Source organism: Phenylobacterium sp. Root1290 (assembly GCF_001425305.1).
Lineage (GTDB): Bacteria > Pseudomonadota > Alphaproteobacteria > Caulobacterales > Caulobacteraceae > Phenylobacterium.
The window spans coordinates 1,449,652-1,669,124 of record NZ_LMEE01000001.1; the positions used below are offsets into that span (position 1 = coordinate 1,449,652).

Consider the following 219,473-nt stretch of genomic DNA (forward strand, 5'->3'; position numbering starts at 1 on the left):
TCACCGCCGCCGCGCCGCTCTCGAACGCCACGCTGGCCACCTTGGCCGGCGCCTCGACCCGGATCTTGGCCCGCGCCACCCCGGCGGCCAGCGCCGCGCGCGAGCGGCGGTTCTCCAGCATGTAGCCCAGCGGCTCGCCGTCGGACCGCTCGGCGATCTCGGCGGAGTCGAAGCGCAGATAGAACGGCGAGGACTTGCGCGCCGCCGCCCCGGGTGAAAAGCCGTCGGTGACCAGGATCTGCTCGATGCGCTGGGCGTGGGGCTCGATCTCGGCCGCAAGGCCCAGGGTCCGCCACTGCCGGAACGAGGCGTAGGCGATCGCCGAGGCGCGGCCGTCGAAGGTCGGCGCCACCTGGTCGTCGAACACCACCGGATCGATCAGCAGCGGCTCCAGTCCCGCGCTCTTCAGCGCCAGCGCCAATGTCGCCCCCGCCATCCCGGCGCCGGCGATGATCACGTCCGCATCGAAGGTCTCAGCCATGGGCGGATATGCCGACGAACAGCGCGAAAGGTCCAGCCAGAACCTCGACTGAAGGCCGCGGAGCGCCTACCTCTGGATTGAACAGCAAAGTAGCCGCCATGCCCTTCTCCGCCGACGAACGCGCGATCCTTGCTGGGGGTGTCGGCCCGACCGTCGTCCAGCAACTGGAGCAGGTCGGTGTCGAGAACCTTCCGGCCAAGGCCATCGAGGCCGCCCGCGCGCATGCGCCGGCAGGCGTCTAGGCATGGCCAAGGCCGATCCGCCCTTCGGCGCCTCCGAGGCCGACTATGACGCCTGGGCGCGGCTGGAGGTCGACCGCTGGCGCGCCGAGATGCTCAAGGCCCCCAACCTGCTCGACAAGACCACCCGCGCCGCCCAGCAGCGGATCAACAAGGTCATCCCCGAACAGGTGCATCAGGCGGCGACCAAGGTCTTCGAGCAGATGACCCGCGCGATCCTCACCGGCTCCAACGTCGTCACCGCCGCCCCGCTGACCGACGCGCCCCTGGCCGTCCGCGACGCGCGCGCGATCACCGCCATCGGCGCCTATCGCACCACCGCGGCGGTGGAGGGCGGCGTCGCCGGGGCCGGCGGCTTCTGGCTGGCGGTGGCCGACTTTCCGGCCCTGGTGACCATCAAGCTCAAGCTGCTGTTCGACCTGATGGCGATCTACGGCAAGTCGGGCGCGGACTTCTCCGAGCGCCTCTACCTGCTGCATATCTTCCAGCTGGCCTTCTCCTCGGCCGCGCACCGCAACGAGGTGTTCCGCGCCATGGAGGACTGGGACGCCCGCGCCCATCCCCAGCACCTGGACGACTTCGACTGGCGGCGCTTCCAGCAGGAGTACCGGGACTACATCGACCTGGCCAAGATGGCCCAGCTGATCCCCATCGTCGGCGCCCCCATCGGCGCGGTCGTGAACTGGCGGCTGACCCAGCGCGTCGGCGACATGGCGATCAACGCCTACCGCATGCGCCGGCTGGGCTGAGCGGCCCCAAAGCAGAGTCATCGGAGATCGGTGGGCGGCGGACGTTGTTCCAGGCTAGCGAGGGCCTACCCGACCCCGTTCCATTCGAGCGGCGGGTCGAAGGCCTTGCCCACCGGCGCCACGCCGATAACGATCTTGCGGATCGAGCCGGTGAACCTGTTTTCGTAAGCGGGATAGTCGTTGGTGACCGGCGTCAGGTCGTCCATGCCCACGTCCGCCGGCTCGGTGCCGATGAAGAACGGAATGGTCCGTTCAATTCGGCCGGTGGCCACCGGGTCGCCGTTGACGAACAGGTCGCCGCGCCCGCCGGCTCCGGGCGCCTCCCCGCCGTCGTAGATGAACTCCCATCGAAGCGTCGTCGAACCCGCCGCGAGCGGCGCGGGCGCGACCACTTCATAGGTCTCGCGACCAAACCAGTTGTAGGTGAACTTCGGCCGGCCATCCTTCAGGTAGAGGCTCCAGCCGCCGTTGTGGCCGCCGTGCGCGATGACCACGCCCTCGGCCCCGCCCGCCGGAATCTCCAGCTCTGCGGTGATCGTGTAGGAGCGGTTCTTCATGTTGATGAAGGCGTTCTCCGAGAGCCCGATCATGCCCTGGTAGAGGGTCAACGACGTCCGCCCGCCCATCAGGTCGGGACGGCCGGCGATATCGGCGTTGAAGCGCTCCAGCACCCGGTCATCGAGCGGCAGGACGCTGTACTTCACAGCCTCGGTCATGAAGAGCGCCTTGAGCGCTTCGACCTTCTCCGGCTGCGCGGCCGCCAGGTCGTTCGTCAGGCTGAAGTCGTTCTCGGTGTCGTACAGCTCCCAGGTGTCGTTATCGAAAGAGGCCCTTGGCGCGGCCTCCCAGAACGCCTTGTGCAACGCCGTAGCGTACCAGCCGTCGTGATAGACGCCGCGGTTGCCGCCGTATTCAAAGTACTGCGTGGTGTGGCGTGACTTGGCCTTCGCATCGTTGAAGGTGTGGAGCAGGCTGGCGCCCTCGAAGGGGCGTTGGGTTATGCCGTTCACAATCTTCGGCTCCGGCAACCCGGCGGCTTCGAGCACCGTCGGGGCCAGATCTATGACGTGCTGGAACTGGCTGCGAACCTCGCCCTTCGCCGTAATTCCCTTGGGCCAGTGGATCACCGTGGCGTTGCGCGTCGCCGAGAACGTCGCCTGCCCCTGGCCGCCGATCATCGGCGTGCAACTCGCTTCGCCCCAGCCCATGGCGTAGTGGCCGCTGGCCTTCGGGCCCCCCAGGTCATCGATGCGCCTGAGCAGGTTCTCCATTGTTTCCGGCAGGCCGTTGAATGAAGCCAGCTGGTTGAACGATCCAATCGGCCCGCCAAAGGGCGAGCCGCCGTTGTCGCCGGCGACATAGACGATCAGGGTGTTGTCCAGTTCGCCGAGGTCGTCGATCGCCTGGATCACACGGCCGATCTCATGGTCCGTGTGCTCGGCCATGCCGGCATAGACTTCCATTTGCCGCGCCAGCACCCGCTGCTCTTCGGGTTTGAACGACGCCCAGGCCGGAACCACCTCGGGCATCGGGGCGAGCTTGGTGTTCGGCGGGACCGCGCCCAGCGCGATCTGCCGGGCCAGGGTCTCCTGGCGCAACGTCTCCCAGCCCTGGTCGAACTTGCCCCTGTACTTGTCGATCCAGGCCTTGGGCACATGGTGCGGGTCGTGGGTGCCGGCCGCCGCATAATAAAGGAAGAAGGGCTTGTCCGGCGTCAGCGACTGCTGGCTGCGGACCCAGACGATGGCCTGGTCGGTGATGTCAGTGCTGACGTGGTAGTCGGCTTTCCGTGGCGTGGGGATGCGGGTCACGCCGTCGTACAGGGCCGGGGCGTAGAGGTCGGACTCGCCCTGCAGAAACCCGTAGAACTTGTCGAAGCCGGAGTGCGCCGGCCAGCGGTCGAGAGGTCCCGACACGCTCAGTTCCCACGGCGGCAGTTCGTGGCACTTGCCGAACATGGCGGTGCCGTAGCCATTGAGCCGCAGGATCTCCGCCAGCGGCGTGATGTCGTTCGGACGCACGCCGGTCATGCCGGGGAAGCCGGTGCCCATCTCGGCGACGCCGCCCATGTTGGCGCTGTGCGAGTTTCGCCCCGTCAGCATGGCCACCCGGGTCGGCGAACAAACCGGCGCGGTATGGAAATTGTTGTAGCGCAGGCCGCCGCGAGCGAGCCGCTCCAAGGTCGGCATGTTGACCGGTCCGCCAAACGGCTCGGGGTCGCCGAAGCCGAAGTTGTCCATCAGGATGAAGACGACATTGGGCGCCCCGGCGCCCTTGGGCGGCTTCAACTTCACGAACTCGGGAGCGACCGCCTTGCGGGCGTCGATCTCGGTGATCGGCGAGTGCTGCGGCTCGGGGAGCGGCAAGATCGTGCGGTCTTCGGTCATATGCATGCCAGCGCTCTCAACTTGCTGGCAGCTTACGGACTGCACCCGATGCGCCGATCCGTGAAAACCCGAACATGAGGCCGGGTTATTGTCGAGCTCGTCCCTTGACGGACGCCTGACGCGCTCGCTCCGCAGCGCACCACCGATCTCGACGCCGACGTCGGCCCTCGAATCCAGGACGGGGCGGCGCAACCCCTGCGACTTTCCGCCCCGTTAGCGAATTCTGGACGCAGCCGTCCATTTTACCCATTGCGGGGGGTCCGAAGGCGCCCTACTTGAGCCTTGATTGGACTGATGCGTCCATTTTTGATTTTCAGGCGCTCCCACATGGCGGTTTTGCCCAAGAAGTTCGTCCCCCTCGCCGTCGGCGGGGTCGTCGCGGTCGCTCTCGTGGTCGGCGGCGGCGCCTGGTGGATGAACAAGCAGAAGTACGAAGCCACCGACAACGCCTTCATCCAGGCCGACAAGGTCACCGTCGCGCCGCAGGTCGACGGCTATGTCGCCGAGGTCCTGGTCGCCGACAACCAGCACGTCCAGGCCGGCCAGGTGCTGGTCCGCCTCGACACCGCGCCGCTGAAGGCCGCCCTCGCCCAGGCGCAGGCCAACGCCGCCGCCCTGGACGCCGCCGTCCGCGCTGTCGACGACAAGGCCCGCCTGGAGCAGGCGATGATCGCCCAGAAGGCCGCCGGCGTCGCCTCGGCCCACGCCGAATCCCAACTCGCCCAGGCCGAGCTCGCCCGCTATGGCGCCCTGGCCGGCCAGGGCTGGGTTTCGCCGCAGCGCGAGCAGTCGGCGCGCGCCGCCGCCGGTCAGGCCACCGCCAGCGTGGCCCAGGCCAAGGCCACCCTCGAAGCCGAACGTCGCACCGCCCAGAGCCTCGGCTCGGCCCGCGCCCAGACCGTGGCCCAGGCCGACGCCGCCCGCGCCGTCGTCGAACAGGCGCGCATCGACCTGGAGCGCGCCGAGATCAAGGCCCCCGCGGCCGGCGTCGTCGGCGCCCGCGCCGTGCGCACCGGCCAGTACGTCCGCCCCGGCTCCTCGCTGATGACGGTGGTGCCGCTCGGCCAGGCCTATGTGGTCGCCAACTTCAAGGAGACCCAGGTCGCGCGCCTGAAGGTCGGCCAGCCGGTCACCATCCACGCCGACGCCTTCGGCAAGCAGGAGATCAAGGGCCACATCGACAGCTTCGCGCCGGCGACCGGTTCGGAGTTCGCCCTGATCCCGGTCGAGAACGCCGTCGGAAACTTCACCAAGATCGCTCAGCGCCTGCCGGTGAAGATCGTCGTCGATCCGAAGTCGCCGCTGGCCGGCGCCCTGCGTCCTGGCCTGTCGGTCGAGGTCAAGGTGGACGTCACCGCCGACACCGGCCCAAGCTTCGCCGAAGCCACGCCCTCGGCCGAATACGCCCGGCGCGGCGTCGCGCGCTAAGGACCCGGCGCGTGACCGACGCCGCCGCCCCGCAGGCGGGCGCTCCAGCCCAGCCCGCGCCTCCGGGCGGTCACGTGACCGCGACCGGCGAGGTCGATTGGGTCAAGATCTTCCTCGGCTTCGGCGGGATGGTGATCGGCCAGTTCATGGCCATCCTCGACATCCAGATCGTCGCCTCGTCGCTCAGCCAGATCCAGGCCGGGGTCGGCGCCAGCGCCGACGAGATCAGCTGGGTGCAGACCATCTATCTGCTGGCCGAGGTGGTGATCATTCCGCTCACCGCCTACCTGACCAAGATGTGGGGCACGCGGCAGGTCTACGTGTTCGCCGCCGCCGCCTTCATCGTCACCTCGGTGCTGACCGGGTTCTCGACCAACATCGAGATGATGATCGTCCTGCGCGCCTTCCAGGGCCTGGCGGCCGGCGCGATGATCCCGGCGGTGTTCGCCACCGCCATGACCGTGTTCCCGCCGGAGAAGCGCGTCACCGCCAACGTCGTAGTCGGCCTGATCGTCACCCTGGCGCCGACCGTCGGCCCGACGCTGGGCGGCCACCTGACCGAGGCGTTGAGCTGGCACTGGCTGTTCTTCGTCAACGTCCCGCCCGGTCTGCTGGTCATGTTCCTGGTCGGCCGCTACGGCGACTTCGACAAGGGCGACCCCAGCCTGGCCAAGGGCATCGACTGGCCCGGCCTGGCGACCATGACCGTGTTCCTGCTCTCCATGCAGTACGTGATCGAGGAAGGCTCCAAGGAGGGCTGGTTCGACGACGACGTGATCCTGTGGCTGACCGTCACCGCGGCGATCACCGGCGTGCTGTTCATCTGGCGACAGCTCACCTACCGACAGCCGATCGTCTCGCTCAAACCGTTCCGCGATCGCAACTTCACCCTCGGCTTCCTGATGAACGCCGTGTCGGGGATGAGCCTGTTCGGCGGCACCTTCATCCTGCCGCTGTTCCTCGGCCAGATCCGCCAGTACTCGGCCGCCGAGGTCGGGACCACCATGCTGGTTTCGGGCCTGGTGATGTTCCTCAGCGCCCCCATCGCCGGCCGCTTCGTGCGGCTGATGGACCCCCGCATCCCGCTGGTGGCCGGCTTCGCCCTGGCCGCCTACGGGGTCGGGCTAGGGGTCAGGGTCACCGCCGACTGGGGCTTCTGGGAATTCGCCTCCCTGCAGGCGATCCGAGGCTTCGGGGTAATGATCGCCATGATCGCCGCCCAGCAGCTCAGCGTCTCGACCCTGCCGCCCGAGATGATGAAGGACGCCTCGGGCCTGGTGAATCTGGTCCGCAACGTCGGCGGGGCCATCGGCCTGGCCGTGCTGACCACCATCCTCAGCGACCAGACCGCGGTCCACCTCTCGGAACTGTCGGCGGGGATGAGCGTCGCCAACCTCCAGGGGCAGGAGATGCTGACGAACCTCACCGCGATGATGGAAGCCCAGGGCCTGGCCAATCCGGAGGGCGCGGCGCGCAAGTTCCTGGGCATGGCCCTGCGCCGCGACGCCGCCGTGCTGGGCTTCGCCGACGGGTTCTACTTCCTGGCCATGGGCTGCGCGGTCGCCGCCCTGCTCGGCTTCCTCGCCACCCCCGCCAAGAACAAGGCCGCATCGGGCGGCGGAGGACACTGATGCCGCGCGCCGTCGGACAGATCGACCTCGCCAAGACCGAGGCCATTCTCGACGCCGCCGCCGAGGTGTTCGGCGAGCGCGGCCTGGCCGCGTCGATGGAGGAGATCGCCCGCCGGGCCCGGGTGTCCAAGCAGACGATCTACAATCACTACGGCTCCAAGCCCGAACTGATCCGCGCCATCGTCGACCGCCGAGTGTCGGAGATCACCGCGCCGCTGCTGGTGCCCGAGGCCGCCGATCATCCGGAGGAGGCCCTCGCCGCCTTCGGGCGCTCGATGCTGTCGGCGGTGATGATCCCTCGCGGGACCTCGATGCTGCGCATGACCGTCGAAAGCGCCGCCGAACAGCCGGACCTGGCCCGCGCCTTCTTCGAGGCCGGCCCCGCCACCTCGCGCCGGCGCCTGGCCGACTTCCTGAGGATGGAGACCGAGAACGGCCGCATGGTCGTCGACGACCCCGCCCTGGCCGCGGAGTTCTTCGCCAGCATGGTCATCGGCGCCCATCAGATCGCCCAGCTGCTCGGCGTCGTCCGCACCCTCGACGCCGCCGAGATCGACCATGTCGCCCGCGAGGCCGCCGCCCGGTTCATGAAGGCCTACTCCACCTAGAACCGCGAGCGCCGCACAACCTTCACCAAACGGTGAACCGGGCGCCACGTCGATGCGCCATTGACCCTCAAGTCTTAACTCGAGGGTAACCATGTTCGCCAAGTCCCTGGGCCTCGCCGCCCTGATCGCCGCCGCCGCGCTCGCCGCGCCCGCGACCGCCGCCACGATCATCGCCCCGGTCGGTGTCACCGCTTCCGACACCTTTCCGCTGTTCGGCCAATACAAGGCCGAGAACCTGATCAACGGCAGCGGCCTGTCGGGCGGCCTGCACGACGCCAACTACGCCAACATGTGGATGACCGACCTCTCGGTCGCCTCGGCCACCCTGACCTTCGACCTCGGCCAGCTCTACAAGCTCTCGGGCGCCGACATCTGGAACTACAACTTCGGCGTCGAGGAGTTCGCCTCGACCCTCGACCGCGCCTCGAAGGCGTTCACCGTTTCGATCTCCGCCGACGGTGTGACCTACACCCAGGTCCTGGCCGGCGAGCTGGCGCGCGGCACGGGCCAGGCCCTGGCCGCGGAGTCGTTCGGGCTCGGCGGCGTCGCCCGCTACGTCCAGATCGGCCTGAACGGCAATCACCAGCAGTATCCGGAAACCTACGGCTACGCCCCGATCGGCCTGTCGGAGGTCCGCTTCACCGGCTCGGCCGTGCCGGAACCGGCCACCTGGGCGATGATGATCACCGGCTTTGGCCTGGCCGGCGCGGCGCTGCGCTCGGCCCGCCGCAACCCGCAGGCCGCCTGACGAGTCAGGGCGCGGTGAGCGGCTCCCACGCCGCCATCGCGCCTTTGGCCACGCTGAGCAGCTTCTCCTCCGAGGCCCCGTCCCGGGCCTGGATCGACATGCCCTGCTGGACGGTCAGGTAGAACGCCGCGACCGCCGCCACATCGACGCCGGCCGCCAGCTCGCCGGCCGCCGCAGCCTGGCGCAGCCGCGTCTCCAGGCCCGACTGGCCCTGGGCCCGGCCCTCGCGCAGGGCGGCGCAGACGCTGGCGCTCGCCTCGGTGGCGTTGAGCTGCGAGAGCACGACCATGCAGCCGCGCGGTTTGCCCGGTCTTGAGAAGGTATGTGCGGTGGCGGTCAGGAAACCTTCCACTGCCGAGCGCGCATCGGGCGCGTTTTCGACGGCGTCCCAGATCTGCGGCCCCTCGGTGCGGCCGTAAAGCTCCACCGCCTCCCGGAACAACGCCTCCTTCGACCCGAACGCGGCGTAGAGGCTGGGCGAGCCGATGCCCATGGCCTCGGTCAGGTCGCTGATCGAGGCGCCTTCATAACCCTTGGCCCAGAACACCTCCATGGCGCGGGTCAGCGCCTGGTCCCGATCGAAACTGCGTGGTCGGCCGCGCTCGGCCATGTCGAAACCTTTCTGTATCGACTGATATATAAATCCCTTGACGGCGCTCCACAAGCGGCCCATCTGCTTTCTGTATCAAACGACACAGAAATGGAGCAAACCGTGTCGAACCTCTCCGGAAAGCGCGCCCTAGTCACGGGCGCCAGCCGCGGCATCGGCGCCGCCATCGCCCTCCGCCTCGCCCGCGACGGCGCGGACGTCGCCATCACCTACGAGCGCTCCGCCGACAAGGCGCAGGCGGTCGTGGAACAGATCAAAGCCTTGGGCCGCAAGGGCTTGGCCATCCAGGCCGACAGCGCCGACCCAGCTGCGGTCAAGGCCGCCGTCGACCGCGCCGCGAGCGAGCTGGGCGGTCTCGACATCCTGGTGAACAACGCCGGCATCGCCCGCGGCGTCGGGCCGGTCGCGGGATGGACCCTCGAGGACATCGATCAATTGCTGGCGGTCAACGTGCGCGGCGTGATCGTCGCGGCGCAGGCCGCGGCCGCGCACCTGCCCAAAGGCGGGCGGATCATCAACATCGGCTCGAACCTGGCCGAGCGGGTGCCGATGGCCGGCATCACCCTCTATGCGATGACCAAGTCGGCCCTGCTCAGCTTCACCAAGGGCCTGGCGCACGACCTCGGCCCGCAGGGGATCACGGTCAACCTGGTCCATCCCGGCTCGACCGACACCGACATGAATCCGGCCGGCGGCCAGGGCGCGGACCCGCAGCGGGCCCGCATGCCCATTCCCGAATACGGCAAGCCGGAAGACATCGCCGGCATGGTCGCCTGGCTCGCCAGCCCCGAAGGCCGGTTCGCCAACGGCGCCGGCTTCATCGTCGACGGCGGCGCGAACGCGTAGGCGACAGCGAGGAGGGCTTAGCCCTCCTCGTCTTCCGTGAAGCCCATCATGTGGAAGCCGGCGTCCACGTGGATCAGCTCGCCGGTGGTCGAGCGGCCAAGGTCCGAGAGCAGCCACAGGGCCGCGCCGGCGACGCCTTCCATCGAGGTGTCTTCCTTCAGCGCCGAAAGGTCGCGGCCCTTGGCCAGCATGCCCTTGCCGCCCGAGATCCCGGCCAGCGACAGGGTGCGCATCGCGCCCGGCGACAGCGCGTTGACGCGGATCCCCTTGGGACCGAGGTCACGGGCGACGTAGCGGGTCGCCGCTTCCAGCGCCGCCTTGGCGACGCCCATGGTGTTGTAGTTCGGGATCGCCCGCTCGGAACCCATATAGGTCAGGCAGATGATCGAGCCGCCGTTCGGCATCAGTTTCTCGGCCCGCCGCGCGCAGTCGACGAAGCTGTAGGCCGAGATGTCCATGGCCTGCAGGAAGCCCTCGCGCGTCGCGTTGTCGACGAACGAGCCCTTGATCTGGTCGCGCGGCGCGTAGGCGATGGCGTGGACGAAGAAGTCGATGGTCCCGAACGCCTGCTTCACCGCCTCGAAGGCGGCGTCCATCTGATCGTCCTGGGTGACGTCAACCGGGACCACCGTCGTGACGCCGATGCTCTCGGCCAGCGGCTGAACGCGGCGTTCCATGCCCGGCAGGTGGAAGAACGCCATCTCGGCGCCCTGGGCCGCCAGTTGCGAGGCGATGCCCCAGGCGATGGAGTCGTGGTTGGCGACGCCGATCACCACGCCCTTCTTGCCCTTCATCAGATCGCCCGTGGGCAGATCCCAGCCATCCTTGGCCATGCGCGTCTCCTCGCGAATTGTCGTGGGTTTGTGGACGGGCGCGCAGGCCTGCGCAAGCCGCGTTCGCGTGAGGCGCGGGTCCTAGACCCGCGCCATCACCAGGCAGCCGTTGGTGCCGCCGAAGCCGAACGAGTTCGACATCACCGTCTCAAGCTGCACGTCCTTGCGTTGAAGCAGGATCGGCAGGTCGGCGAACTCGGGGTCGAGGTTCTCGATATGGGCGCTCTGCGCGGCGAAGCCGTTGTTCAGCATCAGCAGGCTGTAGATCGCCTCCTGCGCGCCGGCCGCACCCAGGCTGTGCCCGGTCAGCGACTTGGTCGAGGAGATCAGCGGCACGTTCGCGCCGAACACCTCGCGCACCGCGCCCATTTCCTTGCTGTCCCCGACCGGCGTCGAGGTGCCGTGCGGGTTCAGGTAGTCGATCTTGCGGCCGCCCAGGTCGGCCATGGCCAGACGCATGCAGCGCACCGCGCCCTCGCCCGACGGCGCGACCATGTCGAAGCCGTCCGAATTGGCCGCGTAGCCGACGATCTCGCCGTAGATCTTGGCCCCGCGGGCCTTGGCGCGTTCGTATTCTTCCAGGACCACGATGCCGGCGCCGCCGGCGATCACGAAGCCGTCACGGTCCTTGTCGTAGGCGCGGCTGGCGGTCGCCGGCCGATCATTGAAGTTGGAGCTCATCGCGCCCATGGCGTCGAACAGCACGCTCAGCGACCAGTCGAGCTCTTCCGTGCCGCCGGCGAACACCACGTCCTGCTTGCCCATCAGGATCTGCTCGTAGCCCGAGCCGATGCAGTGGGTGGAGGTGGCGCAGGCCGACGAGATCGAGAAGTTCAGGCCCTTGATCTTGAACCAGGTCGCCAGGGTCGCCGAGGCGCCCGAGCTCATGGCCTTGGGCACCGCGAACGGACCGACACGCTTGGGGCCGCGCTCCTTGGCGGTGTGGGCCGCCTCGATGATCGCCTTGGTGGACGGACCACCGGAGCCAACGATCAGGCCGGTGCGCTCGTTGGAGACGTCGGCGTCTTCCAGGCCCGCATCGGCGATCGCCTGTTCCATGGCGATGTGACCGAAGGCCGTGCCCTGAGCCAGGAACCGTGCGGCGCGACGGTCGACCATCGACTCCCAGTCCAGGCCCGGATCGGCATGGACCTGCGAGCGGAAGCCCAACTCGGCGTATTCCGGCGAGAAGCTGATGCCGGACTTGGCCTCGCGGAGCGAGGTCAGGACGTCATTGGCGTTCGCGCCAATGGACGAGACGATACCGATCCCGGTGATGACGACGCGGCGCATGTGTCTGTCCGTGCTCTCAGACCAGGTCCTTGGCGTCGAACAGGCCGACGCGCAGATCCTTGGCCTCATAAATAGGCTTGCCGTCGGCTTCGAGCACCCCGTCGCCGATCCCCATGACCAGCTTGCGGATGATGACCCGCTTGAGGTCGATCTTGTAGACCAGCTTCTTGACCTTCGGCGTGACCTGACCGGTGAACTTCACCTCGCCCACGCCCAGGGCGCGGCCCTTGCCGGGCGCGCCCGACCAGCCCAGGAAGAAGCCGACCAGCTGCCACATGGCGTCCAGGCCCAGGCAGCCGGGCATCACCGGGTCGTTGATGAAGTGGCACTGGAAGAACCAGAGGTCCGGATTGATATCCAGCTCCGCCTCCAGATAGCCCTTGCCGTGCGCGCCGCCGTCTTCCGTGATCTTCACGATGCGATCGAACATCAGCATCGGCGGCACGGGCAGCTGCGCGTTGCCCGGGCCGAACATCTCGCCTCTGCCGCAGGCCAGCAGCTCTTCGAGATTGTAGTGGTCCTTGGCCTTGGCGCCCTGGATCATGCTTGGCTTTCTTGGCGGCGGCCCGTTCTTTCGAGCCTCGGGAATCGTGAATTTCACGCCCTAGCAGAGCAGCGCGGCCGGCTCAACGGCTGCGCGCGGCTCGCGGACGGGCGACTTTACACTGGATCGCGTCGGAAGTTCCCCAGAGTTCGGCCGCCGGGGCCCATCCGGAGACCCCGTCGCTGCGCACCCGGCACCAGCCGTCTTCGCAGTCCTTGACCAGCTCGGCGATCGACCGCGGATTGAGGTAGGCGACGATCTCGGCCTCGGCCCGCGGCTTCTTGTGCAAGCCCAGACGGGCCGGTTTCACCCGCATCACGGTGGATTCGCCCGTCGTCAGCCGGCGGTGCACCCAGGCCATGCCGCCGTCCGGATCGCAGATCCGCCGCCACTCGGTGTTTTCGGCGATCACCTGCACCGGCAGGCCCTTGACCTGATAGACCCACAAAAGCTTGTGATCTTCGCCCGGCCCGGCGCGCGCATAGACCTTGTCGAACTTCAGTGCGACATAGCGCGGGACCGGCTGACCGGAGGGCGTTTGCCGCGGCGCCGCCTGCGCGGCAGGCGCAAAGGCGGCCAAAATCAGCGCCACCGTCAAAAAAGTGAGCGTTGCGGGCTTCCGCAGTCCAATCGTTTGAGGCTCGCCTTGGCCGTCCATGGGGGCTTTGCTAGAGGTTCTCTGTCACAACGCAAGGCGCGCCACGCGCAGTTAAAGATTCCTTTCGAACGCCATGGCCCCTCGCAAACCAAAAGTCATCGTCACCCGCCGCCTCCCGGACCCGGTAGAGACCCGGATGCGTGAGCTGTTCGACACCGAGCTCAACCTCGACGACGCCCCGCTCGACCGCGAGGCGCTGATCAAGGCGGTGCAGCGGGCCGACGCCATCGTGCCGACGATCACCGACCATATCGACGCCGACCTGATCGCCGCGGCGGGCGACAAGCTGAAGCTGATCGCCAACTTCGGGGCCGGGGTCGATCACATCGACGTGGCCGCCGCCAACGAGCGCGGCATCGCCGTCACCAACACGCCGGGCGTTCTGACCGAGGACACCGCCGACCTGACCATGGCGCTGATCATGGCCGTCTCGCGCCGGATCGTCGAAGGCGCGAATGTCGTGCAGGCCGGCGAGTTCACCGGCTGGACCCCGACCTGGATGATGGGCCGGCGGGTGAACGGCAAACGTCTGGGGATCATCGGCATGGGCCGCATCGGCCAGGCTGTGGCGCGCCGCGCCAAGGCCTTCGGCATGCAGATCCACTATCACAACCGCAAGCCGGTCAGCCACGTGATCGCCGAGGAGCTGGAGGCCACCTACTGGGAGAGCCTCGACCAGATGCTGGCCCGCATGGACATCATCTCGGTCAACTGCCCGCACACGCCCGCGACCTATCACCTGCTCTCGGCGCGGCGGCTGAAGCTGCTGCAGCCGCACGCCGTGGTGGTCAACACCGCCCGCGGCGGCATCATCGACGAGGCGGCGCTCGCCGACCTGCTGGCCGCCGGCGCCATCGCCGGGGCGGGCCTGGATGTGTTCGAGTTCGAACCGGCGATCAATCCCAAGCTGCTGACCCAGCCGAACGCCGTGCTGCTGCCGCATCTGGGCTCGGCCACTGTCGAGGCGCGCATCGACATGGGCGAGAAGGTGATCATCAACCTGAAGACCTGGATGGACGGCCACCGCCCGCCCGACCGCGTCATTCCGTCGATGCTTTAGTCCCGCACACGTCGCACTCGGGATCCGCCCCGATCCGCACCGTCCGGCTTTCGCCCGACAGGCCGTCATAGATCAACAGCCGCCCGGCCAGCGGCTCGCCGGCGCCGGCGATCAGCTTGATCGTCTCCAGCGCCATCATCGAGCCGACCACCCCGGCCAGGGCCCCGACCACGCCGACCGCCGAGCAAGTCTCCGCCTCGGGCGGCACGTCCGGCACCAGGCAGCGGTAGCAGGGCTTGCCGCGGAACACCCCGACCTGGCCGGTCCAGCGGCCGATCGCGCCGGAAACCAGGGTCCGCTCGTGGTGGACGCAGGCGGCGTTGACCGCAAACCGGGTGGCGAAGTCGTCGGTGCCGTCCAGCACCAGGTCGACCCCCGCGACCAGCGGCCCGACATTGCAGGGCTCTACATGCACCGGGGCGCAGTCGACATGCACGTGGGGGTTCAGCGCGCGCAGCTGGTCGGCGGCGGCCTCGACCTTGCGGCGGCCGACATCAGCGTCGCGGAAGATCACCTGCCGCTGCAGGTTCGAGGTGTCGACCACGTCGGCGTCGGCCAGCACGATGCGCCCAACCCCGGCCGCGGCCAGATAAAGCGCCGCCGGCGCGCCCAGCCCGCCGGCCCCGACGATCAGCACGCTGGCGCCCTTCAGCCGCTGCTGGCCCTGGCCGCCGACCTCGCGCAGCACCAGATGGCGGGCGTATCGCTCGACTTCGTCGTCGGTGAAGCTCATCTTCGCAATCGTCCGTTCTTGGCGCAGGGCCGCCTGGCCCGGTCGCACCACGCTTGACCTCGCCCGTCCCCCTGGCCACATCGAAAGCCATGACGACAAGCTCGAACTCATTTCCCGACTGGCACGGCACCACCATCCTCGCGGTGCGCAAGGGCGGCAAGACCGTGATCGCCGGCGACGGCCAGGTTTCCATGGGCCAGACCGTGGTCAAGGGCAACGCCCGCAAGGTGCGCACCCTGGCCGGCGGCAAGGTGCTGGCCGGCTTCGCGGGCGCCACGGCCGACGCCTTCACCCTGATCGAGCGGCTCGAGGCCAAGCTCGAGCAGTATCCCGACCAGCTGGCCCGCGCCTGCGTCGACCTCGCCAAGGACTGGCGCACCGACCGCTACCTGCGCCGCCTGGAGGCCATGCTGCTGGTCGCCGACAAGGACGCGATCTTCACCGTCACCGGCGTCGGCGACGTGCTGGAGCCCGAGACCGGCGTCGCCGCGATCGGATCGGGCGGCAACTACGCCCTGGCCGCGGCGCTGGCCCTAGCCGACACCGAGCTCTCGGCCGAGGACGTAGCCCGCAAGGCCATGGGCATCGCCGCAAAGATCTGCGTCTACACCAACGGAGAGCTGACGGTTGAAAGCCTGTAGCCTGATCCTGGCTGCGCTTCTCGTCTCGACCCCCGCCCTGGCCGAAGTTGATCCCTCGCCGGTCGTCGCCGCCGAGCGCGCCTTTGCGGCCGATGGACTGGCGCTCGGGATCAAGCGCTCGTTCCTCAAGCATTCGACGCCCGACGCCGTGCTGTTAGCGCCTGACCCGGTGACCCCGCAGAAGCTCTATGGGCCGCGCCCGGACAAGCCTCATCCGCCGCTGGTCTGGTGGCCGCTTTGGGCGGGGATCGCCCGCTCAGGCGACCTCGGCTTCACCACCGGCCCGACCACCTTCGGCGGCAAGGACAACGGCTGGTACTTCACCGTCTGGGCCCGCCAGGCCGACGGCGGCTGGAAGTGGATCTATGACGGCGGCGCGCCCAGCGCCCATGGCGACGCCGCGCCGCAAGGCTCCGACCCCGCCTATCTGGCCGCATCAACCGGACCCGAGGCGACGCCCGCCGCCGCCATGGACGCCGTCCGCCAGGCCGAGGCCGAGTTGGCCCTGGCGGCCGCGACGGACTCCGCCGCCGCCTATCTGGCGGTCCTGGCGCCCGACGCCCGCGTCGTCGGATCGCCCGCCGTCCCGGCGACCACCCCGGCGGCGGTGAAGGCCGAGCTCGCCGCCCGCGCCGGCGCGATCGCCTTCTCCCCGCTCGGCGGCCGCGCCTCCCAGGCCGGCGACCTGGTCTGGACCTACGGCGACGCCCGCTGGACGGAGGGCTCCAAAGATCGCCGCGGGCACTATGTCCGCATCTGGCAGAGCCGCGCCGACGGCTGGAGGCTGGTCTTCGATCAGATTCTTCCTGTCGCCGACGCCGCCTGATGACTATTTAGCGAGCCATGACCGAGTTTTCCCCCCGCGAGATCGTCTCCGAGCTCGACCGCTACATCGTCGGCCACCCCGACGCGAAGAAGGCCGTCGCCGTCGCCCTGCGCAACCGCTGGCGCCGCCGCCGCGTCCCCGCCGACCTGCGCGACGAGGTGACGCCCAAGAACATCCTGATGATCGGCCCGACCGGGGTCGGCAAGACCGAGATCGCCCGCCGGCTGGCGCGCCTGGCCCAGGCGCCGTTCCTGAAGGTCGAGGCCACCAAGTTCACCGAGGTCGGCTATGTCGGCCGCGACGTCGACCAGATCGTCCGCGACCTGGTCGAAAGCGCCCTGGCCATGGTGCGCGACAAGCGCCGCGCCGCCGTGCGCGCCCGCGCCGAGGCCGCCGCCGAGGAACGCATTCTCGACGCCCTCACCGGCCCTGGCTCGACCGCCGCCCGTGACAGCTTCCGCAAGAAGCTGCGGGCCGGCGAGCTGAACGACAAGGAAGTTGAGCTGACGCTACAGGACAGCGGCGGCGGCATGCCGATGTTCGACATTCCCGGCCAGCCGGGCGCCCAGTTGGGCATGCTCAACCTCGGCGAGATGATGGGCAAGGCGTTCGGCGGCCGCACTAAGACCCACAAGACCACCGTGGCCGGCGCCCACGCGCCGCTCATCGCCGAAGAGAGCGACAAGCTGCTCGACCAGGAAGCCCTGACCCAGGAAGCCCTGGAGCTGGCCGAGAACAACGGCATCGTGTTCCTCGACGAGATCGACAAGGTCGCCACCAGCCGCGAACGATCAGGCGGCGCCGACATCAGCCGCGAGGGGGTGCAGCGCGACCTGCTGCCGCTGATCGAGGGCACCACCGTTTCGACCAAGTACGGACCGGTGAAGACCGACCACATCCTGTTCATCGCCTCGGGCGCCTTCCACGTCGCCAAGCCCTCGGACCTGCTGCCCGAATTGCAGGGCCGTCTGCCGATCCGCGTGGAGCTCAAGGCCCTGACCCGCGACGACTTCCGCCGCATCCTCACCGAGCCGGAAGCCAACCTGATCCGCCAGCAGCAGGCCCTGCTCGCCACCGAGGGCGTGACCCTTAAGTTCACCGAGGACGCCGTCGACGCCCTCGCCGACGCCGCGGTCACCGTCAATGGCAGCGTCGAGAACATCGGCGCCCGCCGGCTGCAGACCGTGCTGGAAAAGGTGCTCGAAGAGATCAGCTACACCGCCTCCGACCGCGACGGCGAAACCGTCAACATCGACGCGGCCTATGTGAAGGAACGGGTCGGCGGCCTGGCCCAGAACACCGACCTCAGCCGTTTCATCCTCTAACCAGGGTTTTCCCTGAAGCTGGGCAAGGACTTAACCCCCTTGCCCAGTCGGCGCTTTCGGCTCTCAATCGCTGCGACATCGCAGGGAGGCCGTGCATGCAGGTCGAACTCGCCGAAGAGCGCATCTTCCGCATCGCCGACCGCTTCAGCCTGGAGCACGCCGAAGGCCGGGCCTGGTCAAAGCGACTTGAGGCGTTCGGCGCCCTGGCGCGCGTCAGCGGCCTGTTCAGCCAGCCCAGGGACGACGACTTCGCGGTCATCTATCGCGAGCGGCGGCTGCAGCCGTTCTGGCGGATCGCCGTCTCCACGGCGACCGCCTACGAACGGCGGCGAAGCTATGCGGTCCCCGTCCCGCCCGAGGTTCGCCAGGTCACCATCGACGGCAAGACCATCGCCGCCGCCGACGGCAAGTTCGCCCTCGAAGGCCTGGAATCCTGCCGCGAGGAAGCCCGCCGCGAGGTGTTCATCGACGGTTTCAGCAAGCAGGTCCTGCCCGCCCTGGCCGTCTACCTCCAGCATGACGCCATCGAAACCGACGCCAACGCCCTGGCCAAGGCCATCGGCGAGGGGATGGTCGTGGTCCCGCCCCAGGCCAAGGCCTCGATGGTCGTGCGCGACGTGGTGGCTTCGGCGATCGGCAAGATCGACGCCGACACCGTGACCGAGGAGCTGGTGCGGGTCGAGGCGGTCGACCTCTACTATCGGCCGATCCACGCCTTCCGCTATCGCCGCGCCGACAAGGAGGCGGTGGTCGAGTTCGACGCCATAACCGGCGAGGCGCGGGTCGGCGGCGCCACGTTCGAGCAGTACCTGGGCAAGGCGCTGGAGCCGCGCTTCCTGCTCGATGTCGGGGCCGAGACCCTGAACTTCGTGGTGCCCGGCGCGAACCTCGCCAAGCTGATCATCGTCAAGGGTCTGGAAATGAAGGGCGCTCGCCCGTCCTGAGCTCAGCCGCGGCGCGCGTCGTAGATCGCCCGCTCCAGGGCCCGCGCGAAGTCGGCCCGCTCCACCGGGCTCAGCGCTCCGGCCACCGAGGCGTGCCGCCCCGACATCGCCAGCCGCACGCCGTGAACGACATCGTCCTCGTCGATCTCCAGGGCGACGCGGGTGAATGCGGTCGGGCTCTCCCAGATCACCTCGCTGGACTTCGGCGTCTCGCGCACCACCCGCACCTCGCGCGCGGTCACCAGGACCCGCTCGATCTTCTTGGCGGCGGCATAGCTGGCCGCGAAGGCCGCGATCACCGCCAGCACGTCGAGACCCAGGAAGATCGGCACGAAGGTCGCGCCCATCGACAGGAAGACGCCGGCGGCGACACAGTTGAAGAGCGTGACGATGCCGATCAGCACCACGAAACCCCTCTGCGACAGCGAGCGGTTGGGCGTGATCACGGCGTCCATGTAGACGAGACCATCCATCGAGACCGCACTCTAGTGCGGGACCGGCGGAAGTGGAATCCGCTTCCGCACCCCTTGGCGCCCCGCGCGACGCGGGCGATGGTCGCCCCGCCATGGCCAAGTCCGTCACCAAGAAGCGCATCTCGCCGGCCGAAAAGGCCCGCGTCGAGGAACTGTTCCACCGCTTCCTGTCGCTCAGCGACGACCCGCGCACCGAGCTCAACTACGACAGCCCCTACACCCTGGTCGTCGCCGTCGCCCTGTCCGCCCAGGCCACCGACGTCGGGGTCAACAAGGCCACCGCCAAGCTCTTCCCCGTCGCCCACACGCCCGAGGACATGCTGGCGCTCGGCGAGGAAGGGCTGATCCCCTACATCAATTCCATCGGCCTCTTCCGCACCAAGGCCAAGAACGTCATCGCCGCGGCGAAGATCATCGTCGAGCAGCATGGCGGCGAGGTCCCGCTGAACCGCGAGGACCTGATGGCGCTGCCGGGAGTGGGCCGCAAGACCGCCAGCGTGGTGCTGAACGAGCTGCGCGTGGAGCCGGCCATCGCCGTCGACACCCATGTCTTCCGGGTCGCCCACCGCCTGAAACTCTCGTCGGGCAAGACCCCGGACCAGGTCGAGGCCGACCTGATGACCATCGTGCCCGAGCCCTATCTGACCCGCGCCCACCACTGGCTGATCCTGCACGGGCGCTACACCTGCGTCGCGCGGCGGCCCAAGTGCGAGGAATGTCCGGTGGACGACCTCTGCCCGTCCAAGATCCTGTTCGTCTGAACCTGCGAGCCCCATTTTCGTAAGGCCATGGCCCACCATCTGCCGCTCAACGCCCTGCGGGTCTTCGAGGCCTGCGCCCGCAACGGCAGCTTCCTTGGCGCCGCCGAGGAACTGGCCATCACGCCGGGCGCGGTCTCGCGGCACATCAAGGGGCTCGAGGCCGAGCTGGAGACGCGGCTGTTCGACCGCTTCAACCGCGCCGTTCGCCTGACCGAGGCCGGCGAGCAGTTGGCCGTCGGCGTGCGCCAGGGTCTGTCGACCATCCAGTCGGCGGTGGACGCGGTGCGCTCCAAGCGCGATGCGCCCCTGGTGGTCACGGTGCTGCATTCGCTGGCCGCCCGCTGGCTGGTGCCGCGGCTGCACGACTTCCAGCGCCGCTATCCCGACGTGCAGATCCTGGTCGCGGCGTCCGACCTGCCCGCCGACCTCGCGCGCGAGAACATCGACGTCGCCATCCGGCTCGGGCGCGGCCCCTATCCCGGCCATCAAGCCACCCACCTGTTCGACACCCTGATGACCCCGGTGTGCAGCCCGGGCCTGGTCGAGACGTACGGGCCCTTCAACCATCCCAACGACCTTCGCGGCGTCACCCTGCTGCACGATGTGCTGATGCTGCCGGAAGAGCCGGACTGGGCCGACTGGCTTCAGGCGGCCGGCGCCGACCGGGTCGATCCCAATCCGGGACCGCGCTTCTCCAACACCTATCTCGCGGTCGAGGCGGCCCTGGCCGACCGGGGCATGGCGTTCGCGCACAAGGCCATGGTCATCGACGACCTCGCCAACGGCCGGCTGGTCCAGCCGTTCGACCTCACCCTGCCGAGCCCCTTCAGCCACTGGATGCTGTCGCTGCCGGAAAAGGCCGATCAACCCAACATCCGCCGCTTCCGCGCCTGGCTGCTGGAACAGGCGCTGGCCGACGGGCTCGCTTTCGCCAGGTGATCTGAAGTCAACTGACTAGCGCTAAGCTCGTTTGTCGCAGCGCAGCAAATCTGGGAGTTTACGGGCGTTCGCCGCTGTAGGAGCCCCCCCCGTGACCTGCACCTATCCTCAATCGATTGAAATTTCGCGCACCGGCCTGTTGCGCGACGTAATCCTCGTCTTCGCCGTCGCCGTGATCGCCTCCCCCGTGGTGATCGCGCTTTTGGGCGCGGCCTGACGAGCGCGGGCCGGCCCCCTTCCTCCAGCCGGCCCGCTCCCTTTCTCCGTACGCGGCAAGACTCCTGGCGCACGGCTTGCAATGATCGGGACGTGCCGTCCCTGTCCGATTTCATCCCGAGACGACCGACCCCGCGCCTGCCGCGGGTGAACTGGCGCGCGGCCACCCTCACCGTTGTGATCATGGCCAACCTCTGTCTCGGCGGCTGGTTCGCGTTCGACCGCGCCTTCTTGCAGGACCTGCCGCAGGTCCCGGACAAGGAAGCCCTGTGGTCGATGGGCCGCCCTCCAGGGCTGACCTTCGTTGGTCCCGACGGCCAGGTGATCGGCCGCCGCGGCCCGCGCCACGGCCCGCCAGCCCGGCTCGCTGAAATGCCTCAGCATGTGCCGCTGGCCTTCCTGGCCATCGAGGACCGCCGCTTCTACCAGCACGGGGCCATGGACCTGCGCGGCGTGCTCCGCGCCCTCAGCGTCAACACCCGCGCCGGCGCGGTGGTCGAGGGCGGCTCGACCATCAGCCAGCAGCTGGCCCGCAACCTGTTCCTGGCCCCCGAACAGACCGTGCGCCGCAAGGTGCAGGAGGTGCTGCTCGCCGCGCAGTTGGAGCGGATGCTGAGCAAGGACGAGCTGCTCGAGCTCTATCTCAACCGGATCTATTTCGGCGGCCGCGCCTATGGGCTCTCCGCCGCGGCCGAGACCTACTTCGGCAAGGCGCCCCGCGATCTGACCCTGGCCGAAGCCGCCGTCCTCGCCGCCCTGCCCCGCGCGCCGTCACGGCTCTCTCCCGCCAACGATCCCGACGCCGCCTGGGCCCGTGGCCAGCTGGTGCTGCGCCGGCTTGGCGACATGGCCTGGATCGACCCCGGCCTGGCCGCGCGCACCGCAGAGGGACCGCCCCCTCCCCTGACCCTGCTGGCGGCCGACGGCGAGGGCGACATGGCCTGGGCGTTCGACGCCGCCGCGGCCGAAGCCCGCCAACGGCTGGGCGGCGCCACGCCCGACCTCGTCATTCAGCTGACCGTCGACCCACAGGCCCAGGCGATCGCCGGCCATATCGTCCGCCGCACCCTGGCCCGCGAAGGCGCCCGCCGTGGCGCGCGGCAGGCCGCGCTCGTGGCCCTGGCCCCGGACGGCGCGATCCGCGTGATGATCGGCGGCGCCGACCACGCCGCCAGCCCGTTCAACCGCGTCACCCAGGCCCGGCGCCAGCCCGGCTCGGCCTTCAAGCCCATCGTCTGGGCGGCGGCCCTCGACCACGGCGTCCGTCCGATGGACTGGCGCCAGGACGCCCCGGTCCGTATCGGCGGCTGGCGGCCCGGCAACTACGGCGGCGGCTATCACGGCCAGATTTCCGTGCAGCGCGCGCTGCACCTCTCGATCAACACCGTCGCGGTGCGCCTGGCCCGCGAGGCCGGCCTCGGCGAGGTGGGCGCCCTCGCCCGCCGCTTCGGCCTAACCGGCGTGCCCGAGAATCCCGGCGGCTCGGTGGCGCTGGGCGCCTACGAAGTCACCCCGCTGGAGCTGGCCGGCGCCTATCAGGTGCTGCAGACCGGCGGCGGCAAGACCTCGCCCTATCTGGTGTCGAAGATCACCGACGCGCGCGGCAAGCTGCTGTTCATTCGCCCGCCCAGCGCCTCGGTCCCGATCTATCCGACCTACCAGGCGGCCCAGATGGTGCAGATGATGCGCGGCGTCATCCTGGCCGGCACCGGCCGCGAGGCCGGGTTCGGGCGCCTGGCCGCCGGGAAGACCGGCACCAGCCAGGATCACCGCGACGCCTGGTTCGTCGGCTTCACACCGGACTGGCTCTGCGCCGTTTGGGTCGGCAACGACGACAGCCGGCCGATGGCGCGCGTCACCGGCGGCCAGATCCCCGCGCACATCTGGCGCGACTTCATGCTCGGCGCCCATCGCGGCCTGCCGGACCTCGAGTTCAGCTGGTTCCCGGCTGTGCCGCCGCCGCTTTATGTGGAAGAGCCTCCGCCGCCCGCGCCGCTGCAGGACGCCTTCGGCCCGGTACGCCGCAACGCCATGGCGCGCGACGCCGACCTCCCAGCCGCCGAGACCGAAGCGACCCCGGTGGACTGGTCGGAAATCCCTTACTGATCGTCAGGTGATGCGCTTGACGCTCACCGGGTCGCTGCTCGGGAAGCTTTCTTCGAGACCCTCGTCCAGCAGCGCTTCCTGCCGATCCTCGGCGTCCTTCTGCTTCTCCGCGAGTTGATCGTGCTTTTCGTTCTCGCCCAACGGCCTTTCAGCCGGCCGGGCGTGCGGCGCCTGGCTCTTGTGGTCGGCCATCTGGGGCCGGCCCTCGACAGCGGCGTCAGCCGCCGCGGCGCCGGAACCGATCGCGTCGCCGCCGGTCTTGGGCTTGTCGCGCTTCAGTATCGACATTGCGGTCCTCCGTTTGCCCAGGATGAACTCATGGGACCAAAGGCGGTTGCCGCCGATGCGCCGCCTGCGTTGCTCCGCAGGGCCTTTCCCTGTAGGAGGCGAGGTCCGTTTCCGCGAAAGCCGACCTTCCCCGCATGACCGAGCTCTACGACGTCGCCGCCATCGGCAACGCCATCGTCGATGTGATCTCTCCGGCCACCGACGAATTCCTCACTCAGCAAGGCATGGACAAGGGCGCCATGATGCTGGTCGACGAGCAGCGCAGCGCGTCGCTGTACGCCGCCATGGCCGCCGGACTCGAAGCCTCGGGCGGCTCGGCCGCCAACACCGTCGCCGGCCTCGCCTCGTTCGGCGGCCGCGGCGCGTTCCTGGGCAAGGTCGCCGACGACCAGCTCGGCAAGGTCTTCACCCACGACATGCGCGCCATCGGCGCCCACTTCGACACCCCGCCCCTGCTGAACGGCAAGGCGACCGCGGTTTCGATGATCAATGTCACGCCCGACGGCGAGCGGACCATGTCCACCTTCCTGGGCGCCTCGACCGAGTTCGCCTCCGAGGACATCGACGCCGCCGTCGTCGAGGCCGCCAAGATCGTCTACCTGGAAGGCTATCTGTTCGACGCCGAGGCCGCGCGCCGCGCCTTCGCCAAGGCCGCGGCCCTGGCCCATGGCGCCGGCCGGATGATCGCCATCACCCTGTCGGACGGCTTCGTGGTCGAACGTCACCGCGAAGCACTGCTCGGCTTCCTGGAAACCCAGGTCGACCTGGTGTTCGCCAACGCCACCGAAGTGACCTCGCTGTTCCAGACCGACGACTTCGACGCCGCCGTGAACGCGCTGCGCTCCAAGGTGAAGATCGCCGCCGTCACCCGCAGCGCCCAGGGCTCTGTCATCGCCGCCGGCGGCGACACCTTCGAGGTTTCCGCCTTCCCGGTCGAGAAAGTCGTGGACACGACCGGCGCGGGCGACCAATACGCAGCCGGATTCATGTACGGCCTCGCCACCGGCCGGCCGCTCAATGTCTGCGGCCAGCTGGGATCGCTGGCGGCGGCCGAGGTGATCTCGCACTATGGCCCGCGGCCGCTGGTCAGCCTCAAGGACCTCGCGGCTTCGAAAGGACTCTAACGGATGGCCCGCACCGCGGAAGTGGTCCGCAACACCAAGGAGACCCAGATCACCGTTCGCGTGGATCTGGACGGCTCGGGTGTGGCTGATGTCGAGACCGGCATCGGTTTCTTCGACCACATGCTCGACAGCTTCGCCCGCTTCGCCGGCGTCGATCTCCATGTCCGCACCAAGGGCGACCTGCACATCGACTTCCACCACACCGTGGAAGACACCGGCATCGTCATCGGCCAGGCGATCAACAAGGCGCTGGACGGCTTCAAGGGCATCCGCCGCTTCGGCCACGCCTATGTCCCGATGGACGAGACGCTGACCCGCTGCGCCCTCGACCTCTGCAACCGGCCCTATCTGATCTGGAAGGTCGCCTTCAAGACCCAGAAGATCGGCGAATTCGACACCGAGCTCTTCAAGGAGTTCCACCAGGCGTTCGCCATGCACTCCGGCGCCTGCATCCATATTGAGACGCTCTACGGCGACAACAGCCACCACATCGCCGAAAGCGGTTTCAAGGCGCTGGGCCTCGCCGTCCGTGCGGCCGTCGAACTCGACCCCAAGTCCCATGGTCGCGCCCCGTCGACCAAGGGCGTCCTGTAGGAAAGTATCCCCTATGCAGAGCGTCGCCCTGATCGACTACGGGTCGGGCAACCTGCGCTCGGCCGAAAAGGCCCTCGTCCGCGCTGCGGCGGGAACGAGCCAGATCATCGTCACCAGCGACCCGGCCGCCGTGGCCGCCGCTGACCGCGTCGTGCTGCCCGGCGTCGGCGCCTTCGCCGCCTGCATGAAGGCGCTATCGGAACGGCCCGGCCTGATCGAAGCCATGACCGAGGCGGTCCAGGTCAAGGGCCGGCCCTTCCTCGGCGTCTGCGTCGGCATGCAGCTGCTGGCCACCCGCGGCCTGGAGTTCGGCGAGACCCCCGGCCTCGGCTGGATTCCCGGCGACGTCCGCCGCGTGGAGCCGACCGACCCGGCCGCCAAGATCCCGCACATGGGCTGGAACACCCTGATCGACCCGCACGGCCCCGCGCCGATCGCCGGCGTCGGCGAGGCCCCCATGTACTTCACCCATTCGTTCGCCTTCTTCCCGGACGATCCCGACGATGTCGCCGCCTATGTCGACCACGGCGGCAAGTTTCCCGCCGCCGTCGCCAACGGCCACGTGGCGGGCGTACAATTTCACCCTGAAAAGTCGCAAAGCGCTGGCCTCGCCCTGCTCGCGCGTTTCCTGGAGTGGCGACCGTGATCCTCTATCCGGCCATCGACCTTAAAGACGGCCAGTGCGTCCGTGTCCTGCACGGCGACCTCGACACCGCCACGGTGTTCAACAACTCGCCTGCCGCCCAGGCGACCAGCTTCGTCGAAGCCGGCTTCCACTGGGTGCACGTCGTCGACCTGAACGGCGCGGTGCAAGGCAAGGCCGTGAATGAGAAGGCCGTCGAGGCGATCCTCGAAGCGGTCTCGATCCCGATCCAGCTCGGCGGCGGCATCCGCAGCCTCAAGGACGTCGAGCGCTGGATCGAAGCCGGCGTGTCGCGCGTCATCCTCGGCACCGTCGCGGTGACCGAACCCGAGATCGTCCGCGAGGCCGCGCGCCTCTGGCCCGAGCAGATCGCCGTCTCCGTCGACGTCCGCGCCGGCAAGGTCGCGACCCAGGGCTGGACCGAAAGCTCCGACCTCGACGCCGTGACTGTCGCCAAGCGGTTCGAGGACGCCGGCGTCGGCGCCCTGATCATCACCGACATCGACCGCGACGGCACCGTCATGGGCTTCAACGTCGAGGCCTTCGGCGCCATCGCCGACGCCGTGGCGATCCCGGTCATCGCCGCCGGCGGCCTGGCCAGCATCGACGACATCATCAAGATCAAGGCCCGCAAGGGCGTGCCGATCGCCGGCGCCGTCCTGGGCCGCGCGCTCTACAACGGCGCGATCTCGCCGGAAGAAGCCCTGAAGGTCGCCGCCTAGATGCTGAAGGCCCCCAAATGCTAAAGGTCAGGGTCATCCCCTGCCTGGACGTCAAGGACGGCCGCGTGGTGAAGGGCGTGAACTTCGTCTCGCTGCGCGACGCCGGCGACCCGGTCGAACAGGCCACCGCCTATGACGCCGCCGGCGCCGACGAGCTGATGTTCCTGGACATCACCGCCAGCCACGAGCGGCGCGGCGCGATCCTCGACGTCATCGCCCGCACCGCCGACGTCTGCTTCATGCCGCTCAGCGTCGGCGGCGGCATCCGTCAGGTCGAGGACGCCCGCCGCCTGCTGCTGGCCGGCGCCGACAAGATCAGCGTCAACACCGCCGCGGTCGAGAATCCGGACCTGATCAGCGCCTGCGCCGACGCCTTCGGCTCCCAGGCCGTGGTCGTCGCCATCGACGCCAAGCGCACCGCGGAGGGCTGGAAGGTCTTCACCTACGGCGGGCGCACCGACACCGGGCTCGACGTGGTCGAATATGCGGTGAACGCCGTGAAGCGCGGGGCAGGGGAGATCCTGCTGACCTCCATGGACCGCGACGGCGCCAAGACCGGCTACGATCTCGACCTGCTGAAGGCCGTGACCAGCGCGGTCAACGTGCCGGTCATCGCCTCGGGCGGGGCCGGCAACGCCCAGCACATGGTCGATGCGGTCACCCAGGGCGGCGCCGACGCCGTCCTGGCCGCCTCGATCTTCCATTTCGGCGAGGTCTCGGTCGCCGAGGTCAAGCGCCAGATGGCCTTGGCCCACATTCCGGTCCGCATCACGGAGGCCGCATGAGCCGCTTCTCCGAGATCTTCGAGCGCCTCGCCGCGACCATTGAGGCCCGCAAGGGCGCCGATCCGTCCAGCTCCTACACCGCCAAGCTGCTCAGCGAAGGCGTCGAGCGTTCGGCCAAGAAGTTCGGCGAGGAAGCCGTCGAGGCGGTGATCGCCGCCGCCCAGAACGACCAGGACGGCCTGGCCGCCGAGAGCGCCGATCTGATCTATCACTGGCTGGTGCTGCTGGCCCGCGCCGGCGTCAGCCTCGACGAGGTCGCCGCCAAGCTCGAGGCGCGGGAAGGGACCTCCGGCCTGGCCGAGAAGGCTTCGCGCCCGACCTAGGCCGGCTTCCAGCGCATCTTCATGTAGATGTCGCCGTCTTCCAGTTCGTCCAGCATCTGCTCCAGGCGCCTTTGCCGCGTCTCGGGCTTACGCGCCCGGCCGATCCAGCCCAGATAGTCATTCCTCTGAAACGGCGGCCGCGCCTCGTAGGCGCCGATCAGGCCGCGCGCCTCCAGCGCCTGGCGCACCTCCGGCGGCATGGGGTTCCGGTCACGCTTCAAGGTCATGGGCGTCCTCCCGCAGCCCATTAACGAAGAACTACGGTGAAGGTTCGCGCGGCGCGGCGCCTAGTGCGGCAAGACCAGGGTGTGGCTGACGCCCGGCCCGTCCCCGCGGGTCAGGACGCCGCCGGTCTGCCGCGCAAAGCCCTCGACCAGCTTGCGGCCGAGCCCGGTGGTCTTGAGATCGACATCTGGCGGCATCCCGACCCCGTCGTCGGCGACGACCAGTTCGCAACCCACCTCGATCTGCTTCAGCGACACCAGGATTCGGCCTCGGCGGCCGTCCGGAAAGGCGTACTTGGCCGCATTGGTGACCAGCTCGTTGACCACCAGCCCGACCGCCACCGCACGGTCGCGACTGACCGGGCAGGAGGTCAGCCAGCTGTCCAGCCGAACGTCGCCGCTCAGCAAAAGGCTGTCGGACAGGTTCCCGCACAGGTCGCCCAGATAGGCGCCCAGGTCGATGGCGTCGCCCGCCTCGTCGGGGGAGTAGAGATTGGCGTGGGCCTGGGCCATCGAGTGGACCCGCCGCAGCGCATCGGCCAGCGCCTGCTCGGTGTTCGCCGCGCCGGCCCGGCGCCGTTGCATGTCCAGCAGGCTCTCCACCATCTGGAAATTGTTCTTCACGCGGTGGTTCAGCTCCCGCAGCAGCAGGTCGCGCATTTCCAGCTTGGCGGCGCGCTCGGCGCCCGCCGCCCGATACGAGGTCCGAAACGCCTGGGCCACGGCCACCACCGTCAGGCCGCTGAGGGCGTTGAGCACCAGAGCCGCGCCTTCGCCGGCGCTCAAGGGCCCGAACCGCGCCGGGAACAGCACGATGTACCAGACCCCCAGCAGGATGATGGTCAGGGAGTAGACCCCCGCTCTCCAGCCAGCCAGCAGCGTCGCCAGCAGCACGAACGGATAGAGAAAGATGTAGGGGGGTGGAGCCGGGATCAGCAGATCGACGATCACCCGCAATAGGCCGGCGAGCGCCGCGCATGCGCTGGCGCACACCCACTCCGTCACCCAAGCGGGCACGTCTGGCGCGAGCCGTTCGCGCAGATTGAGGTCACCCAGCCCTAACATTGCGTACACAACGTCTTTCCGCGGCGCTGTGGTCAAGGCTCGAATCGCCTTATGCGCGAATTTTTCCCCAAAACACCCAGGGTGGGAAGTGCCTGGTCCGCATACGCCATGGCGCGAACCTATGGCCGGGCGCATAGTCGCCGCGTGCTCGCTCCGTTCCCCTTTCTCGACGCCGTAACCGAGCGCGACCGCCGCTGGCCGCGGGTGGCGGCGATGGCCGCCGCCACACCCGCCGCGGTGATGCTGCTGTCGCTGCTGTTCGCCATCGTGCTCGGGATCCTGACCGGCGGGGCGATGTTCGAGGACACCGGCGGCCCGCGTCTGTTGCGCTCGGCCATCTATGTGCTGCAGCTGGGGATCGGGCTCGGGGTCATGGGGCTCGCGGTCATTCTGGCCGCCCGCTATGTCTTCGGCCGGCCGATCACCACCTGGATGACCGCGGCGCCGCATTTCCGCTGGAGGCTGTTGCTCGGCGGCGCGGCCCTCACGGTGATCGGCGTCGGCGTGCTGATGTTGGTCGACGGCCTGCTACGGCCCGGCGACTTCCAGCTGCCGCTCTTCGACCCGAACTCCAGCCTGGCGCTGAAGGGGTTCTATGCCGTCGCCGTCGTCGCTGGCCTGTTCGTCGCCGCCACCGCCGAGGAGGTCGTGTTCCGAGGCTATCTGTTGCAGCAGACGGCCGCGTTCACCCGAAACGTCTGGGTCCTGATCGCCGTCAACGCCGTCGCTTTCGCCCTGGCGCACCTGGAATTCGACCCCGGCGCCCTGGCCGCTCGGGCCCTGGCCGGCGCCGCCTTCGCCTGGGCGGCCCTGCGGCTCGGCGGGCTGGAGTTCGCCGTCGGCGCGCACGTGGCGACCAACCTGATGATCGCCTTTTTCCAGGCGCCGCTGCTGCCCGACGATCCCGAGGTCACCGGCGGCCTGGACGAGACCATGATCGAGGTGGCGCTCGCCCTCTACATGGTCGTGGTCGTCGAGCTGGTCCGCCGCTCGCCGTGGCTCATGGCGCCCCTGGCCTCGCGGACGCCTACTTCTTCTCAAGCATGAGCTGGCCTTCCTTCTTCAGGCGGCCCTTCACCTTGTCGGCGATCATCGCGAAGAACGGCGGCAGGTCGACCTCCATGCGCACGGCGTCCTCGGCCACGTCCAGCCGCCCGGCCACCGCCTGGCCGACCACCTTGGCGGAGAAGGACAGGCGGTCCCCCTCCCAGGCGCGGCTCAGCTTCACGCCCTCGCCGAACTGATGGATCATCTTGCCGACCCCGTCCTCTATGCGTTGGCGGGCCTCGGCCTTGCCGAGTTCGTGGGGGATGGTGACGACGACGGGCTTGGCCATATGCAGGTCCTCCAGCCCTATTAACGGCCCTGCGGCTCAAGCGCTCCCGGCCGCTGCGCCGGCGCCGGTTCGAGGCGGTCCGCGCTGGCCGCCACGACCAAGGCGCCGATCAGCAGGACCAGCATCGCCGCGGCGCCCAGGGCCGTCGCCAGCTCGCCGCGCTCACGCATCGCGCAGCTCCAGGAACCGGCGCAGGGCAGGGCGCTCGTTCTCCGCCGCCCAGAACCCGCAATAGGACAGCCAACTGGCGTCGCTCTCCAGCGGCCGGGCGCACACCCCGGGATAGAAGGCGCCCATGGCTGAGCCGCCGGCCAGGGTCACGCCGAACCCCAGCGAGACCAGGTCCAGCAGGTTGTCGCGTTGCACGGCGTAATGGAGGAAGTTCGGCGGGCCGCCCAGGGCCTGAATGATCGCCTGCTGCAGCGCCCGGTCGCCCGAGCCGTTCCCGGCCATGAGCAGGTGGGTTTCCCGCAGCTGGCTGGGCTGGACCGCATTCTCCGCCGCCAGCGGATGGCCCTCGGCCATGAACACCATCAGCGGCTCCGACCACAGCGGCGCCGAGCGCCAGCCCCGCGCGCCGGCGCCGTGCAGCGCCACCGCCAGATCGACGCCGCGACCGCCGACCCGCTCGGCCAGGCCCTGGTCGTCAAGGTCCTCGACGATGAGGTCGATCTCCGGCGCCAGCGTGCGGAACTTGCCGATCTGCCGTCGCAAGGGACCCCAGTTCAGAGAGCAGCCGACGCCCAGGGTCAGACGCTCGCGCCGCGCCGGTCGCGCGACCGGCGTCGCGTGCAGCCCGCGATAGGAAAGTTCCATGGCTCAGGCCGCCTCCTGGAGCTGGCAGGATGTGCGGCGCGCCACCAGCACGTCCCGGTGCGCGCCGGGCAGGCGGCGGACCAGGTCGAAACCGTGGGCGTGGAAAATGCGGGCGGCCGCGCCGCCGCCGACGCTCGGGCGGGTCTGGACGATGACCACGCCGCCGGGCCGCACATGCGGGCCGTTGTCGAGCAGGGCGGTCAGCCAGTCGCCGCTGGCGGTGTGGGCGGCGAGCAGGGCGTCGGCCGCGTCGGCGGGCGCGCGCTGGCCCGCCTGCAGGCAGCCGACGTCTTCATAGCCGCGGCGGCACAGCCAGAGCAGGGCTGGCAGCGCGCCCGGTCCGGTCACCCGGATGGCGCTGCCGGCGCCAAGGCCGGCTTCGGTGAGCAGTTGGGAAAGGCCGATGGTCGGCCGTGGGAACGCCTGGGACATGGTCGCCTCGTTGACGCATCGGCCGGCGTGAAGCCGGCCTTGCGTGCAATCTGGCGCAGGATCCCGTCAGGGTTCGATGTGGAAGATGGCGCGCCGCATAAGCGCGCCATCAAGACCGGCCTCAGGCGTCCTGGATCGCCGACAGCTTCCAGCCCTCGTTCGGATGACGCACGAAGGTCCAGAGTTCGGTGGTCTCGGTCGGGCGATCGGCGTCGCCCTCGACCACTGCGCCGGTCTGGCGGTCGACCATCACGTCGATGCTCGTATAGCGCAGCGCCGCGGTGGCGTAGTCCACCGGACCCTCACGCCAGGCCTCGGCGACGTCGCCCTCCAGCATCTTCACGTCACGCACCTCGTTGCGGCGGCCGGCGGTGGCGTTCTGGCCCAGTTCCTCGGCCAGGTAGCCCATGATCTCAGGCGTGGTGCGCTCGCGGATCGCGGCGTAGTCCTCGCGGCCGAAGGCTTCCTGGATCTCGCGCAGCAGCTGCTCGAAGGTCTCGCGGTCGGTGTTGGTGACCGTGAAGTCCTGGCCAAGGTCGGCCGGCGCATAATTCTGCGGCGCGGCCGGCTGGGCCGGCTGCTGGACGTCGAACGGCGAGCGGAACGCGGCGTTGTTGTTGGTCGGCTGGGCGTGCGCCGCGGCCGGCTTGCGGCGCGAGGCGAAGAAACGGAAGGCCAGCATCGCCACCAGGGCGATCGCCGCGATCTGCAGCAGGCCGCCCAGCATCCCGGCCATGCCGGCGCCGAAGCCATGACCCAGCAGCAGGCCGATCACGCCGCCCAGCATCAGGCCGCGCACCAGCGGGTTGCCGAGCAGGCCCGGCTTGGGCGCGTTCATCGGATTGGCCGCGTTCGGACGGGCCGGCGCCGTGGTCTGGGCGCCCGGCTGGCGCTCGGTCATCGAGCGCTGAACCGGCGCGGCCTGGGTCGGCGCGGTCTGGGTGGGAGGCGGCGCCTGATGGGTGCGGGCCCCACGGCTGCCGAAGCTGCCTCCGCGGCGGGCGTCCGCCTCGGAGGCGAGCGAGAGTCCCATCGCCAGCGACAGGCCCGTGACGGCGAAAATCTTCGGAAGTCGGGAAGTCAAAGCAGCGTTTCCTTTTATGTGTCCGGCCGTATGTCGTGCGCCGCACCGCTGATTTCCAGGGGTCGCCGGCGTCTCATACGCAGTTGTGACCGCTAGGCCCTCGGCTTGCGCTTCAACGCGACGTAGAGCGCGCCCTCGCCGCCGTGCCGCTGGTGCGCCTCGGATATGCCGGCCACCACCCCGCGCAGCGCCATGCCGCCCAGCCATTCGGGCGCCCGGCGCCGCAGCACGCCGTCGCCCAGCGTGCCCTTGCCGGTGATCACCAACACCGCGCGGTAGCCCTCGTCCCAGGCGCGCAGCACAAAATTCTCCAGCGCCGCCTTGGCGCGCTGCTGGTCCATGCCGTGCAGGTCGATCCGCGCGCCGATCGGGTCGCGCTCCTTGGCGATGCGGTGCTTGCGCCGCGGCTCGATGCCCTCCGGCTCGCCGCGCTGGGGCACGCGCAGGGCCGGCCGCAGCTCCGACAGCGGCAGGCGCGCGGCCGGATCGGTCACTCGGCCCTTGCCCTTCGGCGCCGGGATCGCCGGTTCGGCCGGCGGCGGCGCCTGCGTCGCGGGGCGGCCGGCGTGCGGGTGGACGGTGGCGGCCACCATCGCCCAGAGCTTCTGCTCCTCAGGGCGGATGGGGCGTTTCATCGATATGGGCCGACCTTCGGGACCAGCCGGTGCATGCGCAGGGTGTGGCGGACGCGGCCCGCCTCGGCCCCGGCCCGGTCGCCCAGGCCAAGATAGAGGTCGGCGCGCACCGGCCCCTTGATCGCCCCGCCGGTGTCCAGCGCCATCACCATGCGGCGATAGGCGGGGAACGCTCCCGACAGGGTCGGCGCGACGCCTTCGATAAAGAACAGGTCGCCCAGCGAATTGCGGCTGCTGTCGATGGCGATCGCGCGGCCCGGGGGCAGCGGGATGCCCGCCGCGCCGACCGGCTGGCGCCCGTCGTCCGGGGCCAGGGTGAAGAACACATAGCGCGGGTTCAGGCGCATGACCTCGTCGGCCCGCGGTCCGCGGTTGTCGGCCAGCCAGCTTCGGATCGCCTCGCCGGAGGTGTTGTTGGCCGCCAGCAGGCCGCGGTCGCGCATTGGATTGGCGATGCCCATGAACGGCTTGCCGTTGGTGGCGGCGAACACCGCCTTGGCCCGGCGTCCGTCGGCGAAGGTCAGCACCCCCGAGCCCTGGATCTGCAGGAAAAACAGGTCCTCGGGCCGCATCCAGGCCAGGGCGGGACCGGAGGAGGCCTTCTCGATGTCGGCGCGGTCGGGATAGGGGCTGAGCTGCCCGCCCGCGCCGCGCTTCTGCGCCTCGTTGCCGGCGACGCCCTTGCCGACCAGATCGGCGGGCTTGGGCCGCACCGGGGCGGAGAACTCGACGCTCTGGCGATCACGCGCCTCATACTCCGGCGAGAAATAGGCGGTGAGGATTCCATCGCCCTCCAGGAGCTCGGGCCGGAAGTTGTCCTCGAGGAACGCCCGCGCGCGGCCGGCGTCCAGCGGGCCGATGGCCCGGGCGCGGCGGCAGACCTCGCCCAGCGCCGGGTCGCGCGCCACCCCGCAGGTGGTGCGGAACGCCTCGTAGCCGGCGCCGTGGTCGTCCTGCGCCCAGCCGGGCACGTCGGCGAAGCTCTCCGGCCGCGCGGGCGCCGGCGGCGGTTGGGCTGGCTGGCTCGGCGTCGGGCGCGGCGGCTGCGGGCGAGGCCCGGGCGGCGCCGGCTTGGGCGTGGCGCAGGCCGCGACCAGCAGCGTCAGGAGCAGGGCCGGAACAAGGCGGCTCGGAAATCGGATGGTCAAGGCAGCCCCCAATCGCAGCGCAGTCGTCGAAGTGGCGGCGCGCGCCACGAGCGGACTCCGAAAAAACGTCCGGCGCACCGGTGTGCGCCAACGTCCCTTCATAGTCCTGCGTTGAGGGCGGGAAAACGGCGTAAGGGTTAACAAACCCTTGCCGCCGTTCAGCTTTCGCCGCGCTTAAGCTTCGGCGGCGGCGACGTTGACCAGCAGCCAGTTGGGGTCGCGGCTCTTCAGGCTGCGCTCGAACGTCCACAGTTCGGCGGTGCGCTTGTCGTCCACCGCTTCGCCTTCCGGACCCTTGGTGCGGCTGCGGAACTCGGCCAGGAAGCGGACCGTGATGCTCGCCACGTCGCCGTGCAGGTCGGCGCGCTCCAGGTCGGCGCGCGGCGGGTGCAGGAACTCCACCGCCTCGGTGCGGCCCTGGGCCTCGCGCTCGTCGATCACCGCCTCGAAGCTGGACAGCACATTGGGGGCCAGCAGGTTGCTCAGCGTGCCGCGATCGCCGGCCGCGAACGCCCGCACGACCATCTCGTAGGCGCCCTTGGAGCCGCCGAGAAACCGCGAGAGGTCGAAGGAGGGGTCGCGATGCTTGATCGCCGGCAGGCCCGTCAGGTCCACCCCGTCGTCGACCGCATCCAGCGCCGGCGCCTGGCGCGCGTTCGCCGCGACGGCGTCCGCGGCGGCCGCGTCCTCAGGCTGACGGCCGACGCGGCGGCCCAGCACCGCATAGAGCTGGTACAGCACGACACCGGCCAGACCGGCGAATATGATCAGTTCGAGGACTTGCAATTATCTGGGCTCACGAGGCGTTCGGAAAACTCAATATAGGACAGCGTAACGCCCACGTCAGGGGCGACGTTGCCATGGATTGGGGCGCATGATAGCAGCCCAGCCGACAACAGGGCGTGAATGTACGCCACCAACCGGATTTTCCCGACTATGACCGATACCGACGCCGCCGGCCCCGAGACCAACGGTGCGGGCGCCCCCGAGCCCGGCATCCGCATCCTCGCCCAGTTCATCCGCGACCTCTCGTTCGAGAACCCGCGCGCGCCGGAGACCCTCCGCGCTCAAAACGCCGTGCAGCCGCAGATCGAAATGGGCGTCGAAATGAACGCCCGCGGTCGTGAGGACGGTCTGTTCGAGGTCGACCTGAAGCTCTCGGCCCGCGCCGAGCGCGACGACGGCCCGGTGTTCCACGTCGAGCTGCTCTATGGCGGCGTGTTCCAGATCTCGGGCGTCAGCCAGGAAGAGCTCGAGCCGGTGCTGCTGGTCGAGTGCCCGCGCTTCATGTTCCCGTTCGCCCGCCAAATCATCGCCGCGGTGACCTCGGACGGCGGTTTCCCGCCCTTCATGCTCGACCCGATCGACTTCGCCGGCGTCTACGCCGCGCGCAAGGCCCAGGCCCTGGGCGGCGAGACGGTCGGCAACGCCTGACGCCTCTCCCCTCCGGGAGACGAGACGGAGGGGGCCAGCAGGCCCCCTCGCTCAGCCGTTCGGCTGCCAGCTCCCCCTGCCGGGGGAGCCGCTAGCGCCCCCGGCGCTTGCCCCACCCCAACATCGCCAGCGTCGCCAGGGCCATCACCGTGGCATAGACGACCAGCGGCCAGGCCGTGCGCCCGTCCAGCCACACCACCGCCAGCGTGCCGACGGCGCCGACGATCAGGCTTTCGACGCAGAAGTAGAGCGCCACAGCCGTCCCGGCCGTACTTCCGAACGCCGCCAGGGCGCCGTTGGCGCTCACCGAGACGCTGAGCACGATGCCCACGGCCATCACCCACATCGGCGCCACGAAGCTCCAGAACGACGGCTCGCCCCAGAGCTGACCCGTCGCCAGCAACGCCGCGCCGCACAGCAAGGCCGCCATCCCGCGCGCCAGGCATCCGGCCACGCCCCAGCGACCCACGAACCACTTGGCGAACCGCGAGGTGACGATCATCACGACGGCCGCCGTGGCGAAGGCCAGGCTGAAGCCAAGTTGCGAGAACCCCGCCTGGCCGATCAGCACTCGAGGCGCCGTGGAGAAGAATACGAAGAAGGCCCCCATCGCGGCGCTGAAGCCGAGCGTGTAGGTCCAGAACGCGTAGCTGCTCAGGATCCGCCGCAGCGGCGCGGCCGGCGCGGGCGTCCCGCTCGGTCTGGTCTCGCTCCAGCCGCGCCAGGCGTTGACCAGGGCCGCGGCCATCAGCAGCGCCAAGCCGCCGAAGATCGCCCGCCAGCCCAGGCCCTGGGCGATCAAAGCTCCGGCCACCGGACCGAGCGCCGGCACGAACGACAGGATCGAGCCCAGCAGGCCATAGATCACAGCGCCTTCCGGTCGCTCGGCATAGACGTCGCGCACGGTGGCGAAGGTCGCGACCATGGCGGCGGAGGCTCCGGCCGCCTGCAGAATGCGCAGCGCGACAAACGCGGGACCCGTGTCGGTCATGGCCAGGGCGAGCGAGGCCGCCGCAAACAGCAGGCCGCCGCCCAGCAGCACCGGTCGGCGACCGACGCGGTCCGATAGCGGGCCGAACACGATTTGTCCCAGCCCGAGAACCGCCATGTAGAGGCTGAGGGTCAGTTGAACGACGGCCGGCGTCGTGCCCAGCCGTTCGGGCATTTCAGGAACGACGGGCAGGTAGATGTCCATGGCCAGCGAGGCGAGGACGTCGAAAGGGGCCAGCAGCAGCAGGGCCGCAGGCAGGGAAGCGTTCCAGGCTTTGGAACCAGGCATGACTTTGCATCCACTCAAATCGGGAGATTTGGCGGCGATCAGCCTGGCGTCAGGGCTTGGCTATGGATCGCCGCAACAACGGTCGGGGTGTTGTTGCGGCCTACCTGCTTGCGGACTCGGTCATGGGTCCTGTCCCGGTTCGAGGTGCCCGCCATAGCTAGGCGGCGGCGCGCCGTTCGGCAAGCCAAGGCTAGGGTTTCCCCGAATGTTCAAGCCCCAGGCTTCTGCGCATTCATCATCGCCAGTGGATCGAGGTCGCAGCGCGGAGCGCGGGATGAGCACGCAACACTCCCTGGACACGGTGCAGAACTGGTTGGCCTCGATCCCGTGGGGCGAGTTCGGCCTGCGGATCGTGGCGGCCATCGCCATCGTCGCCGCCGCCTATCTGGTCGTGCGTCTGATGCGCCACGTACTCGACCGCCTCCGGTCGCGGGCCAAGGCTGGCGCGCCGCTCATCTACATCTTCGAGCAGGTCGCTGGTTACGCCCTCCTGGTGGTGGGTCTGCTCGCCGGCCTCGCCACATTGGGCCTGAACCTCAGCTCCTTCGCCGTCTTCGCCGGCGCGACCGGGGTCGGGGTCGGCCTTGGTCTCCAGAGCGTGGTCAAGGAGTTCGTCGCCGGCCTCGTGCTGATCTTCGATCCGTCCATGCAGGTCGGCGACTTCGTGGAACTGGAAAGCGGCCTGCGCGGCGAGATCGTCGAGATCGGCGCCCGGGCGTCACGTCTGCGCACCAACGACAACGTCTACGTCGTCATTCCCAACTCCAAGCTCATGCAGAGCGAGGTCGTGAACTGGACCTACAACGACGAGTCCCGGCGCATTCACGTGCCGTTCTCGGTCGCCGAGCAGGCCGACAAGGCGCAGGTCCGCGATGTTGTTTTGGCCGCCGCCCGCGCCTTGCCGTTCACTTCGCCCGACTTTGAGCATCGAAAGACCCAGGTCTGGCTCACCAGCTTCAGCGGCGACGGCCTCGATTTCGAGCTGATCGTCTGGCCAAGCCTGGAATCTTCCCGTCATCCGTCTTCGATGCACGCCGCCTACACCTGGGCGATCCACGAAGCGCTGCTCGCCGCGGGGATCGACAACGCCTCGCCGCAACTGGATCTGCGGCTGCGCAGCTTCTTCGGCCGCGACGGCGACCAGGCGCTGCACGCCCTCAAGCTCGACGCCACGCCGCTGCCGCGCGATCAGCGGCTCGACCGCGCGCCGAATGATGCGGCCGTCGCCGTCTTCGACGATGCCGCCCGCGACAGCCGGGCTCGCGCCGCCGAGCCTAGAAAGCGCGAGAAGCAGGACTGAGCCTCAGGACGGCCGCTGGGCCAGGAACGTCCCATAGACCCCATCCTGAACGTGCTCGACGATCCGGAACCCGCAGTCGGTCAGCATCCGCTCGATCGCCCAGGCGAAGGTCGAGTACTCTTCGCGTATGTGCGCCGCGCCCTCCGCCCGCGAATAGCCGGTGTTCTGCGTCAGCCAGATGATCCAATCCTCGGCCGTCTGCGCCAGCGCCTGAGGCGCAACATCGAACATCACGTCGCGGACATAGAGCCGGCCGCCGGGCTTCAGCGCGGCGTACATCCGCGCGAAGGCCATCGCCTTCCAGAAGTCGGGCAGATGGTGCAGGGCGTTCTTCGCGGTGATCAGGTCGAGGCTTTGCTCATCCGCCTCGAACGACAGGAAGCCGGCGCGCTGGAAGCTCAGGTTTCCCAGGCCGCCAGCCCGTTCCTTCGCCGCCGCCAACATGGCCGCCGAGACATCGATCCCCACAACCGCCCGGCACATCGCCGCCGCCTCGCGGACCAGAATTCCAGTGCCGCAACCGATATCGGCCATGGTCATGTCCGGCTTCAGGCCCAAATGGCCCAGCAGCTGCCGGTCCCGTTCGGCCGAGCCACCCTGCCGCGCGTCATAGGTCGCGACCTGCGTCTCGTCCTCGAAATCGAGGCCGACTTGCCGGCCGTCGTCATACCACCAGTCGTATGTTTGCATTTCAATTCTCCATCAATATCAAGCGGATGGAGAGCGCGCCGATCCATCCGCAGAGTGCGGGAATCGGACGGCGCGAATGGCTAGGGCCGAGCGCGGGTCCACATCCCCAGATCGGGGACGCGTACGGTCAGAATGCTGCGCGGTTCGGCGGCCATGGCGTCAAGCTATGGTGTAACGACGGTCTTCGACAACCCTGGAGTGGGCTGACGCGCTTCAGAGCCCGAACTTGCCCCAGAGCTCTTCGTTCTTGACGACCTCGCGCACGAACTTGGCGTGCTGCTCACGCTCGGCGTCGGTCGAGCGGAAGGGCAGGGGGCGGGGACGCGCGCCATAGACCGTCGCCCTGGCGACCGCGACGGCGTGGGCGGCCATTTCGCGGGTGGTGAGTTCCAGGGTCAGCGCGCGGCCGCCCTTGAGTTCCAGATAGACCGAAGCCAGCAGCCGGGCGTCGATGAGCGCCCCGTGCTTGTCGCGTTCGGAGAGCGAGATCTTGAAACGCTTGCAGAGCGCGTCGAGCGAGTTGTGCATCCCCGGGAAGCGCTTGCGCGCCAGGGCCAGGGTGTCGATCCACTGCGCTTCGGGCAGCGGAGCCAGGCCCAGCCCCTCCAGTTCGTAGTTCACGAACGACCGGTCGAAGGTGGCGTTGTGGGCGATGATCGGGGCGTCGCCGACGAAATCCAGAAAGTCCTGATGGATTTCCTTGTCGCGAAACTTCGGCTTGCCGCGCAGGAACGCGGCCGACAGCCCGTGCACCTTCTCGGCCTCCGGCGGCATGTCGCGCTCGGGGTCGATATAGACGTGGAAGCTGCGCCCGGTGGGCAGGTAGTCCTCGATCTCCAGGCAGGCCAGCTCGACCAGCTTGTGGCCAAGGTGCGGCTCGAAGCCTGTGGTTTCGGTATCGAGAACGATCTCACGCGCCATGAGACCTACTTCGTCTGGTTCGAGCTTCGCTTCAACCCGGCGCCTTGTCGCGAGCTGGCCTGAGTTGTGGATCGCGCATGACGGCGATGATCTCGGCGACCTGTTCGCGCGCCGGCTCTAGGCCGCGGCCGGTATCGACCACGAAGTGCGCGCGGGCCCGCTTTTCGGCGTCGTGCATCTGGCGCGACAGGATCGCGTCCAGGCGTTCGGCGGTCATGCCCGGCCGGGCCAGGACGCGCTCGCGCTGTTGGGATTCCGGGGCCGAGACCACCACCACCGCGTCCATGTTGGCGTGGCCGCCAGTCTCGTAGAGCAGCGGGATATCCAGCACGACCATGTCGGCCTTGGCGTCTTCGGCCGCCTTGAAGAAATGCACCCGGTCGGCGCCGACCAGCGGATGGACGATGGCGTTGAGCTTGGCCATCGCCTCGTCGTTCCCCAGCACCCGTTGGCGCAGGGCCTCCCGGTCGACCGCGCCGTCCTTCGTCACGCCTGGGAATGCGGCTTCCAGCGGCGCCACCGCCGCGCCGCCGGTTTCATAGAGATCGGCCACGGCCGCGTCCGCGTCATAGACCGGAATTCCCGCCTCGCGGAACATCTTGGCGGTCGTGGACTTGCCCATGCCGATGGAGCCGGTCAGGCCGATGATGAGCATGCTTTAGAGCCCCAACGCTTTGATCGCCAACCTGCGCACGTCCACCTCGCGGGGCGGCGGCTGGCCGAAGAAATACTCGAAACTGGGGACCGCCTGACCGATCAGCATGGCCAGGCCGTCCACCGTCCGCCGTCCGATCGTCTCTGCACTCGACAGGAACGGCGTCTTCAGCGGCTTGTAGACCATGTCCATGATCACCGCGCTGGCGGGCGTCGCCTCCAGCGGGACATCCAGCGCCGCTGACCCCGACAGTCCAGCCGAGGTGGCGTTGACCACGGCGATGGCGCCATCGAACGCCGCCGCCGCCTCACTCAGCGGCAGCGCCTTGGCGCCCAGCGGCTCAGCGATCTCCTGGGCCTTGAGCAGCGTGCGGTTGACGATGCGAACCTCGGGACAACCGGCTTCGACGAAGGCCGCCGCCGCGCCGCGCGCCGCGCCGCCCGCGCCCAGAATCGCCACCGGCCCGGCCTTGGGGTCGAAGCCCGGCGCCTGTTCGGCGAAAGCGACCAGCATACCCAGGCCGTCGGTGTTGTCGGCAAAGATCGTGCCGTCTTCCCGGAAGACCAGGACATTGGCGGCTTCCGCCGACTTCGCGCGGAAACTGGCCTCGTCGGCCAGGGCCAGCGCCTCGCCCTTGAACGGCAAGGTCACGTTGAGGCCCGCGACGGTCCCGCCGCGCAACGATTGCGCGAACGCTGTGAACCGCCCCGGCTGCGTGGAGAACGGCACATAAACGCCATCGATCCCCGCCGCCGCCAGCCAGGCGTTGTGCAGGATCGGGCTCATCGAATGGGCGATCGGCCGCCCGACCACGCCGGCGACCCGTGTCGCCCCGGAAATACTCATGCCGTCAGCACGCCATGCCGCCGGAAGAGGTCCAGCAGGCCCATCAGCGGCAGGCCGAGGATCGTGAAATAGTCACCCTCGATCTTCGAGAACAGTTGCGCGCCGGGGCCTTCCAGCCGGTAGCAGCCGACCGAGCCCAGCATTTCCGCGCCCTCGGCCTCTAGGTACTCAGCCAGGAAGGCGTCGGAGAAATCGCGCATGGTCAGGGTCGCCGAAACGATCTCGCGCCAGATCGGCGCCCCGTCCTTGGCCACCACCACCGCCGAGTGCAGCTTGTGCGGCTTGCCGCGCATGGTCTTCAGTCGCTCTGCCGCCGCTTCCAGCGTCTCGGCCTTGTCGTAGAGCTTGCCCTCGAACTCCAGCGTCTGGTCCGAGCCGATCACGAAGCCAGGCCTTCCAGCGGAGATCTTCACCGCCTTGATCTCGGCCAGGGCGTCGGCGACGTCTCGGGGGCTCGCGCCCTGCGCCAGCATCGAGGTCTTGACCGCGTCCTCGTCGACGCCGGCCACGGCCACCTCGAACGGCACGCCCGCGCCGGTCAGCACCGCACGCCGCGCGGCGCTCTTCGAGGCCAGGATGATCAGTTCGCTCATCCGCCCAGCACCTCGACCTGACCGTGGCCGCCATGCAGCAGGTTCAGCACCGCCGCGGCCGTCTCCTCGACGCTGCGGCGGGTGACGTCGATCACCGGCCAGCCCTGGCGTTCATAGAGCCGGCGCGCCTTCACCGTCTCCTCGCGCACCGCCTCGATGTCGATGTAGCTGCTCTCGCGGTCTTCCTTGAGGCTCAGCAGCCGGTTGCGGCGGATCTGGATCAGCCGGTCGGGCGAGATGGTCAGCCCCACCACGAGGGTATTCTTCAGGTCGAACAGCTTTTCGGGCGGCGGCCGGGTCGGCACCAGCGGCACATTCGCCGCCCGCACCCCGCGGTGGGCCAGATAGATGCAGGTCGGGGTCTTGGAGGTCCGCGAGACGCCGACCAGCACCACGTCGGCCTGCTCCAGATCCTGGCCGCCCTGGCCGTCGTCATGGCCGATCGCGTAGTTCAAGGCGTCCATGCGGTTGAAATAGTCGTTGTCCAGCGCGTGCTGCACGCCCACCCGCCGGCTGATCGAGGCGCCCAGATAGCGCTGCAGCGACGAGACCAGCGGGTCGAGCGCGGCGATGCACGGCATGTCCAGCCGCCGCACGCCTTCTTCCAGCGCGGTGCGCAGCTGGTCGTCGACGATCGTGTGGATCACCACGCCGGGCGCCTCCTCGATGTCGGTCAGCGCCCGCTCGAGCTGCCGGGGCGAGCGCACCAGCGCATAGATGTGCTCGATCGGCAGCACGTTCTCGAACCGCGCGCACACCGCCCGCGCCATCGCGTTCAGCGTCTCGCCGGTCGAGTCCGACACCAGGTGGACGTGGAAGTAGGTCGCAAAGCGCGGTGGCGTGGTCATGAAGCCCTTGTCGGCTCGTAAAGTGGAATCTGCAGCGTACGGATCGGAAAGCTGGGGACGAAAGAGTCGAAACCTTCTTAACGAAGCAGGACCGTTTTGGGGAATAGCGCAGGCGCCGCCGGGGCGGTTGTGCACGGACGGGATAAAGCCCCGCTTTTGCGCCGGTCCCGTCCACGGGTCCGTTGGTTAAAAAAGTATGAACAGCCCCGCTTCCAGGGCGCCCTTTGATGACTCCCGTTCGCTATCGTTAACTCCCTGTTAACCTACTAACGAAAGGTAAATCCTAACGGGGGTTTAACTGTTTTCCCCATGACTCACAGGTATGGCTTAACCATGTTGGGGAACCCGCCGCCGCCTTGTTGAAAAGGGGTTCGCGCGGTATGGCCGGCGCAAGTTGTCCCCACTTCTCCAAGGGCCAACCTCTAACTCAACTTCCTATTTCAAAATCTTAGATAAGAAGAAGAAGGGCAGGCGGGCTTGAGCCTTGCGTCCGAAGTCGATTTAACGAGCCGCATGTCGGAAGGTTCAAAACCGCGCCTCTTGAGGGCGCTCGCGGGCGAAACCCTTGATCGGCCGCCGGTCTGGTTCATGCGCCAGGCGGGGCGATCGCTGCCGGAGTACCGCGAGCTTCGCGCCCGCGCCGGCGACTTCATCGCATTTTGCCACAATCCGGAGATGGCCGCCGAGGCGACGCTCCAGCCCATGCGCCGCTTCCCGCTGGATGCGGCCATCGTGTTCGCCGATATCCTGTTGATCCCGCGCGCCCTGGGCCAGGACGTCTGGTTCGAGGCGGGCGAGGGGCCGCGGCTCGGCGAACTGCCGCCGATCGAGGCGCTGGCCGACCAGATCGAAGCCTCTACCGGCCGACTGTCGGAAATCGGCGAGACGCTGCAACGCGTCCGCGCTGAGCTCGAGCCGGAACGCGCCCTGATCGGGTTCGCCGGCGCGCCCTGGACCGTCGCCACGTACATGATTGAGGGCCGCGGCTCGCAGCGCGAGGCCGCCCGCGCCTACGCCTACCAGAACCCCGAGAAGCTGGACGCCCTGCTGGACGTGCTCGTCGAGTCGACCGCCCGCTATCTGGTCATGCAGGCCAGGTCCGGCGCCCAGGTGCTGAAGCTGTTCGAGAGCTGGGCGGAAAGCCTGTCCGAGGACATGTTCGAGCGCATCGTCATTCGCCCGCACACGGCGATCATCGAAAAGGTCCGCGCCGCCGGCGTCGATGTCCCGTTCATCGGCTTCCCGCGCGGCGCCGGCGCCCAGGTGGTCAACTACGCCGCCAAGGTCCCGGTCCAGGCCGTCGCCCTCGACACCCAGGCCACCGCCGCCCTCGGCCGCCAGATCCAGTCCGGGGGCAAGACCATCCAGGGCGCGCTCGATAATCTGCTGCTGCGCGCCGGCGGCCCGGCCCTGGACGCCCGGGTCGACGCGCTGATCGAGCAGTGGAACGGGGGGCCCTACATCTTCAATCTCGGCCACGGGGTGATGCCCGACACGCCGATCGAGCACATCGAACGGACGATCCGCAGGGTGACCGGGAAGTGACCAAGCTGGCCATCGTCCTCTTCAACCTCGGAGGACCTGACGGGCCTGACGCGGTGAAGCCGTTCCTGCAGAACCTCTTCAGCGATCCGGCGATCATCGGGCTGCCGGCGATCTTCCGCCTGCCGCTGGCCAGGTTCATCGCCGCGGGCCGCGAGGAGACCGCCAAGGCCAATTACGCGATCATGGGCGGCGGTTCGCCGCTGCTGCCGGAGACCAGGCGCCAGGCCGACGCCCTTCAGGCGGCCCTGACCGCGGCGCGGCCGGACCTCCAGACCCGCGTGTTCATCTCGATGCGCTACTGGAAGCCGTTCGCCGACCAGACCGCGCGGGAAGTCGCCGATTTCGCCCCGGACGACCTCGTGCTGCTGCCGCTCTACCCGCAGTTCTCGACCACCACGACAGGCTCCTCGCTGAAGGATTGGACCCGGGCCTATCGCGGTCCTGGCGCCAGCCATGCGGTCTGCTGCTATCCGACCGCCCAGGGGCTGGTGGAGGCGCACGCCCGCGCCATCAGCCAAACCTGGCTGAAGGCCGGCCGGCCCGACAATGTGCGGCTGCTGTTCTCGGCCCACGGCCTGCCGGAAAAGATCATCAAGGCCGGCGACCCCTATCAGGCCCAGATCGAGGCCACCGCCCAGGCCGTCGCCGCCCTGCTGCCCGAGTTGCCGGACTGGAGCGTCTGCTACCAGAGCCGCGTCGGTCGCCTGAAATGGATCGGCCCCTCGACAGACGATGCGATCCGCCAGGCCGCCGCGGACGGCAAGGGCGTGCTGGTCACCCCGATCGCCTTCGTCTCCGAACATGTCGAGACGCTGGTCGAGCTCGATCACGAGTACGCCGAGCTCGCCGCGTCGCTGGGCTGCGCGCCCTATCTGCGCGCGCCGACCCCGACGGTGGACGGCGCATTGATCGATGCCTTGGCCGCCGCCGCTCTGGAGGCGCTAGATCGCGGGGCGCCGCCCGCGCCGTTCGGCGCCTGGCGCTGTCCGGCCGCGCATGGCAAATGCGCCTGCAAACAGGGCTAGGGGGAGCCTTCGATGAACCATTTCGACCTGCTGCGCGGCCTGCACATCATCGCGGTGATCGCCTGGATGTCTGGGATGATGTACCTGCCGCGGCTCTACGCCTACCACACCGAGACGGCCCCTCCCGGGAGCGAGTTCGACAAGAACTTCCTGGTCTGGGAGCGTAAGCTCCTGAAGATCATCATCAATCCGTCGATGATCATCGTCTGGATCCTCGGCGTCGGCCTGATCCTCTATCACGTCTACGCGGTGGGCGAGGGCTGGTCGTTCCTGCTGCAGCCCTGGATGATCGTGAAGCTGGCGGCGGTGATCTTCATCTCCGGCTGGCACGGTTTCCTGGCCGGCTCGTACAAGAAGTTCCTGGCCGGCCAGCGCCCGAAGTCCGCGAAGTTCTGGCGCGCCACCAACGAGCTTCCGTTCCTGGCCGCGGTGGTCGCCGTCCTGGCCGTCACCCTTCAATTCGGTCAGCGCTGATCCTATCTGACCACCAGATGTCATCCCGGACTTGCGTCGCCAACCGGGATGACACCTTGAAGCAGCGGGTCCTCTGATCCCAGGCCACGCTTGACCCGCCGCCGCGCATGTGGTTCCGCTGACCCCACGTGGAGTCGCGCCGCGAAGCCACGCCCCGCCTTTTCCCGTGCGCCGCGCGCTGAACATCAGCAGCTGCGGCCCGGTCCTTGAAAAATTCATCGGCGCGCACCCCGCGCCATTGTCGATTCCCTCGACGCCCGAAGTCCGTTCGGGCCGCGACCAGAGTATTATGATGAGCGAAGACACCCCCGCCCCGACCGAGGAAACCCCGGTCGACACCACCACCCCCGAAACCCCGGTTGTCGAAGAAGCGCAGGTTGAGGCCAGCGCCGAGACCGAGGAAGACGACGACGAGCCCTCGGAGGTCGCCGCTGCGATCGCGGCCATGGGCCTCACCCGCATGTCGCTCCAGGAGCTGAAGGACAAGTCGCCCGCCGACCTGCTCTCCTTCGCCGAGACGCTGGAGATCGAGAACGCCAACTCCATGCGCAAGCAGGACATGATGTTCGCGATCCTCAAGGCCCTGGCCGAGGAAGGCGTGCAGATCTCCGGCTCGGGCACGCTCGAGGTGATGCAGGACGGCTTCGGCTACCTGCGCAGCCCGGAAGCCAACTACCTGTCCGGTCCGGACGACATCTATGTCAGCCCCTCGCAGATCCGGAAGTTCGGCCTGCGCACCGGCGACACCGTCGACGGCGCCATCCGCGCCCCGCGCGAAGGCGAGCGTTATTTCGCCCTGGTCAGCGTCGAGCAGATCAACTTCGAGAACCCCGAGAACGTCCGCCACAAGGTCCTGTTCGACAACCTGACCCCGCTCTATCCCGATGAGCGGCTGAACATGGAAATTCAGGACCCGACCCTGAAGGACCGCACCGGCCGGGTCATCGACATCGTCGCTCCGCTCGGCAAGGGCCAGCGCTGCCTGATCACCGCCCCGCCGCGGGTCGGCAAGACGGTGATGCTGCAGAACATCGCCAAGTCGATCGAGACCAACCACCCCGAGTGCTACCTGATCGTCCTGCTGATCGACGAGCGCCCGGAAGAAGTGACCGACATGCGCCGCACGGTCCGCGGTGAAGTCGTGTCCTCGACCTTCGACGAACCGGCCACCCGCCACGTGCAGGTCGCCGAAATGGTCATCGAGAAGGCCAAGCGCCTGGTCGAGCACAAGCGCGACGTGGTCATCCTGCTGGACTCGGTCACCCGTCTGGGCCGCGCCTACAACACCGTCGTGCCGTCGTCCGGCAAGGTGCTGACCGGCGGTGTCGACGCCAACGCCCTGCAGCGTCCCAAGCGCTTCTTCGGCGCCGCCCGGAATATCGAGGAAGGCGGCTCGCTGACCATCATCGCCACCGCCCTGATCGACACCGGCAGCCGGATGGACGAGGTCATCTTCGAAGAGTTCAAGGGCACCGGTAACTCGGAAATCATTCTGGACCGCAAGGTCGCCGACAAGCGGATCTACCCCGCCGTCGACGTCATCAAGTCGGGCACCCGGAAGGAGGACCTCATCACGCCGAAGGAACACCTGCAGAAGTCGTTCATCCTGCGCCGCATCATCACCCCGATGGGCGCCCAGGACGCGATCGAGTTCCTGCTCGACAAGCTGCGCCAATCCAAGAACAACGACGACTTCTTCCAGTCGATGAACACCTAAGGTCCTCAAGCCTTAGCCGACACGAAAAAGGGGCTCGCGGCGACGCGGGCCCCTTTGTTTTGGCTAAAGTGCTGATTCCAAACGTGTTTCACGTGGAACAGGCCCGGCGGAGACCCTAGGCCTGTTCCTCTCCCCGTTTGAGGGGAGAGGGTAGGGTGAGGGGTAAGCGGCGCGCAGCGCCGCATTGCTGTGTCAGCAGACCCCCTCACCCCAGCCCTCTCCCCCTGAGGGGGCGAGGGAGCATTTCGAGCCTGGACTTTGCATCGATCCACCTCCCCCAGCGGGGGGCTCGTCTCGACTCTATGGGATCAACAAGCTCGCCCCGACGGTCTCGCGGCCCTCCAGCGCCTCGTGCGCCCGCTGGGCCTCTTCCAGTTTGAACGTCTGGCCGATGTCGATCTTCACCGCGCCCGAGGCGATCACCTCGAACAGCGCCCCGGCGCTCTCGTCCAGCTCGGCCGTGGTGACCAGGTAGTCGCCCATGGTCGGCCGGGTGAAGAACAGCGAGCCGGACTGCTGCAGCCGGGCAGGGGCGAACGGCGGAACCGGGCCGGACGCATTGCCGAAGCTGACGAAAAGACCGCGTCGCGCCAGGCTCTTGAGCGTGCCTTCGAAGGTCGCCGCCCCGACCGAGTCGTAGGCCACCGGCACGCCGACGCCGCCGGTGATCTCGCGCACCCGCGCGGCGACGTCTTCGTCGCGATAGAGGATGACATGGTCGGCGCCCAGCGCCGTCGCCCGCGCCGCCTTCTCCGCCGACCCAGCCGTGGCGATCACGGTTGCGCCGATGTGCTTGGCCCATTGCACCAGGATCGAGCCGACGCCACCGGCGGCGGCATGGACGAGGATCGTCTCGCCGGCCTTCACGCGATAGCACCGGCGGATCAGGAACTCGGCGGTCATGCCCTTCAGCATGGCGGCCGCCCCGACCTGGGCGCTGACCCCGGCCGGCAGCCGCACCGCGCGGTCGGCAGCGACCGCATGATACTCGGCATAGGCTCCCAGCGGTCCGGAGGCGTAGGCGATCAGGTCGCCGACCTGGAAGCGCGTCACCCCGTCGCCGACCGCCTCGACCACGCCTGCCCCCTCCATGCCGACCCGCGAGGGCAGCTTGACGGGGTAGAGGCCCGAGCGGTGATAGGTGTCGATGAAGTTGATCCCGATCGCCTGCTGCTTGACCAGGACCTGGCCGGGACCGGCGGTCGGCGTAGGAACGTCCACGACGCCGAGGACCTCGGGTCCGCCCGTCGCTTCGAACTGGATGGCTTTCATTGCGCCGGTCCTTCAGGCCAGGTGTTGAGTGAAGAAGGCGAGGGTGCGCCCGCCCGCCAGCTTGGCGTCGGCGGCGTCGTAATGCTCGCCGCCCTGACGGGCGAAGGCGTGGTCGCGGCCGGGATAGGTGTGGATCTCGACCTGCGGGTGGTTCTTCAGCTGCGCCAGGATCAGCGCCTGGGCTTCCTTAGGCACGAACTGGTCTTCCTCGGCGATGTGCATCAGCAGCGGGTGCGCCTGCTTCTCGCTCTCGACCAGGTGCTTCTCGATGCCGACGCCGTAATACGCGACCGAGGCGTCCGCGTCGGTACGGGCCGCCGTCAGATAGGCGAGCAGTCCGCCCAGGCAGAAGCCGACCGCGCCGACCTTGCCATTGACCTCGGGCAGGCCGCGAAAATGGTCGATGGTCGCGGCGATGTCCTTCACGCCGGCCTCCACGTCGAAGGCGTTGTACAGCTCAAAGGCCTTCTTCCATTCGGCTTCCGACTGGTCGGTGATGTCGACGCCCGGCTCGATCCGCCAGAACAGGTCCGGACACACCGCCAGGAAACCGGCCGCGGCCAGTTCGTCGCAGACGCTGCGCATGACCGCGTTCACGCCGAAAATCTCCTGGATGACCACAATGGCCGGAGCCTTCGGGTTGCTGGGTCGCGCCACATAGGCGGCGAACTGGCCGTCTTCGGTCTTGATGGTGGTGGTCTCACCCATCGGTAACTCCCGTCTGAAATGCTGATGGCCCGGCTGCGGCTACAAGCGCGGCAGCCGAAAGTGGATAACGGTTTCGGCGGCCGACGCGCGCTCACTTTTACGAGTAGCCCCTCTCGAGCTCTCGCTCGATAGAGGTGGCGCGGAGGTCGGGACTGCGCTCATAACAATGTGGTCAAGCATCACGTCGGCTGTAGGGTTATCCGGATGAAGATGACGATTGAAATCGACTGCTCCCCGCAGGAGGCTCGCGCCTTCCTCGGCCTGCCGGACGTAACCAGTCTCAACGACAAGCTCGTCGAAGAGATGCAAAAGCGCATGACCTCCAACATGGCCATGCTCTCGCCGGACGAGCTGATCAAGAACTGGACAGCTTTCGGGGTGGGGGCTCAAGAGCAGTTCCGCAACCTGATGAACGCCGCCGTCGATGTCGGCATGGGCGCCAACCGCTCCAAATGACCGACACCATCTTCGCGCCCGCCACCGCCGCCGGGCGATCGGCGGTCGCGGTCGTACGCCTGTCCGGCCCGCAGACGGGCAGGGCGCTGACGGCTCTGGCCGGGAAGCTGCCCAAGCCGCGCGAGGCGGCGCTGCGGATCCTGAAAGACGCCGAAGGGCGCGCCATCGACCAGGCGCTGGTGCTGTGGTTCGAGGGGCCTTCCAGCTACACGGGCGAGGACGCCGCCGAGTTTCACGTGCACGGCGGCCCCGCCGTGGTCGCCGGGCTGCTGGAGGCAATCGCCGCGCAGGGTCTGCGTCTGGCCGAGCCGGGTGAGTTCACGCGCCGCGCGTTCGAGAACGGCAAGCTGGACCTGGCGCAGGCCGAAGGCGTCGCCGACCTCATCGAGGCCGAGACCGAGGCGCAGCGCCGCCAGGCGCTGGACCAGCTGGGCGGGGCGCTCGGCCAGGCCCAGACCCGTTGGCGCGACGGGTTGATCGAGGCGCTCGCCATGTTCGAGGCCGCGGTCGATTTCGCCGACGAGGAGATCCCGGCCGACGTCGCCGCCCGCGCCCGGCCGGTGCTGCAAGCGCTGATCGCTGAGCTGGAGCTGGCCGTCGCCGACGTGAAGCGCGGCGAGCGGGTCCGCGAGGGCTTCCGCATCGCTCTGATCGGCGCGCCCAACGCCGGCAAGAGCACGATCCTGAACGCCCTGGCGCGGCGCGAGGCGGCCATCGTCACCGCGACGCCCGGCACGACCCGCGATGTCATCGAGGTCCCGATGCGCCTGGCCGGATACAAGGCGTTGCTCGCCGACACAGCCGGCCTGCGTGACACCCACGACGAGATCGAGGCTGAGGGCGTGCGCCGGGCGCGGGCCTGGGCCGGGGAGGCGGACCTGCGCATCTGGGTGGTCGACGGCGCCAGCGACGCGGCCGCCACCTCGGCCGACCTGCATCCGCACGACCTTTGCGTAATCAACAAGGCCGACCTCGGCCAGGGGGCGGAGACTGGCCACGCCCTGGTTGAAGCCCGGGCGCTGAATGTTGAGGTTCTTAGGCTGAGCGCCTGGAAACCTGACGATATTTCCGCGCTGGAGAAGGCGCTGGAGCGCCGGATCGTCGAGGCCCTGGCCGGCGCCGAGCTGCCGACCGCCACCCGCCTGCGCCACCGTGAGCTGCTGTCCGAGGCGCTGGAACGGCTGAACCGGGCCTTGCTTCTGGAAGACGATTTGGAGCTGGCGGCCGAGGATGTGCGCCTGGCGGGCCGCGCCCTGGACCGGATCACGGGCCGCATCGATCCCGAGGACGTGCTCGACCGCGTGTTCTCCAGCTTCTGCATTGGGAAGTAGGGCCGATGTTTCACGTGAAACGCCACGGGCATACCCGTGTTTCACGTGAAACAGCCGCGGCGCCGTTAACGGAATCCCGCGTGAAAACCCGGCCCTTGTTCGCTATATAGCTGCCCATAGCGCCCCCGGCCGACCCGGGGGCGTCTTCCGTGGAGACGAGCTTGAGCGCCTGGGACGTGATCATCATCGGGGGAGGGCACGCCGGCTGCGAAGCGGCCGCCGCCTCCGCGCGAGTCGGCGCCAGGACCCTGCTGCTGACCCACAAACTCGAAACCATCGGCGAGATGAGCTGCAACCCGGCCATCGGCGGCCTCGGCAAGGGCCATCTGGTCCGCGAGATCGACGCCCTCGACGGCCTGATGGGTCGCCTGGCCGACCAGGCCGGCATCCAGTTCCGGATGCTCAACCGCTCCAAGGGCGCCGCCGTCCGCGGGCCGCGCAGCCAGATCGACCGCAAGCTCTATCGCCAGGCCATGCAGGCTGAGCTCGCCGCCACCCCGAACCTCACCGTGATGGCCGAGGCGGTCGAGGACCTGATCGTTACCGACGGCGTCGTCCAGGGCGTGATCGGGGCGACCGGAACCGAGTACCGCGCCGGCCGGGTGGTGCTGACCACCGGGACCTTCCTCAAGGGCCTGATCCATCAGGGCGAGACCCGCATCCCCGCCGGCCGGGTCGGCGACGCCCCGGCCATCGGGCTGTCGGATCGCCTCTATGCTTCGGGCCTGACCATGGGCCGCTTGAAGACCGGGACTCCCGCCCGCCTCGACGGCTCGACCATCGCCTGGGACGGGCTGGAGATGCAGGCCGCGGACGATGAGCCGGTGCCGTTCTCGTTCCTGACCGACAAGATCACCGTCCCCCAGATCTCTTGCGGCGTGACCTATACCAACGCCAGGACGCACCAGATCATCGCCGATCGGCTGACCGAGTCCGCGGTCTATGGCGGCCGCATCAACGGGCGCGGCCCGCGATACTGTCCGTCGATCGAGGACAAGGTCGTGCGCTTCGGCGACAAGGACAGCCACCAGATCTTCCTCGAGCCCGAGGGGCTCGACGACGACACGGTCTATCCGAACGGCATCTCGACCTCGGTGTCGGAGGAGACCCAGGACCTGTTCCTGCGGACCATTCCCGGCCTCGAGAACGTGCGGGTCAAGCGCTACGGCTACGCCATCGAGTACGACTATGTCGATCCGCGCGAACTGTTCCCCAGCCTCGAAGTGAAGAAGCTCCCCGGCCTTTACCTGGCCGGCCAGATCAACGGCACGACGGGTTATGAGGAAGCAGGCGCGCAAGGGCTGGTCGCCGGCCTCAACGCCGCCCGTGCGGCCTCCGGCCAGGACGCCGCCGCGTTCGGCCGCGACGAGGCCTATATCGGCGTGCTGATCGACGATCTGACGACGCGGGGCGTCACCGAGCCCTATCGGATGTTCACCAGCCGGGCGGAGTTCCGCCTGACCCTGCGGGCTGACAACGCCGACCAGCGCCTGACCGACCGCGGCATCTCGCTTGGCGTCGTCGGTGTTTCACGTGAAACGGCGTATCGCGCCAAGGCGGCCGAACTCGCCCACGCCCGTGGACGGGCAGGGGAGTTGACCCTGACCCCGGCCGCCGCGCAGAAGGCCGGCCTGCCGGTAAAGGCCGACGGCGTGGTCCGCGACTTCGTTCAACTGCTGGCCTACCCGACCATCAGCTTTGACGACCTGGCCCGCATATTCCCGGAATCCTCTCTTTGGTCCGCTAATTGCCGCGAGCAGTTGGAGATCGACGCCGCCTATGCCGGCTATCTCGATCGCCAAGCCGCAGACGCCGCCGCCTTCCGCCGCGACGAGAATCTGCGCCTGCCGGTCGACCTCGATTATGCGGGCGTCGGCGGGCTCTCGAACGAGGTCCGCGAGAAGCTGTCGACCGTGCGGCCGCTGACCCTGGGCCAGGCGGCCCGCATCGAAGGCGTCACGCCCGGCGCGCTGACCGCGCTGCTCGCCCATGTCCGCCGCCGCGCCGCCTGACCGCATGACCCTTGACGTGAACGACGCGGCCAGCTTCGCCGCTGCCGCCCATGCCGGCCCCCAGGCGATCGCCGACCTTGTGCGCTACCGGTCATACCTGGTCGAGTGGAACGAGAAGATGAACCTGGTCGGGCCCGCGACGCTTGACGTCTTCTGGTCGCGTCATGCCTGGGACTCGGCCCAGATCCTGCCCCTGGCGCCGGATGCGCTGACCTGGGCGGACCTCGGAACCGGCGCAGGACTTCCCGGCATCGTCTTGGCGATCCTCGGAAAAGACCGCCCCGGCTTTCACGTGCATCTCGTCGACAGCCTCACCAAGCGCTGCCGCTTCCTGAGCGAAGTGGTAAGCGGGCTGGAGCTTCCAGCCACCGTTCACAATTCACGTGCGGAAGACTTGTCGCTGACTGTGGATATCGTCACGGCGCGGGCTTGCGCGCCCCTGTCGCGCCTGATGGGGTACGCCCAGCCCTACTTCAAGCGAGGCGCGGAGGCGCTGTTCCTGAAGGGGCAGGATGTTGCGTCCGAACTCGAAGACGCGGCGAAGACCTGGAATTTCGAGGCGGACGTGTCGCCCAGCTTGAGCGACTCCAGAGGGCAGATCGTGCGTGTAAGGAGGCTCGGCCGTGGCCGTAAAAGCTAAACGGGGACTGCGCGTCCTCGTGGTCGCGAACCAGAAGGGCGGCGTGGGCAAGACCACCACGGCCATCAATCTCGGCACCGCCCTCGCCGCAGTCGGCGAGAAGGTGCTGCTGATCGACTCCGACCCTCAGGGCAACGCCTCCACCGGCCTCGGCGTCGGCCGGGCCCAGCGCAAGGTCACACTCTATGACGTGCTGATGGGCGAGCAGCCGATCTCGTCGGCGGTGGTCAATACCGCCCTGCCGGGTCTCGACCTGGTGGCGGCCGATCCGGACCTGTCCGGCGTGGAGCTGGAGCTGGGCCAGCAGGCGCGCCGTTCCTTCAAGCTGCGGGACGCCCTGGAGCCGATCCGCGCAGAAGGCGAGTACACCTACGTCCTCATCGACTGTCCGCCGTCGCTGAACCTGCTGACCGTCAACGCCATGGCGGCGTCCGACGCGGTCCTGGTGCCATTGCAGTGCGAGTTCTTCGCCCTGGAAGGTCTCACTCAATTGATGCGCACGGTGGATCTGGTGCGGGGCAGTCTGAACCCGAACCTGGAGATCCAGGGCGTGGTGCTGACCATGTATGACCGCCGCAACAGCCTGTCCGAGCAGGTCGCCCGCGACGTCCGCGGCCACTTCGGCGAGACGGTCTACAACACCGTGATCCCGCGCAATGTGCGGGTCTCCGAAGCGCCCAGCTATGGCAAGCCGGTGCTGGTCTATGATCTGAAATGCTCGGGCTCGCAGGCCTATCTGAAGCTGGCGCGGGAGGTCGTTCTGCGCGAACGCGATCGCCGGGCGAAGGCCGCGTAGGGGAAGATGATGGTCGAGAAGCGTGGACTGGGTCGCGGCCTGTCGGCCCTGCTGGGCGATGTTGACGAAGCCAAGGTCGTGGCCGGCGCACCGGTCGACGAGATCGCCGGCGTCCGCGAGATCCCGATCGAGTTGATCCATCGCAATGTGCATCAGCCGCGCTGGGTCTTCACAGAGGCCGAAGTCGATGAGCTCGCCGGCTCCATTCGTGAGAAGGGCGTGCTGCAGCCGATCCTGGTTCGCCCGGCGCCGGGTCTGCCCGGCGAGTGGGAGATCGTCGCCGGTGAGCGCCGCTGGCGCGCCAGCCAGAAGGCCGGCCTGCGGGTCATGCCGGTGCTGGTCCGCGAGCTGGACGACGTCCAGGTGCTCGAGATCGGCGTCATCGAGAACGTCCAGCGCTCGAACCTCAATCCCATCGAAGAGGGCGCGGCCTACCAGCAGCTGATCGAGAAGTTCGGCCGTACCCAGGAAGAGGTGGCCGAGAGCATCGGCAAGAGCCGCAGCCACGTGGCCAACACCCTGCGGCTGATGAACCTGCCCGAGGCCGTCCGCAACTATGTCCTGGAAGGCAAGCTGTCGGCCGGCCATGCGCGGGCGATCCTGACGGCTGACGACCCGGCCGCCCTGGCCGACCGGATCATCGCCGGCGGATTGTCGGTCCGCGAGGCCGAGGCCCTCGCCCGCGGCGGCGCCCCGGCGGCGAGCCGGCCGAAGGCGGCGTCGAGGAAGCCGGCCAAGGACACCGACACCCAGGCTCTGGAGGTCGACCTCTCCGACGCGCTCGGTCTGGACGTCGAAGTGCTCGACAAGGGCGGCGTCGGCGAGCTGCGGATCAAGTATGCGACGCTCGAACAGCTCGACGAGCTGTGCCGCAAGTTGACCGTCCGAGGCTGACTCCTAAGTCCTTGATTTTAAAGGCCTGGATTTCGGAATTCGCATTCTCGCGAACCGGACGTCCTGGGATACGGCGAGGCGGCGCTCCGTGCGCCACAGGCCCGATTTCCAAAGCGCGCTTTTAGAGCCCCAGACGCCGCGCGCGCCCGGCGATGGTCAGGGCCAGACGTTCGGCGATCAGGCTGTCCGGCGACCCGGCCGTCTTGCACGCCTTGTCGGCGGCGAGCACCTCCGGCTGCAGCTTGTCCAGTTCGGCCAGCGTCCAGCTGCGGGCCTGCCGCAGGAACTCGCGCTCTTGTTTCCAGAACACGCCGGAGGCCTTCGCCGCCTCCTGCAGCCCGGCGCCGTTCTTGGCCAGGGTCAGCGTGCGGCGCATGCGGCCGAGATACATGCTGATCGCCCGGACCGCCGCAGGACCGGCCTCGCCCTCGGCGGCGGCGCGCCGCAGACCCGCTTGCGCGTCGGCCAGACGGCCGCCGAAAGCGTCGGCGGCGGCGTCAGAGAGAGAAGCCTCTGGTTCGACCCCCAGGAAGTCCTCCAGATCGCGCGGGGCGGCGGTGCGGCCGCTTCCGGGCTCCAGGTAGAGGGCGAGCCGCTCGATCTCCTGGCGGGCTACGCCACGTTCCTTTGGCAGGCGCCCGACGAAGAGCTGCAGGGCCTGCGCGTCGAGGCCGACGCTGTCCTGGGCCAGCAGTTCGCGCACCAGCCGCGCCACGTCGCCAGGCTCGTCCTCGTAGCAGGGGATCGCCACCGCCCCAGCGGCCTTCTCGGCGGCCTTGCGCAGGGCGGAGTCGCGGCCGAGGTTCCCGGCCTCGACGATGAAGAAGGCGTCGGGGTTGAGCTTGCCGTCGGCGTGCGCGGTGAATGTCTCGGCGACTTGCTTGTCGAGCGCCGCCTTCTCCGTCGCAAAGCGCAGGCGCACCAGGCGGCGGCCGCCCATCAACGACTGCGCGGCCAACTCGCCTTCCAGGCGCGCGCCGTCTGAGTCGAGATCGCCGTCGGTCAGCAGCGCGACGTCGAACGGGTCATCGAGGTTCGGAACCAGCTTTCGGGCCAGTTGCAGGCCGCGGTCGCGGACCACGCCGGTGTCGCGGCCATAGATCACGGCCGCCCGGATCGGCGGCTCCGGCTTGGCCAGGAACCGCTCGATATCGGGCCGCTTGGAAAGGATCACGGCCCTGAAATCCCTACGATTTTCCCTGCGTCGCCAGCCACGCGGCCAGCTCCAGCTGGATCAGGCGCGCGCACTCGGCGGCGGCGCGATCCTGGGCGTCCTGCTGGGCGGTGATCGAGGCGTAGGGCTGGTCGGCGCTGTCATAGGTGACCTGAGCGCGGGTCGAGCCTGACATCACCGCCACGCCGGAGGCCGACGACACCAGGGTGTAGTTGGCGGTCAGGACGTACTCGTACCGGGTCGCGACGTTATCCACCCGCAGGCCGCGCGGATAGCGGGTCTCGGACAGGGCCAGGTCCATGCGGTACTGCGGCGCGCCGCCCTTGGCGTTGGCCAGGGCGTCGTCCAGATGCTCGCGCAGCAGCTGGCCGGTCCGCCCGGGCGGGGTCGTGACCTGGACCGAGTGCAGCTGCGCGGTGACCGCCGGGTTGCCGTACAGCGGTGTGAACCCGCAGCCGGCCAGGGTGATGGCCCCGGTCGCCAGAAGGGCGAATGCAACGGCGCGGTTCATCTCAGGTCATCCAGCCACGATGTTGACGATGCGGTCCTTCACGACGATCACCTTCTTGATCGCCAGGCCCTCAAGGCGCCGCGCGATCTCCGGATCGTCAAGTACGATCTTCTCAACATCGGCCGGTTCGAGCCCGGCGGCGACCGAAATCTCGCCGCGGCGCTTGCCGTTCACCTGAACCGGCAGCAGCTTCACGGCGTCCTGGGTCAGGGCGGCGTCGAACTCGGGCCAGGGGGCGGAGACCACCATGCCCTCGCCGCCGATCCGCGCCCAGGCTTCCTCGGCCAGGTGCGGCGTGAACGGCGAGATCAGGCGGGCGAACGCCGACAGCGCTTCATGGCGGGCGGCCAGAACCGGCGGGGTGGCGTCAGCGGCGGGGAATTCCTTGAGTTTATTCAGGAACTCATACATCCGCGCGATGCCGGAGTTGAACCGGAAGGTCTCCACCGCCTCGGTCACCGCCTTGATCGTGCGGTGGGTGAAGGCGCGCAGTTCATCCGCCTTCGGGTCGGGGGAGGGGGCTGGCGCGGCCCCGGACGGCTGGCTGTCGAACTCATTCCAGACGCGGTTGACGAAGCGCCATGCGCCGTCGACGCCGGCGGCCGACCATTGGGTGTCACGCTCGGGCGGGCTGTCCGACAGCACGAACAGGCGCGCGGCGTCGACGCCATAGACGTCGAAGATCTCTTCCGGCGCGACGGTGTTGCGCTTGGACTTCGACATCTTCTCGATGTCGCCGATCGTCAGCTCTTCGCCGGTCTCCAGGCTGCGCGCCAGGCGCTTGCCGCCGTCGGCGAGGATCTCGACCTCCTTGGGCTCGACCCATTCGCCGCTCTGTTTGCGGCGGTAGGTTTCGTGCGTGACCATGCCTTGGGTGAACAGCCCGGCGAAGGGCTCGCGCACCGACAGCATGCCCTCGTCGCTCAGGGCGCGGGTGACGAAGCGCGCGTACAGCAGGTGCAGCACCGCGTGCTCGATGCCGCCGACATACTGATCGACCGGCAGCCAGTAGTCGGCCGCCGCCTTGTTGATCGGCTCGGCCGCCTCGGTGTCCGTGAAGCGGGCGAAGTACCAGGAACTGTCGACGAAGGTGTCGAGGGTGTCGGTCTCGCGCGTCGCCTCGCCGCCGCACTCGGGGCAGTTGGCGTTCTTCCAGGTCGGGTGCCGCGCCAGGGCGTTGCCCGGCTTGGAGAAGTCCATGTCGTCGGGCAACACGACCGGCAACTGGTCCTTGGGCAGTGGGACGACGCCGCACTTGGCGCAGTGGACGACCGGGATCGGGCAGCCCCAGCCGCGCTGGCGAGCCACGCCCCAGTCGCGCAGGCGGAACACCGTCGCGCCCTTGCCCTGGTTCTGGGCCTCGATCCTGGCGATCGCCGCGGCCTTGGCGGTCTCGATCTCCAGGCCGTCCAGGAAGTCGGAATGGAAGATCGTGCCGGGGCCGGTATAGGCCTCGGCGCCGACTGCGAAGGTCGCCGGGTCTTCGCCGGGCGGCAAGACCACCGCCTTGACCGGCAGGTCGTACTTGCGAGCGAAGTCGAGATCGCGCTGGTCATGGGCCGGGCAGGCGAAGATCGCGCCGGTGCCGTAGTCCATCAGGATGAAGTTCGCGATCCAGACCGGCAGACGCCAGTTGGGGTCGAAGGGATGGGCGACCGTCAGGCCGGTGTCGAAGCCGATCTTCTCGGCGGTCTCGATCTCGGCTTCGGAGGCCCCGCCCTTGCGGCATTCGGCGATGAAGGCCGCGATCTTCGGATCGGCGGCCAGCTGCTCGGCCAGCGGGTGATCGGGGGCGATGCCCACGAAGCTTGCGCCGTACAGGGTGTCGGGGCGGGTGGTGTAGACCTCCAGTCCGCTCTCGAAGCCCTTGGGCGCTTCGCCGGTCCAGCCGAAGTTGAACTTCAGGCCCTTGGAGCGGCCGATCCAGTTCTCCTGCATCAGCCGGACCTTGTCGGGCCAGCGGTCCAGGGTCTTCAGGCCCTCGATCAGCTCTTCGGCGTAATCGGTTATGCGCAGGAACCACTGGTTCAGCTTGCGCTTCTCGACCACCGCGCCGGAGCGCCAGCCGCGACCGTCGACGACCTGCTCGTTGGCCAGGACGGTCTGGTCGACCGGGTCCCAGTTGACGATGCTTTCCTTGCGGTAGACCAGGCCGCGCTTCCACAGATCCAGGAACCAGTCCTGCTGCTTGCCGTAATAGGCCGCATCGCAGGTCGCGAATTCGCGCGACCAGTCGATCGACAGGCCCAGCTCCTTGAGCTCAGTCCGCATCTTGGCGATGTTGTCGTAGGTCCAGCCACGCGGATCGACTCCGCGCTCCATGGCCGCGTTCTCGGCCGGCAGACCGAAAGCGTCCCAGCCCATCGGGTGCAGGACGTTGAAGCCGCGGGCGCGCTTGTAGCGGGCCACGACGTCGCCCAGCGAATAGTTGCGCACATGGCCCATGTGCAGACGCCCCGACGGATAGGGGAACATCTCCAGGGCGTAGTACTTCGGCACGCCCGGCGTCGGCGGACCGGCCTTGAACACGTCAGCGTCGGCCCAGGCCTTACGCCACTTGGGCTCGGTCTCTTTGGGGTTGTAGCGGGCCATGGGGGCGCTCTTCAGACTTCAAATGGGTGTCGGCCAGCGGCGGAGAGCGCTGGCCCTGGGGAGGGAGCGCATCCGAACCGGTTTCCACCCTTGCTGAATGCGCCCCGAAAAGGCCTTAGCCGATGTTCGACAGCCGAAGCTGCCGCGCCTTGGTAAGGATCGCGTTTTCCAGGTCGGTCTCGGTCTGGCCGGCCGACGGCGCGTCGGTCCAGTTCCCGGTCGCATCCTTGGTCTGCTTGAACACCGCGACGTTCAGGCCGTCGGCGCGCAGACGGGAATCCAGGATGTAGACGGTGCACTTGAAGCGCTCGTCCGGCTTTTCCGGGTTCACGTACCAGTCGGTGATCACCACGCCGCCGTACGGGTCGGCCGAGGCCAGCGGCATGAAGGACAGGGTGTCCAGCGTCGCTCGCCACAGATAGCCGTTCACCCCGATGGCCGGCTGGCCGGCGTTGGCCGGTGCGGCCTTCTTGCCGCCGCCCAGACCAAACACGTTGAAGCCGCCCGGCTCCTGGGATTGGAAGGTCTTCGACCCGCCGCTGCTCGAGCACGCGGCCAGCGCCGTGAGGCTCAGCACCAAGGCTCCGGTCATCACGCCACGCATCAAATCACCGCGCACAAACGGCATATATCGGCTCCTAGTCGTTCTTCCGCGATCGGTTCGCGCCGCGGCGCCGCCCCCACGCAGCCGCGCCCTGTATAACAACGCCCGTGGAACCGCCAAACAGGAATCGCGTGTCCCGGCCGCCACAGGCGCCGACGATCTGCCTGCGGACTGTGCAGAGCGGCCTCAGAGTCGGTTGACCTGACGTCGCTCCGGACTTTAATCGGCTCAACGGTCACGTCTCAAAGTGGCGTGGTTGGGGCTAAGGGGCCATATAGGTGGTTATGTCCAAGCGGTTGGTCATTTCGTTGATCGGCGCGGCGCTCCTCGCGAGCGGCGCTTCGGCGGCGCATGCCCAAACGGGCGCGGCTCCGGCCGCCCGTGGCAAGGCCGCCGATTTCACCGTGCGCAGCGAAACCTCGACGACCCCGCAAGGGAACAAGTCGCTGAAGTGGGACACGCGCAAGGGGCGCTGGGGGGTCACGCTCAATCTCGAACAACGGGGCGAGCGCGACACGCAGTGGAACGACGTTGAGGCTGGGGCCTATTTCCGCGTGACGCCGAGCCTGCGGGTCGGCGGCGCCGTCGCCCTGGGTGAGAAGGAAGCGCCGGCCTACAAGAAGACCGAGCCGCAGGAATCCGCGCCGCGCGTTCGGCTCGAGACCGCCTTCAAGTTCTAAGAGCTTCCACAGCCGCCAGACCGACAAGGCCCGCAGGCAGCAGCCGGCGGGCTGTCTTGTCGTTGACGCCGCCCAGCGCATAGACGGGTCCGCCGACGGCTCGCACCAGCCGGGCCAGGCGCAGTGGGCCGAGCGGCTTGCCGGCCGATGGGCTGTTCGACGGAAAGATCGCCGAGACCACGATAGCGTCGGCGCCTGCGGCCAGGCCGCGGCGGGCGGCCATGGCGCTGTGCGCCGCGCTGGTGACGATCCACGTCCTGCGCTGCAGCCGCTGCGCGCGGCCGGCCATGCGTTCGGGCAGGTGGACGCCATGCGCCCCGACGCGGGCGGCGAGCGCGGCGTCCGCGCCGATCAGCAGCAGCAGACCCCGCGCCTTCGCGATCTTCAGCAGGCGCCGCGCCTGCGTTTCGGCGTCGGCCGCCCCAAACGCGCGATAGACGATCGCCGACCCCCTCGGCAGCTGTCGCGCAGCCGCCTCGATGTCGGGGGTGCGGGCCGGATCGGTGAAGAACATCAGCGGCGGCAGCGGGGGGTTTCGCCCGGCCGCGCGGCGACCTATGGCTTGGGCCGCCGTCGTCACTGTCCAGAAGTTCGCCGAAATGACCGTTCCTCCCGCCCTCACTGACGTCCTAGACCGGATCGCCCGCGCGGCGAAGGCGTCCGGCCGCGACAGCGCCGACGTGACCCTGGTGGCGGTGTCCAAGATGCAGCCCTGGGAGAAGGTCGCCCCGATCCTGGCCGCCGGCCAGCGCGTATTCGGCGAGAACCGGGTGCAGGAAGCGATGGAGCGGTGGTCGAACCGTCAGGCCGAGGTCGAGCTGCGCCTGATCGGCCCGCTGCAGTCGAACAAGGCCAAGGAGGCGGTGGCCTTCTTCGAGGTCATCGAGAGCCTCGATCGCGAGAAGCTCGCCCGCGCTCTGGCCGACGAGATCCAGCGGCAGGGACGCACGCCGCGCCTCTGCGTGCAGGTGAACACCGGCGAGGAAGAACAGAAGGCCGGGATCGCGCCGGGGCAGGCCGACGCCTTCATCGCCCAGTGCCGGACGGTCTATGGCCTGAAGATCGAAGGCCTGATGTGCATTCCGCCCGCCGCCGAGCCGCCCGGCCCGCACTTCGCCTTGCTGGCCAAGATCGCTGCCCGCAACGGCCTGGCGAAGCTCTCCATGGGCATGAGCGACGACTTCGAGACCGCCATCCGTTTCGGCGCGACCAGCGTGCGGGTCGGCTCGGCGCTGTTCGGAGCCCGCGCTTAAGCCGCCTCGATCGCCACCGCGTCGCCCAGCTTGGCCAGCGACAGCAGCTCCAGCATGTCTTCCCGCGAAAGGGCCACGCATCCCTCGGTCGGCGAGAAGTCGGGCCGCGCCAGATGCATGAAGATCGCCGATCCCATGCCGGGAACCGGCGGATCGTCGTTGTGGGCCAGGACGCAGACCAGGTCGTAGACGTCGTCCTCGCGCCACATCTGCTCGGCGCTGGCCGGGTGCGGCAGCTTGACGGCGCGGTTATAGGCCGGGTCGGCGGGGGCGTCGCACCAGCCGTCGTCGCGCTCGAGCGCCTTGGTGGGCAGGCGCGTCTCGGGTCGCCCGCCCTTGTCCGGGCGGAACAGCACCCGGCGGATCGCCCAGGTTCCCAGCGGCGATTTGCCGTCGCCCTCGCGCTTGTCCGCGGCGGCGATCACCCCGGTCTTGCCGAGCGCGCAGCGGGTGATGCGGCCGTCCAGGCGGAAGCGTCCATCTGACATCGCCGTGAAGATCATGACTTAAGGGAACTCCCGCGGTTGGCTCTTTAGGGCGATACGGTGCATGTTCGGCCTCATGGCTCAACGCAAGACCCTGCTCGTCGTCGACGACAATGATGAACTCCGCGGCGCGATCGCCGAACAACTCCAACTTTCTGAGGATTTCTCAGCCATCGAAGCGGCGACCGCCGGCGAAGGCGTGAAGGCGGCGATCGAAAGCCGCCCCGACCTCATCCTGCTCGATGTCGATCTACCGGATATGAACGGCCGCGAGGCCTGTCGCCAGATGCGTGAGAAGGGCGTCGTCGCCCCGATCATCATGCTGACCGCGGCCGCGGCCGACGACGACCAGATCTCCGGCCTGGAAGCCGGCGCCAACGACTATGTGACCAAGCCCTTCAAGTTCCAGGTGCTGCTGGCCCGTATCCGCGCCCAGCTGCGCAGCCACGAACAGTCGGAAGGCGCGGTCTTCCACCTCGGCGCCTACGAGTTCCGCCCGTCGGCCAAGATGCTGATCGACGCCAACCAGAAGAAGATCCGTCTCACCGAGAAAGAGACCAACATCCTGAAGTACCTCTATCGCGCCGGCGAAAAGCCGGTCTCGCGCGAGGAGCTGCTGGCCGAGGTCTGGGGCTACAACGCCGGCGTCACCACCCACACCCTGGAAACCCACGTCTATCGCCTGCGCCAGAAGATCGAGCCCGATCCCGGCAACGCCCGGCTCTTGCTGACTGAGGCCGGCGGCTACCGGCTGGCCCCCTGACGTTCGGGACGGGCCGATGGCGAAGAAAAAGGGATTGGCGCGCAGCTTCCCGCTGATGCTGGGCGCGGCGGTGGTGATCGGCGCGGTGGCCGTGGGCGTCACCGGCTACCAAAAGCGCGCCCAGGCGCTGGTTGCGGGCGCAGAGGCCGCCAAGCTGGCGCAGATCGACGGTCCGCCGTGTCAGACCCTCACGGGCGAGGAGTATGTCGCCCGCGGGTCGAAGGCGAACAAGACCTTCGTCTTCGACGAGATCCGCTTCGACCGCCGTTACGGCCATGTGGACTGCAACAGCGTGTCGACCGGCCAGGGGCTCGGCTATGTGCCGGTCTGCCAGTTCTCCGGCCCGTCGCTGCTGGTGGTGACGACCCCGAAGGGCAGCTTCTACTTCGCTCCGGGAGCGGGCAAGCCGACCACGGTCATCACCGAGGACGGCACGCCGCGCTGCATCGTGGACGGCAACTTCCGTCCGGAACTGTCCTAGACCGCGAAGTCCGCGCTGACGGGGGCGTGGTCGCTGGGCCGCACCCACTCGCGCACGTCGTCATGCACCCGCGAGGAGGCCTTGCCGGTGTGGAAGGCGGCGTCGCGCAGGCCGGGCGTCACCAGGATGTGGTCCAGTCGCAGGCCGCGATTGGACTTGCGGAAGTCGGCGGCGCGGTAGCTCCACCACGAGAACAGCTTCTCCGGCTCCGGGATCGCCTCGCGCGGCAGGTCGATGAAGTCCAGGCTGGCCTTCAGCTTGGCGAAGGCCTCCAGCTCGACCGGCGTGTGGCTGACGATCTTCGACATCTGCTTGTGGCTCCAGACGTCGAACTCGCCGGGCGCGACGTTCAGGTCGCCGACGATGGCCAGAGGCGCCTTGGGGTCGCGGCGGCTCATGTCCGCGGTCAAATGCTCGAAGAAGTCCAGCTTGTGGTCGAACTTGGGGTTCAGCTCGCGGTCGGGAATGTCGCCGCCCGCCGGAATGTAGAAGTTCTGGACCTCGACGCCGGCGATCTTGCCGCCAACGCAGCGGGCATGACCCTCGCGGCAGGCGTTGAGCGGGGCGGCGTCCTCGATCGGGAAGCGCGAGGCGATGGCCACCCCGTGCCAGCCCTTCTGACCGGCGATCTTGATGTGCGGCAGGCCGACGGCCTCGAAGGCGGCGCGTGGGAACTCGCCCTCCTGGCACTTGATCTCCTGCATGCAGAGCACGTCGGGCGCCTGCTCGTCGACGAAGCGGGCCACTTGCTCGGCCCGCAGGCGCACGGAGTTGACGTTCCAGGTGGAGAGGCGAAGGCGCATGGCGGCTGTTTAAGGGGCTTCGGGCAAAAAGAAACGCCCGGGCACTGGAGAAGCCCGGGCGTAAAGTGTGTCTCTCATGCCGCCGCCGGGAGGGGATAGGGTCCGGCACGGAAAGGGCTCGCGATCGCGCGATCCCAATAGTGTCATTAATGCCACTAACCGCAATAATAAGTCAAACGAAAATCACGCGACATATTGCCTGTTGCGAATGTGTCACATTTTGGAGCGACCCACGTTCTTCGGCCGGGGGTCTTTCAGCACGAACAACGAGGGGGCCAGGCCGCTGGTCCTGGTCAGGCCGGTCAGCCGGATGCGGGTCGACGAACCCTGCGCGTCGGTCACTGTCCAGCCGATCAGCGCCAGGGGGTTGTTCGAGAAGGTCAGGGTGATCTGCCCCTCCGCCTGTTTCTTGCCGTCGCGCGCGGTGATCGAGAAGCCATCGGCCATACGCGCCACGCGGGTGACGTTGATCCCGCGGTCCAGGCGGATCTGCCGGGCCAGGAAGATCGACAGCGGCGTGGCCATCAGCGGGTAGGCGTCGAAGGTCTTCAGCCGCGAGTCCGCGATCGAGACGTTGCCGCCATCGGACACCACCAGCAGGCCGGAGGGCTTGTCGTACTCGAAACGCGCCTTGCCGGGACGCTTCAGATAGAGCGACCCTTGCGTCGTCGCGCCGCGCGCGTCGGTCTGCACGAACCGGCCCTTGGCCTCGGTCAGGCCTTCGAGATAGGCCGCGGCGCGATCCACCAGCGCCTTGTCCGCGGCCGACAGCGGCGCGGCGGGCGCGCGCTGGGCGAAGGCGGGAAGGGGCAGGGCGGCCAGGCCCAGCGCCAGGGCGCGTCGGGTCAGTCGGGTCATGCGGACGAGAACTCCAGTTTCCGTGGCCAGCCTATACGGCGCCGTGGGCCTCAATAGGGCGCAACAACGGCGAAGCTGTCGCTTAGTTGCGTGGCGCCCGGCGCCAGCCGAGCACGCAGAGCCCCAGCATGATCACGTTGCCGACCGCGTCCAGCAGCCCGACCACCGTCAGCACCGGCGTTACGACGAAGAACCAGTAGTTGAAGACGAAGAACGGCAGCAGCGCCACGCCATAGGCCAGGAACGTGATCTTCGTGAACCGCGAGAAGGCGGCGAACAGCCCGGCCAGCATCGCCTGCGCGCCGAAGCAGCCGATCGCGAACAGGGCGATGAAATCGTCGGACCGGTACTGCGGCGTGATGGTCAAGGCCATGACGCTGGAGGGAGAGACCAGGCACCAGCCGCCCAGGACGAAGAATACGGCGGCAAGCGCCCACTGGATCTGTCTGGAACTCATCCTGGTTCTCCTGGCGATGGCTCGACCTGGGCCACGACATCGTGAGCAAAAACTTACCCCCGATCGCCCGATTTGACCCCCCGTCGGGCGATTCCGCATTGCAGCAAGCTTGTGTGCGTCAAAAATCGTACATATCACCGGGCCGTCGGCTGTCTGAGGGGCCCCGTTAGAGGGTCTCCGCGGCCGGCATGACGCGTGGGTAACATAAGGGGCGCAGCCTGATGGGCTTGGCCATTCCGGGTCTCGACGAGGCCCCGACCAAACATGCTGGACTCTTGGCTTGGGTACGTGAAGTCGCCGAACTCACGCAGCCGGAGCGGGTTTACTGGTGCGACGGCTCCGACGAGGAGTGGAACGCGCTGACCGCCGAGCTGGTGAAGTCAGGCACGCTCAAGCCGCTGAACCCGCAGAAGCGGCCCAACAGCTTCTACGCCGCCTCCGATCCCCGCGACGTCGCCCGGGTCGAGAGCCGGACCTTCATCTGCTCCAAGGACCCGGCCGACGCCGGTCCGACCAATAACTGGCTCGATCCGGACGAGATGCGGGCCGACCTCAAGGACCTCTTCAAGGGCTGCATGCGCGGGCGCACCATGTACGTGGTCCCGTTCTGCATGGGTCCGCTGGGCTCGAAGATCTCCGCCCTTGGCGTCGAGATCACCGACAGCGCCTATGTCGCCATTTCGATGCGGGTGATGACCCGCATGGGCAAGGGCGCGCTCGACATGCTCGGCGAGGACGGCTTCTTCGTCCCGGCCCTGCACACGCTCGGCGCCCCGCTCGAGGCCGGCCAGGCCGACGTGCCGTGGCCCTGCAACGAGACCAAGTACATCGTCCACTTCCCCGAGAGCCGCGAGATCTGGTCCTACGGCTCCGGCTACGGCGGCAACGCCCTGCTCGGCAAGAAGTGCTACGCCCTGCGCATCGCCTCGGTCATGGCCCGCGACGCCGGCTGGCTGGCCGAGCACATGCTGATCCTCAAGCTGACCTCGCCGCAGGGCGCCGTCCGCTACGTGGCCGCCGCCTTCCCCAGCGCCTGCGGCAAGACCAACATGGCTATGCTGCAGCCGACCATCCCCGGCTGGAAGGCCGAGACCGTCGGCGACGACATCTGCTGGATGCGCTTCGGCGACGACGGCCGGCTTTATGCGATCAATCCGGAGGCCGGCTTCTTCGGCGTGGCGCCGGGCACCGGCAATGCGACCAACAAGAACGCGGTCGACGCCCTGCACGCCAACACCGTCTTCACCAACGTCGCGCTGACCGCCGATGGCGATGTCTGGTGGGAAGGCCTCACCGACACACCGCCGGAGGGCCTGACCGACTGGAAGGGCCGCGCCTGGTCGCCCGAGCTCGGCGAGCCGGCGGCGCACCCGAATGCGCGCTTCGCGGTTCCGGCCGACCAGTGCCCGGTGATCGCCGACGAATGGGACGACCCGGCCGGCGTGCCGATCTCGGCCATCCTGTTCGGCGGCCGCCGCGCCAGCGCCGTGCCGCTGGTGACCGAGGCGTTCGACTGGGAGCACGGCGTGTTCCTGGCCTCCAACGTCGCCTCCGAAGGCACCGCCGCCGCCGAGAACAAGGTCGGCGAGCTGCGCCGCGACCCGTTCGCGATGCTGCCCTTCTGCGGCTACAACATGGGCGACTACTTCGGCCACTGGCTGAAGGTCGGCGCCGGCGCCGATCCGGCCAAGCTGCCGGGCATCTATTTCGTGAACTGGTTCCGCAAGGGCCCGGACGGCAAGTTCCTGTGGCCGGGCTACGGCGAGAACGCCCGTGTCCTGAAGTGGATCTTCGGCCGTCTCGAAGGGACCGCCGAGGCGGTGGACACCCCGATCGGCCGCGTGCCGACCAAGGAGTCCCTGGATCTCGACGGCGTCGCCATCGACGCTGCGGCTCTCGAAACCCTGCTTTCGGTTGATCCGGAAGTCTGGGCCGAGGAAGCCGCCCTGATCCCCGCGTTCTACGAGAAATTCGGCGACCGGCTGCCGGCGCAGCTCTGGGACCAGCATGCGGCCCTCAGCCGCCGCCTGGGCGTCCAGGCTCAGGCCGCCGAGTAGCATCGGATATCGCCTCCTCTCGGGGAGGCTCGGAAGAAGCCGGAGCGGTTCGACCGCTCCGGCTTTTTCTTTGGCCGCTGCCTGACGCTACGACAGGCTTGCGCTGCAAGCTGCGCCATCCACCTGATCAGGGAAACAGGATGGAGCGCGCCATGACCCTCAGCCTCGACGCCAGCCTCGACGACGTGATCGACCGCGCCCTCGCCGACCAGCGCATCGTCGGCGCGGTGGTGCTCGTCGCCCGTGGCGGTAAGCTCGCCTATGCCCGCGCCGCCGGCCTGGCCGACCGCGAGCGGGACCGGCCGATGGACCTCGACACGGTTTTCCGCCTGGCCTCGGTGACCAAACCGGTCGTCGCCGTCGCGGCCCTGGCCATGGCCGAGCGCGGCGAGCTGCCGCTCGACGCGCCGGTCAGCCGTTGGCTGCCGGACTTCCGGCCCAAGGCGCCTGGCGGGGCGGACGCCGATATCACCACCGGTCAGCTGCTCACCCACACCAGCGGGCTCAGCTATGGCTTCCTGCAGCCGGAGGGCGGCCCCTATCTCCAGGCCGGGGTGTCTGACGGCCTGGACCTGCCGGACCGTTCGATGGCCGACAACCTCGCGCGCCTGGCGGCGCTGGAGCTGTTCTTCCCGCCGGGCGCGGCCTGGAACTATTCGGTCAGCCTCGACGTGCTCGGCGCGGCGATGGAGCAGGCGGCGGGCAAGCCTTTGCCGCAACTGATCGACGAACTGGTGCTGTCGCCGCTCGGCATGGCCTCCAGCGGCTTCTATGTCGAGGACGCCGGCCTGCTGGCGACGCCCTATATCGACGGCCAGCCGCCGCGCCCGATGCAGGAACCGGACGTCTCTCCGTTCTTCGAGCTCTCGGGCATCCGCTATTCGCCGGCTCGCGCGACACGGCCGGCCTCGTTCCCCTCGGGCGGCGCCGGCATGGTCGGCACGGCGGCCGACGTCCTGAAGCTGTTGGAGGCGGTACGGACCGGCGGGGCCGGGGTGCTGTCGCCGGCCTCGGCGTCGGCGATGCTGAGCAACCAGATCGGCGACCTGGTCGTCACCACGCACGGGCCTGGCTGGGGCTTCGGCTACGCCGGCGCGGTGCTGGAGGATCCGGCTGCAGCAGGTTCGCCGCTGCGCCAGGGCACGGTGATCTGGGGCGGCGTCTACGGCCACTCCTGGCAGATCGTCCCTGACCGCGAGACGACGATCGTGGCGCTCACCAACACCGCCATCGAGGGCATGAGCGGCGTGTTCCCGAGCGAACTCGGCGCCGCGGTGGCCCAGGCCGTCGGATAGCGGAGCTCCTCTCCCCGCAAGCGGGGCGAGGGCATGGTCCTGCGATTTACGGCGCGGCGCCCACCAGCACCTCGCGCTTGCCGGCGTGGTTGGCGGGGCTGACGACGCCCTCGTTCTCCATCCGCTCGATCAGCGAGGCGGCGCGGTTGTAGCCGATCTGCAGCCGACGCTGGACGTAGCTGGTCGAGGCCTTGCGGTCGCGGGTGACCACGGCCACGGCGCGGTCGTAGAGATCGTCGCCCGAGCCGCCGCCCTCGTCGCCGAAGGATTCGCCGTCGTCGCCGTCCTCGTCGCCGCCGGCGGTGATGTCTTCCAGGTACTGCGGCTCGCCCTGGGCGCGCAGGAACTTGGCCACCGCCTCGACCTCCTCGTCCGAGACGAACGGACCGTGCAGGCGGGTGATGCGGCCGCCGCCGGCCATGTAGAGCATGTCGCCCTGGCCTAGCAGCTGCTCGCCGCCCTGTTCGCCCAGGATGGTGCGGCTGTCGATCTTGGAGGTGACCTGGAAGGAGATCCGGGTCGGGAAGTTGGCCTTGATGGTGCCGGTGATGACGTCGACCGACGGACGCTGGGTCGCCATCACCAGGTGGATGCCGGCGGCGCGGGCCATCTGGGCCAGGCGCTGCACCGCGCCTTCCACGTCCTTGCCGGCGACCAGCATCAGGTCGGCGACCTCGTCGATGACCACCACCAGGTAGGGCATCGGCTTGGGGTCGATCCGCTCGCTCTCGTAGATCGGCCGGCCGCTGTCGTCGAAGCCGGTCTGCACGGTGCGTTCGAAGTGCTCGCCCTTGGCCGCGGCCTCCTTGGCGCGTTCGTTGTACGAGGCGACGTTCCGCACCCCGATCTTCGACATCAGGCGGTAGCGGTCCTCCATCTCGCGCACGGTCCACTTCAGCGCGACGATGGCCTTCTTGGGATCGGTGACGACCGGGGCCAGCAGGTGCGGGATGCCGTCATAGACGCTCAATTCCAGCATCTTGGGGTCGATCATGATGAACCGGCACTGATCCGGCGGCAGCCGGTACAGGATCGACAGGATCATCGCGTTGACGCCGACCGACTTGCCCGAGCCGGTGGTGCCGGCGATCAGCAGGTGGGGCATCTTCGACAGGTCGGCGATGTAGGGCTCGCCGCCGATGTTCTCGCCCAGCGCCATCGGCAGGGCCTGGGTCGAACGCTCGTACTCCGAACTGGCCAGCAGATCGCGCAGATAGACGGTCTCGCGCCGCGCATTGGGCAGCTCGATGCCGATGGCGTTGCGGCCGGGCACGACGCTGACGCGGCAGGCGGCGACCGACATCGACCGGGCGATATCGTCGGCCAGGGCCACGACGCGGGCCGACTTCACCCCGGCGGCGGGCACCAGCTCATAGAGGGTGACGACGGGGCCGGGGCGGATCTGGTCGATCGTGCCGCGCACGCCGAACTCGGCCAGCACGCTTTCCAGCAGCTGGGCGTTCTGGCGCAGGGCGCCTTCGTCGAACATCGAGGCGCGTGGTTTCGGCTTGGCCAGCATGGCCAGCTCGGGCAGCGAGAAGCCGTTGGTCTTCACGAACTCGAACGCGCCCTGCGCCTCGCGCTGTTCGCGGCCGGAATCCTTGGGCGTGGGCTTGGGCTGCTTGATCGCCACCGGGCTCGGGACGCTGTCGGCGTCGTCCTCGAGCGCGTCGTCGTCATAGGCGGAGGGCTCGATCGCGGGGGCGGCGGGGCGGGGTGGGGCGCTCGGCGCCGGCTCGGCGGCCTTGGCGCGGCGTGCGGCCGGGGCGCGGGCGGGCTTGGCGGGTTCGGCCGGGGCGGCGGCGGTCCTCTGCAGGGCGGCGCGCACCCACTCGATGCTTGCCGACAGTTCGGACCGGCGCACGCCGATCGCAAAGCCCAGGCCGACCGCCGCGGCGGCCAGCAGCAGCAGCGAGGCGATGAACACCGCGCCGGGAATATGGGCGTAGGCGAACAGGCCGGCGATGGCGTGCAGCACGCCGTCGCCCCAGAAGCCGCCCAGGCCCTTGGCCAGCGGCCAGGCCGCCGGCGCAGGCGGCGCGGCCAGCAGTCCGGCCAGGGCCATCACGCCCAGGAAACCGATCAGGGCGCGCAGGCGCACCTTGCGGCGGGTCAGGTCAGGTTGCGGCGTGGTGGCGCGGCCCAGTCCGAAGACGACCATCAGCAGGGCGCCCACGGCGGCGGCCAGGCCCAGCGACTGGATGCCGGCGTCGGCCGCCGTCGCGCCCGGCGCGCCCAGCGCATTGGTCGGCGACAGGGCGGAGGCGGCGTTCAGGCTGGGGTCGGCGGCGTTGTAGGTGGCCAGCGCGATGGCGAACGCGATGCCGGCCGCAGCGACGATGCCGCCGCGCAGACGCGCCGTCGCCGGATGGGACCAAGCCAGCCCGGCGATGTGCATCCCCAGCTCGACACCCGTCTTTCGCGCCGCACGCGCCATCGTGGTCTCCCGATTTCAGAGACCCCTTGTTTGCCCGCCGGAGGGTTAAGAGGCGTTTACCAAGCCGGGCCGTGAGCCGCCGCCTTCGCCGAAAATCCCCGTTTCCGTTTCGCCAAACCCCATCTAGGTTCGCGCCATGTGGACCATGCCTCGAAGCGTCCTGCGGGTCGTCGCCGTCATCCTCGGTCTCTGCGCCGTCGGCGGGTTTGTGCTTGGCGTGCGCGGCGCGCCCGAGCGTGCGCGGCTGCCCGGCGAAACCGGCGAGGGCGGCGCCGCGCTTCAGGCCAGCGACGCGCGACCGCTCGAGGACCTGGTGCTGACCCCGTCCGAACTCGCGCCAGAACCCAAGAAGGAAGAGGAAAAGCCCGAGGAGAAGACCGAGGAGGCGCCGCTCCCGGTCGAAAAGGCTCCCGATCCGCTCAAGGTCGCGCCGCCGCCGAACGCCCCGACCCCGCCGACCCCGGACGAAGACCGCGTCGGCGACCTGATCGACGGCCTGACGCCGCCGCCCGAACAGCCGCCCTACTGAGCCGGCGCGGCGCGCCGCAGGGTCAGGTTGATCCGCCCGCCGCCGGGGATCAGCCGCGAGGATCCGGGCAGGATGCGGTCGACGCCGTGATGGAAAAGCCGCGCCTCCCCTGCCAGCAGACAGACGTCGCCTGAGCTGAGCCGCACCGAGCTGGTCGGATCGCTGCGCTGGCGGCCGCCGATGCGGAACACCGCCGTGTCGCCCAACGAGACCGACAGCACCGGAAACCGCAGGTCGGCCTCGTCCTTGTCCTGGTGCAGGCCCATCTTGGCCTGCGCGTTATAAAAGTTGATCAGGCAGGCGTCGGGCGGGACGTCGGGATCGGCGAGCTCGCGCCAGAGCTCCGTCAGGATAGTGGGAATGGACGGCCAGAACCTGCCGGTCGTCGGGTGCCGCGGCTCGTACCGATAGCCTCGCGCGTCGGTGGTCCAGCCCAGCTCGCCGAAACTGGTCATGCCGACGCTCATCGCCTTGCCGCCCGGGGTCGCCTGGTGCACCAGCGGCGCTTCGGCGACGCGGGCCATCACCTCGTCCAGCAGTTCGGCCTGGGCCTGGGGCGACAACCGGCCGGGCAGCAGACGAAATCCTGTGGTCGTCGAGAGGCTCATCGGCTCTCATATAGGGGCAATGGGTCCCTCCGCCGCCATCGATCCGCGCATGCCGCCCTGGCGATGGCGCCGGCTGACGCCCGGCGAGCGCCGCCTTTGCGGGCAAGTGTTCGCCGCGGGCCTCGACGCCGACCGCGTGCGGATCTTCAGCCAGCCGGCCTGGCCGCGACCTTTCGTCCTTTCGGGGAGCCTCGTGGTCTGGCCTTCAGACTCCGCCCTGGCCGATTTCTCGACCGCGCCGCTATGGCTGCGGTCGGTCCTGGTGCACGAGTTGGTGCATGTCTGGCAGGCCCAGAACGGGGTCTTCCTGCCCTTCGCCAAGCTCAAGGCGGGCGATGGCCAGGCCGCCTATGCCTATGATTTGGCGGACGGCCGGCCATTTTCTCAAATGAACATCGAACAGCAGGCCATGGTCGTTCAGCACGCCTACATGGCCCGCGGCGGGGCCGCCGCACCTTACGATAGTGAAGCTTATGCAAGGATTTTAGAGGCTTGGCCGGAGCCCCTTGGGAGAAGACCCCGCGAGATATAGGGTCATTCCGCACTTGCGGCGGTGGCGTGTCATCCCATATCGCGACTCGACGCTGGTTGCCCCATGGGTTAACCGGCCGAGCCCTTATTCGAACCGGGGACACCGAGAAGAAAAGGGGCGCTTCATTCGAAGGCCCTAAGACCGGCGTCCGCCATTCAGGAGCGAGCAAGACTCGATATGAGCAAGATCATCGGCATCGACCTGGGCACGACCAATTCGTGCGTGGCCATCATGGACGGCAAAGCGCCGAAAGTGATTGAGAACGCCGAAGGCGTACGGACCACCCCGTCGGTCGTCGCCATCCTCGACGACGGCGAGCGTCTCGTCGGCCAGCCCGCCAAGCGCCAGGCCGTCACCAACCCGTCCAACACCCTGTTCGCCATCAAGCGTCTGATCGGTCGTCAATACAACGATCCGCTGGTGGAGAAGGACAAGGGCATGGTGCCCTACGACATCGTCAAGGGCCCGAACGGCGACGCCTGGGTGAAAGCCCACGGCAAGGACTATTCGCCCCAGCAGATCTCGGCCTTCATCCTGCAGAAGATGAAGGAAGCCGCCGAGCAGCACCTCGGCGAGAAGGTCGAAAAGGCGGTCATCACCGTCCCGGCCTACTTCAACGACGCCCAGCGTCAGGCGACCAAGGACGCCGGCAAGATCGCCGGCCTGGAAGTCCTGCGCATCATCAACGAACCGACCGCGGCGGCGCTCGCCTACGGCCTTGAGAAGAACGACGGCAAGAAGATCGCCGTCTACGACCTCGGCGGCGGCACCTTCGACGTCTCGATCCTGGAGATCGGCGACGGCGTGTTCGAGGTGAAGGCCACCAACGGCGACACCTTCCTCGGCGGCGAAGACTTCGACATGCGCATCGTCGAGTACCTCGCCGACGAGTTCAAAAAGGAAACCGGCGTCGATCTGCGGAACGACAAGCTGGCCCTGCAGCGCCTGAAGGAAGAAGGCGAGAAGGCGAAGAAGGAACTGTCCTCGGTCACTCAGTACGAGGTCAACCTGCCCTTCATCTCGATGAACGCCTCGGGTCCGCTGCACCTGAACATCAAGCTCTCGCGCGCCAAGCTGGAGGCCCTGGTCGAAGACCTGGTCGCCCGCACCGTCGGTCCCTGCGAGCAGGCTCTGAAGGACGCCGGTCTGAAGAAGACCGACATCGACGAGGTGATCCTGGTCGGCGGCATGACCCGCATGCCCAAGGTCGTCGAGACGGTGAAGGAGTTCTTCGGTCGCGAGCCCCACAAGGGCGTGAACCCGGACGAAGTCGTCGCGCTCGGCGCGGCGGTGCAGGCCGGCGTGCTGCAGGGCGACGTCAAGGACGTGCTGCTGCTGGACGTGACTCCGCTGACCCTGGGCATCGAGACCCTGGGCGGCGTGTTCACCCCGCTGATCGAACGCAACACCACGATCCCGACCAAGCGCTCGCAGACCTTCTCGACCGCTGACGACAACCAGTCGGCCGTGACGATCCGCGTGTTCCAGGGCGAACGCCCGATGGCGCACGACAACAAGATGCTGGGTCAGTTCGACCTGGTCGGCATCCCGCCGGCGCCGCGCGGCGTGCCGCAGGTCGAGGTCACATTCGACATCGACGCCAACGGCATCGTCAACGTGTCGGCCCGCGACAAGGCCACGGCCAAGGAGCAGTCGATCCGTATCCAGGCCAATGGCGGTCTCTCGGACGCGGACATCGACAAGATGGTCCAGGAAGCCGAGGCCAACAAAGCCGACGACGAAAAGCGCAAGGCGGCGGTCGAGGCCAAGAACCAGGCCGAGGCGGTGGTGCATTCCACCGAGAAGGCCCTGGCCGAACATGGCGACAAGGTCTCGGGCGCCGACAAGGAAGCCATCGAGACGGCGCTTGCCGACGTGAAGACCGAGCTGGAAGGCGACGACGCCGAGGCGATCGCGGCCAAGACCCAGACCCTCATCCAGGCTTCGATGAAGCTTGGCGAGGCGATGTATGCGGCTCAGCAGGGCGGCTCTGACGAGCAGCCGGAAGCCGCCGCGGCGGACGACGACGTGGTCGACGCCGAATTTGAAGAAGTCGCCGACGACGACAAGAAGAAGTCGGCGTGACGTCACGCCCCATGGCGGCCTTCCGCAGCTCCTGCGAGAAGGCCGCTGACGGGCTGACTGTCATCCTGGAAATCTCCGTGCGATTAAGGTCTGGAATAAGCCTTGCAGTCGGGCGGAGATCATCCCACCTCATTTCACAGATCAATTTGAACGCCTGACACAGCATGCGGGATTATTACGATATCCTCGGCGTGGACCGGGGCGCGGACGAAGCCGCGCTCAAGGCCTCATTCCGTAAGCTCGCGATGGAGCATCACCCCGACCGGAACGGCGGGTGTGAGGAAGCCTCCGGCCGGTTCAAGGAGATCAACGAGGCCTATTCGGTCCTCTCCGATCCCCAGAAGCGCGCGGCCTACGACCGCTTCGGCCATGCCGGCGTGAACGGCGCGGCCGGCGGCGGTGGCGGCGGGGGCCAGTTCCACGACGTGAACGACATCTTCAACGAGGTGTTCGGCGACGTCTTCGGCGACATGTTCGGCGGCCGCGGCCGCCAGCGCAGCGGCCCGGCCCGCGGCCAGGACCTGCGCTACGACCTGGAGATCACCCTTGAGCAGGCCTACGCCGGCTCAGAGGTCGAGATCACGGTTCCGGCCTCTATCAACTGCGAGACCTGCGACGGCTCCGGCGCGCGTCCGGGCACCAGCCCGACCGTCTGCGGCGGTTGCGGCGGCGCGGGGCGCGTGCGCGCCAGCCAGGGTTTCTTCTCGATCGAGCGGGCCTGCCCGCGCTGCGGCGGCTCCGGCCGCCTGGTGCTGGACCCCTGCGAGGACTGTCACGGCCATGGCCAGGTGCGCAAGCAGCGCACCCTGCAGGTCCGGATCCCGGCCGGCGTCGACGACGGCGCGCGCATTCGCCTGGCCGGCGAGGGCGACGCCGGAGCCCGCGGCGGTCCGCGTGGCGATCTCTACATCTTCCTGTCGGTGAGGCCGCACGACCTGTTCGACCGCGACGGCCTGGACCTGCTCTGCACCGTGCCGGTGCCGATGGCGGTGGCGGCTCTGGGCGGCGAGATCGAAGCTCCGTGCTTGCTGGGCGGCGACAACTGCGACGGCGCCTGCCGGATCGAGGTCAAGGTGCCGGAAGGCTCGCAGACCGGCCGCACCGTGCGGCTCAAGGGCAAGGGCATGCCGTCCCTGCGCTCTCGCGACCGCGGCGACCTTGTGGTCGAGCTGTTCGTCGAGACGCCGACCAAGCTGACGGCCCGCCAGAAGGAGCTGATGCGAGAGTTTGTCGACATCTGCGGCGAGCAGCAGCATCCGAAGTCGGCCAACTTCATCGGCAAGGCCAAGCAGTTCTGGGAAGACGTCACGGGCGGCTAAGGTCGTCGCGCACCGCTTCCGCCCAGGCTATCAACGGCAGATGACCGCACCAGTCGAAGCAGTCGAGAAACGTGACGGCCGACGCGAGCGCGCGGTCGCCAGCCGAGCGCGCATCCTCGAAGCCATGGTCGACCTGATCCAGGCCGGCGAGGTCCAGCCCTCCGCAGAGGCTGTCGCGGGCCGCGCCGGCGTCGGCGTGCGCACGGTCTTTCGGCTGTTCAACGACGTCGAAGGCCTGCATCGCGGCCTGCAGCAGGTCATGGATGAGCGGTTGGCCCCGATCTATGACGAGCCGATCCGCGGCACGCTGGCCGAGCGGCTCGACCTGCTGGTCGCGCGGCGCGCGGTGGTGTTCGAGAAGCTCGCCAGGGCCAAGGCGTTCGCCGACGCCAACCGTTCGCGCTCGCCCAGCCTGACCGCCGGCCACCAGGCCTTCGTACGTCGCCAGCGCGAACTGCTGCTGCGCCATCTCGAAGGCGTCGCACCGACCGCCGGGGACCTGCTCGAGGCGCTCGACCTGGCGCTGAGCTTCGATGTCTGGCGGCGGCTGCGCGAGGATCAGGGCCTTTCCGTCGAGGACGCCCAGCGCGTGGTCGGGGGCATGGCCCGCTCGGTCGTGGCGACGATGAAGCCCTAGCTGCGAGCCAGGACGCCGATGTCGGCCCAGCGATAGCTGACTTCGTAGGTGACGCCGCCGGGGCCGGGTTCGCGCCGCGGCGCCTCGGCCTGGCCGCCAAGATGCTCATAGAACTGCCGTGCCGGGATGTTGTCGCGCAGCACCGACAGCATGAGCGACGTCGCTCCGTTCGCCGCGAACACTCGGGCCATGCTGGCGAGCAACTCGCGACCGACGCCGCGGCCCTGCGCCGACTTCAGCACGTAGAGCGTCATCACCTCCGCCTCGCCGGGGCGCCGGGTCCGCGAGGGTCCGCCTGAGGCGTAGCCGATCAGGCGCGTGCGGTCGGCGGCGGCCAGGGTCGCATCGTGCTCGCCAGGCTGCACAAGCCCCGTCCGGAAGCGGCGGGCGTAGACCGGGATCGACATACGCGACAGGTAGGAGTCCGGCAGCAGCCCCTGATAGGTCTCCCGCCACGAGGTGATGTGCACGCGCGCCAGGTCCTCGGCGTCGTCTGGTCCGGCGGGGAAGATCACGTGCTGCAAGGGCGGCTCCTGACTTAGCCACAGCTTGGAAGTCGCAGGCCGTTGTTCAAGGGGCCCTCACGCGGCTGTCAGGGGCTGACGGAACGCGCGGACCCCATTAGCTTCCGCGAACCCATGAACGCTCCGACCCCCGCCATTCCCGATCCGACCGGCGCCACGCCGGTCATGGCCCAGTTCTTCGAGGCCAAGTCCCGCCAGCCCGATGCGCTGGTGTTCTTCCGCATGGGCGACTTCTACGAGCTGTTCTTCGAGGACGCCGAGAAGGCGGCCGCCGCGCTGAGCATCACGCTTACCGCGCGGGGCAATCATGGCGGTGCGCCGATCCCGATGTGCGGGGTGCCGGTGCACGCGGCCGAGGCCTATCTCGCCAAGTTGGTCCGCGCCGGCTTCAAGGTCGCGCTGTGCGAACAGATGGAGGACCCGGCCGAGGCCAAGAAGCGCGGCTCCAAGTCCGTCGTCCGTCGCGACGTCGTCCGCGTCGTCACCCCCGGCACGCTGACCGAGGACGGCCTGTTGGACGCCCGCGGCTCCAACCGTCTCGCCGCTGTTGCGGTCCGCGGCGGCGCGGCCGCGGTCGCCAGCGTCGAGCTCTCCACCGGCGAGGTCGAGTGCATGGCGCTGTCGCGTGACAGCCTGGCCTCGGCCCTGGCGGCGCTCGGTCCGTCCGAGACTCTGGTCCCCGACCGGCTGTTCGCCGACGAGACCCTGACCGAGACGTTCAAGTCGGCCGGTGGCTTGATCCAGCCGATGCCGTCGGCGCTCTCCGAACCCTCGGCCTCCGAGGCCCGGCTGAAGCGGCTCTACGGCGTCGAGACCCTGGACGGTTTCGGCGAACTGACCGGGGCCGAGGTTTCCGCCCTCGGCCTGATCGCCGCCCATCTGGAAACCACTCAGGCTGGCCGCCTGCCGGCCCTGACCGCGCCGCGCCGGGCTGGCGAGGCCGATGTCATGTCGATCGACCCGGCGACCCGCACGAGCCTGGAGATCGAGAAGAGCACCTCCGGTTCGCGCGACGGCTCGCTGCTGGGCGCCATCGACCGCACGATCACCGCGCCTGGCGCCCGCCTGCTGGCCGCGCGTCTGGCGCGCCCGCTGCTCGATCCTGCCGCCATCGACGCGCGGCTCGACGCCATCGAGTGGTTCTGTGAGCGCCGTCCCCTGCGCGCCAAGCTGCGAGAACAATTGCGCAGCATGGGCGACATGGCCCGCGCGCTGTCGCGTCTGGCGCTGGGCCGCGGCGGCCCGCGCGATCTCGGTTGCCTCAAGAGCGGCTTGGCCGGCGGGGAAGCGATCTTCGGCCTGTTCGCGGCGCCCGAGCCGCTTGATCCGGCTCCGGCCGAGATCAGCCGCGCCCTGGCGGCGCTGCACCCCGGCGCCGATCGCGACCTGGCCGAGTTCCGCCGCATGCTGGCCGAGGGACTGGGCGACGACCTCCCGGCTCAGGCCCGCGATGGCGGCTTCGTCGCCGCCGGCGTCCGCGCGGAGCTGGACCAGGCGCGCGCCCTGCGCGACGACAGCCGCAAGGTGATCCTGCAGCTCGAGGCGCGCCTGGCCGCCGAGAGCGGAGTCGCCCTGAAGATCCGCCACAACGCCGTGCTCGGCTACTTCGTCGAGACCACCGCCAAGGCGGCCGACCCGCTGATGAGCCCGCCGCTCAACGCCACCTTCATCCACCGCCAGACCCTGGCCAACCAGGTCCGCTTCACGACTGTGGAGCTGGCCGAGCTCGACGCCCGCATCGCCCAGGCGGCCGAGCGCGCCCTGGCGATGGAGGTCGCGACCTTCGAGGCCTGGCGCGAGGCTGCGATCCGTATCGCCCCGGCGATCCAGGCCGCCGCCGAGGGCGCCGCGCGGCTCGACGTCGCTGCCGGCCTGGCCGAGTGGGCCGATGACGTCGGCGCCGCCCGCCCGGTCGTCGACCGCTCCACGGCCTTCGAGGCGCAGGCCGCGCGCCATCCGGTGGTCGAGGCGGCGGTCAAGCGTGCCGGCGATCCCTACACCCCCAACGACTGCCGGCTGGACGGCGCCGGCGTGACCGGGGCGCGGCTCTCGATCGTCACCGGCCCGAACATGGCCGGTAAGTCGACTTTCCTGCGCCAGAACGCCCTGCTGGTGGTGCTCGCTCAGGCCGGTTGCTACGTGCCGGCCAAGGCTCTGCGCATCGGCGTCGTAGACCGGCTGTTCAGCCGCGTCGGGGCCGGCGACGACCTGGCCCGCGGGCGCTCGACCTTCATGGCCGAGATGGTCGAGACCGCCGCCATCCTGACCCAGGCGACGCCGCGCTCGCTGGTGATCCTCGACGAGATCGGCCGCGGCACCGCCACCTATGACGGCCTGGCCATCGCCTGGGCCTGCGCCGAGGCGCTGCACGAGACCAACCGCTGCCGCGGCCTGTTCGCGACCCACTACCACGAGCTTGCGGTGCTCGAGGATCGGCTGGCGCACGTCTCCAACCTGTCGCTGAAGGCCAAGGAGTGGAGCGGCGACCTGATCTTCCTGCACGAGGCGGGACCCGGCCCGGCCGACCGCTCCTATGGCGTCCAGGTCGCCAAGCTGGCGGGCGTGCCGCCGGCGGTCGTGGTCCGCGCCCGCGAGGTGCTGGACCGCCTGGAACGCGAGGCCGGCGCGCCAGCGCACCTGGAAGACCTGCCGCTGTTCGCCGCCCACGTCGCCGAGCCGGAGCAGGCCTTCGGACCCAGCCCGGTCGAGGAGGCGCTCAAGGGCTTCGACCTCGACGGCATGAGCCCGCGCGAGGCGATGGCGGCCCTCTACAGCCTGAAAGAGCTGATGCGTTGAAGGCGCTGATGGTCGATGTCGACGGGGTGATCGTCGTCCATCCCGACCCCAAGGGCTGGGCCGCGAACCTGGAGCGCGACCTTGGCCTCAGCATCAAGGACCTGCAGGAGAAGTTCTTCGCGCCGAACTTCCACGACATCGTCCATGGCCGCGTCGCCCTGCGTGACCGGCTGGCGCCGGTGCTGGCGCAGATCGCCCCGCACCTGAGCTGCGACCAGCTCTGCGCCTATTGGTTCGAGAACGACAGCCACCTGGACCAGGGCCTGCTGGACCAGCTCGCCGCCCTGCGCGCCCAAGGCGTGAAGCTGCATCTCGCCACCGTGCAGGAGCACGAGCGCGCCGCCTACCTGTGGAATGACATGGGCCTGAAGGACCGGTTCGACGCCATCCACTACGCCGCAGATCTTGGCCACGCCAAGCCGGCCGACGGCTTCTACGCCGAGATCGAAGCGCGCACCGGTTTCGCCCCGGCCGACCTGTTCTTCATCGACGACAAGACCGCCAATGTCGAAGCTGCTCGCGCCCGCGGCTGGAAGGCGGCGGTCTGGACCGGCCGCGAGCGGCTGGCCGACCTGATCGCCCAGGCCTAGGCCGCGCGGCGGGCGACGCTGGCCGGGCTCGCCAGGCGGAACCGCCCGATCAGCTGCGACAGGTTCTGCGCCTCGCGCGCCAGGTCGGCGGCGGCGTTGGCGGTTTCCAGCACCATGCCGGCGTTCTGCTGGGTGACGCGGTCCATCTCGTTGACCGCCGAGTTCACCTGGCCCAGTCCCACGGCCTGTTCCTGGGTCGATCCGGAGATGTCGGCGACCAGGTCATGCACCTCGGTCACGCGGCCGACGATGCGGCCCAGCGCCTCGCCTGTCTCGCCGACCAGGTTCACCCCCTGACTGACCTGTTCGCTCGAGGCGCTGATCAGCGTCTTGATTTCCTTGGCCGCCTCGGCCGAGCGCTGGGCCAGGGCCCGCACTTCGGAGGCGACGACGGCAAAGCCGCGCCCGGCCTCGCCAGCCCGCGCAGCCTCGACCCCGGCGTTCAGGGCCAGCAGATTGGTCTGGAAGGCGATCTCGTCGATCACGCCGATGATCTGGCTGATCTGCTTGGACGAGTCCTCGATCTGGCCCATGGCCGAAATGGCGGCCTCCACCACCGGGGCGCTGGTCTCGGCCTCCTTGCGGGCGTCGGAGACGGCGCTGGAGGTCTGGCGGGCCGTCTCGGCGGCGCGGCGCACGGTGACCGTGATCTCCTCGACCGCCGCGGCCGTCTCCTCCAGGCTGGCGGCCTGGTTCTCGGTCCGGCGGGCGAGATCTTCACCGGAGGTCTTCAGCTGACCGACCGTGGCGGTCACGGCGGAGACGGAGTCGACCACCGCGGCGATCGCGCCGTGCAGTTCGCCGACCGCACCGTTGAAGTCGTCGCGCAGCTGGGCGTAGTCGCCCGACAGCGGCGTCTCGATCCGGCTGGTGAGGTCGCCGCGAGCCAGTCCCGACAGCGCTCCGGCCAGGCTGCGGACCACGGTCGCCTGTTCGGCGGCGGCCCGGGCCCGCTCGGCCTCGGCCTTCGCACGGTCGTTCTCGGCGGCCTCGAAATAGACATCCAGCACCAGGCTCATGTCCAGCATGGCGCCCTTGATCAGCGCCGAGAGGGTCTCGGCCAGCTCGGCGTTCTTGGCCTTGGCACCGAAGCCCTTGGCGCCTTTCTCGGCGATGACCGAGCGCACCAGCTGCTCGAGCACCAGCGCGTAGCCGCCGATGTACCAGCGCGGCTCCAGCCCGATCCTGGCGTGCACGGCGCCGATGGTCTGCACCGACTTGGCGTAGTCGGCGGTGAACTCGGCGGAGGCGATGCCCTGCCAGTGACGCAGCTGGGCGTTCTGGGCCTTGGTGATGTGGCCGTCGTCGCGGAAGTGGACGCGGGTTTCCGGCGTCGCGCGGACCTGCGCGTAAAAGTGGTTCAGCGCGGCGGGCAGCTTCTCTGCGATCACGGGCTGAGCGTCGCGCAGCGCCTTGCGGGTCTGCGGGGTGACCTGCATGAACTCCAGACGTCCGTCCAGGCCGTTACCCGTCATGACCCACTCCACCTACACGACTTCGCCGCAGTCCTGGCGGGCTGTGGTTAAGGATGGGTAAGCAGTTTCCCTTTCGGGCCCCGTCTTCGCCGCCGAGGCCTTAAACTGAAGCTTGGCGCGGCGCTCTACCTGCGGTCGGAGCGAATCTCGGGCGCCCGTGATATCCCAAACGCCTGGAGCAGCTTTCGACTTGGCGCTGGCCGCGGGCCCGTTGAGAGGAGAGGATGCCGCAACACCCGTAAGTGATTATATCCCCTCCATGCCGCCTCGCCTTCGCCCTACCCGCCTGGAATACGTCGTCGACGGCGTGCGTCTGCGAGCGCAGCTGTCCGCCGCAGCCCTCGACGCCGCCGGCGACGAGTTGGAGCAGCGCCGCCGGGCGCTGGAAATCCTCAAGCAGGCCCTGTTCCGCGGTCGGATGATCGCCAAGGAGCGGCTTGAGAACGGCGCCGGCGGCATCGAGACTGCGCGGCTGCTGTCGGGCGTCACCGACGAGGTCGTCACGGCCCTCTATGATTTCACCACCGTCCACGTGTTCCGGGCCCGAAACCCGACCGAGGGCGAGCGCCTGGCCCTGATGGCGGTCGGCGGCTATGGGCGCGGCACGCTGGCGCCGTTCTCGGATCTCGATCTGCTGTTCCTGCGGCCCTACAAGCAGACCGCCCACACCGAGAGCGTGATCGAGTACATGCTCTACGCCTTGTGGGACCTCGGCTTCAAAGTCGGCCATGCCTCGCGGACCATCGAGGAGTGCGTCAAGCTCTCCCGCGAAGACTATACGATCCGCACCTCGATCCTGGAGGCGCGCCAGCTCAGCGGCGACACCGCCCTGGCCGAGGATCTGATGCAGCGTTTCCGCAACGAGGTGGTCAAGGGCACGGCCGCCCAGTTCGTCGCCGCCAAGCTCAAGGAACGCGACATCCGTCAGGAGCGGGCCGGCGCCAGCCGCTATCTGGTCGAGCCCAATGTGAAGGAAGGCAAGGGGGGGCTGCGCGACCTCAACACCCTGTTCTGGATCGCCCAGTACCTGCACCCGGTCAGCCACGTCGACGGCTTCGTCCAGCTCGACATGTTCGACCGCAAGGAGGTCGCGGTCTTCATCAAGGCGTTCGACTTCCTCTGGGCCGTGCGTTGCCACCTGCACTTCGCCACCGGCCGCCCGGAAGAGCGCCTGACCTTCGATCTGCAGCCCGAGATCGCCCGGCGAATGGGATACGGCGACCGCGGCGACGCGCCGGCGGTCGAGCGGTTCATGCGCCGCTACTTCCTGATCGCCAAGGAGGTCGGCGCCCTGACCCGGGTGTTCGCCGCCAAGCTCGAGGCCGAACAGATCAAGCAGGAGCCCAAGGGGCTGTCGCGGCTGCTGCCTGGACATCGCAAGACCAAGCGCAAGAAGCTCGACCCTGGATTCCATGAGGAGGGCGGGCGTCTCAACATCGACGGGCCGCAGATCTTCGAGGCCGATCCGATCAACATGCTGCGCCTGTTCCGGCTGGCCGATCAGCGCGACCTCGACCTGCACCCCGACGCCTTCACCGCCGCCAGCCGCTGCGCCAGCCTGATCGGCTCCAAGGTGCGCCGCGATCCGGCGGCGGCCAAGGTCTTCCTCGACATCCTCGCCCATGGCCGCGATCCGCAGCGGACGCTGTCGATGATGAACGAGGCAGACGTCCTGGGCCGCTTCATCCCCGAATGGGGGCGGATCGTCGCCCAGATGCAGTTCAACATGTACCACTCGTACACGGTGGACGAGCACACCCTGCGGGCCGTCGGCGTGATCGCCGACATCGCCAACGGCCGGTTCGCCGAAGACCACCCGCTGTCGACCGCGATCATGCCGCTGATCGACGATCGCGAGGCGCTGTTCCTCGCCATGCTGCTGCACGACACCGGCAAGGGCGGGGCAGGGGGCCAGGAGAAGGCCGGCGCCCGTGCCGCGCGCTCGGCGTGCGAACGGCTCGGCCTCGACCGCAAGCGCATCGAGATGGTCGCCTGGCTGGTCGAGCATCACCTGGTGATGAGCGACTACGCCCAGAAGCGCGACGTCTCCGATCCACGCACCGTCGCCGACTTCGCCCGCATCGTCGAAACGCCCGAGCGCCTGCGCCTGTTGCTGGTGCTGACCGTCGCCGACATCCGCGCCGTCGGCCCCGGGGTCTGGAACGGCTGGAAGGGCCAGCTGATGCGCGAGCTGTACGGCGCGACCGAGGCGGTGTTCCGCGGCGGTCGCGGCTCCGACGCCGCCGCAGCCATCCGCCGTTATCACGAGAACGCCGCCTATGACGCGCGGGTGCGGCTGATCGCGGCCGACCCCTCGGCCACCGACTGGGTGCAGTCGATGGAGGACGCCTATTTCACCTCGTTCTCCGACGCAGAGATCCTCGTCCATGCGAAGCTGGGGCGCCAGGCGGCCGAGACAGGCGCCGCCGCCGAGGGTCACATCCGCAGCGGCCTGAACGCGTCCGAGGTGGTGATCGCCGCCCCTGACCGCTCGCGGCTGTTCGTCAATCTGGCCACCACCGTCACCGCGGCGGGCGCCAACATCGTCGGCGCGCGGGTGTTCACCTCCCGGCAGGGCCAGGCGCTCGACGTGTTCTTCGTCCAGGACGCGACCGGCGCGGCCTACGGCGGCGACAATCCACGCATGCTGAGCAAGCTCGCCGATGCGCTGGCCGGGGCCGGCCGCGGCGAAACCACCAAGGGCGAGCCGCGCCGGGTCTCCGACTTCGGACGCGCCGCCGCCTTCACCATCACCCCGACGGTCATGCTCGACAACGAGGCCTCGGAAGCCTCCACCGTGGTCGAAGCGTCGGGCCGCGACCGTCCCGGCCTGCTGGTGGCGCTGGCGCGCAACATCGCCGACGCCGGGCTGTCCATCCTGTCGGCCCACATCGACAACTACGGGGAGCGCGCCGTCGACGCCTTCTACGTGACCGAGCGCGACGGCGGAAAGCTGACCGATCCCAAGCGGATGGCGGCGCTGAAGGCCGACATGATGGCGTCGCTGGTCGAGGTTGAAGCCGCCGCGCCCAAGCCGCGGGCGAACCTGCAAAAGGCCCGCGCCAGCGTCGCGCGCTGACGCGCCGGCTTGACCGGCGCGGCGGCGCAGGCGCACACAAACCCCGTGACCGCGCAAGCCGCCCCTGCCGCCAAAAGCGGATTGATCCGCTCTTCCCTGCTGCTGTCGGGCCTGACCCTGATCAGCAGGTTCATGGGTCTTGCACGCGATCTCGTGCTGACCGCGCGGCTGGGCGCCAGCGCGACCATCGCCGCCGACGCCTACTATACGGCGCTCGCCTTCCCGAACCTGTTCCGGCGGATCTTCGCCGAGGGGGCGTTCTCCTCGGCCTTCATCCCCTCTTACACAAAGACCCTGACCGGCGAGGGCCAGGCCGAGGCCGACCGTATCGCCTCCGACGCCCTGGCCACCCTCGCGGCGGCGACGATCGTCATCACCCTGGCCGCCCAGCTGGCCATGCCGTGGCTGATGTACGTGATCAATCCGGGCTACGCCTCGGACCCGGCCAAGTTCAAGCTGGCGATCGTGCTGACCCAGATCAGCATGCCCTATCTGCCCTGCATGGCGATCGGGGCCTTGCTGTCGGGGGTGCTCAACGCCCACCGCCGTTTCATCATCACCGGGATCTTCCCGACCATTCTCAACTTGGTGATGCTGATCGCGGTCATCCCCCAGGACGACCCGATCCTCGCGGCCTACGCCGCCTCGATCGCCATTCCGATCGCCGGCGTCTTTCAGGCCGCCCTGCTCTGGTGGGGCGCGCGCAAGTGCGGCGCCCACATCCGGCTGCGCTGGCCGACCCTCACACCGGAGATCAAGGCCCTGATCTCGCTGGCCATCCCCGGCGCCATCGCCGCCAGCGCCGTCCAGATCAACATCTTCATTTCCGGCATTCTCGCCTCGCAGGTCGCCGGCGGCCGCGCCTGGACCGAGGTCGCCGCGCGCCTCTATCAACTGCCGCTCGGCCTGATCGGCGTGGCGGTCAGCGTCGCCCTGCTGCCGCGGCTTTCCAGCGCCATCCAGGCCGGCGACCATGACGACGCCCAGGGCGCGACCGACCAGGCGGTGATCTTTTCGCTGGCGCTGACGGCGCCCGCCGCCGCCGCCCTGGTCGCCATGCCGTTCTTCCTGATCGACGGCCTGTTCACGCGAGGGGTCTTCACCGTCGCCGACGCGCGCGAGACGGGTTGGATCCTGCTCAACTACGGCTGGGGCGTCCCGGCCTTCGTGCTTGCCCGCGTGCTGCAGCCGGCGTTCTTCGCCCGCGCCGACACCCGCGCGCCGATGCGCTTCGGCCTGATCTCCGTGGCCGTCAACATCGTGCTCGGCCTGGCCCTGTTCCAGGTCATCGGGGTCAAGGGCATCGCCGCATCGACCAGCGCGGCGGCCTGGATCAACGTACTGCAGATGGTGCTGCTGCTGGCCAAGCGGGGCGACTACGCGCCGACCAAGGCGGCCTGGAGCCGCATCGCCCGCATCGTCGCGGCGAGCACCGTCTTCGGCGGTCTGCTCGCCTACGCCTCCTACCAGCGCGCCTGGATCGAGGCGCCGCTCGAAGGCTTCCGCTTCATCGGCCTGGGCGCCAAGGAGATCGCCGTGCTGTCGGTGGCCGCTGTCGGGGTGGCGGTCTACGGGCTTTTGCTGCTGGCGTTCCGGGGCATCACCGTCACCGAGATCAAGGCCGCCTTGCGCCGCCGGCCGGGCGACACGGCGGTCCCCGTCGATCTCTGACGGGCTTGCGGGAAGAGGCTCCAGGCCTTATTCGCTCAGCCATGGCATGCGGACGAAACACGTGGCGATGGCGTAGCGCCTGATCCCCGCCTTCCCGGCGCGCTTTCGCGCGTCTGCCTGTTCTCTTCTGCAAGAAGCCGATCCCGATGACTGATCAAACTCCCCCCGCCTACAGCGGTCCCCAACGCGTGCTGTCCGGCGTCCAGCCGTCCGGCGCCCTGCACCTTGGCAACTATCTCGGCGCGCTGGTGAAGTTCGCCCGCCTCCAGCACGAGGTGGAGACCTTCATCTTCGTGGCCGACTTGCACGCGATCACCGTGTGGCAGGATCCCAAGCTGCTGGCCGGCCAGGTGCGCGAGATCACCGCCGCCTACCTCGCCTCGGGCCTGGACCCCAAGGTTGCGACGATCTTCCCGCAGTCGGCGGTGCCCGAGCACGCCGAGCTGGCCTGGATCTTCAACTGCGTCGCCCGCCTCGGCTGGCTCGACCGGATGACCCAGTTCAAGGAGAAGTCTGGCAAGCACAAGGAGCGCTCGAGCGTCGGCCTCTACACCTATCCGGTGCTGCAGGCGGCCGACATCCTGCTCTACAAGGCGACCCAGGTGCCGGTTGGCGACGACCAGCGCCAGCACCTGGAGCTGACCCGCGACGTGGCCGCGAAGTTCAACCACGACTTCGAGGTTCCGGGCTATTTCCCGCTGCCCGACGCCCTGACCCAGGGCCCAGGCGCGCGCATCATGTCGCTGCGCGACGGCGCGGCGAAGATGAGCAAGTCCGATCCCTCGGACAACTCGCGGCTCAACCTGCTCGACGACGCCGACACGATCGCCCAGAAGGTCCGCAAGGCCAAGACCGACCCTGAGCCGCTGCCGGAGACCCTCGAGGAGCTCAAGGCGCGCCCCGAGGCCGAGAACCTGGTCGGCGTCTACGCCGCGCTCGACGGTCGCACGTCGGCGGAAGTGCTGGCCGAATTCGCTGGCCAGGGCTTCGGCTCGTTCAAGCCGAAGCTGGCCGACCTTGCGGTCGCCAAGCTTGGTCCCGTCAGCGGCGAGATGCGCCGGCTGATGGCCGATCCGGCCGAGATCGACCGGGTCCTGGCGTCCGGCGCCGAGCGCGCCCGCGCCGCCGCGGCCCCGACCCTGGCCGAGGTCCGCAAGATCGTCGGCTTCTGGGGCGCCTGATCTGATCTGCTCATCCCGGCGCTGCCTGGGATGAGCGGTTTCAGTTGCCTTGCGCCCGATTTCCGCGCCACCGTCCGCCGCATGAGCCAACGCAAGTTCCTCGTCATCGCCGACGACAGCCCGGAGTTTCAGGCCGCGCTGCGCTTCGCCTGCCGCCGCGCGCGCTCGACCGGCGGCCACGTGGCGCTGCTGCGGGTGATCGAGCCGGCGGTGTTCGAGCACTGGAGCGGCGTGCGCGAGGAAATCGAACGCCAGGCCCGCGATGAAGCCGAGGCGGTGCTGCACAAGATGGCCGAGTTCGTCATCGCCGAGACCGGCATGCCGCCAGAGTTCATCATCATGCACGCCGAGAGCACCCGCACGGCTCTGCGCAAGGTCATTTCCGAGGATCCCGACATCAAGATCCTGGTGCTGGCCTCCTCGGTCGGCGGGCGGGGGCCCGGTCCGCTGGTGTCGTCCATCGCCAAGGACGGCGTGAAGTGGGGGACCCGCAAGCTGCCGGTGACGGTGGTGCCCGGCGACCTCACCGACGACGAGATCGCCGATCTCGCCTGACAATCGCGCCGCGCTTGCGATTCCTCATCCAAAACGCCACATCTGACGCATGTTCATCCAGACCGAAGCCACCCCGAACCCCGAGGTTCTGAAGTTCCTTCCCGGCCGCGAGGTCCTCGCCGAGGGCTCGCGCGATTTCCGGGACGCGGACGAGGCGCAGGTTTCGCCGCTGGCGGCGGACCTGTTCGACATCGACGGCGTCACCCGCGTGTTCTTCGGGTCCGACTTCGTGACGGTCGGCAAGGACCCCGATCAGGACTGGCCGCTGCTGAAGGCGCCGATCCTGGCGGCGATCATGGATCACTTCACCTCGGGACGGCCGTTGTTCGTCGAGAGCGCAGCCGAGGCCGGCGGCCATGACGATGCGGTCTACGAGGGCGAAACCGCTCAGATCGTGTCCGAGATCAAGGATCTGCTCGACACCCGCATCCGCCCGGCCGTGGCCCAGGACGGCGGCGACATCCTGTTCAACCGCTTCGACGCCGACACCGGCGTGGTCTGGCTGCACATGCGCGGCGCCTGTTCGGGCTGCCCGTCCTCCTCGGCGACCCTGAAGGCCGGGGTCGAGAACATGCTCAAGCACTATGTGCCCGAGGTCACCCGGGTCGAGCAGACGCTCTAGGCGCATTTCGTGGGGGCGATCCGAACCTTGGTGCTGGCGCTGCTGGGCGCCGGCGTGCTGGCTGCGCCCGCCGCCGCCAGCGAGGACGACTGGCCGGTGCTGAAGGGCGCGCGGCTCGAGGGCCTGCGGCCCTGGGGCGCCTTCGCCGTCTATCGCGCCGACCGCAGCGTCACCGGCGTCTCGCTCTATCTGCGCGGCGCCGAGGCCATCGCCCGCCGGGTCGAAACCCGCGACGGCGCCGATGCGGCCGTCACCTGGGCCACCTCCAAGTCCTGCACGTCGCTGACGCCGGTCCTGGCCGAGCTCGAGGCGCTGCCGGCCCCGCGCATCGAGGTTCCCGGCGTCGGCCGCAATCCGCCGACCCCCGCCTTGTCGGCCAACAGCGACAGCTATCTGCTCTGGGCCGAGGACGCCCGCTTCGCCGCCGCGCCCTATCCGGTGCAGATCGAGGTGCGCGGCGAGGGCGGTTCGCCGATGGCCGCCTGGGTCGAGACGAGCCTGCGCCGCGTCGCCGCCTGCTGGGGCCCGACCCAGCCGTGATCATCCTGGCGATCGACACCTGCCTGTTCGCCTGCTCGGCGGCGGTGGTCGAGGACGGCGTCGTGCACGCCGCCCGGGTCGAGCCGATGAGCCGCGGCCACCAGGAGCGCCTCGCCCCGCTGGTCGCCGAGGTCATGGCCCAGGCCGGCATCGCCTTCGACCGGCTGGACCGAATCGCCGTCACCGTCGGCCCGGGCTCGTTCACAGGCCTGCGCGTCGGCCTGGCCTTCGCCAAGGGCCTGTCGGCGGCGCTGGGGATCCCCGCGGTCGGCGTCGGCTCGCTGGAGGCGCTCGCCCAACCCCACAACGGCCGCGTCTTCGCGGTCCTCGACGCCAAGCGCGGCCAGGTCTACCTGCAGGCCTTCGCCGACGGCGTCGCGGTCAGCGCGCCGGACGCCCTGCCGATCGAGACCGCCGCCGCCCGCCTGGCCGAACTGGCGCCCGATCTGCTGGTCGGGACCGGCGCGGCGCTGCTGGCCGACATGCGTCCCTCGGCCAGGGTCATGGCCATCGACCATGCCGACCCCGCCGCCGTCGCCGCGCTCGCCGCCGCCCGTGCGCCGATCCCGCCGCGTCCACTCTATCTGCGCGCGCCCGACGCCAAGCTGCCGGGCGGCAAGAGCCTGCCGCAATGAAGCTGCGCGGCGCCTGGTCCCATGAGGCCGACGCCTTGGCGCAGGTCCACGCCGCCGCCTTCGACCACGCCTGGTCGGCGCCCGAGATCGCGCAGCTGCTGGACGGTCCCGGCGGCTTCGCCCTGCTGGTCGAGACCGATCAGCCGCTCGCCTTCATCCTCTGCCGCGCCATCGCCGGCGAGGCGGAGATTCTCACCCTGGCGGTGACGCCCGCCGCCCGCCGCCGCGGCCTGGCCCGCGCGCTGGTCGATGCGGCGGCCGGCGCGGCCCGCATGGCCGGGGCCGAGGCGCTGTTCCTGGAAGTCGCGCACGACAACGTCCCGGCGCTCGGACTCTATGAGGCGACAGGCTTTTCGCGGGCCGGACTGCGGCGCGGCTACTATGATCGCGGGGCCGCCGGCGCCGCTGATGCGGTTGTTATGCGTCTCGACCTTGGCCGCGCGGCCTAGTCGCCCTATCCTTGCGGCGAGTTGATTTCCGAGGAGACTGTCGTGGATCGCATCGAAAGCCTCTGCGTCGAGAAGGGCATGCGCATGACCGAGCAGCGTCGCGTGATCGCGCGCGTGCTGTCGGCCGCCCATGACCACCCTGATGTGGAAGAGCTGTACCGCCGCTCCCACGAGGTCGATCCCCATATCTCGATCGCCACCGTCTACCGCACGGTGCGGCTGTTCGAGGAAGCCGGCATCATCGCCCGCCACGACTTCCGCGACGGCCGCTCGCGCTACGAGGAGGCCACCGAGGTCCACCACGACCACCTGATCGACATGAAGTCGGGCAAGGTCGTCGAGTTCGTGGACGAGGAGATCGAAGCCCTGCAGGAGGCGATCGCCCGCAAGCTTGGCTACAAGCTCGTCGATCACCGGCTGGAACTCTACGGCGTTCCGCTGGAGGACTAGGGGGCTTGGCGCTCCGCGCCCGCCGGTCCGAAAACTTGCGTGGGCGCGCTCGCAACCCCATAACGCCGGGATGACCGCTTCCGCGCCTCCCAAGCGCCTCTACATCAAGACCTACGGCTGTCAGATGAATGTCTATGACAGCGAGCGCATGGCCGACGTCCTTGCGCCGCTGGGCTATGGCATGACCTCGACGCCCGAGGACGCCGATCTGGTCGTCCTCAACACCTGCCACATCCGCGAGAAGGCGACCGAGAAGGTCTATTCCGAGCTTGGCCAGATCAAGCTGATGAAGCAGGCCCGCGCACAGGCCGGGGCCAAGATGACCATCGCCGTGGCCGGCTGCGTCGCCCAGGCCGAGGGCGAGCAGATCATGCTGCGCCAGCCGGCCGTCGATCTGGTGGTCGGGCCGCAGGCCTATCACCAGCTGCCCGAGCTGATCGCCCGCGCCCACCGGGCCCGCGGCGAGCGGCTCGCCGCCGACTTCGCCGCCGACGAGAAGTTCGACGCCCTGCCGGTCGAGCGCAATCCGGAGGGGGTGACCGCCTTCCTCACCGTCCAGGAAGGCTGCGACAAGTTCTGCACCTTCTGCGTCGTGCCCTACACGCGCGGCGGCGAGTGGTCGCGCCCGGTCGACGCCGTCCTGGCGGAGGCTCGCGACCTGGCCGCCAAGGGCGTGCGCGAGGTCACCCTGCTGGGCCAGAACGTCAACGCCTATGCGGGTGAAGGCGGCCTCTCCGGCTTGGCGCGCCAGCTGGCGAAGATCGAGGGCCTGGACCGCATCCGCTACACCACCAGCCACCCGGCTGACATGGACGAGGCGCTGATCGCCGCCCATGCCGAACTGCCGCAGCTGATGCCCTACCTGCACCTGCCGGTGCAGGCCGGCTCCGACAAGATCCTCAAGGCGATGAACCGCGCCCACACGGCCGAGAGCTACCTGCGCCTGGTCGAGAAGATCCGCGCCGCGCGTCCCGACATCGCCATGTCCGGCGACTTCATCGTCGGCTTCCCGGGCGAACGCGACGCCGACTTCGAGGCGACCCTGCAGCTGGTGCGCGAGGTGGGCTACGCCGCGTCGTTCACCTTCAAGTACTCGCGCCGCCCCGGCACCCCGGCCGCCGCCCTGCCGGGCCAGGTGGCCGAAGAGGTCAAGGAAGAGCGCCTCGCCCGCCTCAACGCCCTGATCGACGAGCAACAGCGCGCCTTCAACGCCGCCCAGGTCGGCAAGGTGCTGCCGGTGCTGTTCGAAAAGCCCGGCCGCCACCCCGGCCAGCTCTCGGGCCGCAGCCCCTATCTTCAGGCCGTGCACGTCGACGGCCCCGAGCGGCTGATCGGCCAGATCGTCCCGGTGCGCATCGACGTGGCCCACAAGATGAGCCTCGGCGGCGTGCTGGAAATGGAGACCGCGTGAGCCGCCCTGAGTACATCCCGCTTTCCGACGCCGCGGCCCGCGCGGTGGCCGGCGCCGCCAGCCGCCACGCCGCCCTGATCGAGGACGCGTTCAACGTCCTGATCGAGACCCCCGGCGGCGGCGTTTCCATCAGCGGCGACGCCAAGTCCCGCGCCGGCGCCAAGCTTGTGGTCGCCGCCCTGGCCGCGCAGGCCGATTCCGGCGGCGAGATCACCGAGGCCGACGTCCGGGTCGCGATCGGCAATGCGCGCGCCGGGACCGGCAAGTCGCCCGCCGGGCTGCCGTCCGGCCGCCGCGGCCAGGTGGCGCCGCGCACCCCTGGCCAGGCGCGCTATCTCGACGCCCTCAACAAGTGCGAGCTGGTGTTTGGGCTCGGTCCCGCCGGCACCGGCAAGACCTTCCTCGCCGTCGCGCATGGCGCGGGCCTGCTGCTGCGCGGCGAGGTCGACCGCTTGATCGTCAGCCGCCCGGCGGTCGAGGCCGGCGAGCGCCTCGGCTTCCTGCCCGGCGACCTGACCGAGAAGGTCGATCCCTACATGGCCCCGGTCTGGGAGGCGCTGACCGACATCCTCGGCGCCGAGCAGTTCCGCCGCCGCCGTGAGAAGGGCGAGATCGAGGTCGCCCCGATCGCCTTTCTGCGCGGCCGCACGCTCAGCCACGCCTTCGTCATCGTCGACGAGGCGCAGAACACCACCCGCCTGCAGATGAAGATGGTCCTGACCCGGATCGGCGAGGGCTCGCGCATGGCCGTCACCGGCGACCCGAGCCAGATCGACCTGGTCAACGCCGCCGATTCCGGTCTGGCCCACGCGGTCGGCCTGCTCGAGGGCGTCAAGGGCGTGGGCGTCAATCGCTTCGCGGTCGAGGACATCGTGCGCCACCCGATGGTCGAGCGTATCGTGCGCGCCTACGACGCGGACGCGGCCAAGAGCGGACGAGCGATTTGATCGACATCGAGATCGAGGACGAGGCCTGGGCCGTAGCGGCGCCGCAGGCCGAGGACCTGGTCGAGGCGGCCGTGGTCGCCACGCTCGGCCAGATCGACTTCGACGGCGGCGGCGTGACCGTGCTGCTGACCGATGACGAGAGCGTCCGCGACCTCAACGCCCGCTTCCGCGGCAAGGACTATGCGACCAATGTCCTGTCCTTCCCCGCGCCGCAGAATCCCGAGGGCCATCTGGGCGATATCGCCTTGGCTTTCGGCGTCTGCGCGCGCGAAGCAACCGAACAGGGCAAGCCGCTGGCTCACCACCTGCAGCATCTGGTGGCGCATGGCGTTCTGCATCTTGTAGGATACGATCACGAGATCGACGCCGAGGCCGAACACATGGAAGGCCTGGAGCGCGTCATCCTGGCCGGGCTCGGGGTTCCTGACCCCTACGCGGCTGAGCAGGGAGACCATGACTAACTCTACGGACGATATATCCAGTCCGCCGGAACCTCCCAGTAGAAGCCGTGGGATTCGGGCGTTTTTTCGCAGACTTCGCGCCTCGGGCGGGCGTGAAACGCCAATCGCGTCAGGGCTGACGCCGGCGCCCAACGGCCTTGTCGAGCAGGCCGCTGCGTTCCAGACCATGCGGGTCTCCGATGTCATGACGCCCCGCGTCGACATCGTCGCGGTCGAGCTTTCCACTCCCTTCGCCGAGGTCGTCGAGCTGTTCGCCGAGTCCGAGCACAGCCGGATGCCGATCTATCGCGAGACGCTCGACGATCCGGTGGGCGTCATCCACGTGAAGGACATCTTCAAGCTGCTGGCCGGGCGCGGGCGCCGCCCCGGTCCCTCCGACCTGGTGCTGCAGAAGCTCCGGCGCGACGCGCTCTATGTCCCCGGCTCCATGCGGGCCGCGGACCTGCTGCTGCGGATGCAGGCCGAGCGCACCCACATGGCCATGGTCATCGACGAGTTCGGCGGCACCGACGGACTGGTGAGCATGGAGGATCTTGTCGAGGCGGTGGTCGGCGAGATCGACGACGAGCATGACGAGGCCGCCGTCGCGTCGATCACGCCGCGCGCCGGCGGGGTCTACGAAGTCGACGCCCGGGCCCCGCTGGAAAAGCTGGAGGCCGCCCTTGGCGAGCACCTGGCGCCCGGCGAGCTCGACGAAGAGATCGATACGGTCGGCGGACTGGTCTCGGCCCTGGCCGGTCGCGTGCCGCAGCGGGGCGAGGTGATCGCCCATCCCGCCGGCTTCGAGATCCAGGTGCTCGACTCCGACGCCCGGCGTGTGAAACGAGTACGGTTCGCACCGGTGTCCGTCCAAGAGGTCTGACCTGAAAACGCCGTCTCCCTGGCTTGCGCGATTGCTGGCGCTGGTCGCCGGCGTCGGGGCGGGTCTCGCACATCCGCCCTTCGGCCTGCTGCCGGCGCTGCTGGGCTACGCCCTGATGATGCGGATGGTCGAAACCCAGGGGCCGCGGCCGCTGCGGTCGGCCTTCTTCCGCGGCTGGCTGGCCGGGGTCGGCTACTTCGCCGTCGGCGTCTGGTGGATCACCGAGGCCTTCCTCGTCGACGCCGCCGCCCACGGCTGGATGGCCCCGTTCGCGCTGCTGTTCATGGCCGGCGGGCTGGCCCTGTTCTGGGGGCTGGCGGGACTGCTCTACCGACTGGCCGACGTGCGCGGGCCGGGCCGGGCCCTGGTCTTCGCCGCCGCCCTGGCCGCGCTGGAGTGGGTGCGGGCGCACATCTTCACCGGCTTCCCGTGGAACCTCCCCGGCGAGACCTGGCCGGCCGGCGGCGCGGTCTCGCAGTTCGCATCGGTGGTCGGACCCTATGGCCTGAGCTGGCTGACGCTCGCCCTGGCCGCCAGCTTCGCCCTGGTGCTGGATCCCGGCTCGCGGCGACGCCGGTTCGCCGCGCCGGCCCTCGCCGCCATCGTGCTGGCCGGGCTCTTTGCGTTCGGGGCGGCTCGCCTGGCCGGCGCGCCGCAGACCAGTCCCTCGGCTCCGCTGGTCCGCATCGTCCAGGCCGACATCGACCAGAAGGACAAGTGGAAGCCGGAGAACCTCGACTCCATCGTCGACGCCTATGTCACGCTCTCGCGCGGCAAGCCGGGCGACCCGGTCCCTGAGATCATCGTCTGGCCCGAGGGCGCCTTGCCCGCGGTGATCGACGACCTTCTGGCGCCGGGCAGCCCCTACGTCGCCCGCTTCGCTGCGGCGGTCGGGCCGGGCCAGACCCTGCTGCTGGGCGCCAACCGCGTGCAGGTCGGGCCGCAGGGCGACGCCGACTATTTCAACAGCCTGGTGGCCCTGCGCGGCGAGCCGAACGGCCTCAAGGTCACCGGCGTCTATGACAAGCACCGCCTGGTGCCGTTCGGCGAATTCCTGCCGTTCGGCGAGCTGGCCACCAGCCTCGGCATTCGCAGCCTGGTGCATATGCCCGAGGACTTCACCGCCGGCCCGGCGCCGCGGCCGCTGTCGCCTGAGGGCCTGCCGCCGCTGCAGCCGCTGATCTGCTACGAGGCCCTGTTCCCGCGCTTCGCCGAGAACGCCGCCAAGCGCGCCGGCGTTCGGCCGCAGTGGCTGCTCAACGTCTCCAACGACGCCTGGTTCGGCGCGACCAGCGGCCCGTGGCAGCACCTCAACATCGCCAGCTATCGCGCGATCGAGAGCGGGCTGCCGATCATCCGGGCCACGCCGACCGGCGTTTCGGCGGTGATCGACGCCCAGGGCCGGATCGTGCCGGGCGCCGAACTCGGCCTGGGAAAGTCAGGCGTGATCGACGCTCGGTTGCCGCCTCCGCGGGCGCGAACAATCTACGGTTTCATCAGCGAGACAGGCTTCGCCATGATGTTGCTCGTTTCGCTGGTCATGGTCGGAATTCGACAGTTAGATCGGCGTATTGAGCGGAATTGACGGTTTGGTCAGGTTTTTGACGCGTCAGTCGAGGCTCGTTTAGGGTGAGCCAATGTCCAAGGACCTCGACAGCGTACCGAACCCCATCGACATTCATGTCGGCCTGCGCATCCGCCTCCGTCGCAAGGAACTCGGCGTCAGCCAGGAGCGGCTGGCCGAAGCGATCGGGCTGACGTTCCAGCAGGTCCAGAAGTACGAGCGCGCGGCCAACCGCGTTTCGGCCTCGAAGCTCTACGAGATGGCGCGCGCGCTCGAGACCTCGACCGCCTACTTCTTCGAGGGCCTCGCCGACACCGCCACCATCGGCGCCGACGGCTCGCCCGGCGGCCAGGCCCACCTCCAGGCCTTCCTGCTGACGCCCGAGGGCGTCGAACTGGCCAGCGCCTTCCCGCGGATCACCCCGCCGCGCGTGCGCCGCCGGATCCTCGACCTCGTCCGCGCCATGGTCGAGGAAGACCCTTCGATCCTCGACGACTGACCGGCGCCGGCCGGTGTTTCGTGACCGTCCCGTCGCAAGATCGGGGCGGCTCCCGAGCTCTGAATTGCAATACTACCTAAAATAGACAACTTTGCCGACGCCTTACTCTGCGTTAGTGCGGCGTTCATCCTTCCCCTACGACATTCCCGCCGCGCCGCGCTCCCGGTGGAGGCGTGCGTAGGCCCGCCGCCCCCCAGGCCGGCCGCAGTGGGTGCAGTCATGTTGCGTTCTTACATTTCCCCCTCCCGTCGCCGGCGCACGGACGGGCTTTGGGCCACGGTCTCAATCCTGGCGCTCGGCGCCGTCGCCCTTTCCCCCCAGGCGGCCCAGGCCGCAAGCTTCACCGCTGGTACCGAGCAGCAGTTCCGCGACGCCTTGGCCAACGCCGCCGCCAGTCCGGACGCCCAGTCGACGATCACGCTGACCGCGGGCTTCGCGGTGGCCGCGCCGATCACGCTTCCGAACAAGAACATCACCGTTGATCCCGCCGGCTTCGCGATCACTGGCCTGACCGTCAACGGGACTGCAGGCGCCTTTGTGATCAACGGCAGCGGCGTCGTTCCGCTGGTTGGATCCAATACGGCGGCCAACTTCGCGGCGAACGGCGGCGAGGTGCGGCTGGAAGGCGGGGCCAAGCTCACGGCCAGCGGCACGACCTACGTGGCTATGGGAGGCACGCTGATCGTCGACGGCGCCGGCAGCGTGCTGACGGCCAATTCGCTGGAAGCGGCCAACGGCGGCGCGGCTACGATCCGCATCCGCAATGGCGGGGTCGTCCATGCGCTGACCACCGCCGCAATCGGTCTGGCCCCCAACAACGTGCTCGACCTGACGGTCAGCGGCTCCGGATCGAAGCTGATCTTCGACCAGAGCGCTTCCCTCGGCACAGTGAACGCATCGTCTAACGCGTCCTGGACGATCTCAGACCAAGGTTCGGCCACGGTCGCTGGGGGCCTCCTTGTCGGTTCGCAAGTCACCGCCCAGCCGACAGCGCCGCGGCTGACGGTGACAGGCGCAGGTTCCACGCTCAGCCTGGGCTCCCTGACTTTCTACCGCGGCGAGGTGAGCGTGCTGGATGGCGGCGCCTTCACCACCGGCGCGCTCAACGTCGGCCCGCGGCTCAACAACGGCACGGCGACGCTGCTGGTTTCGGATGCCGGGTCGCGCCTCACCGCCACCGGCGCTGTGACGCTCGGAAACAGCCCCGGTCAGGGCATCGTCACCTTGGCCAATGGCGGCGTGCTGGAGGCGCGCGGCGCCGTCACGGCGGGCACGGCGACGGCGGTCGGCGTGCTCAACATCGGTGGGAGTGAAGGCGGCGCGGCGGCGGCGGCCGGCATGCTCGAAACGGCGACCGTGACCCTCGGCGCGGCCGGCCGGCTCAACTTCAACCACACTGGGACCGACTACGAGTTCGCGCCGACGATCACCGGGGCCGGGGCGATCAAGGTCGCGGCCGGTACGACGCGGCTGACGGCGGACAGCTCGGGCTTCACCGGAACCACGGCCCTGGCCGGCGGCAGGCTTGATGTCGACGGCAAGCTGGGGGGAGGCCTCACCGTTGCGGCCGGGACCACCCCGGGCGGTTCGGGGACCATCGGCGGCGATGTGACGGTCAATGGCGGCGCGATCGCGCCGGGCAACAGCCCCGGCGTCCTCACCATCGCTGGCGACCTGCTCCTTGATCCGGCTTCGACCCTGGAGATCGAGTTCGGGGAGTCCAACGTCGTCGGCGGTCCGATGAACGACCTGATCAAGGTAGGTGGCGACCTGCGCCTGGACGGCACGGTCAATGTCACGGTGACCGCCGGCGGGGTGTTCGACGCCGGCCTCTACCGGATCGCCTCCTACGGCGGAGCGCTGGACAACCAGGGCCTGGCCATCGGCACGACGCCGCCCGGCTCGACGGTCTCGCTCCAGACCGTGATCCCGGGCCAGGTGAACCTCGTCAACACCGGCGGCATGCCCGTCAACTTCTGGGACGGCGACGCTGGCGGCAGCGCCAACAACAACCGCGTCGACGGCGGCGCCGGGACCTGGACGGGCGCCAGCCTCAACTGGACAACGGGAACCGGCGCGGTGAACACCGCTTACACGGCCGCCGACTTCCTGATCTTCGCAGGGGCCTCGGGCGCGGTGAACGTCGGGACGGTCACGATCGGCGGCGGCATGCAGTTCGCCGTGGACGGCTATCGTCTCAGCGGCGGGACGATCACGTTGTCGGGAGCCGGCCGGACCTTCCGGGTCGGCGACGGCACGGCCGACGGCAAGACCTTTGTGGCGACCATCGACACGCCGATCATCGGCGGCAGCGGCGGGCTCACCAAGACGGACCTCGGGACGCTGATCCTGAACGGCGCCAATACCTACGGCTTCATCACCAACGTCAATGCGGGGACCCTGCTGATCAACGGCTCGGTGGCGGGCGGCGCCTCGGCGTTGATCGTCGGCGCCAATGGGACCATCGGTGGAACGGGCACGTCCAGGGGCGGCGTCATCAGCGGGATCCTCGCGCCGGGCGGCCTGAACACGCCGGGGACGATGACCTTCAACGGACCGATCACCCTCAACGCCGGCGCAACTCTGCGTTACCGTCTGGGCCAGGCCGACACGGCTGGGGGGGCGCTCAACGACCTGGCGGTGGTGAACGGCGCCCTGACCCTGAACGGCACGCTGAACGTCACCCAGAGCGCCGGCGGAAACTTCCTGCAGGGCGTCTATCGCCTGATCAACTACACCGGGGCGTTGACCGACAACGTTCTGGACGTTGGAACCCTTCCGGCCGGCTTCACGGGCGTGATCCAGACGTCCATCGCCAACCAGGTGAACCTGATCGCCTCGGGTGCGCCGCCGGCAGGCGGCGGTGGAGGCGGCGATCCGGAACCGCCGCCGACCTTCAACTTCTGGGACGGGAACGGCGGGGCGGACGGTGCGATCGGCGGCGGCGACGGAGCTTGGCGCGCCAATTCGGCCAACTGGACCACCGCCGGCGGCGCGGCCAACGGGGCTTTCACCCCCGCGGCCTTCGCCATCTTCGCCGGCCAAGCCGGTACGGTCAGCGTCGACGGCTCGGACGGCGCGATTTCCGTCACCGGCATGCAGTTCGCCTCCGACGGCTATCGCCTGACCGGCGATGCGGTGACCCTGTCGGCCGGCGACAACGTCGTGCGGGTCGGCGACGGCACGAGCCAGGGGGCGCAGTTCGTCGCGACGATCGCCGCCGAGCTGACGGGACCGGGCCGGCTCGACAAGGCCGACGCCGGCACGCTGATCCTGACGGGCGAGAACACTTATTCCGGCGGCGCCCGCGTCAGCGGCGGGACCCTGCAGATCGGCGATGGCGGAACCGCCGGCTGGGTCCAGGGCGACGTGGCCAATGAGGGGACGCTGGCCTTCAAGCGATCTGACGACGTGGCCTTTGCCGCGGTCGTCACCGGGGGCGGGACACTGGCCCAGCTCGGCTCGGGGACGCTGAACCTGACTGGCGACAGCTCGGCCTTCGCCGGCGCGGCCGAGGTCCGCGCCGGCACGCTGGCCGTCGATGGGCGATTGGGCGGGCTGACCAGCGTCTTCTCGGGCGCGCGGCTGATCGGGACGGGCGAACTGGGCGGGCTGGTCAACCAGGCCGGCGGCGTGGTTTCGCCGGGCCGCCGCGGCGGCGCGGGCGTACTGACCTTGACCGGCGGCTATGTCGGCGCCGGGGGCGTCCTGGAGCTGGACGCGACCTTGGCCGGGGACGACGCGGCCGCCGACCGCCTCGTGGTGGGTGGAGCGACCTCCGGCGTGACGCCGGTCAAGATCAACCGGCTGGCTGGCGGGACCGGGGCGCTGACCGCCGACGGCATCCTGCTGGTGCAGGTCGGCGGGGCCTCGGCGCCCGGCGCCTTCGCCCTGGCCGATGGCGATTATCGGCGCGGCGACGAGAACGTGCTGGTCGCCGGAGCCTACGGCTACGTCCTGCGCCGCGACGCCGACGGCGACTGGCGTCTACGCTCGAACCTTGCGCCGGCCGAACTGCCGGGCGCGGCGGCCCTCTATCAGCCGGGGGTCCCGATCTATGAAGCCTATCCGCAGGCGCTGCAGCTGCTGAACGGCCTGGGCACGATGCGCGAGCGCACCGGGGCGCGGCAGTGGTCGGGCGAGGCTGGCGTCGGCGTCTGGGGCCGGATGGAAGGCGGCCGCGCTCGTCTGAAGCCGGAAGACAGCACCACGGCTGCGAACCTCAAGGCCGACCGCTGGAAGCTGCAGTTCGGCGTCGAGCCGATCACGGCCGAGGACGGCGCCGGCGGCGTCGTCGCCGTCGGCCTGACCGGCTATCTCGGCGGCGCCAAGACCAAGGTCGGCTCGCCCTATGGCGGCGGCGACATCGACACAAAGGGCTACGGCGTCGGCGCCAACCTCACTTGGCTGGCGGCGGGCGGCGGCTATGTCGACGCCCAGGTCCAGGCGAGCTGGTTTGACAGCGACCTGAGCTCCAGCCTGCTCGGCGTCCGCGCCGACGGCGTCGCGGGCGATGGCCTGGCCGCTTCGCTGGAGGCGGGTCATGGCGTTGCGGCTGGGGGCCTGTGGCTGACCCCGTTGGCGCAGGTCAGCTACGCCAAGGTCGACTTCGACAGTTTCGCCGATGGCTTCGGCGCGGTGGTGACGGCCGGCAAGTCCGAGAGCCTGATCGCCCGCGCGGGCCTGGGCGTCGACTACGCCCTGGCGTCGGGCGGCGGCCTCTACGCCGTGGCCGACGTCAGCCACGAGTTCCTAGACGGGACTGCGGTCGACGTTTCCGGCGTGCCGGTGGTCAGCCGTGTCGAGCGGAGCTGGGTCGGTCTGGCCGCTGGCGGGACCTACGCCTGGGGCGAGGGCCGCTACACGCTCTACGGCGAAGTGTCTGGCGACACCTCGCTGTCGGGTTTTGGCGACAGCTACGACATCGCCGGGACTGCGGGCTTCCGGGTGCGGTTCTAGGCCGCAAGCCGCAAGCGGGCCTTGTGGCCGGCTTGCGGCGTTTCCCCCGCGACCTCCCATCGCGGGCTGCTGACGCCGCTTGCGGGATATAAAGATTTCTTTATAGGTTCCGGCGACGTCCAAATGGGGCCGCCCTGCGCTGCGGCCTGCCCGATTACCGGAGCTACCTCTTGAGCCGTTCCTCTTACATCTTCACCAGCGAAAGCGTGTCCGAAGGCCATCCGGACAAGGTCGCCGATCGCATCTCCGATACGGTGGTCGACGCCTTCCTGTCGGTGGAGCCCGAGGCCCGGGTGGCCTGTGAGACCCTGGTCACCACCAACCGCATCGTCCTGGCCGGTGAAGTCCGCGCCGGCAAGCCGGGCGCCTCGAAGGCCGAGAACAAGGCTCTGACCAAGGAGATCCTGGCCGGCCTGGAGCCCAAGGTCCGCGCCGCGGTGAAGGACATCGGCTACGCCCAGAAGGGCTTCCACTGGGAAAAGGCCAAGTTCGCCAACTTCCTGCATCCGCAGTCCGCCGACATCGCCGTCGGCGTCGACTCGACCGAGAAGAAGGAAGAGGGCGCGGGCGACCAGGGCATCATGTTCGGCTACGCCTGCGACGAGACCCCGTCGCTGATGCCGGCGACCCTGCAATTCTCGCACGACATCCTGCACAAACTGGCCGAAGTCCGTCACTCGGGCGAGGCCGACTTCCTGGAGCCGGACGCCAAGAGCCAGGTCACGCTGCTCTATCAGGACGGCCGCCCGGTCGAGATCCTGAAGATCGTCGTCTCGACCCAGCACAAGAAGAAGATCGGCGACCAGACGGTGAACTCCAAGCGCCTCGCCGCGGCCATCAAGCCGTATGTCGAGAGCGTCATTCCCGCCGGCCTGATCACCAAGAAGACCAAGTGGCACGTCAACCCGACCGGCCGCTTCCTGATCGGCGGCCCGGACGGCGACGCCGGCCTCACCGGCCGCAAGATCATCGTCGACACCTACGGCGGCGCGGCTCCGCACGGCGGCGGCGCGTTCTCCGGCAAGGACCCGACCAAGGTCGACCGTTCGGCCGCCTACGCTTGCCGTTACCTGGCCAAGAACGTCGTGGCTGCGGGCCTGGCGCGCAAGTGCACCATCCAGATCAGTTACGCGATCGGCGTCTCCGACCCGCTCAGCTTCTATGTCGATCTGCACGGCACCGGCCAGGTCGATCCGGCCAAGCTGGAGCTGGCCCTGCCGCAGATGATCGGCGGCGCCACGCCGCGCGCCATCCGCGAGCACCTCGGCCTCAACCGTCCGATCTACGCCCGCACCGCCGCCTACGGCCACTTCGGCCGCCAGCCGGACAACGAGGGCGGCTTCTCCTGGGAAAAGACCGATCTGGTCGACCAGCTGAAGGGCCTGGCCTGATCCACATCGGGTTTGGAACATCTGAAGGCCGTCGCGCACTCGCGCGGCGGCCTTCGTCGTTGTAGAGCGCGCCCATGGAAGACACCTCTCACCCGCTGATGCGGTCGTACGGCCGGATCAAGTCGCGGCCGATCAAGCCGCGCCAGGCCGCCCTCGTCGAGGAGCTGCTGCCGCAGCTGCGGCCGCCGGAAGGGCCGTTCGACCCCTGGACCTTGATGGACGGGACGCGCGAGGCCTGGCTGGAGATCGGCTTCGGCGGCGGCGAGCACATGGCCAGCCAGGCCGCCCGCGCGCCCGACGTGCTGATCGTCGGCTGCGAGCCGTTCCTGAACGGCGTCGCCAGCGCCGTGCGGCATGTGGCCGAACAGGACCTGAAGAATGTCCGCATTCACGACGGCGACGCGCGCGAACTGGCCGCGCGGCTGCCTGACGCCAGCCTCGACCGGGTGTTCATCCTGTTCCCGGATCCCTGGCCCAAGGCGCGGCACCACAAGCGCCGGATCGTGCAGACCGAAATGGTCGCCGACCTGGCCCGCGTGCTGAAGCCGGGCGGACGGCTGCGCTTCGCCACCGACGTGGCGGGCTATGCCGATTGGGCGCTGGAGCGGATCCTGGCGTCGCCGGACTTCGGTTGGCCGGCGCAGAAGGCCGACGACTGGCGCGTCGCGCCTGCCGACCACATCACCACGCGCTACGAGGAAAAGCGCCTGGGCGACTGCGAGCCGGTCTTCTTCGACTTCATCAGAAGATAAGTAGAAGGTCGCCGCCGGAACCTGCCGGTGGCGACCCCTATCGTCACGTTCCCGGCTGGCCTTTGCCGGCCGCCTTGGCGCGCTCGATGCCCTGGCGGATCAGGTCGCCGGTCTCTTCCGGGTCGGCCCAGCGCACGATCTCGACGCTCTTGCCCTTCTCCAGGTCTTTGTAATGCTGGAAGAAGTGGGCGATCTGCTCGGTCAGGATCGCCGGCAGGCTGCGCCATGAGTCCACGCCCGCATAGAACGGGTGCAGCTTGTCGACCGGCACGGCGAGGATCTTCTCGTCGCCGCCGGCCTCGTCGACCATCATCAGGGTCCCGATCGGCCGCACGCGGATCACCGCGCCCGGAACGACGGGGGTCGGGCCGACCACCAGCACGTCCATCGGGTCGCCGTCATCCGACAGGGTGTGCGGGATGAAGCCGTAGTTCCCGGGATAATACATGGCGGTATGCAGGAAGCGGTCGACCATGATGGCCCCGCTGTCCTTGTCGAGTTCGTACTTCACCGGTTCGCCGCCTTGCGGGATCTCGATGATGGCGTTGACGTCGTAGGGCGGGTTCACGCCGGTGGGGATCTTGGAGATGTCCATACGGAGGGAGGACCTTGAAGACACAAGAGTTGAGGGCGCCGTCTGTGGACCATTCGGGCCCCGCCGAAAAGGGGCCGAGCGCGGTTTGCGATGGGAAACTGCAAAAAGGCCGCCGAAAACAGCCCGACGCGGCTAGGGGCTGACAAACCAGCGGTCGCACGCTATAGAGGTCTCACATCGTCCGTTAGCGCTGGATAGCGTATACGAGCGGCAGGCTTCGGCCCGGCCGCTTTTTTGTTGCCGGAGAACAGCCAAGCTTATGCGTGGCAAGACCGCTGAAGACCATCGGCTCCTGGAACTCCTCGACCCCGTCGCGGAAGCCGCAGGCTACGAGATCGTGCGCCTGCGCCTGATGGGCGGCGAAGAGACCCGCCGTCTGCAGATCATGGCCGAGACGCCCGAAGGCGACATGGTGGTCGAGGACTGCGCCCGGCTGTCCCGTGCGATTTCCGAGCTCATGGACGCCGCCGACCCGATCGCCGGCGAGTATACGCTCGAGGTCTCGTCCCCCGGCGTCGATCGGCCGCTGACCCGGCCGAAGGACTTTGCGAACTACGAAGGCTTCGAGGCGCGCATCGAACTCGATCGCGTGGCCGAGGGCCGCAAGCGTTTCCGCGGCGTGCTGGCGGGCGTCGAGGGCGACGCCATCGGCATCGACCTGGAAGGCGAAGACTCCACGGCCATGATCCCGTTCTCGTGGATCGTGGACGCCAAACTCATCCTGACCGACGAGCTCATGAAGCGCGGCGCGAACGAACGCGCCGCCCGCATGAGCTCCGAGGCCGATCAAGACACCCCTGAGTAAGAGGACGCAAACCGATGAGCCTGACCGGCATTTCCGCCAACCGGCTTGAGCTGTTGCAGATCGCCGAGGCCGTGGCCCGCGAGAAGTCGATCGACAAGGAAATTGTCATCGAGGCGATCGAGGAAGCGATCCAGAAGGGCGCGCGCGCCCGTTATGGCGCCGAACACGACATCCGCGTTCGCATCGATCCGAAGACCGGTGAGACGACCGTCAAGCGCGTGATCACCGTCATCGACGACGAAGCGGTCTTCGAGGGCGAAGACGGCGTGCCGGAAGAGCCGGTCGGCGTGCGTCGCCTGGCCGACGCCCTGCGCACCGACAAGGACGCCTTCGTCGGCAAGACCTACGAAGAAATCCTGCCGCCGTTCGAGTTCGGCCGTGTGCAGACCCAGATGGCTCGCCAGGTCGTGACCGGGAAGGTCCGCGAGGCCGAGCGCGAGCGTCAGTACGAAGAGTTCAAGGATCGCGTCGGCGAGATCGTCAACGGCGTGGTCAAGCGCGTCGAGTACGGCAACACCGTCGTCGACCTGGGCCGCGGCGAGGGCATCATGCGCCGCGATCAGTCGATCCCGCGCGAGAACTTCAACATCGGCGACCGCATCCGCTGCTACATCTACGATGTCCGTCGCGAGACCAAGGGCCCGCAGATCCTGCTGTCGCGCGCCCACGGCGGCTTCATGGCCAAGCTGTTCGCGCAGGAAGTGCCGGAAGTCTATGACGGCGTGATCGAAATCCGCGCGGTCGCCCGCGACCCGGGTTCGCGCGCCAAGATGGCCGTCGTCTCCAACGACAGCTCGATCGACCCGGTCGGCGCCTGCGTCGGTATGCGCGGTTCGCGCGTGCAGGCGGTCGTCGCCGAACTGCAGGGCGAAAAGATCGACATCATCCAGTGGAGCCAGGACGAGGCGACCTTCATCGTCAACGGCCTGGCCCCGGCGGAAGTCTCCAAGGTCGTCATGGACGAGGAAGACGAGCGCGTCGAAGTGGTGGTGCCCGACGAGCAGCTGTCGCTGGCCATCGGCCGCCGCGGCCAGAACGTCCGCCTCGCCTCGCAGCTGACCGGCTGGCAGATCGACATCATGACCGAAAGCCAGGAGAGCGAGCGCCGTCAGCGCGAGTTCGCCGAGCGCACGGCCCTGTTCCAGGAGGCCCTGGACGTCGATGAAGTGATCGCCCAGCTGCTGGTCACCGAAGGCTTCGCTTCGGTCGAAGACGTGGCCTATGTGGACGCTTCGGAAGTGGCGGCCATCGAGGGCTTCGACGACGACACCGCCGACGAAATCCAAACGCGCGCCCGCGAGTTCCTGGAAAAGATCGCGGCCGAGTACGACACCAAGCGCACCGCGCTGGGCGTCCAGGACGGCCTGCTCGAGATCGAGGGCGTCACCCTGCCGATGGCCGTGGCCCTGGGCGAAGGCGACGTGAAGAGCGTCGAGGACCTGGCCGGTCTGATCCCTGACGATCTGCGTGGCTGGTTCGAGAACCGCGACGGCGAGCGCGTGCGCGAGCCGGGCATTCTCGAAAGCTTCAACCTCGACGCCGGCGACGCCGAAGCCCTGATCATGCGCGCGCGCATCGCAATGGGCTGGGTCGAGGCGCCGCCGGAGCCGGAGCCGGAGCCCGAAGCGGACGTTGAAGAATATGCGGACGACGTCGAGGCCGAGGCGGAAGCCGAAGTCGAGGCTGTCGCTGAAGAGAACCCGGAGGCCTAAGCCCAGGTGAATGCGCCTGCTTCCATCCCGGCCCGGACGGCGGCCCCCAAGACCCTCGCGCAAGCCGCGAGGGAACGGCGGGATATCGTCTCGGGTCAGGTGATGGACGAGGCCGTCCTGGTGCGGTTCGTCGCCGGTCCCGGCGGCCTGGTGGTTCCGGACCTGGCGCGCAAGCTGCCGGGGCGCGGACTCTGGGTCGCCGCCGACCGTGCGTCGGTGGAAGTGGCGGCGAAAAAGGGCCACTTCGCCCGCGCCGCCAAGGCCAAGCTCAACGCCCCGGCTGATCTCGCCGATCAGGTCGAGGCGCTGTTGCGGCGCCGGATCCTGGACGGTCTTGGGCTTGCGAAACGAGCCGGCGATCTTATCTCGGGTTTCGAGAAGGTCGCTTCGAGCCTGACCGCAGGCAAGGCCGCCTGGCTGATAGAGGCGTCCGATGGCGCGCCGGACGGTCGCCGCAAGATCCTGAATGTGGCCCGCAAGTCACCCAAACCCCCGCACCTGTGCGGACTCTTCGACGCTGAGGAATTGGGTTTGGCCTTGGGGGCCGAGAATGTGATACACACCGCCTTCCTTGCGGGGCGTGGCGCCGATCGCTGGACGAAAGACGTCCAGAGACTATCTGGCTTCCGCCCGCTCCTTCCCGAGAGTTGGCGCGAGGAAAAGCCTCCTGAGGCGGGCGGAACCTGAATGGGTTTCGCGCGCCTAGAGCTATTGGAATGTCCGTGGTCGGGACCGTCCCGGCCGTTATGTAAAGCGAGCGCATGAGCGACGAGAACGACAACGGCCGGGCCCCTGGTGGGCGAGCTCCCCTGACCCTCAAGCCCCGCGGGGCTGGATCGGTCAGCGCGGGCACGGTGAAGCAAAGCTTCAGCCACGGCCGCTCCAAGACGGTGGTCGTCGAGACCAAGCGCCAGCGCACTCACTCTGCGCCGTCGGGGAATCTCGCCGCGCCGTCCTCGGCCGAGAAGCGCGCCTTCTCGCCGCAGCAATCGTCTGCGCCGCGTCAGTCGCAGGGCGGTTCGTCCTCGCACGATGGCTCGGGCCTGTCGGCCGACGAGCAACGCGCCCGTCAACGCGCGATCGAACTGGCCCGCGAGCATCAGGCCCGCCAGGCCGCCGAGCAGCGCGCCAATGAAGAGCGCGCCCGCGCCGAGGCTGAGGCTGCTCGCGCCGCTGCGGCCGCCGCCGCGGCTGCTGCAGCCAAGCCTGTGGAAGCGCCCGTGGCTCCGGCCGCGCCGGCTCCCACTCCCGCTCCCGCACCGGAAGCTCCTCGCGCTGAAGCTCCGGCTCCGGCCGTAGCGCCGCCCGCTCCGAAGCCGACGCCTGCGCCGACGCCCGCTCCGCAGGCGCCTGTCGCCCGCAGCGAAGCGCCCCGGAACGAAGCGCCGCGCAGCGAGCAACCTCGCAACGACGCGCGCACCTCGGCGGGTCAAACCCGCACCTACGAACCGTCGCGCGAGCGTCGCGACGACCGTCCGACGACGACGACCTATCGTCCGGAGCGCGCCCCGGGCCGCTACGAGAACATGAATTTCGGCCAACGTGCGCCGCGCACGGACGCTCCGCGGCCGCCGCGTGACGACCGTGGCCCGCCGCGCGGCGACCGCCCGCAAGGCAATCGCCCGCAAGGCGACCGTCCTCAGGGTGATCGTCCCCAAGGCGACCGTCCTCAGGGCGACCGTCCGCGTCCGAGCGGCGAACCCGTCCGTTATTCGGCCCTGGCGCCGCGTCCGGCTCCGGGCGGCCGTCCCGGTGATCGTCCGGGTGGTCCGCGCCCGGCGCGCGGCGCGGCTCCGAACGCCCCGCCCGCCACGCCGGAAGTTCAACGCGCCACCCGCCAAGCTCCGCGCCCCGGCGAGGCCGGTCGCCGGCCCGACGACGACGAGGATACGCGCCGCAAGGCCGCGGCCAACGCCCCGAACAAGGCGATCAGCCGTGTGAAGGGCGCCGCTCAGCGCCGTGAAGGCCGCCTCACCATTCAGGCTGTGGCCGGTGATGATGAGGGCGCCGTCGAACGGATGCGTTCGCTGGCCTCGGTCCGCCGGGCGCGCGAACGTGAACGCGAAAAGCGCAAGGGCGGCGGCCAGGAGCAGGCTCGCGCCGCTCGCGAAGTCGTCATTCCCGACGTCATCACCGTGGCTGAACTCGCCAACCGGATGGCGACGCGCGGCGTCGAGATCATCAAGTTCCTGATGCGTCAGGGCGTGATGCTGAAGATCAACGACGTGATCGACAACGACACCGCCGAACTGGTGGCGACCGAATTCGGTCACACCGTGCGGCGCGTCTCGGAAGCCGACGTCGAAGAAGGCTTCATCGGCGAAGAGGACATCGACGACAGCCTGGTCGCGCGTCCCCCGGTCGTTGCGGTCATGGGCCACGTCGACCACGGCAAGACCTCGTTGCTGGACGCCCTGCGTTCGGCCGATGTCGCCGGCGGTGAACATGGCGGCATCACCCAGCATATCGGCGCCTATCAGGTGCGTCTGGCCAGCGGCCAGGCGGTGACCTTCCTCGACACCCCCGGCCACGCCGCCTTCTCGGCGATGCGCGCCCGTGGTGCGGACGTTACCGACATCGTGGTGCTGGTCGTGGCGGCGGATGACGGCGTCATGCCGCAGACGGCCGAAGCCATCCAGCACGCGAAGGCGGCCGGCGCGCCGATCATCGTCGCGATCAACAAGATGGATAAGCCCGACGCCAATCCGCAGCGGGTGATCAACGAACTGCTGCAGCACGAGATCGTCGTCGAAAGCCTCGGTGGCGACACCCAGGTGATCGAAGTCTCGGCGCTGAAGAAGACCGGCCTGGAAAACCTCATCGAGGCCATCCTGGTGCAGTCCGAAATGATGGACCTGAAGGCCAACCCGGACCGCACCGCGGACGGCACGGTCATCGAGGCCAAGCTCGATCGCGGACGCGGCGCGGTTTCGACCGTGCTGGTCAAGCGCGGCACCCTGAAGCGCGGCGACATCGTCGTGGCCGGCGCCAACTTCGGCCGGGTTCGCGCCCTGCTGAACGAACGCGACGAGCAGCTCGACTCCGCCGGACCCTCGGTGCCGGTCGAGATCCTCGGCCTGGACGGTACGCCCAGCCCGGGCGAGCCCTTCGCGGTCGTGGAGAACGAAGCTCGCGCCCGTGAGCTGACCGAGTACCGCACCCGCGTGAAGCGCGAGAAGGCCGGTTCGCCGGTCGCCGCCGGCGTGACCATGGCCGACTTCATGGCCAAGCTTCAGGACAAGAAGATCTCTGAGCTGCCGGTCATCATCAAGGCGGACGTGCAGGGGTCGGCCGAAGCCATCGTCGGATCGCTGGACAAGCTGGCCACCGACGAGGTCCGTGCGCGGATCATCCTCCAGGGCGCCGGCGCGATCAGCGAAAGCGACGTCATGCTGGCCAAGGGTTCGGGCGCGCCGATCATCGGCTTCAACGTCCGCGCCTCCAAGCAGGCCCAGACCCTGGCCGAACGTGAAGGCGTGGAGATCCGCTACTACGCGATCATCTACGACCTGATCGACGACATCAAAGGCGTGCTCTCGGGCATGCTGGCGCCGGAACAACGCGAAACCTTCCTGGGCAACGCGCGGGTTCTGCAGGTGTTCGACATCACCAAGGTCGGCCGTGTCGCCGGTTGCCGGGTCACCGAGGGCGTGGTTCGCCGCGGCGCTCGCGTCCGGATCATCCGCGACGACATCGTCGTCCTGGAACTGGGCACCCTGCGGACCCTCAAGCGCTTCAAGGACGAAGTGGCCGAGGTCGGCTCCGGCGTCGAGTGCGGGATGTTCTTCGAGGGCTTCCAGGACATCAAGGAAGGCGACGTCATCGAGTGCTTCAGCCTCGAAGAGGTTGCACGCAGCCTCTAAGGTCGCCGCGCCAAAGTCATCAGGCCTCCGGGAAACCGGAGGCCTTTTGCATTTTGGAGCCAATTTTCGCTGTGGGCATTCCCCCTGCGTCCGCAAGATCAGGAGTTCGAATGCGCATCTTTCTCGCTGCTCTCACCGCCTTGGTCGTCGCGGCCTGCGCCGCAGGCCCCGTCGGCAACAGCAATGTTCCCGAGCCGGCGAAGCGAGTGGATATCGGCCGCTATGGCGGCCTTTGGTACGAATTCGCGCGCTATGAGAACGGCTTCGAGCGTGACTGCGAGGCGGTCACCGCCGAGTACACGCTGCTCGCGTCAGGCGATGTGTCGGTCAAGAACACCTGCCGCGAGGACTCCGTCCGCGGTCCGATCAAGGTGTCCGAAGGCAAGGCTCGCCCGGCTGGCGACCAGTTAGGCGCCAAGTTCAAGGTGTCATTCTTTGGCCCCGCTTTGCTGACCAACTACTGGGTGCTCGACCGCGGCGAGAACTACGACTGGGCCATTGTCGGCGAAGGCTCGGGCCGTTTCCTGTGGCTGCTGACCCGAGAGCCGCGGCCATCGGAAGAGATGCGCGCGCAGCTGTTGGCCCGGGTCGAGGCGCTGGGATACGACACGGACATGCTTCGGTACACGCAACACATGGCGACCCCTTGATGAGACTGCTGATCCTGGCGCTGGCCGCGCTTACCCTTACGGCCTGCGCCACCGCCCAGCGTTACGACGCCGCGGGCGACGTCCATGCGCTGCTGGTCTCGATCCGCGACAACGACAAGGCCGCTTTCGAGGCGCACGTCGACCGGCCGGCGCTTAAGCGCCAGATCGAGAGCCGGATGATGGCCGAGACGCGCAAATCGGGCGCGAACGATGGGTTGGCTGCGCTCGGCGCGCTGTTGGCTCCGACCCTGGCCGAGCTGGCCGGCGAGGCGCTGATCCAACCGACCGTCTTCCGCTCGGTGGCCGCCTATTATGGCTATGACGCCTCAAAGCCGCTGCCAGGCCCGATGGTCATCGGCGGCCAGCTGAAAACCGTCGGCGAGGGGCAGGTCTGCGTACCGCGCAAGAAGGATGGTCCCTGCCTGCTCACCTTCACCCAGGAGCAGGGGACCTGGCGTCTCTCCGGCTTCGAGGGTGATCTTTCCATGCTGCAGACCAAGGCCCGATAGGGCTAAGCTCTCGCCTAACGACGTTAGGGGAGGGCGCGATGGGCTACGAAGCAGCGCTGGCGCAGTACGAGAAGTTCGCCTTCGACGACGGACGCTGGACGCGGAACGTCTACATGCGGGGCTCTGGCCCCGCGGTGATCGTCATCCACGAGATGCCGGGCCTGCATCCGCATGTGATCCGTTTCGCCGACCGGGTCGCCGCCGCCGGGATGACCGTCTACTGCCCCCACCTCTTCGGCGACCCCGGCCGGCCGGCCAGCCATCCGCTCAGCGCCCTCACCATGCTCGGCGGCATCTGCATACGTCGAGAGTTCAACGTCTGGGCCAGCGACAAGTCGAGCCCGATCGTCGAGTGGCTGAAAGCATTGTCGCGCAAGGCGCACGCCGACTGCGGCGGCGATGGGGTCGGCGCGGTCGGCATGTGCTTCACCGGCGGCTTCGCCCTGGCGATGATGACCGAGCCGTCGGTCGTCGCGCCGGTGCTGTCCCAACCCTCGCTGCCGCTGGGCGCTCGCCGCGCCGCCGGGATCGGCGCCTCGCCGGCGGAAGTCTCGTGCGCCCGCAAGCGGTTCGCAGAGGAGGGCCTGTCGATGATCGGCCTGCGCTTCTATGGCGATCCCTTCGTGCCCGACGCGCGCTTCGACACCTACAAGCGCGAATTCGGCGACAAGTTCGAGGCGATCGAGATCGATCCCAAGCACGCCGTTCCGGGCGGACTGAAACATCCGCATTCGGTCCTCACGATCAACCTGGCCGAGGATGGGCCGACCAAGGACGCCGAGGCGCGGGTCCTGGCCTTCTTCCGCGAGCGGACGGGCGCCGGCTAAGGCCTGGACTTCTTGACGTCGCGCGACTAGAAGCGCGCCCTTCTCCTGAGACGCCGCGTCCGATCCGCGCGCCAGGTCGTAAGAGGCAAGTCCATGAAACGCACCCCCCCCAAGGGCCGATCGGCCCCCGCGGGCCCGTCACAGCGCCAGCTTCGCGCCGGCGAACTGATGCGCCATGCCCTGGTCGAGATCCTCCGCGAAGAGGAGTTCAACGACGAGGCCATGGCCGGTGTCTCGGTGACCATCACCGAGGTCCGTATGAGCCCCGACCTTCGCCACGCCATCTGCTTCATCGAACCGCTCGGCGGCGAGCACGCCGACGACGTGGTGAAGGCCCTGAACCGGCACTCGAAGTTCCTGCGCGGCCGGTTGGGCCGGTCGATCGATATGAAGTTCACGCCGGACCTGAAGTTCCTGCACGACGAGAGCTTCGACGAGGCCGCCCGCATCGGCCGGCTGTTCGACGATCCGCGCGTCGCCCAGGACCTGGCGCCGCAGCCTCCGTCCGACTCCTGGAAGGACGAGGACTGATGGCCCGCCGCAAGAAGGGCGATGCGATCTCGGGCTGGGTCAATCTCGATAAGCACTACGACTTCGGCTCGACCCAGGCCGTCGGCCGGGTGCGGCGGATCTTCAACGCCCAGAAGGCCGGCCACGCCGGCACGCTGGATCCGCTGGCCACCGGCATCCTGCCGATCGCGCTGGGCGAGGCGACCAAGACCGTTTCGTTCCTGATGGACGCCGACAAGGCCTATCGCTTCACCATCGAATGGGGCCGCACAACCGCCAGCTTCGATCGCGAGGGCGCGACGACTGCGACCTCCGACGTGCGCCCGACCCCGGAGCAGGTCGCCGCCGTGCTTCCGGAGTTCATCGGCGACATCCAGCAGATCCCGCCGGCCTTCTCGGCGGTGAAGGTCGACGGCGAGCGCGCCTATGACCTGGCCCGCGCTGGCGAGACCGTCGAGCTCAAGGCCCGGCAGGTCTCGATCTACGATGCGCGGGTGATCGACGTTCCGGACGCCGACCACATCGAGATCGCGGTCGAGTGCGGCAAGGGCACCTATGTCCGCGCCATCGTGCGCGACATCGCCGAGCGCCTGGGGGCCTGCGCCCATGTCAGCGCGCTGCGCCGGACCCGCGTCGGACCCTTCGAGGAGGACTCGGCGATAACGCTGGAATTGTTGGAAGATTTGGGCCATAAGGCCCGCTGCTTGGAGGCATTGCTTCCGGTCGAGACCGCCCTGGACGACATCCCGGAGCTGGCCGTGACCGCCGAAGACGCTTTCAAGTTGAAGCAGGGACGGCCGATCGTTCTCGTTCCCCGACAGGTTGAAGCGCTCAAGGCCCGGCTAAGCCCCGGGACTCGAACCGTTTCGGCCATGGCGGACGGGGTCGTGGTGGCGCTCTGCGAGATGCGTGCGGGCAAGCTCGAGCCTTCGCGGGTCTTTCATCTGGAAAAGAGCGGAGACTAGCCGATGTCGATTACTCTCGAGCGCAAAGCTGAGCTCATCAAGACCCACGGCCGTTCGGCCGGTGACACCGGAAGCGCTGAAGTGCAGGTGGCGATCTACTCTGAGCGGATCTCCAACCTCACCGAGCACTTCAAGACCCACAAGAAAGACAACCACTCGCGCCGCGGCCTGCTGAAGCTGGTCTCCGCGCGTCGTTCGTTGCTCGATCACCTGAAGAAGTCCGACGAGGGCCGCTATCAGGCGCTGATCGAAAAGCTGGGCCTGCGCCGCTAAGGACCGAGAGGTCAGCCCCCGGGAAACCGGGGGCTTTGCGTATCAGGCTCTATCTACAGCGCCGCTTCCTTCGCGACAGGCCGAAGGGAACAAAGCGGCGATCCGGGCGGTCCAAGTCAGGACGTCCGCTACACACCGAGGGTTCCATAGCAATCCTCATCGCCTGATCGTTTGGAGAGGATTTCGGAACCCCGACGCCCTGTCCGCCCCCGTTGGGAATACGCCCGCGGGATGAGAAAGAAGCAAAATGTTCGATATCAAACGCAAGACCATCGAGTGGGGCGGCAAGACGCTGACCCTCGAAACCGGCCGCATGGCCCGTCAAGCTGACGGCGCGGTTCTGGCCACCTATGGCGAGACCATGGTTCTGGCCACCGCCGTCTTCGCCAAGAGCGCGAAGCCGGGGCAGGACTTTTTCCCGCTGACCGTCAACTACCAAGAAAAGTTCTACGCCGCGGGCAAGATCCCCGGCTCCTTCCCTCGTCGCGAAGGCGCGCCGAGCCAGAAGGAAACCCTGACCTCGCGCCTGATCGACCGTCCGATCCGCCCGCTGTTCGTCAAGGGCTTCAAGAACGAAGTCCAGGTCGTCACCACCGTGCTGGCGCACGACCTTGAGAACGATCCCGACATCGTCGCGCTGGTCGCGGCCTCGGCCGCCCTGGTGATCTCGGGCGCTCCGTTCATGGGCCCGATCGGCGCCGCGCGCGTCGGCCTGGTCAACGGCGAATACGTCCTGAACCCGACGCTCGACGAGATGAAGGAGTCCTCGATGGACCTCGTCGTCGCCTCGACCAGCGACGCGGTCATGATGGTGGAATCCGAGATCCAGGAGCTCAGCGAAGATGAGGTCCTGAAGGGCGTGATGTTCGCCCACGCCGGCATCCAGCCGGTGATCGATGCGATCATCGAACTGGCCGAGCACTCGGCCAAGGAACCCTTCGAGTTCACCCCGGACGACACCGACGCCATCAAGGCCGACGTGAAGAAGCTGATCGGCAAGGATCTGGCCGCGGCCTACAAGATCGTCGCCAAGGGCCAGCGTCACGACGCCGTCTCGGCCGCGAAGGCCAAGGCGACCGAGAAGTTCGCCAAGTCCGACGCCAACCCGACCGGTATCGACCCGGCCAAGCTGGGCGGCGTGTTCAAGGAACTGGAAGCCGACGTCGTTCGTCGCAACATCCTGGACACCGGCATCCGCATCGACGGCCGCACCGTCGACAAGGTTCGCCAGATCGTCTCGGAAGTCGGCGTGCTGCCGCGCGCCCACGGTTCGGCCCTGTTCACGCGTGGGGAAACCCAGGCTCTGGTGGTCGCCACCCTGGGCACCGGCGACGACGAGCAGCTGATCGACGCGCTGGAAGGCAAGTACTACGAGAAGTTCATGCTGCACTATAACTTCCCGCCGTTCTCGGTCGGGGAGACGGGCCGCATGGGCGCGCCGGGCCGCCGCGAAGTCGGTCACGGCAAGCTGGCCTGGCGGGCGATCCGCCCGATGCTGCCGAAGACCGAAGAGTTCCCCTACACCATCCGCCTGGTCTCCGAGATCTTCGAGTCGAACGGCTCGTCCTCGATGGCCTCGGTCTGCGGCTCGTCGCTGGCCCTGATGGATGCGGGCGTTCCGCTGAAAAAGCCGGTCTCCGGCATCGCCATGGGCCTGATCCTGGAAGCTGACGGCTTCGCGGTTCTGTCGGACATCCTGGGTGACGAAGATCACCTGGGCGACATGGACTTCAAGGTCGCCGGCACCGAGGACGGCATCACCTCGCTGCAGATGGACATCAAGATCGCCGGCATCACCGAAGCGATCATGAAGCAGGCGCTGGAGCAGGCGAAGGGTGGCCGCAAGCACATCCTCGACGAAATGGCCAAGGCCATGGAAGCCCCGCGCGCCGAGCTGGGCGAGTTCGCCCCGAAGATCGAAACCATGAAGATCGCGGTCGACAAGATCCGTGAAGTCATCGGTTCGGGCGGCAAGGTCATCCGCGAGATCGTCGAAAAGACCGGCGCCAAGGTCGACATCGAAGACGACGGCACGATCAAGGTCTCGGCCAGCGATCAGTCGAAGATCGATGCGGCCAAGGAGTGGATCAAGTCGATCGCCTCGGAGCCGGAAATCGGCGCCATCTACACCGGCAAGGTCGTGAAGATCGTCGATTTCGGCGCCTTCGTGAACTTCTTCGGCGCGAAGGACGGCCTGGTCCACGTCTCGCAGATCTCCAGCGATCGCGTGGCCAAGGTCTCGGACGTGCTGCAGGAAGGCCAAGCCGTGAAGGTGAAGCTCCTGGGCTTCGACGACCGCGGCAAGACCCGCCTGAGCATGAAGATCGTCGACCAGGAAACTGGCGAAGACCTGTCCGCCAAGGGCGAGCCGGCGGCCGAAGAAGCGTAAGCTTCCTCGATCCCGAACATTGCGAAGGGCGGCCGCGGCGACGCGGCCGCCCTTTTCGTTTGGGCTCAGGGCGCTACGCTGGACCGATGTGCAACGAGTTCCGCCGCCTCAAGCTGCTTCAGGACGCCATCGAGGAGTTCGATCGGCGCGGGCTGCCGCTGTTCAAGTGGAAGAACGGGCTGATCCCCAACGCCCTGGACGCCCAGCCGGCGATCCGCATCCGCGACAGCGCCTTCGTCGTGCGCGGCGGGCCTGAGGGCCTGGAAGGGGCGATGACCACCTGGGCCTGGCCAGGGCCGCGCGGCGCGCCGGTCTTCAACTTCCGCTCCGAGAGCCGTGACTTCTCCCGCAGCGACCGGGTCCTGGTGCTGGCGGACGGCTTCATCGAATACACGGCGCCCGCGGCGCCGGGCGTGAAGCTCAAGGACCGTCACCTCTTCACCATGGCGGGCGAAGAATGGTTCTGGATCGCCGCCATCGTGAAGGAAGGCTGCTTCAGCCTGCTGACGACGGCGCCGGGCCCCGACGTCGCGCCCTACCACGACCGCCAGATCGTGACCTTCTCGCCGGCCGAGGGACTGGCCTGGCTCAGTCTCTCGCAGCCGGAGCAGACTCTGCTGCGGGCCCCGCCCGCGGGCGCCTTTCACGTGCGCACCGTACGCAAGGACGGCATCGACCTGGCGGCCTAGGCCTCGACCCGGTTGCTGTCCAGCGCCTCGCGAACGGCCAGGCCCAGTTGCTCGGCGCGGAACGGCTTGCGCAGCAGCGGCCAGGCCAGGGCCTCGGCGCCTTCGCCCAGGCGCTCTCCCGCATAGCCGCTGGTCAGCACGATCGGCAGCCGCGCGTCGCGGGCGCGCGCCGCTCGCGCCAGGTCCACGCCGCTCATGCCGCCGGGCATGACAATGTCGGAAATCAGCAGGTCGTAGCGCTCGCCGGCCTGCAGGCGGCCCAGGGCGCTGGGGCCGTCGGGGGCGCCCTCGACCCAGCAGCCGAAATCGATCAGCAGGCTCTCCGTCACCGCCCGCACGGCGGCGTCGTCCTCGACGAGCAGCACCCGCGCGCCGCGCGCCCACTGCCCTTCATCAGCGCGCACGGGCGCGGCGTGGGCGGCGGCCTGGGCCTCGGCCGCGGGCAGATGCAGGCTCACCGTGGTGCCGAAGCCGAGCGAAGACGTGATGGTCGCCGCGCCGCCGACCTGTTTGACGAAGCCGTAGACCTGGGCGAGGCCAAGACCCGTGCCCTTGCCGACGTCCTTGGTCGTGAAGAACGGTTCGAAGGCGCGCTCGACGATGTCCGGCGCCATCCCGGCGCCGTTGTCGGAGACGGATACGGTGACGTACTGGCCGGCCGCCGCGCCAGGGACTTCGCCCTCGGCCAGCCGGCGGCTTTCCACGGCGATCTCGATGTCGCCGCCCGCGGCCGGGGCCGCATCGGCGGCGTTGACCACAAGGTTGAGCAAGGCCGCTTCAAACTGGGCCGGATCCAGACGGCTGGAGCCGACCAGTCCCTCATGGCGGATGCTCAGATTGACGTTCTCGCCGATCGCGCGGCGGATCAAGGGCTCGATCTCCTCAATCAGGCCGGGCAGATCGACCAGCTCAAGCGTCAATTCCTGGCGACGGGAGAAGGCCATCAATTGGCGGATCAGCTGCTCGCCGCGCCGTCCGGCCGCGAGGGCGGCTTCCGCCAGCCGCGAGACCCGCGGGGTGTCCTGCGGGTGCCGTATGATCATGTCGAGGCCGCCGATCACCACGGTCAGCAGGTTGTTGAAGTCGTGAGCGACGCCGCCGGTCAGCCGGCCCACGGTCTCAAGCCGCTGGGCCTGGGCCAGCGCGGCTTCGGCCTCGGCGCGTTCGGCCAAGCTGCGCTCCAGTTCGCGCGAGCGCACGGCCACCCGCTCCTCAAGCTCGGCGCGCGCCTCGACCACCTCGCTGATGTCGCTGCTGGTGCCAAACCAGCGGATGACCCGCCCGTCGTCGCCGCGCAACGCCGAGGCGCGAGCGTTCATCCAGCGCCAGACGCCGTCCTGTCGGCGCAGCCGGTAGTTCACATCATAGGGCAGGCCCCCGTTGACCGCCTGGCTCCAGGCCAGGGCGGCGGCGTCGCGGTCCTCGGGATGGATGGCCTCCTGCCAGCCAATTCCATAGTGCTGCTCTGGCGGCGTTCCCGTGAACTCCGCCCACTGCGGGCTGAGGAAGTCGCAATGGCCATCGCCCCGCGTCGACCAGATCAGCTGCGGCAGGCTTTCCAACAGGGCGCGGACACGGGCCTCGCCCGTGCGCAGCGCGTTCTCTGACTGGCGTTGGGCGCTGACATCGCGAAAGGACACGGCCAGGCCGCCGGGCAGCCTCACGCCGCTTGAGCGGATGAACCGCGGTTGGCCGCTGATGACGCGCCTGACCTCGACGTCGTCGGAGCCGCCGGCCTGATAGAGCGCCGCGAACCGCTCCAGCATCTGCCGGCCGTTCTCGTCGGGCAGGACATCCCGGAGCCGGCGGCCCCGGATCCCGGCCGAGTTCGCCTGCGCCATGTCCTCGGCCGCAGGGTTCGAATAGGAGCAATAAAAGTCGATGAGCTGCCTGCCGTCGTAGACCGGCTCGAGGATTACAAAGCCTTCCCGGGCCTGCTCCTGGAAGATGCGGAAGCGTTCTTCGGCCTCGACCCCGCTCAGAACCGCCGCGCGTATCGCCCGCCCGATCAGGACCGTCGCCGTGGCGGTGGCCGCGAAGATCGCTGTGAACAGGGTCGGGTATCCATCGAGCCAGAGCGCCCAGACGAGCAGGGCGCTGACCAGGGTCGCAGCCAGCCCGCCGCGGGCGCCAGCCACCAGGGTGGCGAACAGCACGGCCGGATAGAAGGTCATGTAGTTGGGCGGGTCGGCCATCACCGCCCCGAGGGCGACGCGCAGAAGAGCAGCGGCTCCGACGGCGCCGAGCGCAGCTCCGTACGCGATGACAGGGCGCTCCATCGCAGTCGCGAAACGCTGCGCCCATCGACCCATCATGGTGCTTTCAAGCCCCCCACGAGTTCCGGACGATACGGAACGCCTAAAAGGCCGTGAGGTAAAGCGTCACTGAAATTCACGAGGGCCGCCGGGTCGGGCGGCCCTCGCAGCAGGCGCCTTTAGCGGGGCGCCATGCGGATGGCGCCGTCGAGGCGGACGTCCTCGCCGTTGAAGTAGCCGTTGGTGATCATTTCGAGGGCCAGGGACGCATAGTCCTCGGCGCTGCCGAGACGCTTGGGGAACGGCACCGACTGAGCCAGGGCTTCCTTCACCTGCGGCGGGGCGGCGTTCATCAGCGGGGTGTTGAAGATGCCCGGCAGGATGGTGTTCACGCGGATGCCGTCGCCGGACAGGTCGCGGGCGATCGGCAGGGTCATGCCGACCACGCCGCCCTTGGAGGCCGAGTAGGCCGCCTGGCCCATCTGGCCGTCCTCAGCCGCCACCGAGGCGGTGTTGACGATGGCGCCGCGCTCGCCGTCGATCGGCTCCAGGTCCAGCATGCCCTTCGCCGACTTGGCGATGCAGCGGAAGGTGCCGACCAGGTTGATCTGGATGATCAGGTTGAAGGCGTCGAGCGGGAAGTGCTTGGCCTCGCCGGTCTGCTTGTCGCGGCTGGCGGTCTTGATCGCGTTGCCGGTGCCGGCGCAGTTGACGAGGATGCGCTCCTGGCCGTGGGCGGCGCGGGCCTTGGCGAAGGCGGCGTCGACTTCTTCTTCCGAGGTCACGTTGACCTTGCAGAAGACGCCGCCCACTTCCTTGGCCACGGCTTCGCCCTTGGCTTCGTTCATATCGAAGATGGCGCACTTCACGCCCTGGGCCGCCAGGGCGCGGACCGTCGCCTCGCCGAGGCCGGAGGCGCCGCCGGTGACGACTGCAGCGATGGAGGAATCGAGTTTCATGGACGCTTGGCTCCCGTTCACGTCTAATAGGGTCTTGTTATCTGAGGCTTTAGCCCGATGAGCGCGGACTCAAAAGCGTCACCCCACGTCAACGGCGAGGCTTTCGACGCCAAGCAGGCCTTGGACCCGTCGCGGGCCATGGTCCCCGCAGTCGCCCGCGTGAACGAGCGGCGCGTGGCGCGCGGCTTCTGGCCGAAGATCCGGCGGGTGGCGGCCAAGATCCCGTTCGCGGGCGACGCGCTGTCGGTCTGGTTCTGCGCCAAGGACCCCACGACCCCGACCACGGCCAGGGCGATGATGATGGCGGGGTTGGCCTATTTCGTGCTGCCGACCGACGCGATCCCAGATGTGCTGGCGGTCGTCGGTTTCACAGACGACGCCGCGGTGTTCGCCGCCCTGCTGGCTGTTGTCGGCCGTCATCTGAAGCCCAAGCACAAGGCAGAGGCCATGGATGTGCTGGAGCGCATGAAGCGCCAGGACGACTAGCTAGCCTCCTCGGCGGCCGCGGCCTTGCGCGCGGCCCTGCTGGTCGCGGCCTCGCGCCAGGTGATGAACAGGGTGGAGGCGACGACGACGCCCGCGCCGGCCACCGTCCAGACGGTGGGGACCTCGTGGAACAGGGTCAGCCCGACGATGACTGTGAACACCAGGCGGATGTAATCGATCGGGGCCATGGCGGCGGCGTCGCCGATCGCCATGCCCTTGATGTAGCAGCCCTGGGTGATGGTCCCCAGCACGCCCATCGCGCCCAGCAGCAACAGGTCGAACGGTTCGGGCCAGCGCCAGGTGAAGAAGGCGCCGGGAATGCCCATGACCAGGCCGAGCGTCGCTGCCCAGACCAGCAGCACGGTCGGCGAGTGGTCGCGGGTCATCACCTTCATGCCGGTGATGGTGAGCGCGAACAGGAAGGACGAGGCCAGCATGGCCGCAGCCGGCCAGCCGATGGCGAACTCGCCGCCGGCGCCCGGCCGCAGCATGATGAGCACGCCGATGAAGCCGACCACGGCGGCGGCGATGCGCAGCGGGCCGACCGTCTCGCGCACCACCAGCGCGGCCAGCGGCACCAGCCAGAGCGTGCGGGTGAACGACAGCGCATTGGCGTCGGCCAGCGGCATCTTCTGGAACGCGTAGAACGACAGGATCATCCCCAGCGTCCCGGCCGCGGATCGGAAGATCAGGATGCCGGGCCGGGTGGTGGCGAAGGCGGCGCCGCGGCGCTTGAGGATGATCGGCAGCAGGACGATGAAGCCGGCCAGCTGCCGATAGAAGGTCTGCAGCGCAGCCGGATAGTCGTCGCCCAGATACTTGATCAGCGTGGTCATGGCCGTGAAGCCGACCGCCGAGGCGACCATCCAGAGGGCCCCCTCGACGTTGTGATCCAGGCGCGGCTTGCCGGCCGCGGCGGTCAAGGCTGGGTCGGCGTCAGGTCGCCCAGGATGGTGGCGAACGGCGAGACCATGCTGGCGTCCCACGAGTGGCGGCCGCCGACGGTGATGCCGCCGTCAACCACCAGATGCGTGCCCGAGACGAAGGCGGCGGCGTCCGAGGCCAGGTAGAGCGCCGCCTGGGCGATGTCGTCCGGCAGGCCGGCCTTGGGCACCGGCTGGGCCTGGGCGGCGTTCTCGGCGACCCGGGCGGCCATCTGGTCGGCGACTTCGCGGGGCAGGCCGAAGGAGGCGCCGAAGATCGAGGTGGCGATCAGGCCGGGGCAGATGGCGTTCACGCGGATCTTCTGCGGCGACAGCTGGGCGGCGGCGACGCGGCTCATGTGGATCACCCCGGCCTTGGCGGTCGAGTAGGCGATGGGGCCGAAGCCGGCCTGCAGGCCGGCGATCGAGGCGGTGTTGATGATCGACCCGCCGCCGCGCTCCAGCATCAGCGGCACGGCGTGCTTCATGCCCAGCGCCGGGCCGCGGACCAGGATGTCGAAGATCCAGCTCCAGCCGTCGGCGGTGATCTCGCCGATGGAGGTCATCCGGTCGGAGATGCCGGCGTTGTTGAACAGGATGTCGAGGCCGCCGAACTCGGACTTGGCCTTCTTCACAGCGGCTTCGATATCGGCTTCGCTGGTGACGTCGCAGTGGGCGTAGGCGACATTGCCGGGGAAGCGCTTCTCCAGCATCGCGCCCTTTTCGTCCTGGATGTCGGCGGCGATGACCTTGGCGCCTTCGGCGACGAATAGCTCGACCGTGCCGAGTCCGATTCCCGATGCGCCGCCGGTGATCAAGGCCACCTTGCCGTCCAGACGTCCCGCCATGTTTCGCTCCCGATCTTTTTTATGTGATCGGCGATAACTAGAGCGGGGGGCGGGAAAGTGGAAGCCGTTTCAGCGGCTTCCACTCCAGCTTCGTCAGTCGATGGTGACGACGACCTTGCCCATGGCCTTGCGGCTGCCGAGGTGGGCGATGGCGTCGGCGCCCCGCTCGAGCGGGAAGCGCTCGGAGACGTAGGGCGTGACCTTGCCCTGGGCGTAGAGCTCGAGCAGTTCGTCGATGCTCTTGGAGAACAGCTCGGGATTGCGCGCCGCCCAGGTGCCCCAGAACACGCCGACGATCTGGCAGCCTTTCAGCAGGGCCAGGTTCAGCGGGATCTTCGGGATGTCGCCGGCGGCGAAACCAACCACCAGATAGCGGCCTTCCCAGGCGATCGAACGCAGCGCCGGCTCGGCGTAGTCGCCGCCGATGGCGTCATAGATGACGTCGAAGCCGTGCTCGCCGCCGGCTTCCTTGAACAGCTGGCCCAGCGCCTTCTGGCCGTCACGGTCGAACGGGCCGCGGCCGTAGACCACCCCGGCGTCGGCGCCGTGCTTGATGGCCAGGTCGACCTTCTCCTGGCTGGAGCAGGCGGCGATGACGCGCGCGCCCATGGCCTTGCCAAGCTCGACGGCCGCCAGGCCGACGCCGCCGGCCGCGCCCAGCACCAGCAGGGTTTCGCCGGCCTTCAGGTCGGCGCGGTCCTTCAGCGAGTGCCAGGAGGTGCCGTAGGTCAGGATGAAGGCCGCGGCGATGTCGTGCGGCATGGAGTCGGGGATGTGCCACAGGCGGTTGGCCGGCAGCAGGACTTCCTCGGCCATGCCGCCCGAGCCGGTGTTGGCCAGGATGCGGTCGCCGACCTTGACGTTGGTGACGCCTTCGCCGACCGCCTTGACCACGCCCGACAGCTCGCCGCCCGGCGAGAACGGACGCGGCGGCTTGGACTGGTACTTGTCCTCGATCATCAGCACGTCGGGGAAGTTCACGCCGACCGCCTTGACCGAAATGACCGCGTGGCCAGGCTTGGCCTCGGGCGCGGGGATGTCCTCGACCACCAGGGTTTCGGGTCCGCCCGTCACCTTGCTGAGCACCGCTTTCATGTCCGTCTCCCGCGTCTGCAATTGATTGGCGCGGACGCTAGCGCAGGGGCCGAACCGGCGAAAGGGGCGGTTCGAACATTTGTTTGATTGCCCCGTCAGCCTGGGTCGTCAGCTCTCGCCGTTGTCCTGCGCGCCGCGGGAGGCCTGCCGCGCCTGGCGGGCCTTCTGCTCGTCCCAATAGGCGGCGCCTTCGTCGGGCTTGAACATGGTCCGCGGCGCCCCGTCCTTGGTTGCGACGGCGAAGACGTTGCCCTTGGGGTCGTAGAGCAGCACGTCGCCGTTGGCGCGGGTCAGGCGCTGGGTCCCGGCCGGCGGCTTCTCGACGAAGGCGTGGGCCTTGCGGACGAAATCGTCGAGGTCGCGGGCGCCGAACGCCTCGCCGTTGCGGTCGAAGGCCCGCTGGGCGTTCTCCTCGGCGGTGCCGCGGCGGCTGGCGGACCAGATCGGGCGTCCGTCCAGTTCGCGCACCGGCTCTTCGCGGCGGGCGCCCTGTTCGGAGCGGGACGGCGCAGTGGCGAATTGACGAGTTTCGGAGGCCTGCGGCGCCTCGTCCTTCTGGGCGACGGCGGAGGGCCGCTCGCAGGCGGCGGTCAGGATCAGGGCCAGGCCCAAGCTCAACGCAATCTTGTACCTAGCCACCGGTCTCTCCCTCTCACGGCCAAGTTGTGGAACAAATTAAGAACGGAAACCGGCGTTTGTCCAGCCGCTTCGTATGGCCTATGACCGGGCGACCATTGCGGAGGGGCACGAAGCCTTGTCGGACAAGCGGATTCTCCTGATCGTCGGCGGCGGCATCGCGGCCTACAAGGCGCTGGAACTGACCCGGCTGCTGCGCAAGGCCGGGGTCGGCGTGCGGCCGATCCTGACCAAGGCGGGCGAGCAGTTCGTCACGCCGCTGTCGCTCGCGGCGATCAGCGAGGACAAGGTCTATTCCGAGCTGTTCTCGCTGACCGACGAAGCCGAGATGGGCCATATCGAGCTCTCGCGCTCGGCCGATCTGGTGGTCGTCGCGCCGGCGACCGCCGACCTGATCGCCAAGGCCGCGCACGGCCACGCCAACGATCTGGCCTCAACGACCCTGCTGGCCACCGACAAGCGTGTGCTGATGGCGCCGGCCATGAACGTGCGCATGTGGGAGCATCCGGCGACGCGCCGCAACATTAGCGAACTGAAGGGAGATGGCGTGCTGTTCGTCGGTCCCGACGAGGGCGCGATGGCGTGCGGCGAATACGGCTTCGGGCGGCTGGCCGAGCCGCCGGCGATCTTCGCGGCCATCATGGCGGCGCTGGAAGGTCCGGCGGCGCGGCCGCTGGCCGGGAAGCGGGCGATCGTGACGGCGGGGCCGACCGCCGAGCCGATCGATCCCGTCCGCGTACTGACGAATAGGTCCAGCGGGAAGCAGGGCTTCGCCATCGCCAAAGCCTTGGCCGACCTGGGGGCGGAGGTGACCTTGGTCGCCGGACCTGTCGCCGTGCCGACCCCGGTCGGGGTCAAGCGCGTGGACATCGAGACCGCCCGCGAGATGCTGGCCGCCTGCGAAGCGGCGTTGCCGGCCGACATCGCCGTCTGCGTGGCGGCGGTCTCCGACTGGCGCCCGCAGAGCGCCGCCGGGACCAAGATGAAGAAGGGCGCGGACGGTCCGCCCGCCATCACCCTGGTGGAGAATCCGGACATCCTGGCGACGCTATCGAGTTCGGTAAATCGCCCGCGGCTGGTGGTCGGATTCGCGGCCGAGACCAACGACGTCGAAACCTACGCCAAGGCCAAGCTGGCCAAGAAGGGCTGCGACTGGATCGTCGCCAACGACGTCAGCGTGGCCGGCACCATGGGCGGCGACGACAACGCCGTCTCCATCGTCACCAAGGACGGCGTCGAGCGCTGGGACCGGACGGCCAAGTCCGAGGTCGCCCGCAAGCTGGCCGAACGGATGGCCCAGGCGCTGGTCTGACCGATCAGCTCCGGGCCTTCTCCAGGGCGCAGAGCAGCAGCACGCTGCGGCGAACCAGGTCGCAGGTCTTCATGTGCAGGGCGTCCAGCGCCTTGTCGTCGCCGAACGGCGGCGCGGCGGGAAGGTCGAACTGACTTAGGCCCATTCGGTTGAGGCTGGCGCGGGCGAGGTCCTGCAGCGCCGCTTGCCGGCGATGGGCGACGACGCGGATTTCCGCGGTCAGGGCCAAGGCCTCGCTGCGCTGGGCGCCGAGGTCCAGATGATCGAGGGCGTCGAGCCGCGCCTGCAGGCTGAGCGCCTGGTCGGTGGCGATCTCGCCGCCGCCGGTCTTGGCGCAACGTTCCAGGAAATACTCCAGGAAGGCCCAGGTCTCCGAGAACGTCCCGAGCGCGTGATAGTCCGGCGCGCGGCCCACCGGGCTGGCGTGCAGGGGCGCCCCGGCGAGGCGGGCGCCCTGCCGGAGGTCAACCGTGGTCATGGATCACCCGATGGTTGGCTACTTCTGGGCCGCGAGATAGGCGACGACGGCCGCGCGCTGCTCGGCGTTGGATACGCCGACCAGCATCTTGGTGCCCGGCACCGTCGCGGTGGGCTTGGCGAGGTACTGATCGAGATTGGCCGTGGTCCAGGTCTGGCCCCAGGCCTTCAGCGCGTTCGAATAGGCGTATCCCGGCACGGTCCCGGCCTTGCGTCCGATCATGCCCTTCAGCGGCGGACCAAGCTTCGCCGCGCCCGGCGCGATCGTGTGGCAGGTCCCGCATTGCTGCTTGAATACGGTCTCGCCCTGCACCGGCGCGGCGAAGGCGGCGGACGCTGCAGCCAGGCCGGCGACGAGCGTCAGGCCGGCGGCCAGGCGGGAGGCGGTGCGATGGGTCATCGGCGTGATCCTGGTCATCTGGCTGAGGTCCGGCGCTTTGGGCGCGAGCGGTCAACGGCCGGCTCGGCGGTCCGTTGCGTCGCTGCGTAGCTGGAGAACTTCTCCGGCTCGTCATAGGAAACCCTCAGGTGTGCAATCACGGCGTCCTCTGGCGAGACGCTGGAGCGGCCCAAAACCACATCCAGAAGTCCGCGATGCCGGTTCAGGCGCCACTTGATGGTCTCGCCGCGGTCCTGGGCGGCGTGTGCGAACAGGACCGTGCACAGGGAGTCGAGCGTGCGGGCGAGGTAGGGATTGCCCGACAGCGCCCAGATCGCGCGGTGAAACTCGAAGTCGGTGGTGGCCGCGCCCGGTTCGGCGCCGACCTCCCAGGCTTCCATCTGCTCGACCATGGCCGTCAGCTTCGCAGCCGACGCCTTGGTCATGTTGGCCTGGCAAAGGCGCAGGGCCTCGGCCTCCAGCACCACGCGGATGCTGTTGATGCGCTGCACGTCCTCGGCGGTCAGCCTGGTCACGAACATGCCGCGGCGGGCGTGGTTGGTGACCAGCCCGCTTTCTTGCAGCTGCATCAGCGCCTCGCGGATCGGGATGCGGCTGATATTGAACTCGCGGGCCAGCTGGCTCTCGTTCAGGCGCGAGCCCGGGGTGTAGCGCCCGGACAGGATGGCCTCGCGCAGCAGGCGCAGGATGTGCGACTTCAGGGTGGTCGGGGCGGCGCCGTGAGGGTCGCCCAAGGGGAAATCGCCGTCCATCATCCACGCTCGCAGCCCGGCGACTGAGCCGGCTTCTCGTATTCAGTATACGAAACGTGCTCACCTAGGGGAAGCATGCGGAAGCAGCCTGTGGTCATCGCCAACCACCCGCGTTATGTCGGCCCGTCCAAGGGGAGAAGGGACGTGAGACAGCCATGCTGATGCCGGCGCCCGACCAGGGACTGCTGGCCCGCCGCGCCGAGTTCGTGGCGGCGCTGCGCGCGATCGTTCCCGGCGAGGGCGTGATCGACGACGACGCCGGCCTGGCCGCCTATGAATGCGACGGCCTGACCGCCTATCGCCAACGGCCGATGATCGTGGTGCTGCCCGAAACCGTCGACCAGGTCAGCCGCATCCTCGCCTATTGCCACGGCGTCGGCCTCAAGGTCGTGCCGCGCGGGGCCGGGACGTCTTTGTCGGGCGGCTCGCTGCCGCTGGCCGACGGCATCATCCTGGGCATGGGCAAGTTCAACCGCATCCTCGACGTCGACTACGCCAACCGCTGCGCGGTGGTGCAGCCCGGCGTGACCAATCTGTCCGTGACCCACGCGGTGGCCGGCGAGGGGTTCTATTACGCGCCCGACCCCTCCAGCCAGATCGCCTGCTCGATCGGCGGCAATGTCGCCGAGAACGCCGGCGGCGTGCACTGCCTGAAGTACGGCATGACCACCAACAACCTGCTGGGCGTGGAGCTGGTGCTGATCGACGGCACGGTGATGCGGCTGGGCGGCAAGCACCTGGATCCGCAGGGGCTGGACCTGCTGGGCGTGGTCTGCGGGTCGGAAGGGCTGCTGGGCGTGGTGACCGAGGTGACGGTCCGCATCCTGCAGGCCCCCGAAACCCAGCGGGCCCTGCTGATGGGCTTTCAGGAGGTCGAGGCGGCCGGGGCCTGCGTGGCGGCGGTGATCGCCGCCGGCATCATCCCGGCCGGCATGGAGATGATGGACCGCCTGGCCATCGCGGCGGCCGAGGCGTTCGTGAAGGTCGGCTATCCGCTCGACGTCGAGGCGCTGCTCATCATCGAGCTGGACGGCCCGCCGGCCGAGGTCGACCACCTGATCGAGGTGGTGCGCGAGATCGGCGAGGGCTGCGGCGCCAGCTATCTGCGGATCTCGATGAACGAGGACGAGCGCAAGGGCTTCTGGGCGGGGCGCAAGGCGGCGTTCCCGGCGGTGGGACGGATCTCGCCCGACTACTACTGCATGGACGGCACCATCCCCCGCGCGACCCTGCCCAAGGTGCTGCGGCGGATGACCGAGCTGTCGGAAGCGTGCGGCCTGCGGATCGCCAACGTGTTCCACGCCGGCGACGGCAACCTGCACCCGCTGATCCTCTATGACGCCGACGTGCCCGGGGAGCTGCACAAGGCCGAGGAGCTGGGGGCGGCGATCCTGACCCTCTGCGTCGAGGTCGGGGGCGTGCTGACCGGCGAGCATGGCGTGGGCGTGGAGAAGCGCGACCTGATGGAGGTGCAGTTCGGGCCGGCGGATCTGGACCAACAACAACGCTTGAAGTGCGCCTTCGACGAGGACGGCCTGCTGAACCCCGGCAAGGTGTTCCCCAAGCTCTGCCGATGCGCGGAGCTGGGCCGCGTGCACATCCATGGCGGCAAGGTCCGCTTCCCTGAGCTGGATCGGTTCTGAGCGTGGCCTGGACACCCAAGGACGCGGCGGACGCAGCGGCGGCGGTCGGCGATGCGCTGGCCCAGGGACGGACCCTGGAACTGGTCGGGACCGGCACGCGGCGCGCATTCGGACGCCCGGTCGAGGCCGACGCCGTGCTGGACCTCTCGGCCCTGAACCGGGTGGTGACCTACCAGCCCGAGGAACTCATCCTGGCGGTGGAGCCTGGCGTTCCAATGGCCGACGTCGCCGTCATGCTGGCCGAGCGCGGCCAATGCCTGGCCTTCGAGCCGCCGGACTTCGGACCGTTGTGGGGGCTGCCGGCGGGCCTGGGCACGGTGGGCGGAGCGATGCTGACCGGGCGCGGCGGGCCAAGGCGGCTGACCGCGGGCGGCCCGCGCGACCACTGCCTGGGGCTGAAGGGCGTCAACGGCTTTGGCGAGGCGTTCGCGGCCGGCGGCCGGGTGGTCAAGAACGTCACCGGCTTCGATGTCTGCAAGCTGGCGACGGGAAGCTTCGGGACGCTCTGCGCTGTCACCGAGCTGACTGTGAAGGTGCTGCCGGCCCCGCCGCAGGCGCAGACGCTGGTCATTCGCGGCCTTGGCGACGAGGCGGCGATGGCGGTGATGGCCAAGGCCCTGGGCTGCCCGGCCCAGGTGTCGTCGGCCGCGCACCTGCCGGCCGACATCGCGGCGCGTTCGCACGTCGGCGAGCTCTCGGCCGCGGGCGGCGGCGTGACGCTGCTGCGGGTCGAGGGCGTGGGGCCGTCGGTGACCGCGCGGATCGCGCATCTGGCGCAGGTGCTCTCCAGCGAGACACGGCAGGCGGTCCTGGACCGCGAGGCCTCCCAATTGGCCTGGAAGGAGATCGCCGATGCGGCCTTCTTCGTCGGGCGGCAGGACCCTGTCTGGAAGCTGTCGGTGGCCCCGATGTCCGGCGCGGCGGCAGGCCGGCGGCTGGCCGACGAGCTGGGCGGGCGCTGCTTCTATGACTGGGGCGGCGGGGCGGTGTGGCTGGAGCTGCCGGCCGCGCCGGACGCCCATGCGGGCCGCGTGCGGCAGGTGCTGGCGCAGGTCGGCGATGGCCATGCGACCCTGATGCGCGCGCCCGGCGCCGTGCGGGCGCAGGTCGCGCCGTTCCAGCCGCTGGCGCCGGGCGTGGCCGCCCTGACCGAGCGGGTGCGGGCGCAGTTCGATCCGCAGCGCATCTTCAATCCCGGCCGGATGTACGCCTGATGCAGACCAGCTTCACCCCGGCGCAACTGGCCGACCCGGACACGGCGTCGTCCGAGAAGATCATCCGGACCTGCGTGCACTGCGGGTTCTGCACGGCGACCTGCCCGACCTACCTGCTGCTGGGCGACGAGCTCGATAGTCCGCGCGGGCGGATCTACCTGATGAAGGAGATGCTCGAGAAGGGCGGGCCGCCGTCGCCGCGGACGGTGAAGCACGTCGACCGCTGCCTCTCCTGCCTGTCCTGCATGACCACCTGCCCGTCGGGCGTGAACTACATGCACCTGGTCGATCATGCGCGGGCCTATATCGAGGAGCACCACGTTCGTCCGTGGCCGGAGCGTTTTCTGCGCGGGATGCTGGCGCGGGTGTTGCCGGACCGGACGCTGTTCCGCTGGGCGCTGAGGCTGGCCCAGGTCGGGCGGCCGTTCGCGGGGTGGCTGCCGGGCCGGCTGAAAGGCATGGCGGCGATGGCGCCGGTGAGGCTGCCGCCACCCGACCCGGCTGAAAAGCCGAATGTCTTCAAGGCTGTGGGCGAGCGGCGGGCGCGGGTGGCGCTGCTGGCCGGCTGCGCCCAGCCGGTGCTGGCGCCCGAGATCAACGGCGCGGCGATCCGGCTGCTGAACCGCCTGGGGGTCGAGGTGGTGACCTCGCCGGGCTCGGGCTGTTGCGGGGCGCTGCCGCACCACCTGGGCCAGGCCGACCGCTCGCACGTCCTGGCGCAGGCCAACATCGCCGCCTGGACCCGCGAAATCGAGGGCGCGGGGCTGGATGCGATCATCGTCACCGCCTCCGGATGCGGGACGAGCGTGAAGGATTACGGCTTCGTCTTCCGGGAATCCGCCGAATGGGCCGCGCGGGCGGCCAAGGTATCGGCGCTGGCCAAGGACATTACCGAGGTTCTTCAAGGGCTTGCGCCGTTGCCGACCGGGCCGGGCGCTGGACTGCGGGTGGCCTACCATTCGGCCTGCTCGCTGCAGCACGGCCAGCAAATCGGCAACGTTCCCAAGGCCTTGTTGCAAGCGGCAGGTTTTACGGTCGTCGAGCCGATGGAACCGCACATCTGCTGCGGATCGGCGGGGACCTACAACCTGCTGCAGCCGGAGCTGGCGGGACGGCTGCGCGATCGCAAGGTCGCCAATCTCGAGGCGACGAAGCCCGACGTCATCGCCGCCGGCAACATCGGCTGCCTGACCCAGATCGCCGGCGGCTCGGGCGTGCCGGTGGTGCACACGGTCGAGCTCCTCGACTGGGCGGCGGGCGGACCGGCGCCGGCGGCGCTGGCGGGCCGGGCGTGAGGCGGCTGATCGTCGTCCTGATGGTCGGCTTCATGGCCGGATCGGCGCGGGCCGAGCCGCTGCCGCCGGGGCCTGGCCGGGCCGAGACGGTGCGGGTCTGCACCGGTTGCCACGAGGCCGAGGTGCTGGTGGAGCGGAGCCAGAAGCAGGCGGCCTGGAGCGACGTCGTCCAGGCCATGGTCGAAAAGGGCGCCGAGGCCTCGACGACCGAACAGGCGGCGATCATCGCCTACCTCCAGAAAGCGTTACCGCCTCAGGGCTCCGGAGGGCGATAAACCGTCGTCTGCGCCGTTTACACGCGCCGTACTCAGTCCTAGATCCACGTCGTACAACCTTGGGGGGATGCGCGTGGGAGTACTGACGATCGCCTTGATGGCCGCCGCCCTGGCCCAGGACGCCGGCGCGGCGCAGGCGCCGGGCGCCGACCAGGCGGTCACCAGCTATGACGCCGGCTTCTTCGCCGCCTCGCGGCCCGGCGACGCCAAGGCCATGATCGACCGCATTCCCGGTTTCGCCTTCGACGGCGGCGGCAGCGTGCGCGGCCTGTCGGGCGCGGCGGGCAACGTCCTGATCGACGGACGCCGGCCCTCGTCCAAGAGCGACTCCCTGAGCGACGTGCTGGCCCGCATCCCGGCCGACCAGGTGGTCCGCATCGACGTCATCCGCGGCGGCGCGCCGGGGATCGACATGCAGCGCAAGCCGGTGGTGGCCAACGTGATCCGCGACCCGCGCGGCGGGATCAGCGGCGCGGTGAGCGTCTCCGACCAGCTGACCCTGGGCGCCGGCGGCCGCAACGAGGGCGAGGTCGCCGCCGACGTCGCCGCGCGGCTGGGCGCCCACGTCTTCGAGGCCGCGGCCAGCTATACCCGCGGCGACGCGCACGATCGCCGCCGGACCCACCGGCTGCGCACCGGCGGCGACGGGCGGCTGCTGATGGATTCCCAGATCGCCAGCGACAAGCCGGCTGACGCCATCGTCGGTGCGGCGGCCTACGAGACCGCGCTGCCGGTCGGCGACGTGCGGCTGAATATCCGCAGCTACCGCGAGACCAGCGACATCACCGAGCGCGACGTCTTCGCCTATCCGCAGGGCCTGGGCGTCCTGACCGAAGTCTATCGCGGGGCCGGCGGCGAGTTCGGCGGCCGCTATGTCGCGCCGCTTGGCGGGGGCGTCGAGCTGGAGACCCTGGCCCTGCGCTCGTGGCGCACCAACGAGACGCGGGCGACCTCGGTCAACGGGGCCAAGACCGTCGGCTACCGCCGCTTCGACGAGTCGGGGGAGACGGTCGGGCGCGCGGTGCTGCGCTTCCACGGCTGGGACGCCCTGTCGCTGGAGACCGGGCTGGAGGCGGCTTTCAACTGGCTGGAGGGCGACAGCGCCCTGATGGTCGGCGGCGTGCTGGCCCCGGCGCCCGGATCGCAGGCGCGGGTCGAGGAGCGCCGCGGCGAGGGCTTCGCGACCGGGGTCTGGCAACCCTCGCCGGTGCTGGCCATCGAGGCCGGGCTGCGGGTGGAGGCCTCGATCCTCGATCCCGGCCGGGGCGAGGAGCAGAGCCTGGACTTCGCCAAGCCCTCGGCCGCCCTGACCTGGACGCCCAGCCCGCAGAGACTGCTCCGCGTACGGATCGAGCGCGAGGTCGGGCAGCTGAACTTCAACGACTTCGTGGCCTCGGTGAACATGTACACCGGCGTGGTGACGGCCGGCGCCGGGCTGCTGGCCCCGACCCAGACCCTGCGCGCCGAGGTCGCCTTCGAGCAGCAGTTCGCCGGGCGCGGGGCGCTGGCGGCGATCCTGCGCCAGGAGCAGATCGAGGACGTCATCGGCCTGGCGCCGGTGGCCGGGCCGAACGGGCTGTTCGATGCGCGCAGCAATGTCGGCCCTGGCCTGCGCCAGGTGCTGGAGCTGAACTCCACCGTGCCGCTGGACGCCGGCGGCATTTCCGGCGGCCTGCTGAAGGCGGGGCTCAAGGCCGTGCGCTCGGAGGTCACCGATGCGGCGACGGGCGAGCGGCGCAGCTATTCGGGCCAGTCGGCGCTGGAGTGGAACGCCGCCTTCACCCAGGACCTGCCGGCGTGGAACGCCACCTGGGGGGTCAACCTGTCGGGGGCGACGGACAAGACCGCCTACCGGTTCGACGGGACCGAGGCCAGCGGCGCCGAGCCCTTGGCCTCCGCCTTCGTCGACTATTCGCCGCGCTCGGACGTGACACTGCGGCTGGAGGTCAACAACCTGACGGCCCGCGGCGCCTGGAGCGAGCGCGACGTGCACGCCGGGCTGCGGCACGTCGCCGACCTCGTCTATGCCGAGCGGCGCGACGAGGAGAGCTATCGCAACGTGCGCGTCAGCCTGCGCAAGGCCTTCAACTAGGCTCGCTAGACGCCCGTCGAGCCGTGGCCGCCGGCGCCGCGGACGGTGTCGTCCAGTTCGTCGGCCTCGACCAGGACCCACTGCGGCGCCGCGGCGATGATCCCCTGGGCGATCCGGTCGCCGCGGCGGACGTGGAAGGCCTCGGCGCCCAGATTGATCAGGCAGACCAGGATCTGGCCGCGATAGTCGCAGTCGACGGTGCCGGGGGTGTTGACGATGGAGACGCCGTTCTTGGCGGCCAGGCCCGAGCGCGGGCGGATCTGCATCTCGTAGCCGATCGGCAGGGCGACGGCGAAGCCGGTCGGGATCAGCGCGCGGGCGTTCGGCTCGATGGTGATCGTCTCGCCGTCGGGCGTCGCGGCGCGGAAGTCGAAGCCGGCGGCGCCGGCGGTGGCGTAGGCGGGCAGGGGCAGGTCGTGGTTGCCCTCCCAGCGCTTGAAGGTCGCCGTCAGGGGCGCGCGCGGTTCAGTCATGGCTCTCGCCCTCCGATGATCGGTCAGGGCGGAATGCCAGAGGCCGGCCCCCGCCTCAAGGGCGAGGGCTGGACGCCGAGGTCAGTTCGTCGCCGGCAGGTTCTTCGCCAGGAAGGATTCCAGGGCCTGCAGCATCTGGGTGCGGGTCGCCGAGCGGGTCATGTCGTGGTTCTCGCCCGGCAGGACGACGTACTCGTAGGGCCGGCCCGCCGCCTTGAGGGCGTTGGCCATCACCTGCGATTGCTGGGGAGGGACGACGGTGTCCTGGTCGCCGTGGACCAGCAGCACCGGGGCGGTGGTCTTGCTCACCAGCAGGGCCGGCGACGTGGCGTTGAGCTTGCCCTTGTCGGCGGCGCCGAGCATGGTGCGCAGTTCGCCGACCTTGGCCGAGTCATCGCCCGAGGTGCGCCACTGCTGTTCGAGCATCAGGCCGAGGTCGGAGATCCCCGCGACCGAGGCGGCGCACTTGTAGGCGTCGGGATGCATGGTGGCGCCGGCCAGGGCGGCGTAGCCCCCGAAGCTGGCCCCGACGATGCACACCTTGCCGGCGTCGGCCTTGTCGGCGACGGCGGCGATCCCGTCGAGCAGATCGGTCTGCATCTTGCCGCCCCATTCGCCCCAGCCGGCCTTTTCAAAGGCGTCGCCGAAGCCCCAGGAGCCGCGGAACTGCGGCTGCAGCACCGCGTAGCCGCGAGTGGCGAGGAACTGGGCGACGTAGTCGAACACGTAGTCGTCGCGCATTGTGGGCCCGCCGTGCGGGAGCACGACCAGCGGCGGCTTGACGCCGGCGGCGAGGCCCGGCGGGAGGGTCAGGTAGGCGGGAATCTCCAGCCCGTCGCGGGCTTTGTACGTGATCCAGCTGGTCTGGCCGAGGGCGGCGTCTTTGAGTTCGGGATACTCGTCTCCCAGGGGGGAGAGCTCCTTGCGGCTCTTGTCGAACAGGTACCAAGCTGGCGGCGAGGACGGGGCCGTCGTCCAGATTACGAAGCGGGTGCGGTCCTCCGACCACTCGGCGAACCACACGTCTCGGTCTTTGAAGACCTTCGTCAAGGACGCATGGACGGCGCCGAGTTCCGAATCCAACCAGTGCAGGGTCCGCCGCTCGCCGCCGGTGGACATGGCCATGGGGGTGAGACGACGATAGTCCCAAAAGAGGTCGGGCGAGGCGCCGGCCAGCGGCTCGCCGACCGGCACGTCGGGCCCCCCGGCCAGCGGCTTGCGTAGAATCCGGTCGCCGTCGGCGATGTAGATGGCGTCTTCTGGCGAGGAGTAGCCGAGGTACTGACGGCGGCTGTCATAGTCGCTGCCATCCCACAGCAACGACCACTTGCGCGGGCCGGCGCCCCGACTGAAGACCGAGAAACGGTGCGTCAACTCGTCGATGTCCAAGCGCACCCGCGGCTCGCCGGCGGCGTTGAGCGCCCAACTAACTGTGTCGCTGTCGCCCAGTTCGATGCGCACCGCCTTGCCGGTGGCGGGGTCCGCCTTCATCAAGGCGGCGGCCCAGCCCTTGGTCCCCTTGCGCTGGATGCGGGTGTCCATGCCGCCGCTGGCCTCGAGGGGCGCAAGGCCCAAGAGAAAGACGCTGGCGGGCGGGCCGGCAAGCGTGCTGAACACCGGTTGCCGGACCAGATACTGCGAGAAATCGTCGTTCTCCAGCATCCGGGCTGCGACCCTGGCCTCGGTGGTGATCGCGAGGTTCCGCTCGTAGCGGTAGGACAGGCGCGGCCCGTCCTTTTTCCAGTAGCCCATCCGCGCCAGGACATGGTCATTGCCGGCCCAGCGGAGGCTGATCGCTTCGGCTTCGCCGAGCAGCAACACCGGCATGTTCGGATCGTCGATGGTGGCGATGGAGACGTAGCGCTTGTCGGACGTACCTCCGAGAATCGCCACGCGGCGGCCGTCCGGTGACATCGCTACGTCGGCGATGGCTGGCACGCGACCGAAGGCTGACGCGGGCGGGGGCGCAGACTGCGCCGATGTAACAAAACCAAGGACGCTCGCCGTCGCGGCGGCCGCCAGAACTCTACGCAGCAAAACACTTCCCCCCGGAATGCCCGCGACAAGGGTACACGCCGCCCAGCTGCATGCAAGGGTTGCGGAGCGTCAGGCGCCAGGCGGGGCCACGTAGCCGCCGAGCGCCTCGTCGATGGCCTGGGCGATGGAGAGGGTGCGGGAGTCGGCGCCGTGCGGGCCGATGATCTGAGCGCCGACCGGCAGGCCGCTGGCGGCCAGGCCGGCGGGGATGGTGGTGACCGGCAGGTGGCAGGCCGTGGCCAGGCCGATCCAGTTCAGCATGCCCGGATAAGGCGTCGAGGCGCCGTCCGACATCTTCAGCTTGCGGCTGGCGAAGGGCCTGTGGTCGTGCGGGAACGCGACCGTCGGCGCGACCGGCGCGAGGATGGCGTCGACGGCCCCGAAGGCGCTCGACATGGTGCTGCGCAGCCGGGCGCGGACCTCGTCGGCGGCGATCCACTCGGCGTGGCTGGCGGTGTAGGCTCGGGTCAGGCCGGCCCAGGACTCGCGCTTGGCGCCCAGGGCCAGGGCGACGGCGGCCGGGCCGCGCATGCGGCGCATGGCGGCGAGCGCCCGCGGGGAAATGTCGGTGGCGACCAGGGAGCCGAGCAGCACCTGATAGGCGTCCATCAGCTGGTCGAGCGGGACTGGCGCGGAGATCGGCCGCACCTCCACGCCCGCGGCGCGCAGCCGGCCGGCGAGATCCTCGAGCACGGCGCGGACCTCCGGATCGAGGGGGAAGCCCTCGAGCCAGAGACCGAGCTTCAGGGTCTTCAGGTCGGCCAGTTCAGCCTTGGCGGGAACCCCCTCGGCCAGGATCGAGAGCAGCAGCCGCAGGTCGCGAGCCGAGCGGGCCATCGGGCCGACGACGTTGAGGTCGCGCTCGGCGTGCGTGCCGGGCGCGGGCGGGATGTGGCCGACCTGCGAGACCAGGCCCCAGGTCGGCTTGTGCGAGAAGACGCCGCAGAAGCTGGCCGGAACCCGCAGTGAGCCGCCGATGTCGGAGCCGATCTCCAGGGCGGTGACGCCCACGGCCAGCGCGGCGGCCGCGCCGCCCGACGAGCCGCCCGGGGTGCGGGCGGGGTCCCAGGGGTTGTTGCTGGCCCCGTAGAGGTGATTGAACGACTGCCAGTCGGCGGCCATCTCCGGGACGTTGGTCTTGCCCCAGATCACCGCACCCGCCTGGCGGGCGGCGGCGACCACGGCGGCGTCGTCCGGCTTGCGGCGGCGCAGGGCCTCGAACCCCGACGAGGCGGCCATGCCGACCACGTCGAAGGTGTCCTTGACGGTCATCGGCAGGCCGGTCAGCGGCCCGCCGGCGCCCTTGGCCCGCAGGTCGTCGGCCGCCTTGGCGAAGTCGATGGCGCGCTCCAGGTCGGCGGCGACCACGGCGTTGAGGCGCGCGTGGGTCTGTTCGTGCCGGGCGAGAGAGAGCTTCAGCAACTCGACGGCGGAGACCTCCTTGGCCCTCAGCGCCGACAGTTGACCGGTGGCGTCGCGGGCGAGGAGGTCGGCCATCATTTCAGCCCCAGCACGTCCTGCATGTCGTAGAGGCCGGGCGGCTGGCCGGCGACCCAGCGGGCCGCCTCGACGGCGCCGCGGGCGAACAGGCCGCGGTCGCGGGCCGAGTGGCTGAGGGTGAGGATCTCGTCCTCGGCCGCGAAGATCACCGAGTGCTCGCCGATGATGCCGCCGCCGCGGATGACCGAGAAGCCGATCTCGCCGGTGGGACGGGCGCCGGTGATGCCGTCGCGCACGCGCTGGGCGACGTCGGCCAGCACGACCTGGCGGCCGCGGGCGGCGGACTCGCCCAGCATCAGGGCGGTGCCCGAGGGGGCGTCGACCTTGCGCTTGTGATGGCTCTCGGTGACCTCGATGTCGTAGCTGTCGGCGGCCAGGGCGCGGGCGGCCTGGGCGACGAGGCCCATCAGCATGTTGACGCCCAGCGAGTAGTTGCCGGCGAAGACGATCGGGACGGACTTCGCCGCCGCCGCGATGGCGTCGATTTCTTCAGGCGAGGCGCCGGTGGAGCCGATCACCAGGGCCGGGGCGCCGCGGGCGGCGGCGGCCTGCGCCAGGGCGACCGAGGCGGCCGGGGTGGTGAAGTCGATCACGACCTGGGCGGCGGCCAGCGCCTGATCGAGCGGCACGAGGCCCTCGCCCTCGGCCCCCGGGCGGTCGAAGCGGGCGGCGAGGCGGACGTCCTGGCGGCCGGAGACCACGGCGCTCACGGCCTGGCCCATGCGGCCGAGCGCGCCGGCCACGGCGATGTCGATGGGGGCGGTCACGGGGAACTCTCCAGGACGCTGAACTTGAGCGGTAGTCTCGCGTCCTGGGGTGCGCGGTCAAGGGCGGGCCGCCGGTCCAGGTCCGGGAACCGCCAGCACGTCCGACGTTCGGGCGGCCATGCGACCGGCGGGGACGGCCCGGCGACGAAGGCCGCCGTCGCCGGGTTTCAACTTCGCCGCATTGTAGTCAAGCTGTGCGGGAACATCGGTCGCCAGACCTCGGAGCCGCCCAGATGAAGACCCTATTCGCCAGCGCCCTGGCGCTTTCGCTCGCCTTCGCAGCGCCCGGACACGCCCAGCAGGCGATCGAACCGCGCGCCAGCGTCGGACAGCTCGCCGACGCCATCGCGGCCCGCTACTTCGACGAGGCCAAGGGCGCGAAGATCGCCGCCGAGCTGCGCGCCGAGGCCAAGAAGGGGACCTATGACAAGCTGACAGACCCGCGCGACTTCTCCGCCGCCCTGACCGAGCGGCTGCAGCCGCAGGACGGGCACTTTGCGGTCAACTGGTCGCCGCCGGCGCCGGCGCCGGCGGCCGCAGCGCCGGTGCGGCGCGGGCCGCCGTCGTTCCTGTCGCGGCGCGGCGGCTATGGCTTCGTGGCGGTGAAGGTGCTGCCGGGCAACATCGGCTACATCGACACCCGCGGCTTCGCCGACTTCCAGCCCGACGGCGACCCGTCGGCGCGCGAGGCGGCGGATGCGGCCCTGGCCTTCGTGGCCGACACCGATGCGGTGATCTTCGACATGCGCGACAACGCCGGCGGCTCGCCGGCCATGGTCGGCTATCTGATCGGGCACTTCGTCCCGGCCGACGCCAAGATCTACAACACCTTCAAGCTGCGCGGCGAGCCGGACGAGGTCGAGGCGCCGACCGTGCCGATCAAGGGCGAGCGCCGCCTGGACGCCCCGCTCTACGTGCTGACCAGCGCGCGCAGCGCCTCGGCGGCCGAGAGCTTCGCCTACACCCTGCAGGCGGCGAAGCGGGCGACCATCGTCGGCGAGACCACGGCCGGCGGGGCCAATCCGGGCGGCGGGGTTCCGCTGGCCGGCGGGCTCTCGGTGTTCATCTCGGACGGCACGCCGATCAATCCGATCACCGGCAAGAACTGGGAAGGCGTGGGCGTGACGCCAGACGTGGCGGTTCCGGTCGCCGAGGCCCTGACCCGCGCCCAGCAGCTGGCGTTCACGAAACTGGCCTCCGCGCCGCTGGGCGAGCCGGCCCTGACCGAGAACCGCTGGACGCTGGAGGCGCTGTCCTCGGCCCCGGCGATCGGGGCGCAGGCCCTGGCCCGCTACGAGGGCGGCTATGGCCCCTATCAGGTCAAGGTGGTTGATGGGCGGCTGCAGCTGACGATCGGCCGGCGGCTGCCGAGCGTGCTGTCGCCGCTGGACGACAAGGGCCTGTTCTTCGTCGAAGGCGCCCCCGCGCGGCGGGTCCGTTTCGACGATGGGGCGCTGGTCTTGCTTACTGCGGACGGGTCGGAGACGCGGCAAGCGCGCCACGGCGCCGCAACGGGAGCAAGCTAGGACAGCGTTCGGCGGTTGTCAGGGCGCGCTGCGGCTCTATAGGTTGGCGCCCTTTCAGACCAAGCGGGCCCTTAGGGGCCAAGAGGAAACGCCGCCCCGATGAGCGACGCCGAGAAACGCACCTTCACCGACGAGGAAGCGCTGAGCTTCCACAAGCACCCGACGCCCGGAAAGATCGCCATCGCGCCGACCAAGCCGATGGCCACCCAGCGGGACCTGTCGCTTGCCTATTCGCCGGGCGTGGCCGTACCGGTGCTCAAGATCGCGGAAGATCCGGAAGCGGCCTACGACTACACCTCCAAGGGCAACCTGGTGGCGGTGATCTCGAACGGCACCGCGATCCTCGGGCTCGGCAACCTCGGCGCCCTGGCCTCCAAGCCGGTGATGGAGGGCAAGAGCGTCCTCTTCAAGCGCTTCGCCGACGTCGACTCGATCGACATCGAGGTCAGCGCCACCGATCCCGACGAGATCATCACGGTGGTCAAGAACATCGGCGTGACCTTCGGGGGCATCAACCTCGAGGACATCAAGGCCCCCGAGTGCTTCCGCATCGAGACCGAGCTGCAGGAGCTGCTCGACATCCCGGTGTTCCACGACGACCAGCACGGCACGGCGATCATCTCGGCCGCCGGCCTGATCAACGCCTGCGCCATCACCGGCCGCGACATCTCCAAGATCAAGGTGGTGCTGAACGGCGCCGGGGCGGCGGGCATCGCCACCCTCGACCTGATCAAGGCCATGGGCGTGTCGCCGGAAAACGCGATCGCCTGCGACTCCAAGGGCGTGATCTATCGCGGCCGCCCGAACGACATGAACCAGTGGAAGAGCGCCCACGCCGTCGAGACCGACGCGCGCACGCTGTCCGAGGCCCTGGTCGGTGCTGACGTGTTCATCGGCCTGTCGGTCAAGGGCGCCCTGACCCAGGACATGATCAAGGAGATGGCGCCCAAGCCGATCATCTTCGCCATGGCCAATCCCGACCCGGAGATCACCCCGGAAGAGGTCTATGCCGTCCGCTCCGACGCCATCGTCGCCACCGGCCGCTCGGACTATCCCAACCAGGTCAACAACGTCCTGGGCTTCCCCTACATCTTCCGCGGCGCGATGGACGTGCGCGCCCGCCGCGTGAACATGGAAATGAAGATCGCCTGCGCCAACGCCCTGGCGCAGCTGGCCCGCGAGGACGTGCCCGACGAGGTCGCCGCCGCCTATCACGGCACGCAGCTGAAATTCGGGCCGCAGTACATCATCCCGACCCCGTTCGACCCGCGCCTGATCGCCTACATCCCGCCGTTCGTCGCCCAGGCGGCGATGGACACCGGGGTGGCCCGCAAGCCGATCGTCGACATGGACGCCTACCGGGACTCGCTGGCCCAGCGCCTCGACCCGACCGCCGCCTTCCTGCAGAAGCTGCAGGGCGCGGTGCTGAAGGCCCCGAACAAGCGCATCGTCTTCGCCGAGGGCGAGGAGCCGACGGTGATCCGCGCGGCGCACGCCTTCGAGGCCGCGGGCCTGGGCCATGCGGTTCTGGTCGGCCGCGACGAGCTGGTGAAGGAGAACATGATCGAGGTCGGGCTGGACCCGGCCGAGACCAAGCTCGAGATCATCAACGCCCGCGTCTCGCGCCATAACCCCGAGTTCGTGGACTTCCTCTACGAGCGGCTGTCGCGCCAGGGCTACCTGAAGCGCGACGTGCAGCGCCTGATCAACCAGGACCGCAACTCGTTCGCCGCCTCGATGGTGGCGCTGGGCTACGCCGACGGCATGGTCACGGGCGTGACCCGCTCCTACGACCAGGTGCTGGAAGAAGTGCTGCGGGTGATCGACCCGGCCCCCGACGGCCGGGTGATGGGCATGAGCGTGGTGCTGGCCAAGGGCCACACCCTGTTCATCGCCGACACCAACGTCACCGAGATGCCCGAGGCCGAGGAACTTGTGGAGATCGCCATGGAGGCGGCCCGCACGGTCAAGTCGCTGGGCTATGTGCCGCGCGTGGCCTTCATGTCCTACTCGACCTTCGGCAATCCGATGGGCGTGCGGTCCGAGAAGGTGCGCGACGCGGTGGCGATGCTGGACATGATGGACGTCGACTTCGAGTACGAAGGCGAAATGCCGCCGGAACTGGCGCTCGACCCCAGCAAGCGGGTCAACTATCCGTTCATGCGCCTGACCGGCCCCGCCAATGTGCTGATCATGCCGGCCATTCACTCGGCGGCGATCTCGACCCAGCTGGTGCAGTCCCTCGGCGGCGCGACCGTGATCGGTCCGCTGCTGCTGGGCCTGTCGAAGTCGGTGCAGATCGCGCCGCTGTCGGCCTCGGTGTCGCGCGTGCTGCAGATGGCGACCCTGGCCGCCTACGAGCAGGACGCCGTCGAGGCGCAAGCGTGAGCCTCGCGCTCAACAGGTTGAACTAACCAGCCGCCCGCTCCTCGGGGTGCGGGCGGCTTGGCCGTCCCACCCCGAACGACAAGGAGCGCGACCATGACCGGTCTGAGCATCGGCATCGATTTCGGCACGACCAACACGGTCGTCGCGCTCGCAGGGGCCGACGGGCCGGCGCATCTGGTGAGGTTCCCGGCCCCCGAGAAGGAGGTCTTCGCCTTTCGCTCGGCGCTGTCGTTCTACGCGCCGCCGGAGCGGCCCAACGACCGCGAGGTCGAGGCCGGGCCCTGGGCGATCGAGGCCTATGTGGAGGATCCGCTGGAGACGCGGTTCATCCAGTCGTTCAAGAGCTTCGCGGCCTCGGAGAGCTTCACCGAGACCCAGATCATCGGCCGCCGCTACGTGTTCGAGGACCTGCTCTCGGCCTTCCTGCTGAAGCTGCGCGACCACGCGGGCGCGGACCTGGCCCAGCTGCCCAAGCGGGTGATCGTCGGGCGGCCGGTCACATTCGCCGGCGGCTCGCCGAACGAGGAACTGGCCCTCAAGCGCTACGAGACGGCGTTCCAGCGGCTGGGGTTCGAGGAGATCCTCTATTCCTACGAGCCGGTCGGGGCGGCGTTCTTCTTCGCCCGCGAGCTGACCCAGGACGCCACCGTGCTGGTCGGCGACTTCGGCGGCGGGACCAGCGACTTCTCGATCATCCGCTTCACCCGCGAGAACGGCGAGATCCGCTCGACGCCGCTCGGCCGGGCCGGGGTGGGCGTGGCGGGCGACGCCTTCGACTACCGGATCATCGACAACCTGGTCTCGCCGGAGCTGGGCAAGGGCTCGAGCTACAAGTCGTTCGGCAAGATCCTGCCGGTCCCGAACCGCTACTATTCGACGTTCGCGCGCTGGGATCAGCTGGCCCTGATGCGGGCCAGCCGCGACATGCGCGAGATCCGCAAGCTGGTCCGCGAGGCGGTCGAGCCCGAGAAGATCGAGCGCCTGGTCGAGGTGCTGGACGAGAACTACGGCTACCGGCTGTACCGCGCGGTGTCGGCCCTGAAGGAGGCGCTGTCCTCGCAGGAGACGGCGGAGTTCCGGTTCGAGGCCGGCAGCATCGACATCTCGCGCCAGGTCGAGCGGGCCGAGTTCGAGGACTGGATCGCGCCGGAACTGCACCTGATCGAGGACGCGGTCGACCGGGCGATGAGCGACGCCGGGCTCAACGCCGGCGGCGTCGACCGGGTGTTCCTGACCGGCGGCTCGTCGCTGGTGCCGGCGGTGCGCGACATCTTCTACCGCCGGTTCGACGCGGCGAAGATCGAGAGCGGTTCGGAACTGGAGTCGATCGCCTCGGGCCTGGCGCTGATGGGCCGCGAGCGCGACCTGACCAAGTGGGCGCGCGGAGCCGGCTCCGGCGCCTAGTGCGCGTCGTCCCAGTTGGCGGCGGCGCGGGCCTCGACGACCAGCGGCACCGACAGCGCCACGGCCGGCTCGCCGGCGCGCTCCATGATCTTCTTCACGACGGCGATGGTGGCCTCAGCCTCTGCTTCTGGGGCCTCGAAGACCAGTTCGTCGTGCACCTGCAGCAGCATCCGGGCCTGCAGGCCGGCGGCCTTCAGCGCGCCCGGCATGCGGATCATCGCCCGGCGCATGACGTCGGCCGCCGCGCCCTGGATCGGGGCGTTGATCGCCGCGCGGTCGCCGAAGGCGCGCTCGGCCTGCGACTTTGAGTTCACGGCCGGGATGTGGACCTTGCGGCCGAAGATCGTGGTCACGAAGCCCTGGGTGCGCGCCGCCTGCTTGGTGCGGTCCATGTAGGCGCGGATGCCGGGGAAGCGCTCGAAGTAGGTCTTGATATAGGCCCCGGCCTCGTCCTGCGGGATCGAGAGCTGGTTGGCGAGGCCGAAGGCCGAGATGCCGTAGACGATGCCGAAGTTGATCGCCTTGGCGCGGCGCCGGGTCTCGGACGGCATGCCCTCGATCGGCACGCCGAACATCTCCGAGGCGGTGGCCGCGTGAATGTCGTGGCCCTCCATGAAGGCCTTCTTCAGCTGCGGGATGTCGCCGACGTGGGCGAGGATGCGCAGCTCGATCTGGCTGTAGTCGGCGCTGATCAGCACGTGGCCCGGCTCGGCGATGAAGGCCTTGCGGATGCGCCGGCCTTCCTCGGTGCGGATCGGGATGTTCTGCAGGTTCGGATCGGACGACGACAGCCGCCCGGTGGTGGTGGAGGCCAGGGCGTACGAGGTGTGCACCCGGCCGGTGCGCGGCGCGATCGCGGCGACCAGGTTGTCGGTATAGGTGCCCTTCAGCTTCGACAGCTGGCGCCAGTCCAGCAGCACCCGCGGCAGCTCGTGGCCCTGGGCGGCCAGATCCTCCAGCATCGAGGCGTCGGTCGAGGCCGCGCCGGTGGCGGTGGTGCGCCCGGAGGCCAGCCCCATCTCCTGGAACAGCAGCTCGCCGATCTGCTTGGGGCTGCCCAGGTTGAACGGACGCCCGGCGATCCGGTGCGCCTCGGCCTCCAGCTCGCCCATCCGCACCGAGAAGTCGTTGGAGAGCTTGCGCAGGGTCTCGGTGTCGACCTTGATCCCCTCGTTCTCCATGGTCGCCAGCACCGGCGGCATGCCGCGCTCGAGGGTCTCGTAGACCGTCAGCAGGCCTTCGTGCGCCAGGCGCGGCCGAAGGTGCTGGTAGAGCCGCAGCGTGACGTCGGCGTCCTCGGCCGCGTAGCAGGTCGCCGGGTCCAGCGGCACGTGCTTGAAGCTCTTCTGAGATTTGCCGGTCCCGGTCACAGCCGAGAACTTGATCGGCTCGTGCTCCAGCCAGCGCTTGGAGAGCTCGTCCATGCCGTGGCTCTTATGCAGCCCGCCTTCCAGGGCGTAGCTGATCAGCATGGTGTCTTCGATCGGCGCGACCTTGATCCCGTGGCGGTCGAGGACGGCGATATCGTACTTGGCGTTCTGCGCCACCTTCAGCACCGCCGGGTCTTCCAGCAGCGGCTTGAGCCGGGCGATCACTTCGTCCAGCGACAGCTGCTCGATGGCTTCCGGCGGCTCGAACTCCAGCCCGCCCGAGCTCTCGTTCTCGTGGCCGACGGGAATGTAGCAGGCCTCGCCGGGCGCCACGGCCAGGGACACGCCGCAGAGCGCCGCATTGGCCGAGGACAGGGCGTCGGTCTCGGTGTCGAAGGCCACGACGCCGACGGCCTTGGCGCGGGCGATCCAGGCGTCCAGCGTCGGCAGATCGCGCACGCAGACATAGTCGCTGGGGTTGATGGCCGTGGCCGCGGGCGCGGCCGGCCTGGGAGCCGGGGCCGCGGGCGCCGCCGCCGCGCCGCCGCCGGCGACCCGGCGGGCGAGAGTGCGGAACTCCATCTCCTCAAGGAAGGCGGCCAGTTCCTCGGCGTTGGGGTCGTCGACGACCAGGGCGTCGATCGGCTCGGGCAGGGGCGTGTCGCAGTCCAGGCGCACCAGTTCGCGGGAGAGACGGATCTGGTCGGCGAACTCGATCAGGGTGTCGCGGCGCTTGGGCTGCTTGATCTCGCTGGCGCGGGCCAGCAGCGTGTCCAGGTCGCCATACTCGTTGATCAGCAGGGCGGCGGTCTTGACGCCGATGCCCGGCGCGCCCGGCACGTTGTCGACGCTGTCGCCGCACAGGGCCTGGACGTCGACCACCTTGTCCGGCGGCACGCCGAACTTCTCGATCACCTGTTCTCGGCCGATCTTCAGGTTCTTCATGGTGTCGAGCATCGACACCCGGTCCCCGACCAGCTGCATCAGGTCCTTGTCGGACGAGATGATCGTCACCTCGCCGCCGGCGTCGCGCACCTTGCAGGCATAGGCGGCGATCAGGTCGTCGGCCTCGTAGCCGGGCAGCTCCAGGCTGGGGATGCCGAATGCCCGCGTGGCGCGGCGCATCAGCGGGAACTGCGGGATCAGGTCCTCGGGCGGCGGCGGCCGGTGGGCCTTGTACTGATCGTAGAGCTTGTTGCGGAACGTCTTCTCCGAGTGGTCGAAGATCACCGCCAGGTGGGTCGGCGCCTCCGGCTGCGCCTTCATCTCGACCAGCAGCTTCCACAGCATGTTGCAGAAGCCGCTGATCGCCCCGATCGGCAGCCCGTCCGACTTGCGGGTCAGCGGCGGCAGCGCGTGGTAGGCGCGGAAGATGAAGCCCGACCCGTCGACCAGGTACAACCGCACGGCCGGGCCGTCCTGGGTCTGTTCGCGAGGGATGTCGGCGAGGGTCGGGGCGGCGAGGGGCGCGTCGGTCATGGCGGGAACATAGGGTGCACGCGCGCGAAGGTCACCCCGCCCGCGCAGCTCACCGGCGCGATCGGCGATGGCGCGCGCGCGAGCCGTCCCGATGCCGCGAAATTTTAGATCGCGGCGTCAAAAGCGCGCGTTATGCGTAAAATCTGCAAAGTACAGACAAAGTACAGAATTCAAGTGATCGCGCATCAGTTTTGTTGATCGGCGAGTAACTTCGAATCAATACAATCGTGGAATGTCTATGTGATCGATTGGGGGCGCCTGGTTCGTGGAGATTCTCGGACTCTGCTTTAGCGGCGATATCCAGGGCGTCGCCACGCGCCATGACGGCGCGCTGGTCCTGATCTCCTACCTCGTGGCGGTGGTGGCCTCGTTCACCGCGCTGGACATGGCCGAGCGGCTCCATGCGACCCAGGGGCCGTCGCGCCGCTTCTGGCACCTGGGCGCGGCCCTGGTGCTGGGCGGCGGGGTCTGGTCGATGCACTTCATCGCCATGCTGGCCTACCGCACGCCGTTCCAGGTCGAATACGATCCGGGCCTGACCATCCTTTCGGGCGTGATCGCGACGCTCGCGACGGCCGGCGGACTGTCGGTGATCGCCGACGACGGCGGCTGGCGGCGCATCCTGGCCGGCGGCGCGCTGGTCGGGCTCGGCGTGGCGGTCATGCACTACATGGGCATGGAGGCCATGAGCGTGCCGGGCGAGGTCTATTACCGCCCGCAGCACTTCGGCCTGTCGGTGCTGATCGCGGTGGCGGCGGCGAGCATCGCCCTGTGGCTGGCGCTGCATCTGCGGACCACGCGCCAGCGCGCGGTGGCCGCAGTGGTCATGGCCGCGGCGATCTGCGGCATGCATTTCACCGGCATGGCCGGCACCGTCATCGTCGCCGGGCCAGGCCTGACGCAGGCCGACGACGGACAGCTGGTGTCCGGCTCACTGCTTTCGGCGACCATCGTCGCCTGCACGGCCCTGATCCTCACCGTGGGCCTGATGTGCGCCTATATCGACCGCCGGCTGGAGGCGCGCTCGCTGGCCGAGGCCGAGCGCCTGCGCGCCGCGAACGGGCAGCTGGAGGAGTCCGTCCAGTCGCGGACGGTCGACCTGACGACGGCGTTGGCCGCGCTGGACGAGCAACGCCGACGGGCTGAGGAGGCCAACCGCGCCAAGTCGGACTTCCTGGCCAATATGAGTCACGAGCTGCGTACGCCGCTGAACGCGGTGATCGGTTTCGCCGACATCCTGCGCATGCGCGGCGAGCCGCTGACCGAGCGCCAGGGCGAAGCGGTCGACCAGATCCACGCCGCCGGCCGCCACCTGCTGGCCCTGATCGAGGAGGTGCTGGACTTCGCCAAGATCGAGAGCGGCAAGGTCTCGGTCTCGATCGAGGCGATCGACCCGCAGGAGGTGGCCCAGGCCCTGGCCGGGACCTTCAGGCCGATGGCGGACAAGGCCGGCATCTCGCTGAGCGTGGCCGACGCGGCCGGCGAGGTGGCGGTTCGCGCCGACCACCTGCGCCTCAAGCAGGTGCTGGCGAACCTGATCTCGAACGCCATCAAGTACAATCGCCCGCGCGGCGCGGTCGAGGTCGAGATCCGCGCGCTGGGCGACCGGGTGCGGATCAGCGTCCGCGACACTGGCCTGGGCATTCCGGCCGGACGCATGGCCGACCTGTTCGAGCCGTTCGAGCGCCTTGGGCGCGAGGGCTCCGGGGTCGAGGGCGCGGGGCTTGGGCTGGCGCTGACCCGCCGGTTGGTGGAAGCCATGGGTGGGAAACTTGACGTTCAGAGCCTGGAAGGCGTCGGCTCGACCTTCATCGTCGACCTGCCCAGCGCCGAACCGGCCCAGGTCGCCACCCGCGCCGAGGATCGCCGCCAGGCCATGGCCGGCAAGGCTCCGGACGCGGTCGTGCTCTACATCGAGGACAACGCCTCAAATATCCGCCTGATGCGCCACATCGCCGACGCGCTCGGCAGCCTAGACCTGCACGTCGCCGAGCTGCCGATGGAGGGGCTGGAGCTGGCCGCCCGCCTGCGGCCCGACGTGATCCTGCTGGACATCAACTTACCAGGCATGGACGGCTTTGAGGTCAAGGCGCGGCTGGAGGCCGATCCGGCGACGCGCGACATCCCGGTCATCGCGATCTCGGCCAACGTGCTGGCCGAGACCGTGACCCGCGGCAAGACCTCCGGCTTCAACGGCTATCTGACCAAGCCGATCAACATCGAGGCGCTGGTGGCGGCGATCACCGAGGCGGTCGAGCCGCCGCCGCAGCAGGGCGCGGTCAGCGCCTAGCCGACCGGCTTGTCGAGGTCGGCCGAAGCCAGCCGACGGGGGATGTCAGTGGCCGTGCGGGCCTTCGTAGACGCCGGGGGCCAGGCGTTCGTCCTCGGGGCCTTCCGAACCGTCGGGCAGCACGAAGCGGCGGTCGCAGTAGGGGCATTCGACGAAGGTCGCCTCGCCCATCTCCAGCCATACGCGCGGATGGCCCAGCGCGCCGCCGACGCCGTCGCAGGCGACCCGGCCCGAGCGCACGATCACCACTTCCGACGGCGGCAGGTCGGCGGTCTGCGCGCCCTTGGCGGGCATGGGCTCCAGTTGCGAGGAGCGGCCTTGGTCGGGAACGGGGGCTTTACGGGCCATTCTTGAACTCTCCGGCGGCGGAAGCTTGGCGGATGCGCCGCACGCGCCTAGGTATCGGACCACGGCTTCGCCCGTCAATGCACGCCCCGGACACAAAGAGACGCATGGACCTACCTGAGTTCGCCATTGAGGCCGAAGGCGTCGTCAAGATCTACCCGGCGACCAAGACCGCCCCGCAGATGCACGCCCTGCGCGGCCTGGACCTGAAGATCCCGCGTGGATCGATCTTCGGGCTGCTGGGTCCGAACGGGGCCGGCAAGTCGACCTTCATCAACACCCTGGCCGGCCTGACCAAGAAGACGTCGGGCACGGTTCGGATCTGGGGCCGCGACATCGACCAGCGCCCCCGCGACGCCCGCGCCGCGATCGGCGTGGTGCCGCAGGAGATCGCCGCCGACCCGTTCTTCACCCCGCGCGAGTCGCTGGAAGTGCAGGCCGGGATGTACGGCGTGCCGCCGGCCGAGCGCCGGACGATGGAGCTGCTGAACGCGCTGGGCCTGGGCGACAAGGCCGGGGCCTATGTCCGCCAGCTGTCGGGCGGGATGAAGCGCCGCCTGATGGTGGCCAAGGCGATGGTGCACAATCCGCCGGTGCTGATCCTCGACGAGCCGACCGCCGGCGTCGATGTCGAGCTGCGCCGCCAGCTGTGGAACTATGTGGTCGAGCTGAACCGCAAGGGCGTGACCATCGTCCTGACGACCCACTATCTGGAAGAGGCGCAGGAGCTCTGCGACCAGATCGCCATCGTCAACCGCGGCGAGGTGGTGGCCTGCGAACCGACCTCCAGCCTGCTGCGCCGCCTGGACACCCGCAATGTCGTGGTGACTCCGGAGGAGCCGCTGCTGACGGCGCCCGACCTGCCCGGCTTCGAGACCAAGCCGCGGGCCGGCGGCGCCTTCCAGGTGACCTATCGCACCGGCCATTCGAGCGTCGAACAGGTGCTGGCCGCGGTGCGCGCCACGGGCCTGCACATCAAGGACATCGCCACCGAGGACCCGGATCTGGAGGACGTCTTCGTCTCGCTGACCACGGCGGGCGCCTGAGCGCTTCCGTTTCGCCCAGGTTTCGGCTAGACAGCGCAACTCGCTCAAACGCACCCGTAGCTCAGCTGGATAGAGCGTTGCCCTCCGAAGGCAAAGGTCACACGTTCGAATCGTGTCGGGTGCGCCAGCGATTTCAATGACTTAGGTCCTCCGTGCAGCCGGTCTAGCAGGGTCAGGTCACCACCTACTCACTACCGCGGACTGTCGGATCACAATGTCGTTGCCCTCCGCCCCAGCCATCGCAGGACCGATTGCCTTGCCGGCAGTGGGCGGCTTGACGGCCCCGATGCTTACCTCGCTGACAAATGCGCTCGGGGTTCCGCGGAATGTCTTGGCCGCCGACGACCAAATCGAGCACGCCTGGACGACACTGCCGCGCCTGATTGCCCAAATTCCGGTGGAGCACCGCTCAGAGACGCTGGTGCGAATGTGTGTTGCCGTTGCGACGGGCCTGTTCGACGCGGCGATCAACTACGCGTGGAACGCCGCCGTCGTCGAGCTGCGGGAAAAGGTGAGGCGGTTTGGCCTGGCCGTTGTTCCCCAGGTTACGAACAAGCCCTTCGACGAGCGCACGCTCGTCGAGCTAAAGGACGCCGACCTCCTGCAGCTCTGCTTGAAGCTGAACCTGATCTCCGAGGAGGGATATTTCTTCCTCGACCAGTGCCGTGACACCCGGAACAACTTCTCGGCCGCCCACCCCACCATGGGTGGTCTGGATGAGCACGAATTCATCGCGTTCCTGAACCGCTGTGCAAAGCACGCCCTGTCCAACGAACACAACCCGCGCGGGGTGGACATTCAGGGATTGATCGGTGCGGTGAAGGGCGCGCGGTTCACCGCGCAGCAGGTTGATGCTTGGGCCGAGCGGCTGGCGCAAACCTTCGACGCGCAACGCGAGCTCCTCATCGGCACCCTCCACGGGATCTATTGCGACCCAGCATCCGGGGAGGAGGCAAGGGTCAACGCGCTCTCGATTTGCGAGCGCTTGGCCGCCAGCTTCAGTCCGAGAACCAAGTCAGATCTTGTTGACCGCCATCAGGACTATTTGGCCAAGGGCGAGGAGGCTCGCCACAAGGCCTCGCAAGCTTTCTTCGAACGTCTTGGGTTGCTGGCGCTCCTCAGCGAGACCGAGCTTCACGCCTTGGTCACCTCCGCTGCTCGCAACCTGCTTTCGGTCCACAACGCCTACAACAACTTCTACAACGAGCCGCCTTTCGCGGAACGCCTCGCCGCCGTCACCGGTCAGAACCGCGTCCCTGAGACAGCGCAATACGAGTTCGTCCACGCGGTCGTGACCTGCGCGACGGGCAACCAGTGGGGCATTTCGAACGCGGCCATGGGTGATTACGAGAAGATGATCCGCTCATTCTCCCCGCAGGAGATCCGGATCATGCTGCAGCTCCTAGAGCAGAATACGATCGTACGCGCGCGGGTCATGGCGCATGGGCGATGCCGGACACAATTCGCGCAACTCGTCCGGCTGCTCGACGGCTCCAGTGTGCCGACTTCGGCCCGGCAGGCTTACGAGGGCTGGCTGACGGTGCCGGTCTAGGTAGCGCAAGGAAAAGCCGCGCTCGATTGAGCGTGGCTCCATAATCATCGAGCGGACGGACGGCCGGCTATCCTCAAAGCCGAGCGTGCGTAGTTGCGGGGACTTGCGGCCTTCATGCCCGGCCCTACTATGCGGCTGACCCAGCTCAAGGCGTGTCGTCAGCCCCGACGACCGGTCCAGGCCGTGCTCGACGCTAGGTCGCTGCGGCTTGCGCCGGCTTGTCCTCGGCGAGCTGCAGGGTGTGCAGGTTCTTCTGGCGCAACTCCTCGCCCGCTTCGTCGAAGAAGAACGGCAGGAAGGCGTAGCGGCGGCCCTGGGTGACGGGGGTGGCCTCGTGCAGCAGCGAGCAGGAGAAGACCACGGCGCCGCCGGTCGGCGGGCGATAGGTCTTTGGGCCGAATTCGGGGAAGCGCAGGTCCCCGCCCTCGAACTCCTCGGCGTTCAGGTTGATCGAGCAGGCGAACTTGCGGTGCGCGGTGGCCGAGGTGGTGTTGTCGCGGTGCGGGCGGAAGTAGCCGCCGTCGTCGGCGTCGTAGCAGGCGACGATGTAGCGCTCGATCCGCGTCGGGTTGAACTGGAAGGCGCGGTTGATCTGGCGGATGAGGCGGGTCTCGATCCGCGAACGCAGCTCCACACGGAACGCGTTGTCCTCGATGGTGGCGTCCTTGCGGCTCTTGAAGTCGTCGAGCACGGCGACCGTCTTGCCGCCGACCTGGCGCATGGTGCCGGAGGGCAGGCCGCCCTGCCGGTCATAGAAATCGACCAGCCGCCGGCACATTTCGGGCTCGAACACGCGGGGCACGACCAGCACCGGCGCGTGCAGCGGGACACCGGCATGGTCGCCGGGGTCGGGCAGGGCGCGCAGTGCCGCGAACACCTGATCGGTCTGGTCCATGGTCCCGGTCATCAGAATCCGCAGGCTCGGGTCGATGAGGCACCAGTACGGCGTCTCGGCTCCGTCGGCGGAGAGGGCGCCGAACGCCCGGCTGATCGCGCCGTCGCGGTCGAAGAACCACATCACCCCGGCGCGGTCGCGGGCCCGCGAGAAGCTCTCCCGATCGCGCAGCACGCCGAACGAGACCAGCTTGTCCTGATCGAACAGGACCTGATGGGCCTCCATGGCGGCCAGCGCCTGCTGGCGCGCGGCGGCGTCGCTCGGCAGGAAGGCCAGGAGCGTGAAGCGCCCTCCCAGGCTGGAGAAACTGAAGTTGGCGGTGCTGGGCGTCGGAGCGCTGAACCAGGGAGCGGCTTGACCGGGCTGCATGATCATGCCGGTTTGGTCGCGTGGACGCCTTACGCCCACAAGCATAAGAAGCTTATAAGCAAGGACGCCCCGCCCGAGGGTATAAGGCCCGCATAATTGTACCGCGGCGCGGCTGCGGCCATGGTCTCGCTGTCGGCGGCCTCGCTCGTCTCCCACCTATCGAGCCTGGGGTTCCCACGGACAGGCGGACGCCGTCGACGCCCGGCTTTGCAAGGATCCGCATGGCGCGGGATTGGACATTCAGCCCCATGGGGCTCCGCGGCGCGTGGCGCTATCTCGTCGCGTTCGGGTTCGTGGCGATGTCGACCGCCGTCGCCGAAGTGATCTACCGGGTCTTTCAGACCGACCGCCTGTCGATGGTGTTCCTGGCCGGGGTGCTGGTCTCGGCGGTCACCCTGGGGCCCGGGCCGGCCTATTTCGCGGCCGCCATCGCCTTCCTGATCTACGAAATCTACCTCGTCGAGCCGCGGTTCGAGTTCGCCCTGACCTCGGCCGAGGACTTCCTCGTGCTCTTTGTCTTCCTGGCCGTCGCGGTCCTGACCGGCGGCCTGGCCGGGCGGCTGCGGGAGGCCCAGCGGCGGGCCGAGGCGCGGGCCCGCACCTCCAGCGCGCTGTTCCGGGCCAGCGAGGAATTCTCCGCCTCGGACGACGAGGACGCCGTGCGCCAGGCGCTGGCCCATCGCATCGCCGAGGCGGGGCGACAGGCGGCGGTGTTCGATGGCGCGCGCTGGTGGACGGCGCCGGACGGGGTGGAACCGCCCGAGCAACTGCTGCGCGCCGCCGGCGCCCCCGTGACCCAAGTCGCCACGCGCAGGGTCGATGAGTGGCGCCTGCGCCCGCTGCGCGCCGACGACCAGGCCCTGGGCCTGGCGGCGTGGCGCTCGACCGAGCGGCTTCACCCCGACGATGACGAGCGGCTGGTGGAGGTGCTGGTCGACATGGCGGCGGCGGCCGTCGCCCGCTCGCGCCTGTCCGGAGAGCGCGCCGAGATGGAGGCGCGCGTGCGCACCGAGCAGCTGCGCCACGCGCTGCTGTCGTCGATTTCCCATGACCTGCGCACGCCGCTGGCCGCCATCCTCGCCTCGGCCAGCAGCCTGCGCGAGTTCGGCGACCGGTTCGACGCGGCGGTGCGCGACGACCTGACCCTGACGATCCAGGAGGAGGCCGAGCGCCTGAACCTGTTCGTCGGCAATCTGCTGAACATGACCAAGTTGGAATCGGGCGCGCTGAGCATCGAACCGGTGGTCTTCGGCATGGGCGAGGTGATGGGACGGGTGGTCCAGCGGCTGGGCAAGCGCGCGGGCGAGCGTGAGCTCGTCGCCCACGGGGGCGAGGCCTTGCTGGCGCTGGGCGATCCGATCCTGGCTGAGCAGGCCCTGGCCAATGTCGTCGAGAACGCCGTGCGGTTCTCGCCCAACGGCGCGCGGATCGAGGTCTCGGCGCATGGCGTGGACGGCCGCGTGGTGGTCGAGGTGACCGACGAGGGGCCGGGCGTGCCGGCGGCCGACCTGCCGATGATCTTCGAGAAGTTCTACCGATCGCAGACGACGGCGGCGGGGCAGCAGGGCACGGGCCTGGGGCTGTCGATCACGCGCGGCCTGGTCGAAGCCATGGGCGGCGAGGTCGACGCCCGCGCGCGCACTGACGGGCGACCTGGCCTGCTCGTCGCCCTGACCTTTCCGGGAGGACGTCCATGAGCCTGGGACACTTGCTGCTGGTCGACGACGAGCAGCAGATCCTGCGGGCCCTGCGCCCCGCTCTGACCGCGGCCGGCTACGAGGTGGCGACGGCGGAGACGGGTGGGGAGGCGCTGGCGCACCTGGCCAGCGAGGCCTGCGACGTGGTCATCCTCGACCTTGGCCTGCCCGACATGGACGGCAAGGACGTCATCGTCAGGATCCGCGAGTGGTCGGAGGCGCCGATCCTGGTGCTCTCGGCGCGTGACCTGGAGCACGAGAAGATCGCGGCCCTGGACCTGGGCGCCGACGACTTCATCAACAAGCCCTTCGGGGTCGGGGAGCTGCTGGCCCGGCTGCGCGCCTCGCTGCGCGGACGCGAGCGGCGGTTTTCCGCCCATGCGGTGTTCCGCAGCGGCGACCTGGAAGTGAACTTCGCGACCCGCCGGGTGGCGGTGATGGGCGAGGAGATGCGCCTGACCCCGCGCGAGTACGATCTGCTGAAGACCCTGGCGCGCTACGGCGGGCGGGTGGTCACCCACCGGCAGCTGATCGCCGCGGTCTGGGGGCCGGCCGCCCAGGTCGATGCGCAGTTCGTCCGGGTGCTGGTCGCGCAACTGCGCCAGAAGATCGAGGAAGAGCCCTCGACCCCGAAGATCCTGCTGACCGAGCCGGGGATCGGCTACCGGCTGACCCCCGAGGACGACGCCTGATCGCCTGCTAGCGCTTGCCGGGCCAGGTCAGGAAGCCGTTGGCGTCGCGGCCGGCGGCGGGATAGGTGCAGCACGGACCCTGCGGGGGCGGATAGTAGGCCGGCGGCGGCGGCGGCGGAGCCCAGGCCTGCGGCGGGGGGCTCCAAGCCTGGGGCGGGGCAGATGCCTGCGGCGGGGGACTCCAGGCCTGCCCCGGCGGATAGCTGCGATAGGATTCGTAGATCTCTTCCTGCACGACCCGGCCCTGGGCGCGGGGCGGCGGCGGCGGGGGCGGCGCGGGCTGCTCGACGCGGGCGTACTCGCGCTCGACCGGCGCGGGCGCCGGTGCGACCGGGCGGACCACGGGCTTGCGCGGCTTGGGCTTGCGGTGGACGACCTTGATCGGCTTGGCGGGCGCCTTGGCGACCTTGGCCGGCGGGCAGGCCGCGGCGATGATCTTGGCCGGGTCCGGGCAAGCGGTCGGGGCCGCAGCCGGCGCCGCGGCCTGGGTGGTGACCGGCACGGTCACCGATCCCGGCTGGGCCGGCGCGCGCGCGCCCACCTTCGGCGGGCCGGCGGCGTCGCAGGCGGCCAGGGCCACGAAGACGGCTATCGACAGGACGGTGCGCAGGCGCATGACGGTTTCCCGGCGTCGTTCACAAGGATGACCTCAAGCATGAGGATCAGTTTCCGTTAACGCTGTGGCTTTCACCGTGGGCGCGAAGAAATCCCGCGACAAGCTCGTCGTAGAGGTCGAGCCGCTTGTACGCGCGGAAGTCGTGCGTCGCATTGCGCCATGCGTTGGCGAAGGCCGCAAGCCTTGGCGGATCCTGCGCAAGGTCGTCGAGCGGCGACAGCCAGATCCGGATCGTGAACAGCGCGCCGCCTGTCAGCGGCAGCCGCCGCAGGGTCTGGCGCTCGACGCGCACGAACAGCTCCGCCCCCGCCCTGGCCGGGTCGATCTGCGGGACGGCCGCGCGGATCGGCCGTGAGTCCGGCGTGAAGGTGGCCGCCGAGTTGACCACGCTCCAGTTGCGCCGCTCTAGGATCAGGCCCGGGCGCAAGCCGTCGAAGATGCGCACGACGCGGGTGAGGAAGCGGTCGGCGAAGCCGTGGACCGGTCCGTGGATATCGGCCAGGCCGCGCCCCAGGACCTCATGCGCGGTGAAGAAGGTCGGCGCGCAGAGCGAGAGCGCCGAGACCCGCCAGTGGCCCTCGCGCTTCTCCATCAGCACGAGATCGTCGGAGACCCGCCGCGCGGCGGCGTAGAGCGGCGGCAGGTCGTCCCCAACCAGCGAGGTTCCGAGCGCGGCGGCGATCAGGCCGGCGCACTCGGCCTGGCCCGGGCGCGAGCCCTCCGCCTCGCCCCAGACGACGTCGCGGTGGGCGGCCATCAGCGGGTCCTTTCGCTCGGCCGGGCTGGCTTCGCCCCCCTCCAGCCAGGCGGGCTCGGCGATGGGCCTCAGGCCGATCGTGAAGTCCGCGGCCTCCTCGTAGGGAGCGTGGCGGATGGTCATCGCGGCTTGAAGCGGCGGGCCAGCGCCCAGAGGCCCACGCCGAGCACGATGCCGATGGTGTCCGCCAGCAGGTCGATCCAGTCGCCCTGCCGCCCGAACGGCATCAGCGCCTGGGCGACCTCGATCCCGGCGGCGAGCGCCCAGACGGCGGCGACCACGGTCCAGCGCCGGTGGGTCGACATCAGCAGGCCGATGATCACCAGCAGGCCGAAGGCGATGGCGTGTGCGGCCTTGTCCCAAATCAGACCCGAGCCGGGCACGTCGCCCGACGGCGCCAGGGTCAGATAGAGGATCACCGCGACCGCCGCGCCGAAGACGGCCAGGCGCAGGGGCCGCGGAATGAACGAGAAGAAGGCGCGCATGGCTATCTGATAGCCGGGGCCCGCGGGCCTTTCAAAGTCCATCGATGCCCGCTAGCTTCCGGGGCAAATTCAAACACGGGTTTAAATCGATGGCGATCGAAGCGGTGATCTGGGACTTCGGCGGGGTGTTCACCTCGTCGCCGTTCGAAGCGTTCGCGCGGTACGAAGCCGAGAACGGCGTGCCCAAGGACCTGATCCGCAAGGTCAACTCGACCAATCCCGACACCAACGCCTGGGCGCTGTTCGAGCGCAACGAGATCGACACCAAGGGTTTCGACGAGCTGTTCCTGGCCGAGTCCACGGCGCTCGGCCATCCGGTGCCGGGCCGCGATGTGCTGCCGCTGCTGTCGGGACATCTGCGGCCGCGCATGGTTTCGGCGCTGAAGGCCTGCAAGGCGCAGTTCAAGGTCGGCTGCATCACCAACAACATGGTCACCCACCACAGCCCGGGCGCCGATGCGCCGCAGCGCGCGGCCGGCGCCATGGGCCTGGTGATGCCGCTGTTCGATCACATCATCGAAAGCTCCAAGGCCGGCGTGCGCAAACCCGATCCGAAGATCTACCTGATGATGTGCGAGGCCCTGAACGTGAAGCCGGAGGCTTGCGTCTACCTCGACGACCTGGGCATCAACTGCAAACCGGCCGCGGCCCTGGGCATGCGGGCGATCAAGGTGGTGGACGTGGGTCAGACCCTGGCCGAGCTCGCCGCCGCCACAGGTCTGACGTTCGACGAAGAGGAACTGGCGTGACGCGCCCAACCAAGATCGGCGCCGAGGCGGCGCTGGCCAAGCTGCCCGGCTGGACGCGTGCGGAGGGCGACCGCGAGGCGATCGCCCGCACCTACCGCTTCGCCGATTTCAACATCGCCTTTGCGTTCATGACCCGGGTGGCGATCCGGGCCGAGCAGCTGGACCACCATCCGGAGTGGTTCAATGTCTACAACCGCGTCGAGGTGCTGCTGACCACCCATGACGCGGACGGAGTCACGGAACTGGACCTGACGCTCGCCGGCTTCATGGACGACGCGGCGAAGGCGGCCGGCGCGAAGGACTAGACAAGGCGGCGTCTTGGCGATGCTGCCCGAGTGTCATCCCGGTTTGCGAAGCAAGACCGGCACACCGATGGGAAAGGATGCGGCGCGGGGCTCGCCAAGTCTTGCCGGGACGGCGCGAATGGGTCCCGGTCTTCGGCCTGAAGGCCGAAACCGGGATGACAGATTTAGGCGACGCGGCGCGGTCGCCGACAGTAGCTCGCTTAGTTGATCAGCAGGGTGCCGAGCAGCAGTTTGGCGCCCTTCTGGCCCAGCACGCGGTCGGCGTCGCGCTGCAGCGCCTGGCCCAGCACGTCGGGATTGGGCGGCATCGAGGGCGTCATGCCCGCGGTATAGATCTGCAAGGTCTGGACGAAGGCGGCGCGCAGCCGCGGGACCACGCTCTCGGCCTTGGCCCGCAGCTTGGGGTCCGGCACGTCGAGGACGGTCTGGACGGTCATCACCCCGCGCTTGCCGCCGGGCCGCATGACGCTGGCGGTCAGGGTCTGGATTTCGACATAGGTCCCGACGGTGGTCTTCTTCTTGTCGTCCTTCTTCGGCGCGGCGGCCATCAGGGCGGGCGCGGCGAGCACGGCGGCGAGAGAGATGAGGCGGCGGCGGTCCATGGCGGCATCACGCCACATCATGGTTATAGCTCTCTTTACGAGCTAGGCCGGAGACTGGGCGGACGATTCGCAGTTCTTGTATTGGAGCGCCGCTTTTGGGCCGGTTCGCAGCCACCAACCTCGACCTCGACGGCAAGGTGATCTTCGTCACCGGGGGGACGGGCTCCTTCGGGCGCCGATTCATCGAAACCGTGCTGATGCGCGCCAAGCCGCGCAAGCTGATCGTGTTCTCGCGCGACGAGCTCAAGCAGCACGAGATGCAGATCGACCTCGCCGAGAAGTTCGATCCCGAGACGCTGACCTGCATGCGCTTCTTCCTGGGCGACGTGCGCGACCGCGAGCGGCTGACCCTGGCCATGCGCGGGGTCGACATCGTGATCCACGCCGCCGCGCTGAAGCAGGTGCCGGCCGCCGAGTACAATCCGTCCGAGTGCATCCACACCAACATCATGGGCGCCGAGAACGTGGTGTGGGCCTGCCTGTCCAACCGCATCAAGCAGGTGGTGGCGCTGTCCACCGACAAGGCCTGCAACCCGGTGAACCTGTACGGGGCGACCAAGCTGGCCTCCGACAAGACCTTTGTGGCGGCCAACAACCTCTCGGGCGATATCGGCACCCGCTTCTCGGTGGTGCGCTATGGCAACGTGGTCGGCTCGCGCGGCTCGGTCGCGCCGCTGTTCGAGCGGCTGCTGGCGCGCGGCGAGAAGGAGCTGCCGATCACCGACGCGCGGATGACGCGGTTCTGGATCACCCTGAACCAGGGCGTCGACTTCGTGCTCTCCTCGCTGGAGATCATGCGCGGCGGCGAGATCTTCGTGCCCAAGATCCCCTCGATGAAGATGACCGACCTGGCCGAGGCGATGAGCCCGGGCGTCGGCGTCCGGGTGATCGGCATTCGTCCGGGCGAGAAGCTGCACGAGATGATGATCTCGGCCGACGACGCCCGCACCACGGTCGACCTGGGCGACCGCTACGCCATCGAGCCGGCCTTCGTGGAGTTCGGCCGCGAGTCCTTCGCCAAGACCCATCCGATGGTCGAGGAGAGCTTCTCCTACGCCAGCGACACCAATGGCGAGTGGCTGTCCGGCGCGGGGCTGCTGGCGCTGCTGGCCGATGGGGCGCCTGAGCATCGCCGCCGCCGGCTGACGGACTGAGCCATGCTTCCCTACGGCCGCCAGAGCATCGACGACGACGACATCGCCGCGGTGACGCAGGCGCTGCGGGCCGATTTCCTGACCACGGGGCCGACGGTCGAGGCGTTCGAGACCGCGTTCGCGCAGACGGTCGGCGCCCAGCATGCGGTGGCCTGTTCGAACGGCACCGCCGCCCTGCACCTGGCCATGCTGGCGCTCGACGTCCAGCCCGGCGAGGTGGTGATCGCGCCGTCGGTCACCTTCCTGGCGACCGCCAACTGCGCGCGGTTCGTGGGGGCCGAGGTGGTGTTCGCCGACGTCGATCCGGCCAGCGGCCTGATGACGCCCGCGACTCTCGAAGAGGCGTTGACGCGCCTGGACGGCCGGCGCCTGCGCGCCGTGCTGCCGGTGCATCTGCGCGGCGATACGGCTGAGCTTCCGGCGCTCGAGGCGCTGGCCAAGAGCGCCGATGCGGTGCTGGTCGAGGACGCGCCGCACGCGCTGGGCTCGTCGCTGAAATTCGGCAACACGGTCGAACGGGTCGGCGACTGCGCCCACTCGGCCATGGCCACCTTCTCGTTCCATCCGGTGAAGACCATCGCCACGGGCGAGGGCGGCATGGTCACCACCAATGACGCGCGTATCGCCGAGCGTCTTCGCCGGCTGCGCAGCCACGGCATGATCAGGCCCGAAGGCGGCGATCCGTGGTGGTACGAGATGCCGGAGATCGGCTTCAACTACCGGCTGCCGGACATTCTCTGCGCCCTCGGGCTCTCGCAGCTGGCCAAGCTCGATCGCTTTGCGGCCCGCCGCCGCGCCCTGGCGGCGCGCTACGAGGAGGCCCTGAAGCCGCTGGCCCCGCTGGTCGTGCAGGCGGCGCGTCCAGACTGGAGCGATCCGGTCCTGCACCTGATGGTGGCGCTGATCGACTTCCCGGCCGCGGGACTCACGCGGCGCGAAGTGGTCGAGGCGCTCAGGGCGCGCGGCGTCGGCACCCAGGTCCATTACATCCCCGTGCACACCCAGCCGTACTATCGCGAACGCTATGGCGAGCTCGAGCTGCCGGGCGCACAGGCATGGTACGAGCGCTGTCTGTCGCTGCCGCTCTATCCCGGCATGGCCGACGAGGACGTGGACCATGTGGTCATGGCCCTGGCCGAGGTGCTGGGCCGCTAGGGTCGCCATCGACGTCCGAAGGCCGCGAGCGGCCCGGCGAATTCCACTTGCCGGTTGTGCGGCGCGGCCTAGGTAGGGGGACCGCGCTGTCGCGCTGGTCACAGTCCCTCCTGACCGCTGAAAGCCATCCCATGGCCAAGGACGATTCCGCCCAGATCAACGGCTCGGCCCTGGCCGTCGGCGCCGGCTGCTATCTGATCTGGGGCCTGGTGCCGCTGGCGTTCCAGGTCATGGGCAGGATCGGCATCGGGGCGTGGGAGCTGCTCGCCCACCGCACGCTCTGGGCGGTGCCGACCGCCTTCCTGTTCGTCGCCCTGGCCGGGCAGACCAAGCAACTGGGCGCGGTGCTGCGCAATGGCAAGACCATGGCCTGGCTGGCGCTCTCGGCCGGCGTCATCGCCGTCAACTGGCTGGTGTTCATCTGGGCGGTGAACAACGGCCGGGTGCTGGAAACCAGCCTCGGCTACTTCATCAATCCACTGATGGCGATGGCCGCAGGGGCGGTGATCTTCCGCGAGCGCATGGACGCCATCGGAAAGGGCGCGATCGCCCTGGCTGGCGTCGGCGTCGTGATCCAGGCCTTCGCGCTCGGCCATCTGCCGATCGTGTCGCTCACCCTGGCGACCAGCTTCTGCGCCTATGGGATCATCCGCAAGCGGGTGGCCGCCGAGGCGCAGACCGGACTGCTGATCGAGTGCCTGATCCTGGGCCTGCCCGGCGCGCTGCTGATCGTCTGGCTGCAGAGCCAGGGCCAGGGTCACTTCACCGCCAGCCCGGCCGCGGCGGCCTGGCTGCTGGCCTGCGGGCCGATGACCGCCCTGCCGCTGATGATGTTCTCCTGGGCCGCCCGGCGGATCCCGTTCTCGGCCATGGGCTTCCTGCAGTTCATCGCGCCCAGCATGACCTTCGTCATGGGCGTGATGCAGGGCGAGCTGTTCACGCCGCTGCGGGGCGTGTCGTTCGCGCTGATCTGGGCCGGCGCGGCGGTGTTCGCCTACGGCGCCTGGCGGCGCAGCCGGATGCTGGCCGCAGCTTAGGAGGCGCGTGACGGGCGCCGAAACCGGCGCCCGCTTTCAGCCGTCGCGCTTACAGCGCAGCGTAGGCCGCCTCGATCAACCGCTTGGCGCGGGCGTCGCCGATCAGGTCGGTCGACTGTTTGTTCATCACATAGGCCCCGGCCAGGCCGGTTTGCGGGTCCGCGAAGGCGCAGGAGCCGCCCCAGCCGGAGTGGCCGAAGGTCTGCTCGCCCGGGCCCCAGACCTTCACCGCTGCATTGCGCATGAAGCCGGCGCCCCAGCTCATTACGAACGGCAGCACCAGGTCCTGGCCGCGGATGCGCTCGCGTGAGGCCTCGGCGATCAGGGCCGGCGACAGGATGGTCTCGCCGTCCAGCCAGCCGTCGCTCGCCAGCGCGCCCATCAGCCGCGCCAGGGCCGGCGCCGTCGCGTGTCCGTTGGCGGAGGGGATCTCGATCCGTCGCCACTCGGCCTGGCCGCGGCCGGCGGGCGAGGACCAGGGGGTAAGGAAGGCGGCCTTGGTGGCGGCGTTGATCTCGCCGAAGTTCGGCAGCCCGTTCGGGCGCTGCAGGTCGGCGACGCGGCCGTGCTCGGCGTCGGGCAGGCCGATCCACAGGTCGAGGCCGAACGGCGCGGCGAGGTCCTCGCGCAGGGCCGCGCCCATGGTCCGCCCGTCGACGCGGCGGAAGATCTCGCCGGCCAGGTAGCCGAAGGTGATCGGGTGGTAGCCGCTGGCGGACCCGGGCGGCCACAACGGGGCCATGGCGGCCAGCTTGGCGCAGACGGCGTCCCAGTCGAACCACAGCGACGGCTCCATCTCGTCCGGGAAGCCGGAGAGGCCCTCCTGGTGGCTCATCACCTGTTCGACGGTGATCGCCGCCTTGCCGGCCTGGGCGAACTCGGGCCACACGTCGGCGACGGGCTGGCCGTAGTCGAGCTTTCCGGCGTCGACTAGCCGCGCGATCAGCAGCGCGGCGAGCGCCTTGGTGGTCGAGAACACCGGCGTCAGCGTCCGCTCGTCGAAGGGCCGGGTGCGCTGTCGGTCGGCGAAGCCGGCCCACAGATCGACCACGACCTCGCCGGCCTGCACCAGGCTGAAGCGCGCGCCGAGTTCCTGGCCGGCGGCGAAGTTGGCCTCGAAGGCGGCGCGCACGCCGGCGAAGCGGTCGGGGCACAGGCCGTGAATCTCGGTGGTCATGCCAATCGCTCCAATCGCACGCTGGGGGAGGTCGCCTTCAGCCGCTGGGCCATGGCGACGATGGGGAGTTCGGCGGCGGAGGCGGCGTGGGCTGCGGACACCGTCTCGGCGACGCCGCCGACCGCGCGGCCGAGGGCGTAGGATCCGGTCAGGCCGTCCAGGATCGCGGCGCCGAACAGGGCGCTGAGCAGGTCGCCGGTGCCCTTCGGCGCGGAGGGCAGGCGCGGATGGGCGGCCATCCAGGCCTCCGACGGCTCGGCATAGATCACGCCGATCTCCTTGCCGCGGCCGATGGAAGAGACCAGCGCCGGCTTGCCCAGTCGCCGGGCCGCGGCCAGCGCCTCCTGCGGCGTGCGGGTCTCCAGGCCGGTGAGATGGGCGAGCTCCCAGGCGTTGGGGGCGAGGATGTCGGCGCGAGGGATCAGTTCGTCGGCGATCGCCTGGGCGACGGCTGGCGGGACATAGAGCCCTTTGCCGGCGTCGCCGATGGTGGGGTCGACGATGACGACGGGCTGGCGGGCGGCCTCGCCGCCATAGCCCTTGCGCTTGGCGCCGCGCACGGCGTCGATGGCGTGGGCGGCGGCGCTTACCTGTTCGGGAAACGCGAAATAGCCGGTCAGCACCAGGTCGGTCTGGCCAAACAGCTTGTTGGCCTCGATCCCGGCCAGCATGCCCTCGAGGGTCGCCGCGTCGATCTTGGCGCCGCCGGGCGGGCCCCAGCCCGGATGGCGGCCATAGAGCACGGTCGGCACGACCATGGAGTCGATCTTGAAAGCGGAGAGGGCGCTGGCCTGGGCCGTCCCGCCGACATGGCTGGCGGCGACGTGGCTGGAAATGATCAGCGCGAGCGGCATGGCGGACTTGCTTAGCCGAGGGTGGCGGACGGGGCCACAATAGAACTTCGCCCCCGGCGTGGCCGGGGGCGAAGGAGACGTCCTAGTAGCGGTAGTGGTCCGGCTTGAACGGGCCGGCCGAGGGCACGCCGATGTAGTCGGCCTGGTCCTTCGACAGGGTCGTCAGCTTCGCGCCCAGCTTCTCCAGGTGGAGGAAGGCGACCTTCTCATCCAGGTGCTTGGGCAGGGTGTAGACCTTGGTCTCGTACTTGGACTTGTTGGTCCACAGCTCGATCTGGGCCAGGGTCTGGTTGGTGAAGCTGGCGCTCATCACGAAGCTGGGGTGGCCGGTGGCGTTGCCCAGGTTCACGAGGCGGCCTTCCGACAGCACGATGATCTTCTTGCCGTCCGGGAATTCCACATGGTGGACCTGCGGCTTGATCTCGTCCCACTTGAAGTTGCGCAGGCCGGCGATCTGAATCTCGGAGTCGAAGTGGCCGATGTTGCAGACGATGGCGTTGTTGCGCATCCGGCGCATGTGGTCGACCGTCAGGACGTCCTTGTTGCCGGTGGCGGTGACGAAGATGTCGGCCTTGTCGGCGACGTCTTCCATGGTTTGGACTTCGTAGCCTTCCATCGCCGCCTGCAGGGCGCAGATCGGGTCGATTTCGGTGACGATGACGCGGGCGCCGCCGTTGCGCAGCGAAGCGGCCGAACCCTTGCCCACGTCGCCGTAGCCGAGGACGACGGCGACCTTGCCCGAGAGCATGACGTCGGTGCCGCGACGGATGGCGTCGACCAGGCTTTCACGGCAGCCGTAGAGGTTGTCGAACTTCGACTTGGTGACGCTGTCGTTGACGTTGATGGCGGGGAACGGCAGTTCGCCGCGCTCGGCCATCTGGTACAGGCGGTGCACGCCCGTGGTGGTTTCTTCCGACACGCCGCCGATGGCGTCGCGGATCGCCGAATAGAAGCCCGGCTTCTCCTTCAGGTAGCGCTTCATCACGGCGTAGAGCGCTTCTTCTTCCTCGTTCTGCGGGTTGTTCAGGACCGAGGGGTCCTTCTCGGCCTTCGGGCCCAGCACGCAGAGCAGGGTGGCGTCGCCGCCGTCGTCGAGGATCAGGTTCGGGTAGCCGCCGTCAGCCCATTCGAAGATGCGGTGGGCGTATTCCCAGTACTCGACCAGGTTCTCGCCCTTGATCGCGAAGACCGGCGTGCCGGCCGCGGCGATGGCCGCAGCGGCGTGGTCCTGGGTCGAGAAGATGTTGCACGAGGCCCAGCGCACGTCGGCGCCGAGGGCTTCCAGGGTCTGGATCAGCACGGCGGTCTGGATGGTCATGTGCAGGGAGCCGGCGATGCGGGCGCCCTTCAGCGGCTGGTCCTTGCCGAACTCGGCGCGCACGGCCATCAGGCCCGGCATCTCGGTCTCGGCGATGGCGATTTCCTTGCGGCCGAAATCGGCGAGGGTGATGTCTTTCACGACATAGTCGGTCATCGGGCGGTCCTGTCGGAGAGGGTGATTGTCGGCTCTATAGCCCCCGCGCCCCATTCGGGCAAGAATCGTATAAAGATTTCCTTATATGATCCAGAACGGCGGGGAGGCGACCAGCCGGTCCATGGCCTTCACGGCGCCCTTCATGCTTTTGGGTCTGGCGGCCTCGCGCGCGGCCAGCAGCGTCTTCGCCGCGGCCAGGGCGGCCCCCTTCAGGCGCAGGCGTCCGACCAGCTCGCTGGCCACCGCCGCATCGTTCAGCGCGCCCAGCTCTTCCTGCAGCAGCTTGATCGACTTGATGAACGGCTTGGCGTCGGCGTCGAACAGCGGGGCGAAGGCCTCCGCGGCGTAGCGCAGCTTCTTGGCGGCGATGCGCGCCTCGTGGCGGGCCGCGTCGTCGACGCCCTTCAGGTCGGCGGCCAGCTTGACCAGCCGCTTGCGCCGCCGCGCGAGAGCCTTGGCGGCGAACCGCTCGGCCGGGAGATCGCGCCGCTTGGCGCTGGCCTTGCCGCCCAGGGTCAGCCAGGCGCCGGTCTCGACCCAGGCGGTGGTGTCGAGCACCAGCTCGCGGAAGCGGCCGGAGGCGACGGCGGCGCAGGCCTTGGCGTGAGCCCGAGCGCGCGCCGCCTCGACCGCCGGGACCAGGGCCGAGAGGTCCAGCGTCGGATCGACCAGGGCCGCGGCGCTCTCGGCGAAGACGTCGAGGTCGCGGGCGTCGTCGCAGGCGCCGGCCAGCCACTTCAGCTCAGCCTTGATGGCTTCGGCGTGGTCGTCGTCGGTCACGTCGGCGAAGGTGGACAGCGCGCTGCGCAGGCGGCGGACCGCGACACGCAACTGGTGCACCGCCTCGACGCTGTCGGCCTCGCGCAGGACCACGCCGTTGGCGGCGATCTGGACCAGGGTGTTGCGCGCGATGGCCTGGAAGGCGCCGGCGGCCGCCAGGCCGCGGGCAAGGGGCGCCTTGTCGTGGCGGCGCGGAGCGCGGTCGGAGCCGTCGATCAGGCCCTGGCCCTGCGTCGCCTTGCCGTCGAACGACAGATAGAGCGGCGCGGTCCGCGACAGTCGCCGGGCGAGCTCGAACATCGGACGGCAGTCCCCGCCCTTCAGCTCCAGCTCCACCTCGCTGATGCGGCGGGCGCGCTCGCCGGCCTGCACTTCGCCCTCGTCGACAGCCAGCTCGATCGAGGCGCCTTCGAAGTCGAAGGTGCGCTGGCGGCGGATGACGCGGACGGTGAAGATCGGCGACAGCGTCTTGCGCTTGGCGGGCGGCAAGGCGTCTTTCAGCGCCGGGAAGCCGAGATCGAGGCTGTCCCCGCTGATCGGCTGCTCGTGTTCCTCGCGGGCGAATCCGTCGCCGCGCTTCAGGGTCTGCACGCGTTTGCCGCCGCCCTCGCGGATGCGCAGCGAAATCCGCGCCTTGCGCAAGTCGCCCTGGGGCGTGTCGTAATAGGTGGAAACCAGCGCCTTTTCATAGGTTTCGCCGGGCGGCGCGGCCGCAAGCACCGCGGCCAGGTCGGCCGGCTCGCACAGGAATTTCAACTCGATCTCGTCTTCACCCGCGCTCATGCGCTACACGCTCCCGACCCCGCGCGGTTCGCCTGCCTCTCGCAGACGGCCGACGTCGGCGCCCGTTCGCTTGAGGAGACTCCCCATGAACGCTCCAATCGCTCAAGGTTTCCGTCCTGTCGATCCCGCAGAGCCGCGTCACGACTGGACGCTGCCTGAAGTCGAGGCCCTGTTCGAGCTGCCGTTCATGGAGCTGGTGTTCCAGGCCGCGGCGGTGCACCGGGCCTGGTTCGATCCGAGCGAGGTGCAGCTCTCGCAGCTGCTGAGCGTCAAGACCGGCGGCTGCGCCGAGAACTGCGGCTACTGCAGCCAGAGCCAGCACTTCGAGACCGGGGTGAAGGCCTCCAAGCTGATGGACGCCGCCAGCGTCATCGCCGCGGCGATGGACGCCAAGGCCGGCGGNTGCAGCCAGAGCCAGCACTTCGAGACCGGGGTGAAGGCCTCCAAGCTGATGGACGCCGCCAGCGTCATCGCCGCGGCGATGGACGCCAAGGCCGGCGGCGCGCAGCGCTTCTGCATGGGCGCGGCCTGGCGCGACCTGAAGGACCGCGACGTGCCSAAGGTGGCGGCGATGATCTCGGGCGTGAAGGCGCTGGGCCTGGAGACCTGCGCCACGCTGGGCATGCTGACCAAGGATCAGGCCCAGTCGCTGAAGGACGCGGGCCTGGACTACTACAACCACAACCTCGACACCGGNCTGGGCCTGGAGACCTGCGCCACGCTGGGCATGCTGACCAAGGATCAGGCCCAGTCGCTGAAGGACGCGGGCCTGGACTACTACAACCACAACCTCGACACCGGTCCGGACTACTACGACAAGGTCGTCACCACCCGCACCTACCAGGACCGGCTCGACACCCTAGAGGCGGTGCGCTCGGTGGGGATGAGCACCTGCTGCGGCGGCATCGTCGGCATGGGCGAGACGCGCACCGACCGCGCCGGCCTGCTGCACGCCCTGGCCACCCTACCCGAGCATCCGAACTCGCTGCCGATCAACGACCTGATGCCGATCCCCGGCACCCCGCTGGGCGACTCCAAGGCCGTCGACCCGCTGGAGTTCGTGCGCATGATCGCCGTCGCCCGCATCCTCTGCCCCAAGACCGTAGTCCGGCTCTCGGCCGGCCGCGAGCACATGAGCCGCGAACTTCAGGCGCTCTGCTTCATGGCCGGCGCCAACTCGATGTTCATCGGCGGCCGGCTGCTGACCACCGCCAACCCCGACAAGGACACCGACGCCGCCCTCATGGCCGACCTTGGCCTGCGGCCCATGACCATGGGCGAGAGGGCGAATTAATCGGGGACGTTTGTCGGCTGCTGACAACTCCCTGCGTCCTTCGGGCTAGCTGGAGCGTTGCGGCCCGCCTATCTGGGTGACGCCGCCCAGATAGGAGCCCGCGTGCAGCCGATCATTTCCGTGACAGGTCTGTCGAAGACCTACGCCGGGGGTTTCCAGGCCCTCAAGAGCGTCGACCTCGAGATCCGGCAGGGCGAGATCTTCGCTCTGCTCGGGCCGAACGGCGCTGGCAAGACGACGCTGATCAGCGTCATCTGCGGCATCGTCAATCCGAGCGCCGGGGTCGTAAAGGCCGACGGCCACGACATCATCACCGAGTACCGCGCAGCGCGGGCCAAGATCGGGCTAGTGCCGCAGGAGTTGTCGACCGACGCCTTCGAGAGCGTCTGGGACACGGTGAAGTTCAGCCGCGGCCTGTTCGGCAAGTCGCCCAACCCCGCCTATCTCGAGAAGATCCTTCGCGACCTCAGTCTCTGGGACAAGAAGGACTCCAAGATCATGGCGCTGTCCGGCGGCATGAAGCGCCGGGTGATGATCGCCAAGGCGCTCAGCCATGAGCCGCGGATCCTGTTCCTCGACGAGCCCACCGCCGGCGTCGACGTCGAACTGCGCCGCGACATGTGGGAAATGGTCAGGGGGCTGCGCGAGAACGGCGTCACCATCATCCTGACCACCCACTACATCGAGGAGGCCGAGGAGATGGCCGACCGGATCGGGGTGATCAGCGGCGGCGAGATCATCCTGGTCGAGGACAAGGACGTGCTCATGCGCAAGCTGGGCAAGAAGCAGCTGACCCTGCATCTGCAGGAGCCGCTGGCCGCCCTGCCGGCCGACCTGGCCGACTATCAGCTCGAACTGGCCAAGGACGGCCACGAGCTCGTCTACACCTTCGACGCCCAGAGCGAGGACACCGGCATCGCCGGCCTGCTGCGGCGGCTCAGCGCCGCCGGCGTCGACTTCAAGGACCTCCGGACCGAGGAAAGCTCGCTGGAGGAAATCTTCGTCAGCCTGGTGAGGGGCCGGCCATGAACCTGCACGCGATCAAGGCCATCTATTTCTTCGAACTCGCGCGCACCTGGCGCACGCTGATGCAGTCGATCGCCTCGCCGGTGATCTCCACCTCGCTCTATTTCATCGTCTTCGGGTCGGCGATCGGCTCGCGGATGGTCGAGATCGACGGGATCAGCTACGGCGCCTTCATCGTGCCCGGGCTGATCATGCTGTCGATCCTCACCGAGAGCATCATGAACGCCTCGTTCGGGATCTACATGCCGAAGTTCTCGGGCACGATCTACGAGGTGCTCTCGGCGCCGATCTCGGCCTTCGAGATCGTGGTCGGCTACGTCGGGGCGGCGGCCACCAAGTCGGTGATCCTGGGCCTGATCATCCTGGCCACGGCGCGACTGTTCGTGGAGTTCAGCATCGCCCACCCGTTCTGGATGGTCGGCTTCCTGGTGCTGACCTCGATCGCCTTCAGCCTGCTCGGCTTCGTCATCGGGGTCTGGGCGGACGGCTGGGAGAAGCTGCAGATCGTGCCGATGATGATCGTCACGCCCCTGGCCTTCCTGGGGGGCAGTTTCTACTCGATCAGCATGCTTCCCGAGCTCTGGCAGAAGATCACGCTGTTCAATCCGGTGGTCTATCTGATCTCCGGCTTCCGCTGGAGCTTCTACGGAATCTCCGATGTCGATGTGGGCATCAGCCTGGCCGCGACCTTCGGCTTCGTGCTGATCTGCCTGGGTGCGATCTGGGCTATCTTCCGTACGGGCTACAAGCTGAAGACCTGATCCAAGGCTAAGCTTTAAGTATATTGCACCCGCGACCGCAACTATTGCGGGCGTGCCGAAAGCGTGTACAGAGAACGTCGTTCTTTTAACTGTCGGACTGAGTCCGCACAGCGCGGGGCCTGTCAGGGGGATCGGGTGAAGCTTGAGGTACGCCTCGCGCTGAGCTGCCTACGATCCGTCCTCTCGGGAGATATCGTGTGAGCAACCTCGTTCAGACTGTGATCGGCGCGCTGTCGCCGGACATGATCGGCAAGCTTTCCAGCGTACTTGGCGAGTCCTCCGGCTCCGTGAGCAAGGGCGTCTCGGCGGCGACGCCGGCCCTGCTGGCGGCCGCCCTTCAGCAAAGCTCGACCACCAGCGGCGCCAACGGTCTCCTGAGCCTGATCAGCCAGGCCACCGGCGGCGGCAACCCGCTGGATCGCCTGCCGGCGCTGCTCGGCGACGACACCGCCCGCGCGGGGCTCCTCAGCCAGGGCAAGACGCTGTCCGACAGCCTGCTGGGGCCCAGCGGCGGCAGCGTTTCGAACAGCCTGGCGAGCTTCGCGGGGCTCAAGGGCGGGGCGGCGACGCAAATCCTCTCCCTGGCGGCGCCCCTGGTGCTGGGCGCGATCGCCAAGGCGCTGGGCGGAGCGCCCACCGCCACGGGCGTGCAGGCGCTGCTATCGGATCAGCGGGCGAGCATCCTCGGCGCCTTGCCGCCTGGCCTGGGCTCGTTGTTCGGTCTTGGCGGCGCGGCCCAGACCGCGCGGGCGGCCGGGACCACGGCGGCGGCCAGCGGCGGCGGGATCATGAAGTTCCTGCCCTGGCTGATCGCAGCGGCGGTCGTGCTGGCGCTGATCTTCGGCCTGCGCAATTGCGGATCGAAGCAGGTGGAGGCGCCGCCTCCGACCGCGGCGGTGACGCCGGCGCCCGCGCCGGTCACGCCTGTCGCGCCAGTGGCCGAGACGCTGACCCTGCCAGGCGGAACGACGATTTCGGTGGCGCCCGGGACGATCGGTTTCGGGGTCGCCAAGTTCCTGGATTCCAGCGACCCGGCCCCGAAGACCTTCGTGTTCGACAACCTGAACTACGACACCGCTTCCAACGCCCTGACCCCGGAAAGCAAGCCGACGGTCGATACGCTGGTCGCCATCCTCAAGGCCTATCCGAACGTGCGGGGCCGGGTGGTCGGCTACACCGACAACCAGGGCGACCCGGCGGCGAACAAGACCTTGTCCGACGGACGCGCCGCGACGGTGAAGAAGGAGCTGGTGGTGCTGGGCATCGCCGCCGACCGTATCGAGACGGCGGGCATGGGCGAGGCCGATCCGATCGCCGACAACGCGACCGAAGAGGGCCGCGCCAAGAACCGGCGGACCGAACTGATCATCGTCCGGAAGTAGCCTGGGCTGGTAGGAGAGGGAGGCGGTCCGCGGCGACGCGGGCCGTCTCTATTCGTCTTCGTCGAAGCGGGCGGCGACGAGCGCGGCGAGGGCCTCGACCGCCGGCGCGGCTTCCTTGCCCTCGGCCAGGATGTCGATGCAGCAGCCGGGGCCGGCGGCCAGCATCATCAGGCCCATGATCGACCGGGCGTCGACGCTGGCGCCGTCCTTGGCGACCTTGACCTCGGCGTCGAAGGTCGCCGCCAGTTTCACGAACTTCGCAGAGGCGCGCGCGTGCAGGCCCCGCTTGTTGATGATCTCGACGGTCCTGGCCTGGCTCATTTTTCGCCGGCCAGCACGTAGGAGGCCACGGAGATGTACTTGCGGCCGGCCTCCTGGGCGCAGGCGACGCAATCTTCCAGCGACTGGCGGGTGCGGACCGAGGCCAGCTTGATCAGCATGGGCAGGTTCAGCCCCGCGATGACCTCGGCCTTGGTCTGCTCCATCACCGAGATGGCGAGGTTCGACGGCGTACCGCCGAACATGTCGGTCAGCAGTATGACTCCGGAACCGGAGTTGACGGCCTCGCAGGCCGCCAGGATGTCCTTGCGGCGCTTTTCCATATCGTCTTCCGGCCCGATGCAGATGGACGCGACCGCAGCTTGCGGCCCCACCACATGCTCCATGGCGAAGACGAACTCCTCGGCCAGCCGCCCGTGCGTAACGATCACGAGCCCGATCATGCCAACTCTCTCAACGGGAATCCCCACCCGGCCGCGGCGATACGCCGGCCGCGAGGGCGCCTTGATACGCCTCTTCCGCCCAAGCTCCAAGATGTTGCAGTGCGCGACGAAGCTTCGCGGGCGCCGAAGACTCTAGCGCCTGAAGTGAAATCACCGGGATACTCAACCCGACGTAATCCTTGAAAGCCTGCTCGGGCATGCGCTCATGCTGCTCGCAGCGCACCGCCAAGGCAATGCGGCAAAAGGCGAGAGCCGGCTCGCGGCACACGCCGACGCCGCGCGCCTCGATCAGGCCCGACAGGGTTTCGGGAGCGCGACCGTAAAGCGCACCCTCGCAGGTCCAGAGCACCACCCGGTCGTCGGCCACCAGGCGAAAGCCCTGGTCGATGGCCCGCAGCGCAAGGTCGCTCTTGCCGCTGCCCGACGGGCCTTCGATCAGCACGCCCTGCCAGATCCCATCGATGTAGGCGGCCACCAGTCCGGCGTGGGCGATCATCGCCGGGCCTCGGGAAGGGTGACGGTGAAGCGCGCGCCCAGGACTTCGCCGTCTGGGCCCAGCCGGTTCTCGGCGCGGATCGATCCGCCCTGGGCCGCGGCGATCTGGCGGGCGATGGACAGGCCAAGCCCGGAATTGCCGCCGAACGCCGCGCCCTTGGGCCGCGAGGTGTAGAACCGCTCGAAGATCGTCTCGAGATTGTCGGGCGGAATGCCGGGGCCGTCGTCGTCGACGGTCAGCTGCGCCTGGCCGCGGCCGCGTTCGAGCCGGACCCGCACTTCGCCGCCCTTGGCGCTGAACGAGCGGGCGTTGTCGATCAGGTTGCGCAGCAGCTGGCCGAGCGGCCCCTCGCGCCCCGAGACCATGATCGGCTCCAGCGTGTCGGGCGCGTCGTAGCGGACGTCCACGTCGCCGGGCTTGGCGGTGTCCTGGTAGAGCTGGGTGACTTCGGCGATCAGGCGGCCGAGATCCATCGACCGCAGGTCCTCGCGCGACAGCTCGGCGTCGAGGCGCGAGGCGTTCGAAATGTCGGTGACCAGCCGGTCCAGCCGCTTGATGTCGTTGTTGAGGATCGCCATCAGCCGGTCGCGTGCGGCCGGATCCTTGACGAGGTCCAGGGTCTCCACCGCCGACCGCAGCGAGGTCAGCGGGTTCTTGATCTCGTGCGCGACGTCGGCGGCGAACCGCTCGATGGCGTCCATCCGCTCGGACAGCGCGTCGGTCATATCCTCGAGCGAGCGCGTCAGGTCGCCCAGCTCGTCGTCGCGCTTGGCCAGCTGCGGCAGCGAGATCGACCGCGCCCGCGACAGGCGCACCCGGTCGGCGGCGCGGGCCAGCATCCGCACCGGCTGGGCGATCAGGCTGTTGAGCAGCAGTGAGGAGACCAAGGTCACGAAGATCGCGATGAGGATGAACGGCGCCAACGCCTGGCGCTCGGCGCGGATGATCTCGTCGACGTCGCTGGCCTCAAGGGTGAGCACCCCGAGTACGGCCTGCACATGCTGGATCGGGATCGAGACCGAGACGACGCGCTCGCCGTCCTCGGCCGTGCGCATGCCGGCCCAGTGGACGCCGCGCAGGGCCTGGCCGACCTCCATCATCAGCGCCCGCTGGGCGGCCGGGGCGGGCGGCGGCGGCGGGCGGCCGAGCTTGAGATCGAGGGCGAGTCCCCCCTGGTCGCTGCGCGGGCGGGCGGGCGGCAGCACCTTCCACTCCACGCGGTCGGCCACCCAATAGCTGTCGGCGATCAGGTGGCCCTCGGCATCGAACAGCCGCGCGCGTTGCGAGCGCGGGTTGGACAGCATCTGCAGGATCTCGCTGGCCGCCTGGGCGTCCAGCTCCGGGGTCGGTTCGCCGACGGTGGCGGCGCGGTTGATGACGTTGACGATCAGCTCGCCCTGGGTGGTCAGGCTGTCGATCCGCGCCCCGACCAGGCCGCGCCGAAGTTCGTTCAGCAGCAGCGACCCGGCGATGATGATCGCCAGGCCGAGCACGTTGAGCAGGATGATGAAGCGCCCCAGGCGCGAGCCTGGCAGCCAACTGAAGAACGAAGGTCCGGACGGCGGCGGTCGCCGCTTGCGGGCCGTCGGCTTCGGGTCAGGCTTCGCGGTATCTGTATCCGACGCCATAAAGGGTTTCGATCGCGTCGAACTCGGGGTCGACCTCGCGGAACTTCTTCCGCATGCGCTTGATGTGGCTGTCGATGGTGCGGTCGTCGACATAGACCTGATCGTCGTAGGCCGCGTCCATCAGGTTGTCGCGGCTCTTCACGAATCCGGGGCGCTGCGCCAGCGACTGCAGGAGCAGGAATTCGGTCACCGTCAGCTTCACCGGCCGGCCGTCCCACAGGCAGTCGTGGCGGGCCGGGTCGAGGGTGAGCTTGCCGCGCTTCAGCGCGCGTGAGGCCGCGTCGCCGTTGGCCGCGCCAGCGGCGGCGGGCGCCGGCTCCTCGCCTTCGATGCCGGCCCGGCGCAGCACCGCCTTGACCCGCTCGATGAGCAGGCGCTGGCTGAACGGCTTGTGCATGTAGTCGTCGGCGCCGAGGTTGAAGCCGAGGATCTCGTCGATCTCCTCGTCCTTGGAGGTGAGGATGATCACCGGCAGGTCGGAGGTGCGCCGCAGCCGGCGCAGCACTTCCATGCCGTCCATGCGCGGCATCTTGACGTCGAGGATCGCCAGGTCCGGGGGCTCGTTCTCGAGGGCCGCCAGACCCGCGGCGCCGTCGAAATAGGCCTTCACCTCGTGCCCGTGGCTTTCGAGGGCGAGGCTGACCGACGTGACGATGTTTTCGTCGTCGTCCACCAGGGTGATCTTGGCCATAGGTCTCGTTCGTATCCTTCAGCGAAGCTTGGCAAGCTAATGGCGCGCCAGCGTGTCCTCAATGGGGCGCCGCGCCGTTCGCGGCGCGCCGTGATCGGGGAAGCCGGCGGAGGGCCGTCAGGTTCCATACGTAAAGCAGAGCGCTTTGCCCATGCGCGGCGCAAGCAATCCCTTGCGATAAAACGGTATTAAGCTTGTTGCGGCAGACTGGCGCTGAAGAGGAAGCGTCGTGTCGGGCCAGCAAGTCCATTTCGAAGTCTTCATCCGCCGCGCCCCGGGCGCGGCGTGGAAACTCGACATGGCCACTGAAAACCGCTCGGCGGCGATCTCCAGCGCCGAAGAGTTGATGGCCGAGGGCCGCGTGGCCGCCGTCCGGGTGACCAAGGAGACGCTCGACTCCGACACCCGCGAATTCCAGTCGATCACCATCCTCAGCCTGGGCGCGACGGAGGCGCCCAAGAAGAAGAAAGTCGTCGAGAACCAGGACCCGCTCTGCGTCAGTCCGCAGGATCTCTACACCGTCCATGCCCGTGAACGGATCGGCCGCTTGCTGGAGGGCTGGCTGGAGCGCAAGGGCGCGACGCCGTTCGAGCTGCTGCACCGTCCCGACCTGGTCGAGGAGCTGGAAGCCTCCGGCACCGATCTGCAGCATGCGATCCAGAAGGTCGCCATCCCGGAAGCGCAGGCTCGCGGCCTGACCGTCCACGAGCTGATCCGCACCTTCTCCGGGCTGGTCGAGCGCGCCATCGACCGGCTGCTGAAGGACTTCCGCAAGGGCGGCATGCCCAACCTCGACAAGGAGGGTTTCGCGCGCGCCGCCGAGCGGGTCAGCCATGATCCGGAGCGCGCCTACCTGCTGGGGGCCGGCGTCGCCGCCTCCATCGCGCCGGCCAGGTCCTGGTCGGAGAAGGTTTCGCGCCTGCTCGACCTGGCCGACGCCGCGCCGGTCACCGGCCCGCCGCGCGGGCTGGCCCTGCAGACCGTCGAGCAGCCGCTGGCTGAAATCCTCGGGTCGAAGTCAGGCCTAGACAACATCATCGGCCAGGACCTGGACCTCGGCGGCCAGTTGGCGGCGATGACCCGTCTGGCCGCCTGCGAGACCGTCGACGCCCTGATCCGCGCCGAACCCTCGGTCGCCAAGATGATGCCGCCGCTGTCCGAAGCCGCGATGCGGCTCTCCAAGTGGCTGGCCGCCGACGACTTCGCCAGCGTCCGCGTCGCCATCGCCAAGCGGGTGGTGCGCGAGCTGAACGGCCCGCGGCGCCTGCGCCCGTCGAACGCTGCCGGCGAGATCGAGGTCATGCGCGGCCTGGCCATGACGCTGACCGCGGCCGCGGCCGCTGGCGCGCTGCTCAATGTCGAGGACGTCCAGTCGGCCTTCGTCCAGCGCTCGCGGATGCTGGTCACCAGTGACTTCGTCGAGGCCTATCTCGGCGGCGGCGAGCGCTCGGCGCGCGAGGAGATCGAGGCCCTGGTCTGGCTGGTGGAGAACGTCATCGGGGGCGCCAACAAGCGCCAGGCCGGGCGCTATCTGTCGGCCGGCGTATCGGCGCTGCGGTTCGAGAAGGAATTCCGCTACGGCCCCGACACCGCGGCGGTGAAGCTGCAGAAGCTGGCGGCGCTGCAGCGCGCCGTGGCGCGCGGGGGTTTGGCCCAGGAGGACTACGCGCCCATCCAGGCCAAGATCGGCGATGTGGGGGGACTGGTGGAGGCCGACGCGCGGCTGATCGCGACCCTGGCCAAGACCCCGGCCCCGCCGGCGCAGAAACTGCTACTGCTGCTGAAGCTGGCGGCGGGTGAAACGGCGCCGGTCGGTCCGGCGGCGGACCGCGCGCGTCAGGAAGCGATGCGCCTGGTCCGGCAGGAGGACACCCGCGCCGAACTGGCGGCCAATCCCGAGCGGATGGATCAGGTGCGGAACCTCATCCACCAGCTCGGCATGGCGGCCTAGTCAGCCTCAGGCGGCGGTCTTGCTCTTCAGCAGGCCGCGCTCGTGCAGCAACTCGGCGATCTGCACGGCATTGAGCGCCGCGCCCTTGCGCAGGTTGTCGGCCACGACCCACATGTTCAGGCCGTTCTCGACCGTCGGGTCCTTGCGGATGCGGCTGACGAAGACCGGGAACTCGCCCTGGGCTTCCTTCGGCGTGATGTAGCCCTTGTCGTTGCGCTGATCGATGACGATCAGGCCGGGGCTCTCGCGCAGCAGGTCGCGGGCCTCGTCTTCGTCCAGCGGATCGTGGAACTCGATGTTCACGCTCTCGGAGTGGCCGACCATCACCGGCACGCGGACGCAGGTGACCGTCAGGGCGATCGACGGGTCGATCATCTTGTGGGTCTCGTGCCACATCTTGGCTTCTTCGTCGGTGTAGCCGTCGTCGTTGAACGACCCGATGAAGGGGATGACGTTGAAGGCGATCTGCTTGGGGAACTTCTTCGGCTCGGGCGCGCCGAGGACGAAGATGCCCTTGGTCTGGTCCCAGAGCTCGTCCATGCCTTCCTTGCCGGCGCCCGACACCGATTGGTAGGTCGAGACCACCACCCGCTTGATGCGCGCACGGTCATGCAGCGGCTTGAGCGCCACGACCAGCTGGGCGGTCGAGCAGTTCGGGTTGGCGATGATGTTCTTCTTGCTGGCGTAGGCGACGTCGTCCGGGTTCACCTCCGGCACAATCAGCGGCACGTCGGGGTCCATGCGCCAGGCGGACGAGTTGTCGATGACGATGGGGCCGGCGGCGCCGATCTTCGGCGCCCATTCCTTGGAGAACGTGCCCGAGACGCTCATCAGCACGACGTCGACGGTCGAGAAGTCGAACTGCTCGACGTCCTCGCACTTGAGGATCTTGTCGCCGAACGAGACCTCGACGCCGATCGACTTGCGGCTGGCGATCGCGTGAATCTTGTCCACGGGGAAGTTCACTTCCTCCAGGATGTTCAGCATCTCGCGGCCCACATTGCCCGTGGCGCCGACCACGGCCACCCGATAGCCCATGGCGGTCTCCTTCAGATCGTTCAGAAACGGAGCGTCCCCTTACGCCGTTGGGGTCCCGCACGCAATGAACCGCTGGCCCCCGGCTGGCCCGCCGCTTGCGTTGAGGGCGAGCGTCACAGCGGGAGGCTCCATGTCCGTCAGCAGCATTTCCTTGGTCCCGATGGGGGGATCATCGCCAAGCCATAGCCGCGCCAGGGAGCCTGGAGCCGATGGCAAGTCCCTGTTTCCAAAGACCTTCGGTATGGCCGCGTCGGCTCCGCGCAGGTCGGCGGCCGGGGGCGAGGCAGACGGCGATCTGACCGCCATTATGGATCTGGCGGGTCTGACCGGCGGCAACAACGACTCGGCGGGTTTTGCCGCCCGGTCGCGCGGCGCCGGGGAAGCGGCGGAATTCTCGATCGAGTCGCTGCAGGACGTCCTGGCCGAAGGCGGTCTGGCCAGCTGGCTGGTGAGCGACGCCGACCCGGAAGAGCCGGCCGAACTGCGGGCCGAGGTCATCGGCGGCGATATCCTGCCGTCCTATGCGCTGGCGAGCCCCACGCCGCGTCTGCCCGATCCCTCGGCGCCGGATTATCTCGACCAGGTGCGCCGCCGGCTGATGGGCATCGGCGAGGCTGGGCCGCCCGCCCGCGACGCCTTGGACGGCGTGCTGCGCGAGGAGCGGGCGCGCATCACCGAGCGCATGGTCGCGCAGCTGTCGCGCGAGGCGCGGACCTAGGGCTACCTCTCAGGTCATGGACGCGCCGCGGCGCGTGCGTCAGTTGAGACCGCAGGACATTGGAGGACGCCCCATGGCGCAAGACACCGGCATGCCCTTCGCCAACCTCATGGGGGTGGAGATCACCGAACGCGACAAGGCGCGCGTTGTCGGGCGGCTGACCGTTCGCGAGGACCTTTGCACGGCCGGCGGGATCCTGCACGGCGGCGCGTTCATGGCCTTCGCCGACGCCCTGGGCGCGGTCGGCGGCTTCCTGAACCTTCCGCCCGGAGCGCGGACGACGACCTTGGAGTCGAAGACCAACTTCCTGGGTTCGGCCAAGGTCGGGACGACCGTGCAGGGCGAGGCCATACCGCTGCATATCGGCCGACGCTCCAGCGTCTGGCAGACCCGCATCACCAACGCCGACGGCAAGCTGCTGGCGCTGGTGCTGCAGACCCAGATGACCGTCGAGGCCTAACCGGCCCCGATATCCGCGGCGCGGGTGACGTTGCGCATCGGCTCGCCCCGTAGATAGAGCGCCAGGTTGGCGAGAAACAGTTCGTCGCCGCGCGCGCCGGTCAGTTCGCCGCGGTTGGAGGCGTGCGGCGTCACCCGCACCTTCGGATGGTCCCAGAACCAGGCCTCGGCGGGCAGGGGCTCGGTCTGGAACACGTCGAGCACCGCATGCGCCGGCTGATCGCGGTCGAGCCCGGCGCGCAGGGCGTCCTCGTCCACCAGGCCGCCGCGGCCGATATTGATCAGGATGGCGCCCGGCTTCATCGCCGCGAAAAAGGCGGCGTCGGCCAGGTTGCGAGTCTCGTCGTTCAGCGCGCACGCCAGCACCACCACGTCCGCCTCGGGCAGGGTCTGGGGCAGGTCGGCCAAGGTGCTGACCGTGTCGGCCAGGCCCTCGGCGGCCGGCGAGCGGCGGACGGCCTCGACCTGGGCGCCGAAGGCCCTGGCGCGCTGGGCGATCTCCCGGCCGATGTTGCCGAAGCCCACAATGAGCCAGCGGGTCTGGCCGACCTCGCGGAAGGTCACCGGGGTCCAGGCGTGCGCCCGCTGGTGCGCCGCCTGCTCGGCGATCGGATGCAGCAGGCTGAGGGCGTGGATGGTCACGTATTCGGCGATGGCCGGGGCCTGGGCGCTGGAGTTGGTGACGGTCAGCCCTTCGCGCGCCAGGGGCTTGAACATCGGGTTGTCGAGGCCGGCGAAGGCGGTCTGCACCCAGCGGGCGTCAGGCGAGCCGGCCAGCCGCGGGAAGTAGTCGCCGCCGCGCTTGCCGAAGGCGTCGAGGCTCAGCCACCAGATCTCCGCCTTCAAACCCGCAGGGTCGAACGCCGCGCCATTCAGGGTCAGGCCGCCGTCCGGCTCCAGCACCACCACGTCGAGGGCGGGGGCGAGTGCGGCGAGGCGCTCGGAAATGCGGTCATAGGGGGCGCGGAGGAGGAGAGCTTGCATCCGCGAACTCTAGCCGGGCGGACGCCGCCTGCAATGCCCGAGGTTTGACAATGCATTGTCATAATAGCAGTCTCTTGTCATGAAAGCCTCCGCTGACGCTGTTCTGCGCCTGGTCGACGCTGTGGGAAGCGCGGCCGATCGGTTCGCCCAGATCGAGGACCGCATGCTGGCCGATACCGGCTTCAGCGGCGCCCGGCTGCGGGTGGCGGGGGCGCTGGAAGCCCCGCAGGCGGCCCGGACCGTGCCGCAGATCGCGCGCGCCCTGGGCCTCAGCCGGCAGGCGGTGCAGCGGCTCGCCGACGACCTCGTTCAACGCGGCCTGACGGAGTGGCGCGACAACCCCGAACACCTGCGGGCCAGGCTCCTGCAACTCACCCCGGCCGGGCGCACGGCCTATGGCCAGGCCTTGCAGCGCAAGGCCTTGTGGGCCCAGGAGCTGTCCGAAGGCCTCACCCCCGCGTGGCTGGCGGTGGCGACGGAACTGTTGGGCCTGATGACCCGCCGTGCAGGCCGAAAATGAGATAGTTGACTCAGTCAACTATCCGTATTTGGCTGCCCTGGAAGGAGTTTTCCATGCTGCCCAGGGACCCCGTCGCGGCCGTCCGCAGGTTCAACCGCTTCTACACGCGCAGGATCGGCGCCCTCGACGAAGCGCACCTTGGATCGCCCTACACCTTGGCCGAGATGCGGGTGCTCTACGAGGTGGCCCAGGCCCCGGATGGCGTCACGCCCAAGCTGCTGGCCGCCCGCACCGGAATGGACAACGGCTATCTCAGCCGGGTGCTGAAGCGGTTCGAGGGCGAGGGCCTGTTGAGCCGACAACCGTCGGCGAAGGACGGTCGAAGCGTCTCGGTATGGCTGACATCGGAGGGGATCCACGCTTACAACGGCTGGCTCGGCTCGGCGCAGGGCGCCGTGGAGGGCATGCTCGGCGCGCTGACGACCGTCCAGAAGACCAAGCTGACCAGGGCCATGGCCGAGATCGAAGGCCTGCTCGAACAGCCTGCCGTGGGCGAGATCGTCCTGCGTCCCCACCGGCCCGGCGACATGGGCTGGATCATCCACCGGCACGGCGCGCTCTATGCGCGCGAATATGGCTGGGACGAGCGGTTCGAGGCGCTGGTGGCCAGGATCGCCTCCGACTTCGTGGTCAATTTCGACCCGGTCCGCGAGCGCTGCTGGATCGCCGAGCGCGATGGCGAGATCCTAGGCTCGATCGTCCTGGCGAAGGGCGATCGCGACGGACAGGCCAGGCTGCGGCTGCTGCTGATCGAGCCCGCGGCGCGGGGACTGGGCCTTGGCAAGCGGCTGGTCGCCGAGTGCGTCGCCTTCGCCCGCAAGGCCGGATATGCCGAGATCGTCCTCTGGACCCAGAGCATCCTGACCGCCGCCCGCGCCGTCTATGCAGGCGCCGGATTCGAGCTCGTGGAAAGTCATCCCGACGATGGGATCGCCAAGGGCCTGATCAGCGAGACCTGGGCCTTGAAGCTCTAGGGTGACAACGCTCCCGGCGGCCCTAGAGTGCGCGGATGCGTAAACCCAATTTCATTGTCATTCTCGCCGACGACCTCGGCTATGGCGACCTTGGCTGCGATGGCGGCAAGGTCATCCGGACGCCCAATCTCGACCGCATGGCCGCGGAGGGCGTGCGGCTCACTGACTTCTACGCCTCGGCCAACGTCTGCACGCCCTCGCGGGCCGGCCTGCTGACCGGCCAGTACGCGATCCGCAACGGCCTCGCACACGAGGTCATCCAGCCGGCCGATACGACCGGCTTGCCGCCCGACGCGGTGACGATCCCAAGGGCCTTGGGTCCCGACTACGCCAGCGCCCTGATCGGCAAATGGCACCTGGGCCACGTGGCCCCGCACTGGCCGCCGATGGTCTATGGGTTCGAGCGGTTCTACGGCCTGCCCTACAGCCACGACATGAAGCCGCTGGCGCTCTACGACAACGCCACGTCGCCGATGACCGAGAGCAAGGCGGACTTCGCCAAGCTCACCCAGTGGTTCTTCGAGCAGACCGCCGCCTTCGCCGAGCAGAACCGCGACAAGCCGTTCTTCGTGCTGCTGGCGCTGACCGCGCCGCACATTCCGCTGAAGCCCAATCCCGACGACCTGACCGGCTCGCCCGGCGGCGCCTATGGCGAGGTGGTCGAGGAGATCGACCTCAATGTCGGGCGGCTGCTCGAGAAGCTGAAGGCGCTGGGCCTGGACGACGACACGATGGTGGTCTTCACCTCGGACAACGGCCCGTGGTTCGAGGGCTCGTCGGGGCCGTTCCGCGACCGCAAGGGCGGCTCGGCCTGGGACGGCGGGTTCCGCGTGCCGTTCATCGCCCGCCAGCCGGGCGCGCTGCCGGCAGGCGCGGTCAGCGACGCCCTGGCCAGCAATCTCGACCTGTTGCCGACGCTGACCGCGATGGCGGGCGCGCCGGCCGTGGCCGACCGCGAGCTTGACGGCCGTGACCTGTCAGGCGTGCTGAAGACCGGCGAGGCCTCGCCGCACGACCAGATCGTGCTGTTCGACAACGCCAAGGTGGCGGCCGTGCGCACGCCGCGCTGGAAGTACGTGGCGCGATCCTACTACCGAACCTACGACGTCCCGCTGGACGGCTATCCGCTGTTGTTCGACATGGAAATCGATCCCGGCGAGAACTACAGCGTCGCGCGCAACTTCCCCGAGGCCGCGGCGGACATGCGCGCGCGGCTGGAGAAGGCCAGGGCCAAGTACGAACCTATGGCGCAGGCGTTTCCGCCGCACGTGGCGCCGGCCTCGGCGGCCGATCACCCCGACTGACGGATCGGCCTACTTGCGGCGCTGCTTGCGCGCGGCGTAGCGGGCGTCGCGTGCCGCCTTTTGGGCGACGCGCAGCTCCAGCTCGGCGGTCTCGGCGTTGAACGCGTCGATCTCGCGCTTGAGCGCATCCTGCTCGGACTGGACGCGGCGGCGTTCGGCGCGTTCGATCTCGCGCTTGGCGCGAAGCTCGGCCAGCTCGTTGGCTTTGGCGGTGGCGCGGTCGGTGCCCGGTTCGGCCGTGACGGTGGGTTTCACCTTCATCTTGGCCAGGAGAGCCTTTTTGGCTTCGAGGGACGCGGTGGCGCGGTCTTGGAAAGTGCTGTTCTTAAGATAACTCATGCGGGCGTCCCCATCTTACATATCGGGGAAAAATGCAATCGGCGGATGGTGCGTTTGTTCGCCGCGGCGCGTCCGTGTTGCGCGGATGCACGTATCTCCGGAAGGCGCGCATAGGCGCCTGGACCGGAGGTCGGCCATGGACCAACTTTCGCGCAGAGGCCTTATCGCAGCAGGACTTTCCCTGGCCTGCACGCGCGCCCTGGCGGCGAACCGCCGGCTGGCCTTCGCCGTGTTTCGCAACGGCGTCCAGGTCGGCGAGCACCAGATGACTTTCACGGGCGGCCCCGGCGACACCGTGGTCCGCACCGACGTCTCGCTGGTGGTGAAGCTTGGGCCTGTCCCGGTCTACCGCTACGCCCACCAGGCGCAGGAACGCTGGAGCGGCGGCCGGTTCGCCAGCCTGGAGACCACGACCACCGCTGCGGGCCGTACGCAGAAGGTCAGCGCGCGGCGCGGGGCCGAGGCGGTGCTGATCGAGACTGCGGGCGGCAGGATCCGCGCGCCCGCCGACGCGCTGCCGCTGACCCACTGGAACGCGGCGGCGCTGACGGGACCGCTGTTCAATCCGCAGGAGGGCAAGATGCTGCGGCTCAGCGCCCGCAAGCTTGGCCTGGAGCGCGTCAAGCTGGCGAGCGGCGGCGATGTCGCGGCGACCCGCTGGAGCCTGCGGGGCGAGAGCGAGATCGACAATTGGTACGATCAGGGCGGCGCCTGGGCCGCCCTGCGCGGCCGTCTCCCGGACGGCTCGACGATGGAGTACCGGCGGCTCTAGAGCGCCGCCAGCACCGCGTCGCCCATTTGCACGGTCGAGAGCGCGCCGCCCAGATCGCGGGTGCGCGCGCCGCCTTCCAGCGCCTTGACGACCGCCGCGTAGAGCTTGTCGGCGGCGTCGGCGCGGTCCAGCGACCAGCGCAGCGCCATCTCCAGCGACAGGATCGCCGCCAGCGGGTTGGCCAGGTTCTGGCCGGCGATGTCCGGGGCCGAGCCGTGGATCGGCTCATAGAGACCGGGCTTGCCGGCGGCGCCGAGCGCGGCCGAAGGGAGCATGCCGAGCGAGCCGGTCAGCTGGGCGGCGGCGTCCGAGAGGATGTCGCCGAACAGGTTGTCGGTGACCATGACGTCGAACTGCTTGGGGTTCTTGACGATCTGCATGGCCGCGTTGTCGGCCAGGATGTGCTCGAGCTCGACGTCGGCGTATTCGCGCTTGTGCAGGTCGGTGACCACCTCGCGCCAAAGCAGGCCCGAGTCCATCACGTTGGACTTCTCGGCCGAATGAACCTTGTTGCGGCGGCCGCGGGCCAGTTCGAAGGCGACGCGGGCGACGCGCTCGATCTCGGCGGTGGTGTAGACCTGGGTGTCGACGGCGCGCTTGCCGCCTTCGGGCAGCTCCTCGATGAAGCGCGGGCTGCCGAAGTAGATGCCGCCCGTCAGCTCGCGGACGATCATGAAGTCCAGGCCCTCGACCAGCTCGCGCTTGAGGCTGGAGGCGTCGGCCAGGGCGTTGAAGCACAGGGCCGGGCGCAGGTTGGCGAACACTTCCATGCCGGCGCGCAGGTTGAGCAGGCCAGCCTCCGGGCGCTTGTCGCGCGGGGCGCCGACCCACTTGGGACCGCCGACCGCGCCCATCAGCACGGCCTTGGCGGCCTTGGCGGCTTCCAGGGTTTCGTCGGTCAGCGGCAGGCCGTGGGCGTCATAGCTGGCGCCGCCGAACAGGCGCTCTTCGATCGCAAGGTCGGGGACGAGAGCTTCGGCCACGCGGCGGACCTGCGCGGTCACTTCGGGCCCGATGCCGTCGCCGGGCAGGAGGAGCAGGTCGGTCATGTGGGAACCCCCGTAGATGTCACGCGCCTAGAGCTGGCGTTCGGAGGCGACCTCGTAGGCGAAGAGCCGGCGATCGGAAACCCCGAAGGCGGGCCAATGGCTGCGCCAGGTCGCCATGTGCGTCGTTTTGAAGTGCGCATCGAGCGCGGCCTGGTCGCGCCAGACCTCGAAGACCCGGATCAGGCCGTGGTCCAGGACGTCCTCGGCATAGGAATATTCGAGGCAGCCGTCCTCGACGCGGCTGGCGTCCAGCATCGCCCGCATGTGCGGCCGGAAGTCCGCGAGGACCTCCTGCGGGACCCGCACCGTGCCGGCGATGATCAGGGTCACGCGCGTTCCAGCCAGGGCTGGCTGATGGCGCGCTTGCCTTCGTAGACGTCGATCGAGGCGGCCGCCTGCAGGGTCTCGCCGATGGCGTCGAGGCCGTTGAGCATCTTTTCCTTGCGGGCCGCATCGATCTCGAAGGCGAAGGTCTTGCCGGACGGGGAGACGACGGTCTGGGCCTGCAGGTCGACAGTGACCATGTGGTTGCCGCCCTTGGCCTCTTCCATCAGGTCCTGGACCTGCTCGGCGCTCAGCACCACGGGCAGCAGGCCGTTCTGGAAGCAGTTGTTGTAGAAGATGTCCGCGAAGCTGGTCGAGATCACGCAGTTGATCCCGAAGTCCATCAGCGCCCAGGGCGCATGCTCGCGCGAGGAGCCGCAGCCGAAGTTGTCGCCGGCGACCAGCACGCCCGCGCCTTTGTATTCTGGGCGGTTCAGGACGAAGTCATTCTTTTCATTGCCGTTTTCGTCGAAGCGGAAATCGTAGAACAGGCCGCGGCCCAGGCCCTCGCGTTCCACGGTCTTGAGGAACTGCTTGGGGATGATCTGGTCGGTGTCGATGTTCGCCAGCGGCAGCGGGGCGATCTTGGCGTCGAGACGGGTAAAGGCTTGCATCAGTTCGTCTTGGCTGAGGACTGCGGACGGGTCTGCGTGATCGTCCAGCGGTCGAGGTTCGTCGCGGTTTCGCCCCTGGCGCTGGTGGAGATCGCGCTGGTGCAGATGACCTTTAGGGCAAGGCCGGTGGGAATGTCGATCTCGTGGCGGCAAACGTCTTCGCGACTGATCCGCATGCCGGCGAACGCGGCCTGGGCTTCCTTGGCCTTGTCGGGCGCCAGGCGCGCCATCATGGCGCTGAGCGCCTGGCCCAGGCTGTCGCTGGCCGACTTGGGATCGAAGGCCTGCTTCCAGGCGACCACCGCGACGCCGGCGGCGGCGTCGTAGGCCTGCAGTTCGTAAGACCCCAGCGCCTTGATGGCCGGTCCGCCGAGCGGGTTGGGAAGCGCGTCCTCGTAGGTCACGGCCTCGCCGAGGGTCAGCGCCGTGCCTTGCGACAGGGTGGCCAGCGACCACTCGCGCGACACGACCTGGGCGGCCAGTTCGGGCGAGAGGTCGCCGAAGATCTTCTTGGCGGCGCTCGCCGCAGCCGGCTCGGAGACGGCTTTGTCGATGCTTTGCTCGAGCAGGGTGCGCACCTGCGACCAGTTGCGGATGCGCGTCGGCGCGAGCGAGGAGTCGACCTCAAGCACGACCGGCTGGTCCAGCAGCGAGCTGGTGTCGACGCCGGCGGCGTCAGAACCGTCGAGCTGTGCGGAGCGGACGCGCAGGGTGACCACGCCGCCGTCGGCGCCGGCCGTCCAGTCGACGTCGGTGGTGCTGACGCTGCGCGCGGCCTGCGGCGCCGCGTTGTGGCGGGTGCGCTCGCGGGTGCGCTCGACGGTCATGGTCCAGGTCGCTTGGTCGGGCAGGGTGACGGGCAGGTCCTGAGCCGTCGCGGGGGCCGCAAGGCCCGCCGCCACCAACGCCAGCGCCCACTTCACGCGCGCGGGCTTTGCGAAATCAGCAGGGTCGGGGCGGACGCAACCCCCGATCGTATCGTGCAGACGCGGGTGCCGGGCTTTCGGCCGGTTTTCACCTCGGACACGTCGAAACCTGCCGAAGCGATGCGGGCGTGCGCCGCGTCGATGTCGGTCACTTGCCAGGCAAGGCCTCCGAAGCGGTCGGGCGCGTCGGAAACCGGCCGATCGACGCCGGCGGCGAACTCCACGACGCTATCGGCGCAGCGGAAGAAAAACTGCCGGACCTTCCAGTCGGGGTTGGAGCGGTCGAGCCGCAGGTCGAGCCCGAGCTTGGCGCCGTAGACGCCCAGAGCGCGGTCCGGGTTCGGCGTCTGGATGACGACGTGATCGAGCTGGGCGATCGGCCCGTCGCCGGTCGGTTCCGACAGCGGCCAGGCGACGCCGTCGCGCGGCGGGGCCGAAAGCAGGATGTTCAGGCCGCCGGTCGCCTCGGCGTCCAGGCTGCTGGTCGTCCAGTAGCGCTTGCGGCCGTCGTCGTGGGTCGAGCGCACCGAGCGGGGCGTCGAGCCGCCGATTCCGCGACGGCCAAGCAGAGTGTGGGCGGCCTCGATGTCGGGGGTGGTGAAGGCCAGCGCCCAGATCCCCTCGCCATGGGCGTCGAGATGGGCGCGGATCGTGTCGCCGAATGCGCCCTCGCCATGCGGGGCGATGACGTCGAGGGCCATGTTGGGCAGCTGGAACCAGGCATGACGCGCGCCGCCGTCTCCGCCGATCCAGTTGGGGGCGAGGCCAAGCAGGCGGGTGTAGCCGTCGATGGCGGCGTCCAGGTCGTTGACCGCCAGGGCGACGTGGTCGAGGGCCGAGATCATGGCGTGGTCCAGTAGGTGGGCGTTTCGGGCTCGGGCTCGCCGTCGTCGAACAGCAGGCGGGCGGCGGCGACCAGGAAGGCCGCGCCGTAAAGCAGCAGCAGCACCAGGCCCGCGCCGCCGAGGCCGACGCGCCAGCGGCGCTGGGATGCGGCGTCGACGAGCTGGCGGCCGTTGGCCTTGAGGCTGAGCACCTTGCCGTTCAGCACCTCGATTTCCATGGTGGAATCGGGCTTCAGGCGCATCAGCGGGGTCGGGCTGCCGCAGTTGCGATCGATGCGGCATTCCAGGATCAGCGGGCTGGCGCTGGATTCGAGGTCGATCCCGAAGCTGCGGCCGAAGGCGCCGACCCGGTTGATGTGCTCAAGCTTGCCGGTGACGGTGCGGGCGGGACCGAGGTCGGCCTTCAGGCCGGCGGCGAAAACCCAGATGCCAGCCGCGAGGATCGGCACGCACAACGCGACCATGGCGGCCTCGACCGGCTTGTCGAAGCGGTCGCGCTCCTCGAAGGAGGCCTGGTTCTGGCGCATGCGGAAGACCACGGCCAGCAGGCCGACGACGACGATGTAGCCGCCGAACAGCATCAGCGGCCCGATCTGCCCCGGTCCGCGGCCGAAGGTCCCGCGTTCGCCCAGATAGGCGGCGGCCAGGGCGCCGAGGCCGGCGCAGAGGATGGGAAGCCCCCACCAGATCAAGAAACTGGTGCGGGGGCTCATCATCACATGAAGTCTCTGACGTCGGCGATATGGCCGGCGATGGCGGCCGCGGCGGCCATCGCTGGGCTCATCAAATGTGTGCGCCCGCCCCGGCCCTGCCGACCCTCGAAGTTGCGGTTCGAGGTGGAGGCGCAGCGCTCGCCAGGCGCCAGACGGTCGGGGTTCATGCCCAGGCACATCGAGCAACCCGGCTCTCGCCAGTCGAAGCCGGCCGCCTTGAAGATGGCGTCGAGCCCCTCTTCCTCGGCCTGCGCCTTCACGAGGCCCGAGCCCGGCACCACCAGGGCCCGAACATGCTCGGCGACCAGCTTGCCGTTGACGAAGGCGTGCTGGACCACCTGGGCGGCCTGGCGCAGGTCTTCGATCCGGCTGTTGGTGCACGAACCGATGAACACCACGTCGATCTTCGCCTCGGTGATCGGCTGGCCGGCCTGCAGGCCCATGTATTCGAGGGCGCGGGCGGCGGAGGCGCGCTTGTCCGGCGTGGCGAAGCTGTCAGGATCGGGCGCCACGTCGGTGACGGCGATGACGTCCTCAGGGCTGGTGCCCCAGGTGACCAGCGGGGCGATCGTCGAGCCGTCGATGACGATCTCGCGGTCGAACACCGCGTCGTCGTCGGAATAGAGCGTCTTCCAGTAGCTGAGCGCCATTTCCCAGGCGCCGCCCTTGGGGGCGGCAGGGCGGCCCAGCATGTAGTCGTAGGTGGTCTGATCGGGCGCGACCAGGCCGGCGCGGGCGCCGCCCTCGATGGTCAGGTTGCACAGCGTCATGCGGCCTTCCATCGACAGCGCGCGGATGGCTTCGCCGGCGTACTCGATGACGTAGCCGGTGCCGCCGGCGGTGCCGATCTTGCCGATGATGGCCAGGGCGATGTCCTTGGCGCCGACGCCGGGCGCCAGGGTCCCGTCGACGGTGACCCGCAGGTTCTTCGCCTTGGTCTGGCGCAGGGTCTGGGTCGCCAGCACGTGTTCGACCTCGGACGTGCCGATGCCGTGCGCCAGGGCGCCGAACGCGCCGTGGGTCGAGGTGTGGCTGTCGCCGCAGACGATGGTCATGCCCGGTTGGGTGCGACCCTGCTCAGGACCCACCACGTGGACGATGCCGTTGCGCACGTCGCCCATCGGGAAGAACTCGATGCCGTTGTCCTTGACGTTGCGCTCGAGCGTCTGGAGCTGCAGGCGCGCCTCTTCGTCGGCGACGGCGGCGACGCCCTTGGCCTGGCCCTCGGTCGGGATGTTGTGGTCGGCCACCGCAAGCGTGCGGTCGGGACGGCGCACAGGCCGATGATTGGCGCGAAGGCCGGCGAAGGCCTGCGGCGTGGTGACCTCGTGAATGAGGTGCAGGTCGATGTAGAGGATCGACTCGCCGTCCTGTTCCTCGACGACGTGCGCGTCCCAGATTTTGTCGTAAAGCGTCTTTCCAACCATGGCCGCATCTAGACCCTTTCCGGTTCGGGTGGAAACACCTGAACCGGATAAAATAGGGTCTATGCTTCAGCGTTTTGAGCGGCGCGGCCGCGTCTCCACTTTAAGCTGTCAGGCGCCAGGGTCCTGGCGGCCGCCTGCCCGCATTTGCCGATTTTTACAGATCGGCTATTCATTGACGCATGGCGAACGCTGACTGGGATCTGTTCCAAAGCCTGCACGCCGTGCTCCAGGCGGGCAGCCTGTCGGCCGCCGCCAAGGCCCGCGGCCTCACCCAGCCGACCCTGGGCCGGCACATCGAGGCGTTGGAGTCCAAGCTGGGCGCGCCGCTGTTCCTGCGCTCGCCGCGCGGCCTCACCCCCACCGACCTCGCCCGGCAGCTGGAAAGCCACCTGGCTGAAATGCATGCCGCCGCCGCGGCGGCGCTGCGCGATGCGTCCGGCTCGGCCGAGCAGCTGAAGGGCGCCATCCGCATCACCGCCAGCCAGATCATGGGCGCCGAGGTGCTGCCGCCGATCCTGGGCGGCTTTCGCCGCGAGCACCCGGAGATCGACATCGAGCTGGTGCTGTCGAACAAGGCCGAGGACCTGTCGCGGCGCGACGCCGACATCGCCGTGCGGATGATCCGCCCGACCCAGGGCGCCCTGGTGGCCCGCAAGGTCGGGGCCATCGGCGTCGGGTTCTACGCCGCCCCCGAATATGTCGAGTGCTTCGGCGCGCCGCAGACCCTGCAGGATCTGACCGCCCACACGGTGGTCGGGTTCGACCGCGAGGCGCCCTCGCTGCAGGCCCTGAACGAGCTGGACCTGCCGTGGGAGATCAGCCGCGAGCTGTTCGCCTTTCGCTCGGACAACGACCTGGCGCTGATCGCCGCGATCCGCGCCGGGGTCGGGGTGGGCACCTGCCAGCACCAGATCGCGCGCCGCTATGGCCTCACGCCGGTGCTCTCCAACGCCTTCAACTTCGAGCTGGAGGTGTGGATCGCCATGCATGAGAACCTCAAGGGCCACCGCCGCATGCGGCTGATGTTCGACCACCTGGTGGCCGGCTTCCAGGCCTTCATCGCCGAAGGGCGCAAGGCTTAAGGCGTCAGCAGCGCCTGCAGGGCGGCGATGTCGAGTTGGCCCGCGGCCTGGCGCAGCCGCCGCCGTTCCTGAGCGTCGCCGACCTGTCCGAGCTGGGGAACGCTGAGGACGATGATCCGCGCCCGGCTGGCGGCTCCCGTCCCAGGCGCGAGCCTGGGGTTGAGGCGCACGATCGGCTTGGCGCTGGCGTGGCGACAGCGATTGGCCAGGTCCGTGGCGGGGCCGGTGTTGGTCTCGCAGTAGGGCGCGGCCTTCTGTGCTGGGGTCAATTGCGCCGCGGCCGCCTGCAATTCCGTCGCCAGCTGCGGTGCGCCGTCGGCGCGAAACGCCTCGATGCTGGTGGCGACATAGTCGCCGATGCTGACCGGCTGATAGGCCGGCAGGCCGGGCGGCGTGATCACGGTGTAGTCGCGGCCGGATCGAACGAAGGTCAGCACGCCGTCGCGTTCGCGCCGCTCCACCGGCAGGGTGAAGTGGCCGGCCTCGCTGCGATAGCCGAGCGCCGCCTCGAGCTTGTTGACGGCGAAGATCAGGGCCGGGCCTTCCCCGTCTCCGGGGTAGCGGCCTTTGGCGTTGGGCTTGGACCTGGTCACATTGATCCGGCGCGACAGCACCGAGCCGACGACGACGTCCGACTCGCCGGCTCGGCTGGGGACGGGGCGGTTCAGGACGACGCTGGTGTGGAGCGCAAAGCCGCGCGGGTCGGCCAGGGCGGGCGTGGCCAGGATGATGTCGCGCAGCTTGACGCCCTGGGCTTGCAGCGCGGTGCGGTCGGCGGCGGACGCCGTGGGTTGCGAGCGGTTGTAGGTGAAATCGATCTGCCCCGGCGCGGCGGCCGAGGCCGGGTCCTGCGGCTGGGCGGCGGCGGCGGGGGCCGCGCTCAGGGCGGCGGCGATCAGGATGAGGGCTCTGTAGGTCATGGGGAGGTCCTTGTGGCTGCGCCTGGCTGGGCCGGCTGGCGTGCGGCCGCGAGGCGAGTGCGTCCAAGCTCGATCCCGGCGCGATGAACGCCATCGCTGGAGGGCGGACGCGGAGTCAGCCTTCACCGCGTGCAGATCGGGATTGGTCGTTGCGGCCTGGAGCCGGCGCCCCGCCGGAGAGACCCCCTGCTCGCGAGATCGACATGCAGAAGGACAATCTCGTGAACCGAACTTCGAAACAGACCGGCGGCCTGATCGCGGCGATGGCCGTGGCCGGCTGCCTGGCGGCCGCGCACCCCGCCGCCGCGGCGCCGGTGACGACCCTGCCCGAGAGCGTGGCGCAGGCGTTCCCGCTGGTCAGCGCCGCGAGCGTGACCGGCCCGCAGCGCTTCGGCGACGGCGTGACCTACACGGCGACCAACCTGGCGGGCGTGCCGACCAGTTCGCGGTTCGGGTCCACGCGCTCGTTCACCTTTGCAACCGCCGGCGCGGGCACGAACTGGGGCGGCGCGGAGCCCTACGCCGCGTTCGGCCTGACCGACGGGGTCATGAACTTCGCCTTCGACGCCCCGGTGGCCGGCGTGCTGACCGAGCTCGTCTGGTCCAATGCGATCGGCAAGACCTTGACCATGAGCGCGTACGGGGCCTCGGGCCAGCTTCTGGAGCGCCTGTCGTTCAACGCCGACGACCCGAACTACGCCGCGGGCTTCTACGGCTTCGAGCGGGCGGCCAACGACATCAGCCGGTTCGAGATCCAGGGCTACTACTTCGGGGCCCGCAACCTCTCGACCTTCACCACCGACGCCGTGGCCGCGGTCCCGGAGCCGGCGACCTGGGCGATGATGATCCTCGGGTTCGGCCTTGCCGGCACGGCCTTGCGCCGGCGCCGCAGCCACGGCTTCGCCGCAGCCTGAGGCCTGTTCGCCGGGGCGCCTGTTCGACCCGAGGGCGGGCGCCTCGGCGATGAAACGACGATCCGGCCGCCCTTGGGCGACGACACGGGCGTCAAACACGCAAAGGTTGGCTAATGTCGCGGACCATGGGGATCTTGGGCGCAGGGGCGAGATCGGAGTCGGCGCGGACGGCCTTGCGGGCCTCGATCGCGCTATGGACGTTCGGCTTCACGATGGTCGCCCTGCTCACCGCGCTCGCGGGGCGCGGCACGCTGTGGGTGCAGATCCCGCTGCAGGCGGTCTTCTGGGTGTTGGCGATCGCGCTGGCGATCCTGCTGCACGCGGCCTGGCGCTGGCTGCAGGCCAAGCCGCCGCTGCTGCGCTGGCCGCTGATGGCCCTGGCGTGCCTGGCCGCGGGCGTGGCGGTGACGACGGCCGACGTCCTGCTGATGGAGTGGCTCGCCCAGACCTATTTTCCGGAGTGGCGAAGCTGGACCGTGATCGACGTGCCGCGCTTCGTCTCGGTGGCGATCCTCTACAGTTGGACCTTCGGCCTGAACGCCGCGCTGTTCTGGGTGCTCAGCGCCAATGACGAGGCGCGCCGGCAGACTCATCGCGCGGCCGAAGCCGAGGCCGCGGCCCAGGCGGCGCAACTGACCCTGCTGCGGCTGCAGCTGAACCCGCACTTCCTGTTCAACACCCTCAACGCGATCTCCGGCCTGATGCTGGAGAACGACATCGAGAGCGCCGACCGCATGCTGACCCGGCTGTCGGAGTTCCTGCGCGCCTCGCTGGACATCGACCCGGCGGCGCTCACGCCGCTGGGCGACGAGTTCAACACCGCCGAGGCCTATCTGCAGATCGAGGCCGTCCGCTTCGAAGGGCGGCTCAACGTGACCTATGACTGCCCCGACGCGCTTCGCACCGCCCTGGTGCCGGGCTTCATCCTGCAGCCGCTGGTCGAGAACGCCATCAAGCACGCCGTGGCCCCGGCCTTGCGGCCGATCCGGCTGGCGATCGCCGCGCGCCAAGACGGCGAGGACCTGGTGCTGAGCGTGTCCGACGACGGCGAGCCGGTTCGCAAGACTCGCGCCGCCCGCGGCGAGGGCGTGGGCCTGCGCAATGTCGAGGCGCGGCTGGCCGCGCTCTATGGCGAGCGCGGGCGTCTGGTCGCGCGCAGGCTCAAGAGCGGGTTCCAGGCCGAGCTGACGCTGCCGCTGAGCGATGGGACGACAGGTCGATGAGCATCCGCACCGTCCTGGTGGACGACGAACCGGTGGCGTTGCGTCGCCTGGTCCAGGCCCTGCGCGGGGTTCCGGGCGTGGAGCTGGTGGGGACGGCGGGCGATGGCCTGCGCGCCCGCCAGGTGATCGCCGAGCTGGCGCCCGATCTGGTGATCCTGGACATCGAGATGCCTGGCTGCAGCGGCCTGGAGCTGGCCGCCCAGCTGGAGAGCGAGCGCGGTCTGGAGATCGTGTTCCTCACCGCCTTCGGCCAGTACGCCCCCAAGGCCTTCGAGGTCGAGGCGGCGGACTATCTGCTGAAGCCGGTGACCCCCGAGCGGCTGGCCCAGGCCGTGCAGCGGGTGCAGCGCCGGCTGGCGCTGAAGTCGGCCAATGGCGGGCCGCGGCCGGCGCCGGCGCGCGACGAGCGTCCTGGCGAGGACGACGGACGTCCGAACCTGATCTGGGTCCCGGTCAAGGGCGGCGAGGCCAAGCTCCGCGCGGAAGACATCGTCTGGATCGAAGGCGCCGGCGACTATGTGGTCGTCCACACGCCGACGCGCAGCCACCTTGTCCGCGCCACCATGGCCGGCCTTGAGAAGATCTTCAGCCCCGCCCGGCTGCGGCGGGTGCACCGCTCGGCGATCGTCAACATCGCCATGGTCGAGCAGATCCGCCGGCCGGGGCGCGGCGTCGTCAGCCTGGTGCTGCGCGACGAGATCGAGGTGACGGTGGGGCCGAACTACATCGCCAGCGTGATTTCGGCCCTCAAGCCCGGCGACTGACGCCGCGCTCCCTTGCCGGGCGCCAGCTTCGCGACGATGAGTGAGCGCTGCGCCGGAGGGGCCGGCGGGGGAGGGTTCTCGATGGCGGCGCATATTCACATCGTCGGGGCGTCGTCGTCGGGCACGACCACGCTGGGCTCGGCGCTGGCCGCGCGGCTGGCCGGCGCGCACCTCGACACCGACAGCTTCTTCTGGGAGGCGACCGATCCGCCGTTCACCGCCAAGCGCCCGGAGGCCGAGCGCGTGGCGCTGATGGAGGCGGCGTTGGAGGGCGCGCCGTCGTGGGTGATCTCCGGCTCGCTGATCGGCTGGGGCGACGTGTTCGTCCCGCGCTTCGACCTCGTGGCTTTCCTGCACGTGCCGCAGGAGGTGCGGATGGCGCGGCTGATGGCGCGTGAGCGCGAGCGCTATGGCGCGGCCATCGAGCCGGGCGGGGCGATGCACGACCAGCACCTGGAGTTCCTGGCCTGGGCGCAGGCCTACGAGGTTCCGGGTTTCCCCGGCCGCAGCCTGGAGCGGCACCGGGCCTGGCTGGTGACGCTGTCGTGCCCGGTCATCGAGATCGTCGGGACGCCGAGCCTGGAGGACAGCGTGGCGCGGGTGATGGCGGCGCTGTGACCCTCCTTCAGATCACCAGGTCTCGCGGAACGGCCGGACCTCGGCGAGGAACGACCAGGCGCTCTTGGGCTGCTGGGCCAGGTGGATGACCTCGCCGGCGATATCGTCGGGGGCGATGAAGAAGTCGTCCGGGGCGTCCTTGTAGCGCTCGCGGGTCCACGGCACGTCGATCACCGCGTCGATCACCAGATAGGCGACATGCACGCCCTTGGGACCGGCCTCGCGGGCGATGGCTTCGGCGAGGATGCGCTGGGCGGCCTTGGTCGGCGCGAAGCCGGCGAAATTGGCCTTGCCGCGCAGGGCCGAGGTGTTGCCTGTGACGATCAACGATCCGCCCCCGGCCTCGATCATCTTCGGGACGGTCTGACGGGCGAGGTGGTGCAGGGCCATGACGTTGGTCGCGAAGTTCTGCTCCAGCACGGCCGGGTCGACGTCGAGGAAGTTGCCGAAGGCGCCGCCGACGGCGTTGTGCACCACGACCTTGGGCGTTCCGAAGCGGACGATCAGATCCTCGACCGCGGCGTTGAGGGCGCCGGCGTCGGAGACGTCGACCGGCACGGCGACGGCGTCCTCGATCTCTTGAGCCAGGGCGGCGAGGCGGTCGAAGTTCCGGGCCAGCATGGCCACGCGGTAGCCGGCGGCGGCGAAGCGGCGGACGATCGAGGACCCGGTCCCGGGGCCGACCCCAGTGACGATGGCGAGCGGTTTCATGTGGCGTTCCTTCTGGGGAGGACGGGCTAGGCCGCCAGGGCGCGGCGGAGGAAGTCGAGACGGTCGTTGCCGAAGAACAGCAGGCCGCCCTCGGTGACGAAGCTGGGGGCGCCGAAGACGCCGAGTTCGACCGCGCGGGCGGTGTTGGCTTCGAGTTCGGCGGCGCGTTCGGGCGCGTCGATCAGGTCCGCGGTGACGCCGAGGTCGGCCAGCAGGGCGGCGACATCGTCCGACGTGGCCAGCGGGGCGTCGCCGGCCCACATGGCGCGAAACAGCCGGCGCGACGCCTCCTCGCCGTGGCCGAGCTTGCGGGCCGCCAGGGCGGCGTGCAGCAGCCGCGGACCCTCGATCCCGCTCATGCCGGGATTGGGGCTGAGCGGGGCGCCGTAGAGCGCGGCCCAGCGGCCGAGATCCTGTCGGGCGTAGGCTTGCTTGGGCTTGCAGATGACCGAGGTCGGCACGTTGCCGACCCGCTTCATCAGCTCGAGCACGTCGAAGGGGCGCCAGTCGAATTCGCCGGGCAGGCCCTCGAGCTGGGTGCTGGCCAGGTAGCTGTAGGGGCTTCGGAAGTCGAAGAAGAAGCGGGTGCGGGTCAGGGTCATTGGGTCTCTCCGAGAAGTCTGCGCAGGCCAGGGGCGGCGATCGGCCCGGGCTGCAGGCGGGCGCGCGCCTGCGGGACGGCCTGGCCGGTCTGCGGATCGACCAGGGCCAGGACGAGGGGGCGGCCGGTCTGGCCGTCGACCAGTTCGATGGTGGAGGCGCCCAGGCCGTTGGCGTCCCAGCGGTCGCCCCATTCGCGCAGGGCGGTCAGGACCTTCCAGAGGTCGCGGCCCTTGTCGGTGAGGCGGTATTCGTGGCGCGGCGGGTTGTCCTGGTAGGGGCGGCGCTCGACCAGGCCGGAGCCTTCCAGGTGCTTGAGGCGGGTCGACAGGGTGGTGGTCGGCATGCCGGTCGAGGCCTGCAGCTCGTCGTACTTCGACAGGCCCAGCGACAGGTCGCGCAGCAGCAGCATCGCCCAGCGGTCGCCGATCGCCTCAAGGGCGCCGGCGACGGAACAGGTCATGCCGGCGAAGGATTTGGCGCGCATGGCGAAGGCTCCCGAGTAACTCTTATCATTAGGGTTAGTGGGCGTGCGGCCGGGCGCAAGGGGTTCTTGCCGGGTTTTTCCTCGGAGACGTGGGGAGGGGGCGGCGCTTGGCGGCTGAGGCTGCAATCCCCTCACCCCAACCCTCTCCCCCCAAGGGGGCGAGGGAGCAGTCAGCGGATCTCTGGCCGGGGCGGGCCGCAAACGAAAACGGGGGCCGTGTCGCCACGGCCCCCGCTGGGTAGTTCGAAAGCGTCGAAGCTTAGGCTTCGGTGGTTCCGGTGTTGCGAGCGACCTGGCGCTCGGCGATCCGGGCCGACTTACCGCGACGGTCGCGCAGGTAGTACAGCTTGGCGCGACGGACGACGCCGCGACGCTTCACTTCGATGGAGTCGATGTTCGGGGAGTAGAGCGGGAACACGCGTTCCACGCCTTCGCCGAACGAAATCTTGCGGACGGTGAAGCTCTCGTTGATGCCGCCGCCCTGACGGCCGATGCAGACGCCTTCGTAGGCCTGCACGCGTTCACGGTCGCCTTCCTTGATCTTCACGTTGACGCGAAGGGTGTCGCCGGCCTGGAAGTCCGGGATCGAGCGGGTGACGGCGAGGCGGTCGAGCTCTTCTTTTTCGAGCTGCTGGATGATGTTCATATCGGTCGTCCTTGTCCTACTGGGCTTTACTCGCCCTTTGCCTGTTGATTGGCGAGATGCGCCGCCCAGAGGTCCGGACGTCGTTCCCGCGTGGCCGCTTCGCGCTGGCTCCGCCGCCACTTGCCGATATCGGCGTGGTGACCGCTGAGCAGTACGGGCGGTATCTCAAGTCCCTCGAATTCCCGCGGTCTGGTGTACTGCGGGTGCTCCAGGAGCCCGTCCTCGAAACTCTCTTCACTCAAGCTCGCAGCCTGGCCGAGGACGCCGGGCACGAGCCTTACGCACGCTTCGATCGCCACCAGGGACGCCGCCTCGCCACCGGCGAGAACCGCGTCTCCGACGCTGATCTCCTCGAACCCCCGGGCGTCGAGCACCCGCTGGTCCACCCCTTCGAACCGTCCGGCCAGGACGATCAGTCCCGGACCCTTGGCCCATTCACTCACGCGCGCCTGGGTCAGGGGCCGACCCCGTGCGCTCATGTACAAAAGCGGCCGTCCCCGCCGCTCCACGCTGTCCAGCGCGGCTGCGATGACGTCCGCTCGCATCACTTGTCCTGGGCCGCCACCCGCAGGGGTGTCGTCGAGGAAGCCGCGCTTATCCTTGGAAAAGCCGCGAATGTCCACTGTTTCCAATGTCCAAAGCCCATGCTCGCGCCAGGCCGTGCCGATCAGCGAGACGCCGAGCGGGCCGGGATAGGCCTCGGGGAACATGGTCAGGACGGTGGCGTCGAAGGACATGGAGCGGCTTTTGGACCATTGGGCGTTGAAATTCCACTGATGTCCCCTGGGGCGGCCAAGGCTGTCATCCCGGCTTCGCCGCAGGCGAAGACCGGGACCCATTGTCGCGCGGCCGCGTAGAATGAGGCGCAGCGGCGTCGCTGCCTGCCCCATCCGGTGTTCATAGGTCCCGGTCTTGCTTCCCAAACCGGGATGACACGCGATGACGGCCAGCTTGTCGGAACGCTGCTATCGGCGTAATCGGGCGCTATTCGCACTGCAGCATTTTTAGAGACCTCATGGAAACGCCCGAAATCCTCACCGAGTCCCTGGCCCTCGAACGTATCGAGGTGAACACCTTCCGCGGCGTTTCGCCCGAGGATGGTCCGGGCCGGATCTTCGGCGGCCAGGTGATCGCCCAATCGCTGCTGGCGGCCTACGAGACGGTCGAAGAGCGGATCTGCCACTCGCTGCATTGCTACTTCATCCGTCCGGGCGATCCGCGGATCCCGATCCTGTTCGAGGTCGACCGTTCGCGCGACGGCGGCACCTTCACGACCCGCCGGGTCATCGCCGTGCAGAACGGCAAGCAGATCTTCAACCTGGCGGCCTCGTTCCAGGTCGCCGAGGACGGCTTCGAGCACCAGGCGCCGATGCCGGCCGTGCGCAGCCCCGACGACATGGCCGCCGAGGCCGACGCTGCGAAGAAGGCCGTGCTGGACGGCATGAGCGAAGAGATGCGCCGGATGATGAACCGGCCGCGTCCGATCGAGATGGTCGGCCGCGACAACTACGGTTTCGGCCGCAAGCCCAAGCCGAGCGAACCCAAGAGCGACACCTGGATGCGGGCCGTGGCGCCGATCGGCGACGACGCGCGCATGCACCAGGTGATCCTGGCCTACGCCTCCGACATGAACCTGCTGTCGACCGCGATGCGCCCGCACGGCGTCGCCTGGCAGACGCCCGGCCTGCAGTCGGCCAGCCTCGACCACGCCATGTGGTTCCACAAGCCGTCGAACTTCAACGACTGGCACCTCTATACCCAGGACAGCCCCAGCGCCTCGGGCGGCCGCGGCTTCGTGCGCGGCGCAATCTACGGCCAGGACGGAACGCTGGTCGCCTCGGTCGCTCAGGAAGGGCTGATGCGGCTCAAGAAGTAGGCTGCAGCGCGCGGGTGTAGGTGGCGAGGTCGAAGTAGTCGCGCCAGACCTTGATCTTGCCGTCCTGCATCTGGAACACGCCGCAGCAGGGTAGGTCCACGGGGGTCGCGCCGACCATGGTGCGGTCCAGCCGTTCGGCGACGACCACGTCGCCGCGGGAGATCAGGGTGAGGACGTCCCACTGCGTGGACGTCCAGCCGCGCATGAACCCGGCGATGAAGGCGCGCAGGTTCTCCCGGCCGGCGACCGGTCGCGACGGCATGTTGTGATAGGTCCCGTCGTCGGTGAAGAAGCCGACCAGCTCGTCGGGATCAAGCCTCGACCAGGCGGCGATGAAGTCGCGGATGGTCTGTTCGTTCTGGTCCATGGTCCCCCCCGGGTCGTCTTGTCCGCCAAGTCTAGACGGCGGCAGGAAGGGGGCGCCAGGACTCAGTCTTCCTCTTCGCGGCCTTCGTTGGGGTCGGCCTCGATGATCGCCGGCGGATCGGCGATCACCTTGCCTTCAGTGATGCGGACTTCCGGCACGGCCTCGCGCGTGAAGGGCAGCCACCAGCTGGCGCCGGTGCGCGGCTGGATCTCGAGCAGGTCGCCGGCGCCGAAATCGTGGACGGTCTTCACCTTGCCCAGCAGTTCGCCGGACGCGGTCTCGACCGTGAGCCCGATGAGGTCGGCGAGATAGAACTCGTCCTCCTCGGGCGGGGGCAGGCTGTCGCGATGAATGTAGAGCTTGAGGCCGCGGAGGGCCTCGGCGGCGTTGCGATCGTCCACGCCCTTGAGACGGGCGACGATCCCGCCCTTGGTCGGGCGGGCCGATGCGATGGTCAGGGCGGCTGAACCGTCCTGACGCATCAAGGTCTTGTAGCCGGCCAGGGCCATCGGATCGGCCGTGAAGGTGGTGACCTTCACCTCGCCCCGCACCCCGTGGGCCGCGCCGACCTGGGCGACGAAAATCAGATTGCGCGTCTCGTCGCCCATATCGGTCGAACCAAGGCCGGCCCGCCGCGCCCCGAAGGCCGTGGCGGGCGGCGATGGGCTTAGCCTTCGGTCTTTTCGGCGTCGCCTTCGGCGGCCGGCGCTTCTTCAGCGGCCGGGGCTTCGGCGGCCGGAGCTTCAGCAGCCGGAGCTTCAGCAGCGGCTTCTTCGGCGGCGGGCGCCTCGGCGGCCGGGGCTTCCTCGACGACGGGTTCCGGTTCCGGAGCCGGCTGAGCGGCGGCTTCGGCGGCCGCGGCGGCGCGGTCGGCTTCGCGTTGAGCGCGCTCTTCAGCGCGTTCCTTGGCCTTGCGGCCCGGCTCGGCCTTTTGCGGGTTGTTGCCGGCTTGCCACTTCACCAGGCCTTCGTTGGCCAGGAAGCGGGCGACGCGGTCGGTCGGCTGGGCGCCCTTCTTGATCCACTCCTGGATCACTTCGACCTTCAGCGTGACGCGCTGCGGGTCGTCCTTCTTGAGCATCGGGTTGTAGGCGCCGACCTTCTCGATGAAGCGGCCGTCGCGCGGCGAGTGCGAGTCGGCGACGACGATCGAGTAGTAGGGGCGCTTCTTGGCGCCGCCACGGGCGAGACGAATCTTGAGCATGGGTTAGTCCTTTGTAAGCTCTAGGATTTCTTGAAGGGGTTGAAGCCCGGCGGCAGGCCGCCGAGGCCAGGAAGCTTCGGGGCGCCCGAGCCGAGGCCGGGCAGTCCGCCCCCCTGGCCGGCGAGCTTGCCGAGTTCTTCCAGTTGTTTGGGATCGGGCGCGGCCAGCTTGCCGCCGCCCAGGGCCTTGAGGCGGTCCATGCCGCCGCCGCCCATCATGCCGGCCATCCGGGCGAAGCCCTTGCCGCCGTCACGGCTCATCATCTTGAAGGCGTCGGCCATCTGGCGATGCTGCTTCAGGAGCCGGTTGATCTCGGCCACGTCGACGCCGGCGCCGGCGGCGATGCGGCGCTTGCGCGAGGCCTGCAGGATGTCGGGCTTCTTGCGCTCAGCCTTGGTCATGGACGAGATGATCGCCATCTGGCGGTCGATGGTCTTGTCGGAGACGTTGGCTTCCGAGAGCTGCTTCTTGACCTTCTGGACGCCCGGCAGCAGGCCCATCAGGCCTTCCATGCCGCCCATCCGCTTCATCTGGGCGAACTGCTCGGCCATCATGTCGAGGTCGAACTGGCCCTTGGCCAGCTTCTTGGCCATGGCCTCGGTCTTGGCCACGTCGAGGTCCTGGGCGGCCTTCTCGACAAGGGCGACGACGTCGCCCTGACCCAGGATGCGGCCGGCCACGCGGCGGGCGTCGAAGACGTCGAGGCCCTCGATCTTTTCCGACACGCCGAGGAACTTGATCGGCAGGCCGGTGACGGCGCGCATCGACAGCGCCGCGCCGCCGCGGCCGTCGCCGTCGGCCCGCGTCAGCACCAGGCCGGTCAGCGGCAGGCGCTCGTGGAACGCCGTGGCGGTGCGCACGGCGTCCTGGCCGGTCAGGCTGTCGGCGACCAGCAGGGTTTCGGTCGGGGACGCGATCTTCGCGATCTCGGCGGCCTCGGCCATCATCGCTTCGTCGATGGTGGTGCGGCCGGCGGTGTCTAGGATCAGGACGTCGTAGCCCTGGAGCCTAGCGGCCGACATGGCCCGGCGGGCGATGTCCGGCGCCGCCTGGCCGGCGACGATGGGCAGGCTATCCACGCCGGCCTGGGTCGCCAGAAGAGCCAGCTGCTCCATGGCGGCGGGGCGGCGGGTGTCGAGCGAGGCGAGCAGGACCTTCTTGCGGTCCTTGACCAGCTTCAGCGCCAGCTTGCCGGCGGTGGTGGTCTTACCCGAGCCCTGCAGGCCGGCCATCATGATGACGGTCGGCGGGTTGAGCGCGAGGTTCAGGCCCTCGGGCTCCTCGCCGCCGAGCATCTCGACCAGGCCGTCATAGGTGATCTTCACCACCTGGTCGGCCGGGCGGATCGAGCGGATCACCTCTTCGCCGGCGGCCCGTTCCTTGGCCTTGGCGATGAACTCACGAACGACCGGCAGGGCGACGTCGGCCTCAAGCAGGGCGACACGCACCTCGCGCAGGGCTTCGTCGATGTCCTTTTCCGAGAGCACGCCCCGCCCGGAGAGGCGGTCGAAAACCCCGGAAAGCCGATCTGTCAGTGCGTCGAACACGCGGCGGAACTCCTATAGGCCCAAACGCAATCGACCCCCGTGGACGATCACGTCGACGGGGGGCCTCGCCGCCCTCGTCCCACATAAGTCGTGGGGGTCGTGGCGGTGGAGGGCGCGAATGCTATGCGCCAGAAGGGGGCGCTTATGCCCCTGTGGATGCTTTAGGTCAAGGATTTGAAGGGGCGACGCCACATATTGCGTGGCGTCGCCGACCTGTGCGGAGGGTCAGCCCTGCACCACCCATTGGCCGTCGGAGCCCTTGCAGGCGGTGTGACGCGAGGTCTCCGGGGCCCCGCTCTGGGTGCGGATGGTCTGGTCGAAGGTGCGGCAGACCGAATTGCCGCCGGCGTACTGACCGCCGCTCGCGGGGCGCACGACGGTGTCGGAGACGTAGCCGATCGCCTGGCCGTTGCGGCCGGCCAGCAGCCAGGGCGTGCCGCTGACCCGGGCCAGGGCGTCGAAGCTCTGGCCGCCGCTCAGCTTGCCGACGACCGGCGCCGAGGTGGTCGGCCGGGCGCGGATGTTGACCGTCTTGGGGGCGGTGTAGGGGCCGGAGGCGGCCTCGTAGGCCGAGGCGGGCTCGACGCCGTTGGCGAAGCGCAGGCCGCTCAGCGAAACCGGCTGACCGCCGCCGCCGCCGTTCGAGGTGGAGATGACGCGGACGTCGCCCGAGGCACCGGTCTCGGCGTTGGACCAGGACTGCGAGCCGCCGCGGTCGAGGGCGTACTGGGCCGCGGCCTGGGCCTTCTGTTGATCGGTGCGCTGCATGCGGCAGCCGATGTAGGAGCCGGCCGCCGCGCCGGCGGCGGCGCCCAGCACGGCGCCGAGGGTCCGCTCGTTCTTGGCGAGGTTGCTGCCGACCACGCCGCCGACCAGGCCGCCGATGACGGCGCCGCCGGCCTGCTTGTTGCCGCCGGCGTCGCACCCGAAGATCGAGGAGAGCGGGCTGCCCTGGCGCAGGGTCGGCTGGGCCGTTGCGGCGGCGGGGAGGGCGAGAGCGACGGCGACGACGGCCGCGGTGACTTGCGAGGGACGCATGATGGGTTTCCTGGCGCGAATTCGAGGCCCCTGGACAGGGCGAACAAGCTGTGCCGGAAAAATGCGCCCGCGGCTGGTCCGTTCCATGCCGGCCGGCAATCAACAATTGTATCCCGGGGACCCCGTTCCTCCCCAGGCGGGGGAGGAACGGGCTCTCGTCAGGCGGTCGGGAAGCCCTTGTCGCGGAGGTAGGCCTTCACGTCGACGTCACGGCCCATCAGGGTGCGATAGGCGATGGCTGGATCGACCGAGTTGCCGACGCTCATGACGTTGTCATGCAGCTTCTTGGCCATGACCTTGTCGTACATGCCGCCGGGCGACTGCTTGAAGGCGTCGACGACGTCGAGGGCCAGGGTCTCGGACCACAGATAGCTGTAGTAGCCGGCCGAATAGCCGTCCGAGGCGAAGACGTGGCCGAACTGCGGGGTGCGGTGGCGCATGACCACTTCGCTCGGCATGCCGAGCTTGGCCAGCTCGTCGCGCTCGAAGGCGTCGGGGTCGATGTCGGCGCCGCCGGCCAGATGCAGCTTCATGTCGATCAGGGCCGAGGACAGGTACTCGGTGACGTCGAAGCCCTGGCGGAAGGTCTTGGCCTTTTCCAGCTTGTCGACCAGCGCCTGCGGGATCGGCGCGCCGGTCTTGTGGTGCAGGGCGAACTTGGAGAGCACCTGCTTGGTCGGCAGCCAGTGCTCATTGATCTGGCTGGGGAACTCGACGTAGTCGCGCGGCACGGCGGTGCCCGACAGCGAGGGATAGTCGACGGCGGAGTTCAGGCCGTGGATGGCGTGGCCGAACTCGTGGAACATGGTCTCGGCGTCGTCCCAGGAGATCAGGACCGGTTCGCCGGGCGCGCCCTTCACGAAGTTGGAGTTGTTCGAGACGATCGTGGTGATCGGCTTGTCGAACTTCTCCTGGCGGCGATAGGCGTTCATCCAGGCGCCTGAGCGCTTGCCCTGGCGGGCATAGGGATCGAAGTACCAGAGGCCGACGTGCTGGCCGCCCTTCTTCACTTCCCAGACGCGGATGTCGGGATGGGCGACGGGGACGTCGGCGACCTGGACGAACTCGAAGCCGTAGACTTCGCCGGCGGCCCAGAACATGCCCTCGCGCAGCTTCTCGAGCTGCATGTACGGCTTGATCTGGTTCATATCGAGGTCGTAGCGCGCGGCGCGGACCTTCTCGGCGTAGTAGCGGTAGTCCCAGGGCTCGATCTTGATGCCGGCCTTTTCCTTGTCGGCGATCGCCTGCATCTCGGCGACCTCTTCCTTCACGCGGCCGATGGCCGAGGGCCACACGCGGGTCATCAGCTCCATGGCCGCGTCCGGCGTCTTGGCCATGGCGTTCTCCAGCCGCCAATGGGCGTGGGTCGGATAGCCGAGCAGCTGGGCGCGCTCGAAGCGCAGCTTCAGGATCTTCTGGATGTTGGCGTTGTTGTCCTTGGCGTCGCCATTGTCGCCGCGGCTGTAATAGGTGCGCCAGACCTTCTCGCGCAGATCGCGGCGGCTGGAATAGGTCAGGAACGGATCCATCGACGAGCGGGTGTTGAGGATCGCCCACTCGCCCTTCTTGCCGCGCTCCTCGGCGGCCACGGCTGCGGCGGCGCGGACGTCGTCGGGCAGGCCGGCCAGCTCGCTCTCGGTGCGCAGGTAGAGGACGTAGTCGGTCTCGTCGGCCAGCAGGTTCTGGCTGAAGCTGGTGAACAGGGCCGCCAGCTCCTGGTTGATCTGGGCCACGCGCTTCTTGGCGTCGGGCGAGAGCTTGGCGCCGGCGCGCACGAAGCGGTTCCAATAGACCCAGGTCAGACGCTGCTGCTCGGGGGTCAGCTTGGCGCGGTCGTTGTAGACGGCCTCGATCCGCTTGAAGAGCTTCTCGTTCTGCAGGGTCTCGTCGCTGTGGGCCGACAGTTTCGGATTCAGCACCTTTTCCTGGGCGCGCAGCTCGGGGGTCGACAGGGTCGAGGACCAGACGCCGCCGAACATGCCGACCCGGTTCATCAGGTCGCCGGAACGCTCCAGCGCGGCGATGGTGTTGTCGAAGTCGGGCGGCGTGGGGTTGTTCGCGATTGCGTCGATCTCGGCGCGCTCGGTCTTCATGGCCAGGTCGAAGGCGGCCGGGAAGTCGGCGACGGCGATCTTGTCGAAGGCCGGGACCCCGCCGAACGGGCCGGTCCATGCGGCGGTCAGGCCACTCGCGCCGGCGGCCTGCGCGAAGGCGGCGGCGGGCAGGGCCGAAGCGGCGGCGATCGCGCCAGAGGCGGCCAGGAACGTGCGCCGTTTCATGAGAACTCCAGTGAAGCTTGATCGAAGGTGGCAACCTTAGGGTCAAGATTCCAGGACGTCACATGACGGGCTTGTAATGTGACGTCAGGCCGCGTCGAGGACGGCCTGGATCTCCAGGGCGACGGCGGCCCCTTCACGGCTGGTCGCCAGGGCCGTCTCGTAGGCCAGGCCGCAGGCGGTGAGCACCAGCGCCACCACCTGGATGGCGTGCTCGGGACTGGAAAGCCCCATCAGGATGTCGCGCTGGACCATGCGGCTGGAGCCGAACACCAGTGTCCGGACGGCGGCGGGGTCCATGTCGCGGAACTCGCCGCGCGAGACGCCTTCGTAGAACATCAGGTCGAGGTTGGTTTCGAGGATGGGGGTCCGCTCGAGGCGCGAGCCGTCCAGGCGCGCCATCATCCAGCCCCAGGCCGGGTCGCGGCTGACCGACAGGATGTAGCTGTGCAGGCGCGTGGCCAGCCGCAGCGACACCGACATGGTGGCCGGCAGCCGGGCGTCGAGCACCTCGGCCAGGGCTGCGACGATCTTGCGCCGAACCTCTCGGAGCAGGTCCTCGGCGGTGGGGAAGTAGTTGTAGAAGGTCCCGCGGGACACCTGGGCGGCGGCGACGAAGTCCTCGATCGAACAGGCCTGGGGACCCTTGTCGCCAATGACCGTGATCGCGGCGTCGAGCAGGCGTTCGCGCGTCTGCGCCTTGCGCTGCTCGGCCGCCGCGGCCCGGGCCTCAAGATTGACCCTCATGGGACGCCGGGGGGTCAGGCGGCCTCGGGCAGGTACTGGCGCACCGCGTTGGCGGCGGCGAGGGACAGAGGGTCGCTCTGGCGTTCTAGCACGTCGATCTCATGCTCCAGGGCGGCGGTGATTTCGCGGTGCGCGAGCGGGGAGAGCTGGAGCAGGGCGCGGGTGGCGGCGCGCGACAAGGCGAGCGCGGTGGCGAGGTCGACATCGACCCCGATCTGCCAGGTCGGCGACGGGGCGTCGGGAGAGTCGGAGGCGCGGGCGGGGAGGGCCATGGCTTTCTTGGTTTCGGATCCGGGTTGGTTGCGACGCTGAGAAAAAACGCAAGCGCGGCCGGCCTGCGTCTCGGGCCGTCCGCTTGAATTCACACCATACTGCAACGCTTGGACTGACAGATATGTCAGCCTGACAAAGATGTCAATTTGAAATGTCGGAGTTCGGCGAACGCCTGCATGGACGTCGGCCGCGGCGCCGGTTACATCCTGGGACATGGCCATTGGCGTCTTTGATTCAGGCGTGGGCGGGCTCTCCGTGCACCGCGCGCTCGTGCAGCGGCTGCCGCAAGCCGACTTCATCTATCTGGCCGACCAGGCCAACGCGCCGTATGGCGGGCGAACCGGCGAAGAGATCGTCGAGCTGACCCGCGCCGGCTGCGAGCAGTTGTTCGAGATGGGCTGCGATCTGGTCGTCCTGGCCTGCAACACGGCCTCGGCGATCGCGCTGCGGCGGCTGCAGCAGACCTGGCTGCCGGGATATCGCAAGGCGCTGGGCCGGCCGGTCAACGTGCTGGGCATCATCGTCCCGACCATTGAGGCGGCCACCGGCATGCCCTGGGAGCACGAGGCCGAGCGGCGCGGCGAAAAGGTCGAGAAGCTCGACATCCTGGCGGTGTTCTGCACCCCGGCCACGGCACGCTCGCGCGTCTACGAGATCGAGATCGACAAGCGCCGTCAGGACGTGGCCGTGTTCGCCGAGCCCTGCCCCGAGCTGGCGCGGATGATCGAGAACGGCGCCGGTGCGGTCGAACTGGCCCAGGCGGTCGAGGCCCACGTGGCCGCGGTGAGCACGCGGGTCGGACGCGCCCCGGACCGGGCGATCCTGGGCTGCACCCACTATGAGATCATCGCCGACATCTTCCGCGCGGCGCTGAAGCCCGGCACGCCGCTGATCCACCAGCCGCGGGCCACGGCCGACGCGCTGGAGGCCTATGTCGCCAAGCACCCCGACTACGCGATCGGCCAGGATGGCGGCCGGCGATTCATCACCACCGGCGAGCCCGGGGCGCAGAACATGCTGGTTGAGACTTTCTGGGGGGCGCCGCTAAGCTTCGAAAAGGCTTAGGGAGGCCAAGACCATGAAAGTGTTGGGAATCGCCGTCGCGCTGCTGGCGGCGGGGACTGCGCACGCCGAGGTCGCCGACAAGGACGCCGCCGGTTTCCAGATCCGCCATGTCGTCGCTATCGACGCGCCGCCGGCCAAGGTCCGCGCCGCGACGCTGGACATCGGCCGCTGGTGGAACAGCAGCCACACCTATTCGGGCGACGCGAAGAACCTCTCCATCGATGCGGCGGGCTGCTTCTGCGAGAAACTGCCTGACGGTTTCGTGCGCCACATGAGCATCGTCTACTCCGCGCCCGACGCCCTGCGCATGGCCGGCGGGCTCGGACCGTTGGCGACGACGGGCGCCGGCGGCCATCTTGGCCTGCAGTTCGACAAGACCGCCGATCCGAACAAGACGCAGCTGACCCTGACCTACGATGTCGGCGGCTACGCCAAGGGCGGCCTGGCGCAGACCTGGGCCGGGCCGGTGGACGGCGTGCTGGGCGAGCAGGTCGCCCGCCTGAAGGCCTATGTCGAGACCGGCAAGCCGCAGTAGGCGCCGGCGGCGGCGGTCAGCACTGTATCGAGGCGAGCCCCAGGTTCGTAGAGGCCAAGGCTGGGCGAGGGCGCTGCGCCAGCGCTCTGCTGCGCGTCGGCCATCGGCGCGCCGATAAGGGTCTCGATCGGGATCACGCCGCTCCAGGCGGTCCAGTCCTCGTCCGCCGGGGTGCGGTTGACGCCGCCGTCCCGCTGCTTGGCGCTGGCCTCCTCGATGGTCATCTCGACCAGGCCGATCTGCAGGATCTCGTTGTCGGTCGCCGGCCGCAACTCGGCCGAGCGTCCTGGATAAAGGCGATCGATGAAGGCCTCCATCGCCGCGCGCCGGGCGGCCACGCCCTCGATCAGCCGGGCGCGGCCGAAGGCCATCACCGAGCGGTAGTTCATCGAGTGGGCGATGCCTGAGCGCGCCAGCACCAGGCCGTCGATGTGGCTGACCGTCACGCAGACCGGCAGGCCGCCAGCCTGGGCCTTGATCATGCGGCTGGCGGCCGAGCCGTGCCAGTAGAGCTTGCGGCCCTCGCGCCAGTAGGTGGTCGGGGTAACGAAGGGCTGGCCGTCGATGACGTAGCCGACATGGCAGAGCAGGCCCGCGTCCAGGATCGCGAAGACCGCCTCTTCGTCATACGCCGCCCGGTCGGGCTTGCGCCGGGCGCGCGAGCGCGGCGCGGGGGTGAAACTGCTCATGGGGCGGGTTCCTTTCAGCGATGGTCCTACGTCACCTGCGGACTGTTGTGATGGTCCAATATCGGGTAGGTGCTCAGACCACTTTGGCTGAGGTGGTCTGATGAGCTGGGCCGAAATCTATCCGTGGCGCGGACCGCAGGCGGGCGAGCCGGTGATCCGCCAGATCTACGACCAGGTGCGTGGGGCGATCGTGCAGAGCGCCCTGAAGCCCGGCGACCGGCTGCCGTCCAGCCGCGACTTCGCCCAGCGGCTTGGGGTGGCGCGGGCCTCGGTGGTCGCCGCCTACGACCTGTTGCTGGCCGAGGGCTATGCGGTCGGACGGCCGGGATCGGGGACCTACGTCTCGACGGACCTGTCGGGCGTCGCGGAGTTGAAGCCGCCCGCGGACGCCGCGCCCCGGTCGCCGTCGGTGGTGCCGGACCGCGTGCGTGACCTGGATGAGGTCGTGCTGCCGCCACCTCAGGCTGACCAGCGGCTGTTCACCTCCGGCCGCACCCTGCTCGACGCCCGCGCCATGGACGCCTGGTCGCGTTCGACGCGGCGGGCGCTGCGCACCCTCGATCCGGTGCACTTCGGCTATTCCGACCCGCGGGGCGACAAGGCGCTTCGGGCGGCGATCTGCGACTACCTGCGAGCCGCCCGCGGGGTGATCTGCGAACCGGACCAGGTGATCGTGACGGCCGGCGCCCAGCACGCCGTCGACATCGCGGCGAGGGTGCTGCTGAAGGAGGGCGACCGCGTCTGGATGGAGGATCCGGGCTATCCGGCCACCCGCCACGCCCTGGCGGCCATGGGCGCCGACATCTTCCACACGCCGGTGGACCGCTCGGGCGTCGTGGTCGCCGCAGGGGTCGAGGCGGCGCCCCAGGCGCGGGTCGCCTTCGTCACCCCGTCGCACCAGTACCCGCTGGGCATGACCCTCTCGATGGGGCGGCGGATGGAGCTGCTGGCCTGGGCGCGGACCGCGGGCGCCTGGATCGTCGAGGACGATTACGCCTCGGAGTTCCGCTATTCCGGCCCGCCGCTGGAATCCCTTCAGGGGCTCGATGGCGGCGAGCGGGTGATCTATGTCGGCACCCTCAACAAGGCGCTCTTTCCGGGCCTGCGGATGGGCTACCTGGTGGCCCCGCGGCCGCTGGTCACGGCCTTCGTCAACGCCCGCCAGCTGATGGACCGCCAGCCGCCGACCCTGACCCAGGCGATCGTCCTGGATTTCATGCGCGAAGGCCACTTCGCCGCTCACATCCGCCGCCGACGTCTGGCCTACAAGGCTCAGCGCGACGCCCTGGCCGGGGCGCTGGAGACGCAGCTCGGAGACCTGCTGGAGGTCGACAGGCCTGATCAGGGCATGACCCTGATCGCCTATCTGAAGGGGAACGGCTCGGACCTGGAGGTCGAGGCGGCGGCGGCGCGCGGCGGGGTCAGCGTGCGGGCGATCAGCCGGCTCTATCGGCAGGCGCAACCGCGCCAGGGCCTGATGCTGGGCTTTTCCGGGTTTCCCGAGCGGATGATGGCGCCCGGGGTGGCGCGGCTGGCGCGGGCGCTGGGGGCCTAGGCCTCGAAGATGTTCAGCGCCGCATGCTGCAGCAGGATGATGGTCTTCGCATCGGCGACGCGGCCGTCGGCGACCATGGCCATGGCCTCGTCGAACGGCAGCTCGAGAACGTCGATCTCCTCGCCCTCGGTCTCAAGCCCGCCGCCGGCGCCGACGCGCATGGCGGCGTCATACTCGGCGACGAAGAAGTGCAGCTTCTCGGTGACCGAGCCGGGGCTCATGAAGCACTCGAAGATCTTGCGGATCTCGCCCAGCCGGTAGCCGGTCTCCTCCTCGACCTCGGCGCGGATGCGCTCCTCGGGCGAGGCGTCGTCGAGCAGGCCGGCCGGCGCCTCGACCAGCAGGCCGTCGCAGCCGTTCACATAGGCCGGGTAGCGGAACTGCCGGGTCAGGATGACGGTGCGGGCGGCGAGATTGTAGGGCAGCAGGGCCGCGCCGTTGCCGCGGTCATAGGTCTCGCGGCTCTGGGTCTGCCAGGTGCCGTCGGCGCGTCGCCAGTCGAAGGTCGTGGCCTTCAGGACGTACCAGTTGTCGGACAGCAGGCGCACGTCGCGGACGCGGATGCGATCTGACACGGACATGGGCGCCTCCCGGTTGGAGGCGGCATTCGGAGACGATTCCGCCCGCCTGGCTATGGCCGGGCGGGCGGAAGGGAGATCTCAGGACGCCGAGGCGGCCTCGGCGGCGACCACGCGGCTGACCGCGTTGACCACGGCCCCGATGCGCAGGGCGGCCTGGATCGAGGTGTTCGGCACGCCGTGCTTCTTCAGCTCCGACTCGTGGGCGTCCAGGCACATGCCGCAGCCGTTGATGGCCGAAACGGCGGTGGACCACAGCTCGAAGTCGACCTTGTCGACGCCCGGATTGGCCAGGATGTTCATCCGCAGCTTGGCCGGCAGGGTCTTGTACTCGGGGTTCGTGAGCAGGTGCAGCGAGCGGTAGTAGACATTGTTCATGCCCATGATCGCAGCGGCGGCCTTGGCGGCGGTCGCAGCTTCGGCCGAGAGGCCGGCCGCGGCGGCGGCGGCGTCGACCGCCTTGATCACGGCCGGCGTACCGACGGCGTGGGCCGAGGCGACGAAGGTGCCCCACTTCTGCTGATCGCTCAGCACGGTCTCGGCGGCCAGGCTCGACAGGTTGAGGCTGAGGTCCTTGGCGTAGGCGGGCAGCGTCTCGCGCAGGGCGTCGAGCGACATGGCAATCTCCAAACTTCGGGCACACGAAAGCGTCCGCCAGTCTCGGCGACGCCCCCGCTCAGATAAAGGGGGTGGGCTCAGATAAAGGGGAAAGAGGCGTCCGGGCGGCGCGGGGAGATCGCGCGCACCCGGACATTGACGGCGCAAAAGGGCGGATCCGCGGACCCGCCCGATCGCTGGAGGGCTTTACGCCGCCAGGGTCTCGCCGCCGACCGCGCGGTTGCACGGGCAGAGTTCGTCGGTTTGCAGCGCGTCGAGGACGCGCAGCGTGTCGGCCGGAGCGCGGCCCACGTTCAGGTTGGTCACGTAGACGTGCTGGACGACATTGTGCGGGTCGACCACGTAGGTGGCGCGCAGGGCGACGCCTTCTTCTTCGTTCAGGACGCCGAGGGCGCGGGCGAACTTGCCGCTGTTGTCGGCGAAGTTCCAGATCGGCAGGCTGTTCAGATCCGGGTGCTCACGACGCCAGCCGAGCTTGGAGTGCTCGTTGTCGGTCGAGCCGCCGAGCACGACGGTGTCGCGCTCTTCGAACTGCGAGTTCAGGCGGGCGAACTCGGCGATCTCGGTCGGGCAAACGAAGGTGAAGTCCTTCGGGTAGAAGAAGATGACCTTCCACTTGCCGGGGAACGACTCGTTGGTGACGGTTTCGAACGCGCTTTCGCCGTTTTCTTCGTGACGGTTGAACTTCGGCTTCACGCCGACGACCTTGAATTCCGGAAGCTTTTCACCAACGCCGAGCATAGATCTCTCCAAGTGATTTGAACTGGTCGGCCGAAGCCGTGCCGCTGAGATAGTGCTGCAGCGCACAAAAGGCCAATCGATAGTTTCTGGATTTTGGATAGATAAAACCTATCTTAGCTCCATGAGTCTCCCCACCCTCCGCCAGCTCCAGTATCTGAAGCTCCTCGCCGAGCACGGTTCCTTCGGCCGCGCCGCCGACGCCGCGCACGTGACCCAGCCCACGCTTTCCGCCGGGGTGCAGGAGCTGGAGAAGATCCTCGGCGGACCAGTGGTCGACCGCGCGCGCTCGGGGGTGATCCTCACCGCCGTCGGTGAGGTGGCGCTGGGCAAGGCGACCACCATCCTCAACGAGGCCGAGGAGATGGTGCAGTCGGCCCGCAATGCGGGACAGCCGCTGACCGGCCGCTTCCGGCTGGGGGTCATTCCGACGGTCGCGCCGTTCCTGCTGCCCAAGGCGCTGCCGCTGCTGCGCGCGCGTTTCCCCAAGCTGCGGCTTTATCTGCGCGAGGACCTGACCCATCGGTTGATCGCGCTGCTGAAGGCCGGCCAGCTGGACGCGGCCTTGATCGCATTGCCCTACGACATGGCGGGACTGGCCCACGCCCACGTCTCGGACGACGAACTGCTGGCCGCCCTGCCGCGCAGCCACCCGCTGGCGCAGGAAGCCGAAGCCCCGCCGTCGGCTTTGGAGAGCGACGACCTGATCCTGCTGGAGGACGGCCACTGCCTGCGCGACCACGCCCTGGCCGCATGCGGGCTCAAGCCGCCGAAGGCGACCGGCGAGGAGGAGGCGTTCGCCGCCACCTCGCTGCCGACCCTGGTGCAGATGGTCGGTTCGGGACTGGGGGTGACCTTCCTGCCGGCCATGGCGGTGGCGGCCGGCCTGACCGAGGCGGCGGACGTGGCGGTCATGCCGCTGAAGGCCGACCATCCCAGCCGTGAGATCGTCGTCGCCTGGCGTGCGGGCTCAAGCCGCGCGGCGGAGGGCAGGTTGCTGGCCGAGACGCTGCGCGGGGCGTGATGATCTAAAAAACATCTAAGATATATCTTGAACTTCGATCCGACTTCGATATATCTGCGATAACGACATATCGAAATAGGATCGAAAATGCATCGACATCACAATTGGAAGGCCCATCGCGAACATCGGGGCCGTGGCCCGTTCGGCGGCGGTTTCGGCGGCGGCGAACACTGGGGCGGCCGCGGCCGTCATGGCGGCGGGCCGCGCATCGGCCGGCTGCTGGAGCACGGCGACCTTCGCTTCGTCATCCTGGCGCTGCTGAAGGACAAGCCGAGCCATGGCTACGAACTGATCCGCGCCCTCGAAGAGCGCACCGGCGGGTCGTATCGCCCCAGCCCCGGCGTGATCTATCCGACCCTGAGCCTGCTGGAAGACGAGGGCTTCGCCCGCCAGACCGGCGCCGAGGGCGGCCGCAAGGCCTACGAGATCACCGAGACCGGCCTGGAAGCCCTGGAACGGAACAAGCCGGCCGTGGACGCGGTTTTTGCTCGGCTGAACGAGGCGGCGGAATCCTCGCCGCGGTCCTCGCCGCGGGTGGCCCGGGCCATGCAGAACCTCGGCATGGCGCTGAAGCTGAAGCTCTCGGGCGAGCGCCCCAGCGAGGCGCAGGTGGACGCGATCGTCGCGGCCATCGACGAAGCCGTCGCCAAGATCGAGAAGGCCTGAACCCAACCCGGAGGCCGTCATGAAATCGAGCGCTACCGTTCCGACGGCAAACGCCGGCCGCTACATGGTGCAGCTCTGCAAGCACTTCGGCCACGAGGTCCCGGCCTCGTGGAACGACCACGAGGGCAAGATCGTCTTCGAGATGGGCGAGGCCGCGCTGCGAGCGGCCCCCGAGACCTTGATGATGGTCGCCCAGGCGAGCGACGCCGAGAGCCTCGCCCGCCTGGAACAGGTGATGGACAGCCATCTGAAGCGCTTCGCCCTCAGCGAGCCGCAGATGGACGTGGAATGGCGTCGCGGGGCGGCGCGCTGAGCGCCTAGAGCCCCAACGCCGCCTTCACCGCGCGCCAGTCCACGAGCTTGAAGTTCTGGCGGGCGCGCGGGCCGGTGGTGGTCTCGCCGTCGGTGTCGGAATCGTCCTGCACCACGATCAGGCCCTCTGGAAACGCCCCGACCGGTCCGCCCAGGGCGGCCAGGCCGTCGGTGCCGGTGACGGCGTCGACTCCGGCGCCCGGGACCACCGAGAAGCGGCCGGCATAGGCCGGCTCCGCGCCGTCCACCCGCCACACCGCAAAGGCGCTGTCGCCTTGGCTCGAAGCCAGGAGGTAGGTCTTGCCGGCCTCGCGCAGCAGGGTCAGGCCTTCGACGTCGGGCTTGAGGATCTCCGACGGCGCGCCGGCCAGCAGGGTGCGGGCCGAACCGGTGGCGGGGTCGAGGCTGTAGCGCCAGATCCCCTTGGCCTCCTCGCCCACATAGAGCACGCCGGCGGCGTCATCGACGACGCAGCCTTCCGACTGCGACCCGACCGCGAAGGTGCGGGTGAGTTGCGCCGCCGGCTTGCCGCCCTGGTCGGTGATCGTGAATTGAGCGACGTCGCCGTCCTTGCCGACCATCACCGCGATGGTGTCGGCGCCGCTGCGGCCCATGCAGAAGCCGTACGGCTCGCTGACCTGCACCGGCGTGCGGCCCCACAGCGTCACCGCTAGGCTGTCGGGATCGAGCAGGAAGAAGCCGATCGCCCCGCGCGCCCGATCGCTGGCGCCGACCAGCACCTGGGCCTTGCCGTTGACGGTGAAGCCGTCGCGCAGGTCGACATTGTTCAGCGGCCCCTCCGGCAGGAACTGAAGATCCTTGCCAGCCAGATCGTAGACGTAGAGCCCGGCCTTCTTGTCGGTGCCGAAGATCGCGCCGCGCGAGGGGTCGCGAGGATCGGCCCAGATTTCCGGGTCGTCGGCGGCGTCGCGCGCCTTGGTGCCGACCGCTGCGGTCTCGGCCGCCGCGGGCACGGGCGTCCCGGTTCCCAGGGTCATCCCCGCGGAGTCCGAGACGCTTTCCGGGTCGAATGCGGCGCATCCCATGGCGAGGGATGAAATTGCGACGACCGTCACAAAACTGAAAATATTCTGCTTAGAAACCGTCACTGGCCCCACTCCGCGTGCAAGATATATCCCCTGCGCTGCAAATCATGCTGCGTGGGGCCAGGTCAACAGCCCCGCATGTCGGGGGACCCATGACGCGACTTTCTTTGCTCGCCTGCGCCGCAGTTGCGCCGCTTGCTCTGGCCGCTGCGCCGGCCCTGGCCGAGGACGCGGCCGACGCCACGCCCGTGGCCGAACTGATCGTCACCGGCGAGATCGCTTTCCGTGACCGCACTGACGACGTGAATCCCACGCTGTCCTATGACCTCGACTACTTCCAGCGGTTCGAGCCGGTGTCGGTGGGCGAGATGCTCAAGCGCGTGCCGGGCGTGACCTTCACCTCGGACGTCCTGGAGTTCGACGGCGTCTCCATGCGCGGCCTGCCGCCGGGCTACACCCAGGTGCTGATCAACGGCCGCCGCGCGCCGGGCGGCGAGGGCGACCGCAGCTTCTTCGTCGACCGCATCCCGGCCGAACTGGTCGAGCGGATCGAGATCATCCGCAGCCCCCGCGCCGACCAGCCGAGCGACGGCATGGCCGGCTCGCTGAACGTGGTGCTGAAGGAGGGTGCGACCCTCACCGGCGGCTTCGTGAAGGCCGGGGCGCTGATCAACGAGGACGGCAAGGCCCGTCCCTCCGGAGCGATCGCCTATGCCGGCGCCACCGCCAGTGGCGACACCACCTACTGGGCGGGACTGAACTACCAGGGGCGTCGCAATCCCAAGAAGAAGGTCAGCTACCGCTACGAGGGCGAGTTCGCCGACTTCGACAACGTCGAGTACCAGTCCGACACCCGCGACGGCGTCGACATCTCGGCCAATGG

General features: G+C 69.1%; 222 protein-coding genes, 1 tRNA gene and 5 pseudogenes (2 of these 228 only partly in view). 126 read left to right on the plus strand and 102 right to left on the minus strand.

What is annotated here, in order from left to right:
* On the minus strand, window positions 1–481 hold the beginning of the coding sequence (locus ASC79_RS07050) for a UbiH/UbiF/VisC/COQ6 family ubiquinone biosynthesis hydroxylase (protein WP_056024178.1). 773 nt of this gene lie to the left of the window's left edge; only the first 481 of its 1,254 coding nucleotides appear in the window; its start codon is at window positions 479–481; the stop codon falls past the left edge of the window.
* Window positions 482–558: 77 nt separating this feature from the next.
* On the opposite strand from ASC79_RS07050, the gene ASC79_RS21010 reads away from it, so the two are divergent.
* Complete coding sequence (locus ASC79_RS21010; RefSeq protein ID WP_156378445.1) at window positions 559–723, plus strand: hypothetical protein; 165 nt, start codon at window positions 559–561, stop codon at window positions 721–723.
* 2 nt (window positions 724–725) lie between these two features.
* The gene (locus ASC79_RS07055) at window positions 726–1,469 is read left to right on the plus strand and encodes an EcsC family protein (RefSeq protein ID WP_082531962.1); all 744 of its coding nucleotides are present in this window, start codon (window positions 726–728) and stop codon (window positions 1,467–1,469) included.
* 65 nt (window positions 1,470–1,534) lie between these two features.
* On the opposite strand, the gene ASC79_RS07060 is transcribed toward ASC79_RS07055, so the two are convergent.
* Entirely contained in the window at window positions 1,535–3,862 is a 2,328-nt protein-coding gene (locus ASC79_RS07060) for an arylsulfatase (RefSeq protein ID WP_056024175.1), read from the minus strand.
* Between the two features lie 321 nt (window positions 3,863–4,183).
* Here ASC79_RS07060 and ASC79_RS07065 point away from each other — a divergent pair, with 321 nt between their 5' ends.
* From ASC79_RS07065 to ASC79_RS21335, 4 genes are all read left to right on the plus strand, one after another.
* Complete coding sequence (locus ASC79_RS07065; protein WP_056024172.1) at window positions 4,184–5,284, plus strand: HlyD family secretion protein; 1,101 nt, start codon at window positions 4,184–4,186, stop codon at window positions 5,282–5,284.
* Window positions 5,285–5,295: 11 nt separating this feature from the next.
* Window positions 5,296–6,915, plus strand: a complete 1,620-nt coding sequence (locus ASC79_RS07070) for a DHA2 family efflux MFS transporter permease subunit (protein WP_056024170.1) — start codon at window positions 5,296–5,298, stop codon at window positions 6,913–6,915.
* Window positions 6,915–7,523: a TetR/AcrR family transcriptional regulator gene (locus ASC79_RS07075; RefSeq protein ID WP_056024167.1), complete on the plus strand. Its 609-nt coding sequence runs from the start codon at window positions 6,915–6,917 to the stop codon at window positions 7,521–7,523. Before ASC79_RS07070 ends, ASC79_RS07075 begins: the two co-directional genes overlap by 1 nt.
* 91 nt (window positions 7,524–7,614) lie before the next feature.
* A complete protein-coding gene (locus tag ASC79_RS21335; protein ID WP_056024164.1) occupies window positions 7,615–8,271 on the plus strand; it encodes a PEPxxWA-CTERM sorting domain-containing protein in 657 nt (218 codons plus the stop codon).
* Between the two features lie 4 nt (window positions 8,272–8,275).
* Here ASC79_RS21335 and ASC79_RS07085 read toward each other — a convergent pair whose 3' ends face one another.
* A complete protein-coding gene (locus ASC79_RS07085; protein WP_056024161.1) occupies window positions 8,276–8,881 on the minus strand; it encodes a TetR/AcrR family transcriptional regulator in 606 nt (201 codons plus the stop codon).
* A gap of 102 nt (window positions 8,882–8,983) precedes the next feature.
* On the opposite strand from ASC79_RS07085, the gene ASC79_RS07090 reads away from it, so the two are divergent.
* The gene (locus ASC79_RS07090; protein ID WP_056025111.1) at window positions 8,984–9,727 is read left to right on the plus strand and encodes a 3-oxoacyl-ACP reductase family protein; all 744 of its coding nucleotides are present in this window, start codon (window positions 8,984–8,986) and stop codon (window positions 9,725–9,727) included.
* Window positions 9,728–9,744: 17 nt separating this feature from the next.
* Here ASC79_RS07090 and ASC79_RS07095 read toward each other — a convergent pair whose 3' ends face one another.
* From ASC79_RS07095 to ASC79_RS07110, 4 genes are all read right to left on the minus strand, one after another.
* Entirely contained in the window at window positions 9,745–10,560 is an 816-nt protein-coding gene (locus ASC79_RS07095; protein ID WP_056024158.1) for an enoyl-ACP reductase, read from the minus strand.
* An 81-nt stretch (window positions 10,561–10,641) separates the two neighbouring features.
* Complete coding sequence (gene fabB / locus ASC79_RS07100) at window positions 10,642–11,853, minus strand: beta-ketoacyl-ACP synthase I (protein ID WP_056024155.1); 1,212 nt, start codon at window positions 11,851–11,853, stop codon at window positions 10,642–10,644.
* Between the two features lie 16 nt (window positions 11,854–11,869).
* Window positions 11,870–12,397: a 3-hydroxyacyl-[acyl-carrier-protein] dehydratase FabA gene (fabA, locus tag ASC79_RS07105; protein ID WP_056024153.1), complete on the minus strand. Its 528-nt coding sequence runs from the start codon at window positions 12,395–12,397 to the stop codon at window positions 11,870–11,872.
* Window positions 12,398–12,479: 82 nt separating this feature from the next.
* Window positions 12,480–13,055 carry an SH3 domain-containing protein gene (locus tag ASC79_RS07110; protein ID WP_056024150.1) on the minus strand — a complete coding sequence of 192 codons (576 nt, stop codon included), beginning with the start codon at window positions 13,053–13,055 and terminating at the stop codon, window positions 12,480–12,482.
* A gap of 73 nt (window positions 13,056–13,128) precedes the next feature.
* Between ASC79_RS07110 and ASC79_RS07115 the strand changes: the two genes are divergently transcribed.
* Window positions 13,129–14,115, plus strand: coding sequence for a D-glycerate dehydrogenase (locus ASC79_RS07115; protein WP_056024147.1), 987 nt, complete (start codon window positions 13,129–13,131; stop codon window positions 14,113–14,115).
* On the opposite strand, the gene ASC79_RS07120 is transcribed toward ASC79_RS07115, so the two are convergent.
* Complete coding sequence (locus ASC79_RS07120) at window positions 14,096–14,848, minus strand: molybdopterin-synthase adenylyltransferase MoeB (RefSeq protein ID WP_056025108.1); 753 nt, start codon at window positions 14,846–14,848, stop codon at window positions 14,096–14,098. The genes ASC79_RS07115 and ASC79_RS07120 overlap by 20 nt on opposite strands.
* A gap of 89 nt (window positions 14,849–14,937) precedes the next feature.
* On the opposite strand from ASC79_RS07120, the gene hslV reads away from it, so the two are divergent.
* The 4 genes from hslV to ASC79_RS07140 all read left to right on the plus strand — a co-directional run bounded on the left by hslV (window position 14,938) and on the right by ASC79_RS07140 (window position 18,584).
* Entirely contained in the window at window positions 14,938–15,489 is a 552-nt protein-coding gene (gene hslV / locus ASC79_RS07125) for an ATP-dependent protease subunit HslV (RefSeq protein WP_056024145.1), read from the plus strand.
* Complete coding sequence (locus ASC79_RS21685; protein WP_056024141.1) at window positions 15,476–16,315, plus strand: nuclear transport factor 2 family protein; 840 nt, start codon at window positions 15,476–15,478, stop codon at window positions 16,313–16,315. Before hslV ends, ASC79_RS21685 begins: the two co-directional genes overlap by 14 nt.
* A 17-nt stretch (window positions 16,316–16,332) precedes the next feature.
* The gene (gene hslU / locus ASC79_RS07135; protein ID WP_056024138.1) at window positions 16,333–17,640 is read left to right on the plus strand and encodes an ATP-dependent protease ATPase subunit HslU; all 1,308 of its coding nucleotides are present in this window, start codon (window positions 16,333–16,335) and stop codon (window positions 17,638–17,640) included.
* Between the two features lie 95 nt (window positions 17,641–17,735).
* On the plus strand, window positions 17,736–18,584 hold the full coding sequence (locus ASC79_RS07140) for a hypothetical protein (RefSeq protein ID WP_056024135.1): 849 nt from the start codon (window positions 17,736–17,738) through the stop codon (window positions 18,582–18,584).
* Window positions 18,585–18,586: 2 nt separating this feature from the next.
* Here the strand turns inward: ASC79_RS07140 and ASC79_RS07145 are convergent, their stop codons facing one another.
* Complete coding sequence (locus tag ASC79_RS07145; protein WP_056024132.1) at window positions 18,587–19,057, minus strand: DUF2244 domain-containing protein; 471 nt, start codon at window positions 19,055–19,057, stop codon at window positions 18,587–18,589.
* Window positions 19,058–19,149: 92 nt separating this feature from the next.
* Between ASC79_RS07145 and nth the strand changes: the two genes are divergently transcribed.
* The 4 genes from nth to ASC79_RS07160 all read left to right on the plus strand — a co-directional run bounded on the left by nth (window position 19,150) and on the right by ASC79_RS07160 (window position 23,079).
* Window positions 19,150–19,818: an endonuclease III gene (gene nth / locus ASC79_RS07150; RefSeq protein ID WP_056024129.1), complete on the plus strand. Its 669-nt coding sequence runs from the start codon at window positions 19,150–19,152 to the stop codon at window positions 19,816–19,818.
* A gap of 27 nt (window positions 19,819–19,845) precedes the next feature.
* Complete coding sequence (gene gcvA / locus ASC79_RS07155; RefSeq protein WP_056024127.1) at window positions 19,846–20,757, plus strand: transcriptional regulator GcvA; 912 nt, start codon at window positions 19,846–19,848, stop codon at window positions 20,755–20,757.
* A 91-nt stretch (window positions 20,758–20,848) separates the two neighbouring features.
* Entirely contained in the window at window positions 20,849–20,974 is a 126-nt protein-coding gene (locus ASC79_RS21625; protein WP_255352727.1) for a hypothetical protein, read from the plus strand.
* Window positions 20,975–21,066: 92 nt separating this feature from the next.
* Window positions 21,067–23,079 (plus strand): transglycosylase domain-containing protein, encoded by a 2,013-nt coding sequence (locus ASC79_RS07160; protein ID WP_156378444.1) that lies wholly within the window; start codon window positions 21,067–21,069, stop codon window positions 23,077–23,079.
* 3 nt (window positions 23,080–23,082) lie between these two features.
* Here the strand turns inward: ASC79_RS07160 and ASC79_RS07165 are convergent, their stop codons facing one another.
* Complete coding sequence (locus ASC79_RS07165) at window positions 23,083–23,367, minus strand: hypothetical protein (protein WP_235528794.1); 285 nt, start codon at window positions 23,365–23,367, stop codon at window positions 23,083–23,085.
* Window positions 23,368–23,501: 134 nt separating this feature from the next.
* On the opposite strand from ASC79_RS07165, the gene ASC79_RS07170 reads away from it, so the two are divergent.
* From ASC79_RS07170 to ASC79_RS07195, 6 genes are read left to right on the plus strand one after another with little or no spacing between them, the layout of a single operon-like run.
* A complete protein-coding gene (locus ASC79_RS07170) occupies window positions 23,502–24,491 on the plus strand; it encodes an adenosine kinase (protein ID WP_056024121.1) in 990 nt (329 codons plus the stop codon).
* Between the two features lie 3 nt (window positions 24,492–24,494).
* Entirely contained in the window at window positions 24,495–25,085 is a 591-nt protein-coding gene (hisB, locus tag ASC79_RS07175; protein ID WP_056024118.1) for an imidazoleglycerol-phosphate dehydratase HisB, read from the plus strand.
* 13 nt (window positions 25,086–25,098) lie between these two features.
* Complete coding sequence (gene hisH / locus ASC79_RS07180) at window positions 25,099–25,731, plus strand: imidazole glycerol phosphate synthase subunit HisH (protein WP_056024115.1); 633 nt, start codon at window positions 25,099–25,101, stop codon at window positions 25,729–25,731.
* Window positions 25,728–26,450 carry a 1-(5-phosphoribosyl)-5-[(5-phosphoribosylamino)methylideneamino]imidazole-4-carboxamide isomerase gene (gene hisA, locus ASC79_RS07185; RefSeq protein ID WP_056025101.1) on the plus strand — a complete coding sequence of 241 codons (723 nt, stop codon included), beginning with the start codon at window positions 25,728–25,730 and terminating at the stop codon, window positions 26,448–26,450. The genes hisH and hisA overlap by 4 nt, the downstream gene beginning before the upstream one ends.
* Before the next feature lie 17 nt (window positions 26,451–26,467).
* Window positions 26,468–27,235: an imidazole glycerol phosphate synthase subunit HisF gene (gene hisF, locus ASC79_RS07190; RefSeq protein ID WP_056024112.1), complete on the plus strand. Its 768-nt coding sequence runs from the start codon at window positions 26,468–26,470 to the stop codon at window positions 27,233–27,235.
* Window positions 27,232–27,558, plus strand: coding sequence for a phosphoribosyl-ATP diphosphatase (locus ASC79_RS07195; protein ID WP_056024109.1), 327 nt, complete (start codon window positions 27,232–27,234; stop codon window positions 27,556–27,558). Before hisF ends, ASC79_RS07195 begins: the two co-directional genes overlap by 4 nt.
* Here ASC79_RS07195 and ASC79_RS07200 read toward each other — a convergent pair.
* Entirely contained in the window at window positions 27,555–27,785 is a 231-nt protein-coding gene (locus ASC79_RS07200) for a YdeI/OmpD-associated family protein (protein WP_056024106.1), read from the minus strand. The two genes, ASC79_RS07195 and ASC79_RS07200, sit on opposite strands and share 4 nt — an antisense overlap.
* A gap of 60 nt (window positions 27,786–27,845) precedes the next feature.
* Window positions 27,846–28,847: a sensor histidine kinase gene (locus ASC79_RS21275; RefSeq protein ID WP_162244260.1), complete on the minus strand. Its 1,002-nt coding sequence runs from the start codon at window positions 28,845–28,847 to the stop codon at window positions 27,846–27,848.
* A gap of 144 nt (window positions 28,848–28,991) precedes the next feature.
* Between ASC79_RS21275 and ASC79_RS07210 the strand changes: the two genes are divergently transcribed.
* Window positions 28,992–29,894 carry a CPBP family intramembrane glutamic endopeptidase gene (locus ASC79_RS07210; protein WP_056024100.1) on the plus strand — a complete coding sequence of 301 codons (903 nt, stop codon included), beginning with the start codon at window positions 28,992–28,994 and terminating at the stop codon, window positions 29,892–29,894.
* Here ASC79_RS07210 and ASC79_RS07215 read toward each other — a convergent pair.
* The 8 genes from ASC79_RS07215 to timA all read right to left on the minus strand — a co-directional run bounded on the left by ASC79_RS07215 (window position 29,875) and on the right by timA (window position 35,084).
* A complete protein-coding gene (locus tag ASC79_RS07215) occupies window positions 29,875–30,183 on the minus strand; it encodes a polyhydroxyalkanoic acid system family protein (RefSeq protein ID WP_056024097.1) in 309 nt (102 codons plus the stop codon). The genes ASC79_RS07210 and ASC79_RS07215 overlap by 20 nt on opposite strands.
* 20 nt (window positions 30,184–30,203) lie before the next feature.
* Window positions 30,204–30,353, minus strand: a complete 150-nt coding sequence (locus tag ASC79_RS21015; RefSeq protein WP_156378442.1) for a hypothetical protein — start codon at window positions 30,351–30,353, stop codon at window positions 30,204–30,206.
* Window positions 30,346–30,999 (minus strand): LysR family substrate-binding domain-containing protein, encoded by a 654-nt coding sequence (locus ASC79_RS07220; RefSeq protein ID WP_056024094.1) that lies wholly within the window; start codon window positions 30,997–30,999, stop codon window positions 30,346–30,348. The genes ASC79_RS21015 and ASC79_RS07220 overlap by 8 nt, the downstream gene beginning before the upstream one ends.
* Window positions 31,000–31,002: 3 nt before the next feature.
* The gene (locus ASC79_RS07225) at window positions 31,003–31,431 is read right to left on the minus strand and encodes a hypothetical protein (protein WP_056024091.1); all 429 of its coding nucleotides are present in this window, start codon (window positions 31,429–31,431) and stop codon (window positions 31,003–31,005) included.
* 121 nt (window positions 31,432–31,552) lie between these two features.
* A complete protein-coding gene (locus ASC79_RS07230) occupies window positions 31,553–32,515 on the minus strand; it encodes a TIM44-like domain-containing protein (protein WP_200937088.1) in 963 nt (320 codons plus the stop codon).
* A 92-nt stretch (window positions 32,516–32,607) separates the two neighbouring features.
* On the minus strand, window positions 32,608–33,150 hold the full coding sequence (locus ASC79_RS07235; RefSeq protein WP_156378441.1) for a Smr/MutS family protein: 543 nt from the start codon (window positions 33,148–33,150) through the stop codon (window positions 32,608–32,610).
* Window positions 33,147–34,298 carry an MltA domain-containing protein gene (locus ASC79_RS07240; RefSeq protein ID WP_235528793.1) on the minus strand — a complete coding sequence of 384 codons (1,152 nt, stop codon included), beginning with the start codon at window positions 34,296–34,298 and terminating at the stop codon, window positions 33,147–33,149. Before ASC79_RS07240 ends, ASC79_RS07235 begins: the two co-directional genes overlap by 4 nt.
* A 174-nt stretch (window positions 34,299–34,472) precedes the next feature.
* A complete protein-coding gene (gene timA / locus ASC79_RS07245) occupies window positions 34,473–35,084 on the minus strand; it encodes a TIM44-related membrane protein TimA (protein WP_056024086.1) in 612 nt (203 codons plus the stop codon).
* Window positions 35,085–35,234: 150 nt separating this feature from the next.
* On the opposite strand from timA, the gene secB reads away from it, so the two are divergent.
* On the plus strand, window positions 35,235–35,732 hold the full coding sequence (secB, locus tag ASC79_RS07250; RefSeq protein ID WP_056025091.1) for a protein-export chaperone SecB: 498 nt from the start codon (window positions 35,235–35,237) through the stop codon (window positions 35,730–35,732).
* 91 nt (window positions 35,733–35,823) lie between these two features.
* Here the strand turns inward: secB and cml are convergent, their stop codons facing one another.
* Window positions 35,824–37,011 carry a CmlA/FloR family chloramphenicol efflux MFS transporter gene (gene cml / locus ASC79_RS07255; protein ID WP_056024083.1) on the minus strand — a complete coding sequence of 396 codons (1,188 nt, stop codon included), beginning with the start codon at window positions 37,009–37,011 and terminating at the stop codon, window positions 35,824–35,826.
* Window positions 37,012–37,285: 274 nt separating this feature from the next.
* On the opposite strand from cml, the gene ASC79_RS07260 reads away from it, so the two are divergent.
* Complete coding sequence (locus ASC79_RS07260) at window positions 37,286–38,311, plus strand: mechanosensitive ion channel family protein (protein ID WP_056024079.1); 1,026 nt, start codon at window positions 37,286–37,288, stop codon at window positions 38,309–38,311.
* A 3-nt stretch (window positions 38,312–38,314) separates the two neighbouring features.
* Here the strand turns inward: ASC79_RS07260 and ASC79_RS07265 are convergent, their stop codons facing one another.
* From ASC79_RS07265 to ASC79_RS07290, 6 genes are all read right to left on the minus strand, one after another.
* Complete coding sequence (locus tag ASC79_RS07265) at window positions 38,315–39,001, minus strand: class I SAM-dependent methyltransferase (RefSeq protein WP_056024076.1); 687 nt, start codon at window positions 38,999–39,001, stop codon at window positions 38,315–38,317.
* Window positions 39,002–39,214: 213 nt separating this feature from the next.
* Window positions 39,215–39,922, minus strand: coding sequence for a DNA polymerase III subunit epsilon (gene dnaQ, locus ASC79_RS07270; protein WP_056024073.1), 708 nt, complete (start codon window positions 39,920–39,922; stop codon window positions 39,215–39,217).
* 31 nt (window positions 39,923–39,953) lie between these two features.
* Window positions 39,954–40,577 (minus strand): dephospho-CoA kinase, encoded by a 624-nt coding sequence (gene coaE / locus ASC79_RS07275; protein ID WP_056024069.1) that lies wholly within the window; start codon window positions 40,575–40,577, stop codon window positions 39,954–39,956.
* Between the two features lie 3 nt (window positions 40,578–40,580).
* A complete protein-coding gene (gene aroE / locus ASC79_RS07280) occupies window positions 40,581–41,423 on the minus strand; it encodes a shikimate dehydrogenase (RefSeq protein WP_056024066.1) in 843 nt (280 codons plus the stop codon).
* Window positions 41,420–42,016: a nucleoside triphosphate pyrophosphatase gene (locus tag ASC79_RS07285; protein ID WP_056024063.1), complete on the minus strand. Its 597-nt coding sequence runs from the start codon at window positions 42,014–42,016 to the stop codon at window positions 41,420–41,422. The genes aroE and ASC79_RS07285 overlap by 4 nt, the downstream gene beginning before the upstream one ends.
* Entirely contained in the window at window positions 42,013–42,864 is an 852-nt protein-coding gene (locus tag ASC79_RS07290) for a pyruvate, water dikinase regulatory protein (protein WP_056024060.1), read from the minus strand. The genes ASC79_RS07285 and ASC79_RS07290 overlap by 4 nt, the downstream gene beginning before the upstream one ends.
* A gap of 513 nt (window positions 42,865–43,377) precedes the next feature.
* On the opposite strand from ASC79_RS07290, the gene hemE reads away from it, so the two are divergent.
* The 4 genes from hemE to rho all read left to right on the plus strand — a co-directional run bounded on the left by hemE (window position 43,378) and on the right by rho (window position 47,625).
* Window positions 43,378–44,409 carry a uroporphyrinogen decarboxylase gene (hemE, locus tag ASC79_RS07295; protein WP_056024058.1) on the plus strand — a complete coding sequence of 344 codons (1,032 nt, stop codon included), beginning with the start codon at window positions 43,378–43,380 and terminating at the stop codon, window positions 44,407–44,409.
* On the plus strand, window positions 44,406–45,434 hold the full coding sequence (hemH, locus tag ASC79_RS07300; RefSeq protein WP_056024055.1) for a ferrochelatase: 1,029 nt from the start codon (window positions 44,406–44,408) through the stop codon (window positions 45,432–45,434). Before hemE ends, hemH begins: the two co-directional genes overlap by 4 nt.
* A 12-nt stretch (window positions 45,435–45,446) precedes the next feature.
* Window positions 45,447–45,908: a CopD family protein gene (locus tag ASC79_RS07305; RefSeq protein WP_056024053.1), complete on the plus strand. Its 462-nt coding sequence runs from the start codon at window positions 45,447–45,449 to the stop codon at window positions 45,906–45,908.
* A gap of 292 nt (window positions 45,909–46,200) precedes the next feature.
* The gene (gene rho, locus ASC79_RS07310; RefSeq protein WP_056025088.1) at window positions 46,201–47,625 is read left to right on the plus strand and encodes a transcription termination factor Rho; all 1,425 of its coding nucleotides are present in this window, start codon (window positions 46,201–46,203) and stop codon (window positions 47,623–47,625) included.
* A 300-nt stretch (window positions 47,626–47,925) separates the two neighbouring features.
* Here rho and ASC79_RS07315 read toward each other — a convergent pair whose 3' ends face one another.
* Together ASC79_RS07315 and ASC79_RS07320 are read right to left on the minus strand one after the other, a co-directional pair.
* The gene (locus ASC79_RS07315; protein WP_056024050.1) at window positions 47,926–48,897 is read right to left on the minus strand and encodes a quinone oxidoreductase; all 972 of its coding nucleotides are present in this window, start codon (window positions 48,895–48,897) and stop codon (window positions 47,926–47,928) included.
* A gap of 12 nt (window positions 48,898–48,909) precedes the next feature.
* Window positions 48,910–49,605 carry a dienelactone hydrolase family protein gene (locus ASC79_RS07320; RefSeq protein WP_056024047.1) on the minus strand — a complete coding sequence of 232 codons (696 nt, stop codon included), beginning with the start codon at window positions 49,603–49,605 and terminating at the stop codon, window positions 48,910–48,912.
* A gap of 204 nt (window positions 49,606–49,809) precedes the next feature.
* Here ASC79_RS07320 and ASC79_RS07325 point away from each other — a divergent pair, with 204 nt between their 5' ends.
* The 6 genes from ASC79_RS07325 to ASC79_RS07350 all read left to right on the plus strand — a co-directional run bounded on the left by ASC79_RS07325 (window position 49,810) and on the right by ASC79_RS07350 (window position 55,734).
* Complete coding sequence (locus tag ASC79_RS07325) at window positions 49,810–50,061, plus strand: DUF6489 family protein (protein WP_056024044.1); 252 nt, start codon at window positions 49,810–49,812, stop codon at window positions 50,059–50,061.
* Window positions 50,058–51,392 (plus strand): tRNA uridine-5-carboxymethylaminomethyl(34) synthesis GTPase MnmE, encoded by a 1,335-nt coding sequence (gene mnmE, locus ASC79_RS07330; protein ID WP_056024041.1) that lies wholly within the window; start codon window positions 50,058–50,060, stop codon window positions 51,390–51,392. The genes ASC79_RS07325 and mnmE overlap by 4 nt, the downstream gene beginning before the upstream one ends.
* Window positions 51,393–51,553: 161 nt before the next feature.
* Window positions 51,554–53,404: a tRNA uridine-5-carboxymethylaminomethyl(34) synthesis enzyme MnmG gene (gene mnmG, locus ASC79_RS07335; RefSeq protein WP_162244261.1), complete on the plus strand. Its 1,851-nt coding sequence runs from the start codon at window positions 51,554–51,556 to the stop codon at window positions 53,402–53,404.
* Entirely contained in the window at window positions 53,382–54,044 is a 663-nt protein-coding gene (gene rsmG / locus ASC79_RS07340; protein ID WP_056024035.1) for a 16S rRNA (guanine(527)-N(7))-methyltransferase RsmG, read from the plus strand. Before mnmG ends, rsmG begins: the two co-directional genes overlap by 23 nt.
* Window positions 54,045–54,051: 7 nt before the next feature.
* Complete coding sequence (locus ASC79_RS07345; RefSeq protein ID WP_235528803.1) at window positions 54,052–54,840, plus strand: ParA family protein; 789 nt, start codon at window positions 54,052–54,054, stop codon at window positions 54,838–54,840.
* 6 nt (window positions 54,841–54,846) lie between these two features.
* Window positions 54,847–55,734: a ParB/RepB/Spo0J family partition protein gene (locus ASC79_RS07350; protein WP_056024030.1), complete on the plus strand. Its 888-nt coding sequence runs from the start codon at window positions 54,847–54,849 to the stop codon at window positions 55,732–55,734.
* Between the two features lie 121 nt (window positions 55,735–55,855).
* On the opposite strand, the gene holA is transcribed toward ASC79_RS07350, so the two are convergent.
* From holA to ASC79_RS07370, 4 genes are all read right to left on the minus strand, one after another.
* Window positions 55,856–56,908 (minus strand): DNA polymerase III subunit delta, encoded by a 1,053-nt coding sequence (holA, locus tag ASC79_RS07355; protein ID WP_056024027.1) that lies wholly within the window; start codon window positions 56,906–56,908, stop codon window positions 55,856–55,858.
* Window positions 56,909–56,921: 13 nt separating this feature from the next.
* Window positions 56,922–57,419 carry an LPS assembly lipoprotein LptE gene (gene lptE / locus ASC79_RS07360; RefSeq protein ID WP_056024024.1) on the minus strand — a complete coding sequence of 166 codons (498 nt, stop codon included), beginning with the start codon at window positions 57,417–57,419 and terminating at the stop codon, window positions 56,922–56,924.
* A 6-nt stretch (window positions 57,420–57,425) separates the two neighbouring features.
* Window positions 57,426–60,011 (minus strand): leucine--tRNA ligase, encoded by a 2,586-nt coding sequence (gene leuS, locus ASC79_RS07365; RefSeq protein WP_056024021.1) that lies wholly within the window; start codon window positions 60,009–60,011, stop codon window positions 57,426–57,428.
* A 115-nt stretch (window positions 60,012–60,126) separates the two neighbouring features.
* Complete coding sequence (locus tag ASC79_RS07370; RefSeq protein WP_056024018.1) at window positions 60,127–60,639, minus strand: DUF3576 domain-containing protein; 513 nt, start codon at window positions 60,637–60,639, stop codon at window positions 60,127–60,129.
* 284 nt (window positions 60,640–60,923) lie between these two features.
* On the opposite strand from ASC79_RS07370, the gene ASC79_RS07375 reads away from it, so the two are divergent.
* Window positions 60,924–61,295 carry an NtrZ family periplasmic regulatory protein gene (locus tag ASC79_RS07375; RefSeq protein WP_235528792.1) on the plus strand — a complete coding sequence of 124 codons (372 nt, stop codon included), beginning with the start codon at window positions 60,924–60,926 and terminating at the stop codon, window positions 61,293–61,295.
* Here ASC79_RS07375 and ASC79_RS07380 read toward each other — a convergent pair.
* Window positions 61,285–61,809 carry a thiamine phosphate synthase gene (locus tag ASC79_RS07380; RefSeq protein ID WP_056024015.1) on the minus strand — a complete coding sequence of 175 codons (525 nt, stop codon included), beginning with the start codon at window positions 61,807–61,809 and terminating at the stop codon, window positions 61,285–61,287. The two genes, ASC79_RS07375 and ASC79_RS07380, sit on opposite strands and share 11 nt — an antisense overlap.
* A gap of 85 nt (window positions 61,810–61,894) precedes the next feature.
* Here ASC79_RS07380 and ASC79_RS07385 point away from each other — a divergent pair, with 85 nt between their 5' ends.
* Complete coding sequence (locus ASC79_RS07385) at window positions 61,895–62,548, plus strand: YggS family pyridoxal phosphate-dependent enzyme (RefSeq protein ID WP_056025081.1); 654 nt, start codon at window positions 61,895–61,897, stop codon at window positions 62,546–62,548.
* On the opposite strand, the gene ASC79_RS07390 is transcribed toward ASC79_RS07385, so the two are convergent.
* A complete protein-coding gene (locus ASC79_RS07390) occupies window positions 62,545–63,051 on the minus strand; it encodes a L,D-transpeptidase (protein WP_056024012.1) in 507 nt (168 codons plus the stop codon). The genes ASC79_RS07385 and ASC79_RS07390 overlap by 4 nt on opposite strands.
* A 58-nt stretch (window positions 63,052–63,109) precedes the next feature.
* On the opposite strand from ASC79_RS07390, the gene ASC79_RS07395 reads away from it, so the two are divergent.
* Both ASC79_RS07395 and ASC79_RS07400 read left to right on the plus strand, forming a co-directional pair.
* Window positions 63,110–63,796: a response regulator transcription factor gene (locus ASC79_RS07395; RefSeq protein WP_056025078.1), complete on the plus strand. Its 687-nt coding sequence runs from the start codon at window positions 63,110–63,112 to the stop codon at window positions 63,794–63,796.
* A gap of 16 nt (window positions 63,797–63,812) precedes the next feature.
* Window positions 63,813–64,277 carry a hypothetical protein gene (locus ASC79_RS07400; RefSeq protein ID WP_156378440.1) on the plus strand — a complete coding sequence of 155 codons (465 nt, stop codon included), beginning with the start codon at window positions 63,813–63,815 and terminating at the stop codon, window positions 64,275–64,277.
* Here ASC79_RS07400 and ASC79_RS07405 read toward each other — a convergent pair.
* From ASC79_RS07405 to ASC79_RS07415, 3 genes are all read right to left on the minus strand, one after another.
* Complete coding sequence (locus ASC79_RS07405) at window positions 64,274–65,080, minus strand: exodeoxyribonuclease III (protein WP_056024006.1); 807 nt, start codon at window positions 65,078–65,080, stop codon at window positions 64,274–64,276. The genes ASC79_RS07400 and ASC79_RS07405 overlap by 4 nt on opposite strands.
* 213 nt (window positions 65,081–65,293) lie before the next feature.
* On the minus strand, window positions 65,294–65,938 hold the full coding sequence (locus ASC79_RS07410) for an outer-membrane lipoprotein carrier protein LolA (protein WP_056024003.1): 645 nt from the start codon (window positions 65,936–65,938) through the stop codon (window positions 65,294–65,296).
* A gap of 82 nt (window positions 65,939–66,020) precedes the next feature.
* Window positions 66,021–66,395 (minus strand): hypothetical protein, encoded by a 375-nt coding sequence (locus tag ASC79_RS07415; RefSeq protein WP_056024000.1) that lies wholly within the window; start codon window positions 66,393–66,395, stop codon window positions 66,021–66,023.
* 221 nt (window positions 66,396–66,616) lie between these two features.
* On the opposite strand from ASC79_RS07415, the gene ASC79_RS07420 reads away from it, so the two are divergent.
* A complete protein-coding gene (locus ASC79_RS07420; RefSeq protein ID WP_056023997.1) occupies window positions 66,617–68,452 on the plus strand; it encodes a phosphoenolpyruvate carboxykinase (GTP) in 1,836 nt (611 codons plus the stop codon).
* Window positions 68,453–68,604: 152 nt separating this feature from the next.
* Entirely contained in the window at window positions 68,605–69,747 is a 1,143-nt protein-coding gene (locus ASC79_RS07425) for a serine hydrolase (protein ID WP_056025075.1), read from the plus strand.
* A 46-nt stretch (window positions 69,748–69,793) separates the two neighbouring features.
* Here ASC79_RS07425 and ASC79_RS07430 read toward each other — a convergent pair whose 3' ends face one another.
* On the minus strand, window positions 69,794–72,184 hold the full coding sequence (locus tag ASC79_RS07430; protein ID WP_056023994.1) for a DNA translocase FtsK: 2,391 nt from the start codon (window positions 72,182–72,184) through the stop codon (window positions 69,794–69,796).
* Window positions 72,185–72,329: 145 nt separating this feature from the next.
* Between ASC79_RS07430 and ASC79_RS07435 the strand changes: the two genes are divergently transcribed.
* Complete coding sequence (locus tag ASC79_RS07435) at window positions 72,330–72,713, plus strand: hypothetical protein (RefSeq protein WP_156378439.1); 384 nt, start codon at window positions 72,330–72,332, stop codon at window positions 72,711–72,713.
* Here the strand turns inward: ASC79_RS07435 and ASC79_RS07440 are convergent.
* Window positions 72,707–73,321 carry an alpha-ketoglutarate-dependent dioxygenase AlkB gene (locus ASC79_RS07440; RefSeq protein WP_056023988.1) on the minus strand — a complete coding sequence of 205 codons (615 nt, stop codon included), beginning with the start codon at window positions 73,319–73,321 and terminating at the stop codon, window positions 72,707–72,709. The genes ASC79_RS07435 and ASC79_RS07440 overlap by 7 nt on opposite strands.
* A gap of 19 nt (window positions 73,322–73,340) precedes the next feature.
* On the opposite strand from ASC79_RS07440, the gene ASC79_RS07445 reads away from it, so the two are divergent.
* The 4 genes from ASC79_RS07445 (at window position 73,341) to ASC79_RS07460 (ending at window position 77,894) form a co-directional block, all read left to right on the plus strand.
* Window positions 73,341–73,853: a hypothetical protein gene (locus ASC79_RS07445; protein WP_235528790.1), complete on the plus strand. Its 513-nt coding sequence runs from the start codon at window positions 73,341–73,343 to the stop codon at window positions 73,851–73,853.
* A gap of 177 nt (window positions 73,854–74,030) precedes the next feature.
* Window positions 74,031–75,938 (plus strand): molecular chaperone DnaK, encoded by a 1,908-nt coding sequence (gene dnaK, locus ASC79_RS07450; protein ID WP_056023985.1) that lies wholly within the window; start codon window positions 74,031–74,033, stop codon window positions 75,936–75,938.
* A 164-nt stretch (window positions 75,939–76,102) separates the two neighbouring features.
* On the plus strand, window positions 76,103–77,257 hold the full coding sequence (dnaJ, locus tag ASC79_RS07455; RefSeq protein ID WP_056023981.1) for a molecular chaperone DnaJ: 1,155 nt from the start codon (window positions 76,103–76,105) through the stop codon (window positions 77,255–77,257).
* 40 nt (window positions 77,258–77,297) lie between these two features.
* A complete protein-coding gene (locus ASC79_RS07460; protein ID WP_056023978.1) occupies window positions 77,298–77,894 on the plus strand; it encodes a TetR/AcrR family transcriptional regulator in 597 nt (198 codons plus the stop codon).
* Here ASC79_RS07460 and ASC79_RS07465 read toward each other — a convergent pair.
* Entirely contained in the window at window positions 77,891–78,409 is a 519-nt protein-coding gene (locus ASC79_RS07465) for a GNAT family N-acetyltransferase (RefSeq protein ID WP_235528802.1), read from the minus strand. The two genes, ASC79_RS07460 and ASC79_RS07465, sit on opposite strands and share 4 nt — an antisense overlap.
* A gap of 123 nt (window positions 78,410–78,532) precedes the next feature.
* Here ASC79_RS07465 and mutS point away from each other — a divergent pair, with 123 nt between their 5' ends.
* Together mutS and ASC79_RS07475 are read left to right on the plus strand one after the other, a co-directional pair.
* Window positions 78,533–81,214, plus strand: a complete 2,682-nt coding sequence (gene mutS / locus ASC79_RS21450) for a DNA mismatch repair protein MutS (protein WP_056023972.1) — start codon at window positions 78,533–78,535, stop codon at window positions 81,212–81,214.
* On the plus strand, window positions 81,211–81,804 hold the full coding sequence (locus ASC79_RS07475) for an HAD family hydrolase (RefSeq protein ID WP_056023969.1): 594 nt from the start codon (window positions 81,211–81,213) through the stop codon (window positions 81,802–81,804). The genes mutS and ASC79_RS07475 overlap by 4 nt, the downstream gene beginning before the upstream one ends.
* On the opposite strand, the gene ASC79_RS07480 is transcribed toward ASC79_RS07475, so the two are convergent.
* Window positions 81,801–83,279 (minus strand): globin-coupled sensor protein, encoded by a 1,479-nt coding sequence (locus ASC79_RS07480; RefSeq protein WP_156378438.1) that lies wholly within the window; start codon window positions 83,277–83,279, stop codon window positions 81,801–81,803. The two genes, ASC79_RS07475 and ASC79_RS07480, sit on opposite strands and share 4 nt — an antisense overlap.
* 259 nt (window positions 83,280–83,538) lie before the next feature.
* Between ASC79_RS07480 and ASC79_RS07485 the strand changes: the two genes are divergently transcribed.
* The 18 genes from ASC79_RS07485 to trmB all read left to right on the plus strand — a co-directional run bounded on the left by ASC79_RS07485 (window position 83,539) and on the right by trmB (window position 105,307).
* Window positions 83,539–86,358 carry a [protein-PII] uridylyltransferase gene (locus ASC79_RS07485; protein ID WP_056023966.1) on the plus strand — a complete coding sequence of 940 codons (2,820 nt, stop codon included), beginning with the start codon at window positions 83,539–83,541 and terminating at the stop codon, window positions 86,356–86,358.
* 81 nt (window positions 86,359–86,439) lie between these two features.
* The gene (gene murJ / locus ASC79_RS07490) at window positions 86,440–88,029 is read left to right on the plus strand and encodes a murein biosynthesis integral membrane protein MurJ (protein WP_082532044.1); all 1,590 of its coding nucleotides are present in this window, start codon (window positions 86,440–86,442) and stop codon (window positions 88,027–88,029) included.
* 146 nt (window positions 88,030–88,175) lie between these two features.
* The gene (gene trpS, locus ASC79_RS07495) at window positions 88,176–89,210 is read left to right on the plus strand and encodes a tryptophan--tRNA ligase (protein WP_056023963.1); all 1,035 of its coding nucleotides are present in this window, start codon (window positions 88,176–88,178) and stop codon (window positions 89,208–89,210) included.
* A 30-nt stretch (window positions 89,211–89,240) separates the two neighbouring features.
* Window positions 89,241–89,765 (plus strand): universal stress protein, encoded by a 525-nt coding sequence (locus ASC79_RS07500; protein WP_235528789.1) that lies wholly within the window; start codon window positions 89,241–89,243, stop codon window positions 89,763–89,765.
* A 49-nt stretch (window positions 89,766–89,814) separates the two neighbouring features.
* Window positions 89,815–90,387, plus strand: coding sequence for a NifU family protein (locus ASC79_RS07505; protein ID WP_056023960.1), 573 nt, complete (start codon window positions 89,815–89,817; stop codon window positions 90,385–90,387).
* 9 nt (window positions 90,388–90,396) lie between these two features.
* Window positions 90,397–90,927, plus strand: coding sequence for a hypothetical protein (locus ASC79_RS07510; RefSeq protein WP_156378437.1), 531 nt, complete (start codon window positions 90,397–90,399; stop codon window positions 90,925–90,927).
* The gene (tsaB, locus tag ASC79_RS07515) at window positions 90,927–91,562 is read left to right on the plus strand and encodes a tRNA (adenosine(37)-N6)-threonylcarbamoyltransferase complex dimerization subunit type 1 TsaB (protein WP_056025065.1); all 636 of its coding nucleotides are present in this window, start codon (window positions 90,927–90,929) and stop codon (window positions 91,560–91,562) included. The genes ASC79_RS07510 and tsaB overlap by 1 nt, the downstream gene beginning before the upstream one ends.
* Window positions 91,559–92,011 carry a GNAT family N-acetyltransferase gene (locus tag ASC79_RS07520; RefSeq protein WP_056023951.1) on the plus strand — a complete coding sequence of 151 codons (453 nt, stop codon included), beginning with the start codon at window positions 91,559–91,561 and terminating at the stop codon, window positions 92,009–92,011. The genes tsaB and ASC79_RS07520 overlap by 4 nt, the downstream gene beginning before the upstream one ends.
* A gap of 42 nt (window positions 92,012–92,053) precedes the next feature.
* Window positions 92,054–92,461, plus strand: a complete 408-nt coding sequence (locus tag ASC79_RS07525) for a Fur family transcriptional regulator (RefSeq protein ID WP_056023948.1) — start codon at window positions 92,054–92,056, stop codon at window positions 92,459–92,461.
* 70 nt (window positions 92,462–92,531) lie between these two features.
* On the plus strand, window positions 92,532–93,872 hold the full coding sequence (gene miaB / locus ASC79_RS07530) for a tRNA (N6-isopentenyl adenosine(37)-C2)-methylthiotransferase MiaB (protein WP_056023945.1): 1,341 nt from the start codon (window positions 92,532–92,534) through the stop codon (window positions 93,870–93,872).
* Complete coding sequence (locus ASC79_RS07535; RefSeq protein WP_056023942.1) at window positions 93,869–94,819, plus strand: PhoH family protein; 951 nt, start codon at window positions 93,869–93,871, stop codon at window positions 94,817–94,819. Before miaB ends, ASC79_RS07535 begins: the two co-directional genes overlap by 4 nt.
* On the plus strand, window positions 94,816–95,280 hold the full coding sequence (gene ybeY, locus ASC79_RS07540; RefSeq protein ID WP_056023939.1) for an rRNA maturation RNase YbeY: 465 nt from the start codon (window positions 94,816–94,818) through the stop codon (window positions 95,278–95,280). The genes ASC79_RS07535 and ybeY overlap by 4 nt, the downstream gene beginning before the upstream one ends.
* Window positions 95,273–96,142 (plus strand): hemolysin family protein, encoded by an 870-nt coding sequence (locus ASC79_RS07545; RefSeq protein ID WP_056023936.1) that lies wholly within the window; start codon window positions 95,273–95,275, stop codon window positions 96,140–96,142. Before ybeY ends, ASC79_RS07545 begins: the two co-directional genes overlap by 8 nt.
* A 31-nt stretch (window positions 96,143–96,173) precedes the next feature.
* Complete coding sequence (lnt, locus tag ASC79_RS07550) at window positions 96,174–97,727, plus strand: apolipoprotein N-acyltransferase (protein ID WP_235528788.1); 1,554 nt, start codon at window positions 96,174–96,176, stop codon at window positions 97,725–97,727.
* A 52-nt stretch (window positions 97,728–97,779) separates the two neighbouring features.
* Window positions 97,780–98,205: a helix-turn-helix domain-containing protein gene (locus tag ASC79_RS07555; RefSeq protein WP_056023931.1), complete on the plus strand. Its 426-nt coding sequence runs from the start codon at window positions 97,780–97,782 to the stop codon at window positions 98,203–98,205.
* 219 nt (window positions 98,206–98,424) lie between these two features.
* Entirely contained in the window at window positions 98,425–103,164 is a 4,740-nt protein-coding gene (locus tag ASC79_RS07560) for an autotransporter outer membrane beta-barrel domain-containing protein (protein WP_056106232.1), read from the plus strand.
* 170 nt (window positions 103,165–103,334) lie between these two features.
* Complete coding sequence (gene metK, locus ASC79_RS07565; protein WP_056023925.1) at window positions 103,335–104,555, plus strand: methionine adenosyltransferase; 1,221 nt, start codon at window positions 103,335–103,337, stop codon at window positions 104,553–104,555.
* A gap of 74 nt (window positions 104,556–104,629) precedes the next feature.
* A complete protein-coding gene (gene trmB, locus ASC79_RS07570) occupies window positions 104,630–105,307 on the plus strand; it encodes a tRNA (guanosine(46)-N7)-methyltransferase TrmB (protein ID WP_056023923.1) in 678 nt (225 codons plus the stop codon).
* Window positions 105,308–105,350: 43 nt separating this feature from the next.
* On the opposite strand, the gene ppa is transcribed toward trmB, so the two are convergent.
* Window positions 105,351–105,902: an inorganic diphosphatase gene (gene ppa / locus ASC79_RS07575; protein WP_056023920.1), complete on the minus strand. Its 552-nt coding sequence runs from the start codon at window positions 105,900–105,902 to the stop codon at window positions 105,351–105,353.
* 259 nt (window positions 105,903–106,161) lie between these two features.
* Between ppa and rimP the strand changes: the two genes are divergently transcribed.
* The 4 genes and pseudogenes from rimP to ASC79_RS21755 form a co-directional block, all read left to right on the plus strand.
* Entirely contained in the window at window positions 106,162–106,707 is a 546-nt protein-coding gene (gene rimP / locus ASC79_RS07580; protein WP_056023917.1) for a ribosome maturation factor RimP, read from the plus strand.
* Between the two features lie 14 nt (window positions 106,708–106,721).
* The gene (gene nusA / locus ASC79_RS07585) at window positions 106,722–108,419 is read left to right on the plus strand and encodes a transcription termination factor NusA (protein WP_056023915.1); all 1,698 of its coding nucleotides are present in this window, start codon (window positions 106,722–106,724) and stop codon (window positions 108,417–108,419) included.
* 24 nt (window positions 108,420–108,443) lie between these two features.
* Entirely contained in the window at window positions 108,444–109,106 is a 663-nt protein-coding gene (locus ASC79_RS07590) for an RNA-binding protein (protein WP_056025062.1), read from the plus strand.
* A gap of 74 nt (window positions 109,107–109,180) precedes the next feature.
* A pseudogene (locus ASC79_RS21755) lies at window positions 109,181–109,330 on the plus strand (translation initiation factor IF-2 associated domain-containing protein); the annotation flags it as partial.
* A gap of 188 nt (window positions 109,331–109,518) precedes the next feature.
* Here the strand turns inward: ASC79_RS21755 and ASC79_RS21760 are convergent.
* Window positions 109,519–109,839, minus strand: a complete 321-nt coding sequence (locus ASC79_RS21760) for a pentapeptide repeat-containing protein (RefSeq protein WP_369817335.1) — start codon at window positions 109,837–109,839, stop codon at window positions 109,519–109,521.
* Window positions 109,840–109,945: 106 nt separating this feature from the next.
* On the opposite strand from ASC79_RS21760, the gene infB reads away from it, so the two are divergent.
* From infB to ASC79_RS07635, 9 genes are all read left to right on the plus strand, one after another.
* Window positions 109,946–112,282: a translation initiation factor IF-2 gene (gene infB / locus ASC79_RS07595; RefSeq protein WP_369817334.1), complete on the plus strand. Its 2,337-nt coding sequence runs from the start codon at window positions 109,946–109,948 to the stop codon at window positions 112,280–112,282.
* Window positions 112,283–112,392: 110 nt separating this feature from the next.
* Complete coding sequence (locus ASC79_RS07600) at window positions 112,393–112,932, plus strand: lipocalin family protein (RefSeq protein ID WP_056023909.1); 540 nt, start codon at window positions 112,393–112,395, stop codon at window positions 112,930–112,932.
* A complete protein-coding gene (locus ASC79_RS07605; protein WP_056023906.1) occupies window positions 112,932–113,441 on the plus strand; it encodes a DUF2939 domain-containing protein in 510 nt (169 codons plus the stop codon). The genes ASC79_RS07600 and ASC79_RS07605 overlap by 1 nt, the downstream gene beginning before the upstream one ends.
* Window positions 113,442–113,479: 38 nt before the next feature.
* The gene (locus ASC79_RS07610) at window positions 113,480–114,268 is read left to right on the plus strand and encodes a dienelactone hydrolase family protein (RefSeq protein WP_056023904.1); all 789 of its coding nucleotides are present in this window, start codon (window positions 113,480–113,482) and stop codon (window positions 114,266–114,268) included.
* 93 nt (window positions 114,269–114,361) lie between these two features.
* Window positions 114,362–114,799, plus strand: a complete 438-nt coding sequence (gene rbfA / locus ASC79_RS07615; RefSeq protein WP_056023901.1) for a 30S ribosome-binding factor RbfA — start codon at window positions 114,362–114,364, stop codon at window positions 114,797–114,799.
* Complete coding sequence (gene truB, locus ASC79_RS07620) at window positions 114,799–115,743, plus strand: tRNA pseudouridine(55) synthase TruB (RefSeq protein WP_056023898.1); 945 nt, start codon at window positions 114,799–114,801, stop codon at window positions 115,741–115,743. The genes rbfA and truB overlap by 1 nt, the downstream gene beginning before the upstream one ends.
* A gap of 3 nt (window positions 115,744–115,746) precedes the next feature.
* Window positions 115,747–116,016 (plus strand): 30S ribosomal protein S15, encoded by a 270-nt coding sequence (gene rpsO, locus ASC79_RS07625; RefSeq protein WP_056023895.1) that lies wholly within the window; start codon window positions 115,747–115,749, stop codon window positions 116,014–116,016.
* Window positions 116,017–116,263: 247 nt separating this feature from the next.
* Window positions 116,264–118,405, plus strand: coding sequence for a polyribonucleotide nucleotidyltransferase (gene pnp, locus ASC79_RS07630; RefSeq protein ID WP_056023892.1), 2,142 nt, complete (start codon window positions 116,264–116,266; stop codon window positions 118,403–118,405).
* 86 nt (window positions 118,406–118,491) lie between these two features.
* On the plus strand, window positions 118,492–119,094 hold the full coding sequence (locus tag ASC79_RS07635; RefSeq protein WP_056023889.1) for an SOS response-associated peptidase family protein: 603 nt from the start codon (window positions 118,492–118,494) through the stop codon (window positions 119,092–119,094).
* Here ASC79_RS07635 and ASC79_RS07640 read toward each other — a convergent pair.
* Window positions 119,091–121,373, minus strand: a complete 2,283-nt coding sequence (locus tag ASC79_RS07640) for a PAS domain-containing sensor histidine kinase (protein WP_056023886.1) — start codon at window positions 121,371–121,373, stop codon at window positions 119,091–119,093. The genes ASC79_RS07635 and ASC79_RS07640 overlap by 4 nt on opposite strands.
* Window positions 121,374–121,528: 155 nt before the next feature.
* A complete protein-coding gene (locus tag ASC79_RS07645) occupies window positions 121,529–122,308 on the minus strand; it encodes an SDR family NAD(P)-dependent oxidoreductase (protein WP_056023883.1) in 780 nt (259 codons plus the stop codon).
* 57 nt (window positions 122,309–122,365) lie between these two features.
* Here ASC79_RS07645 and ASC79_RS07650 point away from each other — a divergent pair, with 57 nt between their 5' ends.
* A complete protein-coding gene (locus tag ASC79_RS07650; protein ID WP_056023880.1) occupies window positions 122,366–122,794 on the plus strand; it encodes a YkvA family protein in 429 nt (142 codons plus the stop codon).
* Here the strand turns inward: ASC79_RS07650 and ASC79_RS07655 are convergent.
* The 4 genes from ASC79_RS07655 to ASC79_RS07670 all read right to left on the minus strand — a co-directional run bounded on the left by ASC79_RS07655 (window position 122,791) and on the right by ASC79_RS07670 (window position 126,299).
* The gene (locus ASC79_RS07655; protein WP_056025059.1) at window positions 122,791–123,660 is read right to left on the minus strand and encodes a DMT family transporter; all 870 of its coding nucleotides are present in this window, start codon (window positions 123,658–123,660) and stop codon (window positions 122,791–122,793) included. The genes ASC79_RS07650 and ASC79_RS07655 overlap by 4 nt on opposite strands.
* 53 nt (window positions 123,661–123,713) lie before the next feature.
* Window positions 123,714–124,565 (minus strand): SDR family NAD(P)-dependent oxidoreductase, encoded by an 852-nt coding sequence (locus tag ASC79_RS07660; RefSeq protein ID WP_056023877.1) that lies wholly within the window; start codon window positions 124,563–124,565, stop codon window positions 123,714–123,716.
* A 93-nt stretch (window positions 124,566–124,658) separates the two neighbouring features.
* Window positions 124,659–125,660: an NADPH:quinone oxidoreductase family protein gene (locus ASC79_RS07665; protein ID WP_056023874.1), complete on the minus strand. Its 1,002-nt coding sequence runs from the start codon at window positions 125,658–125,660 to the stop codon at window positions 124,659–124,661.
* A 108-nt stretch (window positions 125,661–125,768) separates the two neighbouring features.
* Window positions 125,769–126,299 (minus strand): hypothetical protein, encoded by a 531-nt coding sequence (locus ASC79_RS07670; protein ID WP_056023871.1) that lies wholly within the window; start codon window positions 126,297–126,299, stop codon window positions 125,769–125,771.
* A gap of 115 nt (window positions 126,300–126,414) precedes the next feature.
* Between ASC79_RS07670 and coaBC the strand changes: the two genes are divergently transcribed.
* Entirely contained in the window at window positions 126,415–127,608 is a 1,194-nt protein-coding gene (gene coaBC / locus ASC79_RS07675) for a bifunctional phosphopantothenoylcysteine decarboxylase/phosphopantothenate--cysteine ligase CoaBC (RefSeq protein WP_162244273.1), read from the plus strand.
* Window positions 127,609–127,612: 4 nt separating this feature from the next.
* Here coaBC and ASC79_RS07680 read toward each other — a convergent pair whose 3' ends face one another.
* From ASC79_RS07680 to ASC79_RS07690, 3 genes are read right to left on the minus strand one after another with little or no spacing between them, the layout of a single operon-like run.
* Window positions 127,613–128,086, minus strand: coding sequence for a hypothetical protein (locus ASC79_RS07680; protein WP_056023866.1), 474 nt, complete (start codon window positions 128,084–128,086; stop codon window positions 127,613–127,615).
* A gap of 18 nt (window positions 128,087–128,104) precedes the next feature.
* Complete coding sequence (locus ASC79_RS07685; RefSeq protein WP_056025054.1) at window positions 128,105–128,485, minus strand: cytochrome c family protein; 381 nt, start codon at window positions 128,483–128,485, stop codon at window positions 128,105–128,107.
* Window positions 128,486–128,499: 14 nt separating this feature from the next.
* Window positions 128,500–129,237 (minus strand): GntR family transcriptional regulator, encoded by a 738-nt coding sequence (locus ASC79_RS07690; RefSeq protein ID WP_162244262.1) that lies wholly within the window; start codon window positions 129,235–129,237, stop codon window positions 128,500–128,502.
* Between the two features lie 155 nt (window positions 129,238–129,392).
* Here ASC79_RS07690 and ASC79_RS07695 point away from each other — a divergent pair, with 155 nt between their 5' ends.
* The 5 genes from ASC79_RS07695 (at window position 129,393) to ASC79_RS07715 (ending at window position 135,756) form a co-directional block, all read left to right on the plus strand.
* Window positions 129,393–130,880 carry an FAD-linked oxidase C-terminal domain-containing protein gene (locus ASC79_RS07695; protein WP_056023858.1) on the plus strand — a complete coding sequence of 496 codons (1,488 nt, stop codon included), beginning with the start codon at window positions 129,393–129,395 and terminating at the stop codon, window positions 130,878–130,880.
* A 2-nt stretch (window positions 130,881–130,882) separates the two neighbouring features.
* Window positions 130,883–132,094, plus strand: coding sequence for an FAD-binding protein (locus ASC79_RS07700; protein WP_056023855.1), 1,212 nt, complete (start codon window positions 130,883–130,885; stop codon window positions 132,092–132,094).
* The gene (glcF, locus tag ASC79_RS07705; RefSeq protein ID WP_056023852.1) at window positions 132,094–133,389 is read left to right on the plus strand and encodes a glycolate oxidase subunit GlcF; all 1,296 of its coding nucleotides are present in this window, start codon (window positions 132,094–132,096) and stop codon (window positions 133,387–133,389) included. The genes ASC79_RS07700 and glcF overlap by 1 nt, the downstream gene beginning before the upstream one ends.
* Window positions 133,386–133,664 carry a hypothetical protein gene (locus ASC79_RS07710; protein WP_056023849.1) on the plus strand — a complete coding sequence of 93 codons (279 nt, stop codon included), beginning with the start codon at window positions 133,386–133,388 and terminating at the stop codon, window positions 133,662–133,664. The genes glcF and ASC79_RS07710 overlap by 4 nt, the downstream gene beginning before the upstream one ends.
* 73 nt (window positions 133,665–133,737) lie before the next feature.
* Complete coding sequence (locus tag ASC79_RS07715) at window positions 133,738–135,756, plus strand: TonB-dependent siderophore receptor (protein WP_162244263.1); 2,019 nt, start codon at window positions 133,738–133,740, stop codon at window positions 135,754–135,756.
* Window positions 135,757–135,761: 5 nt separating this feature from the next.
* On the opposite strand, the gene dut is transcribed toward ASC79_RS07715, so the two are convergent.
* The 4 genes from dut to dapB form a co-directional block, all read right to left on the minus strand.
* Window positions 135,762–136,229, minus strand: a complete 468-nt coding sequence (dut, locus tag ASC79_RS07720; RefSeq protein WP_056023843.1) for a dUTP diphosphatase — start codon at window positions 136,227–136,229, stop codon at window positions 135,762–135,764.
* Between the two features lie 81 nt (window positions 136,230–136,310).
* Window positions 136,311–138,122, minus strand: coding sequence for a S9 family peptidase (locus ASC79_RS07725; RefSeq protein WP_162244264.1), 1,812 nt, complete (start codon window positions 138,120–138,122; stop codon window positions 136,311–136,313).
* A gap of 213 nt (window positions 138,123–138,335) precedes the next feature.
* The gene (locus ASC79_RS07730) at window positions 138,336–139,763 is read right to left on the minus strand and encodes an amidase family protein (protein WP_056023837.1); all 1,428 of its coding nucleotides are present in this window, start codon (window positions 139,761–139,763) and stop codon (window positions 138,336–138,338) included.
* Complete coding sequence (gene dapB, locus ASC79_RS07735; protein ID WP_056023832.1) at window positions 139,763–140,533, minus strand: 4-hydroxy-tetrahydrodipicolinate reductase; 771 nt, start codon at window positions 140,531–140,533, stop codon at window positions 139,763–139,765. Before dapB ends, ASC79_RS07730 begins: the two co-directional genes overlap by 1 nt.
* A gap of 233 nt (window positions 140,534–140,766) precedes the next feature.
* Here dapB and ASC79_RS07740 point away from each other — a divergent pair, with 233 nt between their 5' ends.
* The 3 genes from ASC79_RS07740 to ASC79_RS07750 all read left to right on the plus strand — a co-directional run bounded on the left by ASC79_RS07740 (window position 140,767) and on the right by ASC79_RS07750 (window position 145,851).
* Window positions 140,767–142,059, plus strand: coding sequence for a S41 family peptidase (locus ASC79_RS07740; protein ID WP_056023828.1), 1,293 nt, complete (start codon window positions 140,767–140,769; stop codon window positions 142,057–142,059).
* Window positions 142,060–142,158: 99 nt separating this feature from the next.
* Window positions 142,159–144,447: an NADP-dependent malic enzyme gene (locus tag ASC79_RS07745; protein ID WP_056023825.1), complete on the plus strand. Its 2,289-nt coding sequence runs from the start codon at window positions 142,159–142,161 to the stop codon at window positions 144,445–144,447.
* 93 nt (window positions 144,448–144,540) lie between these two features.
* Window positions 144,541–145,851: an Hsp70 family protein gene (locus ASC79_RS07750; RefSeq protein ID WP_056023822.1), complete on the plus strand. Its 1,311-nt coding sequence runs from the start codon at window positions 144,541–144,543 to the stop codon at window positions 145,849–145,851.
* Here ASC79_RS07750 and polA read toward each other — a convergent pair.
* A complete protein-coding gene (gene polA, locus ASC79_RS07755) occupies window positions 145,848–148,700 on the minus strand; it encodes a DNA polymerase I (protein WP_056023819.1) in 2,853 nt (950 codons plus the stop codon). The genes ASC79_RS07750 and polA overlap by 4 nt on opposite strands.
* Window positions 148,701–148,965: 265 nt before the next feature.
* On the opposite strand from polA, the gene ASC79_RS07760 reads away from it, so the two are divergent.
* Entirely contained in the window at window positions 148,966–150,990 is a 2,025-nt protein-coding gene (locus tag ASC79_RS07760) for an MHYT domain-containing protein (RefSeq protein WP_056023814.1), read from the plus strand.
* A 45-nt stretch (window positions 150,991–151,035) separates the two neighbouring features.
* Here ASC79_RS07760 and ASC79_RS07765 read toward each other — a convergent pair whose 3' ends face one another.
* Entirely contained in the window at window positions 151,036–151,284 is a 249-nt protein-coding gene (locus ASC79_RS07765) for a zinc-finger domain-containing protein (RefSeq protein ID WP_056023811.1), read from the minus strand.
* A 158-nt stretch (window positions 151,285–151,442) separates the two neighbouring features.
* On the opposite strand from ASC79_RS07765, the gene ASC79_RS07770 reads away from it, so the two are divergent.
* The 3 genes from ASC79_RS07770 to ASC79_RS07780 all read left to right on the plus strand — a co-directional run bounded on the left by ASC79_RS07770 (window position 151,443) and on the right by ASC79_RS07780 (window position 153,933).
* A complete protein-coding gene (locus ASC79_RS07770) occupies window positions 151,443–152,381 on the plus strand; it encodes an ABC transporter ATP-binding protein (protein ID WP_056023809.1) in 939 nt (312 codons plus the stop codon).
* A gap of 50 nt (window positions 152,382–152,431) precedes the next feature.
* Window positions 152,432–152,508, plus strand: a tRNA-Arg gene (locus ASC79_RS07775).
* 204 nt (window positions 152,509–152,712) lie between these two features.
* Complete coding sequence (locus ASC79_RS07780) at window positions 152,713–153,933, plus strand: hypothetical protein (protein WP_200937092.1); 1,221 nt, start codon at window positions 152,713–152,715, stop codon at window positions 153,931–153,933.
* 193 nt (window positions 153,934–154,126) lie between these two features.
* Here ASC79_RS07780 and ASC79_RS07785 read toward each other — a convergent pair whose 3' ends face one another.
* Window positions 154,127–155,203, minus strand: a complete 1,077-nt coding sequence (locus tag ASC79_RS07785) for a 2OG-Fe(II) oxygenase (protein WP_056023804.1) — start codon at window positions 155,201–155,203, stop codon at window positions 154,127–154,129.
* 242 nt (window positions 155,204–155,445) lie between these two features.
* Between ASC79_RS07785 and ASC79_RS07790 the strand changes: the two genes are divergently transcribed.
* Both ASC79_RS07790 and ASC79_RS07795 read left to right on the plus strand, forming a co-directional pair.
* Window positions 155,446–156,894: an ATP-binding protein gene (locus ASC79_RS07790; RefSeq protein WP_056023801.1), complete on the plus strand. Its 1,449-nt coding sequence runs from the start codon at window positions 155,446–155,448 to the stop codon at window positions 156,892–156,894.
* Window positions 156,891–157,586: a response regulator gene (locus tag ASC79_RS07795; protein WP_056023797.1), complete on the plus strand. Its 696-nt coding sequence runs from the start codon at window positions 156,891–156,893 to the stop codon at window positions 157,584–157,586. Before ASC79_RS07790 ends, ASC79_RS07795 begins: the two co-directional genes overlap by 4 nt.
* Before the next feature lie 7 nt (window positions 157,587–157,593).
* Here ASC79_RS07795 and ASC79_RS07800 read toward each other — a convergent pair whose 3' ends face one another.
* Genes ASC79_RS07800 through ASC79_RS07810 form a run of 3 tightly spaced genes read right to left on the minus strand, consistent with a single transcriptional unit; the run spans window position 157,594 to window position 159,444 of the window.
* On the minus strand, window positions 157,594–158,202 hold the full coding sequence (locus ASC79_RS07800; protein WP_056023794.1) for a hypothetical protein: 609 nt from the start codon (window positions 158,200–158,202) through the stop codon (window positions 157,594–157,596).
* Between the two features lie 46 nt (window positions 158,203–158,248).
* Window positions 158,249–159,082 carry a heme-dependent oxidative N-demethylase subunit alpha family protein gene (locus ASC79_RS07805; protein ID WP_056023791.1) on the minus strand — a complete coding sequence of 278 codons (834 nt, stop codon included), beginning with the start codon at window positions 159,080–159,082 and terminating at the stop codon, window positions 158,249–158,251.
* Window positions 159,079–159,444, minus strand: coding sequence for a VanZ family protein (locus ASC79_RS07810; protein ID WP_056023788.1), 366 nt, complete (start codon window positions 159,442–159,444; stop codon window positions 159,079–159,081). The genes ASC79_RS07805 and ASC79_RS07810 overlap by 4 nt, the downstream gene beginning before the upstream one ends.
* An 89-nt stretch (window positions 159,445–159,533) precedes the next feature.
* On the opposite strand from ASC79_RS07810, the gene ASC79_RS07815 reads away from it, so the two are divergent.
* Both ASC79_RS07815 and ASC79_RS07820 read left to right on the plus strand, forming a co-directional pair.
* Complete coding sequence (locus ASC79_RS07815; RefSeq protein ID WP_056023785.1) at window positions 159,534–160,193, plus strand: HAD-IA family hydrolase; 660 nt, start codon at window positions 159,534–159,536, stop codon at window positions 160,191–160,193.
* Window positions 160,190–160,498, plus strand: coding sequence for a 4a-hydroxytetrahydrobiopterin dehydratase (locus ASC79_RS07820; RefSeq protein ID WP_056023781.1), 309 nt, complete (start codon window positions 160,190–160,192; stop codon window positions 160,496–160,498). Before ASC79_RS07815 ends, ASC79_RS07820 begins: the two co-directional genes overlap by 4 nt.
* 200 nt (window positions 160,499–160,698) lie before the next feature.
* On the opposite strand, the gene ASC79_RS07825 is transcribed toward ASC79_RS07820, so the two are convergent.
* Window positions 160,699–161,121 (minus strand): hypothetical protein, encoded by a 423-nt coding sequence (locus ASC79_RS07825; RefSeq protein WP_056106238.1) that lies wholly within the window; start codon window positions 161,119–161,121, stop codon window positions 160,699–160,701.
* Window positions 161,122–161,195: 74 nt separating this feature from the next.
* Here ASC79_RS07825 and pseB point away from each other — a divergent pair, with 74 nt between their 5' ends.
* The 3 genes from pseB to rarD all read left to right on the plus strand — a co-directional run bounded on the left by pseB (window position 161,196) and on the right by rarD (window position 164,446).
* Window positions 161,196–162,254 (plus strand): UDP-N-acetylglucosamine 4,6-dehydratase (inverting), encoded by a 1,059-nt coding sequence (gene pseB, locus ASC79_RS07830; RefSeq protein WP_056023776.1) that lies wholly within the window; start codon window positions 161,196–161,198, stop codon window positions 162,252–162,254.
* 3 nt (window positions 162,255–162,257) lie between these two features.
* A complete protein-coding gene (pseC, locus tag ASC79_RS07835) occupies window positions 162,258–163,409 on the plus strand; it encodes a UDP-4-amino-4,6-dideoxy-N-acetyl-beta-L-altrosamine transaminase (protein ID WP_056023773.1) in 1,152 nt (383 codons plus the stop codon).
* 131 nt (window positions 163,410–163,540) lie between these two features.
* A complete protein-coding gene (gene rarD, locus ASC79_RS07840) occupies window positions 163,541–164,446 on the plus strand; it encodes an EamA family transporter RarD (RefSeq protein WP_056023770.1) in 906 nt (301 codons plus the stop codon).
* A gap of 49 nt (window positions 164,447–164,495) precedes the next feature.
* Here rarD and ASC79_RS07845 read toward each other — a convergent pair whose 3' ends face one another.
* The 4 genes from ASC79_RS07845 to ASC79_RS07860 form a co-directional block, all read right to left on the minus strand.
* Window positions 164,496–165,623, minus strand: coding sequence for a serine hydrolase domain-containing protein (locus ASC79_RS07845; RefSeq protein ID WP_056023767.1), 1,128 nt, complete (start codon window positions 165,621–165,623; stop codon window positions 164,496–164,498).
* On the minus strand, window positions 165,620–166,477 hold the full coding sequence (locus ASC79_RS07850) for a pyridoxal kinase (RefSeq protein WP_056023764.1): 858 nt from the start codon (window positions 166,475–166,477) through the stop codon (window positions 165,620–165,622). The genes ASC79_RS07845 and ASC79_RS07850 overlap by 4 nt, the downstream gene beginning before the upstream one ends.
* An 82-nt stretch (window positions 166,478–166,559) precedes the next feature.
* A complete protein-coding gene (gene ahcY / locus ASC79_RS07855) occupies window positions 166,560–167,951 on the minus strand; it encodes an adenosylhomocysteinase (RefSeq protein ID WP_056023761.1) in 1,392 nt (463 codons plus the stop codon).
* An 81-nt stretch (window positions 167,952–168,032) separates the two neighbouring features.
* Window positions 168,033–169,514, minus strand: coding sequence for a CYTH and CHAD domain-containing protein (locus ASC79_RS07860; protein ID WP_056023758.1), 1,482 nt, complete (start codon window positions 169,512–169,514; stop codon window positions 168,033–168,035).
* Between the two features lie 85 nt (window positions 169,515–169,599).
* On the opposite strand from ASC79_RS07860, the pseudogene ASC79_RS21455 reads away from it, so the two are divergent.
* From ASC79_RS21455 to ASC79_RS07880, 6 genes and pseudogenes are all read left to right on the plus strand, one after another.
* Window positions 169,600–169,916, plus strand: a pseudogene (locus ASC79_RS21455) (biotin synthase); the annotation flags it as partial.
* Between the two features lies 1 nt (window position 169,917).
* Window positions 169,918–170,210 (plus strand): annotated as a pseudogene (locus tag ASC79_RS21765) (biotin synthase); the annotation flags it as partial.
* A 1-nt stretch (window position 170,211) separates the two neighbouring features.
* Window positions 170,212–170,808, plus strand: a pseudogene (gene bioB / locus ASC79_RS21460) (biotin synthase BioB); the annotation flags it as partial.
* Window positions 170,809–170,898: 90 nt separating this feature from the next.
* The gene (locus ASC79_RS07870) at window positions 170,899–171,837 is read left to right on the plus strand and encodes an ABC transporter ATP-binding protein (RefSeq protein WP_156378511.1); all 939 of its coding nucleotides are present in this window, start codon (window positions 170,899–170,901) and stop codon (window positions 171,835–171,837) included.
* Window positions 171,834–172,595: an ABC transporter permease gene (locus ASC79_RS07875; protein ID WP_056026737.1), complete on the plus strand. Its 762-nt coding sequence runs from the start codon at window positions 171,834–171,836 to the stop codon at window positions 172,593–172,595. Before ASC79_RS07870 ends, ASC79_RS07875 begins: the two co-directional genes overlap by 4 nt.
* 197 nt (window positions 172,596–172,792) lie before the next feature.
* Window positions 172,793–173,977 carry an OmpA family protein gene (locus tag ASC79_RS07880; protein WP_056026741.1) on the plus strand — a complete coding sequence of 395 codons (1,185 nt, stop codon included), beginning with the start codon at window positions 172,793–172,795 and terminating at the stop codon, window positions 173,975–173,977.
* A gap of 48 nt (window positions 173,978–174,025) precedes the next feature.
* Here ASC79_RS07880 and ASC79_RS07885 read toward each other — a convergent pair whose 3' ends face one another.
* The 5 genes from ASC79_RS07885 to ASC79_RS07905 are packed head-to-tail and all read right to left on the minus strand — an operon-like array spanning window position 174,026 to window position 177,514.
* On the minus strand, window positions 174,026–174,298 hold the full coding sequence (locus tag ASC79_RS07885) for an HPr family phosphocarrier protein (RefSeq protein ID WP_056026744.1): 273 nt from the start codon (window positions 174,296–174,298) through the stop codon (window positions 174,026–174,028).
* Complete coding sequence (locus ASC79_RS07890) at window positions 174,295–174,699, minus strand: PTS sugar transporter subunit IIA (RefSeq protein ID WP_056026746.1); 405 nt, start codon at window positions 174,697–174,699, stop codon at window positions 174,295–174,297. The genes ASC79_RS07885 and ASC79_RS07890 overlap by 4 nt, the downstream gene beginning before the upstream one ends.
* 10 nt (window positions 174,700–174,709) lie before the next feature.
* Window positions 174,710–175,195 carry an HPr kinase/phosphorylase gene (locus ASC79_RS07895; protein ID WP_082531973.1) on the minus strand — a complete coding sequence of 162 codons (486 nt, stop codon included), beginning with the start codon at window positions 175,193–175,195 and terminating at the stop codon, window positions 174,710–174,712.
* A complete protein-coding gene (locus ASC79_RS07900; protein WP_056026749.1) occupies window positions 175,192–176,823 on the minus strand; it encodes a stimulus-sensing domain-containing protein in 1,632 nt (543 codons plus the stop codon). Before ASC79_RS07900 ends, ASC79_RS07895 begins: the two co-directional genes overlap by 4 nt.
* Complete coding sequence (locus ASC79_RS07905; RefSeq protein ID WP_056026752.1) at window positions 176,792–177,514, minus strand: response regulator transcription factor; 723 nt, start codon at window positions 177,512–177,514, stop codon at window positions 176,792–176,794. Before ASC79_RS07905 ends, ASC79_RS07900 begins: the two co-directional genes overlap by 32 nt.
* Window positions 177,515–177,743: 229 nt before the next feature.
* On the opposite strand from ASC79_RS07905, the gene ASC79_RS07910 reads away from it, so the two are divergent.
* The gene (locus ASC79_RS07910) at window positions 177,744–179,465 is read left to right on the plus strand and encodes a hypothetical protein (RefSeq protein WP_056026755.1); all 1,722 of its coding nucleotides are present in this window, start codon (window positions 177,744–177,746) and stop codon (window positions 179,463–179,465) included.
* A 6-nt stretch (window positions 179,466–179,471) separates the two neighbouring features.
* Here ASC79_RS07910 and ASC79_RS07915 read toward each other — a convergent pair whose 3' ends face one another.
* On the minus strand, window positions 179,472–180,503 hold the full coding sequence (locus ASC79_RS07915) for an aspartate-semialdehyde dehydrogenase (RefSeq protein ID WP_056026757.1): 1,032 nt from the start codon (window positions 180,501–180,503) through the stop codon (window positions 179,472–179,474).
* Window positions 180,504–180,744: 241 nt separating this feature from the next.
* Between ASC79_RS07915 and ASC79_RS07920 the strand changes: the two genes are divergently transcribed.
* Both ASC79_RS07920 and ASC79_RS07925 read left to right on the plus strand, forming a co-directional pair.
* On the plus strand, window positions 180,745–181,221 hold the full coding sequence (locus ASC79_RS07920) for a hypothetical protein (RefSeq protein WP_056026760.1): 477 nt from the start codon (window positions 180,745–180,747) through the stop codon (window positions 181,219–181,221).
* Window positions 181,222–181,294: 73 nt separating this feature from the next.
* Window positions 181,295–181,681 carry a PaaI family thioesterase gene (locus tag ASC79_RS07925; RefSeq protein ID WP_056026763.1) on the plus strand — a complete coding sequence of 129 codons (387 nt, stop codon included), beginning with the start codon at window positions 181,295–181,297 and terminating at the stop codon, window positions 181,679–181,681.
* Here the strand turns inward: ASC79_RS07925 and ASC79_RS07930 are convergent.
* On the minus strand, window positions 181,678–182,664 hold the full coding sequence (locus ASC79_RS07930; RefSeq protein ID WP_056026766.1) for a D-2-hydroxyacid dehydrogenase: 987 nt from the start codon (window positions 182,662–182,664) through the stop codon (window positions 181,678–181,680). The two genes, ASC79_RS07925 and ASC79_RS07930, sit on opposite strands and share 4 nt — an antisense overlap.
* Window positions 182,665–182,743: 79 nt before the next feature.
* On the opposite strand from ASC79_RS07930, the gene ASC79_RS07935 reads away from it, so the two are divergent.
* The 3 genes from ASC79_RS07935 to ASC79_RS07945 are packed head-to-tail and all read left to right on the plus strand — an operon-like array spanning window position 182,744 to window position 185,462.
* Window positions 182,744–183,184, plus strand: a complete 441-nt coding sequence (locus tag ASC79_RS07935) for a MarR family winged helix-turn-helix transcriptional regulator (protein WP_056026769.1) — start codon at window positions 182,744–182,746, stop codon at window positions 183,182–183,184.
* Window positions 183,185–183,237: 53 nt separating this feature from the next.
* The gene (locus tag ASC79_RS07940; protein WP_056026772.1) at window positions 183,238–184,158 is read left to right on the plus strand and encodes a helix-turn-helix domain-containing GNAT family N-acetyltransferase; all 921 of its coding nucleotides are present in this window, start codon (window positions 183,238–183,240) and stop codon (window positions 184,156–184,158) included.
* A 35-nt stretch (window positions 184,159–184,193) separates the two neighbouring features.
* Window positions 184,194–185,462: a sulfatase gene (locus ASC79_RS07945; protein WP_056026775.1), complete on the plus strand. Its 1,269-nt coding sequence runs from the start codon at window positions 184,194–184,196 to the stop codon at window positions 185,460–185,462.
* Window positions 185,463–185,471: 9 nt separating this feature from the next.
* Here ASC79_RS07945 and ASC79_RS07950 read toward each other — a convergent pair whose 3' ends face one another.
* Window positions 185,472–185,801 (minus strand): DUF6481 family protein, encoded by a 330-nt coding sequence (locus ASC79_RS07950; RefSeq protein WP_056026778.1) that lies wholly within the window; start codon window positions 185,799–185,801, stop codon window positions 185,472–185,474.
* Between the two features lie 136 nt (window positions 185,802–185,937).
* On the opposite strand from ASC79_RS07950, the gene ASC79_RS07955 reads away from it, so the two are divergent.
* Complete coding sequence (locus tag ASC79_RS07955) at window positions 185,938–186,573, plus strand: DUF6134 family protein (RefSeq protein ID WP_056026781.1); 636 nt, start codon at window positions 185,938–185,940, stop codon at window positions 186,571–186,573.
* On the opposite strand, the gene leuB is transcribed toward ASC79_RS07955, so the two are convergent.
* Genes leuB through leuC form a run of 7 tightly spaced genes read right to left on the minus strand, consistent with a single transcriptional unit; the run spans window position 186,570 to window position 192,471 of the window.
* Entirely contained in the window at window positions 186,570–187,622 is a 1,053-nt protein-coding gene (gene leuB / locus ASC79_RS07960) for a 3-isopropylmalate dehydrogenase (RefSeq protein WP_056026784.1), read from the minus strand. The genes ASC79_RS07955 and leuB overlap by 4 nt on opposite strands.
* Before the next feature lie 27 nt (window positions 187,623–187,649).
* The gene (locus ASC79_RS07965) at window positions 187,650–187,952 is read right to left on the minus strand and encodes a putative quinol monooxygenase (RefSeq protein WP_056026789.1); all 303 of its coding nucleotides are present in this window, start codon (window positions 187,950–187,952) and stop codon (window positions 187,650–187,652) included.
* Entirely contained in the window at window positions 187,949–188,560 is a 612-nt protein-coding gene (leuD, locus tag ASC79_RS07970; protein WP_056026792.1) for a 3-isopropylmalate dehydratase small subunit, read from the minus strand. Before leuD ends, ASC79_RS07965 begins: the two co-directional genes overlap by 4 nt.
* Window positions 188,560–189,483: a hypothetical protein gene (locus ASC79_RS07975; protein WP_056026794.1), complete on the minus strand. Its 924-nt coding sequence runs from the start codon at window positions 189,481–189,483 to the stop codon at window positions 188,560–188,562. The genes leuD and ASC79_RS07975 overlap by 1 nt, the downstream gene beginning before the upstream one ends.
* The gene (locus tag ASC79_RS07980) at window positions 189,480–190,331 is read right to left on the minus strand and encodes a VOC family protein (RefSeq protein ID WP_056026797.1); all 852 of its coding nucleotides are present in this window, start codon (window positions 190,329–190,331) and stop codon (window positions 189,480–189,482) included. The genes ASC79_RS07975 and ASC79_RS07980 overlap by 4 nt, the downstream gene beginning before the upstream one ends.
* The gene (locus ASC79_RS21280; RefSeq protein WP_162244265.1) at window positions 190,328–191,050 is read right to left on the minus strand and encodes a hypothetical protein; all 723 of its coding nucleotides are present in this window, start codon (window positions 191,048–191,050) and stop codon (window positions 190,328–190,330) included. Before ASC79_RS21280 ends, ASC79_RS07980 begins: the two co-directional genes overlap by 4 nt.
* The gene (gene leuC / locus ASC79_RS07990) at window positions 191,047–192,471 is read right to left on the minus strand and encodes a 3-isopropylmalate dehydratase large subunit (RefSeq protein ID WP_056026802.1); all 1,425 of its coding nucleotides are present in this window, start codon (window positions 192,469–192,471) and stop codon (window positions 191,047–191,049) included. The genes ASC79_RS21280 and leuC overlap by 4 nt, the downstream gene beginning before the upstream one ends.
* Window positions 192,472–192,650: 179 nt before the next feature.
* Between leuC and ASC79_RS07995 the strand changes: the two genes are divergently transcribed.
* The gene (locus ASC79_RS07995; RefSeq protein WP_056026805.1) at window positions 192,651–193,553 is read left to right on the plus strand and encodes a LysR family transcriptional regulator; all 903 of its coding nucleotides are present in this window, start codon (window positions 192,651–192,653) and stop codon (window positions 193,551–193,553) included.
* On the opposite strand, the gene ASC79_RS08000 is transcribed toward ASC79_RS07995, so the two are convergent.
* Window positions 193,550–194,473, minus strand: a complete 924-nt coding sequence (locus tag ASC79_RS08000) for a hypothetical protein (protein WP_056026808.1) — start codon at window positions 194,471–194,473, stop codon at window positions 193,550–193,552. The two genes, ASC79_RS07995 and ASC79_RS08000, sit on opposite strands and share 4 nt — an antisense overlap.
* Before the next feature lie 203 nt (window positions 194,474–194,676).
* On the opposite strand from ASC79_RS08000, the gene ASC79_RS21340 reads away from it, so the two are divergent.
* From ASC79_RS21340 to ASC79_RS08020, 4 genes are all read left to right on the plus strand, one after another.
* A complete protein-coding gene (locus ASC79_RS21340) occupies window positions 194,677–195,387 on the plus strand; it encodes a PEPxxWA-CTERM sorting domain-containing protein (RefSeq protein WP_056026811.1) in 711 nt (236 codons plus the stop codon).
* Between the two features lie 173 nt (window positions 195,388–195,560).
* Complete coding sequence (locus tag ASC79_RS08010; RefSeq protein ID WP_056026814.1) at window positions 195,561–196,610, plus strand: sensor histidine kinase; 1,050 nt, start codon at window positions 195,561–195,563, stop codon at window positions 196,608–196,610.
* A complete protein-coding gene (locus ASC79_RS08015; RefSeq protein ID WP_056026817.1) occupies window positions 196,607–197,374 on the plus strand; it encodes a LytTR family DNA-binding domain-containing protein in 768 nt (255 codons plus the stop codon). The genes ASC79_RS08010 and ASC79_RS08015 overlap by 4 nt, the downstream gene beginning before the upstream one ends.
* Window positions 197,375–197,455: 81 nt before the next feature.
* Entirely contained in the window at window positions 197,456–197,992 is a 537-nt protein-coding gene (locus ASC79_RS08020) for a hypothetical protein (RefSeq protein ID WP_056026820.1), read from the plus strand.
* Window positions 197,993–198,004: 12 nt separating this feature from the next.
* Here the strand turns inward: ASC79_RS08020 and ASC79_RS08025 are convergent, their stop codons facing one another.
* The 5 genes and pseudogenes from ASC79_RS08025 to trmD all read right to left on the minus strand — a co-directional run.
* Complete coding sequence (locus tag ASC79_RS08025; RefSeq protein ID WP_056026823.1) at window positions 198,005–198,703, minus strand: SDR family NAD(P)-dependent oxidoreductase; 699 nt, start codon at window positions 198,701–198,703, stop codon at window positions 198,005–198,007.
* A 26-nt stretch (window positions 198,704–198,729) separates the two neighbouring features.
* Entirely contained in the window at window positions 198,730–199,305 is a 576-nt protein-coding gene (locus ASC79_RS08030) for a 2-hydroxychromene-2-carboxylate isomerase (protein WP_056026826.1), read from the minus strand.
* Entirely contained in the window at window positions 199,302–199,790 is a 489-nt protein-coding gene (locus ASC79_RS08035; protein ID WP_056026829.1) for a helix-turn-helix domain-containing protein, read from the minus strand. The genes ASC79_RS08030 and ASC79_RS08035 overlap by 4 nt, the downstream gene beginning before the upstream one ends.
* A gap of 259 nt (window positions 199,791–200,049) precedes the next feature.
* Window positions 200,050–200,436, minus strand: a complete 387-nt coding sequence (gene rplS / locus ASC79_RS08040; RefSeq protein ID WP_056026832.1) for a 50S ribosomal protein L19 — start codon at window positions 200,434–200,436, stop codon at window positions 200,050–200,052.
* Between the two features lie 3 nt (window positions 200,437–200,439).
* Window positions 200,440–201,173 (minus strand): annotated as a pseudogene (gene trmD / locus ASC79_RS08045) (tRNA (guanosine(37)-N1)-methyltransferase TrmD); the annotation flags it as partial.
* A gap of 278 nt (window positions 201,174–201,451) precedes the next feature.
* Here trmD and ASC79_RS08050 point away from each other — a divergent pair.
* The gene (locus ASC79_RS08050; RefSeq protein WP_056026838.1) at window positions 201,452–202,312 is read left to right on the plus strand and encodes an acyl-CoA thioesterase II; all 861 of its coding nucleotides are present in this window, start codon (window positions 201,452–201,454) and stop codon (window positions 202,310–202,312) included.
* On the opposite strand, the gene ASC79_RS08055 is transcribed toward ASC79_RS08050, so the two are convergent.
* The 8 genes from ASC79_RS08055 to ASC79_RS08090 all read right to left on the minus strand — a co-directional run bounded on the left by ASC79_RS08055 (window position 202,302) and on the right by ASC79_RS08090 (window position 209,763).
* On the minus strand, window positions 202,302–202,679 hold the full coding sequence (locus ASC79_RS08055; RefSeq protein ID WP_056026841.1) for a limonene-1,2-epoxide hydrolase family protein: 378 nt from the start codon (window positions 202,677–202,679) through the stop codon (window positions 202,302–202,304). The two genes, ASC79_RS08050 and ASC79_RS08055, sit on opposite strands and share 11 nt — an antisense overlap.
* A gap of 62 nt (window positions 202,680–202,741) precedes the next feature.
* Window positions 202,742–203,287: a ribosome maturation factor RimM gene (rimM, locus tag ASC79_RS08060; RefSeq protein ID WP_056026843.1), complete on the minus strand. Its 546-nt coding sequence runs from the start codon at window positions 203,285–203,287 to the stop codon at window positions 202,742–202,744.
* A gap of 59 nt (window positions 203,288–203,346) precedes the next feature.
* Window positions 203,347–203,883 (minus strand): 30S ribosomal protein S16, encoded by a 537-nt coding sequence (gene rpsP, locus ASC79_RS08065; protein WP_056026846.1) that lies wholly within the window; start codon window positions 203,881–203,883, stop codon window positions 203,347–203,349.
* Between the two features lie 20 nt (window positions 203,884–203,903).
* Window positions 203,904–205,430: a signal recognition particle protein gene (gene ffh / locus ASC79_RS08070; RefSeq protein WP_056026850.1), complete on the minus strand. Its 1,527-nt coding sequence runs from the start codon at window positions 205,428–205,430 to the stop codon at window positions 203,904–203,906.
* A 225-nt stretch (window positions 205,431–205,655) separates the two neighbouring features.
* On the minus strand, window positions 205,656–206,468 hold the full coding sequence (locus ASC79_RS08075; protein ID WP_162244266.1) for an SH3 domain-containing protein: 813 nt from the start codon (window positions 206,466–206,468) through the stop codon (window positions 205,656–205,658).
* A gap of 158 nt (window positions 206,469–206,626) precedes the next feature.
* Window positions 206,627–208,747, minus strand: a complete 2,121-nt coding sequence (locus ASC79_RS08080; RefSeq protein ID WP_056026853.1) for a M3 family metallopeptidase — start codon at window positions 208,745–208,747, stop codon at window positions 206,627–206,629.
* Between the two features lie 84 nt (window positions 208,748–208,831).
* Window positions 208,832–209,491 (minus strand): TetR/AcrR family transcriptional regulator, encoded by a 660-nt coding sequence (locus ASC79_RS08085; protein WP_056026856.1) that lies wholly within the window; start codon window positions 209,489–209,491, stop codon window positions 208,832–208,834.
* Between the two features lie 14 nt (window positions 209,492–209,505).
* Window positions 209,506–209,763, minus strand: coding sequence for a hypothetical protein (locus ASC79_RS08090; protein ID WP_056026859.1), 258 nt, complete (start codon window positions 209,761–209,763; stop codon window positions 209,506–209,508).
* A gap of 214 nt (window positions 209,764–209,977) precedes the next feature.
* Between ASC79_RS08090 and ASC79_RS08095 the strand changes: the two genes are divergently transcribed.
* Window positions 209,978–210,829 (plus strand): glutamate racemase, encoded by an 852-nt coding sequence (locus ASC79_RS08095; protein WP_056026862.1) that lies wholly within the window; start codon window positions 209,978–209,980, stop codon window positions 210,827–210,829.
* A gap of 13 nt (window positions 210,830–210,842) precedes the next feature.
* Window positions 210,843–211,364, plus strand: coding sequence for a hypothetical protein (locus ASC79_RS08100; RefSeq protein ID WP_056026865.1), 522 nt, complete (start codon window positions 210,843–210,845; stop codon window positions 211,362–211,364).
* On the opposite strand, the gene ASC79_RS08105 is transcribed toward ASC79_RS08100, so the two are convergent.
* Window positions 211,337–212,053 carry a pyridoxamine 5'-phosphate oxidase family protein gene (locus ASC79_RS08105; RefSeq protein WP_056026868.1) on the minus strand — a complete coding sequence of 239 codons (717 nt, stop codon included), beginning with the start codon at window positions 212,051–212,053 and terminating at the stop codon, window positions 211,337–211,339. The genes ASC79_RS08100 and ASC79_RS08105 overlap by 28 nt on opposite strands.
* Window positions 212,054–212,153: 100 nt before the next feature.
* On the opposite strand from ASC79_RS08105, the gene ASC79_RS08110 reads away from it, so the two are divergent.
* On the plus strand, window positions 212,154–213,608 hold the full coding sequence (locus ASC79_RS08110) for a PLP-dependent aminotransferase family protein (protein ID WP_056026871.1): 1,455 nt from the start codon (window positions 212,154–212,156) through the stop codon (window positions 213,606–213,608).
* Here ASC79_RS08110 and ASC79_RS08115 read toward each other — a convergent pair.
* From ASC79_RS08115 to ASC79_RS08125, 3 genes are all read right to left on the minus strand, one after another.
* Window positions 213,605–214,189: an NUDIX domain-containing protein gene (locus ASC79_RS08115; protein ID WP_056026874.1), complete on the minus strand. Its 585-nt coding sequence runs from the start codon at window positions 214,187–214,189 to the stop codon at window positions 213,605–213,607. The two genes, ASC79_RS08110 and ASC79_RS08115, sit on opposite strands and share 4 nt — an antisense overlap.
* 78 nt (window positions 214,190–214,267) lie before the next feature.
* A complete protein-coding gene (locus ASC79_RS08120) occupies window positions 214,268–214,804 on the minus strand; it encodes a carboxymuconolactone decarboxylase family protein (protein WP_056026877.1) in 537 nt (178 codons plus the stop codon).
* A 186-nt stretch (window positions 214,805–214,990) separates the two neighbouring features.
* Window positions 214,991–215,545 (minus strand): peroxiredoxin, encoded by a 555-nt coding sequence (locus ASC79_RS08125; RefSeq protein ID WP_056026880.1) that lies wholly within the window; start codon window positions 215,543–215,545, stop codon window positions 214,991–214,993.
* 121 nt (window positions 215,546–215,666) lie between these two features.
* Here ASC79_RS08125 and ASC79_RS08130 point away from each other — a divergent pair, with 121 nt between their 5' ends.
* From ASC79_RS08130 to ASC79_RS08140, 3 genes are all read left to right on the plus strand, one after another.
* Window positions 215,667–216,566: a hydrogen peroxide-inducible genes activator gene (locus ASC79_RS08130; protein WP_056026883.1), complete on the plus strand. Its 900-nt coding sequence runs from the start codon at window positions 215,667–215,669 to the stop codon at window positions 216,564–216,566.
* An 87-nt stretch (window positions 216,567–216,653) separates the two neighbouring features.
* Entirely contained in the window at window positions 216,654–217,232 is a 579-nt protein-coding gene (locus ASC79_RS08135) for a PadR family transcriptional regulator (RefSeq protein ID WP_056026886.1), read from the plus strand.
* Window positions 217,233–217,251: 19 nt separating this feature from the next.
* Window positions 217,252–217,545 carry a DUF2218 domain-containing protein gene (locus ASC79_RS08140; protein WP_056026889.1) on the plus strand — a complete coding sequence of 98 codons (294 nt, stop codon included), beginning with the start codon at window positions 217,252–217,254 and terminating at the stop codon, window positions 217,543–217,545.
* Between the two features lie 4 nt (window positions 217,546–217,549).
* Here the strand turns inward: ASC79_RS08140 and ASC79_RS08145 are convergent, their stop codons facing one another.
* Window positions 217,550–218,620, minus strand: a complete 1,071-nt coding sequence (locus ASC79_RS08145) for a phytase (RefSeq protein WP_235528869.1) — start codon at window positions 218,618–218,620, stop codon at window positions 217,550–217,552.
* Window positions 218,621–218,742: 122 nt separating this feature from the next.
* Between ASC79_RS08145 and ASC79_RS08150 the strand changes: the two genes are divergently transcribed.
* A protein-coding gene (locus ASC79_RS08150) for a TonB-dependent siderophore receptor (protein WP_162244267.1) crosses the window boundary here: on the plus strand, window positions 218,743–219,473 show its start. Its footprint extends 1,483 nt past the window's final position; the window shows 731 of its 2,214 coding nt (coding positions 1–731); it begins with the start codon at window positions 218,743–218,745; the stop codon falls past the right edge of the window.

What these genes read in the sequence shown, in the direction of transcription:
- ASC79_RS07845 (WP_056023767.1), bottom strand. Translation starts at nt 165,623, where the DNA reads ATGACCACCGAGATTCACGGCCTGTGCCCCGACCGCTTCGCCGGCGTG.
- nth (WP_056024129.1), top strand. Translation starts at nt 19,150, where the DNA reads ATGGCCAAGTCCGTCACCAAGAAGCGCATCTCGCCGGCCGAAAAGGCC.
- ASC79_RS07395 (WP_056025078.1), top strand. Translation starts at nt 63,110, where the DNA reads ATGGCTCAACGCAAGACCCTGCTCGTCGTCGACGACAATGATGAACTC.
- ASC79_RS07935 (WP_056026769.1), top strand. Translation starts at nt 182,744, where the DNA reads ATGAAAGCCTCCGCTGACGCTGTTCTGCGCCTGGTCGACGCTGTGGGA.
- ASC79_RS21335 (WP_056024164.1), top strand. Translation starts at nt 7,615, where the DNA reads ATGTTCGCCAAGTCCCTGGGCCTCGCCGCCCTGATCGCCGCCGCCGCG.
- ASC79_RS08105 (WP_056026868.1), bottom strand. Translation starts at nt 212,053, where the DNA reads ATGAGCAGTTTCACCCCCGCGCCGCGCTCGCGCGCCCGGCGCAAGCCC.
- ASC79_RS07920 (WP_056026760.1), top strand. Translation starts at nt 180,745, where the DNA reads ATGGCCGCGTCGGCTCCGCGCAGGTCGGCGGCCGGGGGCGAGGCAGAC.
- ASC79_RS08095 (WP_056026862.1), top strand. Translation starts at nt 209,978, where the DNA reads ATGGCCATTGGCGTCTTTGATTCAGGCGTGGGCGGGCTCTCCGTGCAC.
- ASC79_RS07645 (WP_056023883.1), bottom strand. Translation starts at nt 122,308, where the DNA reads ATGAAACTCGATTCCTCCATCGCTGCAGTCGTCACCGGCGGCGCCTCC.
- ASC79_RS07235 (WP_156378441.1), bottom strand. Translation starts at nt 33,150, where the DNA reads ATGAAACGCCCCATCCGCCCTGAGGAGCAGAAGCTCTGGGCGATGGTG.
- mutS (WP_056023972.1), top strand. Translation starts at nt 78,533, where the DNA reads ATGAACGCTCCGACCCCCGCCATTCCCGATCCGACCGGCGCCACGCCG.
- ASC79_RS07995 (WP_056026805.1), top strand. Translation starts at nt 192,651, where the DNA reads ATGGCGAACGCTGACTGGGATCTGTTCCAAAGCCTGCACGCCGTGCTC.
- ASC79_RS07640 (WP_056023886.1), bottom strand. Translation starts at nt 121,373, where the DNA reads ATGGAGCGCCCTGTCATCGCGTACGGAGCTGCGCTCGGCGCCGTCGGA.
- ASC79_RS07120 (WP_056025108.1), bottom strand. Translation starts at nt 14,848, where the DNA reads ATGAGCTTCACCGACGACGAAGTCGAGCGATACGCCCGCCATCTGGTG.
- ASC79_RS07890 (WP_056026746.1), bottom strand. Translation starts at nt 174,699, where the DNA reads ATGATCGGGCTCGTGATCGTTACGCACGGGCGGCTGGCCGAGGAGTTC.
- fabB (WP_056024155.1), bottom strand. Translation starts at nt 11,853, where the DNA reads ATGCGCCGCGTCGTCATCACCGGGATCGGTATCGTCTCGTCCATTGGC.
- ASC79_RS08100 (WP_056026865.1), top strand. Translation starts at nt 210,843, where the DNA reads ATGAAAGTGTTGGGAATCGCCGTCGCGCTGCTGGCGGCGGGGACTGCG.
- ASC79_RS08080 (WP_056026853.1), bottom strand. Translation starts at nt 208,747, where the DNA reads ATGAAACGGCGCACGTTCCTGGCCGCCTCTGGCGCGATCGCCGCCGCT.
- ASC79_RS08075 (WP_162244266.1), bottom strand. Translation starts at nt 206,468, where the DNA reads ATGCGTCCCTCGCAAGTCACCGCGGCCGTCGTCGCCGTCGCTCTCGCC.
- ASC79_RS08030 (WP_056026826.1), bottom strand. Translation starts at nt 199,305, where the DNA reads ATGACCCTGACCCGCACCCGCTTCTTCTTCGACTTCCGAAGCCCCTAC.
- ASC79_RS07520 (WP_056023951.1), top strand. Translation starts at nt 91,559, where the DNA reads ATGAAGCTGCGCGGCGCCTGGTCCCATGAGGCCGACGCCTTGGCGCAG.
- rsmG (WP_056024035.1), top strand. Translation starts at nt 53,382, where the DNA reads ATGTCCGCCGCCGCGCCGCCTGACCGCATGACCCTTGACGTGAACGAC.
- ASC79_RS07305 (WP_056024053.1), top strand. Translation starts at nt 45,447, where the DNA reads ATGAACCATTTCGACCTGCTGCGCGGCCTGCACATCATCGCGGTGATC.
- ASC79_RS07085 (WP_056024161.1), bottom strand. Translation starts at nt 8,881, where the DNA reads ATGGCCGAGCGCGGCCGACCACGCAGTTTCGATCGGGACCAGGCGCTG.
- ASC79_RS07110 (WP_056024150.1), bottom strand. Translation starts at nt 13,055, where the DNA reads ATGGACGGCCAAGGCGAGCCTCAAACGATTGGACTGCGGAAGCCCGCA.
- hisF (WP_056024112.1), top strand. Translation starts at nt 26,468, where the DNA reads ATGCTAAAGGTCAGGGTCATCCCCTGCCTGGACGTCAAGGACGGCCGC.
- ASC79_RS07260 (WP_056024079.1), top strand. Translation starts at nt 37,286, where the DNA reads ATGAGCACGCAACACTCCCTGGACACGGTGCAGAACTGGTTGGCCTCG.
- ASC79_RS07430 (WP_056023994.1), bottom strand. Translation starts at nt 72,184, where the DNA reads ATGGCGCGTGCGGCGCGAAAGACGGGTGTCGAGCTGGGGATGCACATC.
- hemE (WP_056024058.1), top strand. Translation starts at nt 43,378, where the DNA reads ATGTCGGAAGGTTCAAAACCGCGCCTCTTGAGGGCGCTCGCGGGCGAA.
- hslU (WP_056024138.1), top strand. Translation starts at nt 16,333, where the DNA reads ATGACCGAGTTTTCCCCCCGCGAGATCGTCTCCGAGCTCGACCGCTAC.
- ASC79_RS07325 (WP_056024044.1), top strand. Translation starts at nt 49,810, where the DNA reads ATGAAGATGACGATTGAAATCGACTGCTCCCCGCAGGAGGCTCGCGCC.
- pseC (WP_056023773.1), top strand. Translation starts at nt 162,258, where the DNA reads ATGCTTCCCTACGGCCGCCAGAGCATCGACGACGACGACATCGCCGCG.
- ASC79_RS07810 (WP_056023788.1), bottom strand. Translation starts at nt 159,444, where the DNA reads ATGCGCGCCTTCTTCTCGTTCATTCCGCGGCCCCTGCGCCTGGCCGTC.
- ASC79_RS07800 (WP_056023794.1), bottom strand. Translation starts at nt 158,202, where the DNA reads ATGCGCCTGCGCACCGTCCTGTCGATAGCCGTCTTCGTGGCCCTGGCC.
- ASC79_RS07770 (WP_056023809.1), top strand. Translation starts at nt 151,443, where the DNA reads ATGGACCTACCTGAGTTCGCCATTGAGGCCGAAGGCGTCGTCAAGATC.
- ASC79_RS07170 (WP_056024121.1), top strand. Translation starts at nt 23,502, where the DNA reads ATGACCGAGCTCTACGACGTCGCCGCCATCGGCAACGCCATCGTCGAT.
- ASC79_RS07805 (WP_056023791.1), bottom strand. Translation starts at nt 159,082, where the DNA reads ATGACCATCCGCCACGCTCCCTACGAGGAGGCCGCGGACTTCACGATC.
- ASC79_RS07875 (WP_056026737.1), top strand. Translation starts at nt 171,834, where the DNA reads ATGAACCTGCACGCGATCAAGGCCATCTATTTCTTCGAACTCGCGCGC.
- ASC79_RS07655 (WP_056025059.1), bottom strand. Translation starts at nt 123,660, where the DNA reads ATGGTCGCCTCGGCGGTCGGCTTCACGGCCATGACCACGCTGATCAAG.
- hslV (WP_056024145.1), top strand. Translation starts at nt 14,938, where the DNA reads ATGACGACAAGCTCGAACTCATTTCCCGACTGGCACGGCACCACCATC.
- lptE (WP_056024024.1), bottom strand. Translation starts at nt 57,419, where the DNA reads ATGAACCGCGCCGTTGCATTCGCCCTTCTGGCGACCGGGGCCATCACC.
- ASC79_RS07095 (WP_056024158.1), bottom strand. Translation starts at nt 10,560, where the DNA reads ATGGCCAAGGATGGCTGGGATCTGCCCACGGGCGATCTGATGAAGGGC.
- ppa (WP_056023920.1), bottom strand. Translation starts at nt 105,902, where the DNA reads ATGGACATCTCCAAGATCCCCACCGGCGTGAACCCGCCCTACGACGTC.
- ASC79_RS07545 (WP_056023936.1), top strand. Translation starts at nt 95,273, where the DNA reads ATGACTAACTCTACGGACGATATATCCAGTCCGCCGGAACCTCCCAGT.
- ASC79_RS07950 (WP_056026778.1), bottom strand. Translation starts at nt 185,801, where the DNA reads ATGAGTTATCTTAAGAACAGCACTTTCCAAGACCGCGCCACCGCGTCC.
- ASC79_RS07680 (WP_056023866.1), bottom strand. Translation starts at nt 128,086, where the DNA reads ATGACCACGGTTGACCTCCGGCAGGGCGCCCGCCTCGCCGGGGCGCCC.
- ASC79_RS07320 (WP_056024047.1), bottom strand. Translation starts at nt 49,605, where the DNA reads ATGGGTGAGACCACCACCATCAAGACCGAAGACGGCCAGTTCGCCGCC.
- ASC79_RS07685 (WP_056025054.1), bottom strand. Translation starts at nt 128,485, where the DNA reads ATGACCCATCGCACCGCCTCCCGCCTGGCCGCCGGCCTGACGCTCGTC.
- ASC79_RS07400 (WP_156378440.1), top strand. Translation starts at nt 63,813, where the DNA reads ATGGCGAAGAAAAAGGGATTGGCGCGCAGCTTCCCGCTGATGCTGGGC.
- ASC79_RS07745 (WP_056023825.1), top strand. Translation starts at nt 142,159, where the DNA reads ATGAGCGACGCCGAGAAACGCACCTTCACCGACGAGGAAGCGCTGAGC.
- ASC79_RS08050 (WP_056026838.1), top strand. Translation starts at nt 201,452, where the DNA reads ATGGAAACGCCCGAAATCCTCACCGAGTCCCTGGCCCTCGAACGTATC.
- ASC79_RS07600 (WP_056023909.1), top strand. Translation starts at nt 112,393, where the DNA reads ATGCGCATCTTTCTCGCTGCTCTCACCGCCTTGGTCGTCGCGGCCTGC.
- ASC79_RS07315 (WP_056024050.1), bottom strand. Translation starts at nt 48,897, where the DNA reads ATGAAAGCCATCCAGTTCGAAGCGACGGGCGGACCCGAGGTCCTCGGC.
- rarD (WP_056023770.1), top strand. Translation starts at nt 163,541, where the DNA reads ATGGCCAAGGACGATTCCGCCCAGATCAACGGCTCGGCCCTGGCCGTC.
- ASC79_RS07480 (WP_156378438.1), bottom strand. Translation starts at nt 83,279, where the DNA reads ATGACGGGTAACGGCCTGGACGGACGTCTGGAGTTCATGCAGGTCACC.
- ASC79_RS07795 (WP_056023797.1), top strand. Translation starts at nt 156,891, where the DNA reads ATGAGCCTGGGACACTTGCTGCTGGTCGACGACGAGCAGCAGATCCTG.
- ASC79_RS07390 (WP_056024012.1), bottom strand. Translation starts at nt 63,051, where the DNA reads ATGATCTTCACGGCGATGTCAGATGGACGCTTCCGCCTGGACGGCCGC.
- dnaQ (WP_056024073.1), bottom strand. Translation starts at nt 39,922, where the DNA reads ATGGCGCGTGAGATCGTTCTCGATACCGAAACCACAGGCTTCGAGCCG.
- ASC79_RS07605 (WP_056023906.1), top strand. Translation starts at nt 112,932, where the DNA reads ATGAGACTGCTGATCCTGGCGCTGGCCGCGCTTACCCTTACGGCCTGC.
- ASC79_RS08090 (WP_056026859.1), bottom strand. Translation starts at nt 209,763, where the DNA reads ATGGCCCTCCCCGCCCGCGCCTCCGACTCTCCCGACGCCCCGTCGCCG.
- ASC79_RS07460 (WP_056023978.1), top strand. Translation starts at nt 77,298, where the DNA reads ATGACCGCACCAGTCGAAGCAGTCGAGAAACGTGACGGCCGACGCGAG.
- ASC79_RS08035 (WP_056026829.1), bottom strand. Translation starts at nt 199,790, where the DNA reads ATGCGCGCCAAATCCTTCGCCGGCATGACCTGTTCCGTCGCCGGCGCC.
- ahcY (WP_056023761.1), bottom strand. Translation starts at nt 167,951, where the DNA reads ATGACCGACTATGTCGTGAAAGACATCACCCTCGCCGATTTCGGCCGC.
- trpS (WP_056023963.1), top strand. Translation starts at nt 88,176, where the DNA reads ATGACTGATCAAACTCCCCCCGCCTACAGCGGTCCCCAACGCGTGCTG.
- ASC79_RS07825 (WP_056106238.1), bottom strand. Translation starts at nt 161,121, where the DNA reads ATGATGTGGCGTGATGCCGCCATGGACCGCCGCCGCCTCATCTCTCTC.
- dnaK (WP_056023985.1), top strand. Translation starts at nt 74,031, where the DNA reads ATGAGCAAGATCATCGGCATCGACCTGGGCACGACCAATTCGTGCGTG.
- nusA (WP_056023915.1), top strand. Translation starts at nt 106,722, where the DNA reads ATGAGCCTGACCGGCATTTCCGCCAACCGGCTTGAGCTGTTGCAGATC.
- ASC79_RS07650 (WP_056023880.1), top strand. Translation starts at nt 122,366, where the DNA reads ATGAGCGCGGACTCAAAAGCGTCACCCCACGTCAACGGCGAGGCTTTC.
- ASC79_RS08110 (WP_056026871.1), top strand. Translation starts at nt 212,154, where the DNA reads ATGAGCTGGGCCGAAATCTATCCGTGGCGCGGACCGCAGGCGGGCGAG.
- leuD (WP_056026792.1), bottom strand. Translation starts at nt 188,560, where the DNA reads ATGCAAGCCTTTACCCGTCTCGACGCCAAGATCGCCCCGCTGCCGCTG.
- ASC79_RS08015 (WP_056026817.1), top strand. Translation starts at nt 196,607, where the DNA reads ATGAGCATCCGCACCGTCCTGGTGGACGACGAACCGGTGGCGTTGCGT.
- ASC79_RS07370 (WP_056024018.1), bottom strand. Translation starts at nt 60,639, where the DNA reads ATGCCGTTTGTGCGCGGTGATTTGATGCGTGGCGTGATGACCGGAGCC.
- ASC79_RS07925 (WP_056026763.1), top strand. Translation starts at nt 181,295, where the DNA reads ATGGCGCAAGACACCGGCATGCCCTTCGCCAACCTCATGGGGGTGGAG.
- ASC79_RS08055 (WP_056026841.1), bottom strand. Translation starts at nt 202,679, where the DNA reads ATGGACCAGAACGAACAGACCATCCGCGACTTCATCGCCGCCTGGTCG.
- infB (WP_369817334.1), top strand. Translation starts at nt 109,946, where the DNA reads ATGAATTTCGGCCAACGTGCGCCGCGCACGGACGCTCCGCGGCCGCCG.
- ASC79_RS07610 (WP_056023904.1), top strand. Translation starts at nt 113,480, where the DNA reads ATGGGCTACGAAGCAGCGCTGGCGCAGTACGAGAAGTTCGCCTTCGAC.
- ASC79_RS21275 (WP_162244260.1), bottom strand. Translation starts at nt 28,847, where the DNA reads ATGTTAGGGCTGGGTGACCTCAATCTGCGCGAACGGCTCGCGCCAGAC.
- ASC79_RS07665 (WP_056023874.1), bottom strand. Translation starts at nt 125,660, where the DNA reads ATGAAAGCGGTGCTCAGCAAGGTGACGGGCGGACCCGAAACCCTGGTG.
- truB (WP_056023898.1), top strand. Translation starts at nt 114,799, where the DNA reads ATGGCCCGCCGCAAGAAGGGCGATGCGATCTCGGGCTGGGTCAATCTC.
- ASC79_RS07945 (WP_056026775.1), top strand. Translation starts at nt 184,194, where the DNA reads ATGCGTAAACCCAATTTCATTGTCATTCTCGCCGACGACCTCGGCTAT.
- ASC79_RS08115 (WP_056026874.1), bottom strand. Translation starts at nt 214,189, where the DNA reads ATGTCCGTGTCAGATCGCATCCGCGTCCGCGACGTGCGCCTGCTGTCC.
- ASC79_RS07195 (WP_056024109.1), top strand. Translation starts at nt 27,232, where the DNA reads ATGAGCCGCTTCTCCGAGATCTTCGAGCGCCTCGCCGCGACCATTGAG.
- rplS (WP_056026832.1), bottom strand. Translation starts at nt 200,436, where the DNA reads ATGAACATCATCCAGCAGCTCGAAAAAGAAGAGCTCGACCGCCTCGCC.
- ASC79_RS08120 (WP_056026877.1), bottom strand. Translation starts at nt 214,804, where the DNA reads ATGTCGCTCGACGCCCTGCGCGAGACGCTGCCCGCCTACGCCAAGGAC.
- aroE (WP_056024066.1), bottom strand. Translation starts at nt 41,423, where the DNA reads ATGAGTATTTCCGGGGCGACACGGGTCGCCGGCGTGGTCGGGCGGCCG.
- ASC79_RS07915 (WP_056026757.1), bottom strand. Translation starts at nt 180,503, where the DNA reads ATGGGCTATCGGGTGGCCGTGGTCGGCGCCACGGGCAATGTGGGCCGC.
- ASC79_RS07815 (WP_056023785.1), top strand. Translation starts at nt 159,534, where the DNA reads ATGGCGATCGAAGCGGTGATCTGGGACTTCGGCGGGGTGTTCACCTCG.
- ASC79_RS07635 (WP_056023889.1), top strand. Translation starts at nt 118,492, where the DNA reads ATGTGCAACGAGTTCCGCCGCCTCAAGCTGCTTCAGGACGCCATCGAG.
- ASC79_RS07785 (WP_056023804.1), bottom strand. Translation starts at nt 155,203, where the DNA reads ATGATCATGCAGCCCGGTCAAGCCGCTCCCTGGTTCAGCGCTCCGACG.
- miaB (WP_056023945.1), top strand. Translation starts at nt 92,532, where the DNA reads ATGACCGCTTCCGCGCCTCCCAAGCGCCTCTACATCAAGACCTACGGC.
- ASC79_RS07420 (WP_056023997.1), top strand. Translation starts at nt 66,617, where the DNA reads ATGGGCTTGGCCATTCCGGGTCTCGACGAGGCCCCGACCAAACATGCT.
- ASC79_RS08020 (WP_056026820.1), top strand. Translation starts at nt 197,456, where the DNA reads ATGGCGGCGCATATTCACATCGTCGGGGCGTCGTCGTCGGGCACGACC.
- ASC79_RS07850 (WP_056023764.1), bottom strand. Translation starts at nt 166,477, where the DNA reads ATGCCGCTCGCGCTGATCATTTCCAGCCACGTCGCCGCCAGCCATGTC.
- dut (WP_056023843.1), bottom strand. Translation starts at nt 136,229, where the DNA reads ATGACTGAACCGCGCGCGCCCCTGACGGCGACCTTCAAGCGCTGGGAG.
- ASC79_RS07200 (WP_056024106.1), bottom strand. Translation starts at nt 27,785, where the DNA reads ATGACCTTGAAGCGTGACCGGAACCCCATGCCGCCGGAGGTGCGCCAG.
- gcvA (WP_056024127.1), top strand. Translation starts at nt 19,846, where the DNA reads ATGGCCCACCATCTGCCGCTCAACGCCCTGCGGGTCTTCGAGGCCTGC.
- ASC79_RS07265 (WP_056024076.1), bottom strand. Translation starts at nt 39,001, where the DNA reads ATGCAAACATACGACTGGTGGTATGACGACGGCCGGCAAGTCGGCCTC.
- ASC79_RS07165 (WP_235528794.1), bottom strand. Translation starts at nt 23,367, where the DNA reads ATGTCGATACTGAAGCGCGACAAGCCCAAGACCGGCGGCGACGCGATC.
- ASC79_RS21015 (WP_156378442.1), bottom strand. Translation starts at nt 30,353, where the DNA reads ATGCGTGAGCGCGGCGAGCTGGCGACGGCCCTGGGCGCCGCGGCGATG.
- ASC79_RS07140 (WP_056024135.1), top strand. Translation starts at nt 17,736, where the DNA reads ATGCAGGTCGAACTCGCCGAAGAGCGCATCTTCCGCATCGCCGACCGC.
- ASC79_RS07860 (WP_056023758.1), bottom strand. Translation starts at nt 169,514, where the DNA reads ATGAGCGCGGGTGAAGACGAGATCGAGTTGAAATTCCTGTGCGAGCCG.
- dnaJ (WP_056023981.1), top strand. Translation starts at nt 76,103, where the DNA reads ATGCGGGATTATTACGATATCCTCGGCGTGGACCGGGGCGCGGACGAA.
- ASC79_RS07285 (WP_056024063.1), bottom strand. Translation starts at nt 42,016, where the DNA reads ATGAGCGAACTGATCATCCTGGCCTCGAAGAGCGCCGCGCGGCGTGCG.
- ASC79_RS08130 (WP_056026883.1), top strand. Translation starts at nt 215,667, where the DNA reads ATGAGTCTCCCCACCCTCCGCCAGCTCCAGTATCTGAAGCTCCTCGCC.
- ASC79_RS07560 (WP_056106232.1), top strand. Translation starts at nt 98,425, where the DNA reads ATGTTGCGTTCTTACATTTCCCCCTCCCGTCGCCGGCGCACGGACGGG.
- ASC79_RS07485 (WP_056023966.1), top strand. Translation starts at nt 83,539, where the DNA reads ATGCCGCCTCGCCTTCGCCCTACCCGCCTGGAATACGTCGTCGACGGC.
- leuS (WP_056024021.1), bottom strand. Translation starts at nt 60,011, where the DNA reads ATGGCCCGCTACAACCCCAAAGAGACCGAGCCCAAGTGGCGTAAGGCC.
- ASC79_RS07980 (WP_056026797.1), bottom strand. Translation starts at nt 190,331, where the DNA reads ATGATCTCGGCCCTCGACCACGTCGCCCTGGCGGTCAACGACCTGGAC.
- ASC79_RS08000 (WP_056026808.1), bottom strand. Translation starts at nt 194,473, where the DNA reads ATGACCTACAGAGCCCTCATCCTGATCGCCGCCGCCCTGAGCGCGGCC.
- ASC79_RS07145 (WP_056024132.1), bottom strand. Translation starts at nt 19,057, where the DNA reads ATGGATGGTCTCGTCTACATGGACGCCGTGATCACGCCCAACCGCTCG.
- ASC79_RS07385 (WP_056025081.1), top strand. Translation starts at nt 61,895, where the DNA reads ATGACCGTTCCTCCCGCCCTCACTGACGTCCTAGACCGGATCGCCCGC.
- ASC79_RS07695 (WP_056023858.1), top strand. Translation starts at nt 129,393, where the DNA reads ATGCTGATGCCGGCGCCCGACCAGGGACTGCTGGCCCGCCGCGCCGAG.
- ASC79_RS07445 (WP_235528790.1), top strand. Translation starts at nt 73,341, where the DNA reads ATGGGTCCCTCCGCCGCCATCGATCCGCGCATGCCGCCCTGGCGATGG.
- secB (WP_056025091.1), top strand. Translation starts at nt 35,235, where the DNA reads ATGACCGATACCGACGCCGCCGGCCCCGAGACCAACGGTGCGGGCGCC.
- ASC79_RS07380 (WP_056024015.1), bottom strand. Translation starts at nt 61,809, where the DNA reads ATGTTCTTCACCGATCCGGCCCGCACCCCCGACATCGAGGCGGCTGCG.
- hisB (WP_056024118.1), top strand. Translation starts at nt 24,495, where the DNA reads ATGGCCCGCACCGCGGAAGTGGTCCGCAACACCAAGGAGACCCAGATC.
- ASC79_RS08135 (WP_056026886.1), top strand. Translation starts at nt 216,654, where the DNA reads ATGCATCGACATCACAATTGGAAGGCCCATCGCGAACATCGGGGCCGT.
- ASC79_RS07290 (WP_056024060.1), bottom strand. Translation starts at nt 42,864, where the DNA reads ATGACCACGCCACCGCGCTTTGCGACCTACTTCCACGTCCACCTGGTG.
- ASC79_RS07790 (WP_056023801.1), top strand. Translation starts at nt 155,446, where the DNA reads ATGGGGCTCCGCGGCGCGTGGCGCTATCTCGTCGCGTTCGGGTTCGTG.
- ASC79_RS07065 (WP_056024172.1), top strand. Translation starts at nt 4,184, where the DNA reads ATGGCGGTTTTGCCCAAGAAGTTCGTCCCCCTCGCCGTCGGCGGGGTC.
- ASC79_RS07350 (WP_056024030.1), top strand. Translation starts at nt 54,847, where the DNA reads ATGATGGTCGAGAAGCGTGGACTGGGTCGCGGCCTGTCGGCCCTGCTG.
- ASC79_RS07075 (WP_056024167.1), top strand. Translation starts at nt 6,915, where the DNA reads ATGCCGCGCGCCGTCGGACAGATCGACCTCGCCAAGACCGAGGCCATT.
- coaE (WP_056024069.1), bottom strand. Translation starts at nt 40,577, where the DNA reads ATGCTCATCATCGGCCTGACCGGCTCCATCGGCATGGGCAAGTCCACG.
- ASC79_RS07690 (WP_162244262.1), bottom strand. Translation starts at nt 129,237, where the DNA reads ATGGACGGCGATTTCCCCTTGGGCGACCCTCACGGCGCCGCCCCGACC.
- leuB (WP_056026784.1), bottom strand. Translation starts at nt 187,622, where the DNA reads ATGACCGACCTGCTCCTCCTGCCCGGCGACGGCATCGGGCCCGAAGTG.
- ASC79_RS07225 (WP_056024091.1), bottom strand. Translation starts at nt 31,431, where the DNA reads ATGTCCCAGGCGTTCCCACGGCCGACCATCGGCCTTTCCCAACTGCTC.
- ASC79_RS07765 (WP_056023811.1), bottom strand. Translation starts at nt 151,284, where the DNA reads ATGCCCGCCAAGGGCGCGCAGACCGCCGACCTGCCGCCGTCGGAAGTG.
- trmB (WP_056023923.1), top strand. Translation starts at nt 104,630, where the DNA reads ATGGAAGACACCTCTCACCCGCTGATGCGGTCGTACGGCCGGATCAAG.
- ASC79_RS07730 (WP_056023837.1), bottom strand. Translation starts at nt 139,763, where the DNA reads ATGGCCGACCTCCTCGCCCGCGACGCCACCGGTCAACTGTCGGCGCTG.
- ASC79_RS07055 (WP_082531962.1), top strand. Translation starts at nt 726, where the DNA reads ATGGCCAAGGCCGATCCGCCCTTCGGCGCCTCCGAGGCCGACTATGAC.
- ASC79_RS08025 (WP_056026823.1), bottom strand. Translation starts at nt 198,703, where the DNA reads ATGAAACCGCTCGCCATCGTCACTGGGGTCGGCCCCGGGACCGGGTCC.
- ASC79_RS07885 (WP_056026744.1), bottom strand. Translation starts at nt 174,298, where the DNA reads ATGAGCCAGGCCAGGACCGTCGAGATCATCAACAAGCGGGGCCTGCAC.
- ASC79_RS07405 (WP_056024006.1), bottom strand. Translation starts at nt 65,080, where the DNA reads ATGCGCCTTCGCCTCTCCACCTGGAACGTCAACTCCGTGCGCCTGCGG.
- fabA (WP_056024153.1), bottom strand. Translation starts at nt 12,397, where the DNA reads ATGATCCAGGGCGCCAAGGCCAAGGACCACTACAATCTCGAAGAGCTG.
- ASC79_RS07440 (WP_056023988.1), bottom strand. Translation starts at nt 73,321, where the DNA reads ATGAGCCTCTCGACGACCACAGGATTTCGTCTGCTGCCCGGCCGGTTG.
- ASC79_RS07410 (WP_056024003.1), bottom strand. Translation starts at nt 65,938, where the DNA reads ATGACCCGACTGACCCGACGCGCCCTGGCGCTGGGCCTGGCCGCCCTG.
- ASC79_RS07900 (WP_056026749.1), bottom strand. Translation starts at nt 176,823, where the DNA reads ATGGCGTCGGATACAGATACCGCGAAGCCTGACCCGAAGCCGACGGCC.
- ASC79_RS07415 (WP_056024000.1), bottom strand. Translation starts at nt 66,395, where the DNA reads ATGAGTTCCAGACAGATCCAGTGGGCGCTTGCCGCCGTATTCTTCGTC.
- ASC79_RS07215 (WP_056024097.1), bottom strand. Translation starts at nt 30,183, where the DNA reads ATGGCCAAGCCCGTCGTCGTCACCATCCCCCACGAACTCGGCAAGGCC.
- rbfA (WP_056023901.1), top strand. Translation starts at nt 114,362, where the DNA reads ATGAAACGCACCCCCCCCAAGGGCCGATCGGCCCCCGCGGGCCCGTCA.
- ASC79_RS07425 (WP_056025075.1), top strand. Translation starts at nt 68,605, where the DNA reads ATGACCCTCAGCCTCGACGCCAGCCTCGACGACGTGATCGACCGCGCC.
- ASC79_RS07220 (WP_056024094.1), bottom strand. Translation starts at nt 30,999, where the DNA reads ATGGAACTTTCCTATCGCGGGCTGCACGCGACGCCGGTCGCGCGACCG.
- ASC79_RS07940 (WP_056026772.1), top strand. Translation starts at nt 183,238, where the DNA reads ATGCTGCCCAGGGACCCCGTCGCGGCCGTCCGCAGGTTCAACCGCTTC.
- ASC79_RS07060 (WP_056024175.1), bottom strand. Translation starts at nt 3,862, where the DNA reads ATGCATATGACCGAAGACCGCACGATCTTGCCGCTCCCCGAGCCGCAG.
- rho (WP_056025088.1), top strand. Translation starts at nt 46,201, where the DNA reads ATGAGCGAAGACACCCCCGCCCCGACCGAGGAAACCCCGGTCGACACC.
- ASC79_RS07115 (WP_056024147.1), top strand. Translation starts at nt 13,129, where the DNA reads ATGGCCCCTCGCAAACCAAAAGTCATCGTCACCCGCCGCCTCCCGGAC.
- ASC79_RS07740 (WP_056023828.1), top strand. Translation starts at nt 140,767, where the DNA reads ATGAAGACCCTATTCGCCAGCGCCCTGGCGCTTTCGCTCGCCTTCGCA.
- ASC79_RS07500 (WP_235528789.1), top strand. Translation starts at nt 89,241, where the DNA reads ATGAGCGGTTTCAGTTGCCTTGCGCCCGATTTCCGCGCCACCGTCCGC.
- glcF (WP_056023852.1), top strand. Translation starts at nt 132,094, where the DNA reads ATGCAGACCAGCTTCACCCCGGCGCAACTGGCCGACCCGGACACGGCG.
- ASC79_RS07895 (WP_082531973.1), bottom strand. Translation starts at nt 175,195, where the DNA reads ATGATCGCCCACGCCGGACTGGTGGCCGCCTACATCGATGGGATCTGG.
- cml (WP_056024083.1), bottom strand. Translation starts at nt 37,011, where the DNA reads ATGCCTGGTTCCAAAGCCTGGAACGCTTCCCTGCCTGCGGCCCTGCTG.
- ASC79_RS07555 (WP_056023931.1), top strand. Translation starts at nt 97,780, where the DNA reads ATGTCCAAGGACCTCGACAGCGTACCGAACCCCATCGACATTCATGTC.
- rpsO (WP_056023895.1), top strand. Translation starts at nt 115,747, where the DNA reads ATGTCGATTACTCTCGAGCGCAAAGCTGAGCTCATCAAGACCCACGGC.
- polA (WP_056023819.1), bottom strand. Translation starts at nt 148,700, where the DNA reads ATGACCGACGCGCCCCTCGCCGCCCCGACCCTCGCCGACATCCCTCGC.
- ASC79_RS07435 (WP_156378439.1), top strand. Translation starts at nt 72,330, where the DNA reads ATGCCTCGAAGCGTCCTGCGGGTCGTCGCCGTCATCCTCGGTCTCTGC.
- ASC79_RS07660 (WP_056023877.1), bottom strand. Translation starts at nt 124,565, where the DNA reads ATGGCGGGACGTCTGGACGGCAAGGTGGCCTTGATCACCGGCGGCGCA.
- rpsP (WP_056026846.1), bottom strand. Translation starts at nt 203,883, where the DNA reads ATGCTCAAGATTCGTCTCGCCCGTGGCGGCGCCAAGAAGCGCCCCTAC.
- ASC79_RS08085 (WP_056026856.1), bottom strand. Translation starts at nt 209,491, where the DNA reads ATGAGGGTCAATCTTGAGGCCCGGGCCGCGGCGGCCGAGCAGCGCAAG.
- rimM (WP_056026843.1), bottom strand. Translation starts at nt 203,287, where the DNA reads ATGGGCGACGAGACGCGCAATCTGATTTTCGTCGCCCAGGTCGGCGCG.
- rimP (WP_056023917.1), top strand. Translation starts at nt 106,162, where the DNA reads ATGCGTGGCAAGACCGCTGAAGACCATCGGCTCCTGGAACTCCTCGAC.
- ASC79_RS21340 (WP_056026811.1), top strand. Translation starts at nt 194,677, where the DNA reads ATGCAGAAGGACAATCTCGTGAACCGAACTTCGAAACAGACCGGCGGC.
- ASC79_RS07750 (WP_056023822.1), top strand. Translation starts at nt 144,541, where the DNA reads ATGACCGGTCTGAGCATCGGCATCGATTTCGGCACGACCAACACGGTC.
- ASC79_RS07905 (WP_056026752.1), bottom strand. Translation starts at nt 177,514, where the DNA reads ATGGCCAAGATCACCCTGGTGGACGACGACGAAAACATCGTCACGTCG.
- mnmE (WP_056024041.1), top strand. Translation starts at nt 50,058, where the DNA reads ATGACCGACACCATCTTCGCGCCCGCCACCGCCGCCGGGCGATCGGCG.
- ASC79_RS08125 (WP_056026880.1), bottom strand. Translation starts at nt 215,545, where the DNA reads ATGCTCGGCGTTGGTGAAAAGCTTCCGGAATTCAAGGTCGTCGGCGTG.
- hisH (WP_056024115.1), top strand. Translation starts at nt 25,099, where the DNA reads ATGCAGAGCGTCGCCCTGATCGACTACGGGTCGGGCAACCTGCGCTCG.
- ASC79_RS07955 (WP_056026781.1), top strand. Translation starts at nt 185,938, where the DNA reads ATGGACCAACTTTCGCGCAGAGGCCTTATCGCAGCAGGACTTTCCCTG.
- leuC (WP_056026802.1), bottom strand. Translation starts at nt 192,471, where the DNA reads ATGGTTGGAAAGACGCTTTACGACAAAATCTGGGACGCGCACGTCGTC.
- ASC79_RS08140 (WP_056026889.1), top strand. Translation starts at nt 217,252, where the DNA reads ATGAAATCGAGCGCTACCGTTCCGACGGCAAACGCCGGCCGCTACATG.
- ASC79_RS07505 (WP_056023960.1), top strand. Translation starts at nt 89,815, where the DNA reads ATGTTCATCCAGACCGAAGCCACCCCGAACCCCGAGGTTCTGAAGTTC.
- pnp (WP_056023892.1), top strand. Translation starts at nt 116,264, where the DNA reads ATGTTCGATATCAAACGCAAGACCATCGAGTGGGGCGGCAAGACGCTG.
- ASC79_RS07930 (WP_056026766.1), bottom strand. Translation starts at nt 182,664, where the DNA reads ATGCAAGCTCTCCTCCTCCGCGCCCCCTATGACCGCATTTCCGAGCGC.